This window comes from Nocardia sp. NPDC049190, from assembly GCF_040648115.1.
Taxonomy (GTDB): Bacteria; Actinomycetota; Actinomycetes; order Mycobacteriales; family Mycobacteriaceae; genus Nocardia.
Genome location: NZ_JBEZDE010000001.1, coordinates 172,756 through 403,441, shown reverse-complemented (window position 1 = coordinate 403,441; position 230,686 = coordinate 172,756). Strand labels below are relative to the sequence as shown.

The window sequence follows — 230,686 nt, the reverse complement described above, 5'->3', positions numbered from 1 at the left end:
CGGCGGATTTCTCCGGCATAATCGCGTGGGTACCGTTCTCAGTGAGTAACTGCAACCGGGAGACGGGTAGGGAGGACGCGATGCGGCCCAGTTTTCCGGATGGGCATGGTGGTGCGCAGGAAACTGACGGTTCGCTCGGCGATCGCCGACGTGCCGTACTGACCTGTGCCGCCGTCATGGCCGTCGCAGATCTACTCGGCGTCGACACCGCAGTCGTGTCGACGAGTTCGCCCTTCACCGATCTCGGCCTGAGCTCCAGCCAGTTGGCCAGGCTGACCGCCCATCTCGAAGACGCCATGGGAGTCGAGGTTCCGCTGACCGCGATCTACGACCATCCAGACATCGAACAGCTTGTCGAGTATCTCGCGATGCGATGAGCACCGCGTCCTCTGACTCCGTCGGCCCCCGACCCCCGGTCTCCATCGTCGGTATCGGCTGCCGACTGCCTGGCGCGGCGCGCGTCGCCGACTTCTGGCAGCTGCTGCTCGACGGCCGCGATGCCACCGCCACACCGCCGGCCGGACGGCTCGGCGTGCGGCGCGGTGGCTACCTCGACGATGTCGAATCGTTCGACAACACCTGGTTCGCCATCTCCGATCGGGAGAGCGCGGTCATGGACCCGCAACAGCGGCTCGCCATGGAGGTGGCGGTGGAGGCGCTCGACGACGCCGGGATCGGTTATCGCGCACGCGGTTCCGGCGCCGCGGTCGTGTTCGGCGCGTCGGGCTACGATCACGGCATCACGGTGCTCGGCCAACCGGGCCACGACGCGCCTTACGCGGTCACCGGTTCCGCACTGAGCATCATCGCCAACCGGTTGTCCTATGTCCTGGATCTGCACGGGCCGAGCCTGGTGCTCGACAGTGCCTGCTCGTCGTCGCTGACCGCGGTAGACCTCGCGGTCCGGCTGCTCGCCGACGGCACGGTGCCGTTCGCGATCGTCGGCGGGGTCAACCTGATGCTGCTGGAACACACGACGAACTATCTGGCCGAGAGCGGTTTCCTGTCCCCTGGCGGGCGGGCGACGCCATTCGACGCCACCGCGGACGGCTACACCCGCGGCGACGGGTGCGCGGTGGTGATCCTGCAGCGCACCGCGGACGCGCTGAGCGAGGGAAACCGGATATACGCGGAGATCGTCGGCACCGCCATCGGATCGGACGGACGCTCGAACGGCCTGTACGCACCGAACGGCCGCGCGCAGCAAGAGACGCTGCGCACCGCGTGGACGCGCGCCGGACTTGCGCCGGGCGACGCCCGCTACATCGAATGTCACGGCACCGGGACGACTTTGGGTGACGCCGTGGAGGTCGGCGCACTCGCCGCGGCGCTCGGCGACAACGCCGGGGATCCTCGGTGGATCGGGTCGGTGAAATCCAACATCGGGCATCTCGAGGCAGCCGCCGGGGTCACCGGAATGGTGAAGACCGCGCTGTCCATCTACCACGGTGTGATCGCACCGACGATCCACTTCCGATCCGAGAACCCGCTACTGAAGCTTGCCGAACGTGGACTGCGGGTGCCGACCGAACAGGTCGACTGGAGCGACGTGCCCGCGTCACAACGAACGGCGGGCGTCAGTTCGTTCGGATTCGGCGGCACCAACGCGCACGTGGTGCTGCGCGGGATCGAGGCGGCGCGGCACGACCGAGGCGAACAGGCACCGATGCTGATCCCGCTGACCGCTCGTGACCACGCCGAGTTGCGCGAGCACGCACTGCGGCTGGCCGACGAGCTGCGCGGCGCGGACAACGCCACGCGGCGGTCGCTACGCGACTTCGCCTCGGCCACCGCCCGATTGCTTCCCGAGCACGCACGCGCCGCGGTCCTGGTACGCGACCGTGGTGACGCGGTAGATCGGCTACGCGCCCTCGGCCGCGGCGACACCGAGGTAGCGCTCGGCCCGGTGACGAACCGCCGGCGCGGCGGCGTGTTGTTCCTGTTCTCCGGGCAGGGTGGTCAGCATCCGAAAATGGGCCGGGCGCTGGCGGCACGGTATCCGGTCTTCGCCCAGGCACTCGCCGAGGCGGCCGACGCTGTCGTCGCGGCAGGTGGGCCGCGGATCTGGACTCCGCGGCACGGCTTCGCCCTCACACCGCCCGGCAGCGGCGACACACACGCCACCGAACTGGTGCAGCCCGCGCTGTTCGCCTTCCAGGTAGCGCTGGCGAAACTGTTGGCAGCGTGGGGGATCGAGCCGGACGCCGTCGCTGGACACAGCATGGGCGAAATCGCCGCCGCCGTCGTCAGTGGCGCACTGCCCCTCGCCGACGCGGCGCGCGTGGTAGTGCTGCGCAGCGCCACCCTCGCCCACCTGGACGGGCACGGCGCGATGGCGGTGCTCGAGGCGGCCCCCGAAGAGGCGGCGAAACTCGTCGAGCCGATGCACACCGAGGTGGGCATCGCCGCCGTCAACGGCCCCCGATCGGTGGTCGTGTCCGGCACGCCACGCTATATCGACACCCTGGTGCGCAGGGCCAACCGCCGCGACATGTTCGCGCACCGGCTCGCGGTCGACTTCGCCGCGCACAGTCCCCAAATCGCCGCCGTGCTCCCGACTTTCGTCGCGGCACTGGCCGAGGTCACCGCGCGGACGCCGCGCGTCCCGGTGTACTCGACTGCCCGACGCGGCGCGAAGATCACCACCGCGGCCATGAACGCCGAATACTGGGCCGAAAACACCGCGGGCACGGTGCAACTCGCCGCCGCGATGGAACGCGCGGCCGAGGACGGGATCGCGACCGTACTGGAGATCGCGCCGCATCCGGTGCTGATCTCATCGGTACGGGAGTATCCGGACTTCCGCGCGGGTGCGCACCCGGTGGCATTGCGCGAGGACGAGGCCAGTGGATTCCTCACATGTCTGGCGCGGCTGTACTTGGAGGGGCGACCGGTCAACTGGTCAGCGCTCGGGCCCTTCGACACACCGCCACCGCGGCAGTGGCGCAAGCGGCGGTTCCCTTTGCTGTTCTCGGCGAGCACCCCCACGAGCATCGCCGAAACCACGTTCCCGGCAGACGATCTCACCGATCACGTCGTGCAGGGCGCGGCCACGGTGCCCGCGGCATTTTGGCTGCACAGGCTGCTTCGGGTGGCCCGCGACACGACCGCGGCGGCCACGCTCGTCGACTTCGCCGTTCACCAGCGCACCGATCTGGGCGCGCTACCCGAAGTCACCTATCGTGGCGATGGAACCGACGCAAATGTACAGGCGGAGGTCACGGGCACCGGAACGCTGGCTTCGGCCCGGCCCGCCGGTGACCCCACACCCGCGGATATCGTCGCATGGATGCGGGTGGTCGACGCAAATCGGGCGGCCCGACACCGGATGCGGATCATCGCCACCGGCGCTTTCTACGAAGAACTGCGCCGTCGAGGTCTACAGTACGGTCCACGTTTTCGTGCGTTGCGCGGCATCGCGACAGGCACCGAGGTGGCCCTCGGCCTGTTCGACGCCGCCGAATTGCACCGCACGACAACGCTGGACGGCGGCCTGCAACTACTCGCCGCCGCGGTCATCGACGACCTGCCCGCCTCGGCGGTCCCGCTGCCGATCGGCGTGGACTCGGCCTGGCTCTCGGCCGAACCGAACAGGGTGGTGCTCGAGGTGCACGCGCTCATCCGGGAGCGTACCGGCGCCGGACTGGTCGGCGACGTCATCGGCACCGACCAGCACGGCGTTCCCTGCCTGGTCTTCTCCGGTGTGCGGATCCGCTATGCGGAAAACGGCGTACTGGGCGATCTCGGCACGCATCCGCCGGCCGAACTCGACCCGCCCGCGCCGTTCCGCCAGGAGACGTGGGAGCCACGCGAACTCGAGACACTTCGGTTCGGCGCACTGGAGACGGCCGCGCAGCGGGTGTTGGTGATCGGCGCCTCCGACCTCGCAGTCCGGCTGGCCAGAGCGCTGGACACCGAAGTGCCGACCGAGCGGGTCGCGCGCGAACCCGACGCCGCGAGCGGGATCGTCACCTCGGTCCTCGCCGGCCGCGCGCTGCCCACCGCCGTGGTGCTGGTCTGGCCCACGGACACAGCGTCCGACACGAAGAATCCCACCGCGTCGATCGGTCGGGTAGTCGATCTGCTGCAACGCCTGCACGCCGACGAGAGCACCACGTCCGTGACGATCGTGCTGCCGGAACGCGGTGGCGCCGCAACGCCACCCGTGCCCGACGAGTCCCGCTCATGGGCAGCGATCGAGCGAGCGGCGATCGCGGGCTTGGCGCGTTCGTTGCAGCTCGAATCGAGCAGAACGGTCCGGCTGATCTGGGCGGATACCGACCCGAGGAATATCCCCCTGCTGTGCCGCCTGGTGCCATCCGCCGACACCGAGATCCCCGACGAACTGCGCCTGTCCGCCGGCGATGTCGCCGTTCGGCGCTTCGCGCCCGCACGGCCGCGCGCGCTGCCCGTCGCCACCATCGACGCGGGCGGAACCTACGTCGTCACGGGCGGGCTCGGGTCACTCGGCTCGGTCGCCGTGCGCTGGCTACTCGACGCGGGTGCGCACGACGTCGTGGTGCTGACGCGAGCGCCCCGCCCGGTGCCCGCGCTGCTGGACGGTCTGGAGGATCGCATCGTCGTGGTTCGCTGCGACGCCGCCGACCGCGACGATCTGGCCAACGCGTTGCACGATATTCGCGAATGCGGCTCGACCATCCGTGGCATCGTGCACGCCGCGGGCGCGTTGGAAGGCGCTGGATTCGACGCGGTCACGGTGGGCCAGCTGGCCAGGATGTTCTCGCCGAAGTCGACCGCGGCGTCCAATCTGATCGAACTCACCGCGACCGATCCGACCGATTTCGTCCTGCTTTTCTCCTCGGCGACGGGCGCGCTCGGTGCGCCGGGTCAGGCCGCCTATGCCGCCGCGAACGCGGCAATGGACTCCTTGGCGTCGAGCACTCCGGGCCGGCGCGTTCTCAGCATCGGCTGGGGCGTCTGGGATTCCGGTCTCGCCGCGGCGGCCGGCGGCGCGAGCCACCTGCGTCGAGCGGGCATCACGGCCTACGACCTGCGCCGCGGGATGGCCGTGCTGCCCCAGGCCCTGCGCTATGACGGCGGACATCTGCTCGCACTGGACTATGCCCCAACCACTGATCCGTCCCCGGTCGCGGTCCGGCTGGTGAATCTCCTCGGTCCACGGGGAACTTCGATCAGGATGCCGAGCCCTGCCGACGGTGTGCGCGGGCCCGCGCGCACGCCGACGCCGCCGGACACGGTCGAACCACTGACCACCACCATCCGCCGCGTCCTCGCGAGTACGCTCGATCTGCCCGCCGAGCAGATCAATGTCACCGACGACTTCAACGACCTAGGACTCAGTTCGCTGCTCGCGATCGAGATGCGGCGCACTCTGGAAGCCCGGCTGCGAATTCGGATCTCCACCGCCGAGTTGTTCAAGCACCCGACCATCACCACCCTCGGCGCCGCCCTGCTGGATCGGATCGCCGCGAACACCAGCGAGGCGCCACCGTGACAGCGACCGACCCGGCCCCCGGCAACATCCTCGCGGTGCGCGTCGCCGAATGGGCCGCGACCAGGCCGGACGAGAACGCCTTCACCGAGCTGTGCTTCCGCATGCAGGAACGTGTGCCCCGCACGATGACGTACGCAAGCCTGCACGCCGCGGCGGGCGCGCTCGCCGGGCGACTGCGGCAAGACAGCGCGCCCGGCGACCGGGTGGCCATTCTCTGCGCGCACGGAGTCGATTACGCGATCGCCTTTCTCGCCTGTCTGTACAGCAATCGGGTCGCGGTGCCGCTGTTTCCCGCGGCGGGAGCGCGCCATCGAGAACGTCTGCACGCGGTGCTCGCCGACGCCCGGCCCGCGCTCACCCTCGTATCGGCGCACGACGACGTCAGCGCGCCGACGCTCGGACAGGCGTTGGGGCAGGTGCTGGTGTTGCCGAGAGACGGTACCGTTCCGCCGGCGGATTCGGCCGTGGTGATCGACCCGACATGTGGCGAACTCGCCTACCTGCAGTACACCTCCGGATCTACCAAGTCGCCCGCTGGGGTCCGGGTCACCCATGCGAATCTGACGACGGCGTTGGCTCAGCTGCGACACGCCCTGTCCGCGGCTGGCGATCGGCCGATCGTGACCTGGCTGCCGTTCTTCCACGATATGGGCCTGATCCTGGGCCTTTCACTGCCCCTGTCCCTCGGCGTCCACGCCGTTACCCTGGCGCCCGCGGAGTTCGTCAAACGTCCGATCCGCTGGCTGCGTGCGATCAGCGACTACCGCGCCGGCGTCACAGGTTGCCCTAATTTCGGTCTGGCACTGACCATTTCAGGAACGACGCCGGAGGAGCGGGTCGGCCTCGACCTGTCCGGGCTGGAGGTCCTGATCAACGGCTCCGAGCCGGTCCGCGCCGACGTGCTGGACGAGTTCACCGAGATCTTCGACCCGCACGGCTTCCGCAACCACGCGCACACCCCCGGCTTCGGTCTCGCCGAGGCCACCCTCGCCGTCACCATGTGCGATCAGCGGGAAGAACCGATGTGGCGCCATTTCGACCGTGGCGCACTCGCCGAGGGACGCGTGGTCCCGCTGCCCAGGGATACCGCCGAGGCCACGCCCCCGGACGGCATATCGCTCGTCGGCTGCGGTACACCCGTGGGACAGGTAGTGCGGGTGGTCGACCCGGTCGGCAGGACAGCGCTGCCGCCGGGAAGTGTCGGCGAGGTCTGGGTGTCGGGAGACAATGTGTGCGACGGCTATTTCGGCAGGCCCGACGCCACCGAGGAGACCTTCGGCGCGACCTTGGTCGGCGATGACGGACGCTGGCTACGCACCGGCGATCTGGGCTTCCAGCACGAGGGCCAACTCTACCTCGCCGGACGCCGCAAGGACGTCATCGTCGTCGACGGACGCAACCACTATCCCGCCGATATCGAGACGACTGTGCAGGCGTGTACCCCGGAGATCCGACCTGGCCATGTGGTGGTGTTCGGGCACGATGACGGTCGGCGGGAAGATCTGGTCGTAGTCGCCGAACTCACCACCGTGGTTGTCGCCGAGCCTGCCGAACTCTCTGTGCTGGCCCGCCGAATCCGCACCGCCATCGCGTCCACGCACGAGGTGATGCCGGGCTCGGTGATGCTGGTGGAGCCGGGCCGGATACCTAAGACCACAAGCGGAAAGCTGCGCCGCGGCGAATGCAGGGCGCGCTATCTGGCGGGCCAACTGCAGCCGGTTGCGATGATCTAGCCGAACGGGCGGCCCGGGCTGTGCGTTGATGCGGTACGGCGGATGCCGAGCGGGCAATCAGGACTCGGCCCGGCCGAGGAGCCGATCGGTCTCGCGACGTTCACGCTTGGTCGGTCGCCCCGATCCCCGATCTCGACGGGGCATGGTCGCCAAGATCTCCCGCGGAGGCGGCGGCGGGCTGTGATCGATGAAGCACTGCGTCGCAATGGGAGCGCCGACTCGCTTGGTGACGAGGCGTTCCACGATGACGATGCGTTCGAGACCCGCCACCCGGATACGTACCTCGTCGCCGGGCCGCACCGGCTGCGCGGGCTTTGCGGTCGCGCCGTTCACCCGAACATGTCCGCCTCGACACGCCTCAGCAGCTGCTGACCTGGTTTTGAACAGGCGCACCGCCCAAGTCCACGAATCGACGCGGGCCTGTGTCGCGATGTGCTGGATGCCGTGTTCGGCGCGGGCCACTCGTTAGACGATACGGCGTGCGGTAACCACCATGTCAGGCCGCAGCGGGGTGAATGACACCGGCTGACCCGACTGCACCGCATTCAGCAGCTTGCCGTCGCCCGCGTAGATGCCGACGTGGCCGCCGCCGTTGGTGACGACGATGTCGCCCGGCTGCAGGTTCTGGAACGCGACCGGCGCACCGACGTGTGACTGCTCGAAGCTGGTGCGAGGCAGTTGAACTCCTGCCTGGCGGAAGGCCCACTGGACGAGGCCGGAGCAGTCGAAGGACTGGGGGCCGGCGGCACCCCACGAGTACTGGGCGCCGACCTTGGTCTTGGCGGCGTCGAGGGCGATGTCACCCGGGGTGCTCGGCTGCGCGAACAGACCAGGCAGCAGCGGTGCCAAACCGGGAGGCTGCGGAGCCGCCTGCGGAGCCGAGGGGGCGGGGGCGGACGGAACGGCCGCGAGCGCCTGCTGGATCTGCTGGCTGAGTTGCTGGGCCGGCTGCTCATACTCTTGGGGGAGCGGAACGTCGATGTTGCCGACACCGGGAACGTTGATAGTCGCGGCCATGGCTGGGATCGCCGGCATCGCGCCAGTCGCGGCAACCGCTCCCATGACTATGGCACCTTTGACGGAATTCGGAACCCGAGAATCCCGCTGCAAGCTGTGTTTACCCACCGGCTACGTCTCCGATCTTGCTGCTCTCCCGCCGACCGGGTCAACTGACGAGTTCGGGCCGGGAGAACGGCCCTACCTTGCGACCGAATTCGGCCGCGCGGATTCACCCCAGACAAACCTGTGGTCCCCCGGTACGACAGCCGAAACCGGTTGATTCCGACGGCCGTTGAGGCGGTACCCAGTGGCGCCGTTTCTCTTACGAAGCGACTGACTCCACTAAGTCACGAAGAGATTACGACGCCGACGCAATGTTGTCCAGCGCACAGCGTGGCGACTTCCCTTTTCCTGCCGAACTCCCTGCATGGGCGGTCCAAAACTGCAACCTGTGATCGGTCACGATGCGATCTCGGCCAGCCCGCGCTCGGTCACCACTGGACAACGTTCGCCCGAATCGCGGCGGGCCGATCAGGATTCGGCGCCACCCATCGCGCGCTCGAGTTCGTCGATTCGGCGCCGGGCGTCGGCGAGTTCCACCTCGAGCCGGCCGAATGCCATGACCAGCGGGCCGACCGCGAGGTCCGCGACCAACTGGGGGTCGTCGAAGCCGCGCTCGATCGCGACGAGGATGTTGGACCTGATGCGCTGCGCCACCGTGGCGCCCGCGGGTACGTTCCACGACTCCACCACCTCGGCGGTGGATTCGGGGGTGGGCTCGTCGGACATGCCTCTCCGTTCTCGCACGGAATGTCGCGCGACCGTTCTGGCGAACCGCCGCCAGCATAGTGCGAGCAATAGCGCAATCGAGCAATAGTGCGATACGGAACGCTAAGCCTCTCTAGGACACGCCGTAGATGAGCGCAGATTATCCGGACGAAACGCGCTACGGTGTCTGGGCATGGACCCCGTGCGGAATCCGTATGCCCCCGGTGCGGGACAACGCCCACCCGAACTCGCCGGACGCGACAAACAACTCACCGCCTTCGATATCGTGCTCGAACGCATCGCGCGCGGCCGTCCGGAACGCAGTGTCATGCTCACCGGCCTGCGCGGCGTCGGAAAGACGGTACTGCTCAATCAGCTTCGCTCAGCGGCGGTGTCCCGCGGCTGGGGCACCGGCAAGATCGAGGCGCGGCCAGAACAGGAACTGCGCCGCCCACTGTCCTCGGCGCTGCACATGGCCGTCCGCGCGATCGCCACGACGCACCCCAATCCGGAGCGGGTCGACGACTTCCTCGGCATCTTGAAAGCTTTCGCGTTGCGGGTCACCGCGGACAAGGGCATGCGAGAACGCTGGCAGCCGGGCATCGACGTACCCGCGGTCACCGGTCGGGCCGATTCCGGCGACATCGAGATCGATCTGGTGGAGTTGCTGATGGAGGCGGCCGCACTGGCCGGCGACATCGGCGTCGGCATCGCGATCTTCATCGACGAGATGCAAGATCTCGGCGCCGCCGATATCTCCGCGATCTGCGGCGCATGCCACGAACTGAGCCAGGACACTTCGCCGCTGATCGTGGTCGGCGCCGGACTTCCGCATCTGCCCGCCGTGCTGTCCGCCTCGAAGAGTTACTCGGAGCGACTATTCAGCTATCACCGAATAGACCGATTGGACCGGGAGTCCGCAGACCAGGCCCTGATCGCGCCCGCCCAGCGTGAAGACGTGAAGTTCGCCGACGAAGCCCTCGACGCACTGTACGACAGGGCCGATGGGTACCCCTATTTTGTGCAGGCCTACGGCAAGGCCGTCTGGGACCAGGCGCCGGAGAGTCCGATCACCGCCGAGGATGTCGAGGTGGCCTCGCCGACCGCGGAGGAAGAGTTGGCCGTCGGCTTCTTCGGCTCTCGCTATGAGCGAGCAACGCCTGCGGAGCGGGAGTACATGCGCGCCATGGCCGACCTGTCCGGCGACGACGGCCCGGTGGCGACCGCCGCCGTGGCCAACGAACTCGGCCGCAAACCGGCCTCGTTGTCGCCGGCGCGCGACGGGCTGATCAAGAAGGGCCTCATCTACTCGGCCGAGCGCGGGACGATCGGTTTCACCGTGCCACACTTCGGTCGCTACCTGCGCTCGGTCTGATGCGGCTGCGCGGCCGTGGCGTTCCCTCGTCGACGGATGGACGACGGGGTCTGACGATTGCCGCGTATCCACCTCTCTTACGAGATCAGTAGAGATTCGTAGACTTATCTCGACCGCGAGATCTACCGGCGGGTAACAAACCCTCCTACACTCGAATGTGATCCCGATCACGTCCGAGGAGGACATCATGGCGACACCAGCGAAAGTCGACGCCACCGAAGAACAGGCCCGTGCACTGGTCGAGGAGTCCCGTGAAACGGGCTGGGCCAAGCCGTCGTTCGCCAAGGAGATGTTTCTGGGGCGGTTCCGGCTCGATCTGATTCACCCTTACCCGCAGCCCAGCCCCGAGGACGCGGCGCGCACCGAGGCGTACCTGGCGCGACTACGGTCGTACTGCGAGACGATCGACGGATCGGTGATCGAATCCGAAGGCCGGATTCCGGACGAGTATGTGCGGGGCCTTGCCGAACTCGGCTGCTTCGGCTTGAAGATTCCAGAAGAATATGGCGGCCAGGGCCTTTCACAGTTCGGCTACAACCGGGCGCTGATGCTGATCGGTTCAGCGCACCCGAGTCTCGGCGTCCTGCTCTCGGCGCACCAGTCCATCGGAGTGCCCGAACCACTCAAACTGGCCGGTACCCCCGAGCAGAAGGCCGAGTTCCTTCCCCGCTGCGCAGCGGGCGCGATCAGCGCCTTCCTACTCACCGAACCCGACGTCGGCTCCGATCCGGCCCGAATGGCCAGCACCGCGACGCCGATCGAGGACGGCGAGTTCTACGAACTCAACGGTGTCAAACTGTGGACGACCAACGGCGTCGTCGCCGAACTGCTCGTCGTGATGGCGCGGGTACCGAAGAGCGAGGGACATCGAGGCGGCATTTCGGCCTTCGTGGTCGAAGCCGATTCACCGGGTATCACCGTGGAGCGGCGCAACGCTTTCATGGGGCTGCGCGGCATCGAGAACGGTCTCACCCGGATGTACAACGTCCGTGTTCCCAAGCGCAATCTGGTCGGCCGCGAGGGCGACGGCCTCAAGATCGCACTCACCACCCTGAACGCCGGCAGGCTCGCGATTCCCGCGCTGTGCACCGCGGCCTCGAAGTGGTCGCTGAAGATCGCTCGAGAGTGGAGCGCGCAGCGGGTGCAATGGGGCAAGCCGGTCGGTGAGCACGCCGCCGTCGGCGAAAAGATCTCGTTCATCGCGGCCACCACCTTCGCGCTGGAGGCGACACTGGACCTGTCGGCGGCGATGTGCGACGAGGCACGAAACGACATCCGGATCGAAGCGGCGCTCGCCAAACTGTGGGCAAGCGAGATGAGTTGCCGGATCGCCGACGAGCTCGTACAGATCCGCGGCGGTCGCGGATACGAGACGGCGGCATCGCTCGCCGCGCGTGGCGAGCGTGCCGTCGGAGCCGAGCAATTGCTGCGCGACCTGCGGATCAACCGGATCTTCGAAGGATCGAGCGAGATCATGCGGCTGCTGATCGCCCGAGAGATGGCCGACGCGCACATGGCCGCCGCGGGCGCGCTGGTCGACCGCAAGGCCGAGTTCAAGGACAAGGCGAAAGCAGCGGTCGGTGCGACCGGCTTCTATGCCAAATGGTTCCCACAATTGGCTGTCGGGGCGGGCACGGTGCCGGCCGCGTATACCGAGTTCGGCACGCTGGCCCGCCATCTGCGGTTCGTCGAGCGCGGTTCACGCAAGCAAGCCAGGTCGCTGATGTACGCGATGGGCCGCTGGCAGGCGGGACTCGAGTACCGGCAGAACTTCCTCGGCCGGATCGTCGACATCGGCGCCGAACTATTCGCCATGTCGGCGGCCTGCGTGCGCGCGCAGGCGTTGCGCAGCGCGGGCGCACCGCAGGCCGAGGCCGCCGAGGAACTGGCCGACAGCTTCTGCCGGCAGTCCAGGGTGCGGGTACGCACACTGTTCGACGCACTGTGGGACAACACCGACGACGACGACCGCACCCTCACCCGCGGGGTGCTCGACGGCCGCTACCAATGGCTGGAGCAGGGTGTGCTCGATCCGAGCGAGGGAACCGGGCCGTGGATCGCCGAGTGGCAGGTCGGCCCGTCCGCCGAAGCGAACCTGCTGCGCCCATTCCTGCCGTCCACCCGCAGCCACGCGGACGCTTAGTCACGACGGCCAGGTTCGTCACGTTCGGGAGCGCGGCGCCCGAACGTGACGAACCGAGGGCGCCTTGCCTGATATTCGGGAGTATCGGAATATTCGTAGAAAGGCGCAGATTCTGTCGACATATCGGCGATGATGCACCGAATCTCCTGGACAACAGGATCTGAATCCGTCGACGCGAATGATGGACAACCCCAACTTTCTAACGATATAGTAAATTTACTAACGATACAGTAACTGACCTTGTGTTTTCCGGATTCGTCCGGTACGAACAATGGCCCCACGCTGTCGATCACCGGCGTCGGTTGGACAACGTGTCCATAACAGCAGGTATGCGCCGTTAACGACGCGGAAATCCAGATCGACAACTGGGCAAGAAGCTCCGAAGGTCAGGGAGCCTCGCCCACAGGAGAGTGTCATGCGCACGACGATCGCCCGCCACGCCGCCGATTACGGCGGCCACCGTGTCACCGTGTCGGCCGAAGACGGCGTGCCCCTCTCGGTCCGTATCTTCGGCGCCGACGACGCCCCCGCGACCGTCGTCTTCGTCCACGGCCACTGCTTGCGCACCGAATCCTGGTCCTTCCTGCGCGACCAGTTGCTCCAGCAGTTGGGCAGCGGCGTCCGGATGGTGTTCTACGACCACCGGGGCCACGGCGCATCCGGCGTGGCGCATCCCTCGACGTACACCATCGACCAGCTCGGACACGACCTTAATGCCGTGTTGCGGACGGTCGCGCCGACCGGTCCGGTGATCCTGGTCGGACACTCGATGGGCGCAATGGTCCTGCTCGCCTACGCCCGACTGTTCCCGGAGGCGATCGGCACGCGCGTGGTCGGTGTCGGACTGCTCGCGGGAGCGGCCAATGGCCTCACCGAGGCCGGGCTCGGCCGTCTGCTGAACCAGCGCGCGGTGCGCTCGCTGCAGGTCGCCGTCACCCGCGCGCCGCGCATGATGCAGGCGTCCAAACGGATGACGCGACGGTTCTTCGAGCCGCTCATCCGCGAAGCCAACTTCGGCACCAGGAAGACGAATCCGCGGGTGGCCGCGGTCGCCACCGCGATGCTGAACGACACCCCCCTGCTGACCATGTCCAGCTTCCTGCACTCGTTGATCACCTTCGACGAGTCGGCGACACTGCATCGCCTCGGCACGATCCCCGCGCTGGTGCTGGCCGGCACAGCGGACATCGTCGTTCCGTTCGCGCACTCCATCGTGCTGGCCTCCCAGCTGGCTGGTTCGCAACTGGTACGCCTGGAAGGAGCCGGGCACAGCGTGATCCTCGAACGCGCCGAAGAGGTCGCGCTGTCCATCGTCGCACTCGTCGAGCGCGCTGTCGGCGCGGCGGGCGAGGGGACCGAGTTCGCCGTCGCGGGCTGATCGCAGGCAACCGGCGGCAACCGGGGTATCACCGGGTCCGACATCCGGCGCGCCAGAATCGAATTCTTTCTGTACTGTGTTGTAGATCACGTTGTGTGGTGGGTCACACAGCTTGGTGAAGTGCGGCCGCAGGTAGCAGGCAACACGCGCCGAACCGAGTTGTGCTGTCCATCAAAGTACAGAGGAGGCATCGATGACACGCAGCGAATTCGCGGAACTCCGCTACACGGTCGGCCAGCTCCGGCAATCCATCGGCGCGCTGCGCGCTCATTACGGCGACGCCAACACCGTGCGCCGGCTGGAGAACGATCTCGAACGGCTCGTCATCGATGCTGACGAACTCGAGCAGTCACCGCCCCCGGCGATACCGCGTCAGGCACAGGACACGATCTACGTTCCGGACAGCAAATCCGATGAGGCCGCCTGGATGGGCGCCCAGGACGAGGGACTCGGCTTCCACTCCCGGCCACGAACCAAGTAGGCACGCGACGCGGGACCTCGCGGCCCCTTGATCGGACCAAACCCGCGAGGTGTCGCCGCAGTACATCGCCACACCTGACCATGCCCAGCACCAGACACAGCGCGTATAGACCGATCCCCGCGATCCCTGGTCACCACGCGGCGCTCGGTTCCGCACCGATCCGGGTTGGCGCGGTTGGCGAAGCGGCCTCGAATACGACAGCGCCGAACGGCCTTCGATCCCAGTCGCGCCGCCGGCCGCGACAACCGACGGACCGCCGAAAACGGGATCGCCTACTACGCCACAGCATCCGACAGCTACCCCCGCCCGCCCCACTGCACAATACCCACCCACCGCGATCACTCGAGCGTAGTGACATGGCGGTCGGACGACCTTAGTCGGCCGCCATCGGACCGCGCTCGGCTGAGGCCTCTTCGACGGGAAGTCCGGGATGGTGGGGTGGTGCGGCCGGACAGAAGGTTCCAGCAACGTGGCGTCATCCCCGACAGCACGGTCCCGGCGCGCCGACCGGCGGCCCTATCGCGGCCGTCAGCTAGGCCGGGCGCCCGGTTCATCGTTCGGTGCTCCTTTTCTCGGGGTGCTGGTGCGGCGCCACCTCAGCGCCTATATCTCCAGGAGCGATAGCCACACATTTGTTGCCCATGTGCGACGGTATCGACGCGAAAATTCGACCGCGAGTTTTCTTGGGCGCGCCCAAACGTCAAACGCGTTCCGCTTTAGTCGAGTTCGAAGTGTTTGCGGTTGGTTCACCGACCTCCGGCAGCCGAGCCATCCGGCGCCGATGTGGCGCAAATCACGGGCATTCAGGCGGGTTGGGATTGCCAAGACCCTGTTCGCTCCATAGCACGGGTGTCGTATGGTGCTCAGCATCACATTCGACTGCGGAGGTAACGATGACCACCCGCACAGCAGATCAGCGAGGCATCCACCTGTGAGTGCCGCACCGACCGCCGCCCCGGAGACGGGCACCGGCGTATTCAACAGAACAAGGGCCCGAATCTCGCAGCGCACGCTGCGCACCGACCGGTGGTGGATTCCGCCACTGTTCACAGTGCTCGGGCTAGCCGCGTTCGTTATCTATGCGACGACCAGATCCTATGTGCGCACGGCATATTGGGTAGCGGATTACCATTACCTGACGCCGTTCTACTCGCCGTGTCTGAGCACTTCGTGTGTCGAGGGTTCGTCCCATTTCGGCACGCCGTTCGGTGAGCTACCCGCAATTCTGCCGCTCGGCTTCGTCGTACTGCCCTTTCTGCTCGGCTTCCGGTTGACCTGCTACTACTACCGCAAGGCCTACTACCGGTCGGTGTGGTTCTCTCCGCCGGCCTGCGCCGTGGCCGAGCCGCATGCCAAATACACCGGCGAGACCAAACTTCCGCTGATCATCCAGAACGCGCACCGCTACTTCTTCTATGTAGCCCTGTTGGTTTCGGTGATCAACACCTACGACGCGATCGTCGCCTTCCACGGCAAGACCGGCGGCTTCGGGTTCGGCCTCGGCAATATCGTGCTGCTGGTCAACGTGATCCTGCTGTGGGCCTACACACTGTCGTGCCATTCGTGCCGGCATATCGCGGGTGGTCGGCTCAAGCACTTCTCCGCGCATCCGGTGCGCTACTGGTTCTGGACTCAGGTCTCCACGCTGAACACTCGGCACATGGCGCTGGCCTGGACCACCCTCGGCACGCTTGTGCTGACCGACTTCTACGTCATGTTGGTTGCCAGCAAGACGATTTCGGACCTGCGGTTCATCAACTGACCGCCTCATCGAGGAGTTTCTCTGCATGGCAGAAGTGGAACGGCACAACTACGACGTCGTCGTGATCGGCGCGGGCGGCGCCGGATTGCGGGCGGTGATCGAGGCCAGAGAACACGGACTGTCCGTCGCCGTGGTGTGCAAGTCGCTTTTCGGCAAAGCGCACACTGTGATGGCCGAGGGCGGCTGCGCGGCGTCCATGGGCAACGCCAACGAAAAGGACAACTGGCAAACCCATTTCAAAGACACGATGCGCGGTGGCAAGTTCCTGAACAACTGGCGCATGGCCGAATTGCATGCTCAGGAGGCGCCCGACCGGGTCTGGGAGCTGGAAACCTATGGAGCGCTGTTCGATCGGACCGCGGACGGCCGCATCAGCCAGCGCAACTTCGGCGGTCACACCTACCCCCGGCTCGCACACGTCGGTGACCGCACCGGCCTGGAGATCATCCGCACCATGCAGCAGAAAATCGTCTCGCTGCAACAGGAGGACTTCGCGGAGACCGGCGACTACGAGGCGCGCATCAAGGTCTTCTCCGAATGCACCATCACCGAACTGCTCAAGGACGGTGAACGAATTTCCGGCGCGTTCGGATACTGGCGGGAATCCGGCCGCTTCATTCTGTTCGAGACGCCCGCGGTGGTGTTGGCGACCGGCGGCATCGGCAAGTCGTACAAGGTGACCTCGAATTCCTGGGAGTACACCGGCGATGGGCACGCCCTCGCGCTTCGCTCGGGCGCGACGCTGATCAATATGGAGTTCCTGCAGTTCCACCCGACCGGAATGGTCTGGCCGCCCAGCGTGAAGGGCATCCTGGTCACCGAGGGGGTGCGCGGCGACGGCGGCGTGCTGGTGAACACCGAGGGCAAGCGGTTCATGTTCGAATACATTCCGCCGGTCTTCAAGGGACAGTATGCCGAGACCGAGGAAGAGGCCGACCAATGGTTGCGCGACAATGATTCCGCGCGCCGCACGCCGGACCTGCTGCCGAGGGACGAGGTCGCGCGGGCGATCAACGAAGAGGTCAAAGCAGGTCGAGGAACCGAACACGGCGGTGTCTACCTCGATATCGCCTCCCGAATGCCGGCCGAGGAGATCATTCGGCGGCTGCCGTCGATGCACCACCAGTTCAAAGAGCTCGCGGACGTGGATATCACGAAGGAGCCCATGGAGGTCGGGCCGACCTGTCACTACGTAATGGGCGGAGTCGAGGTCGATCCGGATACCGGCGCCGCCACGGTCCCCGGTCTGTTCGCCGCGGGTGAGTGTTCCGGCGGGATGCATGGATCGAACCGGCTCGGCGGCAACTCCCTCTCGGACCTGCTGGTATTCGGCCGTCGGGCCGGGCTCGGCGCCTCCGCCTATGTCGAGGGCCTCACCGAGCGCCCGTCGGTCTCCGAGAACGACATCACCAAAGCCGCGAAAGCCGCCTTGGCGCCGTTCGATCCGCCGACCGAAGGCAGCGGTGAAAATCCCTACACTCTGCACACCGATCTGCAGCAGTCGATGAACGACCTGGTCGGCATCATCCGCAAAGAAGACGAGGTGCGCGCGGCAATCGACAAACTCGCCGAGCTGCGCGCCCGATTCCGACAGGTCACCGTGGAGGGACACCGCCAGTTCAACCCGGGCTGGCACCTCGCGCTCGACCTGCAGAACATGCTGCTGGTCAGCGAGTGCGTCGCGCAGGCCGCATTGCAGCGCACCGAGAGTCGCGGCGGACACACCCGCGACGACCATCCGTCGATGAATCCCGACTGGCGCAATAAACTGCTGGTCTGCGCGGTGCAGTCGGAGACAGCCGACGACCCGATTCCCACCGTCACAGTGACGCCGAAGGATCAAGTCCCGATGCGTCCGGAGTTGCTCGCCCTCTTCGATCTCGGCGAGCTCGAAAAGTACTACACCCCGGCCGAGCTCGCGGGACACCCGACCGCGAGCGGGACTTCGACGGAGCGAGAGGCGTAGCGATGGGTTACGACGCCAAATTCCGCGTGTGGCGCGGCGACCTCGAGGGCGGTGCACTGCAGGACTTCACCGTGCTGGTGAACGAGGGTGAGGTGGTGCTCGACATCATCCACCGCCTGCAGGCAACCCAGGCGCCCGACCTCGCAGTGCGCTGGAACTGCAAGGCGGGCAAGTGCGGTTCCTGTTCAGCCGAGGTGAATGGGCGCCCGGGGCTGCTGTGCATGACGCGCATGTCTACCTTCACCCAGGACGAGGTGATCACGGTGACGCCGATGCGCACCTTCCCGGTGGTCAAGGACCTGGTGACCGACGTGTCCTATAACTACGAGAAGGCGAGAGAGATACCGTCGTTCACCCCGCCGGACGACCTGAAACCCGGCGAATACCGGATGCAGCAGGTCGATGTGGCGCGCTCGCAGGAGTTCCGCAAGTGCATCGAATGCTTCCTGTGCCAGAACACCTGTCATGTGGTGCGGGACCACGAGGAGAACAAGCAGTCGTTCGCGGGGCCGCGCTTCCTGATGCGGATCGCGGAACTGGAGATGCATCCGCTCGATGTCGCCGACCGCACCGAACTGGCGCAGGACGAGCAGGGGCTCGGGTTCTGCAATATCACCAAATGCTGCACCGAGGTCTGCCCGGAGCACATCAAGATCACTGACAACGCGTTGATTCCACTGAAGGAACGGGTGGCCGACCGGAAATACGATCCGCTGGTCTGGCTGGGCAACAAGCTGTTTCGCCGCTAGCGCTGCAAGGCCGACCGGCCGGGGGCACGCCCGGCCGGTCGGTGCACCGTTAGAGCATCGCCACCACACCGATGGCGACGATCCATACGAGCAGGCCGACGAACAATGCCGACAGCACAGAGCTGGTCAGAATGAAGACACCGATCGCCGACACTGCGAACAGCAGTGCGACGATCAGCCATTCCACCCAATCGCCGGGCCACAGTTTCTTGTACCCGGGATGGGAACTCTTGAGCCCACGGTCCACAAAAAGATATTTACCCGCGACATGCCGTGGCAAACATGATTCTGTTGCTGAATCTGTGTCGTTTCGTGATCTTCGCGCAGATTCGATCACCTCAGGCATCCAACGGGAACGTTCGCTCTGTCGCGCCGACTCGCCCGGCAGACTGCCACTCGCTGCCGGGCGGCGTCCGGCCTATTTCGGCCGGTCGAACTCACCGTCGTGGACGCCCGCGGTGAAGGCGGCCCACTCCGCCGGCGTGAAGACCAACACGGGTCCGTCGGGATCCTTGCCGTTGCGAAGGCCGACGTGTCCGTCGGCCAGCAACGCAACCTGCACGCTGTCACCCGCACTTTCGCCCGAACTCCGCCAAGTTGCGTTCGTCAGGTCGACGTTCGTGTTGCCTTGGATGCTCACGACATGGACTCCTTTGCTCTCTGCGTCGTCCTCAGCGCTGCGCCCCAACCGGATCGAAACTCATGCCGCACACCCTCGGGCCCTGCTGTAGCAGACCTCTACTCGACCGAATATCCCAGCACGCAGCGCTGCAGGCACTCGTGAGCCCGATCGTACCGCCGTACCTCGGCGTGTCTTTCCAGGTAGAGATCTCCGGTGAAACACAGTGCCACCACATCGACGGTGGCCGGCGATAGCTTTCTCGGTGGCGCAACAGGACGCGGCTGAACTCGCCTCTGGTTCCGCCGCGCAATCCCTCGGATAATCGAGTGATTCAGCGTCCTCGGGTAATCGGCGGTCGGCAGACAACCCGAGGCTGAGCTGGGGTTGACCGACAGTGGGATGGCGGACCGTTACCGCGACGGTGACCCCTGCTCCGTGCGCCGATCCCTGGCGGTATCTGCCGCGTTGCCGGCGGAGTAGAATCGAGCAGGCGGTGTGGGAAATGGCTGGCCTGTCGGATGATCTGGGTGTTTCCCGGATTTCGCTGATCCTCGTGCCGACCGTGGTGCCACCGTACGCTCCGTTCTGCGCTCCCGTTGCTCGTCCAAGGGCCATCGGAGGTGACCTTCCCGCTCGGTTCCGCACGCTTCGCGTGGCAGGGACCTATTCGGCCCCAACTCCGCAAAATCCTCTTCTACCAGCTGGTTTTCGTGTTGAGAAACACGCAAGAGTTGGGGATGGCCATAACGGGCGTTGTCTCGTCCTCCGGCTGACGGCGTGTCCGCAATACGCCCCGAAGCTTTCCAGTCGAATCGCCGCTCCGCTACGAATCCCTCTGGCATTCACAAGGAGTCGCACGGAGGAACGGGGAGCCATGACAGCACACAGCCGCATGTCGTCGAGGACCGGCGATCTCACCCCGCCGCGGGCGCGTAACGTCGGTCGGGATAGCTGGATGGTGTCATACCTGCCCGGTCGCACCGTGACTCGCGCCAAGGCCCTCGCGGCGCCACCGGCCGCCGAAGTCGCACCCACCCCGCCGGATTCGGTCGGCGCGCTGAACGACGCGGGTCCGATGGCGGCCGTCGCCGCGCACCGGTCGACGTGGGGTGGCAGTCGCGCCCCGACCCGGCAGCGCGGGATCGGCGCTACGCACAGAGTGGGAATCGCCTGATGCCATGGACGAAGCGGCACCAGCCCGTGGTCGCGCTGCTCGCCTGCGAAGCCGACCCCGGTGTCCTGACCGTCGAACAGGCGCACGCCGCAATGCAATTACACATCGACTGCACCGTGGATCGGTGCCAGGTGCGCCGCCGCGCGCGCACGACACTGGTCCAAGCCGGTAAATGTGTGCTCGACGCACGTGCGCTGCCCTGCTGACGAGGTGGGATCTTCATGGTCGACGATCGCACCCGGCACCTCCGGCTCACTCAGTGCCAGGTGTGATCGGTGAGCGGCGTACGCGGACCGAACTTCGGTCGGTGGAAGTGCCCGCTGATCTCGAGAAGCCGAATCGCCCGATAGCGATGTGGGCGTAGCGGTTCGAGATATTCGATCATCCCGTCGTCGTCGAGCGGGTGACCCACCAGGGTCCAACCGACGGTCGCGGCGAGGTGGTAGTCGCCGACCGACAACGCGTCCGGGTCACCGAATGCCCGCTGCGCGATCTCCGCGGCAGTCCACACGCCGATGCCGGGTATGGTCCGCAGCATCCGCGCAGCATCGGCCGGGCCGACCTGCGCCGCCCGCTCCAGCGAATCCGCCACCCGGGCCGCGCTCACGATGGTCTGCGCGCGCTGCGGGCCGACGTTGGCGCGGTGGTAGGTCCAGGACGGAATCCGGCGCCAAGTGGCGGCAGCCGGTGGCAGCCGCATGCCCTTCGGCGCTGGGCCGGGCGCGGGGTCGCCGAACCTCCGCACCAGGGTGCGCCACGAGGCATGTGCTGAGACGGTGTGCACCTTCTGCTCCAGCACGGCGGGCACCAGCGCCTCGAAGACCAGACCGGTGCGCAGCATGCGCAGACCAGGGAAACGGCGGTGCGCGTCGAGGAGTTTCGGGTGCTCGGGAGCGAACGCGGAGACGTCCTCGTCCAGGCACAGCATGTACTCCAAGCGGTCGAGGAATTCCGCCGCACCGGGACCCCAGGCACGGGCCTCGACCGCGCATGGACCGGATTGAGTCAGTCGGTAGGTGACCGCGCCGGTCGGCAGCCGGGAGGCGTGCCACTGCGCACCGTCGCTGGTGACCTGGTGGCACGGATCGCCGGCGCCGCGACCGAGCGGGGCTATGGTGCACGCCAGATCGATCGGCCGATCCGCCGTCACGATCCTGGCCGAACCGGTCCGGCCCGCTCCCGGCTCGGCCATCGCATTGCGCACCCGACCATTCTGCCCGGCGTTCGTTCGCACGCCAGGATGGGCCGGCGATTACCTCGGCGCACCACGGACGACGACGCGATCAAATATTCATTCCGAATGATCCGGGCTGTGCTTTATTTTGTAACAACCCGAAAAGGCATTGCGATATCGGCTTCGGATCCGCAAACAACTGGCAGTCGCCATGATGGAGGTTCTGATGATCACCACTGTACTCAACTGGTTGCTCAATGCCTGGGGCGGCGTTTCCGCGGGCAGCTCGGGTTACCAGATTCCGCCAGGCACCCTGCCCTTCGGCAGCTGAACCGCGCGCGCACTCGTCGGGACCGGTCGCGATGAGTGCGCGAAAGTTCTATGGACCTACCAGGAACTGCGCAAGATGTCGACATCGGCGCCCTGCCAACGCGGCTGCCTGGGTGCGACAGGAGAACCCGTCGGCGAGGATGATCGCCTCGTCGCCAGCGGTGCGCAACGTGGGCAGCATGCCATTCTCGGCCACCGCGACCGAAATGTCGTAATGGCCGATCTGCATTCCGAAATTTCCCGCCAGACCGCAGCATCCGGTGATTTCCGTCACCTCAACTCCCATGCTGGCCAACAATTGGCGATCTTTGTCGAATCCCAACACCGCATGCTGATGACAATGCGGCTGAACCACCACTCGCTGTCCGGATCGTACCGGCGGACGCCAGTTCGGCTGATCGGCGAGAAACTCGGCCAACGTCCGTATCGCCGCGGCGGTCGCGGCCGATCTCGGGTCGTCCGGCAGCAGCTCCGGGAGGTCCGCGCGCAGTACCGCGGTGCAGGACGGTTCCAACCCGACCACGATGCCGCCCGCGCGCACGTGCGCGTCCAGCGCGGCCAGAGTGGCGCGCAGCCGCGCGCGAGCGCCGTCCAACTGTCCCGTGCTGATCCAGGTGAGCCCACAACACACCCGGCGCTCGGGAATGCGGACACGGTAGCCGAGCGCACTCACCAGACGCGCCGCAGCAAGTGCGATCTCGGGGTCGAAGGCATTGGTAAAGGTGTCGATCCACAGCATCACTTCGCCGGATCCGCTCTCGGTGCTACCCGCCCTCGGCGGGTACGCCGACTCGGGGAGCCGAGCGCCATCCTCCAGCTGACGCCACATCCGCCGAAAGCTGGGCTCGGCGAGGCGCGGCACAGCACGACGTGCGTCGATGCCTGCCGCGCGCAGTCCGCTTCGGCGTAGCGCGGCGCGACCGGCCAGCGCGTTGACGACCCGCGGCATCCGACTCGCGAGGGCGAGCCACCGCGGCAGCCAGCCCAACGAGTAGTGATCGATCGGGCGCGGACGGTGACGGTAGCGGCGGTGCAGCGCCTCCGACTTGTAGGTGGCCAGGTCGACGCCCGCCGGGCAGTCCGAGCGGCACGCCCGGCAGGACAAGCACAGATCGAGTGATTCGGCCACGGCATCCGACGACCACGGCAGCGCACCGCGAACCACTTCCTGCAGCACCCTGGCCCGGCCACGCGTGCTGTCCTTCTCGTCCCTGGTGGCCAGATAGGACGGGCACATGAACCCACCAGTGGCCCTGGTGTCGGCACGGCACTTGCCGACACCGACGCAGCGATGAACGGCCGTGCCCAAGTCGCCTTCGTCGTCTGGGAACGTGAAGCCTTTCCGCGACCCGACCTGCGGCAGCCCGACCAGCCGCAGATCGGCGTCGAGCGGACGCGCAGCGATGAGCACTCCCGGATTCAGCAGGTCGCCAGGATCGAAAAGCGCCTTGTATCCGGCGAAGACGTCGAGCACAGTGCGGGAGTACATGATCGAAAGCAGCTCGGAGCGGGCGCGGCCGTCGCCGTGCTCACCGGAGAGCGAACCGCCGTAGCGCACAACCAGTTCGGCCGCGTCGACCAGGAAGGCGCGGAAACGCTGCGGCGCGTCGATGATCGGCAGATCGAGCCGGACGTGGATACAGCCGTCACCGATGTGCCCGTAGAGCACACCATCCACGCCGTGGTCCTGGGTCAGCGCGGCGAAATCCCGCAAATAGGCACCGAGCCGGGCGGGCGGAACGGCCGCGTCCTCCCACCCCGGCCAGGCCGGGCGTCCGTCCGGCGTGCGGCCGGCGAGCCCCGCGCCGTCGGCGCGGATGCGCCAGAGTACCGCGGCGGCACGAGGGTCGGTGACGATCCTGGAGTCGAGCGCGTCCACGGTCCGGACCAGCCGCCGGGCGACTGCCATCGCCTCGTCCTGCGTCGCACCCGCGGTCTCCACGAACAGCCATCCGCCGCCGCGCGGTAGGTCGGGGACCCGTCCCCATTGCGCGCGCACCACGTCGACCAGCCGCGCGTCGATTCCCTCGACCGCGATCGGCGCGCAGGCGATGACCGCGGCGACGTCATCGGCCGCGGTGGCGATGTCGGGGTAGCCGAGCACGGTGAGCACGGTTGCCGTGGGGAGCGCGACCAACTCGACGGTGGCGTCCAGCAGGAGGCCGCAGGTTCCTTCGCTGCCGACGAACGCTTTCGCCGCCGACCCGCCCCGCTCGGGGAGGAGATGTTCCAGACCGTAGCCGGAGGCCTGGCGGTCGAAACTCCCCAGCTCGGTGCGGAGCACGGCCAGGTGCGCCGCGGTGAGCTCCGCCAAACCCGGCACGTCCGTCAAGCGGTCGGTCAGGATGCGCTCGGTGCCGGTGCCGTCCAGAATCCGGAGCGCGCGCACGGTGTCGGAGGTGCGGCCCCAGGCGACGGCCCGCGGTCCGCAGGCGTTGTTGCCGATCATGCCGCCGAGAGTGCAGCGGTCCTGGGTGGAGGGGTCCGGCCCGAACCGCAGGCCGTGTGGGCCGGCCGCGGCCTGCAACTGCGAAAGCACTACGCCCGGCTGCACCCTCGCGAGGCGCTCCGCGGGATCCAGCGCCAGGATCCGGTTCATGTGCCGACTGAAATCGAGCACCAGCCCGGGACCGATCGCGTTGCCCGCCACCGAGGTTCCCGCACCGCGCGCGGTCACCGGCATGCCGTGGTCGCAGGCGAATTCCAGGGTGGCCGCGACGTCCTCGTCGGTACGCGGAAAGACGACCGCGGCCGGACGAACACGATAGTTCGAGGCATCCGAGGAGTACTCCGCGCGGCGACGCGCGGAGGTGTCGACCTCACCCGCGATCCTGCCGTTCAGTGCCGCCATCCGGTTCCCGGTCACCTCGCCAGCCTAGGCCGCTGCCCGGACTTCGCTCGGCGCGGCGCGGGCTGCTGACCGACCGCAACAACCAGGTCTGATCGGCGCGGCCACCGATTTCGCTGTCGGCGGAACGATACCGCGCCAGGAACGACTTGCTATCAACCTTTGTTGAGGTCTTAGTGTCGGTGGCCTGGTCTTTGATGGGTGCGGAACGAGAGGGAAACGACGTGAGCATCGAATCCGTGGCGTGGAGCCAGATGTACCGACGGGCGAACGCGCCAGTGGAGCAGCGGCCGTTCCGTCGCGCCACCGCCGAACGGATCATCCGGTTCGCCGCACCGCATCGGCGGCGGATCGGCGCGTTCTTGCTGTTCAGTGTGTTGTCGGCGGTGCTGACGGTGGCATCGCCGGTGCTGGCGGGCCGGGTGGTCGACAACATCGTCGGCGGCGCGGCGCCCCGGGTGGTGATCACCCTCGCGCTGCTGATCGGTGCGCTCGCGGTGTTCGACGCCGGGCTCGGCCTGATGATCCGGTGGCTGTCGTCCCGAATCGGCGAAGGTTTGATCCTCGACCTGCGCACCGCTGTGTTCGACCACGTGCAACGGATGCCGGTCGCCTTTTTCACGCGGACCAGGACCGGTGCGCTGGTCAGCCGCTTGAACAGCGACGTCATCGGCGCGCAGCGCGCGTTCAGCGACACCTTGTCCGGGGTGGTGGCCAACCTGGTGACGCTGGCACTCACGCTCGGCGTGATGGTCGGCATCTCCTGGCAGATCACGCTGCTCGCGCTGGTACTGCTCCCGGTATTCGTGATCCCCGCGCGCAGCATGGGCAACCGCTTGGCGGACATGCAGCGCGAGGCGGCCCGGTTGAACGCGGCGATGAGCACCCAGATGACGGAGCGGTTCTCCGCGCCGGGCGCGACGCTGGTGAAGTTGTTCGGTCGTCCGGAACAGGAGTCCGACGAGTTCGCGCTGCGAGCACGTCGGGTGCGCGACATCGGCGTACGAACCGCGATGCTGCAGACCGTGTTCGTCACTTCACTCACGCTGGTGTCGGCGCTCGCGATCGCCCTGGTGTACGGGCTCGGCGGCTGGTACGCGTTGCGCGGGCAATTGGACGCGGGCGCGGTTGTCGCGCTGTCATTGCTGCTGACCAGGCTCTACACGCCGCTGACCGCGCTGGCCAGCGCTCGGATGGAGATCATGGCCGCGTTGGTGAGCTTCGAGCGGGTCTTCGAGGTGCTCGATCTGAAACCTCTGATCGAGGACGTGCCCGGCGCACAGCCGGTACCGGAAGGGCCGGTCGCGGTGGAACTGGACGAGGTGAGCTTCGGTTACCCCGCGGCCGACAAAGTGTCGCTGGCCTCGCTGGAGGACGTGGCCACCTTGGACACCCGCGGCGGGGTCGAGGTGTTGCACAACGTGTCGTTGCGCGCCGAGCCAGGCCAGTTGATCGCCCTGGTCGGGTCGTCCGGCGCGGGGAAATCGACCATCGCCCAACTGGTTTCCCGGCTCTACGACGTCGACGGCGGCGCGGTGCGGCTGAACGGGGTGGACGTCCGTGAGTTGAGTACCCGCTCGATCCAGGAGTCGGTCGGACTCGTCACCCAGGACGGGCACCTGTTCCACGACACCATTCGCGCCAACCTGTTGCTCGCCCGTCCGGATGCCACCGAGGACGAACTGTGGGACTCGCTGCAGCGGGCACGCCTGCGTGCCCTGGTCACAGCGCTGCCAGACGGGCTGGACACGATGGTCGGGGAGCGCGGCTACCGGCTTTCCGGCGGTGAGCGCCAGCGCCTGACCATCGCGCGACTGCTGCTCAAGCAGCCTAAGGTGGTGATCCTGGACGAGGCGACGGCGTCGCTGGACTCGACTTCCGAAGCTGCGGTACAGGAAGCGCTCGCCGAAGCGCTGGACGGCCGGACCGCCCTGGTGATCGCACACCGCTTGTCCACGATCCGAGCGGCAGACCAGATTCTGGTGCTGGAAGACGGTCGAATCGTGGAGCGCGGCAACCACACTCAGCTATTGGCCGCCGACGGACGCTACGCGGAGCTGTACCGCACCCAGTTCGCCGACGACAGCGCCACGGTCGCGGCCTGACCGATCCGTCTAGCGGTCTGGTGATCCGGATAGCAGGTGGTGTCGGCGTCCGGGAGAATCGGGCGTTGCGCGCGCGTCGAGTCCGCCCAGCACGCGGTTCACTCCGTAACGGACTTCCGCTCGCGCGCGTGCGCCGGATCGCCGTCCCACTTGCTCTGCCGAACCCGCGCGAACTCCCGCGCCGCCCGCTCCGCGGCGGGCCGTAGACCGACGATCAGCTGGTATGTCCGCTGTGCGCCGGCATGCTCAGCGCCTCCATCCCTTGGGCGCGAGCAGCGCGACCGCTCCGGACGCGACACCGCTGCGCGACCCGCCGTGAGCATGACGACCGCGGGTTTCGCCCAGGAAGGATCAGAACTCGCCCGCGACGCCGAATACCGTTCGACCGGAGTGGGTTCCGCGCTGCATGGACCGCAGAACATGCTCGGCCTCGGTGATCGGCGCGGAATTCGTCACGGTGGAAAGGTGCTGCGGGCGCAGCTCTTTGCCGAGCGCGGTCCACACCTCGCGGCGCTTCTCGATCGGGACATTGGCGGAATCGATGCCCAGCAGCGCGACCCCGCGCAGGATGAACGGCAGCACGGTGGTAGGCAGGTCGGCCCCGCCGGTGAGCCCGCTGACCGCGACCGCGCCGCCATAACCGATGGCGCTGAGGATGTAGGCGAGCGAGGCGCCACCGACACTGTCCACCGCGGCGGCCCACCGCGCCGAGGTCAGCGGCCTACGCGCCGCGCTGGGATCCTCCGGTAGCCGGCCGATCACCTCGTTCGCGCCGATCTCGCTGAGCAGGTCGTCCGCGTCGGCCTTGCCGGTGGACGCGACGACCTCGAAACCGAGCTTGGAGAGGATATCCACGCTCACGCTGCCTACACCGCCCGTCGCGCCCGTGACCAGCACCGGGCCGTCGTCCGGGGTGAAACCGCGGTCGAGCAGGGCCTGCACGCTCAGGGCCGCGGTGAAACCCGCGGTGCCCAGCGCGGCAGCATCACGCGGGCTCAGGCCCGCCAGCTGGACCACCCACTCGGCGGGCACCCTCGCGTATTCGGCGAAACCGCCATTGTGCGACATCCCGATGTCGTAACCATGCGCGATCACCTGATCACCGCGGGCGAAGTCGTCGTCGGACGAGGACACCACCTCGCCGATGATGTCGATGCCGGGCACGATCGGGTAGTTGCGAACTACTCCGCCCCCCTTGGTGATCGCTAGGGCATCCTTGTAGTTCGCGCTCGTGTACTGGACTTTGATCGTCACGTCGCCCGGTCCGAGGAAATCCTCGTCGACCTGCTGCCGGGTCAGGACGATCCCGCTCTCCGATTCGTGTGCCACCATCGCCCAGAGCTCCATGTCGACGAGCATACGAGTGTCCACCCGGTCCGAGGAGGAGGCGCGACTACTCCGGGACGAGCTCCAGCCGCACACCGAGGAGGCGCACCGGACGCTCGAGTTCGAACCGATCGATGATGTGCAGGGCCGTCCCGGCAATTCGTGCGACATCGATACTCGGTTCCGGCAACTTCTCCTGCTTGCTGCGGGTGTAGAAGGTGTTGGTGCGCACCGTCACCGAAACGCGGGTGGCGACCCGGCCGGCGGCCGCCATCTCCTCGGCCACTTCGGTAGCCAGCCGCGCCACCTGGGCGCGAATCTCGCTGGGATCGGTGAGGTCCGTTGGAAACGTCTCGGATCTGCTGCGACCGACTGGAGTTCGCGGCACGGTGGTGACGTCGGTGTCGCCCTTACCGCGGCCGAGTACCCAGAGATAAGGACCGGTCTTAGGCCCGAACTCGGCGGCGAGGCGCTGCCGATCGGACGCCATCAGGTCGCCGACGGTGACGATCCCGAGCTCGGCCATCCGGGCGGCGATCCGGCTGCCGATACCCCACAGCGCGTTCGTCGGGCGATGCGCCATCACCGCGGTCCAGTTCGCGGCGGTGAGCCGGAAGACGCCCGCGGCGGCGCCCGGACCGGCGCCCGGTTCACCAGATGACTTACCCGTCGATTTGGCGAATCCGGTAGCCAGTTTGGCCGTGAGCTTGTTATCACCGATGCCGACCGAGCAGGTCAAGTCCAGTCGGTCGATGGCGGCGCGGATCTCCTGGGCCAGGCCTTCCGGGTCTTCGGTGTCGGCGGCGAGAAACGCCTCGTCCCAACCCCACACCTCGACCCGCCCGGGGAAACTGCGCAAGAGCGACATGACCTCGTCGGATGCCTTTTCGTAAGCGGCCATGTCGAGCGGAAGGAACACGGCTTCCGGGCACTTGCGCTGCGCGCTGCGCAGCGCCATTCCGGCGCGTACTCCGAACGCACGCGCCGGATAGGACGCGCAGGTCACCACTTTGCGCGGTTCGGCGGGGTCGCCGTTCCCGCCGACGATCACCGGCAGACCGCGCAGTTCCGGATGACGACGAAACTCCACCGCTGCTTGGAACTGGTCGAGATCGACATGCAGCAGCCACCTGGACATATGCCGTTCTTACCGCACGACTCCGACATATTGTCGGAATTGCCGCCGGATCGTAGCCGTTCCTACCGCGGCGCGGGCCGTACGATCGCGAGAAGAACGACAAGGGAGTCCCGAGATGGCCCACGCCCGAGACGATGCTTCGAAGGCACTGCCCGCGATTCGAATCGGCGATGCCGATCGCGAGAGCGCGGCGCGCCAACTACAACTCGTGGTTGAGGAAGGTCGGCTGGACCTGATGGAACCGGACAGGCGGTTGGTCGCGGTTGGTTCGCCGCTGCTACGCATCGATGGAGAAGTGGGAACCGGCGTGATCACCGCCCGCTATCCGCACCCGCCGCGACGCTCCTTCTTGGCGTTGCTGCTGCGCCGCCCCCGACCGGTGGCCTGAAGCTTCCCGCTCACATTCGTCCATTGCGCAACCGGACGCCGGACAGGAGGCAGGATGCGCACTTTCCACTCGTGGATCCTGCAGGCCCATATGTTTCGCCTCAGGGATCTCCTTGTAAACAGCTTTCAGAAGGTCGGTCGCCACCAAGGCGAAACATTACTTGCGTGCGGACGGGAATTGAATAGGAGCGCAATAGGTCTCACCGACATCGATTACGCGATCAAACAACTCAGCCACGGATCGAACGTCTTCCCGGCACTGGATAAGCCGCGGGGCGTATTGCCGGAGGACCCCAGGCACCTTCATGGCCTGTGGTCACAACTTTCGTCTGCCGACAAGGATGCGCTGTATCGCGCCGACCCGTTCATCGGAAATCGCGACGGTATTCCGCATGTCGATCGCGATCATTACAACCGCAAGAATCTCGCCGCCTGGTACCAGCAAGCGCTGATGATGCCCTACGAGCCGCTGAAACGCGCGCAGGCCATCAATCGTTGCGGCCTGATCGATCGCTCGCTCGAATCCCCGGAGGGATCACCGCGGCGCTACCTCACACGGCTGGACGAGGATTTTCGAGTGGCCATCTCGGTCGGAAACCCGGATAAGGCCGCGTATGTGGTCACACAGGCCCCCGGCACCGGCACTAATCCGTTCGGAATCATGAATGCGACGGACAGGTCGGAGAAGATCCGCCAAGCGGCTCTGGCGATCGACCCGAACGTGGAAACTGCCGTGACCACGTGGTTCGGTGACCGGCCACCGCTGCCCAGCAGAGCCGGCGACACTGTGCCCGCGCAGAACGACGCGCAACCGCTGCGCAGCTACCACGAGGGACTGCGCGCAACCCACGAGGGACCACCCGCGCAACACACTGCCCTCGGCTATTCTTCTGGCGCGGTCAACATCGGCCACGCCGCCATGCAACCCTTGCATGCCAACAATCTCATCTTCGCCGGGGGTTTCGGCACCGGCGTCGAACGCGCCGCCGACCTGCGCCTCGTGGGCGTCGACGCCGAGGACATCGGGCGGCATGTCTTCGCCACCGTCGCCCGGCACGACTCCATTCTGCTGATGCCCAAGGTGCATGGCCCACCCCCAACTGCTGCCGAGTTCGGCGGCACCGTATTCAGCTCCGACACCGCCCGCGGCCCATGGACTTCGTTGGGCTGGAATCCGGATATCCACACGTCCTACTTCGACAGCAACAGCCGATCCATGCGCAATATCGGTCTCATAGTCACCGGCAACGGTCACCTCGTCACGTGACCGCACCGGGTGCGAGGAGGACAACGGACATGCCCACAGCAATCTCGGAAGCCATCGCGCGGCAACAGCTACATCAGTACTTCGTCGAGACTCTGCGCAGGCTTCCGCGGGAGCTGTCTCTTTCCCGAAGCAATCCGGCGGTGCCGCGAGCGGACTTCACTACAGGAATCACTCTGCCCTGCGACGACGGCGATGCCGGACCGAAGTACTTCGATATCAGATACTGGCTGATCGGTGTCACACCCGCGACGTCTGACGCCCATTTCGACCTTGTGGTCACCGCATGGGCCAGTATGCGATGGCCGACGGGAACCGATCGCGCGGCTCGGCCCCGGGCCGCGTTCTGCCGCACACCCGACCACTACGGACTGACCATTCAGCAAAGTGTCGACGGGCACCTCAGCCTGTCCGGTTCCACGCCACCCTTTCTCACCGACGCTACGGGCGGGGATCCCTTGCCGACTTCGATCGCGCATCCGTGACCGGATTCGGCTTCGCAAATCTCATTCTCGCACCTGCCAGGCGAGATCCCGCCTGTCCGAGCGCTGTTGGGCGGGTATGGCGGCGCGGACAGCGGTTCGGCTCGATACACGGCGAACGGGCAGATATCCGCGCCCTGCACGTTCGTCTGTCAGGCCGTAGCCGCGAAGGCCTGATCCAGGGCAGGTTCGGCGACCGGCTCGATGGCGTAGCCCAGGATGTCGGCGACGTCGGCAACTGGACGGACGTCCAGTGCGGCAAGCACTTCGGCGGGGACGTCGTCCAGGTCCGGCTCGTTGCGTGCTGGGATGAACACTGTCTGCAAACCGGCTCGCTGGGCGGCGAGCAATTTCTGCTTGACGCCGCCGATCGGCAGCACCCGTCCGTTCAGAGTGACTTCACCGGTCATACCGACATCCGAGCGGACCTGACGGCCGAGCGCCAGCGACACCAGGGCGGTGACCATGGTGACGCCCGCGGACGGACCGTCCTTCGGCACCGCGCCGGCGGGGAAGTGGATGTGGATATTGCGATCCAGTACCGCCGGTTCGATGCCGATCTCCTCCAGGTGCGAGCGGACGTAGGTCAGCGCGATCTGCGCGGATTCCTTCATGACCTCACCCAACTGGCCGGTCAGCGTCAACGAGCGCTCGCCTTCGGCGGCATTGGCCTCGATGTAGAGGACGTCGCCGCCCGCGCCGGTCACGGCGAGGCCGGTCGCCACGCCAGCAACCGCAGTGCGTTCCGCTGAATCCGGGGTGAAGCGCGGACGACCCAGGTAGTCCTTCAGATCACCGAGACCGATGGTGAGGGACTGCGCGTCATCCGCACCACTCGGGGATTTCGTCAGCGCCTGCTCACCCAGGTCGGGGTCGGCACCCGATCCCACCGGGACGGTTCCATCCTCGGAGAGTCGGGTCGCGGCCTTACGCAGCGCCTTGGCGATCAGCCGCTCCATCTGCCGGACACCGGCTTCCCTGGTGTAGTTCGCGGCGATTTCTCGCAGTGCCTCCTCGGTGATGGCCACCTCCTCGGCGGTCAGCGCGTTGCGCTCCAGCTGTCGGGGCATCAGGAAGTCCCGGGCGATGGCCACCTTGTCGTCCTCGGTGTAACCGTCGACCGTGATCAACTCCATTCGGTCCAGCAGCGGGCCCGGGATGGTCTCCATCACGTTCGCCGTGGCGATGAACAGCACGTCGGACAGGTCCAGGTCCAGGTCCAGGTAGTGGTCGCGGAAGGTGTGGTTCTGCGCCGGGTCCAGCACCTCGAGCAGGGCGGCGGCCGGGTCGCCGCGGAAGTCCGAGCCGACCTTGTCGATCTCGTCCAGCAGCACGACCGGGTTCATCGACCCGGCCTCCTTCATAGCGCGCACGATACGGCCGGGCAGCGCCCCGACGTAGGTACGCCGGTGACCACGAATCTCCGCCTCGTCGCGTACGCCGCCGAGGGCGACACGGACGAACTTGCGCCCGAGCGCCCGCGCCACCGACTCACCCAACGAGGTCTTGCCGACGCCGGGCGGGCCGACCAGCACGAGCACCGCACCCGAACCACGTCCGCCAACGACCTCCAAGCCTCGGGCGGCCCGGCGAGACCGGACGGCCAGGTACTCGACCATGCGGTCCTTGACCTCGTCCAGGCCGTGGTGATCGGCGTCCAGGACGGCGCGAGCGGCCGAGACGTCGGTGCTGTCGGTGGTCTTCGCCGTCCACGGCAGCTCCAGCACGGTATCCAGCCAGGTCCGGATCCAGCCCGATTCCGGGCTTTGATCACTGGCCCGCTCCAGCCTGCCGACCTCGCGCATGGCCGCCTCGCGGACAGTGTCCGGCAGGTCGGCCTGCTCCACCCGGGTGCGGTAGTCGTCGGCGCCGTCGGGCTCGTCTTCACCGAGTTCCTTGCGGATGGCGTTGAGCTGCTGGCGCAACAGGAACTCGCGCTGGCTCTTCTCCATGCCCTCGCGGACGTCTTCGCTGATCTTCTCACTGATCTCGGATTCGGCGATGTGCTCCTTGGTCCATTCGATCAGGGTGGTGAGCCGCTTCGCCACGTCAGGGGTTTCGAGCAATTCGCACTTCTGCTCGGCGGTCAGGTATGGCGCGTAGCCCGCGGTGTCGGCGATCGCGGACGGGTCGGTCAGTTGGTTGACCGCGTCGATGATCTGCCAGGCCTCGCGCCGCTGCAGTACCGAGACGACCAGCTTCTTGTACTCGGCTGCCAATTCCTTCGTCCGGCCGTCCGGGGTAGGCACCTCGACCAGCTCGGCCTCGACCCATAGTGCGGCGCCGGGGCCGGTCACCCCATGTCCGATTTTGGCGCGCCGCTCGGCCTTCAGCACGGCCGCGGGCGCGCCACCGCGCATCCGGCCGACCTGCTCGATCGTCGCGACCACGCCGTAGGAGGCATAGCCTGCGGTCAGCCGGGGCGCGAGCAGCACAGCCTCCGTCTCGGCCGCGCGGGCGGCATCGATCGCGGCCTGCGCCGATTCGTCCAGTTCGATGGGCACGACCATGCCCGGCAGCACGATCGGATCGGTCAAGAACAGCACCGGCAGGTTCTGTGGTGTAGTCACGTGTTCGACCCTTCCAAAAGTTGAGCGATGCCTACTCAACCCCGGGTCCATCGGGTTTGTTCCGCCGTGCTCAGGTGGTTCGCTGAGGGCGAACTACCTGTTGTCCGCCACGGTGATTTCGGGGCGGCGCCTTGTCCTCGCTTCGCAGTCCTCGCTTCGCACTGTGGTCCCGGCCGGAGAGGGTTCTCGGTCGCCGTGTCGGGTAGGCGGCGACGCCCGACTCGCTGCGTTGCGCCGCTATCGCACGGTTCGTCTTTCGACGCGCCGATCGAGATCGCGCCCGCTCACCCCGGAGAAGGCCGGTGGTCTACACACCGCTGACCTGCGGCGGCACTGCGAGGACACTGCAGCCCACGGCACGACCAGAATTCTCCGGGATGAAACTCAGCATCCGCTGTGGTGGAACAGCAGACGGTCAACGAACATTGGCCATCCACTGCCGTTGTGCACGCCGCCCGCGTCGGAAGAGCAACCATCCCACACCCACCAACAGCAGTCCCAGCGCACCAGCCACCCCGCCGATTACGAGATCTTCAGAATTCATCCCGTAGTTGATGATCCGAGGCGTACCGTCGTCTCCCGGTCCGAAATGGACACCGGCCCCTTCTTTTCCGACCGCGAGCGCGGGGCTTTCCGGTCGCAGACTCGCGGCGGCCCGCAGTGCCGCCTCCGCGTTGATCACGCCGTAACCGGTCAACGGGTTGTGACCCTGACCGTAGGTGGAGGCCGTGCTTTGCAGGAGTTGCTCCACCTGTCGGGGCGCGAGTTCGGGGTACTCGGCCAGGATCAGCGCCGCGACCCCGGCGGTGAGCGCTCCCGAGCACGAGGTGCCGTCGGCCGGAGTCCGCCCGTTCGTGCTGGTGTCGGCTTCGTTGATGCCGACACCGGGCGCGGCCACGTCCACGTAGTCGTGCACGGAAGAGAACTCGGCCCGCGACCCGTCCGGATTCGTGGCGGCCACCCCGATGACCCCTGGGTATCCGACCGGGTAGGCCAAGTGGTTGTCCCCGTCACCGTCGTTACCGCCGGAGGCGATCACCACCACGCCTTTGCCCAGCGCGTACTGCACGGCTTGCATGGTTTCGTCACTGTACGCACCGAGGCTGACCTGCGAGCCCAGAGACAAGGAGACCACTCGCGCGCCGTGGTCGGTGGCATATCGGATGGCTTTGCCGATCGGATCGCCCTGACCGGACAGACTTCCGTGCTCCATCGACTGCTCCCAGGTCTGGAAACTCGGATCGTCGGAGTCCCGGAGCGCGCGCAGTCCGAGCACCTTCGCGCCGGGCGCGACGTCGAGCACGCTGGAGGCCATCGACGTGCCATGGGCGCCGTACCACGGCTGGGAGTTCTGCCCGGTGGCGCCCAGGAAGTCCGGGCCCTCGGTCGCGCGACCCGCCAATGCGGGGTGTTCGGTCCGAATCCCGGTGTCTATCACCGCGACCGTGATTCCGTCGCCCTTGCTGATCGCCTGCGCCGCGGGCACCGACAGGACAGGCAACTCCCAGCCGTTCTCCGCGGCGGCGGCGACGGGGCAACCGATAGCCAGTGACGACGCCGCCACCAACGTTCCTATCGCGAGGTGGCACTTCATTTCACATCTCCCCTCAACAACGTTGACCGGCAGTAGGCGCCGAGGACCTGGCTCGAGACATTCCGGAAGATGCCCTGCTGCGACTTGGCGGCATACGACCACTGGTCGGGCAGGGAAGTCCAGGTGCGCGAGTCGTCGACCGGGCCGACACTGATCGCCGCGAGGTAGGGCGGCGAGGTTGTCGACAGCCCGACGAGTTCCGCGCCACCGACCATGGCCAGGTTCTTGTTCCAGGACGCGGCCGGTGTATTCGCCACGGCGACCGGGTTCACCAGCGGCCCGGGACCCGCGGACCAGTTGAACTCCTGGTTCACGGCGTAGGCCTCGTCATAGGAACTCACTACGGCCACACCGAGCGTCAGCGCCACCGTCCCGCTGATGTCCACATAGGTCGCACGCAGCGCGGTTTTGCACCCGGCATCATCCAGCACATCGGAGAAGTCCTGACGGAAGGCCTCCGCGCAACTGGTTTCCGTCGCGATGCCCTGCCGGGACCAGCCTTGCAGGGTGTCGTGGGTGTATCTATCGGTGAGGTAGTCGGGGAAGATTTCATCACTGGTCAAGTTGTGCCAAGCAACCGCGGCGAAGGCGTCGTTGGTTGTCACCTGCCGGGCATTGATACTCCCGTTGACCAATATCGCGCAGCTGAGCAACAGCGGAAAGACGCCGAGAACGATCAAGATGATCCCGCTGATCTTGCCGCCCTTCGGCTTCCGAGTCGGGACCGGCGGCGCCGGTGGGTAGGACCGCCCCGGCGGCCCCGGCTGGAAGCCGGGATATTGTTGATGAGGACTGTGCACGGTTCTTCCCATCGGTGTTCTCAGGTGCTGGTACGTGCCCATACCTAACCATCCCGGCCATCCGGCGGCAACGCCTTCGTCGCCTCACCGGTGGGGTCCCAGATCAGGAGTGCGTCGAGGTGACCGGCGATCTTCGACCGGCTGGCAGCCGGTCGGCACGACAGTTCGACCTCGAACGGCAACCTTCGCGACTCGACCTCGACAGCGGCTTCGCGGGGCCGCACGATGCCGACCCGGAATCCCCGGGATCCCCGGGAACGATCCGGTCTGCCGGTAGACCCTGGATCCCGCCAGGGACAGAACCACGAATCAACGCTCCTGACAAGGCTTTTCGTTCCGTCGGTTAATTGGTAGCATTCGACCGGCCGTCGGGCCATAACATCGGCGACAGGTAAGGGGCGTTGATGGAAGTGGAGGACGTTCACCACTCATATGGCAGACGGTCGGTGCTGCGTGGCATCGACTTCGTGTTGCCCGCGGGGGCGCTGGTGGGCATCGTCGGTGAAAACGGGGTCGGTAAATCGACGTTGCTGAAGGTCTTGTCCGGCGGGCTGCGGCCGGACCGAGGAGTGGTCCGACACCGTGGGCGATTCGGCTACTGCCCGCAGCAGGTGATCTTGAACGACGCGTTCACGGTTCGCCAGCACCTGGACTTCTTCGCTGCGGCTTATGCGATTCCGGACTTGCGGCGGGCCGAGGAGACCATGGCGATTCTCCGTTTCTCCGAGTACGCCGGTGAACGGGTCGGGACGCTCAGCGGCGGCACGCGGCAGAAACTCAACCTCACACTGGCGGTGATGCACGACCCGCAGGTTCTGCTGCTCGACGAGCCGTACCAGGGTTTCGACTGGGAGACGTATCTGCGTTTCTGGGATCTGGTCGCGGAGTTCCGTGACACCGGTCGCTCGGTTCTGGTCGTCTCACATCTGGCTCACGACACCGAGAAGCTCGATCAGGTATGGCGATTGCGCGACGGCGTCCTCCAGGGCGGACAGGAGAAGGCCGGATGACCGACAGTGCACGGCTGTTCGTGATCGCCACACGTTACGGCCTCATCGAGCATGCGCGTAATCGGTTCGCCATGCTGTTGGTAGTCGTCTTCGTTCCCATGCTGGTCACGTTGGTGCGCGTGGCCGTCACCGATATCCAGCTCCCGTTCCGGCTTCGAGACACCGGTCTGGTTCTGCTCGCCAACGGCAACAAGCTCGCCCAGATCAGCGCCGCACTGATGGCGGTCTCGCTGATCACCGGGTTCATGATGTTCGCGGCGACATTCGGCAGCGGAGAATTCGACCGGCGCCTGTCCATGGCCGGGTTTCCCCGGGTCGCATTGGGTCTGGCGAAAGTCGCCTGTCTGATGGTGGCTTCGGTGGCGGTCAGCGCATACGCCACCGTCATCATCTGCGGCTACTGGTCGCCTCGACAGCCCCTCGTGCTGGGCGCGGCGCTTTTCTGTGCCGCGATGACCTACGGAGCGCTGGGTGTCGCCCTGGGGACGCTGCTGCGCCGCGAGGTCGAGGGCATGTTCGCCCTGGCGATGATCAGCGCCGTCGACATGGCGGTGCAGAACCCTATCGCGAGCAACGGCGCCGACACCGATATCGTGCGTTGGCTGCCTTCCTACGGCGCCATGCAGGCCGCGACCGCCGCCGGCTTCTCCGACGCGACCCTGTTCAAGGATTTCGCCGTGCAACTGACCTGGTTCGCTGCGAGCGCCCTTGTCGGACTGATCGTTTTCCATCTGCGCACCCGTTCGGCTCTCGGGCCCACGGTGCGGATCGGTCGGTCGAGACCTCGCCTCCCCGAACCGACACGGTCCGAACAGTCGGCCAAGCGCTGAGGGCGCCCACGCGATCTCCTGGGTGGTCGGGACGAATTTCTCCCGGCCGGTCGTCGTCGATGCGGTAGATGACGGCGACGCGTACCCGAGGCCATGAGCAGTGGCCGGGGGAGGGCAGGGCGTCGTGTGGGTCCTATCGCGTGCCGGTGGATGCGCCGGCGCCGTTCGCCCCCTCTTCCTTCCGTCCGATGGTGGCGTTCAGCAGGTGTGATCGCGTGAATGCCACTTTCAGACGATTCAGGAAGGGGGCACGCTGGCCCGGATCGATGCCGTGGAGCGCCTCGGTGAGTAGGCGGATCGGTTCGGTGCACGAGTCGTAGCGGGCGCCTGGATCTTTCGCGAGCGACCGGTGCAGGATCGCGTCGACCTCGGTCGGGATCCACTGTTGTCGCTTCGAGATGGCGGGGAGTGGATCGTAGAGTTGGGCCTCTGCCGTGGCCATGAGATTCGCGCGGGGGAATGGCGGGCGTCCGGTGAGCAGTTCGATGGCCGAGCACGCCAGTGCGTACTGGTCTGTCGCCGGCGACACAGTGCCCGCCCGCAGCAGTTCCGGCGCCGCATACGGCACCGAGACGGTGATGAAACCGTTGGTGGCCAAGGGCGGCTCGGGCCGGTGCAGCCACCGCGCCTGATCGAAGTCCGAGATCTTCACCGTTGCCGGCTCGCCCACGCCGACCAACACATTCGCCGGTTTCACGTCGAGATGGACCACGTCGTTGGCATGCGCGAAATCCAACCCTGCCGCGACATGGGTCAGCACATGGAGCACCCGCGGCAGATCCGGGTGCTGGTGCGGCATATGCACCAACGTCGCCCCCGTCGCCCCCGCCACGTACTCGCGCGCCGACCACAACCTGCCGTCGATTTCACCGTGTGCATACATCCGGACGATATCGGGGTGCCGCAACGCGGACAGAACGTCGAACTCGTGCACGAATCTCGCACGGGCCGCAGGGGACCGGCTGTCATCCGGTCCCAGAATCTTCAGTGATACCGGCCGCAACCGTTCCGGATCCTCGGCGAGATACACCTCGCTGCTGCCGCCATGGCCCAGCCGTGCCTGCACGACAAATCCCGCAAACCGGTCACCTGGCTCGAGTGCCACGGACTAACCATAGTTCGCCGATGTTCGTCACGCCGGTGAACTTCGATGTCGCTCGCCGGCGCATCGTGACGTCAGCCGGTGGCGCGCAGAGTTGCTCTCATCGTCGGAAGGTGTCGTCACCAGCGCGGTGTGTCCGAGCCGGTCGGGCAAGTCAGCACACGTATCCGAAAGAACATGTATGCGGCGCTTGACGCCCGGGACAACCGATGCCAGCTGACATCGGTGGCCCAACATACGGTGGCACGGCAGCTGATGGCCCATTCGACGATGGCATGACCGCCGCCGGCAGAGTTGATTCACCGATAGCCACTGGCACAATCAACTCAGGGTTCGATGATGAGCCGTTCGATGCGGCCGTCATCGAGGGTGAACTGATAGCGCAAGTCGACGGTTCCGCCGGGAAAGTTGCCTTCGAGATGCTGCGTAGCGGTGTAGTGAGTCGCGTCCGATTGCTGCGCGCCGATGAGCTCGGTGGTGTAGGTGTACTCGCCGGCGGCGCGGGTCAGCCACGCCTCGATCGCTGCGGTTCCCCGGTATGTCTTGCCGTCGTCGATCACCGTGGCATCAGCGCTGAACGCGGCGATCGCGGTGGCGGTGTCACGCGCTCGGTGCGCGGTCAGATAGCGAGTGACCACATCGGGCAGTGCGGCAGCGATGTTCTGGGGTCGGCTGACATTCATTGCTGGATCCTTTACGGTGTGGCGGGATTCAGACGGTGGGGGTGGTGCCGCCGTCGATGACGTATTCGGCGCCGACGATGGCCGACGCGCGATCGGAGACAAGAAAGCCGACCAGTTCCGCGACTTCCTCGGGCCGGCTGGGGCGGCCCAGGGGTATGCCGCCGAGGCTGTCCATGAGTTGGTCCAGTGCCGCAGCGTGGCCGATGCCGGCATCCTCGGCGATCCGGGTGACGAGGTGGTCGGCGGCGGCGGTCTGGATGAAGCCCGGCGAGACCGTGTTGACGCGTATTCCGTGTGCGGCGACCTGGTTGGCCAGTCCTTTGCTGTAGGTGGTCAGCGCGGCCTTGGCGGCGGCGTAGGCGAGCGTGCCGTTCCACAGCGGCATACGGCGCTGAATGGAGGAGACGTGCACGATCGCCCCCGCGCCGGCCTGGATCATGCCGGGCAGCAGTCCACGATCCAGCCGGACGGCGGCCAGCAGATTCGTGTTCAGTTCCCGGCTCCAGACGTCCTCGCCCAATACAGCGAACCCACCCGCGGCGGCCGAGGAACCACCGAGGTTGCTGACCAGGATGTCGATGCCGCCCAGGCGGTGCTGCGTCTCGGCGACCACAGCGGCCACCCCATCGGAGGTGGTCAAGTCGGCGGCGATGAAACCCTCGGGGGCCATGCCGTCCGGCCGGCTTCGGGCAGTCACCAGCACCGTGGCTCCGGCTCGGGACAGACGGCGGGCGATGGCCGCCCCCGCGCCTTTGGTACCGCCGGTGACCAGGGCACGCCGGCCGTCCAGGGAATCGCTGAGGGCGACGGTCATGCTGTTTCCATTCTTGGGCTGCGGCGGGCAAGGCCCAATACCCACGGTCAGTGCTAAAATAGCAGTAAGTAACTTTCACTTTAGCAGCAACTGCGAGGAGTGTCGCGATGGCGAGCCGGATCAGGCTGGAGGACCGGGAGTGCCCGCTGTCCACAACGGCGCAGCACGTCGGCGAGTGGTGGACACTGCTGCTACTGCACGACGCTTTCGACGGCTATACGCGCTTCGATCAGTTCCAGCAGAGCCTGGGCATCTCCTCCAGCATGCTCACCACACGCCTGAAGACCCTCGTCAACGACGGACTCTTGGAACGCCGCCCCTACCAGACCAACCCCGTCCGCCACGAATACGTCCTCACCGATCTGGGCCGCTCACTGCGACCGGTGATCATCGCCCTGGCCGCCTGGGGCAACTCCCGCCTCACGCCCGAACAGCGCAGCATGATCCTGATCGACGCGGGCAGCGGCGAAGAGGTCGAACCCATGATCGTCGACGCAAGGACCGGCCGACGCCTCGATGACAGTGCCGCCTACGTGTTCACCGCCGGACCGGCGGCGAGTCGAGCGATGCGCGCTCGCTACCGCCCTGCCGAAGGCGACCCCAATGCGCAGCAGTAGACGGAAACGGCCAGGCCGATCACCGCGTCGCACCGGCGCACCCGGTCGACAGATCCCACGGTCGCGAGCCCAATTGCCCTGACAGCCATCGGTATACGCACCCCCGCGATTGAAATTATGCGCAGAGGTGGCACCGATGACTCGAGACGCACCTGACCGCGCGACGATCGACTCGATGCCCCGTGGCGGTCCGGATGCATCCTGGCTCGACCGCCGCCTACAGACCGATAGGCGCGAATATCTCGACCGACACGACGTGCCCGACGAACGAAGACAGCGGATCGTCGCCTACCTCGACCGTGCCGGCGAGCGCACCGGCCACCACAAATGCAACGCACGGCTGGTCCTCGAACAGATCGCGGGCATCGCGAATCCACGGATCCTCGAACTGGGGGCCGGGCACGGCCGGCTCTCGGCACACATTCTGGCGCTACATCCGACCGCCGAAGTGACCGTGACCGACCTGGACCCCGACATCGGTCGCCACCATCGAAGCCGGCCCGCTCGGCGCGCATCCCCGCGCCACCGCCAAGGTCACCGACGCCACCGGCATCGACGCACCCGACCATAGCTATGACCTGGTCGTGTTCGCTTCGGCCTTCCACCACCTACCTCCGCACGCCGCCCACCGAGCCATAGCCGAAGCCACCCGAGCCGGGAAGAAATTCCTCGTCTTCGACCTGAAACGGCCGCCTTCGATCGCGGCCGCGCTGCTTCCGGCGCTCGTCCTCATCCCCGCTATCGTGCTCGTCCTGGCCAACTCCTCCCCCTCCGCGGTCTTCCCCGTTCTCCATGACGCGTACATCAACATGCTGCGCTCCTACAGCAAGTCCGCGTTCACCGCGCTCGGCGCGGCAGCAGACCCCGCGATCACCGTCGAGTTCGTCCCGACCAAAAAGCAAGCCGCGGTGGTCTACACCAAACCGTGAGCGGGCAGTTGAACCCTTCGCTCTTTTCCCCTGGGTGCGTGCGCTGGGTGCATTTGCGCACTGTGTCGGGGTGTTCGACAGCCTGCGCCCGGAGTCGAGTCCGTCGCCTGAGCAGGCCGAGACAACGGCCACCTATTGATCGGGCCGTTGGTTGACGGTACATTCAGCAGCGATGTGATAGCCGTCACCGGAGAGAGGCCCTGGCCATGACAACAGTGCGACCTCCCGCGGAGGTGCCGGCGTCCGCGGACGCGCTACATGCGGAAGATGCGGGATACCACAAGACCTTGCGTCCGCGTCAGTTGCAGATGATCGCGATCGGTGGCGCCATCGGCACCGGACTCTTCCTCGGATCGGGCGGCCGGCTCGCCAATGCCGGCCCCGGCCTCTTTCTGGTCTATGCCGTCTGCGGGGTGTTCGTATTCTTCATCTTGCGGGCGTTGGGCGAACTGGTGCTGCATCGTCCGTCCTCCGGGTCGTTCGTTTCCTATGCCCGTGAGTTCTACGGCGAGAAGCTGGCTTTCGCGGTCGGCTGGATGTACTTCTTCCAGTGGTGCATGACCGGAATCGTGGACATCACCGCCGTCGCCACGTATGTCCATTACTGGGGGGCCTTCGAAGCGATACCGCAGTGGCTGATCGCCCTGGTCGCCCTGGCGCTGGTGGTGAGCGTCAACCTTGTCTCGGTGAAGTGGTTCGGTGAGTTGGAGTTCTGGGCCGCGCTGATCAAGGTCGTCGCGCTGGTCGCCTTCCTGATCATCGGCACGATCTTCCTCGCGGGCAGGTTCACCATCGGCGGACAGCACACCGGACCCAGTGTCATCATCGACAACGGCGGGTTGTTCCCGAGCGGTGTCCTGCCACTGGTCATGGTCACCACCGGCGTCGTCTTCGCTTACGCCGCGGTGGAACTCGTCGGCACGGCGGCCGGCGAGACGGAGAACCCGGAGAAGATCATGCCGCGCGCGATCAACTCCGTCATCGCCCGAATCGCGCTGTTCTATGTCGGATCGCTGGTGCTGCTCGGGTTGCTGCTGCCCTACATCGTCTTCAAGTCCGGTGAGAGCCCGTTCGTCACCTTCTTCGCGCGGATCGGTGTGCACGGCGCCGGGTCGGTGATGAATCTGGTGGTGCTGACCGCGGCGTTCTCCAGCCTGAACGCCGGCCTGTATTCGACCGGCCGAATCCTGCGGTCGATGTCGATGAACGGCAGTGCGCCGGCGATCGCGGCACGGATGTCGAAGGGTGGGGTGCCTTATGTCGGCATCCTGGCGACGGCCGCGATCGCGCTGATCGGTGTCGGGCTGAACGCGGTGGTGCCGGAGAAGGCATTCGAGATCGTCCTGAATATGTCGACGCTGGGCACCATCACGTCCTGGGGCGCGATCGTCGTCTGTCAACTGCAACTGTGGCGGTGGTGGCGCAAAGGGCTGGCGGAGCGTCCCTCCTTCCGGTTGATCGGCACGCCCTATACGAGCGTCGCGACGCTGGTGTTCCTGGCGGCCGTGGTCGTCTTGATGGCGTTCAGCGACGACGAGGTGCAGCGCGGCGCGGTGCTGGCCGCTGGCGTCATCATGGTTCCAGCGCTGGTCGGCGGATGGTTCCTGGCCCGCAAACGGGTGGCGAGCATCGCGCAGCAGCGCGAGGGCATCACAGGCAAGTTCCCGGTCGTGGCCGAGCGTCCGCTGCGCCAGCACGAGGCAAGTGAATCGGTCGCCATTCTCGACGAACACGAGCAGGAGTAGAAGCCTCGGCGACGATATGCCGAGCGCGAAGCGCCGGGGAAACGCTCAGTCGAACGACGCTCCCCGGCTCTTCACGAATCCTCCGCAAGCACCCGATCTCCGGGCCAGGAACGACGCAACTCGTCCAAGGCTTCGGGGGTGCGAGCCCGTACGAACAACCAGTTTGCTGGGTCCACACGCAACAAGACATCCTGGCCGGCAAACCAACGATAGCCGGGAACATCCGGGTCCCAACGACATTCCGGGATCGGTAGCCGTGTGAACAGTTGCTCCATACCCGCCAAGTCAGTGTCGGTAAGGCACCTGGATTCGATGAGTTCTACTTCTCCGCACAGCGATTCCGACAGCACCAATTCGATACAGGCCAACGAGAACCGGTCGAGCCACACATTCCACGTGTCATCCAGGTGCGATCGAACCAGCACCGGAGGATCCGGCATGACCAGTTCGGATATCCGCACTCCCCACTCGACGACACCCTGATTCTCCACCCGGAATGTCACGATCTCCTCGTCATCGTCCACGAAGAGGCTGGTCGGCGGTCGAAAATCGTCCTGACGGCTCGTCAGATCCGATCGCCGCCCGAACAATCCGTACGCCTCACGCATCGCCGGCGGAAGCCGCCGCTCGAGCAGGTCCTCGATCGGCGCGAGTTCGGCCTCACTGAACCCGTCCGCTTCGGTCAAAGGTGACATCCAGTGCGCCACAAATTCCTTGATGAACTGCCACGCGCCGGCCCGATCACCAACCCCCCGAACGAGTTCCGTACGAATATCAAACCCCGTCGACATGCCGCGACCCTACCGACGGACATCCGCGCCGGACCAACCCGACAGCCGATCGAGTCGAAAGCGATCGAGGAGACATCGTCTACGTCGTAGTCGTGAAGTCGCCGCGTCTTGCTGCTGCGCCAACCACCATTCGACGTCCTGACTCGATAGGGCCACCCTGGCGCACCGGCGGCCGCCGCCCTCAACGGGTCAAGGTCTCGACCGACACCTGCCACAGCCGGGCGGCGGCATCGGGATCCAGCGCGTATTCGGCTACGCCGCTACGCGCGCCGAGTTTGCCGACCTCGGCTTCGTTGCAGTCTTCGAAATAACGTCCGCTGATACCGTCGAGCAGCGGTGACGTCGCGACGAGAATCGAGGTGGCCGCGCCCTGCTCAGGCGTCTTCCACCGCAGATCGGCACCGCCCGCGGCCGCGCGCAGCCGATCGAGTTCCTCGTCCGATATGTACCGCTGCAAATTGGTGCGAATGCCACCGGGCATCAGCGCGTTGACGGTGATCCCGTCATCTGCCCAGCGTGTGGTCGCCTCGACGGCGAACAGCACGTTGGCCGTCTTGGACTGCCCATACGCCGACCACGGATCATACGGGCGGCGCTCGAAGTGGATGTCGTCGAAGACAACCGGTGAACGGTGATGCGCGCTCGAGCTGACCGACACGACGCGGGCGCCGGCTGCCTCGGCCAGCGCGCGATGCAGGCCGGTGGCGAGCGCGAAGTGGCCGAGGTGGTTCGTGGCGAACTGCATTTCCCAGCCCTGCACTGTGCGCAGGAGCGGCGAGGCCATGACGCCCGCATTGTTGACCAGGATGTGCAGCGGTCCATCCCATCCTGCGACGAACGCGGCGACGGAGGCCTGGTCGGCGAGATCGAGCGGGGCGATGAGCACCTGCTTGTTGCCAGTGCTGTCGATGATGTCGGCCGCGGTGCGCTCGCCTGCTTCGACATTGCGCACCGCGAGGGTCACCTCCGCGCCGGCGCCGGCCAGGGCGCGCGCCGTCTCGACGCCGATACCGGACGCGCCGCCGGTGACGACGGCGCGGCGGCCCGCGAGGTCGATGGCGGCGATCACCTCGGCGGCGGTCGACTGAGCACTGAAGGGGGTTGTGATGCGATCGCTCATGACGTGTCCCGTCTCGGTAGAGTCGTACCGGAGGATTCTCCGGTACCAACGTCAAACCGGAGGTTACTCCGTTTCATTCCCGGGAGGCTCTGATGGCAACCGAACGCCCACTTCGCGCCGACGCGCGGCGCAATCGGGACCGACTGCTCGAGGTCGCCGTCCGCGCGTTCTCGCGCGACGGTCCGGATGTCACGCTCGATGCCATCGCGAAGGAGGCAGGCGTCGGCATCGGCACGCTGTACCGCCACTTCCCCACCCGCGAGGCGCTGATCGACGCGGCCTACCGCAACGAACTCGCCCGGCTGTGTGACTCGGTCGGCGACCTCTTGCGCGATATGCCTCCCGACCAGGCGTTACGCACCTGGATGGACCGCTTCGTCGACTATATGACCACCAAGCGCGGCATGGGCGACGCGCTGCGCGCACTCATCGCCTCCGGCGGCAACCCGTTCTCCGAAAGCCGCGACCAGCTCACCGCTGCGGTGTCGACTCTGCTGCGGGCCGGAGCGGCTGCCGGCATGTTACGTACGGACATCGAGCCCGACGACGTGTTGGTCGGTTTCAGTGGCGTGTCGCTCGCCACCGCAGGCCCGGAACGCCGCGAACAGGCCGGTCGCCTGCTCGATCTACTCATGGACGGACTACGCCTCCAGCGCTGAGCATCTGCGGGCGCCGGACAGTGTCCGCCGATCGCCACGTCGGCGCCGTGGTCCGGCGGACAGTCAGGTCGATCAGAAGCGCGCGCGAGGCCGGCAGAAACCACGAGACGGCGGATGGGGTGCACGCCGGGCGAGATCGGCCACCTCCTCCACGTCACTAGCGCAGTCATTTCTGCAGGTAGATGGAATAATCACTACTCGGCAGCAGGCTCACCGAATACAAGCATGCACGATTGCCTTTTTCTGTGCGCGCTGCAAAGCTGAACCGCGACAGCACACGGAGGTGTGCCTCGATCGGCAAAGGGAACAGATGGCTGACCTCGAAGCGCTGCTCAATGATTTCGCCGAGGAATGCGCGGATCTGGAACGACTCGTCACCCCGCTCGCGCAAGTGGACTGGGCACGGACAACCCCTGCGACCGGTTGGACCATCGCGCACCAGATCGGCCACCTGGCCTGGACCGATGAGGTTGCGACCATCGCGGCCACGGACGCCGACGCTTTCCGGAAGCTACTGACCGAAGCGGGCCCGCGGGTGCTCACTTTTGTGGACGAAGCCGCCGAGGCAGCCGCATCCACACCTCCTGCCGAACTGCTCGATCGATGGCGGCGCGGACGTGTCGCACTCACCGACGCACTTCGCGCGACACCCGTCGGCGTCAAGTTGCCGTGGTTCGGCCCACCGATGAGCACCGCCTCGATGATCACCGCCCGAATCATGGAGACCTGGGCGCACGGCCAGGACGTGGCCGATTCCCTCGGTGTCACCAGGCCGCCCACTGTGCGACTTCGCACCGTGGCCCACATCGGCGTGCGGACCAGGAACTTCGCGTACACGGTGCATGGAAAGACGCCACCCGCCGAGGAGTTTCGAGTGGAACTGACCGCACCTGACGGCACCATCTGGGCGTGGGGCCCGGAGGATGCCGCGCAGCGAGTGATCGGACCGGCGTTGGATTTCTGCCTGCTGGTGACCCAGCGCCGCCATCCGAACGACCTCGCGATCGAGGCGCGGGGAGACGATGCCGCCGAATGGCTCACCATCGCACAGGCTTTCGCTGGTCCCACGGGAGAGGGCAGGACAGCGGGCCAGTTCGACTGACCCGCCGATACCCGGTCCCGCGATTCGGGAGCGGGCGAGCGCCACACTTGGGTGCGCCGTTCGTGTCGACGACCGGACGCCGTTGGCCGGGTGTCTCGATGTGGCAGTCGAGAATGACGCTCGCCAGCTAGACGGTTGTTACCCGCTCGCACCGCGGCGGAAACATGAAGACGCGGAATCCAGCCCCCTGTTGCGAGTGCGGTCGGCCCCGGCCGCGATGCCGCGCTCACCCCACCGCCTACTGTGCTCGGCATGAGCGCCTACGACTTCTGCGTCATCGGCGGCGGCATCGTCGGCGTCGCCACCGCGCATCGGATACTGGCGCGCCACCCCGGCGCGAGCCTCGTGCTACTGGAGAAAGCGCAAGCGCTGGGAACCCACCAGACCGGGCACAACAGCGGCGTCATCCATTCCGGAATCTACTATCCGCCGGACAGTTTGAAGGCAGCGTTGTGCCGCCGCGGCGCGCAATGGACCAAGGATTTCGCTGCGGCACATGATATTCCGTACCAAGTGTGCGGCAAACTGCTGGTCGCCACCGACGACGTCGAATATCGCCGCATGCTCGCCCTGCACGAGCGCTCGGTTGCCAATGGCGTGGATGTCGAACTGATCGATGCCGCGGAACTCGCCCGCCGCGAACCGCGGGTGACCGGCGTAGGGGCGCTGTTCGTCCCGAGCACCGGCATCATCGACTACGCCGGAGTGACCGCCGCGCTCGCCGCACAGGTCCGAGCCGCGGGTGGGCGGCTGGTACTCGGCGCCGAGATCACGACACTCACCGAGTCCGCGGACGCGGTGACCGCCGCGGGCAGCACCGGTTCGTGGACGGCTCGCCGCTTGGTGGTCTGCGCGGGACTGCAGGCCGATCGAATGGCGCGAGCAGCCGGATTGCGCACCGATTTCCGCATTGTTCCGTTTCGCGGCGAGTACTACCAGCTTCCGCCGAACCGTGCGGGGTTGGTGCGCACGCTGATCTATCCGATCCCCGATCCCGATCTACCGTTCCTCGGTGTGCATCTGAGCCCGATGATCGACGGAACGTTGACCGTCGGCCCGAACGCGGTGCTCGGTCTGGCCAGGGAGGAATACCGCAAAGGCGGCTTCGACGCCAGAGATGCACGAGAGGTGCTGGGATACCCCGGATTTCACCGAGTCGCCCTGACCAATGTGCGCACCGGTATACGGGAACTGCGCAATTCGCTGTTCAAGCGCGGCTATCTGGCGCAGTGCCGTCGCTACTGTCCCGAACTGACGATAGCCGACCTGCTTCCACGCGAGGCAGGAATCCGCGCCCAGGCGGTCCTGCGCGATGGAACTCTGGTGCACGACTTCTTGATCGAACGCACCGATCGTTCGATCCACCTGCTCAATGCTCCGTCACCAGCGGCAACCTCGGCGATGCCGATCGCGGAGTACATCGTCGACCAGCTCTGAGACCACGTGGTCGGCCCGTGCTCTCAACCAACCGTCCGGTCCCTATCTGGAAATACGCCATGCCCGAATCCGGCTCAACCCTCGAATAAAGAGGAGATCTGTAGTACTTTTAACGCCAGTCGTGGAACAGGGAGGGCCTATGGGCCGCATCAAGTACGCGAGTGACGTCGGAGCGCCGGTAGAGGTCGCATTCAGCTACGCGGACAACCATCTCTTCGTACCTGATTGGATGTTCGGCATCGCCAGATTCGTGCCGACCGGCGAACAGAACCACGGCCTCGGCGCGGTGTTCGCGACCACCGCCTGTGTCGCACTCTGGCGAACGACCATGACATGCGAGATCACCGAATACCGCCGCAACGTGGTGATCGGGTATACGCTCCGTGGGCATTTATCCGGGACGCTGACACTGCGATTCGACCCGCTCGGCTACGGGCGGTCGGTGCTGACATCCGAGGCGGAGTATGGTCCACCGCGCGGATTCGTCGGGCGCATGTCCGTCGGTCTGGTGGATTCCGTCGTGAAATCGGCGCTCCGCCGCACCGAGTCCCAATTGCGAAGGGAGATAGAGGAATTCCACGGTACCGATCTTGTCGGTCGGATTGCGTAGGGTGCCAACCATGATCATAGTGAGCACCGACGGATCCTGCCTCCGCAATCCCGGCGGCGCCATCGGCTGGGCTTGGGTCAATCATCAGGGCTCCTCCGCGAGTGGGGGAGCCGCGTCCGGAACCAACCAGGTCGCGGAGTTGCGCGCCGTGCTGGAGGCGATCGTCGCCCACCCCGGCCCCGACCCCCTGCTCATCGAGAGCGATTCGCTCTACGCGATCAAGTGCGCCTCGGAGTGGGTCGCGGGGTGGCGAATCAACGGCTGGCGCACGTCCACCGGCGGCGCGGTGAAGAATGTCGAACTCGTCCGACAGATCGACCAGGCCATCGCGAGCAGGCCGGGCCCGGTCCGGTTCCGTTGGGTCCGTGGACATGTCGGCAATTACTTCAACGAGCAGGCCGACGCGCTGGCCGGCGAAGCAGCCCGAAAGGCCGCGGTCACAGCGGCGGTCGCCGAGGCGAACACCGCGGAAATCCCCATCGTGCCGGTAGCGGAAACGCCGACCGCGCCAGAAGCGATGAAGAACGAAACCGCGGCGAAGGCGGCCGCGCCATCGGCGCCACAGACATTGACGCTGTTCTGACCCGCTCGCGCGGACCACGAAGACCGCCCGAATGCCCTCCGGCGGTGGTGGCTCGGCCCACCGCCGGAGGCACTCGGCTCCACTCTGCGCCTGCCCGTAACCGTCGAAAGTCGTCGACGGTAGTCACATGGTCGTTAACCGGTACGTAGGTCCCCGCAATATGACTACGCTCGCCGACAGGTGCGCATGGGTGTGGCGAGGTTGGGCTAGTTGCCTGGCTGCGGAGCAGGCGGGGCGGGCTGCTGGTTGCTGTTGGGGGCGACCGCACCGGGGAGGCCGGTACCCGCGCCTTTCAGCATCGGCGAGTCGAGTTTCTCGACCAGCCATTTGTCACCCGATTTCTGCAGCTGCGCGATCACCACCACGAACTGCCGTTCCGGGTTGGTCTGGGTGAAGTTGGTCCGGTACTGCGTGAGCGTCACCAGGACCTTGGCCGAAGTGGTGTCTCCGGACTGGTAGCCGCACTGGACGTCGTCGACCCAGGACTTGACCTTCGCCTGGACCATCGCGTCTTTGAGCGCTTTGGTCGCGTCGTCGAACTCCTGGAGGAACTCGCCGGTCGCACCGGTCTTCACGGTCGTGAAGTACTCGTCGAGGTTCTTCGAGTAGTCGTAGACGGAGACGTCTTTGCCGAATGCGCACGCTGTGCTGGTGGATTCGCTGATCGCGTCGAGCTTGTCCCCGCGGTTCTTGCCCTGCAGGAAGAACACGACGACAGCGGTGATCGCGGCCACCGCGAGGACACCGGCCACGAACGCGGCCACCAAGGGCAGCGTGCTGGATTGCGCTGGGGCAGCGCGGCGGACACCGGCCTTGGCGTTGTCGGCTTTCTCGCCCGTCTTGTCCTTGTCCGTCTTCTCCGGTTCGGGCGCATCGGTCTTCGCCGCGACAGCGGCATCATCCGACTCAACCGCGCTAGCGGCATCATCCGACTCAGCCGCGCTAGCGGCATCATCCGACTCAACCGCGACAGCGGCATCATCCGACTCAACCGCGGTCGCCGCATCATCCGGCTCGGTGGTCACCTCGTCGGTGACCTCGGCGTTGTCGGCGGCCTTCTTTTCGGCGTCCTTGTCGGGCTCGGCGTCGTCGGTAGACATCGATACAAACCTGCACTTTCCCGGCGCGCGTCGGCGCGCACCGATCGGCTTATCCCGGCCCGCCAGCGGCGAACCGTAGGCGTTCCACCAGCGAGTATGCCCGGATGACGGAACGGCCGCCGGACCGGGTACACACTCACCGCACTGGAGGAAGAGTCCGCTCGTTCGGATCCACTCCCGGCGGTATATGCGCCCCGTTGTTCGGCACATCGGGCCGCGGCGCATTCGCCGCGCCACGAATCTGCTGCCCGGGCGGCGGGTTCTCACAGTAGAGCCACCTCGGAATCGTGCCATCCTGCACGACCTCGTTGCGGATCTTCGGAGTGTTGTAGGTGCAGAACGGGCGCGGCCAGATATCGACGATCGCGTGGAACTCGCCGTCGTGCGCCGGAATGCCCAGCGCCTCACCACCGAGCGCGAGCGAGGGGAACAGCGCACGCAGCGCGGGCAGCCGCAGCTGCGCGGCCTTGGTGATCGCCTGGAAGTTGGTCGCCAGGCTGGTGATCGGGTCGGCCGTTTTGTCCAGCACCGCTCCGAGGCTGCTGAGCTGGCCGGGCGCCTGCTCGAGCACCCGCTGCAACTCCGCGTTCGCATTGTTGAACTGCTCGAACAGCACTCCGGAATTGCTGGTCAGGGTGGCCAGGTCCGGCTGCGCGTGCGACGTCGTTTCGGCGATGGTACGCAAGTTCGTGATCAGATTGGTGGTCTGCGGCAGCAGGGAGTCGAAGCCGGCCATGGCCAGGCTGATCCCATTGACCATGCCGCGCAACTGATCCGGTCCACCACTGAGCGCGATATCCAGCTCGTTCAGGATGACCTTGAACTTGTCCGGCTCGATCTGCGCGATCAGCGCGCTGGAGTTGTCCAGGACCGACCACACCGGCGTCGGCGTGTGGATTTTCGCCGGATCGAAATCGATCACCGCGCCGTTGGCCAGGTACGGCCCCTGCTCAGCGTTCGGTCGGAAGTCGATGTATTGCTCGCCGGCGCCGGAGAGCGCTTGCACCGCGATCGCGGTGTCCACCGGGATCCGGTACTTCGCATCGATCTGCGCGATGGCGGTGATGGCCTGGCCACGGTCGGTCAGCTCGATCGAGCTGACCTTGCCGATCCGCCAGCCGCGCAGGGTCACGTCATTGCCAGGTTGCAGACCGCCCGAACGATCCAGGTTCACCGTGACGGTGTAGTCGGATTGCAACGGGTTGACCCGCATGACGTTCACCATCAGGTAGGTGGCGCCGACCACCAGCACCAGGACCAGACCGAGGTTCGACAGCAGCAGCTTGCGTCCGAACAGCTTGGACAGCAGCGTCATCGGTGCCCTCCCGCCACCCGGCCTTGCACCAGTTGCAGTACCTGGATCAGGCTGCCCGCGAAGTCCTGCAGATCGTTGAGATCCTGGAGTTTGCCGTGCTCCGGGTCGGTGAGCGCGCTGATGTCGAGATTGGTCGCGGTCGCGTACACCGCGAAGCTGTTGCCGCGGAAGGTCGCGTCGACCTTCGGCCGTATCACCCGCAACCGATCGAGCAGAACGCCGAAGCCGTCACCGGTCCTGGCCAACGCGTCCATCAGCTTTTGGGTGTTGTCCAGTAGGCTGCCCAGCTGTTGGCTGGTGGTATCGGAGTAGTCGCCGAGCGCGGCGCTCGTGGTGGACACCTTGGTCAGCAGGTCACCGATAGCCCGGTTGTTCTCGGCGATGGCGCCGATCATCTGAGGTAGCGTGTCGGCCACCTCGCCGAGTTCGCCACGACGCGACTCGATAGTGGTCGCCAGCGTGCTGAACTCGTTGAGCACACTGTCGACCCGGGCGGTGTTGTCATTCAAACTGCCGACCACTCCGGTCATTTCGGTGATCAGATGGGACAGTTGCCCGCCCCGACCGCCCACGATGGAGTCCAGCTCCGAGGCTAATTTGGACAGGCTGGCGATGCCGCCGCCGTTGAACAGCAGGGAGACCGAGATCAGCAACTGCTCCACGGTCGCGCCCGCGGAGGTGCTGTCCAGCGTGAGCGTGTCGCCGCCGCGCAGCATCTGCGTGCCCGGCTCGGCCTTCGGTTTGGACACCGCGACGAACACGTCACCGAGCGGAGTGCCCTGGCGCAACTCGGCTGTGCTGCCCTTGGGCAGTTCGATGTCTTCGCGGATGGTCAGATCCACGATGGCCTGAAAGTTCTTCGTCGTGATTCTGGAGACCACGCCGACGTCGGAACCGCCGAGCTTCACCTTCGCCTGATCGGGCAGGTTCAGCGCGTTGTCGAACACCGCGTGCACGGTGTAGGTCTCCCCGGACAGGCCCGGCTTGGGCAACGGCAGCCGCTCCACCGTGAGCCCGCACCCCGAGCTGACCCCGACACCGGCCACCGCGGCGACGGCGACCAGCGCCCTGCGTGCCTTGATCGTCATGCGGGCCGTCATTTCGTCAGTCCGAGCAGGGCCGCGGTGAGCCCGTAATCGGGGCCGAAGTCCTGCATGTTTCCGCTCCGGCAGCCATCGGCCTTCATGTGGATCCGTTCGCAGAACAGGCTGACGATCTCACCGTTGAGCGCTGTGCCGATCACCGCGTGCAACCGGACGTACTGATGCTCGCGGTTCACGATGCCGTTGACGTTCTGCATCACCATCGGCGCCACGTCGACGACTTCGATGAGTCCGTTGGCGTTGTCGCGCAACTGTTGGGTGACGTTGGTCAGGCCGGTCATGGCGCCCGACAACTGATCCTGATACTGCGACAGGGCGGTACTCGTGTTGACCAGGAAGGCGTTGAGCTGATCCAGGGTCGCCTGCAGGCCAGGGGATTGTTCGGCGAGCAGCCCGGTCATCTGGGTCACCCGCTTGCTGAAATCTCGCACCGACTGGTCGTTTTCGGCCAACATGGTGGTGAGCTCGTTCAGCTTGATGATGATGTTGGCGACCGCGTCCTTGTTGTCCACGCCGACTTTCAGCGCGCCGGACAGCGCGTTCAGAGTGTCGCGCATCTTCGCGCCGTTGCCGTTCAACATCGGGTACAGCACCCGGCCGGACAGCGGGCCGATGCCTTCCTGGCCCGGCTCCGGTTTCAGCGCGGCGGCGAACTGATCGATCGTCTTGATCATCGTGTCCAGCTCGACCGGCGTCTTGGTTCGAGCCTTGGGCAGGTGAGCGCCATCGGCCAGGGTGTCGCCGCCGGTGTAGACGGGGGTGAGCTCGATGTGCCGGTCGGTCACGATGGACGGCGAAATAATCGCGGCTATTGCCTCTTTCGGTATCTTCACGCTCGAGTCGATGGACATGTGCACCTCGATGTACGTGCCTTTCGGCACGATCTTGTCGACCCTGCCGACATCGAGCCCGAGCACCGTGATCGGGTTGCCCTCGTAGATACCCGCGATGTTCTCGAAGTCCGCGGTGATCTGGGTCGTGGCGCCCAAGGCGTTGTTCACCGAACTCGGCAACAGTGAGCAACTGCCGACCGTCAGTGCGGCGGCGCTGATCATCAGCGTCTTCGCGACGGTCTTCAGCGGCAAAGCCGTGCGAAATCTCATCCCTGGCACCCTTCGATAACTTGGGCGAAGCACAACCAGTTGTCCGGGAACAACCAGGGCAGGCCCACGTCGCCGTACGGACCGCTGCTACCCCAGGAGTTCGCCATGTAGCGCAGGGAAGGTGGCATGAGCGACAACATTCGATCCAGGTTGTCCTTGTTCTTCTGCAGGCCCTCGGCCATGGTGTTCAACTGCTGGATGGTCGGGCCGAGCTGGTCGTTGTTCTGCGCGCCGATCTGCTGCAGTTGCTTGGACAGCGCCGCGATGTTGTCCAACAACTGACGCAGCAGGCCCTGGCGTTCCATCACCCGGTTCGCGATGGCCTCACCTTGAGTAATGACCAGCAGCACACTGTTGCGATTGTCGCCCAGGATCTGGGTGACCCGATCGAGATCCTTGAGCAGGCTGTCTACCTCGCCTTTACGCGTGTCGATCACCTTGGCCAGCGCGCCGACACTGTCGAGCGCCTGCGCCGCGAGCGCGGGCGAGTCGCCTATCTGCTGGTTGATCAGGTTCAGCGACTCCGACAGCTTCTTGGTGTCGAGCGCCTCGAACTTCGGCGTACCGATCTGCACCACGTCGGCCAGGTTGTAGGGAACCGCGGTGTGGGACACCCGGATTCGCCCGTCCTTCACCCCGGAACCGTCACCCGGGTCGAGGTCGACGTACCGTGCGCCGAGCAGCGTCGCCATCTTGATCGAGGCGCGTGCGTCCGGGCCGAGCCGCACGTCGCTGTTCACATTCAGCGTGAGCAGCACGTGGTCGCCCTCGAGCTTCGCACCGGCCACCCGACCGGAGGCGACGCCCGCGACATTCACCCGGTCCCCGACCCTGATCCCGGCGGCCTGGACGAACTCCGCCTCGACCGACTGTTCGCCGATCCCGGCGAGCTTGAAGACGCTGGAGGCCACCAGCAGCACCACGATGAGGGCGCCGCCGAGGATGCCCAACCAGAAGTACCGGTTGCTGTCGAACCTGGACCTGAGTTTCGTCATCATGGGCGGCACACCGCCGAGTGCGATGTGCCACCGATCTGCGAGAACAGACCGCGGGGGAACAGGACGCCGTAGAGCGAGACGTCCAAACCACAAAGGTAGGCGTTGGCGTAGGCGCCCTCGGAGGTGAACCTGCCCGCGGCCGACAGCACATTCGGCAGGTCGATCGCGGCTTGATCGAGTTTGGCGCCGTTGTCCAGCAGCAGGGTCAGCGCCGCGCTGGTGGAGTTCTGCGCGGTCTGCAGCTTCGGCTGGATCCGGCCCATCATGTCGACCAGGGACGTGGTCGCGTTCGCGATCTGCTCGGTCGAGGCCTGCAACGACTGCCCTTGTTCGTACAGCCCGCCGATCAAGGCCCGGGTCTGGGTCACCAGGGTCTCCAATTCATCACCTCGTTTGGCCAACCCCGACATCACACCGGACAGGTTGGAGATCACATCGGACAGAATCGCGTCCCTGCGCTGGAAATCGGTGGCCAGTTGCGCGGCCTGAACAATGAACGCGCTCAAGGACACGCCATCACCCTGCAAGGCCTGGATGAAGGTCTCCGACAGCCGGTTGACCTGCTCGGGCTGCAACACCTGGAACAGCGGCTGGAATCCGTTGAGCAGACCCGACACATCGAACGACGGCTCGGTCCGTTCGATCGGAATCGAACCCTTGTTCTTCAGCGGCGCCGAGGTCGACGCCTTGCCGGGCGCCAGTGCCACATAGCGCTGACCGATCAGGTTCTGGTAGCGGACGAGCGCTTTGGTGTCGTCGAAGATCGTCTGGTCGCGCTGCACCACGAAGGTCACCCGCGCGACCGACTTCTTCAGGCTGGCGTCGCGGGCCAGCTCGATCTTCTCGACCTTTCCCACCCGCACGCCTGCCATGCGTACGTCGTCGCCCTGGTGCAGACCGAGCACGTCGGAGAACGTCGCGGTGTAGGTGTTGGTGTCACCGTCGACGATGCGCGCCAGGGTGTTCCAGACGAGCACCGTCACCAAGATCGACACAACGGCGAAGATGCTGAATCCGATCAGCGGCTTCCGAATGCTCATCGGCGGCCACCATTGTCGGACACCTGCATGGTTGCGCCCTTCAGAATCGAGGTCAGCAGCAGATATTCGGCGGTGGTCGGCTGGCGGCCGAGCATCGCGACGATCGCGGAGTCACCCTGATAGGAGATCGGTCGCGCCGCCGGAGCGCCCTGAGGCTCCGCGGCCGGAGCGCCCGGCGCGGGAGCGGTCGGCGGGAACAGGCCTGGCGCCAGCATCGGGAACAGACCCTCCAGCGGAGTGCCCACGAATGGAGCGAGCACGCCGCCCGTCGGAGCGGCCGCGGTGGCCCGCTGCGGGTCCGGAGTGGTGACACCCGGGATCAGCGGCAGCCCTGGCATCGGCACCACCGGTGGCAGCCCGGCAGCCGAGGCGAGCGCGCGCGGCTTCAGCTGCTCCGGCATCTCGCCGACATCGGCGACCGTAGGGGCTGTGAAGCAGCTCGGGCCCGCCAACTCGCCGTAGCGCGGGCAGTCGGCCACGGTGTATGGCCGATAGGGGGTGAGTGTGACGCCCGCGTCCCAGACCTGCTGCTGCTGCGGGCCCCAGGTGAACGTGGTGTCCATCCTGCGCACGGTCTCACTCAGGTTCAGCAGGGAGCGCGTGATCGCGTCCGGGTCGGCCGTGAGTGCGCCGAACGTGTCGCTGGTGCCCGCGGTGACCTCCTTCCCGACATTCGGGTTGCGGGCGAACAGATCGTTCACCGTGTCCACGGTGTCGCTGGTCCCGGTGATCAGCGCGACCAGTTCGCCGCGACGATCGGCGATGGTGCGCGCGGTCTGGACCGAGCTGCCCAGCACGTCGACCAGTTCGGGTGCGGACTGGTTGAGCGCGTGGAACGAAGTGGAGAAATCGTTGAGCAGCACGCCGAGATCGGGAATGGATTGATCGACCGCCAGCAGCCAGTGGTCGAGCCGCTCGACCGTGGAGCCGGGCATCCGGCCACTGCCGTCCAGCGCCTGCGACAGCGTGCCGAGCACCCGACCGAACTGCACCGGGTCGATCTGGTCGAGGATATTGCGCACGGTGGTGAGCGTGTCCTGCAGCGCGATGGTGCCCTGGCTGCGGTCCTCGTCGATGGTGGAGCCTTCGTGCAGGTACTGGTCGGCGGGGCCGTTGAAGACCAGCTCGACGGAGGTGACCGCGAACAAGTTGCTCGGCACCACGCGGGCGGTCACGGTGGCCGGGATGTCGCCGGCGAATTCCGGCTTCATCTCGATTCGGACCTTCTGCAACTCGCCCTTGGCCGCGATGTCGACATTCTTCACCGCACCGACGAGCACGCCGCGGAACTTGACGTCAGCCTGCTCGGGCAGGCCGTCACCGGTGGTGGTCAGGTTCGCGGTCACATTGACCTTGTCCTGGAAGTAGCCCTGGTAGCGCAGCATCAAGAAGGTCAGCACCAGTGCGAAGACGACCAGACCGCACACTCCGGCGAGGAGAAGCTGCCGCATGGTGGGTCCGCGCCCACTGGGATCGATGATCATCTGGTGTTTACCCCGAGATCCGGATGCCGGGGTTGACGCCCCAGATCGCCAATGTCATGAACAGATTCGCGAAGACGACCGCGATGATGCTCATCTTGATCGCCCGGCCAGCGGCAACGCCGACACCCTCCGGACCGCCGGAGGCGAAGAAACCGTAATAGCACTGGATGAACGTGGTGATCGCGACGAACAGGATCGCCTTGATCAGCGAATAGATCACGTCGGCCGGAATCAGGAACTGATAGAAGTAGTGCTGGTAGGTGCCACTCGCGGTGTTACCGATCAGCCGCACAGTCAACGCACAGGATATGTAGGCCATGGTGAGGCCCAAGCAGTACAGCGGAATGATCGCCACCATCGCCGCGAACATCCTGGTGCTGATCAAATAGGGCAGCGGACGGATGGCGATGGACTCGAGCGCGTCGATCTCCTCGGAGATGCGCATGGCGCCCAACTGCGCGGTGAATCGGCAGCCCGCTTGCGCGGCGAAGGCCAGCGTCGCCAACAGCGGGCCGAGTTCGCGGGTAGTCGCGAAGGCCGAGATGGCGCCGGTGATCGGGCTGAGCCCGAGGAGGTTCAGCGAGTTGTAACCCTGGATGCCGACCGTCATACCGCCGAACGCGCTCAGGATGACGACGACGCCGATGGTGCCGCCACCGACGACCAGATTGCCGTTGCCCCACGTGACGTCGGAGAGCAGGCGCCACACTTCCTTGGGATAGTGCTTGAGCGCCAGCGGAATCGAGCTGATCGAGCGCAACAGGAAGAACACCTGGTGGCCGAGGCGGGCGAGCAGATCGACCGGCGCTCGACCGGATTTCCGGATCGCATGGAAGGGCCGCAGCAGCGGAGGTACGTAGGTTGAGGACACCTGCTCAGACCACCTGTGACGGGAATAGTGCGTTGTACACCTGGGTGATGATGAGATTCACCCCGAACAGCATGATGGCCGAGCTCACCACTGCGGAATTCACCGAGTTCGCGACGCCGCCCGGGCCGCCTCTGGTGTTCAAGCCGGTATCACAGGCGATGATCGCCGCCAGCAGACCGAAAATCAATGATTTGACCAGTGCCACAAGAAGATCGGCCGTCACGGCGAACGACGAGAAGGTGCCGACATACGAGCCCGGCGTCCCGTCTTGGGCGAAGATATTGAAGATGTAGCCGGTCAGGAAGCCGACAAAGACGACGAAGCCGCACAGCAGCACGCTGACAAGCATCGCGGCGCCGAGCCGCGGCGCGACCAACCGGCGCAGCGGGTCGACACCCATCACCTTCATGGCATCGATTTCCTCGCGGATGGTGCGGGAACCGAGATCGGCACAGACCGCGGACCCGACAGCGCCCGCGATCATCAGCGAGGTGACCAGCGGAGCACCCTGCTGGATGATGCCGAGGCCGTTGGCGGCACCGATGAACGAGGTCGCGCCGACCTGGCCGGCGACGGAGCCGACCTGGATGGAGACGATCACGCCGATCGGAACGGCGACCAGCAGGGTGGGCGCCGCGGAGACACTCGCCATGAACGCGCACTGCCGGACGAATTCGGCGTACGGAAACCGCCTGCGAAAGATCGAGACAAACAGTTCGGCGACGGCAGCGATGCCCATGGTGATCTGACGACCGAAGGTCTCCAGTGATCGCTTCGGATGGTCTGTCCAGTACGCCTTCGTCCACTCGACCGCATCACTGACCCGTGATCCCGTAGGTGGACTTTTGGTCGACTGCACCAGCTAACCCCTCTCGACGCCGGTTGGATACCCCGACGACTCGTTTGCTTGACGCACCTTACTACGGAGTAGTGCAGAACACAGCACTACCTTGTGATTGCAGTCATAGATCTCGATCACTGTCCACGAAAGGCAATGACAGGGGACACTGAGATTGGGATAGGCCCAAAGCAACGGATCAAACTTCTGGAGCAAGTTACAGCTCACCTGCGCGAATCCATCCTGTCACCGGCCGACACATCGAATTACTCAGGACAATTCTCATTTAAATTCGCATTTGAATCCGGGACCTCGGCGAGTTCGACTCCTTCATCCTGGGACGACAAACTCGAACGCGACTTTCGCAATTCCGATAGCCGCCCGCTATTGTTTGCTATAAGGTACATAAGGTCTCATTTGTATTAAATGCGGTTGAAGTAGGTCACACCGGGACAACCCGGAGTAGATGACGCGCCCGGGCCTGTTTACTGACACGATGGGTGCGACAGATTGATATCGTGCGGACTTCCGACGTCTGGAGGGACATGTTCAGCAAATTCGCCAAGGTGGCCAATGCCGCCTTCGCCGTCGCCCTTGGCGCGGCGCTGCTCGGCACGGGCGCAGGGGCAGCGCACGCCCAACCGGGCCCGCCGGTCGTGGGCGGTGGATCCGGGATCATCATCGACAACCAATTCGAGTGCACCGTCACCACCGTCGGCCATGACAACGCAGGGCGTCTGGTCGGCCTGACCGCTGGGCACTGCGGCGATCCGGGCGCGAAAGTCTTTGCCGAATCCGATCGCGGCGCCGGCGTGATCGGCAGATTCGTCTACTCCAACCACGACCTGGACTACGCCATCATCCAGTTCGAGCCGGACAAGATCGTCCCGGTGAACCGGATCGGCAATGTGACCATTACCGGGGTCGGCGCGCCGGCCAGCTTCCCGCAGATCGTCTGCAAGGAAGGGCGCACCACCGGCAACACCTGTGGCCTCGCCTGGGGCGATGTGTTCGGGACGAACGTCGAAACCTGGAGTCAAATGTGTGTGGTGGAGGGCGACTCCGGCGCCCCGGTCGTCGTCGGCACCACCTTGGTCGGCATGGTGAACGCCTACCTGGCCATCGCCTGCTTCGGCCCTGAGGTCGGCACCAACATGAGCGCGATCCTGGCTGACATCAACACGCGCGGCGGCGTCGGCGCGGGATACGCGCCCATCTGATCGACTCCGCACACCAGCGGATGAGCGGCCCGCACGGACACCGATCCGTACGGGCCGCTCATTTTTCGTCGTGCGTCTCGTGGGGCGGTGCGACCGCAGGACCTGTCACCGCGCACTGCAGTAGGCAGTCGACGTTGTCCAGCGTGGGTGCGTGCCGCGCGGGCCGCAGCAGGACGGCGGCGAGCACCGCGCCCGTCACCAGCAAGCCGATGCATATCGATATCGCCGTGACGAACCCGTCGCCGAACGCGGCCGGATCGCCCAACCCATCGGAGACTCCGGCGAGCCCGGGCAGTGCCGCGACAGCGAGCAGTTGCGCGGTGCGGGCGACGGCATTGTTCACGCCGGAAGCGATGCCGGCCTCGCTGGAGGGCACCGCACCGAGCACGGCCCCGGTCAGCGGGGCGACGAGCACCGAGAGCCCGAGCCCGAAGACGAGCACGCCGGGCAGGACGTCGGTCAGGTAGACGGTCTCGGGGCCGACGCGCAGCAACAGCAGCAAACCGGCCGCGGCCAGCAGCGGACCCGCGGTCATCGGGATGTGCGGGCCGTGCACCTGCGCCCAGCGCCCGGCGGGCGCCGAGAGCACCAACATGATCAGGGTAACCGGCACGGTCGCGACACCCGACATCAATGGCGTATAGCCCGCGACCAGCTGCAATTGCAACACCAGAAAGAAGAACACGCCGCCGAGCGCCGCGTAGACCGCGAAAGTCACCAGGTTGGCCGCGGTGAACACCCGCGAGCCGAACAGCGATGGCGGCACCAGCGGGTGGGCGCTGCGCATCTCGATCACGACGAATACGGCGAGCAAGAGAATGCCCGACACGACCAGCAGTGGCATGGTGTCGATCAAGCCGAAGGTCAACGCACCGAGAGCCAGGGCGACCACGCACGCACCCGGTACGTCGAGTCTGGTCGCGGCCTTCGGATCACGACTCTCCGGCACATGCTTCAGCGCGACGAGCACGACGACCACGGTCAGCGGCACATTGAGGAAGAAAATCGACCGCCAACCCGCCACTTCGATCAGCCAGCCGCCGAGGAACGGTCCGAGCGCGCCCGCCAAACCGCCGAAGCCCGACCATAGGCCGATCGCCGCGCCCTGGTCACGCTGATCAATCGACGAGGAGATCAGCGCGAGACTGCCCGGTGTGAGCATCGCGCCCGCCACGCCTTGCAGAACGCGGGCGGCTACCAGCATCTCGATGCTGGTAGCCGCGCCACACAGCACCGAGGCGAACGCGAAAGCGACGATGCCCCAGACGAAGACCTTGCGCCTGCCGAGACGATCGCCGAGCGAGCCGCCGAGCAGGATGAACGACGCGAGGGTCAGCGTGTAGCCGTTGAGCGTCCATTGCAGACCGGCGACATCGGTGTGCAGTGATTCCCCGATCCGCGGCAGCGCGATATTGACAACCGTCGCGTCGAGCGAAGCCACCGACGAGCCGAGAATCGTGGCCAGCACAATCCAGCGCCCGGTGGCCGATTGCAGTCGGGGCAGCTCGATGTCGCTCACGACACCAACCTAACGCCGGGCCGAGACCTGGTCAGAGCTCCTGGACGCAGACGACGAAACGGCGCTTGTCGTAGACATACCCGGTGCCGCTGCCGCAGACGCTGACGTCGTCGGCGTTCTGCTGGATCTTGACGACCTTCACGCCCTTGGCGGGAGCCGAGCCGGTGCAGTCGACGCGCTTGGGATCCTCGCCGCCGACGTCCATACACCCACCGACGACCCAATCGATATCCAGGCACAGCGCGCCCTGTTCGATGCCGTTGATGGTCTCGGCGTAGTAGTTGTCGGTGTCGCTGATGCACTGCGAGCTCTTGGGCTTCTTCTCGACCACCTTGTAGTTGGCTACCCGACTGCCGCACGACGCTTTGTCGATGGTCGCGTCGGTCGTGGTGCCGCCGAGGGTCACACAGTCACCGACGTTGGCTTCGAAATCGGTTTTGCCACCGTCCTTGCTGGTCGGCGCTGGCTTGCTGGTGCTCGGGGCCGGCTTGCCCGAGGACGGCTTCGGCGTGCTGGTGACCGAGACGGCGTCGATCGTCCCGTTGCTCACGGCGGGCTGGGCGGTGCCACTGATGGTCGAGCTGCACCCCACCATCGCCAGCCCGGACGCGACGACAAGTCCGGCGAACGCGAGACGACCCCAGGTCAGTTGACGAGACACGTACAGTCCTCCCGAGCTGTAACGCTCCGAACTCACACCCCGTAAGAATCCGAAGTTGGCATGGCTGTGCTTGAAATACCACGCCATGAATACACTATGGACGGAGCGCACGTCGAGCCGAAAGCGCGAGCGGGACCGCCGGTCACCGATCCAGACATGGTGGGATTCCGCTGCGGGAGGAGTTCCTCGGGAAGCTGATCAGCGCAATCACGTGCTCGACCGCCGCGGCTGACGTCTGTTCCTTCTTCCGATCATGACCTCCGCCACCGACGTGCGCTGCGACGCCCCGCTCGGCGCCGCCGTCGGCCTTGGCGCGCTTCAGGCCGCGGGCGGGTTTCCGGTGGATACCGGTTCGACCCGCACGCCGTCGCGCTGAACGCCCTGACCGCCGCCCCGAGGCGTCGGGTTTCGCCTCCGGGCGACAGGTCGGGGGCCGGAAGCGCGGACCGCCGAGTCGGCGGGTGCGCCAGGGCGCGGCAACGTTCGCGTGGAATGTCCGATCCGGCGCTGTGTGCTTCGTCGCGTCCTCGGATCGTCGGCAGATGGCGTAAATCCGGTTACGCTGGGGGACCGGCCCGACGATCGGCGGTCAGGAGGTGACCCCATGGTTTCGGCAATGGCGGCGGGCGAGTTCGAGCCTGCCCACCCTGCGGACAAGAAACCGATCGCACCGCGCGAGATGCTGGTCGACCCGCGATTCATCCGGCTGGCCGATCAGTTCTTCGGCATGTTCACCCAACCCGAGCGCGGTGGCGGCGCGCTGGCGGTCCATCTCGACGGCAGACCCGTGGTCGATATGTGGGCGGGTTGGGCGGACACGGATCGCCGCTGGCACAGCGAGACCGTCGCACTCACCTTCTCCACCGGCAAGGGGGTGGCGTCGACCGTGGTGCACCGGCTCGCCGAACGCGGCCTGATCGGCTACGACACGCCGGTCGCCGAGTACTGGCCGGAATTCGCCGCGCACGGCAAGGACGACATCACGGTGCGCGACGTGCTCTCGCACCGGGCGGGCCTGCACCGGGTGCGCGGCCTGGTCCCCGGTCGCGAAGGCATCCTGCACTACGACGCCGTGGTCCGCGCGTTGGCCGAGAGTCCGCCGGATCCGCGCCGCATTCGGACCTCCGGCTACCACGCGATCACTTTCGGCTGGCTGGTCGCCGAAATCGTGCAGCGGGTGACCGGCACACCGTTCATCGAGGTGGTGCGCACCGAGATCGCCGAGCCGCTCGGCCTCGACGAGTTCTGGTTCCGGGTACCGGAGTCGGAACGGTACCGAATCGCCAAGATCTTCCGGCCGCTCAGTCCGCCGGGGATTCGCTGGAACACTGCCTCGTCGGTGCTGTCCTGGGTGCGACCCGTGCGCGGACTCGCCGAGGCGGGTATGCCGGAGAGTTTCGATGAACTCGTTCGCGACCCACGCGTACACGATGCGGTGATGCCCGGCTGGAACGGCGTGTTCTCGGCACGCGCTCTGGCCCGAATGTACGGCGCGCTGGCCAACGCCGGCGTGGTCGACACCGACCAGCCCAACAGCGTACGCGGCATCGGCGCCGCCCGGCCGGATCGCACCGTGCGCTTGCTGCGGCCGGAGACGATCGAGACGATCGGGCAGGTCCAGCCGGCGCCGAGCCGGGATTACGTGCTCGGTGTGCCGATCCGCTTCACCCTCGGCTATCACCGGCCGGTGTTGATGACCAAGCAGCAGCCACGAACGGCGTTCGGCCACTACGGCATCGGCGGGTCCGGCGCCTACGCTGATCCGGAGCTCGGCATGTCGATCGCATTCGTGACCAACCGGCTGGGCAACGCGGTCACCGCGCTCGGGGACGCCAGGCTCGCGCGACTGGCGGCGACGGCACAGGCCACGGTACGCAGGCAGAAGCTCGGCCAGGGCGAGCGGTAACGACGGAATCGTCGGGCCGACCGGGCAATTCGAACCCCGCGGGTGAGGTGTTCGTATCTCTCTGCATGGACGTGTGTATGCCACGCGACGGCAGAGGCGAAGACCGCGCCGCGGCGCGGGTGCCGCGACTGACCGCACTGCACGCGCTGGCCGCGGGCATGGATTTCGATCGGTACTTCCGGTGGCGCAGGACGCGCGACGGCGATCCGTTCTACGTTCGTTTTCCAGGACTCGGCGCGGCACTGTTCACCGGAACGGCCGAGGGGGCGCGCGAAATGTTCCGCGCGCCAATTGGATTCCTGGAACCACCGCGCCCCAATCCGATCGAACCGCTGGTCGGCGCCGCGTCACTGATCCTGACCTCGGGACAGCGACACCGGCAGGACCGGACACTGCTCGGACACGCGTTCCACGGCCAGCGGATTCGCCGGTACGGCGAGATCGTCCGGGAGTCCACCCTGCGTGAGATGTCCGGAGCCAGTGGCCTGGCGTGGCAGCGGGGCGCGCGCATCGATTCGCGGGCGGCCGCGCGAGCGATCACGCTGCGGGTGATCCTGGCGGCGGTGTTCGGGGTGGACAGCCACGAGCAGCGAGCGAACTACACCCACGCCGTCGCGGACTTTCTCACCGCGTTCTCCGGGCCGTTGCTGCTGGTCCCGGCACTGCGGCGCGGACTGCTCGGGCATGGGCCGTGGGACCGGTTCGTCGTCGCGCGCGACCGGCTGGACCGTCTGATCCGTGCCGACATCGCGCGCCGACGGCCGACCGTCGACGCCCGCCGCACCGATGTCCTCGGCATGCTGCTGTCCACCCGGTACGACGACGGCAGCACGGTCACCGACGACGATCTGTGTGCGCAACTGCGCACGCTGCTGGTCGCCGGCCACGAGACCACGGCCACCACCCTGGTGTGGGCGCTGTTCCGGCTGCACCGCGCGCCCGAGGCCCTGCGGCGGTTGCGCGCGGAACTGCGCGACGCCGGGCCGGACGCGAGCCCGATCGAGCTGGCCGGACTGCCTTACCTCGATGCTGTGGCCCAGGAGACGCTGCGCCTGCACCCACCGGTTCCGATCATCCTGCGCAGGCTGACCGGACCGTGCACGCTGCGCGGTGTGGCGTTGGCGCCGGGGGACACCATGGGGATTGCGTTGCCCTTGCTGCACTCCGACCCAGAGGTGTGGGACGACGCGGTGCGCTTCGACCCGGACCGGTTCGTCGAGCGTCGGTATCGGCCGTTCGAGTTCGCTCCGTTCGGCGGCGGTCACCGGCGCTGTATCGGCGCGTCGCTTGCGGACTACGAACTGCGGATCGCGCTGGCCACCATTCTCGGCCGGGTGTGCCTTCGACTCACGCCGCGATATATGCGCCGTCGCGCGCCGACCTCGGTGCCACACAACATAGCGACCGGTCCGCGGCGCTCGATTCCCTTCATAGTGGAGTGATTTACCTCACCAACATGTTTGAGGTGAATCACCCTCCGTTGACCGGCCGAACAAAGCTGAACGCCGAACTCACCCGCGTGACCCGGATATTGCCCGAATTGATGACCATTCGAGATGACTGTGACGGCCGCCACATAATTCATTCGGTATGCATCACTCCGAATTGCCACTGGCTTCGAGCCACATCGGGCCGGTAGGAATGGATGACAGGGGTCGGGCCGTCAATACCCGTGGGGCGCACATCTGGCTCCGCGCCAAATGAGAGATCTCGTTACGCGCGCGTGCGAGAAATGGAATGGACGAGAAACCTATGCATGCCGCTTTTCACACCGGGTCGCTGCCTGCTCGCCGCCGGGGAGCCGACCTGACCCGCCGGATGCGCGAAGGCGCCCTGTTGTCCGCCGCGATCGCGGCGGCTGGCGTCCTGCTCATCGCGCCCGCGCACGCCGAGACCATCGCGGGCATCGACACGGGCTCGGCCTCTTCGGCCACCGATCCGGGAGCGAACTTCGCCCCGCCGTCGATCAACATCGCCGACGGCGATGTCGTCGGTATCGCGCAGCCGATCATCATCAGCTTCAAAGAGCCGGTGGCTGATCGCACCACCGCCGAGCAGGCCATCCAGATCACCGCGTCGAAGCCCGCGCCCGGCCACTTCTACTGGCGCGGCGACCAGCAGGTACGGTGGCGGCCGGACACGTTCTGGCCGGACAACACCGACGTTCAGGTGCAAGCCGGTGGCACCACCAGTTCGTTCCGGATCGGCGACGCGTTCGTCACCACCGCCGACGACAACACGCACACCATCACCATCACCCGCAACGGCGAGGTGGTGAAGGAGATGCCGACCTCGATGGGCAAGCCGAAGCACGAGACCCCGAACGGCACCTACATCGTGGGCGAACAGCTGCGCAAGATGACCATGGATTCGTCCACCTACGGCGTGCCCGTCACCGATCCCGAGGGCTACAAGCTCGAGGTCGAGTACGCCACCCGGATCTCCAACAGCGGCATCTTCGTGCACGCCGCTCCCTGGTCGGTCGCCCAGCAGGGCGTGTCCAACTCCAGCCACGGCTGCCTGAACGTCAGCACCGAGGACGCCAAGTGGTTCTTCGAGAACGCGCACCGGGGCGACCCGGTGCTCGTGGAGAACACCCAGGGCGGCACGCTCAGCACCAGTGACGGCTTGGGCGACTGGAACTAGCCGGGCGATCGCCTTCTCCGTGCGTTCGGGTTGTCATAGCTGGGCGCCTGGCAATCCGGGCGCAGCCCAGTCGGGTTGCTGGCGTATCCGGCGAGTCACCCGAGTGCGCTCGAGTTTCCGTTGTTCGTCAGCGCCCCACCAGGCGCTGACGAACAAAACGATCAATTAGTACGAAGTCGACCGTCGAAGCCCGCGTTTTTGCTTCACTTGGCCGGTGCTCGATAAGTTCAGCGTACCGACGGGCAACATTAACCGACTGTTTGCTCCCGTCCGTAAAGTACGCACTGTGCGAAGCAGGCCGGAGCGAGTCCTACCCCTACCGCTCGGGCGCGGTCTACGTCACCGGCCGTGGCAGGACTACGCGTTGTTCCTGGTGCTGGTGGCGCCGAACCTCGCACTGCTCGCGCTTTTCGTCTACCGGCCGCTGATCGACAATATCCGGCTGTCATTGTTCGACTGGAACATCTCCGATCCGGTCGCCACGTTCATCGGGTTCGACAACTACCGGGAATGGTGGGGGCGCTCGGACTCCTGGGACATCGTCACCAACACCGTGCTGTTCACCATGGCCGCGGTGATCGGCAGCATGGTGCTCGGGCTGGCACTCGCCCTGCTCCTGGACCGCAAGCTGTTCGGCCGCAACGTGGTCCGCTCGGCGATCTTCGCGCCGTTCGTCATCTCCGGCGCCGCCATCGGCGTCGCCTTCCAGTTCATCTTCGATCCGAGCTTCGGCTTGGTCCAGGACGTCCTACACCGGATGGGCGTACACGACGTGCCGGACTTCTATCAGAACCCGCGCTGGGCACTGTTCATGGTGACGGTGACCTATATCTGGAAGAACCTCGGCTATAGCTTCGTCATCTATCTGGCCGCGCTGCAAGGGGTTCGGGCCGAACTGATGGAGGCCGCCGAGATCGACGGCGCGAGCCGCTGGACCACCTTCACCAAAGTGTTGCTGCCGCAACTGCGCCCGACCACGTTCTTCCTGTCCATCACGGTGTTGCTGAATTCATTGCAGGTATTCGACATCATCAACGTGATGACCCGTGGCGGCCCGCTCGGCACCGGCACCACGACGATGGTCTACCAGGTCTACGAGGAATCCTTCCGTAACTTCCGTGCTGGATACGGCGCGACCGTCGCGACCATCATGTTCCTGGTCCTGCTGGTCGTCACGCTGGTACAGATTCGCATCATGGATCGGGGCGAGCAGTGATCAACCCGCGCGTATCGACACTGTCCTACCGACGCCGCCAGCGCGCCGTCACGCTGCTCGGCTACGCCGCGATGGTGTGCGTCCTGGTTATCGTCGGCGTCCCGCTGTTCTGGATCATCATCACCTCGTTCAAGGCGCGTCCGGACATCTACGTGCAGCCCGCGGTGTACTGGCCGCACAGCTGGCACCCGGAGAACTACGGGGAAGCCACCACGGCGCTGCCGTTCTGGACCTTCCTGCGCAACTCGCTGATCGTCACCGGAATCGTCTCCGCGGTGAAGTTCGTGCTCGGCGTGTTCAGTGCCTACGGCCTGGTGTTTGTGCGGTTTCCCGGAAAGACGGTGGTCTTCCTGGTCATCATCGCCGCGCTGATGGTGCCCAACCAGATCACCGTGATCTCCAATTACGCACTGATCGCCCAGCTCGGCTGGCGCAACACCTTCCAGGGCATCATTGTCCCGCTCTGCGGGGTCGCGTTCGGCACCTTCTTGATGCGCAACCACTTCCTCTCGCTGCCCTCCGAGGTGATCGAGGCGGCACGGATGGACGGCGCGAACTGGTGGCGGCTGCTCACCAGAGTGGTGCTGCCGATGTCCGGGCCGACGATGGTGGCGTTCGCGGTGGTCACGCTCGTAAACGAGTGGAACGAATACCTCTGGCCGTTCCTCATGGCCGACGATACGACGGTCGCCACACTGCCGGTCGGTCTGACCTTGCTGCAGAACACCGAAAACCCGAGCGTCACGAACTGGGGGCCGGTGATGGCGGGCACGCTGCTGACGATGCTGCCGATTCTCCTCGTCTTCCTCGTGCTGCAACGCCACATGATCAAGGGCCTCACCTCGGGTGCGGTCAAGGGTTAACCGAAACAGGAGATTCCACGTGTCCACTTCACAGTTCCCCGCGCTGACCCGACGCGGATTCATCGGGTTGGCCGGCGCCGTCGCCGCAGGCGCCGCGCTGACCGCATGCGCGGGTACCGGCGGTGGCTCCCAGAAGTCCGGCGACGGCAAGACCTTGACCTTCTGGTCCAACCACCCGGGCAGCTCGAAAGAGCTCGAGACCGAGTTGATCAACCGGTTCCAGGCCAAGTACCCCGACCTGACGGTGAATCTGGTCGACGCGGGCAAGAACTACGAGGAGGTGTCGCAGAAGTTCAACGCGGCGCTTTCCGGCGGTGATCTCCCGGATATCGTTGTGCTGTCGGATGTCTGGTGGTTCAACTACGCACTGAACGGCACGATCGAACCGCTGGACGGCCACTTCGCCGACGCCGGGGTACGGCTGGACGATTACGTCGACTCGCTGGCCACCGACTACCAGTTCAACGGCAAGCACTACGCACTGCCCTACGCCCGTTCGACGCCGCTGTTCTACTACAACAAGGACGTATGGAACCAGGCTGGTCTGCCCGACCGCGGCCCGGAGAGCTGGCAGGAATTCGACGAATGGGGCCCGAAACTGCAAGAGGTCGTCGGCGAGGGCAAGCTCGCACACGGCTGGGGTGACGCGAAGAATTACCTTGCCTGGACCTTCCAGGGTCCGAACTGGACCTTCGGCGGCGCGTACTCGGACAAGTGGACCTTGCGGTTCGACGATCCCGGCACCCTGGCGGCGGGAACGTTCCTGCGCACCATGATCAACACCAAGCGGTATGCGGGCATCAAGCCGCAGATCGCGGTCGATTTCGGGACCGGCGTGATCGCCTCCACCATCGCCTCGACCGGCGACCTGAAGGGCATCCAGAAGAACGCCGAAGGCAAGCTCGCCGTCGGCACCGCCGTGCTTCCGCACCCGAACGGGCCTGGCGTCACCACCGGTGGAGCGGGTCTCGCCATCCCGGCGCGCATCTCCGACGAACGAAAGGTGAACGCGCTCAAGTTCATCGAGTTCATCACCAACCCGCAGAACACCGCGTTCTTCGCGCAGGGCACCGGATACATGCCGGTGCGCAAGTCGGCCGTGAACGACCCGAGCGAGCAGGACTTCCTCGCGAAGAACCCGAACGCGAAGGTCGCCATCGAGCAACTGCCGCTGACCAAGTCGCAGGACTACGCTCGGGTGTTCGTGCCCGGCGGTGACCAGATCATCGGTACCGGCCTGGAGCAGATCGGTCTGCAGAACGCCGACGTGGCAACCACCTTCGCCACCGTGACCAGCCAGCTGCAAACCATCATCGACCGGCAGATCACCCCGAAGCTGCCCAAGTAGTACCCGTCGTCCTCCGGTGGCGTGCCGCGCCGCCGGAGGATCGCCGACCGACGCGAGGAGACCGTCAGCATGGCCACCGTGCACTTCGAGGGTGTGACCCATCGCTATCCCGGCGCGCTTGCGCCCGCCGTCGACCAGCTCGAACTCGATATCGCGGACGGTGAGTTCATCGTGCTCGTCGGCCCGTCGGGCTGCGGCAAGTCGACCAGTCTGCGTATGCTCGCCGGACTGGAATCCGTTGCGGACGGCCGCATCCTGATCGGCGGCACGGACGTCACCGGTCTACCGCCCCGGGCGCGGGACGTCGCGATGGTGTTCCAGAGTTACGCGTTGTATCCGAACATGACCGTCGCGCAGAACATGGGCTTCGCGCTGCGCAATGCCGGCATGAGCAAAACCGACACCCTCGTCCGGGTACGAGAGGCCGCGCAGATGCTGGAACTGGAGCCGCTGCTGGACCGAAAGCCGGCGAAGCTGTCCGGTGGCCAGCGCCAGCGCGTCGCCATGGGACGCGCCATCGTTCGGCGTCCGCAGGTGTTCTGCATGGACGAACCGTTGTCCAATCTGGATGCGAAGCTGCGGGTGAGCACCCGATCCCAGATCGCCGCGCTACAGAAGCGCCTCGGCACAACGACGGTGTATGTCACCCATGACCAGGTCGAGGCGATGACCATGGGCGATCGGGTCGCCGTGCTGCGCGACGGCAAGTTGCAACAGATCGCTTCGCCCCGCGAGCTCTACGACAATCCAGTGAATACTTTCGTCGCCGGATTCATCGGGTCGCCGGGCATGAACCTGCTGGAGGCGCCGGTGCACGACGGCGCGGCAGAACTGGGCGATCTGCGGATCCCCTTGCCGCGCAGCGCGACACGCGACCGGGTGGTTGTCGGCATCCGCCCGGAGTCGTGGGAAGTCACGACCGACACCGACAATAGCCTGGCCGTGGACGCGGAGTTACTCGAGGAACTCGGCGCGGAGTCCTTCGTCTACAGCCATGGTGTCACCGCGCAGTGGAACAGCCGATCCGGAAAGGTGGTCGCGCGCGTCGACCGCCGCTTCCAGGTGCGGCTTGGCGACCGACTTCGCCTGCGACCCACAGTAGATGACGTCTTCTTCTTCGACGCCGAGACCGAGGAACGCCTGCGCTGATCGCCCGGAGCGGCCCCAGCGCGGGGCCGCCCCGGCACGGTCGGACTACCAGATCTTCACGCGCTCGGCGGGCGCCAAGTACAGGCCATCGCCGGGTTTGACGTCGAACGCCTCGTGGAAGCTGTCGATATTGCGCACCACCGCGTTGCAGCGGAACTCGGGCGGAGAGTGCGGGTCGACCGCCAGACGGCGGATGGCCTCCTCCGTCCTGGCTTTGGCACGCCACACCTGCGCCCAGCCATAGAACACCCGTTGCAAACCGGTGAGACCATCGATCTCCTGCGCCTCGCCGCCGCCCAGCGAGATCTTGTACGCCTCCAACGCGATGGACAGGCCACCGAGGTCACCGATGTTCTCGCCGATGGTGAACTCGCCGTTCACGGTGTGTTCGTCGGGCAGGGACTCGGGTGAGAGCACGTTGTATTGATCGATCAACGCCTTGGTTCGCTTGCCGAATTCGGCGCGGTCCTCGTCGGTCCACCAGTCGATCATGTTGCCGTCACCGTCGTACTTGGCGCCCTGGTCGTCGAAGCCATGGCCGATCTCGTGCCCGATCACCGCGCCGATACCGCCGTAGTTGGCAGCGTCGTCGGCGTGCATGTCGAAGAATGGCGGCTTGAGGATGGCGGCCGGGAAGACGATCTCGTTCATGCCAGGGTTGTAGTAGGCGTTCACCGTCTGCGGGGTCATGAACCACTCGTCGCGGTCGACCGGGCCCCCTAGTTTGTTCAGGTCCCGATCGTGCTCGGCGGCATAACCGCTGCGGTAATTGCCGACCAGGTCGGCCGGGTCGATCATGACGGCCGAGTAATCGCGCCACTTGTCCGGGTAGCCGATCTTCGGGGTGAACTTTTCCAACTTGGCCAGCGCGGACGCCTTCGTCCCCTGCCCCATCCAGTCCAGCTCGGCGATATTGCGACGGTAGGCCTCCTGGAGGTTGGCCACCAGCTCGACCATCCGCGCCTTGGCCTCGGGCGGGAAATGCGCGGCGACATACAGTTTGCCGACCGCCTCGCCGAGCAAGTCCTGTACCAGCGAGACACCGCGCTTCCAGCGCTCCCGGTTCTCCTCGGCTCCGGTCAGGGTCCGGCCGTAGAAGTCGAAGTTCTCCTCGACCAACGCGTCGGTCAGATACGGCGCGCGCGACCGGAGCACCCGCCAGGCCGCCCATGCCTGCCAGTCGGCAAGCGACTCGGCGGCCCATACCGTGGCGAAAGTGCGCAGGTAGTCCGGCTGCCCCACGACTACTTCCGCGAGCAGCTCGGGTCCGGGGCGATCCACGCCCGCGGTCAGCGCGTGGGCCCATGCGTCCCAGTCGAATTCAGGATTCTGCTCGGTGAGTGTCCGGAACGTGGTCAGGTTGTAGCGCAGTTCGGCGTCGCGGCGGCGGACCACGTCCCAGTGTCCAGCGGCCAGCTTCCGCTCCAGGTCGAACACTCGTTGCCCCACGGTGTCGAGATCCGTGGGCAGTAGCGCGGCGATGTGCGGGTCGGTGGCGGCAAGGCCGAACACCCGGCCGATATGCGCGATGTACTTGGTGCGTATCTCGGCGAACTCGTCCTGCCGGTAGTAGGACTCGTCGGGAAGACCGATACCGGACTGGGTGACATGCGCCAGGTAGCGGTTGGAGTTCTTGTCATCGGTGTCGATATAGACCATGACGGCGCCGCCGACGCCGGTACGCTGCAATCGGCCGATCAGCGCGGCGAAGGTCGCTTTGTCGGCGACCTCGTGAATGGCCGCGAGCTCGGCGGAAATCGGGGTGAGACCCGCGGCGGCGACGGTGTCGGTGTCCATGAAGCTGGAGTACAGATCGCCGATCTTGCGGGCGTCGCTGCCCGGCTCGGCGGCGACGGCGGCGGCATTCTGGATGATCGCCTGGACGTCCAGTTCGGCCTGGTCGTACAGCGCGCGGAATGCGCCATCCACCGCCCGGTCGGCCGGTATTTCGTACTCGGCCAGCCAGGTGCCGTTGACGTGCGCGAACAAATCGTCCTGCACCCGCACGCCCTGATCGAGATTGGACAGATCGATACCGGAAGGACTGGTCAGCTCGGAAGTCACAATCTCCAGTATGCCGATGCGCACCACAACCGCCCCCGACTACACGGCCGGGGGCGTTGAACTGCGGAATCAGGCAGGTAGGACGAGGCGGTCGAATTCGCCGTCGTGTGCGCCGAGCAGGAAGGCGTCCCACTCCTCGGGGGTATAGGTGAGGGTGGTTTCGCCGTGGCGGAGTGTGGTGCGACCGTCGGCGGCGGTGTGTGCGCTCAGTTCGCCTTGCGGTCGCCCGCGGGTCTGCAGTAGGTCGAGGAACGCGGCCCATTCGGTCGCTGTGACAGTGATGATGGGCTCGTCGGCGGTGCGGTGTGCCGGATTACGGCGATATTTGCTGTCACGGACGAGCACCGCATCACCATCGAACCTGACCTCGACGCATTGGTTGCCATTGTTCGATCGGGTCGATGTGAACCAGCCGGTGGAAGCCGGCCAGGGGCTTGCGGTGGCCATGGCCAGGATTTTACACGCGCGCATGCTGTCTGATCAGGGCAGATGACTCCGCTCGCGTCAAAGATTGCTCCACCGCGCGGACGTACGCGAAGCTCAGATCGCGCACCAGATCCGGATCGTCGACCGCGCCGCCGAACACCGCGCTCTCCGCCCACCCGAACGTCGGCAACTGCTCGCCCGCGAAGTCGAGGAGATGGAAGCTGGACCCGCCGAGCACCGCACCCGCGGTGGCGGCGAACGGGATCACCCGCACCTCCACGGTGTCGAGTTCATCGAGCAGGTCGGCCAGGTAGTTCAGCTGCCCACGCAGCACATCCGGCCCGCCGGTCTGCTGAAGCAGCGTGCCCTCACCGAACACTGCGGTCAGCTCGACCGGCTCGCTACCGCGCAGTCGCTCCTGCCGGCGCATCCGAATGGCCACCAACTGCTCCACCTGCACCGGACGAATCATCACGTCGGCGCTGATCAGCGCGCGGGCGTAGTCCTCGGTTTGCAGCAGGCCCGGGACGACGAGGCTGTCGTAACTGCGGATGCTCTGCGCACCGTATTCCATCCCGTACAGCCGCTGCAGTTCCGGTCCGATCAGCGCCGACGACTTCGCCCACCAGCCGCGCTGCTTGCTCGCTTCCAACAGGGCGAGCAATTCCGCGCGCTCGTCGGACGCCACCTCGAGCAGCTCGAGCACCGGTCCGATCGTGGTGGTGGTGAGCACGCGTCTGCCCTTCTCCACGTGCGACCAGTTGGCCGCGGTGAAGCCGACCCGCTTGGCGAATCCCGCGGAGTCGAAGCCACGCTGTTCGCGCAGCTCACGAAGCCGAAGCACCAGTTCCCAGCGGGCAACGGTAGGCGAGACAGGTGCCATGCCTGGCGATGCTACGCCCCTCCCGAATCGGTCGGTGTGACTATTGTCAACCACAGTACGCCGGACTATGGTCGATGGCAGCGGTCGATTCCCCCACCACACGATCCACCCGCATCGAGGCGAGGTCGTTCGTCATGAGTACATCCCGCACCGAGTTAGACAACGTTCCAGCACCCTCGGATTTCACGGCGATTCAGGATGCGTTCGCTCGCTGCCGTCGCTACCGCAAGGAGCACGGGCTCTACAGCATTGTGGACCCGGCGCTCGGGCGAATCATGCTGGAGATCGGCTCGGTGGGCGCCGTCGTGATGCCTGCCGAGTTCGGCGAGAAAGTGCGCGACCGGCTGATCTCTGGATCCGAACACCGGCCGGGGCCGATCATCGCGCATCCGCGCTCGGACCGCTGGACCTTCCTGACCGGCCCCACCGACAACTCTTATCTGGATACAGCGCTGTTCTCCGCCCTGTTTCGGGTCTGCGCGTCGATCGCGCTGCCAGGCAGCCATATCGTGCTGCCCTCGCCGACCGACGAGCATGGCGGCTATCGAACCTGGGTCGCGGCGCCCGAGGGCGACTTCCGCCGCGACCTCGCCGAGGTGCTCACCACGACTCGCGCGTGCGCCTCGGTCAGCGGGGTGTTGGAGCGGGCGGCGGAGTGAGCGTGACGCTGTACTTGTCCTGCAGCTTCTGGTTCCACTCCCGCTCGCACCGATCGATCTTGGCCTGATCGCCGCCTGCCTTGTTCACACAGTCGACGAAATCCTTACCGCCGGAGTCGACGAAGAAGTTATAACCCACGATCGTTATCAGGATCGCCCCGATGAGGCTCAATACGCCGAGAACCAGACCGGTGATCGCCATACCGGTGCCGCCCTCTGTGCCTGAGCGGGCTTTGACCAGCGCGACCACGCCGAAGATGAGGGCGAAGATGCCGAACAGGTAGCCGCCGATGATGGTCCAGAAGGTCAACAGGCCGAGAATGCCGAGCACGAGCGCCGTGATCGCCAGCCCCTTCCCCTTGGGCGACTCCTGCCAGTAGACAGGTTGGCCCGGGTACTGCCCTGGTGGGTACTGTCCCGGCGACGGGTACTGGCCGGGCGACGGGTACTGGCCGGGCGACGGGTACTGGCCGGGCGGCGGGTACTGGCCGGGCGGCGGGTACTGACCCGGCGGGGGATATTCGCCGGGCGGGGGATATTCGGACATTGACGTCCTCTCCGTAAGTGCCTCGCGATACTCGGTCCGGTCCAGGTGGCCCAGCAGGTGCGCGGAGGTCGCCTACTGATCGCGCTCCCCACGGACGGATGTTAATCCGAATCGACTACTGGGCGCCCAGCCGCGCGTGCATCTCCCAGACCAGAATCTCCGCGGGTTGCCGCGCCACGATGCGCTGACCGCCGCTCCTGGTCAGGCGTACCGCGTCGCCCTCGTAGAGCGGACCGACCCCCTCCATCTCCACCTCGCCCCGCGCGACGAACAGGTGTAGGTACGGCCCGTCCGGTAGGTCCACGACAGACTCGACATCCGGCTCCGTGGTCACCATGCGCGCCACATGCAGCGCCGAATGGCTGCTGTTGATCGCGATGGCGGTGCGATCGCGATAGCGCGGCAGGCCCGAGGCGACCGTCACCAGACCGCCGCCGGCGAGTTCGTCATCGATCTCCAGCTGTTGATAGCCGGGGGTGAGGCCGGATTCGTCGGGCACCACCCACATCTGTACGAAGTGCACCGGCTCCTCGTGCTCGGAGGCGCGGCCGTCCAGCCGCCACGAGTCGTTCTTCTCCGAGTGCAGAATTCCGGTGCCCGCGCTCATTCGCTGGGCGAGCCCGGGGTAGATGATGCCGCTGTGGCCGAGGGAATCCTGGTGCACCAAGCTACCGCCGAGCACCCAGGTGACGATCTCCATGTCCCGGTGCGGGTGGGTATCGAAGCCCTGACCGGGGGAAACGATGTCTTCGTTGTTGACGAGCAGCAGGCCGTGATGAGTGTTGTCGGGATCGTAATGTTCCCCGAACGAGAACGAGTGCTTCGAATCCAGCCAGGAGATCCGCGTCTTCATACGGTCCCCACCGTGGTGGACATCGATGTGTGGTGTCGTGAGTGTGGACATCGTGGTCCTCCTCTCGGGACCGTGCACCGATCGCCATTCAGGGTAGGAGTACTTCGGTCGCGGTACTCCGCATTCCTAGTAAATTGTCCTGCAGTCGGCATTTTACGCGAGCGACCGGTAGGTGACAGGGAGGCGAGCAGAACCAACCGGTACGTCGAAACGTCGGGCCACCTCGCCGGATGCCCCGGCCCGGCAGCTATCGACAAGCGCCACAATGAAATCGGAGGTGACGACGTGCTGGGACTCGAGGAACTCGCCCGGATCGAGCGGCAACTCCGTAGCGAAGCGCACCGTGACGGCATCGCGCATTTCGTCGTCGGCGTCGCGGTGTTCCGGGAACGCAAGCTTCTGATGGTGCGTCGGGTGCCCGACGACTATCACGGCGGTATGTACGAACTGCCTGGCGGCGGGGTGGAAACCGGAGAGACATTCGCCGACTGTGTCGCGCGGGAACTGCGGGAGGAAACCGGTCTGCGAGTGCGCGCCATCACCGACTTCCTCGGCGGATTCGACTATGCCACCCGGACCAAGTCGAAAGTGCGCAAATACACCTTCGTCGTCGAGGTGGAGCCGGGCGATGTCGCCCTCGCGCCGCGCGAGCACGACGCGTTCGCCTGGACCGATGGCGGCACGTTCGACGAACTGCCGATGGCGCCGGATATGCGGCAGACGGTGCGCACGCTCGTCGATCGGGTCTGAGCCCCGGCCCCATCGACCGTCGTGCACGGCGATGTCGCGCAACACAGTACCCTCGCCAACGTGTCATCTGGTCGCTCCGAAGGTCGATCTCCCGCCGAGGAACGGCCGATTCCACTGCGCGCCGTGCTGCGCGAAAGCCCAGGCGTGGTAAGGCTGGCGGCGGTGCGATTCGCCGGGCAGTTCGGCGACGGGATGTTCCAGGCCGCACTCTCGGGCGCGATCCTGTTCAACCCCGAGCGACAGACCGATCCGCTGGCCATCGCCGCGGGGTTCGCGGTGCTGCTGTTGCCGTACTCACTGGTCGGTCCGTACGCGGGCGCACTCCTGGATCGGTGGGACCGCCGCGCGGTACTGCTGGTGGCCAACGTGTTGCGGGCTGCCCTGATCGTGGTGGTGAGCACGGGCCTGCTCCTGGGGATGGGGGAGACGCCGCTGCTGTTACTGGCGCTGGCAGTGGTAGGGATCAGCCGATTCGTGCTGACGGGCGTGTCGGCTGCGCTGCCACGGGTGCTGACACAGACGTGGCTGGTGCCGATGAACTCGGTGTTCGCGACAGTGGCCTCCGGATGTGCCGGGCTCGGTGCGGCGGCCTCGGTGGCGGTGATCGGAGTGATCGGAGCGGGAGATTTCGGCTCGGCGGTCGCGGTCGCGCTCAGCGGCGTCGGTTCGGTGCTCGGCGCGGTGCTCGCGGCCGGGTTCCTGCCCCGAGTGCTGGGTCCGGCGACGGACGCGGCGCCGAGGGACAACACGGTGCACGCCATTGCCATCGGCCTACGCACGGGCGCTGTGGCGGTCTGGGAATCTGTGCAGGTCACCACAGCGATGCTGGGCATCGGCACGCACCGGATCGTGTTCGGTGTGAATACCTTGATCATGGTGCTGGTCCTGCGTCAGGCCCCCATGGACGGCACCGGACTCAGCGGAGGTCTGGTCGGGTTCGGCGTCGCCATCGCCGCCACTGCGGCGGGCATGCTGGTCGCCGCCGTCATCGCGCCGCTGCTCATACCCCGGCTCGGCCGTTCGCGCACCGTGGTGGTCAGCCTGCTCGTTGCGACGCTGGTACAGCTCACACTGGTCACACCGATCGCGCTCGCCGACTCGGAGCCCGGCCGGCAGCACGGGCATGAACTGCTGCTGATCGGCGCGTTTTTCTTGGGGATCGCCGGGCAGACGATCAAACTGACCGGTGACGCGACCATGCAGATCGATATCGATGACAGCCGGCGCGGACAGGTTTTCGCCCTGCAGGACACTGTCTTCAACATCGCCTTCTTGCTGGCGATCGTCATTGCCGCGCTGGTGATTCCGGATAACGGTCGATCACTCGCCGTCGTGCTCGGCGGCGCCGCGATCTACTGCGCGGGAATCGCGGCCATCGCACTCAACACACGCCGCGACGCATTCACACGATGATCGTTTCGTCGCCGGAATCGCGTCCCGGACGACGCAACCAGCGCGCCATACAGCCGCGTGCGAATCGACCGGGCACGGCTGTCATCGGACACGGCTGTCATCGGGCAACTCTGCCGGATGATCGGAGTCCGCCACAGGCTCGATCTCATCCGTGTGTATTCGGACGTGCACACCGCGACCCCGGTTCCCTTTCCCGGATGTTTCCGAATCCGACGTCCCGCATTCGCCGGCGTCGTTCCGGTAGGTTGATCTCCCTGCGCCCCGACTCGACAGGAGCAATTCGACATGGGTTTTCCGGCGAACGACCCCGACGCGATGCGTGAACCGCTGGGCGCGTGGAAGATTCGGCGCGCCGCCCGCATCCGGGCCGCCATATAGCCGATCGACCGAATCTCCGCGATGCGCGAATCCCGAGTCACACCCGCGTGTGCACCGGCGCTGTTCAGCGCGCTGCTCGCCGGGGTTTTCACGCTACCGATACCCGCGCGGGCCGCACCGTTCCCGTGGGCGCCGCCGCCGGTGAACAGCTGCGGCGAGGTCGGTTTCGACCCGCTCGCACGCGAGCCCGATCCCGCGCTGCCACCCGCGCCCCCGATGCCGCCGCAGATCGACATCCCCGTGCCGATTCCGGAACTCACCCCGGTTCCGGTGCCGGACCCACCGCAGGACAACACCCGCATCGTCCCTGATCCGCTGCCGACCGACCCGTGCGAAAACCCATGCCCGGATATCCGGGACACGCCGAAGCCGCTGGACCCGAGCCCGAACCCGAGTCCAGTACCGAACAGCGGCACCGGCTCTAGTTCGGGCTCCGGCTCGGCGTCGGGCTCGGGCTCCGGTTCTGCTTCCGGTTCCGGCAGCGGCTCCGGCGACCCGATCAAGTTGCCCCGCATCGAATTCGATCCAGAGACCGAGCCGATTCCGTTCCCCGTACCCGGCGGCCCCGGCGAGGAACCACAACCTGCCCCGCCGCGGGTGGTACATCCGAGTGCCCCGGGCCCGCTCGCGGCGCCCGTCGCCGCGCCGCGCGTCGAATCGGTCCGTCTGGTCGAGCAGATAACCGGGCACGGGTCGGAGAATCGGACCGACATGCGGTGGCAGATCGACGGCACCGACCTCGGGTTGCTGTGGGAGACCCGGCCGGGCGAGGTCGCCGTAGTGTTCGGCGACACCTTCGGCAAGGGCTGGGGCGGCGGTGGCGCTGGCCACGACGACCAGGACTGGCGCAGCAACGTCATCGGATTCAGCACCGACCACGACCTGTCCGACGGCCTGACGCTGGATACCTTCGCGCAGGACAGCCGCTGCCACGCCGCGGAGATCCTGGGCAGCCGCAAGGTCAAGAACTGGGAGACCACCACCATCCCCACCTCCGGGTTCGCCATCGGCAGCCGGCAGTACCTGAGTTACATGTCGGTGAACAGATGGAGCCGCATTCCCGGCCTGTGGTGGACCAACTACGGCGGCCTGGCCTACTCCGACGACAACGGGCACACCTGGAAGAAGGACCAGCATGCCAAGTGGGACAACTTCTTCGGCATCGGGCGGTTCCAGGTGGCGGCGATGGTGCCGGAGGGCGATTACGTCTACATGTTCGGCACCCCCAACGGTCGCATCGGCGTGATCGGGCTGGCCCGAGTGCCGAAGGACGAAGTGCTCAACAAGTCCGCCTACCAGTACTGGGTCGGCGGCACCTGGGCGCCCGCGTCAGAGAATCTGGCCACCCCGCTGGTGCTGGGTATGGCAAGCGAGCTGTCGGTGCGCTACGACCGCGAGACCGAGCGGTGGCAGATGGTGTATCTCGATGCGGCGAAGGGCGCGATCGTGCTGCGCGACGCCGCGAGCCCACAAGGGGCCTGGACGGAAGCGGTCCCGCTGGTGTCCACGTCCGACTACCCGAAGTCCTATGGCGGGTTCATCCATCCGTGGTCGACGGATCGGGATCTGTATTTCATGCTCTCGGCGTGGGATAGCTACAACGTCTATCTCATGCACGCCCGGCTGGCTCCGAGGCGCTGACCACGCGGACGAACCGGATTGTCACACCAGGACGTGCCTGCGCCACGGCATCGACATCCGCATCGATGACCACCGCGATCACCGGGTAGCCACCCGTGATCGGGTGATCGGCAAGGAATACCACCGGTTGGCCGCTCGGCGGCACCTGGATCGAGCCGAGCGCCATACCTTCGGCCGGCAACTCACGCTCGTCCTTTCGCGTCAGCGGGCGGCCGGTACGGCGTTCCAGCCGTGCACCGATCCGGTCGCTGTCGGTGGACACTTCCCACCCGCCGTCGAACAAAGCCGCGGCATCGGTGAACCAATCGTCGCGCGGTCCGAGCACGGCACGCACAGTAACCAGGTCTGCGGGTAAAGGGGCGACCGGAGCGAACTCCACCGTCGGGAGCGCGCGCGGTGCGGGGCCGATCGGGAGCCGATCGCCCTTACCGAGCGGTTCGGGGCCCAGCCAGGACATCGTGTCACGGCTGCGCGAACCGAGCACCGGGGGCACGTCGACACCGCCACGTACCGCGACATAGCTCCGCAGCCCGACTGGTGCGTAGCCGAGCCGAAGAACCTGTCCCGGCGCGAGTTCCAGCACGAAGGCGTGCCCGACCGGTGTGCCGTCGACGGTCGCGGGAGCGGGCGCACCGGTGATCGCGATTGTAACGCGCTGCTCGGCATGCAGCGCGAATCCGCCGAGCAGCACCTCGATTGCCGCGTGTCCTTCGGGGTTGCCGACAAGCCGGTTGGCCAGCCGCAACGATGCGCGGTCCGCGGCGCCCGCGGCGCCGACGCCGGAATCGAACCAACCCGGCCTGCCGAGATCCTGGATGGTCGCCAGTGGACCGACCTCGTCGACGATGATCATCTGTCTGCCTCGACGAATCGCACTGCGCCGCCCGCGCGGATCAACGCGGGCGGGTCCCGTTCGACGTCCCACATCCGGAGGTCCGTAGTTCCGATGAGCTGCCACCCGCCGGGTGTGCTGCGCGGATACACCGCGCTGTAGCAATCAGCCAGCGCGACGGCGCCCGCCGGAATCGCGGTGCGAGCCTGGGCTCGTCGTGGAACGGCCAACCCACTGTCGGGTGATTCCAGATAGCCGAAGCCGGGCGCGAATCCAACGAAGGCACACCGCCAGACCGTTCCGGTGTGCGCCGCGATCACGTCTGCGGTGGCGAGCTCCAGCAACCGGGCCACGTCATCCAGATCGGCGCCGTCGTAGCGGACCGGGATCTCCACCGGATCCGCCGCAGACGCGTCATCCGGCAGTGTTCCACGGGAAACAATGTCCGATTCTGCATTCCGCACCGAAACGAGCAGTGTGGCCAGCGCGCGCCGCACCACCTCGCCGTCGCGCGGTGAATCCAGTATCAGCAGAACAGTTTCGGCAGCAGGCAGCACATCTTGCACACCGGCCACTGGTCGATCTCGCAGCGCCGCAGCCAGCTCCGCGGCGCTACCGCGCCGGTCCGGGGTCACCAGCAGTGCCCGATCCCCGGCAGCACGGATTGCGCGCTCGGCCGCCTGCCACCCCGCGTTCGTCATCCGCGCACCACCCTTCATCAGCATCGCTCGGCCTCAGCCGAACGGCTGCACCGACACGCCGACTTTGTCCAGCGTGCTTCGGATGAGGCGGGCCATGTCCACTGCCGCGGGCGAATCACCGTGCACGCAGATGCTCGCCGCTCGCACCGCCACCTCGCCAGACCCGTCGACCGTGCGCACGGTACCCGATATGGCGATCGAAACGGCCTGCGCCGCCGCTTCGTTCGGTTGTAACACCGCGCCGGCCATACCGCGCGCAGCGAGCGTTCCCGTCGGCGTGTACGCCCGGTCGGCGAAACCTTCGCTGACGAATCGTATTCCCGCCTCCTGCGCAGCCCACTCCAGCTGGGTTCCGGCCGGGCCGAGCAGCCCGAGTCGCGGGTCGTACTCCAGGATGGCTGCCAGCACCGCGTCGGCCAGCTGCCGCTCGCGCGCAGCCGAATGGTAGAGCGCCCCGTGCGGCTTCACATACCGCACCCGGTCGCCCGCGGACTTCGCAAAGGCGTCCAGACCACCGATCTGATGCAACACCTCGTCGCGCAGTTCGTCGGGCGCGACGGCGATCTCGCGCCGACCGAAACCCGCCAGGTCGCGATAGCCGACGTGGGCACCGATCCGCACCCCCTTCTCGACGGCGAGCGCGCAGGTCCTGCGCATGATCGACGGGTCGCCCGCGTGGAAACCACAGGCGATGTTGGCGCTGGTGACGATGTCGAGCATCGCGGCGTCATCACCCATCGTCCACGGCCCGAAGCCCTCGCCGAGATCACTGTTGAGGTCCAGCGGCATATGAGTACTCCCAGCGACGATATGTTGCGGATGGACCTCCGATTCTCGTGCCGAACAGGTCCACCGGCAAGGAGGTCCGGGGGCGCGACCTCGATCACACACGTGGTGGTTCCACTCTGCGCGGCCAAGTACGCTCAAACGATCATGGCCGCGTATTTCGATCCGACGTCCTGGTCGCCGATGCGGGCTGTCGATCTCGGGAAGCGCCTGTTCGATCAGTCCTGGCTGGAGCAGTGGATCGGGCTCGGCACCGCCTGGGTGGATCCGGTCGCCGACCTCGGCGCGGGCACCATCACGGCACTGATGCCCGACGTCGTCATGACGATGCTCAGCGAGGGCATCCTGAGCAGGTTCGGCGGCCAAGAGGTCAGCGCGACGCTGCTCGGTCACGATCTGCACGCCACCTTGCGAATGCTGAAGGTGCGCCGCCGCGGCGCGCACTTCCAATCCAAGACGGTGTTGACCGGGCTGCGCTGGGACGACCACCCGATCGAGACCATGACCGTCGTCGCGCAGGGAGTGCGGTTGATCCCCGGCGTGCCGACCAAGTTGCGCGCCGCCCAACTCGACATCGACGGCACCGTCACCACCGCCGCGCTGGTCGAGTGGCTCAATACGCGCGCACTGGACTGGACGCTGGACATGCACGAGAGCGGGTCGATCCGGGCACGACACCGCCGGAAACGAATGACTGCCCTGGTCGACGCGTCGGTAACGGACAACCGGCTCGCCATCATCGTCCGCAAGGCGGGTTGGTTCGGCATCCGGGTACCGCATCGGATGCTCGGCATCCCCCCGCTACCGCTCGAGTTGCCCCACAACGCCCGGATCGTGTCCGCGACCCGCGCGGACGATCTGATCCGGTTCCGGATCGAACTGCCAGAGGTCACCGGCTCGTTCGACCTCGCTCAGATCCGCTCCGCGATCCTCGCCGGCACCACCCTGATCGTCTTCTGACCAGGTCAGCTCTTGTTCTTCCACCACTCCAACAGCGCCGATTCGGCTTCGTCCCGGGTGAGTGGACCGCGGTCGAGTCGCAGCTCCTTCAGGTACTGCCAGGCCCGGCCGACTTCCGGACCCGGCGACAGGCCGAGCAGTTCCATGATCGCGTTGCCGTCCAGGTCCGGGCGGACTTTGGCCAGGTCCTCCTGCTGGCGCAGCCGATCGATTCGCTCTTCGAGCTCGTCGTAGGTGGCGCGGAGCGCAGCCGCCCTGCGCTTGTTGCGGGTGGTGCAGTCGGCACGGACCAATTTGTGCAGTCGGGGGAGCAGGTCGTCGGCGTCGGTGACATAGCGGCGTACCGCCGAATCGGTCCACTGGCCCTTGCCGTAGCCGTGGAAGCGCAGGTGCAGGAACACCAGCCGGGCCACGTCCTCGGTGAACTGCTTCGGGTACTTCAGCGCCCGCATCCGTTTGCGCACCATCTTCGCGCCGACCACCTCGTGATGGTGGAAGCTGACACCGCCGCCCGCCTCGTTGCGCTTGGTATCGGGTTTGCCGATGTCGTGCAGCAGCGCGGCCCAGCGCAACACCAGGTCCGGGTCGCCTTCCTCTTGGTCGATAGCCTGTTCCAGCACGGTGAGCGAATGCCAGTAGACGTCCTTGTGCTGGTGGTGCTCGTCTATCTCCAGTTTCATCGCCGGCACCTCGGGCAGCACCCGCTGGGCGAGCCCGGTCTCGCACATGATGTTGATGCCGTCGATCGGATGCGCGCCGGCGATCAGCTTGTCCAGCTCGACACGCACCCGCTCGGCGGTGATCCGGTCGATCTGATCGGCCATCGCGGTGATCGCGGCCGACACCCTGGGGTGCAGCTCGAACCCGAGCTGGGAAACGAATCGTGCGGCGCGCAGCATCCGCAGTGGGTCGTCGTTGAACGAATCCTCCGGCGCGGCAGGCGTATCCAGCAGGCCGTCGAGCAGGGCACGCATACCGTCGAGCGGATCGATGAACTCCAGAGCGCCGTCCGCGCCGATCTGGACGGCCATCGCGTTCACGGTGAAGTCCCTGCGCACGAGGTCCCCGTCCAGCGTGTCGCCGAAGGTCACCTGGGGATTGCGGGAAATCCGGTCGTAGTTGTCCGCGCGAAAGGTGGTGATCTCCAGCTGCTGGTCACCCTTGGACGCACTGACCGTGCCGAACGCCAGGCCACCCGTGTCCCATAGATGGTCAGCCCATCCGCGCAGCATCGCCTGCACCACCTCAGGCCGCGCGTCGGTGGTGAAATCCAGATCGGTACCCAGCCGGCCGAGTACCGCGTCCCGCACGCTGCCGCCGACGAGATACAACTGGTGCCCCCGCGCGGCGAACAACTCGCCCAGGGGCGTCAGCACATCCGACAGCGCCCCGAGGGTCACCGCAGCCGCAGCCAGCAATCGGGTACGTCTATCCAGCGCAGCGTCCTCAGACTTGGGCGAAACCACGAATGAGCAGCTTACCGAGGCACGGCAAAGAAGATTCCAGGCAGCCCGAGCAGCAGCGCCGACAGAGATGGACTCCCGCATCAGCCGAGCTGGCGCTACCCGAACACCGCAACGCCGAAGCCGCATAGCCCTGGCCCCACCCGCCTCGACAACCATCGGGGCGATTCAGTGCTGTCAAACGATCCCGGTCGAGGAAGAAAGCCGTCCAGCTCTGTCCAGCTCTGTCCGGTTCGTTGACGGTCGGTCATGGACGAACCACTCGATCCACCACCCGAATGCGAGCCCCGCCGCAGAAAGGCCGCTGTGCCCGATGTGTGCTCGAAGGTGGCGAACCCGCCGCTCGGCAGTCTCCGCTGACCGCCGCCACTGCCTGCGGTTATGCAATCTCCCCGACGTTCGAGCAGCACGCGTCGCTTGAAAACCGCCTGATCGCCACCCACACACCTCGTCGAGTGCGAGCCCGACGAGCACGTTCGCGGCCCGGCTCGCGTCCGAGCGACCGAAGCGCACGCGCCGAAGGCGCAAGTCTCGGTCGCTCGGACGCGAGCCACACAGGGGCCGCGAACACGCAGCGCCGAAGGCGCTGCCAAACCAACACAGCCGCGAACACGCAGCGCCGAAGGCGCTGCCAAACCAACACAGCCGCGAACACGCAGCGCCGAAGGCGCTGCCAAACCAACACAGTAGGATTGCCAGGTGTCTCCGGCCGATCGTGCGAACAGTCGACGCCGCCAGCCTCGGCGCCGCGGTTCGGCCGCCAATGCCGCGAAGCCGCGGATGCGCACGGTCCGTGAGACCTCGGCCGGCGGACTCGTCGTCGACGGCTTGGACGGTCCACGGGACAAGCGGAGTGCGGCCCTGATCGGGCGCACCGATCGCCGCGGGCGATTACTGTGGTCGCTACCCAAGGGACATATCGAAGAAGGCGAGACCGCCGAGCAGACCGCGATCCGCGAGGTCGCTGAGGAAACGGGCATCAATGGTGTCGTGGTCGCCGAGCTGGGCGATATCGATTACTGGTTCGTGACCGATGGTCGGCGGGTACACAAAACGGTGCATCATTATCTGCTGCGTTCGGTCGGTGGTGAACTGTCCGACGCCGATGTGGAGGTCACGCAGGTCGCGTGGGTTCCGTTGAGCGAGCTACATTCTCGGTTGGCCTATGCCGATGAACGGCGGCTGGCTGAGATGGCCAACAAGCTGATCGACCGGATGGAGACCGGCAAGCGATGACGCGTGGACTGTTCCGGATCTTCGTGGCGGTCCTGACCATCCTCGGCCCGATGGCGACGCTGCCGCTGCTGGTTTCTCCGGCGGCTGTGGCCGAGCCCACCGGGTCCGGATCCACCTCGAACGCGAAATTCTTGAAGCTGACACTGGATTCGGTGTCACCGACGACGGTGACCGCCACCAGTGATCCGCTGCTGACTGTTTCGGGGACGGTCACCAATATCGGTGACCGTGTGGTGGACGATGTCAGCGTCCGCCTGCAGCGAGCCGCGGCGATCACCGCGCCGAGTGGGTTGCGCGCGACTCTGCGTCTCGACCAGGTCAACTATGACGTGGCCGGCGAGTTCGAGGATGTCGCGCAGCGGCTGAATCCCGGGCAGCGCAAGCAGTTCACGCTGAGCATGCCGTTGCGCTCCGAGAGCGGTTCGCCGTCGCTGGGCATCAGCGATCCCGGTGTGTACCCGCTGCTGCTGAACGTGAACGGCGAACCGGCGTACGGCACCCAGGCCAGGCTCGACGACGCCAGGTTTCTCCTGCCGGTGCTCGGCCTGCCCTCGCCTGTCGCGGGCGACACCGCGTCCGGTTCGGTGATCGAGGCGGTACACCCGCCGACCGATGCCCCGGTGGCGACGACGTTGCTGTGGCCGCTGGCCGACCGCCCGCGGCAGGTCGCGGGGCATCCGGGCAGTGTCGACGGCAAAGTGGAACTCACCGACGATGAGCTGGCGGCTTCGCTCGGCAAGGGCGGCCGCCTCGATCAACTGTTGGCCGCGCTGGAAGGGGTGCTCGGTGGCAGCGACGGCCGGGACCGCACCTTGTCCTCGGCGGTGTGCCTGGCCGTAGACCCCGATCTCTTGCTCACGGTGCGTGCGATGACCAAGGGCTATCGGGTGCTGGCCAGTCCGTCCGATCCCGATGGCGCGACCAGGGCGGGTACCGGTGACGACCAGGCGCAGACCTGGCTGGATCGGTTGCGCAGTCTGGCCGGATCGATGTGCACGGTGGCGCTGCCGTTCGCGCAGGTCGATCTCGCAGCGCTGGCGGCGGTGAACGATCCGGCGTTGTCCGCGCGCGCCATCAGCGAACCTGCTGACATCGTCGATTCGATCCTGACCACCCGCTCGGTGCGCGGGGTCAGTCTGCCCGATTCCGGCAGTATCGATGACAGTGCCGGACTCCTGTTGCGCAGTCACGGTTTCGGTACCGCTGTGCTCGCCGACACAGCGGCGGTTGCGGAGGGCACCGCGGATTCGGCGCGATCGAACGCCGAAAGCGCTCATCAGACGACTGCCAACTCGAGCTCGCTGACGCAGACTGCGGACCCGACGAGCCCGGAAATCGTTCGGATGCCGGCGATCACCGCGATTCAGCCGTCCAGCGGACCCGCATCCGTGCCTCCGGCCGCCGGAGCACCGACGCCGGCGCCCGGTCCGGCGGCCGATTCCGCGCTGCATGCCGCGACCTTCGACATCTGGTCCGCGACGGCGCTGGCCGCAGTCGGCTCCAACCCGCCGACGCCGTCGTTCACTCCATCTCGGGTGCGCTACGAGATCACCAACGATTCGCGGGCCGCGCGGCTGCAGGATGCTCTGGGGGCTGTCTCCTGGAGTGCGCTGAACCCCCAGGCGAGCGGGCCGCGTTCGCAGTTGCTCGTTCCGCCGCAGCAGTGGGGTGCGAACCGGGACGAGGCGACCGCGCTGCTGCGCCAGGTCGAGCTGTTGTTGCGCGCGAATATCGCCACGGCGCGCCCGTTCCCCGAGTTGGTGGCGCTGCCACCGGACCCGCAGCCTTACGAGTTGGACTATCTGTCGCAAGCGGCGCTGGACGCGGTGCCGGACCGGTTCGTGGTTCCGGTGCGTGACCAAGGCCGTCGGATCAGCGAGATGATGAACGCGCTGGTCGACGTGCCGGAAACCGAACCGACCCCGCATGATTTCCTGACCCCGTTGCGCGACGATCTGGTCAGGGTGCTGAGTCTGTCGGATCGGCGCGCCGGCGATACCCCGCAACCGGACACGTTCGCCCAGCGGCGACTGGACCAGACCACCCGGACGATCGACGACCTCTACCGGTCGGTCACTGTGCTTCCGCCGGGTGGGGTGTACACGCTGGCGTCGGAACAAAGTCCGTTGTTGCTGGTCGCGCGCAACGATCTGCCGGTAGCGATCCGCGTCCGGTTCCGGATCGAGGCGCCGGCGGAGACGAAGATCACGGATCCGGGCGAGCAACAGCTTCCGGCGAACAGGACGCGGTCATTCCAAATTCCGACCGAGGTCAGTGACAGCCGCAACCTGGTCATTCCCATCTCGCTTACCACGTCGGAAGGAATTCCGCTCGGTAAACCGACGCAGGTCTCGGTGCGCTCGAACGCCTACGGTCAGGCGTTGGCGATAATTACCGCATGCGCCGGACTCCTGCTGTTCTTCTTGGCCGGTCGCCGTTTGTGGCGCCGGTTCCGCGGACAGCCCGACCCGGCGGACGAGGGCTTCGACCCCGGCAAAAGACGGCGAGTCAACCGGTACCGCCGCGCGCGGCGACGGGTTCTGCAAGAGCAGGAGCAGCACTAGGAGCCACCGTGCGCGAACCGTCGACTGGCTCACGAAAACCACTCTCACCTGTGTCGATGCGCCATGCCGCCGTGTCATGTGGCACGGTGGGGGACAATCACGAGTGTTCCCGCGCCGACACGGATCGGAGGGGGCGATGGGCAGAGTGTTCGCCGGTCACTACGGGCGTTCCAGCACGACGCGGCTCACCGCATCCACGGGGATGCGGACATCCCGGCGGTTACAGGAGGCATGATGAGCGACGATGACATATCGGCTCATCGGCCTGGACCGAACGAGCGGCGTGACGGGCCACCGGCACGCCGTGCGCCGGTCGCACCGTGGGAACGCCGCCCGCCACAGGGCGAGGAGCCGGACGTGAACGCCGGCCCGTACAGCGGCCAGATGCCACGAGTCCCGCGGGTCAGCCATCCTGCCACCCCCGCACAGCAGCAGGAGCCGGGCCAGCGCCTACCGCCGCCACAGCAGCAGCCGAGACCACAGCGGCCACCGATGCCGCCACCGCGACCAGGTCCCGTTCAGCACCCCGGACAGTGGCAGTATCCGGCCGCACCGCCGGGTCCTGCGCAGCCGCGCCCGGTACCGCCCGGTCCTACTCGCCCCGGACCGGGGCAACCCGGTGGGATACCCAGGCCGGCGCCGCCGGGCCCGCCGCCCCATGCCGCACGCGCACCGCAACCCGGATCACCGCCGGCGCCGCTGCGCCCAGCGCAGTCGGGTCCCATTCCGATGGCCCAACGCCCGCCGCAGTCGGGTCCGGTCCCCGCCGTCGCCCCGGAATCCGGCCATGCGACGCCGCCGCGATACGCCCCGGCCCAACCACAGCCATATGCTCCGCCGGTGCAGCGGCCGCCCGCTCCGGTCCGGCACGAACCGGCCGAGCCGAATCGTCCCCGGACCCAGGAATGGCCTGCGGCTACCGGGACGGAGCAGAAGGCGGCGGAGCCGAGCCAGGGCTCGAGTTCCCGGCTGCTCAGCGACTCGGGATCGATCGCCTTCGCCACGCTGATCAGCCGCATCACCGGCTTCGGTAAGCAACTACTGCTGCTCACCGTGCTCGGCCCGGCGATCGCGAGCGCGTTCACCGTCGCCAGCCAGATCCCGAACATGATCGCCGAGTTGGTACTCGGCGCGGTGCTCACCGCGATCGTCGTACCGACACTGGTACGCGCCGAGCAGGAGGACCCCGATCGCGGCGCGGCGTTCGTCCGACGTCTGGTGACCGCTGCCTTCGTCGTCCTTGCGACGGCGGCACTGTTGGCTACCGCGGCGGCGCCGGTGCTGGCCACGCACGTCTTCCTGTCCGACGACGGCAAGGTGAACACCGGACTCACCACGGCGCTGGCTTTCCTGTTGCTGCCCGCCATCCTGTTCTATGGCATGTCGGCGTTGCTCACAGCCATCCTGAACACCCGACAGATGTTCAAGCCCGGAGCGTGGGCGCCGGTGCTGAACAATCTGGTCGTGTTGGCGGTGCTGGGCCTGTACGTGCTGATGCCTGGCGAGATCACGCTGGACCCGGTCCGGATGAGCGACCCTAAGCTCCTGGTGCTCGGCTTGGGTGTCACGATCGGTGTGGTGGTGCAGGCGGTGAGCCTGGTTCCGGCGATCCGCAGGGCCGGCATCGACTTGCGGCCGCTATGGGGTGTCGACGCACGACTCAAGCAGTTCGGCGGCATGGGCGCCGCCATCATTCTGTATGTCCTGATCAGTCAGTCGGGCTTCATCTTCGCCACCCGGATCTCGTCGCACGCCGACGCAGCGGGTCCGGCGATCTACAACAACGCATGGCTGCTGCTTCAGTTGCCCTACGGCGTGCTCGGCGTCACGGTGCTCACGGCGATCATGCCGCGGCTGAGCCGCAACGCGGCGGCGGACGACACACCCGCAGTGGTCGACGATCTCTCCGCTGCTACCCGGTTGACCATGATCGCGCTGGTTCCGGTGGTCACGTTTCTGACGTTGGCCGGTCCGCAGGTCGGTCAGGCGCTGTACGGGTACGGCAACTTCGGTTCCGATGCCGAACGCCTCGGCCTCGCGGTCAGTTGGTCCGCCTTCGCACTGATCCCGTATTCGCTGGTGCTCATCCACCTGCGCGTGTTCTACGCCAGAGAGCAGGCGTGGATCCCGACCTGGATCATTCTCGGCATCACTGCCGCCAAGATTGTTTTCTCGGCGCTGGCGCCGGTTGTCACGGATGCCGAGCATGTGGTGATCGCCCTCGGCGTCGCGAACGGTCTGGGCTTCGCGGTCGGCGCCGTGGTCGGCGGCTATCTGTTGCACCGGAGTCTGGGCGATCTCAGGATGGCCAACGTCGGTCGTACGGTGACCCGTGTCGTACTGGCATCGCTCGCGGGTGGCGCGGTGATGTGGATCGTGGACCGGATCCTCGGCCTCGATCGGCTGACCGCGTCGTTCGGCGGTCCAGGCTCGCTGATCCGGGTGGCGATCACCGCGATCGTGATGTTGACGGTGGCCTTCGGCTTGATGCGCCTGGCCGGTATACCGGAGATCGTCGCCATCACCGTGGCCATCTCGCGGCGCCTCGGCTGGACCCCGCCCGCTCCGGAACTGGATCTGGAGAGCCCGGCGGAAGATCCTTACATCACACAGGTCCTCCGCAGACCGGACCCGTATCTGGCTTACCCGCGCTTCGATCCGTACATGGACGCCCAGACGATGGTGCTGCCGGTGATTCGAGCCGATGCCGTTGACATCACCGGCATGGGCGAGTTCCCGTACCCTGTTCGGCAGAAGAGCACAAGTGGCGAATTCGCCGGAACCTCGACATATCAGGGCGAAGGAGGACCGAGGGTGAGCGACGACGCGGTGGGGGGCGTCCCGGCCGCCGATTCTTCTGCGACCACGGCCGGCGGACTATCCATCGATCTACCACCGACCGCGGGGGAGCCGATGGATCCCACGTACGCGAACAACGCGTCCGGGGCGGCCCCACCGAATCAGGACGCTATGAGAGCACCGGACGGACATATGCCGCCGCGCGATCCGATGTACGACACCGGGATGATCCCGATCGGCTCGCCAGAGATGCCGCCCATGGGTGGCGAGAACCTGGGCGCACGGCGAGTTCCGCGTGGCCCCAAGCTGATTCCGGGCGCATCGGTGGCCGGTGGTCGCTATCGGCTGCTGGCAGGCCACGGCGGAGCACGCGGCCTGAGGTTCTGGCAGGCACTCGACATCAAGCTCGACCGGGAGGTCGCGCTCACGTTCGTCGACGCCGATCAGAAGGCGACCGACAACTCCGGCCAGGACGGGCCGCAGGCGATCCTGTCCCGGACGCTACGACTCGGTCGGATCAACTCGCCCGGACTCGCCCGTGTTCTGGACGTCGTTCGCGGCAGTTCCGGCGGCATCGTGGTGGCCGAGTGGACGCCGGGCCGATCGCTGCGCGAGATGGCCGAGACGGTGCCCTCGCCGATCGGCGCGGCTCGGGCGATCCGTGCCCTCGCCTCAGCGGCGGAGCTGGCCCATCGTGGCGGCGGGTCGCTGTCGATCGATCATCCGGATCGGGTGCGGATCAGCGCGTCGGGCGACGCGGTGCTCGCCTTCCCGGGCACCCTGTCCGATTCCGACGCTCAGTCCGACGTGCGCGGTCTCGGTGCGATGCTCTACGCGCTGATCACAGCGCGCTGGCCGATCCGCGCCGGCGGTCCCTCCGCGACGGTCGGCGGATTGCGACCTGCCGACTTCGGCCCGGACGGTACGCCGGTGGAACCGCGCCAGATCCGTCCCGAGGTGCCGTTCGAGATCTCCGCGGTCGCGGTGCGCTCGCTGGAGTCGAACAAGGGCGTGCGTACTGCCGCCACCGTGCAGCACGTGCTCGAGCAGGCATCGGTGGTCGACCAGAAGACCGATCTCATCCCGGTACTGCGGCTCGGCCAGCGCGCACCCGCGCGCACCGACGACTCACTCGCCGATCCGGAATTGCTTGCGGCGGAGCGGGAGCGATCGCAGCGCATGATGTGGATCATGGTCGGGCTCGGCATTCTCGCCGCGCTCGTGGTCGGCATCGTTATCTGGTGGATGGTCAGTGTGTTCGCGCCGGGCGCCTCGGAGGCGCCACTGAACGAACAGCGCAACATCGGCCTGACGACGAACAGCCAACCCTCACCGACACCGGCCGCCGCCGGCCCGAACATCGCGCCGGATGGCGTGCCGGTGCCGGTGACGGGGGTGTCGGTGTTCTCGCCGGAAGGCACCCCTGACGGCATCAGCAACGTGCAGGCGGTGCTCGACGACGATCCGGGCACCCAGTGGCGCACTGATCAGTATTTCCAGCAGTTCCCGGCCCTCAAGAAGGGGGTCGGCCTGCTGGCCACCTTGCCCAGTCCAGCCAAGCTGACCAGCGTCTCGATCAGCTCGCCGAGTCCGGGCACGTCCGTGGAGATACGCACCTCGCCCACCAGCTCGCCGACGCTGGATCAGACCCAGCTGATCGGCTCCGCCCGGCTGGCCAACGGCGTCACCGATATCCCGGTGCGCGCCGACCAAGCCGCCCGCTACGTGCTCGTCTGGATCACCGGACTGGGGAATTCCGGAGGTCAGTTCCAAACCGCTGTCACCGATATTCGCTTCGACGCCGCGCCTTAGTCCGGCCCACACCGCCGCACGCATCGTTCGTGCAGGCCATTCGCTCGCGCGCCATGCGACGCGCGGTCCGCCACTCTCGGCCCGATCGGTTTTGTTGCTGCCTGATCCGTACGGGCGATATGATCTTGGTGCGCTCTCATCAGGGGAGCTTCCCGGGTTCTGGTTTCTCGATCCTGGATGCTGCGAAATTTCGGCGATGGTCTACCGTGCCCGCCGCCGTGAGCGTTGTCCGAGGGGTTGGCACTTGTCGTCCGAATTGAACGAGGAACTTCGCGGGGGGACATCGCGCCCGGTCGCGTACCGTGAACGCTCGTTCGTACCCGACGAACATACCGATGTCGAACTGCTCCGTGCGCATGTGCGCGGCGAGCGGCACGCATTCGCCGAGTTGTTGCGCAGGCATAACGACCATCTCTGGCAGACCGCCCTGCGCACCTCCTATACGCGTGAAGACGCGGCCGATTCGCTGCAAGATGCGCTGCTGTCGGCTCACCGCACGGCAGCGTCGTTCCGCGCCGAGGCCGAGGTGCGCAGCTGGTTGCACGCGATCGTCGTGAACGCCTGTCTGGACCGGATCCGGCGCAACAAGACCAGGTACGCGCTCTCACTTTCGCCCGAGACCATGCCCGAACCCAGCAACGATCGCGATGAGATGGCCGAAATGGAGACCACCATGGTCGTCGATCACGCCTTGTTCTCGCTGCCACCCGATCAACGAACCGCGCTGGTCGCGATCGATCTGGAGGGGTATAGCGTGGCCGAAGCAGCCGCGATGCTCGGTGTGCCGGAGGGGACGATCAAGAGTCGATGTGCCAGGGCGCGGCAGCGGCTGAAAGAACGTCTGGAATTCCTGCGTGATCCGGGGAACCGGAGGTAGCTGAGATGCGTCATTAGTAGTGACGAACCATTGAACGTATACATGTAGTTCCCGTCGTCGAGGGAATCCCTGCGATGTCAGATCCGAAAAACGGAGGTGCGATGGCAACCAGGTCCGTGCCGCAGCCTCCGTTCACGGCCGAATTGCTCGCCGACTTGCACGCCGACAACGTGACGCCGGAGCAGCGCGAACAGTTGTGGCCGATGGTGTCGCGCGACCCGGAGGCGCTGCGCTTCCTGCAGTCGCTCGACGATGTCAGCGCTGAGGTGCGCGCTCTCGGCCGCGATGAGCAGATCATCCACACCATGCCGGCAGACGTTGCCACCCGGCTCGGACGGTTCGTCGAGGAACTGGACCGTTCAGAGGTGCCCGCCGCACCTGCGGCGACGATTCACCCACTACCGCACTCGTCGGCGATCGCACATGACGGGCCGTCGATTGCTGCCGCCGTTCCCACCCAGTCGGTCCAGTTCGACGTGCGCCGCCGCAGAATGCGTCGACTCACCGCGGCTGCCGCCGCGATCGTGGTTGTGGCCTGCGCGGGGGTGGTCGGGTCGACGCTGCGCGATGACGACGACGTTGCACCCGGCGCCCAGCCGACCACCGACAACGGCGAACTGGGCGCCGATCTCACCGGCACTGTCGCACTCAGCGCGCTGGGCCGCCATGACGTCAGTGGTTTGCTCGCCCGCCCAGGGGCGCTCGATCGCTGTGTTCAGGCGAACGGGCTCGACCGTAAGGTGCTCGGCTCCACCGATATCACCTTTCAGGACCGCGCCGCGGTTCTCATCCTGCTCGCCGGCCCCCACCCACCCAAGATCACCGCACTCGTCGTCGGAACAGGTTGTCGCGCAGATGATCCTCAGCGGAGGGCATTGCGGGACATCGGCTGACGGCGCGATATCGGCCACGCCCTGGCGTGACCCGGCCGACGTGGGAACAACAACCATTACCCTGTTGTTGACCGACACGTCTACTGATTCCCCCGGGAAGGGCCTCATGAGCACGCCAGTCTCCGATCTGATCATCGTCGGCTCCGGACCCGCCGGCTACACCGCCGCGGTGTATGCGGGTCGTGCCGAACTCCAGCCGCTGGTGTTCGAGGGAACCCAGTTCGGCGGCGCGCTGATGACCACCACCGAGGTGGAGAACTTCCCGGGTTTTCGGGACGGCATCATGGGCCCCGATCTCATGGAGGAGATGCGCGAGCAGGCAAAGCGGTTCGGCGCGGACATCCGCACCGAGGACGTGGACGCCATCGATCTCAGCGGTCCGATCAAGAAGGTCACCGTCGGCGACCAGACCTATCAGGCATATGCCGTGATCCTCGCCATGGGATCAGCCGCACGTTACCTGAACGTGCCGGGTGAGCAGCGGCTGCTGGGCCGCGGTGTCAGCGCCTGCGCTACCTGCGACGGCTTCTTCTTCAAGGGACAGGACATCGTCGTGGTAGGCGGCGGCGACTCCGCGATGGAGGAGGCCATCTTCCTGACCAAGTTCGCCTCCAGCGTCACCATCGTGCACCGCCGCGAGGAGTTCCGCGCCTCCCGCATCATGTTGGAGCGGGCGAAGGCGAACGAGAAGATCACGTTCGTGCTGAACGCCGAGGTGACCGAGGTACACGGGGACAACAGCGTCACCCACCTGACCCTGCGCGACACCAGCACGGGTGAGTCCTCCGAGCTGGCCGCGACCGGCCTGTTCGTGGCGATCGGCCACGATCCGCGCAGCGAACTGGTCAAAGGCCAGGTCGAGTTGGACGACGAGGGCTATGTGCAGGTGCTGCACCCGTCGACCGCCACCAAGATCCCCGGCGTGTACGCGGCGGGTGACCTGGTCGACCACACCTACCGCCAAGCGATCACCGCGGCGGGCACCGGCTGTCGCGCGGCCATCGACGCCGAGCGCTGGCTCGCCGAACAGGGCGATATCACCTCGAATACCCTCGACAACGCCACTGATTCGGTCGCCGTCCCCGCCAACTGAGTTGCTGTCGCGGCTTCACCACAAGGAGAAACCTATGTCCGAGTCTGTCAACACGGTCGTCGTCACCGACGCGTCCTTCGCCGACGACGTGTTGCTCAGCGAGAAGCCCGTCCTCGTCGACTTCTGGGCCGACTGGTGCGGCCCGTGCAAGATGGTCGCTCCCGTTCTGGAGGAGATCGCGGGAGCACACGCGGACAAGCTGACCATCGCGAAGTTGGATGTGGATGCCAACCCGAGCACGGCCCGCGATTATCAGATTCTTTCGCTGCCCACTATGATGCTTTTCCGCGGCGGTAAGCCGGTCAAACAGATTGTCGGGGCGAAGGGTAAAGCGGCCCTTCTTCGCGAACTCGAAGGCGTTATCTAGCGGCGCGATCGGATGACGCGCCGTAGGATATCCGGACGCGGGAATTGCCGGAATCCGGTCCGGGTCTGCGACAATCGACCGACGCTCCTGTCGTGCGAAAGGTGTCCCATCGCATGAGTGGGTACCCGCGGGTTGACGAAAGGAAAGGGCTCTCACGCATGCACCGACTTCGTCACGGCGATACCGGTCCAGCCGTCGCAGAGGTTCGGAGCACCCTGGCAAGTCTCGGGTTCCTACTCGCGCATGTCGGTTCCGATCACGCGGACGCACGCGAATATTGGAAGGGCATCGACGCGACTTTCGACCATCATCTCGACTCCGCGGTGCGTGCGTTCCAGCAGCATCGTGGTCTGCTGGTCGATGGCGTGATCGGTCCGGCGACCTACCGTGCCCTGAAAGAGGCGTCCTACCGGCTCGGCGCGCGAACGCTGATCTATCAACTCTCCGCGCCGCTCTACGGCGACGACGTGGCCACTCTGCAACGCAGGCTGCAGGACCTCGGGTTCTACGTCCACCGCGTAGACGGTTACTTCGGCCCGCATACCCACGAAGGACTCACCGCTTTCCAGCGGGAAATCGGCCTGTCCGCCGATGGCATCTGCGGTCCTGACACACTGCGCTCGCTCGACCTGCTCGGAGCCCGGGTCACCGGTGGTAATCCACACCGGATCGCGGAAGAAGAGGTGGTACATCGGGCCGGCCCGCAGCTGACCGGCAAGCGGATCGTCATCGACCCGGGTCTCGGCGGACAACACCAGGGCAACGCGGTGCCCACGGAATACGGCGATGTCTACGAGTCGGAAATTCTGTGGGATTTGGCAAGCCGGCTGGAAGGCCGGATGGCCGCCACCGGCATGGAGACCTTCCTGTCCAGACCGTGGGGCGCCGACCCGACCGACGCCGAACGCGCCGATACCTCGAACGCCTTCGATGCCGATCTCATGATCTCGCTCCGCTGCGCAGCCAACCCGAGTCCACTGGCCAACGGCGTGGCCGGATTCTATTTCGGCAATTCACACGGCTCGGTCTCCATGATCGGCCAAGTGCTTGCCGGATTCATCCAGCGCGAGGTAGTGGCACGAACCTCGTTGCAGGACTGCCGTACTCATCCGCGGACCTGGGATCTGCTGCGCCTCACCAAGATGCCGACCGTGCAGGTCGACATCGGCTACCTAACAAACGATTACGACGCCTCGGTGCTCGCCAACCCGCGCATGCGCGACGTGATCGCCGAAGCCATCCTGATCGCGGTGAAACGACTGTATCTACTCGGACAAGACGACCAGCCCACGGGCACTTACACTTTCGCGGAACTGCTGGCCGAGGAACTCGCCGCGGCCGACCGGATGTAGTTTCTTGCGGTAAATTCGAAAAGCCCCTTGCCGATTCCTTGGGTTCACTCGGTCGTCGCAACACTCTCGATTGAGAGGTTGCGGCGACCGAGTCGTTTCGGAGGATTTGGCTCAGTTCGGTGATCAGCTGACTCGGTTGGTCGGTGCTGGGGTCGCGGTGAAGGAGGCGGCCGCAGTGTTGGGATTTTCGCGGCAGCGGTGCTATGCGATCCTGCGCGCGACGGGTCGTCCAGCAGGGAGGCCAGCCAGGGGCATTTCCATCTTCCGGTCAGCGGGCTCCGACGCGGGTGGGAGCAGTCATCGAGGCCGCTGCGAGCAGCTGGTCCAGCGCACGCTCCACATCTTCCTTCCAGCCGTGATCGGAGTTGAGTTCGAGCCGCAGCCGCGGGAACCTATGGTGCGGCGCGACCACCTCGAAGCCGACGTCCTCCAGGAAATCGGCTTCGACCATGCAGGTCTCCGGCGAGCACTCGGTGAGCGGACCCGCCGCGCCGACACCTTTGATCGGCGCGGTGATCCGCTCCATCAGCGTCATCGAACCGAATCGCTCCGACAACGCCTGCGCCGGCGGGTCGCTGCGAATGCCGAACGCCTCCAGTGCGCGCACACCGCGGCGTACCAGATCGGCCACCACAGCTTGGATCAACCGGTGGGCGATGTCGGCATCCTGATAGGGGAATTCGGCTCGCAGTGTGGTCAGCAGGACCGCGTCCGGGCTTACCGGAGAGGTGGGGAACAGTGTGGCCCGCGGCACCGCGCTCGGCGGCGCGTACAGCGCGCAACCCGCGATGTTGCCGTCGACCTCCGCCACCTGTCCACACGAACCCCACTCCAGCATCACCGTGGACAGCCAGGCTTCCTTCTCGAAGACCGGATCACTGAAGTTACGGGAGTCCTCGGCCACCGCGGGATCCATCTCCCAGAACACACAGCGTCGTGCATGTGCGGGCAGTTTCCCCAGTCCGCCGAGGGTTAGTGCTGTGACGCTGGTCGACACCGCTCTGCTCAGCCTCCAGCTGTCCGATTCGTCCACGCTCACGCCGCATCAATGGTTGCTCGCCAGCAAGAATAAGCGATCAAAGAGAACCCGCCTCATTCCATATCGCTGTGCTGTTGGTTAGAAGAACTTGTGGTGCTCAATCGAGAGCCGTGCACGCTCCGCGACTCGTGTAAACCCATGCCGTCACAGTGACGTTTCGGCCGTGGACTCACACCTATCGAAATCACAAGTTATTTTTTGTCACTTCTGTCACACGCCGGAGGTACTTTGCTCCATCAGGGCGACGATGCGCTCGAGGTCTTCGACCGAACCGAATTCGACGACGATCTTCCCCTTACGCTTACCCAGGCTTACGGTCACCCGGGTGTCGAACGAACCGGACAACCGCTCTGCCACGTCCTGCAGACCCGGCATCTGAATCGGCTTCCGCTGCGGAGCGGGGGAGGGCACCGCAGTATCGAGATCGCGGTTCGCCAGCGTGACAGCTTCCTCTGTCGCACGGACCGATAGCCCCTCGGCGACGATGCGGGTAGCGAGCACCTCCTGGGCATCCGCACCCGCCTCCAGACCGAGCAGTGCCCGTGCGTGTCCTGCGGACAGCACGCCCGCCGCGACCCGGCGCTGCACCGGAATCGGCAGCTTCAGCAGACGAATCATATTTGTCACCACCGGGCGGGAACGACCGATCCGGGCCGCCAATTCCTCGTGCGTGACATCGAATTCCTCCAGCAACTGCTGGTAGGCCGCCGCTTCCTCGAGCGGGTTCAACTGCACCCGGTGAATATTCTCCAACAGGGCGTCACGCAGCATCGACTCGTCCGATGTCTCCCGGACGATCGCCGGGATAGTGACCAGACCGGCCTCCTGGCATGCCCGCCATCGCCGCTCGCCCATGACGAGCTGATAGCGGTCGACTCCCGCTTCGACTCTGCGCACCACGATTGGTTGCATCAGCCCGAACTCACGGATCGAATGCACCAGTTCGCCCAGTGCTTCTTCATCGAAAGCCGTGCGGGGTTGCTTGGGGTTCGGCTCGATCTGATCCGGCGGGATCTCTCGGTAGACGGCCGCGAGACCGGCGCTCTCGTCGGCGGGATCGGGGACCCGATGCAGGTACGTCGAGGCGGGCTGTGGGCCGATGGGATCGAGACCGATAACGCTCGCGGCCGCGCTACTGAGACCTGGCGAAGCCGCCGGTGCCGTCGGGATCAGCGCGGCGAGACCGCGCCCGAGCCCACCCTTCTTCGCCTGACTCATCGGTCTATCGGTCCCTTCTTCGTTTCGCCACCAAACCGGACTTGCCGAGCATCGGCTCGGCAGACACACCGCGTCACTCGACCGACCTCATTGCGGCACCCTGCGGTGCTACCGCGCGAGACGCCATCTCGCGTCCGGCATCCAGGTAGCTCATCGCACCCCGGGAGCCTGGATCATAATCGAGCACCGTCATGCCATACCCCGGCGCCTCCGACACCTTCACACTGCGCGGAATCACCGACCGCAGCACCACATCGCCGAAGTGCCCACGGACCTCTTCCGCGACCTGGTCGGCCAACTTGGTTCGGCCGTCGTACATCGTGAGGATCACGGTGGAGACATGGAGTTCGGGATTCAGGTGCGCCTGCACCAGACCGATATTGCGGAGCAGCTGACCCACGCCTTCCAGCGCGTAGTACTCGCACTGGATCGGGATCAGCACCTCCTTGGCCGCGACCATCGCGTTGACCGTCAGCAAACCCAGCGAAGGCGGACAGTCGATCATCACGTAATCGATGTCGTACCCGGCGATATTCGCCTCTTGAATGGCGGCCTTCAGTCTGCCCTCCCTGGCCACCATCGATACGAGTTCGATCTCGGCGCCGGCCAGATCTATGGTCGCGGGGATACACAGCAGGCGCTCGCTGTGCGGGCTCTGCTGAATCGCATCCTTGATGGAGACCTCACCGATGAGGAGTTCATAGCTCGAGGGCACGCCCGAGTGATGCTCGATGCCCAGGGCCGTGCTGGCGTTGCCCTGCGGGTCGAGATCTATCACGAGAACCGTCATCCCCTGGTGTGCCAGAGCTGCCGCCAGATTCACCGCGGTGGTGGTCTTGCCGACACCGCCTTTCTGATTGGCGATCGTGATGATGCGCTGCTCGTGCGGTTTCGGCACTGTCGCCTTTCCTGGGTGGAGGATCTGACTTGCACGTTGGGCTTCGGCGGCGATCGGGGTCTCACTGGCAGAGATGTGCCCGAACGGTGTGCTTCCGAATGCCTCCGCGTCGAAAGTGCTGGCGTCCAGCATTCCCGGCACGCGCGACGTAGTTTCCCGTGAAACATTCGCCGAACCGCTCGACATACACAGCTCCTAACCCGAGAACTTCAGACCACGTGCACTCGCCAGGCGGGATCGACGCGGTGTCTGTAACAGCCTTGGCCGGAACGAACATGATGCCCAACCGGGTTCGCGGCGCCCGATCGACCGAGCGGAGCCTCGCCGCTGTGACAACCAGATCATCCGTGGCACCTACGCTCACGCCCGACGCCCACTAGCTTGCCAGCACTGAGCGCGATTAGAAAGCTGAATCGCGGCGAGACGCACGGGGACACGCAAATCTGCACGATTCGCGTGTCGATATCTGCTGTTTCACATGAAACATTGCGGCCGGACGACGGTTCCAGCCGCTTCAGCGACGGAAAGAAGCGTGCCTCCGCGTCCGAAGACGCTCGTACACCTCCAGACAACGCCAGAACTGGTTGACTGACTGCACCTTCGTTGACGACCAGCCTCTTCTAACGGAGTCATCGTGCGTCAGCTCCGGGCCGGGCGGGGGATGACCGGCCTCACGTCTACACTGAGGCGACGCCCGTGCCGTTGCGGGATCCAGTGCCGATTCCATTCGAGGAGTACTGGAGTCGTTGGCGATCATTCAGACCTCGGACCATCGCGTGAACAAACGCGCGGCCGGACCGGCGGCGCGGTCCAGCCACAGACGGGACTACCTCCGTGGCCGCACACCCTCCACGCCGCACCGATGACATCCGGAGACGCCCTCGACATATGTTTCACGTGAATCCATCTGGGCGGCCGGTCGGTCGATGAGTCGAGCGGGAAGTGCCGCCTCGTCAGTGGCACACCACCCGGAACGGTGACACGGTTCCGACATCTCGAACTCAGAGCCAGCGGTACGAGCTTTCCTGCCACGCAACGCGCGGAACCCGCCCGGCATACTCCATTGAGCACGCCTGACCGTGACCGTCCGATTACGACATCGGTCAATCGCACGTTGTCGAAGAGACCAGAGCAGCGTGATCCGACACGTACGGATTGGCGCGTGCGGAACCCCACCATTGACGAGGGGTAGTCGAACCAGGTCCATCCGACCGCATGGCTTCTATATGGCGGCATCGTGAGATCGACTCCCAAAGCGCTGAGTTCGAACCCCCTGTGGAGCAAAGACGTTCCGAGACGACCACGCAGCCATTCTGCAAGGTGTGATCGTGTAGTTCGCCCGCAGCGCCAAGCCTCGGTCCGACCATACCGGGCGCGCGACGTGTGGCTGGCAGGTTCGTCACGAGCGTCGTACCACGACAGTGAACTCATGCCTCGCCCTAGAGGAGAACCGCGGACAAGGGCTATGACACATTAGCCGCGGACGCACCCAGTGCCGTCCGCTTCGATCACTGTGTAGCCGGTACAGCGTGGCTGCGCCACCTTCCTCCTCCAGAGTGACATAGAGCGAACGTACAGACTTCCGCGCAAGATCGTGCCAGCGGCGATCCGTCAGTCCTGCAAGGGTGATCGTGTTGACAGGACAGACACGCCGCGGTGGCTGTACTCGGTCACCAGGTTGGCGATGGGGGAAGACTCCCCATTCGGTGTCTACCGACACCACCGTGGAGGCCACTCAACGTCCAGCACAGTGCACTGGCTCGCTCCTGCCAGCCAATTGATCCTCGTCCGAATCGTATTGTCCGGGTGGAGATCAGCGGGGCGCGTCCAAGACTCCGTGATTCACGTGAAACATTGGCGAGCGGCCGGCAAGCGGTTCACACCCCGGCAGCCGTAGGCCTGTCCGCTACGGGTCGACAACTCTTGGATCCGGTGTGGTCATCCCACAAGACGGCCACCTTCCGTCAGGGTGACGAAATGCGTCAGCCATAAGGGTTGTCCATCAGCTTTTTGCCATCGACCGCGCTCGCCAGGTCGACGGAACGCAGTTACCAGGCCGTCTGCGTCATCGCACCGGGCAACGGGCCCTACTCGGCCTTCCGAGCCGCGCGCCTCGCACGCCTTTGCTCGCCCGCCGCAACGCGACTCGCTTTCTTCGCACCGCGTTCAACCGTCCGCTCCGCACGCCGACGCGAGCTCCGCTCGGCACGGGGGAGTCGTTCGGCGCTGATCACCATGGTCGGTGTGGACACCAAACCCACGCCACACTCGAGGACGACCACGTTTCCGGCGCCCGCCCGGGCGAGTGCGTCTTCGTCGCGCTGGAGTTCCTCCACCGCACTGGCGCCCTTGAGCGCGAGCATGTGTCCATGGTCGCGGAGAAGGGGCAGCGACCACTGGGCGAGCTTCCCCAACGGAGCGACCGCGCGGGACGTGACGACGTCCGCCCCACCCGCTTCCTTCATCACACCAGACTGTTCGGCGCGCCCGCGGACCACGGTCACGTCCAATCCGGCCGATTCGATGAACTCGCTCAGAAAGATGGTGCGACGGAGCAGCGGCTCGACCAGGGTGATCCGCAGGTCCGGGCGCGCGATCGCGAGCGGGATGCCCGGGAGTCCGGCGCCACTACCGATATCGACCACGGACGCGCCCTCGGCGATCAGTTCGCCGAGCACCGCACAATTGAGGATGTGTCGATCCCAGAGGCGCGGCACCTCGCGAGGTCCGATCAGCCCGCGGTCCACGCCGGCGGTCGCGAGTGCCGTGCAGTACCGCCGTGCGAGATCGAGTCGGTCACCGAAGATGGCCGTCGCCGCCGCCGGTGCCGGCGGTTCCAGCTCCGCGGGCACCTCAGTGGTTCCACCGAGATCTCGTTCCACGTGAAACATCCTTCCGAACTCGAATCGATCAGGGAGCGAGCAGTCAGGCGCCGGGCACGAATAAGGCCTCCGGTCCGGAGACCAGAGGCCCTATCCAACCACTACCGGTCCGCATCCGGAACTGCGGTGTTCAGGAGGGCACCACGACCACGTGACGGTTCGGCTCGACGCCTTCGCTCTCGCTGCTGACACCGTCCACCGCGGCCACCGCGTCGTGCACGATCTTGCGTTCGAACGGGGTCATCGGCGCCAGCGACTCCGGCGCACCCGATTCCAACACTCGCTGCGCCGCGGCCGCGCCCAGCGCGCTCAGCTCGGACCGCCGCTTGGCCCGCCAACCGGCCACGTCCAGCATCAACCTGCTGCGCTCGCCAGTCGACTGTTGGACAGCAAGCCGGGTCAACTCCTGCAGGGCATCGAGCACCTCGCCGTTGTGGCCGACGAGTTTCGACAGGTCGCGGCCGCCGTCGATGCTCACGATGGCGCGGTCGCCTTCCACGTCGAGATCTATGTCGCCGTCGAAGTCGAGTACGTCGAGCAACTGCTCGAGGTAGTCACCCGCGATCTCGCCTTCTTCGATCAGTGCATCCTCGGCATCGCTCACGACATCGCCGGTGTCCGTCTCGGCGTTCACCATGGTCGTCGCCACTGTGGCGTCCCCTCCGTCAGTCTCAACAGTCATTTGTTTTTCCTTCATCTGCTCATCGCACGCGCCGGGCGCTGGCCGCCGGACGGTATTCGCGATCAAGGGTTGCTCAGCGATCGAGACGGACCGACCCGCCTATCGATCGTGTGGTCAGCGCCTGCGCTTCTGGTTCGCCCTGCCCCGGCCGCCCGGGCGTTTCTGGCCGCTCGAACGGCGTTGGCCTGCGGTCTGATTCGTCGGCTTGGCGGTGCCGTTCGTCGACGGAGCACTATCGGCATCGACATCCACCTCGGCCGACGCGCCATCGGCCGAAGAGGCCTGCTTCTTCTTCACGTTGACCGGCTTGGCGCCTGGCTTCGGCGCGTTCTGTGCGCGCTGCTCCAGTTTCGCTTGCTTCTTGGCTTCTTCTTCCTTCGCCATCCGACCGAAGACGAGGTGTTGCTGCCCGTAGGTCCAGATGTTATTCGACACCCAGTACAGCAGGATCGCGATCGGCAGGAAGGGACCACCGACGAGGACACCGAGCGGGAACACCCACAGGGCGAGCTTGTTCATCATGGCTGCCTGCGGGTTGGCGGCAGCCTCCGGAGTCTGCCGCGCGACCGAGGCGCGCGCATTGAAGTGCGTCGCCAGACCGGCGATAACCATCAGGGGAATGGCGACCAGGGCGATGCTCAGCTTGGACGGCACACCACCGTAGCTCGCGAAGGCCTGCAGTTCGTTGACCGGAGTCGTGATGAACGCGGAGATCGGCGCACCGAAGATACGAGCGCTGAGGAAGGACTGGACGTCGGTGGCGCTGAAGACGTAGTTCGCGGTGTTCGCGTTCTGCTCGGGCGTCATGGCCAGCTGGCCGATGCCGTGGCCGGTCCGGTTGAACGAGCGCAGCACATGGAACAGGCCCAGGAACACCGGTACCTGAGCGAGGATCGGCAGACAGCCCATCAAGGGGTTGAAACCGTTGTCCTTTTGCAGCTTCTGCATCTCGACCGCCATCTTCTGGCGATCGTTCTTGTACTTCTTCTGCAGCTCCTTGATCTGCGGCTGAAGTTCTTGCATCTGCTTGGTGGTGCGCACCTGCTTCACGAACGGCTTGTAGAGCACCAGGCGCAAGGTGAACACCAGGAACACCACGGCCAGCGCCCAGGTGAGACCGTTGTCCGCGCCGAACGCGAACCCGAAGACCCGATGCCAGAACCAGAGGATCCAGGACACCGGGTAATAAATGAAGTCGAGCACGGCTCTATGCACTCCCGTCGTTCGTGTCGCCGATCACCGCGTGCGGTGATCCTTTACAAGCGTTCGGTCCCGACGGCGGTTCGGCAGGCAGGCTCGGTTCCTGCGGCGCCGCGTCGGTTGCCTCGTCCGCTGGCGCGGGGCGAAGAGTGCTCCGCTTCCGCTCCGGGACGGGGTCCCACCCACCAGGGTGCCAGGGCGCGCATTTGGCCAAGCGCACGACCGTCAATACGAGGCCGATGAACAGGCCTCGGGTGCGTAACGCGGTGACCGCGTACTCGCTACAGGACGGGGTGAATCGACACACCGGCATGCGGGTGGGGGAGACATAGGTCCGATACAGCTCGATCAGAAATATCAGCGCGTCAGCGGGCAGCCGGGCGATTCGCGTGGAAACGCTCACATCGCACCGCCCGACCGCACCGCCCCGGCGGCGCCCAGCTTGCGCAAGGCGCCGCGCAGTTGGCGGAGCAGATCGTCGGAGGATGCCGTCGCGGCACCCGGCAGTGCCCGGACCACGACATCGGTGTCGGCGGGCAACTCGGCGATCACCTGGGCACACATATGACGCAGGCGGCGGGCGACGCGGTGTCGTACCACCGCGTTGCCCACCGCCTTGCTGACGATCAACCCGAAGCGCGGTCCGCCTACACATACCAGCGCATCGTTCGGGATCGGATCGTCGTGTCGCCTATTCGCGCCCACTACTCCGTCATACCCGTGCACGAACGTGTGCACGACCAGATCACGCCTCCCGATTCGCTGGCCGCGGCGCACCGTCCGGGAGAAGTCGGCACGATGATGCAACCGATACGGCTCAGGCAACACCCGAGCGTCCGAGAGCGAGGATCAGGCAGTGAGGGAAGCGCGGCCCTTGCGGCGACGCGCCGAGACGATGGCGCGGCCCGCACGGGTGCGCATCCGGAGGCGGAACCCGTGGACCCGCGCCCGACGACGGTTGTTCGGCTGGAACGTCCGCTTGCCCTTGGCCACGGTCAACACTCCTCGAGTAGGTGGGCACCAGTGGTGCCCGAAGCTTGTTCGGTGATACAGATAGTGCGCGAATGAATCACAAATCCGGTCATCATCGGCGCGCGTCGGTCCTGGCGCACAGTCGGTCGATCACGACCTCAACGCGGTCAGCACAAGACCGCCACCGCACCAAGGGGTGACTGTACGAGGGTACTGATCGGCTCGGGACGGGTCAAACTCGCCCCACCCTGCCCGATCAGGCCGCCCGACCAGGCAGAATCCGGTCTCGATGGATCAGACACTCGGCAGTGACCGTGAGATTCGTCCCCGCCCCTGGCCACAGCTCGGCCCGACCACCGAATACTTCTTAGCCAGATGATTGCTGCAGAACCGCAGGTCGACGCGGTGCAACCGTCGTGCGCATGGACGTTTCGCATTTCCCCAGGGTTTTCCACATCTGTGGATAATTGTGTGGAAAGAGGCCGGGAGTGGCATATTCGTAGGGCCGACGGTGCCGCGTCGCTGCCCGGATGGGGGACCTGGGCAGCGTCCGAACCGGTTACGGACGCACGCAGGATCACGGGATCGACGCCGAGCACGGTCGCACCACACCCTCCCCGCGTGCCCCGGCCGTCTGCTCCTATCGACCTACTTCCGGGGAGGAAACTGCATGGACGACGAGCAGAATGTGTTGGCCACCGTGTGGCCCGAGGTTGTCACCGAGCTGACCACCGGCTCACCGGATGGTGCCATCCCGCCGGTGACCAGAGCACAGCAGGCCTGGCTGAAGCTGGTCAAACCACTTACGGTCGCACAGGGTTTCGCCCTGCTCTCGGTGCCATCGTCGCTGGCCCAAGAAGCTATCGAACGTGATCTGCGCGAGCCCATCCTGCGCTCCCTCGCCCGACGACTCGGGCCCCAGGTCGAGGGACTCGGTGTTCGGATCGCGGCGCCGGCAACGCAGACCGTCGACCGGCAGACCAACAATCCCCGGCACGCGAGGATGACCAGCAGACCCGAGCGCGCACGCGATACCGGGCGTGGCCCGGCCGGGTACCCGGGTTCCGACTTCCAAGGCCGTGACGAGTACCAGGCACCCCGTTATGCACAACCCGCCGACTTCGCACCGGCTCCGTCCTACCGCGATGACTCGAACTATTCCGATACCGGATACGGGCAGGAATACGTGCCTCAGCAGGAGTACCGCCAGCCGGAGTACGCCCGTCCCGACTATCCGACGCGTGGCGAGTACTCCGCGACAGCCGAGCTCCCCTCGGTGTCGGCCGCCGACCAAGGACCGCGGCGCGAATCCGGGCTCGCACCTCGTCGGGAGCAGGCCATTCCACCTGGTCAGGAGTCGTTGTTCAACCCCGAACCGAGTCCAGGCGGGATGCGTGGTCCGGTGCATGCCCCGGTGCGTGAATCCGCCGAGGCCGACGACAACGGACTGGCGCGTGAGCCGGTCGGCGACAACCCGCGCGACCGCGACGACGAGCCGGTGGTGAACGTCCGTAACTCCTGGCCTACCTATTTCACGAAGTCGCAGGAATCCCCGGCGCCCTCGAATTCCTCGGCCAGTCTGAACGCGAAGTACACCTTCGAGACGTTCGTCATCGGTGCGTCCAACCGCTTCGCGCACGCGGCAGCCGTCGCTATCGCCGAGGCGCCCGCGCGCGCCTACAACCCACTGTTCGTCTGGGGCGCCTCCGGACTCGGCAAGACGCACCTGCTCCACGCCGCGGGTCATTACGCGCAGCGCCTGTTTCCCGGCATGCGGGTGAAGTACGTCTCGACCGAAGAGTTCACCAACGACTTCATCAACAGCCTGCGCGACGACCGCAAAGTGGCGTTCAAGCGCCGCTACCGCGAGACCGACATCCTCTTGGTCGACGACATCCAGTTCATCGAGGGCAAGGAAGGTATCCAGGAAGAGTTCTTCCACACCTTCAACACCTTGCACAACGCGAACAAGCAGATCGTCGTGTCCTCCGATCGTCCGCCCAAGCAGTTGGCCACCCTGGAGGAGCGGCTGCGGACGCGGTTCGAGTGGGGCCTGATCACCGATGTGCAGCCACCCGAGCTGGAAACGCGGATCGCCATCCTGCGCAAGAAGGCTCGGATGGACCGGCTCGATGTCCCGCACGACGTGCTGGAGCTGATCGCCAGCCGGGTCGAGCGCAACATCCGCGAGTTGGAGGGCGCGCTGATCCGGGTGACCGCGTTCGCGTCGCTGAACGGTCAGCCGCTGGATCTGCCGCTGGCCGAGGTGGTGCTACGCGATCTGATGCCCGACACCGCGGCACTGGAGATCAACGCGGCCACGATCATGGCCGTCACCGCCGAGTACTTCAACACCACGTTGGAAGAGCTCACCGGCCCAGGCAAGGCGCGGCCGCTGGCGCAGGCCAGACAGATCGCCATGTACCTGTGCCGTGAGTTGACCGACCTGTCGCTGCCGAAGATCGGGCAGGCGTTCGGGCGCGACCACACCACGGTCATGTACGCGGAGAAGAAAGTGCGCAAGGAGATGACCGAGCGGCGCCGCGTCTACGACCAGGTGCAAGAACTCACAGCCCGAATCAAGCAACGCTCACGCTGAGCTCCATACACACCTGAGCACCGCCCCTGACCTGGGGCGGTGCTTTTTTGTGGGTTGTGGATTCCTCGAGGAATCCCTGTGGAGTCCTCGAGGAATCCACCAGTTGTCCACCGATTCGTGCACAGGTTCCGGAGCGCGTCCGTCGGCGGCAACTCACAGGCCGAATTCAACAGGTTCCACATCGATGGTTGCGCACACCCCTTGACCAGTACATGTCCGGATTCAGCCCTGTGGATTCCTCGAGGAATCCATGTGGAGTCCTCGAGGAATCCTCGAGCTGTCCACGATTTCGTGCACATGTGTGCACAACTGGGTGAATCCAGTGGAACAACTCGAGGAGCGCTCGAGGATGAACGGGGGACAACTGGTGAGTCTCCACAACCCCCTCGTGTTCATCCTCGAGACACCCCAAGCTCATCCCCACGCCACCACACCCTCTGGCCTGCGCATTCGGTAGCAGTCCACAGAATCCACAGTGCCTATTACTACTTCAGTTCTTCTCTTCAGAGATCTCTCTTCAAAACAGGGTGTGTGGAAAGTCGGTCGAGGAACGAACATTCGGAACCGCTCCGGATTTCGGCAGGGAGAAGACGCGGTCCGCGCCGAGGCACAGCACAGCGTCCTCGTCGCCCATCGATGGATCCGCCAGCCGATCGGTCGGGAAGGCGCCGCCCTGGCCGCGACTGGAACGTTCCTGTCACCGCCACACCGTGTCGCGGGGCCAGCGACGCAGACAGCGGCAACCACCGGAGGGTCGGGCTAGGTACACGTCCCACACGCGGGTACGGTTTGATGTCGGTCGCCTGTGCCAGACTTTCGAAGGCGATTCGACAGAACCCTTTCGAGAACCGACACTGACGAGCCGACAACAGATCACGGAACCGGGAGAGGACAAAATCGGGCCATGGAGCTTGCAAGCATGAAGTTTCGGGTCGCCCGAGAGGACTTCGCCGAGTCCGTCGCCTGGGTGGCACGCAGCCTCCCGTCCCGGCCTCCCGTTCCGGTGCTCGGCGGTGTGCTGCTGGTCGCGGGCGAGGACGGGCTGACCGTCTCCGGCTTCGATTACGAAGTCTCCGCGCAGATGCGGGTGGCGGCCGAGGTCGCCGGTCCGGGCGAGGTCCTCGTTTCCGGTCGTCTGCTGGCCGACATCACCAAGGCGCTCTCCAACAAGCCCGTCGACGTTTCGGTCGACGGCACCCGCGTGCTGATCAGCTGTGGCAGCGCGAAATTCTCGCTACCGACGATGCCGGTCGAGGATTATCCCCAGCTTCCCGAGGTGCCACAGCAGACCGGTGAACTGAGTGTGGATGTCTTCGCCGAGGCTGTCGGCCAGGTTGCGGTCGCGGCGGGACGAGACGACACCCTTCCGATGCTGACCGGTATTCGAGTGGAGATCGAGGGGTCGCAGGTCGTGCTGGCAGCCACCGATCGGTTCCGGCTCGCTGTCCGGCACATCGAATGGCAGCCCACCCGCGCCGACGTGGCGACCGCTGTGCTGATCCCGGCCAAGACGCTGTCCGAGGCAGCCAAGACGCTCGGACCCTCCGACGCTCCCGTTCAACTGTCCCTTGGTACCGGCGCAGGGGCGGACGGCCTGCTCGGCATCGTCAATGCGGGTCGCAGGACCACCACCCGCCTGCTGGACGCGGAATTCCCCAAGTTCCGCCAACTGCTGCCGAAGGAACACACCTCGATCGCCACTCTCGCGGTGGCGGCACTGACCGAGGCCATCAAGCGCGTCGCCCTGGTCGCCGAGCGTGGCGCCCAGGTGCGGCTGGAGTTTTCCGCCGACGGTCTGCTGCTGTCCGCGGGTGGCGACGACGCAGGACGCGCCGAGGAGTGGCTGGAGGCCGATTTCCGCGGCGAGTCACTCACCATCGCGTTCAACCCCGGCTACCTCATCGACGGGCTCTCCGCGCTGCACGCCGACCGGGTCACCTTCGGCTTCACCACGCCGAGCAGGCCCGCGGTACTGTTGCCCGCCTCCGACGAGGAGCCAGAGGTGCTCGACTCCGGCGCATTCGCCGCGTTGTCGAGCCCGTACACCTATCTGCTGATGCCGGTCCGGCTCCCGGGCTGATCGCCGGTGCGTGATCGGGTAGCGTCCGGATCCGCACCGCGTGATCCGATCCGGGTGACGGTAGGCCACGCATCGGAACTGGCGGCGACGTCGGAAAGTGCGCGCGAATCGCGCCCGACGGCGCCGTTTATTCACAGGTATTCCACAGGAGGTCGTCGGGCGGAAATGCCGCCGGGCCCGCTGCCGAACGTCGACAGACCAGCAGAAATGAACGTCTCTGCCCAGGCAGGGGCGCGATAGCGGATGTTCATCCGGTCCTTGTCCCTGCGTGACTTCCGCTCTTGGGAGCAGGTGGAACTCGAATTATCCCCAGGACGAACGGTTTTCTTGGGAGCGAATGGCAACGGTAAAACCAACCTGCTGGAAGCGATCGGTTACCTGGCCACTCTCAGCTCGCACCGCGTGTCCTCGGACGCTCCGTTGATCAGGATGGGCGCCGAACGCGCCCGGATCGGCGCGACGGTGGTCAATATCGGCCGGGAACTGCGGATCGATATCGAGTTGAACCAGGGCAGCGCCAACCGCGCACAGATCAACCGGTCGCCGGTCCGCCGGACCCGCGAAATCCTGGGCATCCTGCAGATGGTGCTGTTCGCGCCGGAGGATCTTTCGCTGGTGCGCGGCGACCCGGGCGAGCGCCGTCGCTTCATGGACGAGTTGTGCACAGCCCGTCTTCCCCGATTGGCCGCAGTGCGCAGCGACTACGACCGGGTGCTACGTCAGCGCTCCGCGTTGTTGAAATCCGCGGGGCGGCATGCCAGATCGAAGGCGGACCTCGGCACCCTCGACGTGTGGGACGGGCATCTCGCCACGCATGCCTCGGTGCTGCTCGAACAACGGCTACGCCTGGTGCACGACCTCGCCCCATATCTCGCGCAGTCCTACGCCGCGATCGCGCCCGAGTCGCGACCCGCCTCGATCGCCTATCGCAGCGCCGCGCTGCCCGCGGAATACCAGGACCCTGCCAGGGAACCGCAGCCGGCGGACACCGAGGCACTGGAGGCGATCATGCTGCGTGAACTCGCCGTGGCCCGCCCAAAAGAACTCGAGCGCGGCGTGTGCTTGGTCGGTCCCCATCGCGACGAACTCGAGCTGACCCTCGGGGAGGCGCCGGCGAAGGGATTCGCCAGTCACGGTGAGTCGTGGTCGTTCGCGTTGGCCTTGCGGCTCGGTGCGTTCGAACTGCTCCGCGCTACCGGGGCCGAACCGGTGCTGCTGCTCGATGACGTATTCGCTGAACTCGACCGCCGTCGGCGTACCGCCCTCGCCGCTGTGGCCGCCGGGGCGGAGCAGGTGCTGATCACCGCGGCTGTGCCGGAGGACGTGCCCGCCGAGCTTGCGGCCGCGGCACTGCGGATCGACACGGCCGGAGGGCCCGATGGTCGGATCTCGCGAATCTCCGAGTCGGATCGGGTGGCGACGCTGCCGATCACCGAGTCCGCAACCGTCACCGAGCCCGATTCCGTCACCGATTCCCCGTAATTCCGCACGGCTGGTGATTATCCACAGCTATGTCGGGCCAAACCCTTCCCGCATCAGGGGCAACTGGCAGTGCTCGCGGCAGGCCCGCCGATGTGCGGTTCGGGCGCCGGTCCTGTGCTCGGCGTCCACCGGCCGGGTCCACTACAGTGACCATTCGCCGGGACCTCCGCTCCTAACCCGTGAACAGTCGAGTCGGATCGACCGTCACCTGTGGAAAACTCGGCGCGGCAGGCAGCGTCGGAGCCGGTGTAGCACGCTTCGGCAACACCCGAGCGAGCGGCCGATCCCGTCCGGAAAACCCCGAGGTGGGCGTCGAACAGGTCGTTTTGCCGGTTGTCCATTGGTGCACACCGGGCGAATTTCGTCAGTTGGCAACGCGTGGCGACGTTGGGGACAACTCGGCTGAACCTGGGGACAAACCAAGTGCGCACGAAGGGAGCGGGGCGATGAGCGATCAGGCCGACCAGCCCGGATCTGCCGAATCCACCGGTCAGGAACCTGAACTGCGTGGTATCGATCTGGCCCGTCGCGCATTGGAGGAAGCGCGCGCCGCGGCACGGGCCAGCGGCAAGTCCGTCGGTCAGGGACGATCGTCGCCGCAGCGCAGGCTCCGTGCCGGCGCCCGCAGGCGCACCGGGTGGTCCGGACCACGGCCGGACGATCGCGATCCCCAACTGCTGTCCAAGCTGACCGGCTCCATCGCCAAGAGCCGCGGTTGGTCGAACAAGGTGGCCGAGGGGATGGTGTTCGGCCGGTGGTCGGGAGTTGTCGGCGAGGACATCGCCGCGCACGCCACTCCGGTCACCCTGAAAGACGGCGTGCTCGGCATCGCCGCCGAGTCGACAGCCTGGGCCACCCAGCTCCGGATGCTTCAGGGGCAGATCCTGGCGAAGATCAACGCCGCCGTCGGTCACGGGGTGGTGACGTCACTGAAGATCTCCGGTCCGGCCGCGCCGAGTTGGCGCAAGGGGGAACGCCACATCAAGGGCCGCGGACCGCGTGATACCTACGGATAAGCGCAGTGGGCAGTACCGCAGTGGGCAGTACTCGGCATCAGGCGTACGCGGGACGGTCGTTTCACGTGGAACGCCGAGCCCCGTGGCACGCGTCGAATCCAAACCGCGCGGGAGGCGGGAGCTTGTCGGCGCTGGTGAGTTCCACTGGATCGTTCCCGCGACCGCGACCCGCATCGTGTGCTGCCGCGAGTTAGATTTCGCGATATACGAATGCGACGATCCCGCTGGCCCGCCGCGATGGCCTCGACCGGGCGAGTCGACAGGAACGAGTAAGCGCGTAGCGCCGTGGTCGACTATCCAGATCTAGCTGCGGGATCCGTAGCCCTGCCGATCGCGGCGTCGGTGCGGTCGGTGTCTGTGCCGCGCACCGCATGGTGCGGTCGGCGGGTCGATGCGCGGCTGTCGGCGGGTGCTGAATTCGACTCGCTCCGAGCTCCCGGCACGGCATCGGTCACCGATCTCACATCCGGCGGTGCGGGGCCGTCGCGGCATCGCCGGTGTCGCCCAGGGGCACGGTGCGCTGAACAATCAGGGTGGTCGCGGCGACGGCCGCCGTAACGCATCTCTCAGCCGACGCCTGATGGATGAAAACGGTCGGAAGGCGGAACCGAGTCGCGGTAATCCGATTTCTCGCATTCACGGAGCCCTCAGGGGTGTCGGAGGTGCGTTGTAAGTTGGGTGTACCAGTAGGATGGTGACGTAACTAGCGGCGATACCTTCGGCGCGTTCCGAACAGTCCTCGCGTTGCCCCTTGATTCTCGAGCAGACAAGCAGGGCGCCACGCGTGCTGTCCGATCGTTGCGTACCGAGGATCAGCAAGTAAGGAGAGCTACCGACCAGTGGCTGCCAACGACTCCAAAGCATCGGGTTCGACCACGGCGACCGGGAAGCAGGACTACGGTGCCTCCTCCATCACGGTTCTCGAGGGGCTCGAGGCGGTCCGCAAGCGTCCGGGTATGTACATCGGCTCCACGGGTGAGCGTGGTCTGCACCACCTGATCTGGGAAGTTGTCGACAACTCCGTCGACGAGGCGATGGCAGGGTACGCGACAAAGGTCGAGGTCACTCTGCTGGCCGATGGCGGCGTCGAAGTGGTCGACGACGGCCGCGGCATCCCGGTCGCGATGCACGCCCAGGGAGTACCGACCATCGAGGTCGTCATGACCCAGCTGCACGCGGGCGGCAAGTTCGACTCGGACTCGTACGCGGTGTCCGGTGGTCTGCACGGCGTCGGTATCTCGGTGGTCAACGCACTGTCGAGCCGCCTGGAGGCGGAGATCGACCGGGACGGCTTCCACTGGAGTCAGACCTACAAAGACTCCACGCCCGGCAAGCTGACCCAGGGCGAGTCGACCACCAGGACCGGCACCACCATCCGTTTCTGGGCGGACCCGGAGATCTTCGAGACCACCACCTACAACTTCGAGACGGTTGCCCGCAGGCTTCAGGAGATGGCGTTCCTGAACAAGGGGCTGACCATCAAGCTCACCGACGAACGTGTCAGCGACACCGACATCACCGACGAGGTGGTCAGCGAAACCGCCGCGGCGCCGAAGCACGCGGAGGAGATCGCCGCGCCCGCCGAGCACAAGGTGAAGACGCGGACTTACCACTACCCGGGTGGTCTGGAGGACTTCGTCCGCCACATCAACCGGACCAAGCAGCCGATCCACAACTCGGTCGTCGGATTCACCGGCAAGGGAACCGGCCACGAGCTCGAGGTCGCCATGCAGTGGAACTCGGGCTACTCCGAGTCGGTGCACACCTTCGCCAACACGATCAACACCCACGAGGGCGGCACCCATGAGGAAGGCTTCCGCGCGGCGTTGACCACTGTGGTCAACAAATACGCCAAGGACAAGAAGCTCATCAAGGAGAAGGACGGCAACCTCACCGGTGACGACATCCGGGAGGGTTTGGCCGCCATCGTGAGCGTCAAGGTCGGCGAGCCGCAATTCGAGGGGCAGACCAAGACCAAGCTGGGCAATACCGAGGTGAAGTCGTTCGTGCAGCGCACCTGCAACGAGCATCTCACCCACTGGTTCGAGGCCAACCCGGCCGACGCGAAGACCATCGTGAACAAAGCGGTGTCCTCGGCGCAGGCCCGCGTCGCCGCGCGCAAGGCGCGCGAGCTGGTGCGCCGCAAGTCCGCTACCGACCTCGGCGGGTTGCCCGGCAAGCTGGCCGACTGCCGGTCCAAGGACCCGAGCAAGTCCGAGATCTACATCGTCGAGGGTGACTCCGCCGGCGGCTCGGCGAAGTCCGGCCGCGACTCGATGTACCAGGCGATCCTTCCGCTGCGCGGCAAGATCATCAACGTCGAGAAGGCACGTATCGACCGGGTCCTCAAGAACAACGAGGTCCAGTCGATCATCACCGCGTTCGGCACCGGCATCCACGACGAGTTCGACATCGCCAAGCTGCGCTATCACAAGATCGTGCTGATGGCCGACGCCGACGTCGACGGCCAGCACATCTCGACGCTGCTGCTCACCCTGCTGTTCCGATTCATGCGCCCGCTGGTCGAGCACGGTCATGTGTATCTGGCGCAGCCACCGCTGTACAAGCTCAAGTGGCAGCGCAGCGATCCGGAGTTCGCCTACTCCGACCGCGAGCGCGACGGTCTGCTGGAGGCGGGTCTCGCCGCGGGCAAGAAGATCAACAAGGACGACGGCGTGCAGCGCTACAAGGGTCTCGGCGAGATGAACGCCAAGGAACTGTGGGAGACCACCATGGATCCCGCGGTGCGGGTTCTGCGCCAGGTGACGCTCGACGACGCGGCCGCGGCTGATGAGCTGTTCTCCGTTCTGATGGGCGAGGACGTGGAGGCGCGTCGCAGCTTTATCACCCGCAATGCCAAGGACGTTCGCTTCCTCGACGTATAGCCGGCGTGCGTAACGCTGCTGCACAGCCCTATCACGCCAGGCTCGGTAAGGAGACCGCATGACTGAGACCACGCTGCCCCCGAACGGCGGTGCAGGCGACCGGATCGAACCGGTCGACATCCAGAACGAAATGCAGAGCAGTTACATCGATTACGCGATGAGCGTGATCGTCGGTCGCGCGCTGCCCGATGTGCGTGACGGGCTCAAGCCGGTGCACCGGCGCGTGCTCTACGCGATGTACGACAACGGTTACCGTCCGGACCGCGGTTACGTGAAGTCGGCCCGTCCGGTGGCCGAGACCATGGGTAATTACCACCCGCACGGTGACGCGTCGATCTACGACACGTTGGTCCGGATGGCCCAGCCTTGGTCGCTGCGCTACCCGCTCGTCGACGGCCAGGGCAACTTCGGTTCCCGAGGCAACGACGGCGCCGCCGCGATGCGGTACACCGAGTGCCGCCTCACCCCACTCGCCATGGAACTGCTGCGCGAGATCGACCACGAAACAGTCGATTTCACGCCGAACTACGACGGCCGTTCGCAAGAACCTACGGTGCTCCCCAGCCGGGTGCCGAACCTGTTGATGAACGGCAGCAACGGCATCGCGGTCGGCATGGCGACCAACATCCCGCCGCACAACCTGAACGAACTCGCCGAGGCGATCTACTGGGCGCTGGACAATTACGACGCCGATGAGGAAGCCACGCTGGCGGCGTGCATGGAGCGGGTCAAAGGTCCGGACTTTCCGACGCACGGCCTGATCGTCGGCGGCCAGGGTATCCACGACGCCTACACCACCGGCCGCGGCTCGATCCGGATGCGCGGTGTGGTCGAGATCGAGGAGGACAACCGCGGCCGCACAACCATTGTCATCACCGAGCTTCCATACCAGGTCAATACCGACAACTTCATCAACTCGATCGCCGAGCAGGTGAAGGACGGCAAGATCGCCGGTATCTCCGACATCCACGACGAGTCCTCGGACCGCGCGGGTATGCGGATCGTGGTGACGGTCAAGCGGGACGCAGTCGCCAAGGTGGTGCTGAACAACCTCTACAAGCACACCCAGCTGCAGACCAGCTTCGGCGCGAACATGCTGTCGATCGTCGACGGTGTGCCGCGGACGCTGCGCCTCGACCAGATGATTCGTCACTACGTCGAGCACCAGGTGAACGTCATCGTCCGGCGGACGCGCTACCTGTTGCGCAAGGCGGAGGAGCGGGCCCACATACTGCGTGGCCTGGTCAAGGCGCTGGACGCGCTCGACGAGGTCATCGCCCTGATTCGGCGCTCGGCCAACACCGACACCGCCCGCAGCGGTCTGATGGAGTTGCTGGAGATCGATGAGATCCAGGCGACCGCCATCCTCGACATGCAGCTGCGTCGTCTCTCCGCCCTGGAGCGGCAGAAGATCATCGACGAATTGGCCAAGATCGAGACCGAGATCGCCGATTTGAAGGACATTCTCGACAAGCCGGCGCGCCAGCGGGCGATTGTGCGCGACGAGCTGGCCGAGATCGTCGAGAAGTACGGTGACGATCGGCGGACTCGCATCATCGCCGCCGACGGCGATGTGGCCGATGAGGATCTGATCGCCCGCGAGGACGTGGTGGTCACCATCACCGAGACCGGGTACGCGAAGCGCACCAAGACCGACCTCTACCGCAGTCAGAAACGCGGCGGCAAGGGGGTGCAGGGTGCGGGCCTCAAACAGGACGACATCGTCAAGCACTTCTTCATCACCTCGACGCACGACTGGTTGCTGTTCTTCACGAACAAGGGCCGGGTCTACCGCGCCAAGGCATACGAGCTGCCCGAGGCCAATCGCACGGCACGCGGACAACACGTGGCGAACCTGCTCGCCTTCCAGCCGGATGAGAAGATCGCCCAGATCATCCAGATCAAGGCCTATGACGACGCGCCGTATCTGGTGCTCGCCACCAAGAATGGCCTGGTGAAGAAGTCGAAGCTGTCGGACTTCGACTCCAATCGCAGCGGCGGCATCGTCGCGGTGAACCTGCGCGACGAGGACGAACTCGTCGGCGCTGTGCTCTGCTCGGCTGAGGACGATCTGCTCCTGGTTTCCGCGCTCGGCCAGTCCATCCGTTTCTCCGCGACCGATGAGGCGCTGCGCCCGATGGGCCGCGCCACCTCCGGCGTGCAGGGGATGCGGTTCAATACCAGTGACGAACTGTTGTCGCTCAATGTGGTTCGGGATGGCACCTATCTGCTGGTCGCGACGTCCGGCGGCTACGCGAAACGGACCGCGATCGAGGAGTACACGGCCCAGGGTCGCGGCGGTAAAGGCGTATTGACGATCCAGTTCGACGCGAAACGTGGCACCCTGGTCGGGGCGCTCATCGTCGACGACGAGGATGAGTTGTACGCGATCACCTCCGGGGGCGGCGTCATCCGGACCGCGGCAAAGCAGGTTCGTAAGGCTGGACGACAGACCAAGGGTGTGCGATTGATGAACCTCGCGGATGGCGATACTTTGCTTGCGATCGCGCGCAATGCCGACGAACCCGATCCCGATCAGGTCGCCGGCGGCGGCGACACCGGTTCTTCTGAGTAATAACCCCAACAGCGGCGGCAACGAACGGATCTGAGGATTCCCATTGACCACTCCGAACCAGCCGAACGACGAGCGGCACCAGACGAACGGTGTGACCGAGAGGATCGCACCGTCACCGATTCCGCCGCGGCCGATCCCCCGGCCGGTCGCCTCGGCCGAGAACGGTCAGTCCGGCGGCAGCCAGCAAGGCGGCGGTCAGCCCGGCGGCCATCCGGGTGGTCATCAGGTCGGCCAGCCCGGCGGTCACCCTGGTAATCACCAGGGTGGTCAGCCCGGTGGTCTGCAAGGCGGCCAGCATGGCGGGCTCCCGGGCCAGTCCGGTGGGCACCAGGTCGGCGGTCAGCCCGGTGGCAACCAACCCGGTGGCAACCAGCCTGGTGGCAACCAACCCATTGCCCAGCCACACGAGATCCGTGACCAGCAGAGCGAGTTCGCATCCCAGCAAGGGGCGCCGGATCAGGCGCCCGGCGGGGATGGCCAGGAACCGTTCGGTCCGGTGGTGCGGGTCAACAACCAGGTCGAACAGTCCGCGCCCGAGAAGGGCGACAAGCCGGCGTCCGGTGGCCAGCAGTCACCGTTCCAGGACAGTTGGGCGCAACTCCCGCAGCGGGAGCCGCAGTCCAATCTGTTCCGGCCCGGTCAGGCTCCGGTGACCGGACGGCCGAATTCAACGGCTCCGGTCGGTCTCGGCGGTGGTGTCACCAATGCACGGACCACCGCCGACCTGGCGGCCAAGGCAGCACGTAAAGAAGCGGCGATGGTGAAGTCGGTCGGCATCGACGGGCCCACTCGCAGCATCGCGCGGCCGGAGTTGATCAAGGACATGCCCGACCTGTCCGAGATCCGCCACCCGTTGCCGCCGAGCGAGGCCCTCGGCCCGCAATCGTCGCCACTGTCCGCCGCGGTTCCGGTCGCGGTGGCCGCGGCGGTCGGCTCCGGCGGACCACTGCGCGCCACGGTGCAGATCCGGCGCATCGATCCGTGGTCGACGCTGAAGATCTCGCTGGTGATCAGTGTGGCGATGTTCTTCGTCTGGATGCTGGCGGTCGGCCTGCTCTACATCGTGCTCGAGGGCATGGGCGTGTGGGAGCGGCTGAACAACACCTTCACCGACATGGTGTCGCAGGACACCGGGTCGGTGGGGCTGATCGACGCGGGGACGGTGTTCGGCTACGCCGGCGTGATCGGTCTGATCAATGTCGTGTTGTTCACCGCGCTCGGTACCGTCGGCACGTTCATCTATAACCAGTGCTGTGACCTCGTCGGCGGCATCCAGGTGACCCTGGCCGATCCCGACTAGCTTTCAGCTTTCCGGAGCGGCCGGTATCCGCCCTGCGGGGCTGGGTACCGGCCGTTTGTCTGTGGTTCGCAGTGGTCATGACGTCGCCGAGCGGAAGCCCGCAGTTGCATAGCCGAAGCCGCTACCAGCCGTTTTGGTCGTTCTCGGGGGCGTCGGGTAGTCTCTGTTCTCGGTCATTGAGTTGTGTCGATTCGATCGAATAGAGACAAAGCAGTGCTGATATGGGCCTATAGCTCAGGCGGTTAGAGCGCTTCGCTGATAACGAAGAGGTCGGAGGTTCAAGTCCTCCTAGGCCCACCACTCCCTCTTGACGACTGTTGACCTCCAGATGACTGGCTCGGTCATCGAATGGCTCGAGCTGGTGCGGTCCACCCGGATATGCACGTCGAGAGAGAGTGCGTCATCGGTGGCGTTTGAAGGGGCCTTAGCTCAATTGGCAGAGCACTGCCTTTGCAAGGCAGGGGTTAGGGGTTCGATTCCCCTAGGCTCCACTCACTAAAGGCCAGAAGACAGCCTGGTTCCCGGTTTTCGTCGGTATGCGCGCGTGGCACAACGCACGAGTACCTGTGCGGGTTGCACGCGATACTCATCCGCTGGCATCAACTCCGTCTTCGCCTCTTGCTTGCCTCGAGCCGTCGGGCGACGCACTGTCGGTACCTTCATCGTTCGTCAGGTCAGGCAGCCGGACGATGCAGGGGGTGCCCTTCCTCGACGCTCCTCCGACTGCGTCGTTGTCCACGTCCCGGAACGCGGATGCGGACCCGGCCGCGCACGCCGGTCGATCTGGTCCGCCCTCACAGCCGAACACCGGCTGCCTCTGGAGGTATGAAGCGTACCCACGCACCCACCCACCTGTTAGCGACCGGATTGTACGTCTTCGCTGAATTCTTGCGGCAGTAACGTTGTAGCGGGTGTCGGCCGGATGGGAATATTCGCCGGAATTGATTCCGCACCGTCGGCAGGTCCCTGCAGGTCCATCGATATATTGACCGGTTTCAACTCCGCAATCGCAATCGACCCTAATGCGATGAATAATCCGATGGGGGAACTGAGTGTGGTTCTCGACATGGATGTAGTGACAAAACAAATCAATTCCAAGGATATCTTCGGATCATCTTCTTTTTCGACTGGTGTTTGAATTCCGGTTGATTGGGTACATCATCACGGCTGATGCAGGCAGCGCGGTGCCCGCCCTTCCGACATCAGGTAGTCGGCCGGCGACCCGGTGTCGTCGAAGGCTTCTAGGGACAACGAGGGTGCCGAGTGAGCAATCCGCCACGAAAGCCACAACCACCTACTGCGGCATACTCCATTCGGCCACCGCTGTCGGTGTGGGGACGAGGACGCTTCCGGGTAATTCGGGCGGCAATAGATCTCGGCAGCCTCATAACGATGACCGCCAAGTATTCTCATGGTTGGGGATATCGTATCCGATTACGGCCTGTAGGATGATGTGTTTGGCTCGAGATCGTATGGCCAATTTTGGAATCGTTTTTCCATTTATGCGTGTGGTTCTTTGCGTGGACAAGGCTTGGCAGAATGTGAGAGGTGAAGTTCCGGAATGAGTAGGGATCGTCGTTCTTCGCGGGGTAGTCGTCGCCAAGCCGGTCTACTCTTCGGGAGTTTGCTCACAGTCGCTGTGGAATCCGCGGCCGATGCCGTTGCCGTTCGGTTCAATCCGTCGGGCGATCCAGCCGATGATCGACAGCTGACCTATCGGGAACTCGACGAGCTGTCATCGCGATTGGCGCGCGAACTCATTACCCACGGGATCGGTGCCGGCGACACGGTCGCGATCGGCATCGCGCGCAGTATCGAATCGATACTGGCGGTGTGTGCGGTCGCGAAGACGGGCGCGGCATATGTGCCGGTGGATCCGGCGTATCCATCCGAGCGGATCGCGCACATCCTGTCGGACTCCGGTGCGGTGCTGGGATTGACCACCACGGCCCACCGCCCGGCCCTCGGCGCAGGCGTCGACTGGATCGAACTCGATGATCCGGTGCAGGCCGGGCGAATCGCCGAGCGGCCCGCCCACCCGATCTCCTACGCCGACCGGGTGCGCCCGATCGATCACCGGCATCCCGCCTACATCATCTACACGTCGGGTTCGACCGGAAAACCCAAGGGCGTGGTCGTCACCCATGCTGGTCTCGGTGGTTTGGTGGCCGCGGGGCGGGACGGCTGTCGGGTGCACGAGGGATCGCGTGTCCTGCACGTGTCTTCGCCGAATTTCGACGCGTCGGTGCTGGAGCTACTGCTGACCTTCTCGTCGGGGGCGACGCTGGTGGTAGCGCCGCCGTATGTGTTCGGCGGCGCCGAGCTGGCCGAGCTGCTGCGACGGGAACGGGTCACGCACATCTTCATCACCCCCGGCGCGCTGGAGTCGGTGGATCCGGCCGGACTGGACGACCTCGAGGTGGTGGAGGTCGGCGGCGAGAAATGCAGTCCGGAACTGGTGGGACGCTGGGTGCGGGATGGGCGGATTTTCGTGAACGGGTACGGCCCGACGGAGGTGACGGTCTGGGCGACCTTGAGCGGACCGTTGCGGCCGGATCGGCCGATCACGATCGGTACCGCGATCCCGGGCATCGGGGCGTTCGTGTTGGATGCGCGGTTGCGGCCGACGCCAGCGGGCGTGGTCGGCGAGTTGTATCTGTCGGGGCCCGCGTTGGCCCAGGGGTATCTCGGGCGGCCGGGACTGACCGCGGAGCGGTTCGTGGCCAGCCCGTTCGGCGCCGAGACCGGTAGTTCCGCGGCACGGATGTATCGCACCGGTGATCTGGTGCGCCGCAATGAAACAGACGGCACCCTCGAGTACCTGGGGAGGTCGGACTTCCAGGTCAAGATCCGTGGTTTCCGGATCGAGCTGGGTGAGATCGACAATGCCCTGACCGCCCATCCCGATGTCGATTACGCGGTGACCCTCGGCAAGACGCTCCCGTCCGGTGCGAAGGCCCTGGTGTCCTACGTACTGCCGGATGCGGAAACCGGTGTGGACACCGGAGAGCTCGCGACCTTCGTCGGGGATCGGTTACCGGAGTACATGGTGCCGGCGGCGATCGTGGTGCTCGACAAGATTCCACTCACCCCGGTCGGCAAACTGGACCGCGCCGCGCTGCCCGAACCCGTGTTCGCCGCGCGTGATTTCCGTGCTCCGGTGGGCGAGATCGAGGCGATCATCGCCGAGGTGTTCGCGGCTGTGCTGGGTGTCGAGCGGGTCGGTCTGGACGATTCGTTCTTCGCGCTGGGTGGCGATTCCATCCTCTCGATTCAACTGGTGTCGCGAGCCAAGGCCCGTGGCGTCGTATTCACGCCACGGGATGTGTTCGACCACCGGACGGTCGCGGCACTGGCCGAGATCGCTACACACGGCAGGGAAACGCAACAGCAGCGGTTGTCGGAACTGCCCGGTGGTGCGGTGGGTGAGATTCCGTTGACCCCGGTTCTGGCGGCGATGCTGGCACGCGGCTCGTCATATCAGCGGTTCTCGCAGTCGATGGCGCTGCGACTGCCCGATGGCATCGACCGGGAGACGGTGGTCGCGACGATCGGTGCGGTGTTCGATCACCACGACATGTTGCGTGCTCGATTGCGCAGTACCGGTCCGGTGCGCGCCGCGTCGGATACCTCCTTGATCTTGACGACGCTCGAGCGCGGCGCGGTGGATGTCGACGCTCTGGTGCATCGTGTCGAACTGCCCGCCGATATCGACGACGCGGAGTTGGCGCGGCGGGCAGATGTCGAGTACGACGCGGCCCTGGGTCGGCTCGATCCGTCGAACGCCGTGATGGCGCAGTTCGTGTGGTTCGCTTTCCCGCAGTCGGGTTCGTCGGTCGGCGCCGGGACCGGCGGATCGGCGGATTCCCCGACGGTTTCCGCCGGCCGCCGACGTGACGTGTTGCTGGTCGTCGCTCACCATATTGTGGTTGATGGTGTGTCCTGGCGGATTCTGATTCCGGATCTGGCGATGGCCTGGTCGCAATTGACTGCCGGTCAGCCGGTGGCGCTACCGGTCAATGGAACCTCGATGCGGCGGTGGGCGAATGCCCTCGTCGAGGAGGCGAAGAGTCCGGCGCGCGTCGCGGAACTGCCGTTGTGGCAGCAGATTTCGGCGACGGCGGATCCGTTGCTCGGTGCGCGCGCCTTCGATCCGGCGGTGGATACCTTTGCCACCGTCGATCGCGTCCAGGTGACGCTGCCGGTAGCGGTGACCGACGCGGTGTTGACCACGATCCCGAGTCTGTATCGCGGTGGAGTCAACGATGGCTTGCTCTCGGCGCTGGCGCTCGCGGTCAGCACTTGGCGTGGCGACGCCTCCGGCGGCGCGGCGTTGGTCACGTTGGAAGGCCACGGCCGCGAAGAGGATGTCGTCGCCGGCGCGGATCTGTCCAGGACGGTCGGCTGGTTCACCAGCGTCTACCCGGTCCGGCTGGATCTCGCGGGCGCCGATGTCGACGACGCGTTCGCGGGTGGAAAGGCGATGGCCGACATCGTCAAATCGGTCAAGGAGCAGCTGCTGGCGGTTCCGGACAAGGGGCTCGGCTACGGTCTGCTGCGCTATCTGAACCCGGAGACCGCCGCTCAGTTGGCCGACGTCGGCCAGATCAGTTTCAACTATCTGGGGCGGGTATCCACCGGGGAAATCCCCGCGCAACTCGGTGACCTGGGTTGGGTGCCGGTCGCGGATCTCGGTGAGCTGGATGCCGAGTTGGATGCGGACATGCCCGCGAACGGCGTGATCGACATCAACGCGATCGTCACCGACGGCGCGGAGGGTCCGCAGCTGGGTGCGTCGTTCGCCTTCCCGACCGGGCTGTTGTCCCGAGAGCGGGTGCAGGAGTTCGCTGACCTGTGGGTCGCCGCGCTGACCGCCCTCGCCCGGCACGCGCAACGGCCTGATGCCGGTGGCCTGACCCCGTCGGATCTGCCGTTGGTCCGCGCCGGCCAGTCGGATATCGAAGTGTGGGAACAGGATTACCCGGCCCTGTCGGACGTGTGGCCGCTGTCTCCGCTGCAGTCCGGCCTGCTGTTCCACGCGCTGATGGCCCAGTCGAGCGTTGACGTCTACACCACCCAGGCGCGGGTAGACCTGGGCGGCGCCGTGGACGTCGAGCGGCTGCGCGCGTCGGCGCAGGCCATCCTGGACCGCTATCCGAACCTGCGCACGGCGTTCGTCACCGATGCCGACGGTCACGCTGTCCAGGTGGTCATGGACCGGGTCGAGGTGCCATGGCGTGAGGTGGATCTGACGCACCTACCCGAGTCCGAGCGGTCGGCGCAGTTGCACCGTTTGATCGAGAAGGAGCGGGCGACCCACTTCGACATGTCGGTGGCGCCGCTGATGCGCTTCACCCTGTACCGCACCGGAGCAGGAACGGCGGGACGTGCGGGCAGCGACAAGTCTGCCGAGGTGAGCACGGAAAGCGCAGGCGCTGCCGTGCCTCCGGGTGCGGCGGTTCGGACAGCCACGGAAGAGACCACGGACGCCACCAGCGAACAGCAGTGGCATCTGGTGATCACGACCCACCACATCCTGCTCGACGGCTGGTCGATGCCGCTACTGATGCGAGACGTGCTGGTGCTGTACGCGACGCAAGGCGATCAGTCCGCGTTGCCCCGGGTGGCCTCGTACCGCAATTTCCTGAGCTGGCTGGCGGGCCGGGATCGGCAGGCCTCGCTGCAGGCATGGACGACGGCGCTGTCCGGCGTCGACGAGCCGACTCGGCTCGCGCCCAAAGCGCGAACAGCCGAGCGCTACCAGATCGGCAAGCTGATCACCGAGATCGACGCCGCCCACACCCGTCGGCTCACCAAACATGCCGCCGAACTCGGCGTCACGGTGAACACGTTGGTCCAGGCCGCGTGGGGGATTCTGCTCGGTCGGCTCACCGGTCGCAGCGATGTGGTGTTCGGCGCGACGGTGTCCGGCCGCCCGGCGGAACTGTCCGGCGTCGAGTCCATGGTGGGCCTGTTCATCAACACGTTGCCGGTGCGCGTGCGGGTCGACGATCGTCCGGCGGTCGGGGAGTTCTTGCAGCGCCTCCAGCGTGACCAGGCCGACCTGCTCGACCACCACCATGTAGGTCTCACCGACATCCAGCGGATCGCAGGAGCCGGGGCGCAATTCGACACCTTGCTGATTTTCGAGTCGTACCCGATCGACCGGGACGCGATCGTCGCGGTCAGCTCCATCGACGGCATGTCGGTCACCGGTGTCGGTCTGCAGGATGACACACACTACCCGCTGACGCTGCTGGTCACCGCAGAGTCGACGATCGAGCTGACCTGGAAGTACCTGGACAGCCGGTTCACCGCCGCCGAAGTGGAAGCCATTGCCGCACGGATGCTCCGGGTGCTGGAGGCACTGCTCGGAGATCCCGAGGCACAGGTCGTCGATATCGACATCATGCTGCCCGGCGCCGAGCGGGACCGGATCCTGGTGAACTGGAACGACACCCGGCATCCGGTCGAACCCGAGCTGCTGTTGGACGGCTACCGCCGCACGGTGCGGGCGCATCCGGATCGAATCGCCGTGGTCTACGAGGGCTGCGAGTTGACCTACCGGGAGTTCGATGAGCGGGTCAACCGACTGGCTCGTCTACTGATCTCGCGTGGTGTCGGCGCGGAGTCGCTGGTCGGGCTCGCGGTCCGGCGCTCGCTGGATTCGGTCGTCGGCATGTACGCGATCATCACCGCTGGTGGAGCGTATGTTCCGCTGGATCCGGATCATCCTGGCGAACGCATCGCGCACGTGCTGAACACCGCGCAACCGGTGTGCGTGATTGCCGTGAGCACGGACGCCATACCGGTGCCGGACGGGATTCCGGTGTTGTATCTCGACACCGAGGAACTGGACCGCTTCGACGGTGGTCCGATCCGGGCCGCGGAACTGCTACGGCCGGTGCGTCCGGCCAACCCGGCATACGTGATCTTCACGTCGGGCTCCACCGGCCGCCCGAAAGGCGTCGTGGTGTCGCATGGCGCGATCCACAACCAGATCACCTGGATGCTCGCCGAGTATCCGGCGAGTACCGACGACGTGTACTTCCAGAAGACCGCCACCACCTTCGACGTATCGCTGTGGGGCTATTTCATGCCGCTACGGGTGGGCGCGAAACTCGTGGTAGCGACCCACGACGGCCACCGCGACCCGGCCTACCTCGCAGAAACCATCGCAGCGCAACGCGTTACCGTCACCGACTTCGTCCCGTCGATGCTGGCGGTATTCGCGGCTCATACGGCGGCGGATGCCGTCCCGACCCTGCGGCACGTCTTCGCGATCGGCGAGGCGCTGCCGCCCGAGACCGTCGCTGCGCTGCGGGCGATCTCTTCCGCGGCCGTGCATAACCTGTACGGTCCGACCGAGGGCGCGGTCTCCATCACCTACTGGGCGGCGACCGGCGACGAACGTTCCAGCGTGCCGATCGGAACGCCGCAGTGGAACAGCCAGGTCTACGTCCTGGATTCGCACTTGCGACCGGTGCCCGCCGGGGTTACCGGTGAGCTCTATCTGGCCGGCGACCAACTGGCTCGCGGCTACGTGGCGCGCACGGATCTGACGTCGGACCGGTTCGTGGCCAGTCCGTTCGGTACCGGGGAGCGGATGTACCGCACCGGCGATCTGGTGGTGTGGCGTGCGCTCGCAAGCTCCGCGCCGACGGGCCCGGCCGACGGCGCCGCGGAAAGTGGTGTTCTGGAGTATCTGGGCCGGATCGACTTTCAGGTCAAGTTCCGGGGTCAGCGGATCGAGCTCGGTGACATCGAGTCGGCACTGTTGGCGCAGCCGTCGATCAGTCAGGCTGTCGTCCTGGTGGTGCCGTCGGACCTCGGTGATCAACTGGTGGCTTACGCGGTGCCTTCGCTCGGGGCGCGCATCGATCCAGCGCAGTTGCTACCGGCGCTCGCTCGGACGCTGCCCGCGTATATGGTGCCGGCCACGGTCGTGGAGTTGGCCGCGTTCCCGCTCAACACCAGCGGCAAACTGGATCGTAAGGCGTTGCCGCAGCCGACGTTCACCGGTAGGGAGTTCCGGGCGCCCTCCACCCCCATCGAGGAAATCGTGGCTGGGGTGTTCGCCGACGTGCTCGGTGTGGACCGGGTAGGCGTCGACGACGACTTCTTCGCCTTGGGCGGCAACTCTCTGGTCGCCACCCAGGTCGTGGCCAGACTGAGTGCGGCGCTCGATGCGCGGGTGTCGGTGCGGACCCTGTTCGACGCGCCGGTGGTCGCCGCACTGGCGGCGGGCATCGTGCCGGGTTCCGGTGCCGCCGCGGCTCGTCCACCGCTGACTCGGGCCGTGCGGCCGGATTCGGTGCCGCTGTCGCTGGCGCAACAGCGCATGTGGGTACTCAATCAGGTCGATACGGATTCGCCGGCCTACAACCTGCCGTTCGCGATCCGGCTTGCCGGCACGCTCGACGTGACTGCGTTGCGGCAGGCGGTCGCGGATGTGCTCGAGCGTCACGAAGCGCTGCGCACGCGCTTCCCGGCGCACGGCCCCGACGGTGCGCCGCACCAGGAGATCCTGTCGGCGACCGAAGCACTGCCGGGCGGGCTGGAGGTCGATACGGCCATCGCTGGCGATCGTGACCGGGTCATCGAACTCGTGTCCGCGGGGTTCGACGTCACCGAACATCCGCCGGTGCGGATCCGGCTGTTCCGCGGCCCGACCACGGACGAACATCTGCTCGTTTTCGTCGTGCATCACATTTCGGCGGACGGTGTCTCGTTGGCGCCGCTGGCGCGGGATCTGATGACCGCCTATCTCGCGCGAACCGCGGGCGCCGCGCCGGGATGGGCGCCGCTGGCGGTGCAATATGCCGACTTCGCGATATGGCAACGAGCGGTCATCGGCACCGACGACGACGAGAACTCCATCGCCACCCAGCAATTGGCGTATTGGCGCCGACAACTGGCCGGTGTGTCCGAGGCCGCGCGGCTGCCACTGGATCACTCTCGCCCCACGGTACCGTCCATGCGTGGCGCGTCGGCCAGCATCGTCGTGCCCGCGCAAGTGCATGCGGGCTTGGCCCGTATCGCGCGTGATCACCACTCGTCGCTGTTCATGGTCGTGCACGCCGCGTTGTCCGCACTGGTGGCTCGACTGTCCGGCAGTTCCGATATCGCGATCGGCACACCGATCGCGGGCCGTGGCGCGGCCGTTCTGGACGATCTGGTCGGCATGTTCGTCAATACCCTGACACTGCGTACCGCGGTGGATCACGCCGCCACGTTCGAGGCGCTCGTCGGGCAGGTGCGCGAGACCGATCTCCTCGCCTTCGCCAACGCGGACGTCCCGTTCGAGCAAGTCGTCGAGGCGGTTGTGCCCACTTCGGTCGGCGCGGGCAATTCGCTCTTCCAGGTGATGCTGTCGTTCCAGAACACCGAGCAGCCGTCGCTGGAGCTGCCCGGCCTGACCGTCTCGGCGGTGGATACCGGCGAGGTGTCGGCGAAGTTCGACCTGCAGGTGACTGTCGAACCACAGCACCGTGCTGACGGGACGCTGGCCGAGCTGGTGATCGTATTCACTTATGTCACGGCTCTTTTCGAGGAATCGACGGTACAGCGACTCGGTCGGCGGTTCGAGCGGATCCTCGCCGCGGTCGCCGCCGATCCGCGCGCGATTGTCGGCGCGATCGACCTCCTCGATGCCGACGAACGTGACCGGACACTGGCCGCGCCGGTTCGGCCCGACGTGCCGGAACCGGTCGAGCCGGCGCGCGTCACGACGCTGCCACACCTGCTGGCCGAGGCAGTGGAAAACAATCCCGACGGTGTCGCGGTGGTCTTCGCGGACGCCACCGAGCAGCTGGCCGAATGGGAGTACGTCGACCTCGACGAGCGATCGTCCCGACTGGCCCGGCTGCTGATCGACCGTGGCGTGGGCCCGGAGGATCTGGTCGCGATCGGAATTCCGCGGTCACTGGATTCGGTGCTCGCGGTGTGGGCGGTGGCCAAGACCGGTGCCGGATTCGTGCCGGTGGATCCCAACTATCCCGCCGAGCGGGTCACGCACATGATTGTGGATTCACGTGTGGTGCTGGGACTGACGGTTGTCGAGGTGTGCGCCGATCTGCCCGACGAGGTGGAGTGGCTTGCCATCGACGCCGACGATCTCGGTCGGCGACTCGACGATTACTCGGCCGCATCGATCACCGACGCGGATCGGCGGCGGCCACTGCGCGCCGAGCACCCGGCCTACGTCATCTACACGTCCGGATCGACCGGCAAGCCCAAAGGCGTGGTCGTCACGCAGGCCGGGTTGTCGAGTTTCTGCGACGAACAGCGGGAGCGCTACCGGGTGACGAGCAGTTCCCGCACCTTGCATTTCGCGTCACCGTCGTTCGACGCGTCGGTGCTGGAGTTGCTGCTGGCGGTCGGCGGCGCCGCGACCATGGTGGTGGCCGCGCCGACCGTGTATGGCGGTGCGGAACTGGCCGCACTGTTGCGCCGGGAGCGAGTGACTCATGCTTTCATCACGCCCGCGGCGCTGGCGTCCGTCGATCCGACAGGTCTGGACAAGCTTCGCGTCGTGGTCGCCGGTGGCGAGGCCTGCCCGCCGGATCTGGTGCAGCGCTGGGCAATTCCGATCGCGGGGCGTCGCAATCGCGAGTTCTACAACGGCTATGGCCCGACCGAGACCACGATCATGACCAATATCAGCGCGCCGCTGGCGCCGGGACAGACCGTGACCATCGGCGGTCCGATCCGCGGTATCACCGAGTACGTGCTGGATATGCGACTGTCTCCGGTGCCGGACCTGGCCGTCGGCGAGCTCTACATCGCCGGGACGCAGCTGGCGCGGGGGTATCGAGAACGGGCCGCGTTGACCGCCGCACGGTTCGTAGCGAACCCGTTCGATCCACGCGGAGCACGGTTGTACCGGACCGGCGATCTGGTGCGCAGGACAATCGACGGCGAGCTGGAGTATGCGGGTCGCAACGACTTTCAGGTGAAGATTCGCGGGTTCCGCATCGAATTGGGTGAAATCGACGCCGTCCTCGCTGCTCACGATGCCGTCGACTTCGCTGTCACGATCGGGCGGGAGATCGCGAGTGGCACGACAATCCTCGTTTCTTATGTGCGCGCCGCCGACGGTGCGATGATCGACACCGACGAACTCATCGCGTTCGCTGGGCGCAGCCTGCCCGCACACATGGTGCCGACCAGCGTCATGGTGCTCGACGAGATCCCGTTGACCCCGGTCGGCAAACTCGATCGCGCCGCGTTGCCCGCACCGGTGTTGCACACGAAGGCGCACCGGGCGCCATCCGGGCCGCGCGAAGAATTGGTCGCTCGCGTATTCACCGAATTGCTCGATCCGGCCGGCCCGGTCGGCGCCGACGACGACTTCTTCGAACTGGGCGGCAACTCGCTGATCGCCACTCGGCTCATGGCGCGAATCGGGGCGGCATTGGACACTCGGGTCCCGGTGCGCCTGCTGTTCGAGGCGTCCACAGTGGCCGCGCTCGCGGCGCGGTTGAGCGACAGCGTGTCCGGTGCCAGCCGTCCGGCCTTGATCGCCGGTCCGAGGCCGGAACAGATTCCACTGTCGCTCGGGCAGCAGGGAATGTGGTTCCTCAATCGGCTCGACACGGCGTCGGTGGCCTACAACGTGCCGATGGCGGTGCGGTTGAGCGGCGCGCTCGATACGGAGGCGCTGCAGGCGGCGATCGCGGATCTGGTGGCCCGGCACGAGATCCTGCGCACGGTGTATCCGCACGCGGAGGCGGCCGATGACGCCAAGGCAGTTCCGGTCCAGGTGATCCTGCCGGTATCGCAGGCGACTCCGCAGGTCCAGATCCGGATCGTCGACCCGGCGGACGTCACGGACGCGGTCGTGGAACTGGCGAAGACGGCGTTCGACCTCACCCTCGAGGTGCCGGTCCGGATCGTCTTGTTCGATCTCGGCGACGCCACGGCGAACCCGGATCAGTCCGATGCCGAGCACGAGTACGTGTTGGCGATGGTGGTGCATCATATTGCCGCTGACGGCTCGTCGATGGGCCCGTTGGTTCGGGATCTGGTATCCGCGTACGCGGCGCGCCTGGGTGGGCAGGCCCCGAATTGGACGCCGCTGGCGATGCAGTACGCCGACTACAGCATCTGGCAGCGCAACGTGCTCGGCGCCGACGACGATCCGCACTCACCAGCGGCCGAGCAGATCGCCTACTGGCGGCAGGCTTTGGCAGGATTGCCGGACCAGCTCGACCTGCCGTCGGATCGGCCGCGTCCGCTGGTGCGTTCCTTCGCCGGCGGCCGGGTTCCGGTGCGTATCGATGCCGAAATCCATGGTGCGCTGGCCGAATTGGCGCGGGCCGAGGGCACGACGTTGTTCATGGTCGTGCACACGGCACTGGCCGTGCTGCTGGCGCGGTTGTCCGGCACCCACGATATCGCTATCGGTGGGCCGGTTGCCGGACGCGGCGAGGCGGAACTGGACGACTTGATCGGCATGTTCATCAACACCCTGGTCTTCCGCACACGGTACGACGCCGGCGCGACCTTCACGGAATTGCTCGCGCGCCAGCGCGAGATCGATATCCAGGCCTTCGCCAACGCGGACGTGCCGTTCGAGCGGCTGGTCGAGGTGTTGAAGCCGACGCGGTCGACCGCGCGGCACCCGCTGTTCCAGGTGGCACTGTCGTTCCAGAATCTGGCGACCGTCGCACTCGAGTTGCCCGGGCTGACCGTCGCGAGCCTGGATATCGGTACCGAGATATCACAGTTCGATCTGCATTGGATGGTGGGCGACAGCTACGACGCGGCGGGCACACCGAGCGGAATCGGTGGCGTGGTCACCTACGCCGCTGACATGTTCGAGCACGGCACGGTGCAAAAGTTCGTGGACCGATTCGTACACCTGCTCTCCGTGATTGCCGGTGATCCCGGCTCACTGCTCGGTGACATCGCTCTGACCGACTCCGCCGAACGGTCGCAGCTGCTGTCCGACGCGGTCGACACGGTCCACCCGGTGTCCGACGAATTCCTGTTGGCCGGCTACCGCCGTGCGGTCGCCGCGTCGCCGGAGGCGGTCGCGGTCGTGCATGAAGCGACGGCCTGGACATATCGTGAATTCGACGAGCGGGTCAACCGTCTGGCCCGGTACTTGATCGGGCAGGGCATCGGTCCCGAGTCCGTGGTGGCGCTGGCGATGGCGCGTTCGCCGGAGCTGGTGGCCGCGATGTATGCGGTGCTGACCGCGGGCGGCGCGTACCTGCCCTTGGATCTCGACCATCCGGCAGGGCGCATCGCGTATGTGCTGGAGACGGCCGAGCCCGTATGTGTGTTGACAGCGAAGGGCGACCCGGCTCCTGTTTCCGGGGTTCGAGTGATAGATGTCGACGCACTGGACTTGTCGGAATATCCCGCCGATCCGGTCCGCGCCGATGAACTGCTCGCACTGCCCCATGCCGAACACCCGGCGTATGTGCTGTTCACTTCGGGATCGACCGGACGACCCAAGGGTGTGATGGTGTCGCACGGCGCGATCACCAACCAGATCGAATGGATGGCGGCGCAGTATTCGTTCGGGCCGGATGATGTCTATCTGCAGAAGACGGCGACTACGTTCGACGTGTCCCTGTGGGGCTTCTTCGTTCCGCTGTGGGTGGGTGCGCGACTGGTGCTCGCCGCGCCGGGCGGTCAGCGTGATCCCGGCTACATCGCCGACCTGATCGCCACCCATCAGGTGACGCTCACCGATTTCGTGCCGTCGGTGCTGCAGGTATTCCTGAGCGCCGCGCGGGCGGAACAGTTGGCATCGTTGCGGGATGTCTTCGTCATCGGCGAAGCGTTGCCGCCCAGCACCGTCGCAGACTTCGCCGCGCTGTCGAGTGCCGGACTGCACAACCTGTACGGTCCTACCGAAGCGGCGGTGTCGGTGACCTATCGGCCCGCGTCCACCAGCGACCGTATGACGGTGCCGATCGGTGTGGCGCAATGGAATACGCGCACGTATGTCCTCGATTCCCGGCTGCATCTCGTGCCGGCCGGTGTTGTCGGCGAGTTGTATCTGGCCGGACGTCAATTGGCGCGCGGCTACCTTCGGCGGCCGGACTTGACCGCGGATCGGTTCGTCACCGACCCGTATGGGCCACCCGGCGCGCGGATGTATCGGACCGGTGATCTGGTGCGCCGCCGCGCCGACGGCGTGCTGGAGTACCTGGGACGCACCGACTTCCAGGCGAAGATCCGTGGTCACCGGATCGAGCTGGGTGAGATCGAGGCCGCGCTGCTGGACGACCCGTCCGTCGCCCAGGCGGTGGTCGTGGTGACCGCGTCGGATATCGGCGACCAACTGGCGGCCTATGTGGTGCCGACAACCGAACTGGCAGTCGACGCCCTTCGCGATTCGCTGGCGCAGGTGTTGCCGTCGTATATGGTGCCGTCGGCCATTATGGTTGTCGACGCGTTCCCGGTGAACGACAGCGGGAAGCTCAATCGCGCCGCGCTGCCGCGGCCGGTCTTCCGAGCCCGCGATTTCGTCGCACCGGCGACCCCGACCGAGCGAGTCGTCGCCGAGGTGTTCGCCGACGTGCTCGCGGTTGCCCGGGCGGGCGCCGAGGACGATTTCTTCGATCTCGGCGGCACGTCGCTGCTCGCGTTCACGCTGCAGCGTGCGCTGTCCGCTCGGCTCGGGATCGACGTCCCGATGGCGGCGTTGTTCACCGCTCCGACCGTGCGCGGCCTCGCCGCCCGTATCGACAATTCGGCTGCGCCCGCGGCCGTGGTATCGACCCGGGATGCCGCCACGATCGCCGCAGACGCCGTGCTCGAGCCGGAGATCGATGGTGCGGGTGTCGCGCCGGCGCACTCCGGCGCTCCACTGGATGTGCTGCTCACCGGTGCGACCGGATTCGTCGGCGCGCACTTGCTGCGAGAGCTGCTGTGCAGCAGCCAGGCACGCGTGTGGTGCCTGGTGCGCAGCGACGACGCCGAGCAGGCACACGCGCGGATTCGGGACGCTCTGGTGAAGTACCGGATCTGGGACGAGGCCTACGACGCCCGTATCGTCGCTGTAGCCGGTGATTTGGCAGCGCCGCGCTTCGGGCTGGACGAACTCGGATATGCACGGCTGGCCGAGCAGATCGAGGTGATCTATCACAATGGTGCTCGGGTAAACCACATCGAACCCTATGCGCGACTGCGCGCCGCCAATGTGGCGGGCACCCGCGAGGTGTTGGTACTGGCGACGACAAGCCGGATCAAACCCGTGCATTTCGTCTCCACCGTCAATACCGTGATTCCGAATGCTCCCGCACCGGATTTCCGCGGCCCCGAGGACACCGAGCTCCGCCTCGCCGAGGTGTCCGAGAACGGCTATGTGACCAGCAAGTGGGTCGCCGAGCAATTGGTCCGTCAGGCAGGCGAACGCGGTGTGCCGGTGAGCATTTACCGCCCCGGAATCGTGTGTGGTGATCCGCGGGTGGGGGTGAACAGCGTCGACGACTCGTTCTGGAACATGATCCGGGCGGTCGCCGTCCTCGGACTCGCCCCCGACACCGGCGACGCGACGATGACGCTGGCGCCGGTGAACTACGTCGCCGGCGCCATCGTCGCGCTGGCTGCTCGGCCCGCGGTCGGTGCGGCATATCACCTGGTGAACACCCAGCCGGTGCTGGTCGACGATATCTTCCAAGCCCTGCGTAGGCACGGGATCCCGGTTGCGATCGCGTCGGTCGAGGAGCTGGCGACCAGGCTGGCCGAGGAAGCCGCGACGCGCGATGCGGCCGGCGACGACTCTCTGGTGCGCGCCGCCCTGGTCAGCGGAAACTACGGTGGGGCTGCGATCACCGTCGATGACACCCATACTCGTGCCGAGCTGGCTGATCTCGAAATCCGCTGCCCGCGAATCGATACCGCGGCGTTGGACGCCTACGTCCGGTCCTTCATCGAGTCGGGCTTCTTCCCCGCCCCGCGCCAGGACGGCATACCGCAGGACCGCGTCGAGTGCGGAATGAGCCAGCACGCTGAATGATCAGCAACCCCTCTGTTCGGAAGGAAAGTATGACCACACAAGCCGAGTCACGTCCCGCCGCCGCCTCGGGCACTTTCGCCCTCGGTGGTGACCTCCCGGTCCATCGCTTGGGCTACGGCGCGATGCAGATCACCGGTCCCGGAGTGTGGGGTGACCCGAAGGATCCGGATGAGGCGGTGCGACTGCTACGTCGCGCGGTAGAGCTCGGTATCACTTTCATCGACACCGCGGATTCCTACGGTCCGTTCGTCAGCGAAACGCTCATCCGGCAGGCACTGCGCCCGTACGCCGAGGACTTGGTGATCGCGACCAAGGGCGGCCTGACCCGGCCCGGTCCCGGGGACTGGCTTCCCGTCGGCCGCCCCGAATACCTGCGCCAACAGCTAGAACTGAGCCTGCGCCATCTCGGCGTCGATCGGATCGATCTCTATCAGCTGCATCGGATCGACCCGAAGGTGCCGCTCGCCGACCAACTCGGTGAGCTGGCGTTGCTGCAGAAAGAGGGCAAGATCCGCCACATCGGCGTCTCCGAGGTAAACCGTGCCCAGCTGGAGCAGGCTCGCAAGATCGTCGACATCGTCTCGGTGCAGAACCTGTACAACCTCGCCAATCGGAGTGCCGAAGACGTGCTCGACTACGCCGAAGCGAACGATATCGCGTTCATCCCGTGGTTCCCCATGGCCACCGGCGAACTCGCCCGTCCCGGTGGCCCCCTGGATACTTTCGCGCGCGACGACGCCAGCCCGTCCCAGCTCGCGCTCGCCTGGCTGCTGCGTCGCTCTCCGGTCATCGTGCCCATCCCGGGCACCTCCAGCGTCGCGCATCTGGAGGAGAACACCGCCGCCGCCACCATCGAACTCACCGACGACGAATTCGCCGCCCTGTCCGCGGTGAGTTCTCCCGCACCGGAAAAGACCGGTGGTCGGCGCTTCCGGCTGCCGAAACTGACCCGGGGCTGACGAAACGGCCAATGCCCTAGCCGAAGTAACAGGTTTCGGCGTATTGCGACACCGCTGCGGGTCGCGATGGGGAGGAAGTCGACAAACGCTCGGCTGAGATTTCGCAGCCGAGCGTTTGCTTCGGCGGCAGTCGACACTGACCAGCCGCCCTGCCAATTCAACAGGACAGCAGCTGATTTCGATGTCTCCCTCGCTGGACATGGCGATAGAGTGCAGCAAATCGGAGATCGACGAGAGCGGGCGGATGCACGAATCACAGCTGGTGGGCAATGACGCCTCCTACTACTATTTCGCCCGTTCGGGTCGTATCACCGACTGGCCGATGTGGTGGGTGTTCGAAAACGAGAGCGGCATGTCGCCGAGTACGGCCGACCTTGCCCGATACTTCGCCGAACGGGCCGAGCTGCTCGAACCGCTGCGCCGCCGAATTCACGACGTGCCCGGTGGGCTCGGTCATCCGTTCTGGGGGGTCGACGACAGTCCGATCGATCGTCACCTCGTCATCCATCCGACGGCGGACCTGGACTGGGCGGGGTGCCTCGACCAGATGGGCAGCATTCTGGCGCAACCGCTGGATGCTCGGGTCAGCGCCTGGCAGCTGCATGTGTTCCCCGAGGTATCCGGCGTCGCGACGCTGACCGGCACGGGCACCGTGGTGATGATGTATGTCAGTCATGCGCTGATGGCGGGTCCGGCCATGACGTCACTCTCGGAAGCCTTGTTCGCGCCCGCGTCTGCGCCGGTGCGGATCGAGGGCCTCGGGCCAGCCGCGAAGCGTCCGCCTCTGGGACGCGCCGCGGTGGAAGGTGTGCTGCGCTGGCCATTGCAGGTGTTGCGATTCAATGCGCGGGTCCGCAGCGAGAACCGGCGGCTCGCCCGCGACGGCGACGACAGCGGGCCGAGCACGTCGCCGCGCGGCCGAACCGTCTTCAACCAGCGGATCGGCCCGGGCCGAGCGATGCGGACGATCCCATTGGAACTCCGGATCGTCCGGGCACCGGGAATCACCGTGACTGCTGTCGGCCTGACGGCGGTCTCACGCGCTATGGAGCGCTATCTCGAGAAACGGGGTGCGGCGTGCCCCGCGGATCTCGCGGCGTACATCACCATCGCAGTGCCCGATGTGGTGGCGATGGGTGTGAATCGCGTGGGCGCCGACGTGGTGGATCTTTCCCCGAGCGAACTCGATCTCGCCGACCGCGCACGGGCGGTCGACGCTACGCTGCGCGTACGCCGCCACTCGGCCACGAGCCGCCGGGAACTCACCCGACTCGAGCTGGCCGAACTGCTGCCGAGCCGTATTTATCGGGCGAGATTCGGTGGGTTCCCGCCGGCCGACCCGGCCGCGCCGGTGCCCGCGCATACCACCTTGACCAGCATCAGATGCGAGCCGACCGCGGAATGGTCGTTGTCGGGCAGGCCGTTTCGGTTCGCGGGCATGCTGCCACCGGTTTTCCCGGACATCGTGCTGGCGCATTCGTTCGTAGGCGTGCGGGACAGCTTCGCGGTGTCCGTCGGGTGTGATCCGGAGATCGTCCCGGACTTGGGCGACTACTGCGACATCTTGCGGGAATCGTTCCACGAGGTCGCCGCCGCCATCGACACCGCATCATGATCGGCTGTTGTGCTCGGGAGCCCGGTCGGCGTGACCGGGTGGGATTCGAACGCCGGATTCTTCCCGACGTTTCACCCCCGAGCAGCACAGTAGGGTGGAAACCATGAAGATTCTCCTCACGCTCGGTGTCGCGCTTCTGGTCCTTTTCGGAATCTCCAAACTGCGCCAGCGCGGTGACGCGGACATGTGGCATCAGGTGACCAGCCGCTGACTGAAGGCTCGAACAGGCACCCGACTCGACCTCGTGGCCGTTCGGACCGACCGTGACCGTCCGACGGCGCGGCTCACTGCCGAGGGAGAAGCGTCCCCAGCGGTCCGAGGTCGATGTTGAGTTCCTCGGGGGTGAGCCCGAAGTGCTCCCGCAGTTCGTCCATCCGCTCCTCGAGCAGCATCAGGGTGGTGCCGATCCGCTCGACCTGCGCGTCGCTCAGGTTGCCCTCGTCCACCCGGCGTATCGCCTGCCGCTCCATCAACTGCCGTAACAACTCCACCAAGGTCAGTACGAGCGTGACGAGCCCACGCTCGACGGATTCCGGATCCGAGTCGATACGCGGTGGGATGCCGTCGAATTCAGTCACTTGCCGGTATCTCCAGTACCTCACGCGCGGTGGACTCCAGCGGCGGGGTGGGGAGGGCACTGATAGAGGAGATCAGCGCCCGCAGCGAGATCTGCACCATGTCGACGTCCGCGATGGAGAGTTTGATGTCGCCGGAGATGACGACCCCACCGGCCAGCACCCGATCCAGGAGATCGATGAGAGCGATGCGACGCTCGCCGTCGGCCTGCCTCACGGGGCCATCCGTTCCACGCCGGCGAACGAATACGGCGGCCACGGCCCGGTGAGCTCGAGCCGGATACCAGGGAATTTTTTCCCGAGTTCCGCGACGGTCGCGCGGAAATCGTCGGTGGCGTCGTCGTCTACCAGGTAGGTGCCGTTGAGCACCATCCAGTCCCGGCTGCCGCTCAGCGCCGGATCTGTCGCCGCCTGACGACGACCTGCGGCGGCCTGCCGGACCAGACGATCGTGGATCTCCTCGGCGCGCGTGGCGGCGTCGTGTTCCACGGTCTCCTGCGCGGACAGCTGTGCGCGGCGCCGCAGCAGGTACGCCGTGCCCACCCCTTTGTCGCTGCTGGCGGCTTGGGCCTCGGCCACCGCGGCGGTGAGGGTTTCACGGTCGCCGTACCCTTTGACGCCCCATTCGGTGCGGCCGGTGACCAGGGCGAGCGCCGACTCGAAGTCTGCTCGGCGCTCGGCGAGCAAGCTGTACACGCCACGCTCGTCGACGAATACGGTGGCCAGGCGCAGGGGAATGGTGGGTACGCGGCGCGCCAACGTGGAGACGACAGTGTCGTGCGCCCGGGCTGTCGCCTCCAGCCACGTCAGATCTTCCAAGTTCTGGCGCAGCGGTTGCTCCCCGAAAACCTCCAGCGGCACCGACCCGACAACCGCCGCCAAATCGTCCGCTAGCACAGCGTGTACCGCCTCGCCCGCCACTCCGGTCAGTCCGCTGAGCACCGGCGCGGCAGGTTCGGCACTTGTCACCGCGTAGAGCCAGACCCCTTGGCCGTCAGTCACGATCCCGCTCTTCCACCGGTTCGTGGCGGCGTTCTACCGCCGCGCGGCGGTCGCGTCCGCTCTCGAGTTCGGCGATCCGATCGCGCAGTTCGCGGTTTTCGAGTTCGAGGTCGCGATCCTGCCGCTCGAGCGTGCGGGCCTTGCTGTTGAGCCAGGGATCGGTCTCCCACCAGTCGATGCCGACCGCCTTCGCCGTCTCGAGTGAGGCGATGACCAGGCGCAGCTTGATCGTGAGAAGTTCGATGTCGAGCAGATTCACTTGGATGTCGCCCGCGATCACCAGGCCCTTGTCGAGGACCCGCTCGAGGATGTCTCCGAGATTCGTCGACTGGTGCCCGCCGCCGCCGTATGGCTGCGGCACCGATGAACCACTCCCTACCATCGTCATCGCTGCCCGCCTCTGCCGATGTCGGCGGTTCCGCGGGCGTAGCGCTTGGTTCTGCGGTAGGCCAACAGATTTCCATCCAGGTCGATTTCCACCTCGTAGAGCGCCAGCATGTCCGCGGACGACGGGATCCGGCGATCCTCGAGCACCTCGATCTCCACCGTCCACCCTTGGTCGGTGGGCTCGACAGAGGTAGCCCCCTGCATCGGCTTCGAGGTCAGCTCCACGAGCTGCTCGATTGCCGCCGACGCGGCCTGCGCCGTGGTCAGGGGAGCGAGTTCACCCGATTCGGATCGGACGTCCTCGGAGTCGTCGGGAGTTTCGCCGCTCACACCGCTCACTCCTTCCCGTCGGTCGATACCGTGCCGCTACGCGGCTGGATCATCCGATCGAGGACCGCCTGTTGCGCTTGCTTGCGCTCCTGTTCCGATAGGCGACCGGCTGCCGCCGCCTCGTCGATCGCCTCGATTTCGCGCCGGATGGTCGCTGGATCCCGTAGCTGCTGCTCGACCTGATCCTGGATCACTTCACCCAGCCAGATCACGCCCCGGACCGGTGCCAGCGGCAGCGTGAAGATGGACGAAAGCAAGCCCATGCGTCACCCCTCCGGTTTTTGCTTCGCCACGAAGTCGTAGGCCGCCATCGGGCCGAGCAGACTCATCTCCACGCGGCCGTCCCATTCCTCCGCGAGCCGTGTCACTGTTTCTTCCAGTTCGTCCTGCTCGGACAGCTCGATGAGGACGGCGACGTGCACCGCGTCTTCTTCATTCGTGGGTTGGCGTTCGTTGACGACAGGTTCGAGTGATTCGAGCGCATCGATCACCCGCCGGGTGTCCTCGGCGCGCTTGACTTCGATGGTCTGGTTGATGATCTCTCCCAACGCCATACGAAGGTCGCGGGTGGCGTCTGCCGACTTGTCGCGGATCTTCTCGCGCAGCCCCGCCGCCTCGGAATTCTCGTCGAGTACCTCGCGCAGAATATTCTTTTCGACATACCGTCCCTTGATCACGAATTGCGCGTGCCCTTCGAGCTCTTCCAGCGCGTCGCGGAACTCGTCATGGTGGGCATCGAGCAGTTCCTTCTCCACCTCGTCCCGGTCGGACATGACCGCTCCGAACCGCAGCGGCAGCACCGGAGTGACTGCTGCCGCACCATCCACCAGCCGCGCGTGCGCGATCAGGTCATCAGGCGTTCCGAGTGGTCGATCGACCGCGATCTCGCTGACCAACGCACCGACCTCGCCGTGCCGCACCACCTGGATGTCGCACGGGGGATCGCCGATACCCGAAGCGTGCTCCTCGGGTTGTACATCAGCAGGCACGATGCCGTAGACGTACACAGCGTTTCGAATGCCTCCGCTTCGGGGGGCCTGCGTTGCTTGATCGGAAGACATCAATCCTCCTTGCGTTTCGAGGACCTGCCCGCGGCTTGGCGCTTGTCCTGGACGTCGGTGAGGAAGTCCGAGACTTTCTCACCCGCGGCCTCGATAGCGCCCTTCGTCTTGTGTTTCGCCCCACCCTCGGCGATGTCGCCGACCAGGTCAGGAAGGCCCTGTGGTTCGCTCTGGGAGATCTCGAGCCGGTTGACGGCCTCGGCGAAACGCAGATAGGTGTCGACGCTGGCCACCACGACTCGGGCGTCGACGGTCAGCAGTTCGATGCCGACCAAGGACACCCGTACGAACGCGTCGATGACCAGTCCCTTGTCGAGAATCGTGTCGATGACGTCGGCCAGGCCGGAGGAATTCGGGCGGGCCATCGTTGCGTTGCCGCCGCCTGCGGGTTCGAGGGTCATGACTGTCCTCCTCGCCGGTCACTTGATCGACTTCCAACCGTGGCGTGTCGCCTTTGCGCAGGTCGACCACCATTGGGCTCGGGTTCGTCCGGCGACTCGGTCTCCTCCGCGTCCGGCGGTAACTCGTCTTCCAGTTCGTCTTCGGCTTCGTCGTCGAACTCGTCTTCGGGTGCTTGCTCTTCGAGTTCGTCTTCGGGCGCTTCCTCTTCAGGGGTTTCGTAGTCTTCCCCCTCGGTTTCAGCTTTCTCCTCCTCTTCCTCCTCGCGGCGGGCGGTCTCGTCGTCCTTGACGACTTCTTTGTCGCGAATCTCGCCGTGCCAGCCCTCGATGTCGTCCGGATGCAGCACGCTCTCGGTCATCACGTGCCGCTGGAAATGCTTGAGTTCGAGGCGAGACCGGCGGCCTGCCGCACGCCAGAGATTGGCGGTCTTCTCGAAGAATCCTTGCGGGTGGTACTCGAGCACGACGATGATGCGGGTCAGGTCGGGGGTGAGTTCATGGAAGGTCACCGCGCCGTCGATGTAGCCTTTGCTGCCCTTCGAGCGCCACACGATCCGCTCGAACGGCACCTGCTCGAGGATCGTCGACTCCCAGGTCCGCCGCGACCAGAACACCTTGCCGGTCCATTGCAACTTCTCGTCTGATTTCTGCTCGACCTGCTCGACCTTCTTCATGAACTTCGGGAACTCCGCGAACTGGGTCCACTGGTCGTAAGCGAGACGAATCGGCACACCGACATCGATATGCTCGACGATGTTGGTCAGCTTCAGCTTCTTGCCGCCGGAGCCCTTGCCCTTGCCGCCGCCCAGAGATTCCTTCACATTCTGGAATTTCTCCCCGACGGTGTGCTTGATCTTGTCCATTCCGACGCCGAGGGCCGCCCTGAGCGGCGACTGGCCCTGCGCGAGTTTTTCGACTCCGGTGACCGCCGACAGCAGATTCCCGCCGCTGCCTTCGGCATAGTCGTGCAAGCGGTCCGTCGACTGGGACACCTTGCTCGAGAGCCCCGCGAGGGCACGCTCAGCTACTGTTCCGGCCAAGCTCTGCAGCGATTGCTGTAGCTGTCCGGTGGGGGTGGCCCCCTGGACCTTCTTCTGGGCCGTTCCGGTCGCGTCTTTGGTCCGCCCCGCGGCATCGGTGGCGGTCTTGGCGACCTTGCCCGCGACGTCTCCGAGAGTTTTCGTTGCCATCGGAGTCATCTCCTCGTGCGCCGCACCGGCGCTTGGTCCGCAGTGTCGACATCGGCGCGTAGACGGCGTCGACGGGGCGATTTCCGCTCGCCGGAGCCGGAGGCCTTGGCGGGCGCTCGGGAGGTGGATTCGCCGACCCGCCTACGAGCGCTGGACGCCGCCGGTCGCGCGCGGGAAGGCCGCCGAGTTGCTTCGGAGTCCTCGTCGTGGCTTCGCGCGGCTTCGGTGTCCTCCTCCGGGTACTCGTCCGCCAGCTCCTCCTCGGCCGTTTCACGCCTGTGGCCGTCGCCGGTCTCGTGGCGCTGGCGCCGTTCGGCAGGGCGCTTTTCCTCGACCGCCTCGGAGTCCTGTGCCTCGGAGTCCTCTGCCTCCTCTGCCTCTGCCTCGGGTCCTATTGCCTGTTGCTGCAAGCGGCTGTTGAACGCATCGATGCGGTTGCTCGCTGCGGTGACCGCCGCGTCTCGCGCTGCCCCCAGCAACTCCCCGCGAACCGTCTCGGTGATCTTCGACAGTTCTGGCGACGAGCTGACCAGCGACATTCCTCGCTGCAGCACCTCCTGCGGCCCACCCAAGGACCGTCCGGACAAGGCACCCGCCACCATCAACGCGAACTTCATCTTGCGGGTGCGGCCGAGGAGATAGCCGATTCCCACACCGATCGCTAGTCTTACTCCGCCTTTCATGATCACTCCCTGCTCGTCGTCGAGTGCGACTCGCTGAACCTGCAGGTCCGGTGGCCTCACGTCCTCTAAACGTGGTATAGACCACTTTTTCACCCCCAAACCTCCCCATCGGCGCGGATTACCGAATGAGTTAGCTGGGTCGAACGACCGGCGCGATCGCGATGGCCGAGCGAAGGCGACATCGGGCCGTCACACACCCAGCGCGCCGCGACCATTGGGTGCTGGTGATCCGGTCACTACCGGCTATGTGCTCCCGCTCGAGTGGGCCGAGCCACGGTCATAGCGCGACAGCAGCAACTTTCAGCTGGGCCAATGTCTCGGGCGACGGCCATTCGCGGATCTCGTAGCGACGAGGTGACAGGTCGGGGACCGGCGTCAGGCCGGTGAGGGTGGCGACGATGTGGAAAGGCACCTCGAAAAGACGCTCCAGATCGCCGTCGTCGTCGGTTCGGCAGAAAGCGACATAGTCGGCCTCCGGGAGGAGATATTCGACGCCATCCCCCCAGACTGTGAGCGTGTAGGGGCCGTTGTCCCCGTTGCCGTACATGACCGCGCCGACGTAGGCGGGTTCGAAGTCGTAGGGAGTGAACTCGTCCTCGCGCTCGACGATCTCGTTCAAGATCCTGGCCTGGGCGTCGTACTCGGTCACGGCCAGTCCGCACCGGGCGCGTTGCACGGCGGGGAGATGGCGGTACGCGGGTGAGCGGTCGAGCGGTATCACCGCGCCGCCCTCGTCGACGGTGTAGCCCTGCGGTGAGATCGGGCGGACGGCGTCGGCGTATTGCTCTTCGACCACCTCGAAGATCTGTTCGAGTTCGTCGCCACCCGGCGCGACGATCAAGGTGTCGACGTCCGGCATGAACGCGACGGGCGGGCGGGAGCCGTCGCCGGAGCCGGCCAGCCAGCCGGGGACCAGGGGCCACGAGGTGAAGTAGTCGTCGCCGTTGTCGACGAAGTGGAGAATGCCGGGCTCGTGGACGTCGGTGGAAACCGCCAGGGCTGCGAGGTTTTCGCGCGCGGCGGTGAACACGTCGTCCACGGTGACACCCCACTGCTCCAGCGACCCGCGCGAGACGATCGATCGGGCGTCGGGCATATCGATCGCGACCATCTCGTCGACGAACGGGAAGGCAGGCCGCGCGATCGGCCGCATGCCGGGTTCCGGAGCGTCCAGGCCGAAGCTGTTGGGCCGCAGCACTGGTCGCAGTGCTTGCCGCACGGAGTTCCACTCTTGCTCCGAGTCGCTCGCAGTGCGCAGGGCCTCGACGAACCGGCTGACGCCCGCCGCGCGCTCCCGCGGTGCGAGTTCGCGGGTCTCCCGGAATATGTTGTGTAGGTTGAGGACCAGATCACGGGTGCGCACCACGAACTCGTCTCGGTCGTACTCGACGTCGTTCTCGCCGAGCGCGGACAGCTGCCGCACGACGAGCGCGGCGAATGCGGTCGTTTCGTCCTCGATATTCTCCACGCGGCCACCGTAGCCGCGGTCGCCGAAAGTCGCAGCGCGACAAGATCATCGCTCGAGCGGTCCGTGTCGGTCCAGGTGCAGATAGGTATAGCCGGTGACGATCAGACACACGACGGTGGCGGTGATCAGCATGGCCCAGCCGGCGACCAGCAAGCTCAGCAACCCACCGAACAGGGCGCCGAGCGCGAAACTCGCAAAGAGCAGGAAGTATCCGAGCCAGTCGGCGTAGTCGCCGCCACTGAGGTGGCGTTCGATGCCCTGGCCCAGTTTGACCAGGGTGCCGGTGACGTAACTCAGCGGCACCGATACCTCCCCGTCCCGCACGAATGACGTGTTGAGCGCCCCGACTCCGAACGCGACGAACAAGACCGGCGCCAAGTCGATCCGTTCGGTGGTCGTGTGAAACAGCAGGAGGTCGACGGCCGAGGCGAGTGCCAGGCACACGGTGGTCAGCAAGGTGGGGCCGTGCGGGTGTCCGGACCAGTAGCGCCGGCGACACCACGAGGCAACCACGACACCGGACAGGAAAGACACCAGCAGCGCGGTGGCCGCCACCGCCACGTCGGGCTCGTTGTGGAAGTGTCCGAGTATCGCCCGTTCGGTATTGCCCGTCATGAAGGTGATGAAGTAGCCGGCTGTGTGCGTGAATGCCGCCGCACCGATCAGGCCGGCGAGCGCGGCGAGCACCCAGGACAGCCTCGCCTCGGCGTCGAAGAGTTCCTTTCTGCGCGTTTCGTCGGGCTTCGGCACAGGTCAGGCTCCTTAGGCGTCGGATTCGACCATTCAGTGATACAGGCTCGTCCAGAGAATTCGGCTTCGCACCGCCGGGGGTTGCCGCCAGGTCACCCGATCTTGTCCGGTGCTGCGCGCCCATCCCTCGGCGATCCACACCTCGCTCGCCGAGCGGGACGGCGCGTGGCTGATGAACGGCACGAAGTCGTTCGTGACGATGGGGGTCTTCGCCCAGCGGCTGGTGGTGATCGCTTCCGTCGGTACGGCGCCGGACGGGCGGAATCGGCTGCGCGCCACCATGGTCGACGCGCGAGAAGCAGGGGTGCGCATGACAAACAACCCCGCACTCGCCTTCGCGCCGGAAATCCCGCATGCGTCTGTTCGGCTGACCGACGTGCCGGCGCGGGTGCTGCGCGGCGACGGATATCTGGACTACCTCGAGCCGTTTCGTACGATCGAGGACATCCACGTACTCGCGGCCACCGTGGGCTGGCTGATCCGGGTGGCCCGCGTGTCGGGCTGGTCGCAGGCCGGTCGGCAGCGATTGCTCACTGTGGTGGCAGCAGTACGCGGGTTGGACTTCGACGCGCCGAGTTCGCCGGGCGTGCACATCGCGCTCGGCGGGACCTTCGAATTGTTCGGCGACGTGCTGGCCGAACTCGATCCGCTGTGGGAGTCGACCGACCCGACGACGCGACGGTGGTGGGAGCGCGACCGTCCCTTGTTGGCGACGGTGGGGAGGGTGCGTGGTCAGCGGCTGGTCGCCGCGTGGCGGTCGGTGCTGCCGAACTGACCGGCCGAAATAGCCCCGACCTGGCCTGGAAATGGGGAGCGGGCCTCGGCGAAGGGGGGGAGTTAGCCGAGGCCCGCGTAGGGTCGGCCCGGGGGGGAGGGGCCGACGTGAACGATGCTACTCGATGATCCGGAATCGTGTGTGCGTGGGGACTACCACTTTCCAAGTTTTTTCACGCCGGTGCGCCGGGTCGACACCCGATAGTCGCAGCGACTGACCGGTGGCCCGTTCGCATGGTATCCAACCGTTGTCCTGCTATTTGCCAAATGTGTTGTCGAGCAGTCAATTCCGTGTCTCGGATGTCGAATGACCTGATACTGCGATCGGTGGCGACGACATCCCCCCAGTTGCTGTGCATCATGCGCCGCGGTCGGACCTGTGGTGTTCGCGCGGGATGGCGGATCAATCCGCGCCGCGTGTCGCGTGCGCGGCATGTCGCGAGACGGCGAAACCTGTCGTACCCCGATGCGAACATGTGTTCGTGTCCACCGACTCGACCGAGCGCTCCACTTGTTCGGCCGGCCCCCGTTCCAGGAAACCGGCCGCAGCTGTCACTCGTGCACCCCGAACAAATCGGATGAATTTGTCGGTGGGCGGAGCAATACTTGGCTCCAGCACCCGAGTATCGGCTGGTCGCCTCATCCTGCAAAGCGACGCTGGAACCTCTTGGCGTCGTCCACCACCGATATCGAAACTAACAAACCCCAGGAGAGTCATGCCCGACGCAATAGTCGTCGAGGGTCTGGTCAAACGATACGGCCAGCTGATTGCCCTCGACGGACTCGACCTCGCGGTTCCGGAGGGGACCGTCACGGCACTACTCGGACCCAACGGTGCGGGTAAGACCACTACCGTCCGGGTACTCACCACACTGTTGGTGCCGGACGCGGGACGCGCGACGGTCGCGGGAATCGACGTGCTGCGCGAGCCCCAGGCATTGCGTTCACGAATCGGTGCGTCGGGCCAGTACGCCGCCGTCGACGAATATCTCACCGGTTTCGAGAATTTGGAAATGGTGGGACGTCTTTATCACATGGGCGTACAGCGAAGTAAAGAACGCGCACGGGAACTGCTCGAACGATTCCGGCTCAGCGATGCCGCGGATCGGCCGGTGAAGGGCTACTCCGGCGGTATGCGCCGCCGACTCGACCTGGCGGGCGCGCTGGTCGCGAACCCACCGGTGCTGTTCCTCGACGAGCCGACCACCGGGCTGGATCCGCGTGCGCGCCTGGACCTCTGGGATGTGATCGAAGAGTTGGTCGCCGGCGGGACAACCCTGCTTCTCACCACGCAGTACATGGAGGAGGCCGACCGGCTCGCCGACTCCATAGCGGTGATCGATCACGGCAAGGTGATCGCCAAAGGCACCGCGGACGAACTCAAGACCCTCGTCGGCGGCGACCGTATCGAGCTGACCGTCGATCACGCTGACAATCTCGTGACCGCGGAGGCCGCGCTGAAGAGCTTGGCGGACGGCGAGATCCACCTCGAGCCCGGGCTGCGTCGGATCACCGTTCCGGTCTCCAACGGATCGCAGGCGCTGGTCGAGGCGGTTGGCAAGCTGGCCGAGCACAATGTCCAGATCCACGATGTCGGCTTGCGGCGCCCGTCGCTGGACGATGTCTTTCTCACCCTGACCGGACACGAGGCCGAGGCGTTGACCAATGGCGATGACCGCGGCGCGAACGACAAGCTGGAAGTAGTGAAAGGAACATCCCGATGACCACCGCGGCCCCGGTCCTGGAACGGCTCTCGCCGGGAGAACGACTGTCCATCGTGGTCAGCGATAGCCTGACCATCGCGAAACGCAATGTCATCAAGATCAAGCGGGTACCCGACGTCCTGATCTTCTCGACGCTGTCGCCGATCATGTTCGTGCTGTTGTTCGCCTACATCTTCGGCGCGGCCATCGACGTGCCAGGGCTCTCCGGTGGCTACCGCGAGTTCCTCATCGCGGGCATCTTCGCCCAGACCGTGGTGTTCGGCGCGACCTTCACCGGTGCGGGCCTGGCCGAGGACATGCAGAAGGGCATCATCGACCGATTCCGCTCGTTGCCGATGGCGTCATCGGCGGTATTGGTCGGTCGCACGCTCAGCGACGTGGTGATCAACGTGGTCAGCCTGACGGTGATGTCACTGACCGGCTTCGTCGTCGGCTGGCGGATTCGCGGCTCGTTCCTCGACGCGGTGTTGGCATACGTGTTGTTGTTACTGTTCGCCTACGCGGTGTCGTGGATCATGGCCGTGGTCGGCCTGCTGGTGCGGGCGCCGGAGGTGTTCAACAACGCCAGTTTCATGGTGGTCTTCCCGCTCACCTTCATTGCCAACACGTTCGTGCCCAGTGACAAGCTGCCCACCATTCTGCGGGTGATCGCGGAGTGGAACCCGGTATCCGCACTCACTCAGGCGACCCGGGATCTGTTCGGCAACACCAGCCCGCTGGCTCCGCCCTCGGACACCTGGTCGATCCAGCATCCGGTGGCCACCTCGCTGATCTGGGTGGTGGTGATCCTGGTGGTGTTCGTTCCGCTGGCTTTGCGTCAGTACAAGAAGGCGGTCAGTCGCTGACCTGTCCTTGTCGGTCTCAGCGACTGTTTTCCGTGCCGGCTCCCGCCAAGGGGGTCGGCGCGGAGCCGTTTCGGGAGTATCCGATTCGGGGTGGCGCGGGGGCGGGCGCCGGCGGCTGTGTCCGCCGAGTACGCGCCAACCAGGCCACGCCACCCGCCAGCGCGACGGCGGCAGCGACGATGAGCCTGTTCCGCGAACGGGTAGAGACATGCAGGTGCCCCGAAGTCATTCGACCACTCTCGCACAGCCCGATCGATCGCGCAGGAGGTCCAGCTCACAGCGTGGTACAGCCCAGTTCCGCGGCGACGGCGTCGTCCGTGGCACGATGGGCGGCGTGACCTCACCGAATCAGACGTCCGTGGCTACTTTGCATACGAATCACGGCGATATCAAGATCTCGCTCTTCGGTAACCACGCACCCAAGACGGTCCGCAATTTCGTCGGGCTCGCCGATGGTTCGGCGCAATACACCACCGAGAACGCCAGTGGCGGTCGAAGCGGCCCGTTCTACGACGGCGCCGTGTTCCACCGGGTGATGGACGGCTTCATGATTCAGGGGGGCGATCCGACCGGCACCGGTCGCGGCGGGCCGGGCTACGAGTTCGGTGACGAGTTCCACCCGGAACTGCGCTTCGACCGCGGTTACCTGCTGGCGATGGCCAACGCGGGGCCGGGCACCAACGGCTCACAATTCTTCATCACCGTCGGTCCGCAGAAGCACCTGAACCGCAAGCACACGATCTTCGGCGAAGTCGTCGACGTGGATTCGCGTAAGGTCGTCGACTCGATCGCGGGCACCAGGACCGATCGGAACGATCGCCCGCTCGAGCCCGTCGTCATCACCAAGATCACTATCGAATGAGACTATGAACCCCCAGCCGCCCGCACCGACGTGCGTCCGCCACCCGAACCGTCCGACCGGTCTGGCCTGCACGCGCTGCGGGCGGCCCGCCTGTGCGGAATGTCTGCGTCCCGCCGCGGTAGGCCAGCACTGCGTCGATTGCCTGCGCCAGGACCAACGCGATGTGGCGCCGGTGCGCACTGTGGCAGGCGCACGGACAGCGGTGCGACCGGTGCCTTATGTGACCTACGCCTTGATCGCGGTCAATGTGGCTGTCTTCGCAGTTACCGCCGCGCAGGCGAAGAGTCTGTTGGACAACCAACGCGGTTCTGCGTTGTTCCTGGATTGGGTGCTGTACGTCCCCGCTGTCGCGGACGGCGAGTGGTGGCGGGTAATCGGTTCCGGCTTTCTGCACTACGGTCCGATCCATCTGCTGCTCAATATGTTCGCGCTGTACGTGGTGGGGCGCGACGCCGAGTTGGTGCTCGGGCGGCTGCGTTACCTCGCGGTGTATCTGGTCTCGCTGCTCGGCGGCTCGGCCGCCGTCATGGTGTTCGCGCAGAACACGGTGACAGCGGGTGCGTCCGGCGCGGTGTACGGATTGTTCGGTGCGATCACGGTCATTCTGATCAGGTTGCGGCAGAGCCCGAATCAAATGTTGATTCTCATCGGCATCAACGTGTTCATCAGCTTTTCCCTGCCAGGCATTTCGCTCTGGGGACACCTCGGCGGGCTGGCGGCCGGCACGCTCGCCACGCTCGGCGTCCTGTTCCTGCCACAGTGGTTGCAGGCAAGGTCACCGGAAGCCGCCCGGTTGATCGGGTGGGTGGCGGTGGCGTTCGTCGCGATCGTGGCCTTATCGGTAGTGGGCGCCACCGCGCTGACGCTGGCTGTCTGACATCGGTTGGTGCTTCACGTGAAACATCCGCGTCCGGATGGGTCGCGATTCAGCGGGTCGTGTCCTCGGACAGGCGCAGCGCCTCGACGAGGTCGTGGTACACGATTTCGGGATTGGCGCCCAGATCCCAGCGGCCGAAGATCAGCAGTCGCTCGGTGCCCGCGCGCTCGACGTCGATCTCCAGCATCGGCACTTTTCGTCCGAGGCGCCGGTAGCTGACTACGCGGGTGCGGATGATCTGGTCGCGGAAGTATTCGACCGGACCGGTCAGAGTGCGGACCACCAGGCGGGGCTGTGCGCCGGGCTGCACGGACAGACGCGGTCGCTGCCGGAATCCGAGCCCGGCGAGGCCGAGTAGGCCGACCGCTGCCAACCCGACGAGGAGCCGGCTGGCCGCTTCGCCGGTGAGTATCGCTGCCGCGGCCAGGATGACGCCCCCCACCGCCACGGCGACGAGGCCCGCGGCCGGGGTGGTCCAGATGTGCGGGTCGGGGTCCCGCGCTGGCGGATCCACCGGCTCAGGAGTCACATCGCTCCCCAATCACTCCTCGAGTTGTCCACAGGCTCATCCACAGGTGTGTATGAATGACACGTCTGTAATCCGCCGCGATCAGCGCCAACGCATCGTCATGATCAGGCCGACCACCATCAGACCGAATCCGATCAGGAAGTTCCACGCGTTGAGGTCGTTCATCCAACCGATCTGTTCGGCGGCCAGATAGTAGACGAGCAGCCAGACCAGCCCGGCGAGCATGAACCCGAGCATGATGGTGACATACCAGACCGGAGACGGCCCGGCCTTCACCTTCACCGGGATCCGGCTGGCGGGATTGATCGTATAGTCGGCCTTCTTGCGGACCTTCGACTTGGGCATGACGTCCTCGTATTCGGCGTGCAGGTCGGTACCGGCAGGCGGATTCGGTTCGATCATCTGCCGAGCCCACTCGCCGCTGTGGACGAGGCTCCGGCGCCCTCCGGTGTGCCTCTAGGCTATCCCAACTGGTAATGGATGCGACGTCGTGCCGGGCGGGCACGTAATCTCGATCCCATGCGTGTTCTGGTCGTCGACAATTACGACAGCTTCGTCTTCAACCTGGTGCAGTACCTCGGCCAACTCGGTGTGGATGCCGTGGTCTGGCGCAACGACGACCCGCAGCTGTCCGATGTCGACGCGGTCGCGCGCGACTTCGACGGCATCCTGATCAGCCCGGGACCGGGCACCCCGGACCGGGCCGGAGCCAGCATCGCATTGGTGCGCGCCTGCGCCGACAATAGTGTTCCACTGCTCGGCGTATGCCTCGGCCATCAGGCGATCGGCGAGGCGTTCGGCGCCACCGTCACCAGGGCCCCCGAATTGCTGCACGGCAAGACGAGCTCGGTATTCCACATCGGCGCGGGCGTGTTGGCCGGCCTGCCCGACCCGTTCACCGCCACCCGGTACCACTCGCTCACTGTCGTCGAGGAGACGCTACCGGAGGAGATCGAGGTGCTCGGGCGCACCGAGAGTGGGATCGTGATGGCCATGCGCCACCGCACCCTGCCGATCCACGGTGTGCAGTTCCATCCCGAATCGGTGCTGACCCAGGGTGGGCACCGCATGTTGGCGAACTGGCTCGACGTGTGCGGCGAGCGTCCCGCCGAGGGGTTGGTGCAGACGCTGGAGGCGGAGGTCGCCGCGCTGGTGCTGCAGTGAACCGTCCGTACGTGCTGCTGTCGGTAGCCGTGAGCGTCGACGGCTATATCGATGACGCGAGCCCCGAACGGCTGCGACTGTCGGACGCGGCGGACTTCGATCGGGTCGACCAAGTACGCGCGGACTCCGACGCGATTCTCGTCGGCGCGCAGACCCTGCGCAGCGACAACCCACGGCTGCTTGTCGACAGCGCGGAACGGCGAAGCGCGCGCATCGTGGCCGGCAAGCCGGAGTATCCGCTCAAGGTGACCGTCTCCGCGAGCGGTGACCTGGACTCCGACCTGAGGTTCTGGCACCACGGCGGCGGCAAGCTCGTCTACACCACCGATGCGGGTGCGACGAAACTTGCCGAGCGGCTGGCCGGTCTGGCGGAGGTGGTGAGTCTCGGCGACGATGTCGATTTCGACGTATTGCTCGACGACTTGGGCGCCCGTGGCGTCGCTCGCCTCATGGTGGAGGGCGGCACGCGCGTGCACACCGCTTTGCTGGCCGCGGGCCTGGCCGACGAACTGCACGTGGCGGTCGCCCCGATCCTGGTCGGCGACGCGGCGGCGCCGCGATTTCTCGCTGATGCCGCCTACCCGGGGGCGCCGCATCGCCGGATGCGGCTCGCGGATGTCACCCGGGTCGGTGACGTCGCGGTGCTGCGCTATCTGCCGAAGGTCGACACCGCCGGCCTGCGCACCGGGTGATCGGAGTGCATACGGTGACGCTCCAGGTCAGCTGCTCGACGCACGTCGATGATGGTGCGGTCGGCGCGCGGAACCGGGGCGAGCGCATGGATGCGTTCGGGTGTTCGGCGAGTTGGGCATCCGGGATCGAGCCCGCGCGCCTAGATCGGCATCGTCGCATCGTCCCGGGACAACGCGAGTACACAGGGTGATCGCCACGAGTTGCGCATTCGGGATGCCGCCGCAGCAGTTCGACCATGGACGAGCGTGAGATCAGGAGGTTGTCGGGTGGGTGCTGAACACACGGAACGTGACGAGTGGTTCATGCGGCGGGCGATCGACCTTGCCCGCCTGTGCCCGCCGAGTGCGACCGCGTTCTCGGTCGGCGCGGTCATCGTGGCCGATGGTGTGGAGATCGCCACCGGCTACTCCAGAGAGACCGACGAGAAGGTGCACGCGGAGGAGTCTGCTCTCGACAAACTCGCCGTGGACGACGACAGAGTGTTCACAGCGACCCTCTACAGCACCCTCGAGCCTTGTTCGCAGCGCGCCACTCCGACCCGGCTGCCGTGCACCGATCGCATCGTGCGGGCGGGGATCCCTCGAGTTGTCATCGCCTGGCGAGAGCCCGCGACCTTCGTGACCGATTGTGTCGGTGTCGAGAAGCTACGGCAGCACGGCGTCGAAGTGGTCGAACTCCGCGAACTGGCGCAGGCGGCGATGTCGATGAACCGCCACCTGGACCTGTCCTAGAACCTACGGCCGTCCGTAGACCGCGGTGACGAACTCACCGAGTTGGTTGTCGTCCAGGTGCCTGGCCAGATCGGATTCGCTGATCATGCCGACGAGGCGCTTGTTCTCGATCACCGGCATGCGCTTGATCCGATGACTTTCCATCTCGTCGAGCACGAACTCGATGTCCGCGTCGGCGTCGACCCAGCGTGGCGTCGACTCGCACATCTCGGCCACCATGGTGGTGGCCGGTGGCCGCCCCTGGGCAATGCACTTCACCACGATGTCGCGGTCGGTGACTATGCCGCACATCCGCTCGTTCTCATCCGAGATGACCAGTGATCCGACGCCGAGTTCGGCCATGACGCGGGCGGCCTTCCCGACGGTCTCGTCCTTGGCGATCCACTGTGCGCCGGGTTTCATGATGTCCCTGGCGGTGGTCATAAGCTACCTCCTCGTGTTCAGCTGCGCTGATTAGGATGGAGCACGCTCATTCTCCCGCACTTCACACCGAATGGTCTGGTTTTCTTCCATGCCGGACGCTGACGCGGAATCGACCAGGATTCACGGCGGGCCGAGTACCCCGACACCGAGCGCGACGGCGCCGCTCTTCTGGATCGAGCTGCCGGCGGACGGCTGTTGGCTGAGCACCCGACCCACGCTGCCCGCGTCGAACGTGCCCTGCGGGGACTGACTGATCTGGCTGGTGCTGCCTGTCCAGCCCTCCGAACGAAGTTTCTCCACAGCCTGCGAGACCGAGAGACCGATCAGCGACGGCATCTTCAGGTCGCCCGCGGACACCTGCACAACAACCGTGGAGCCTTTGTCCGCCGTGTTGCCGCCCGCGGGGCTGGACGCGACCACTTCACCTTTCGGCTTCGAGGACTGCACCTCGTGGACGACGACCTTGAAGCCATTGCCTTCGATGTTCGGTTGAGCCACGTCGATCATCTGCCCGACGACATACGGAACGCGCACCGCCTCCGGACCGCTGCCGATCGTGACGACGACCTCCCAGTCGACATCGATCTTCGACCCCGGCGAGGGATTCTGTTCGATCACCGTGTCCTTCTCCGCGGTGCTCGACGGTTTTCGATCGACGTTCGGGTTCAGCCGCAGCCCCTTGGCATTGAGTTCCTGTTCGGCTTGCTGCTGGGACAGGCCGGTCAGCTTCGGCACCTGAACCTGAGCGGGACCGGTGGACACCTGCACCGTGACGGTGCTCTTCTTGTTGATCCGGGAGCCACCGAGCGGTTGGGTGGCGATTACGTTGCCGGTCGCGACCTTGCTGTCGGCCTTCTGCTGGATCGCCACCGTGAACCCAAGCTTCTGCAGCGCGTCCTGCGCCTGCTGGGCGGATCTGTTCGACAAGTCGGGAACGGCGACTTGGTCCGGTCGGCTTCCAGGGCCGATCAACACCCAGAACAAACCCAACACCACCGCGATCGCCGCGGCGGCGCCGAGGGCGATATAGGCGGTACGGCGCTGGCTGGACGGATCTGCCCGCTCCTGCTCGGCGGTATCGTCGTTGCGTTCGACGGTGCGGTAGTTGCGGGGCGGCGGCTCGTCCGAACCCATGATGGTGGTGCGGTCCTCGTCGGTCATCACCATCGGAGCGCTCGGCTTCTGGCCGCCGAGCACCCGGATCAAGTCGGCGCGCATCTCGGCCGCGGTCTGGTACCGGTTGGCCTGGTTCTTGCTCATCGCCTTGAGCACAACCGAGTCGAGTTCACGCGGCACCCCGGGGTGCACATGCGAGGGCAGCCGAGGATCTTCGCGGACGTGCTGGTAGGCGACCGCGACGGGTGAGTCACCGGTGAATGGCGGCTCACCGGTGAGTATTTCGAACAGCACGCAGCCGACCGAGTAGACGTCCGAACGGGCGTCCACGGTCTCGCCGCGGGCCTGCTCCGGCGAAAGATACTGGGCGGTGCCGATCACCGCGGCGGTTTGCGTCATCGGGTTGGAACTGTCGGCGATCGCGCGGGCGATGCCGAAGTCCATCACCTTCACCGCGCCGGCCCGGTTGATCATGATGTTCGCGGGTTTCATATCGCGGTGCACGATTCCGGCCTTGTGGCTGAAATCCAATGCGGCACAGACATCGGCGATGACCTCCATCGCGCGACGCGGCGGTATCGGACCCTTGCCGCGCACGATGTCGCGCAGCGTGTCGCCGTCTACGTACTCCATCACGATGTACGGCAGCGGACCACCGTCCACCTCGGCCTCGCCGGTGTCGTACACCGCGACGATGGCCGGGTGATTGAGGGCGGCCGCATTCTGCGCCTCGCGCTTGAACCGGAGATAGAACGTGGGGTCACGCGCCAGGTCGGCGCGCAAGACCTTGATCGCTACATCCCGGCTGAGCCGGAGATCTCGTGCCTTGTGTACCTCGGACATTCCGCCGAACCCGATGATCTCGCCCAGCTCGTAGCGGGAGGAGAGATTCTTCGGGGTCGTCATGGTTGTCCTTGCGAAGAAGTAGCGCGTGCGCTGCTGGTGGCCGAGGGACCCTGGGCACCGGGAAAATTAGGGAATGGTAATTCGAGGGTCGGAACGCGCGGCCGCGTAGACGTCGGCGCGGTCGTGGTCGGCTTCGTCGTGCTGGGTGCCGTGGTGGTGGTCGGCGTGGTCGTCGTCGGCTCCGGGGTCGTGGTCGTCGGCTCGGTGGTGGTCGGTTCCGGGATGGTCGTGATCACCGGCGGTAGTACCGGCTTGGGGGTGGTCGTGGTGACGATCGGCGCCGCGGGCTTGGGGATCGTCGTGATCGTCGTGGTCGGTGACGGCGTCGTATTCGGGTTGGTGTCACCGCCGAACAGCAGGAAGATCGTGATGGCGCCGAGCAGTACGGCGCCTATGCCGAGCCCGGCCAGCCACTTCTGTGACGCGGTGAATCGTTTCTCGTCACCCGGATGCCTGGCATTGCCGCCGGTTTCCTGGCTCATCAGGGTCTGCGGAGCCGCGATGGAACCGGCATGGTTCGCCGCGCCGAGCGCCCCGGCCGCGGGCGTCGAGTAACGCACCGTCGCGCCGTCGAAATCGTGCGGTGTGGAGGGAATCACGGAGGTGGGTCCGGGCGGCAGCACCCGGGTGGCTCCGGTCAGCGGCGTGCCGGGATGGCCGCCGCTGGGCGGCGGCGGGCGGCGGCCGGCGCGCACGGCGGCGATCGCGTCGGCGAACTCTCCGCCGCGGGCGTAGCGGCGTCCCGGCTCCTTCGCCATGGTGATCTCGATCAGCTCACGGACGTTGCCCGGCAGATCGGCCGGCATCGGTGGTGGCGTCTCGCGGACATGCTTCATCGCGACAGTGAGCGCGCCGTCCCCGATGAACGGCCGTTGACCGGAGAGCGCCTCGTAGCCGACCACGCCGAGCGAGTACACGTCGCTGGCCGCAGTGGCGTCCTCGCCGATCGCCTGTTCCGGCGCGATGTACTGGGCGGTGCCCATCACCATGCCGGTCTTGGTCACCGGCGAAGCATCCACCGCCTTCGCGATGCCGAAGTCGGTGATCTTCACCTGGCCGGTCGGCGTCACCAGGATGTTGCCCGGTTTCACATCGCGGTGCACCACGCCGGCGCGGTGTGCCACCTCCAACGCGCGTCCGGTCTGCTCCAGCATGTCCAGGCCCTGGGCCACCGACAACCGGCCCAGCCGGTTGAGCACCGTGTTGAGTGGCTCGCCCTGGACCAGCTCCATGACCAGGTAGGCGGTTTCGCTGCCCTGCGGATCGATGGTCTCGCCGTAGTCGTAGATACCGGCGATACCCGGGTGATTCAGCTGGGCGGTGGTCTTCGCCTCGGTGCGGAATCGATGCCGGAACGTCGGATCCGCGGAGAATTCCGACTTGAGCACCTTGACCGCGACCCGGCGGTCCAGCCTGGTGTCCAGGGCTTCCCAGACCTGGCCCATACCGCCGGTCGCGATCAGTCGTTGCAGCCGGTACCGGTCGGCGATCATCGCACCGTTGTTCAGCATCGAGGTCCCCGTACCTTCACTCGCACATCCATATCGTTCAGCCCCCTCGAAGACCCGCGTCCAGGACCGCGCGACCCACCGGCGCGGCCACCGAACCACCGGTCGCGGCAAGCGCCCGATCCCCGCCGTTCTCCACGATTACCGCGATAGCGATCTTCGGGTTCTGCGCGGGGGCGAACGCGATGTACCAAGCGTGCGGCGGCGTGTTGCGCGGGTTGGTTCCGTGCTCCGCGGTGCCGGTCTTGGACGCGATCTGATAGGGGGCCTGGCTACCTCCGGCGTTGCTCTCCGACGCGATCATCAGGTTGGTCAGGGTCGACGCTACCTCGGCGCTGACCGCTTGGCCCACAGAGACCGGTTTGGTCTTGGACAGCTCGCTCAAATCCGGGCGCTGCAGTTGATCGACCAGGTAGGGCTCCATCCGGACGCCGCCGTTGGCGACGGTCGCCGCGATGACCGCGTTGTCCAGCGGGGTCAATGCGACGTCTCGCTGCCCGATGCTGCTCTGCGCCAACGCGGCGGGGTCGGAGATCGTGCCGACGGTGCTCTCCGCCACCGGCATCGGAATACCACGGTGCGGGCCGATGCCGAACGCGGCGGCCTCGTCCTTGAGGTTCGTGGCGCCCACTTTGATACCGAGCTCGGCGAACGCGGTGTTGCACGACCGCCGGAACGCTTCGAACAGCGACGCGGTCGGGTTGGGACCGCAGGTCGATCCGTTGTAGTTCTCCAGCGTGGTGGTGGTGCCCGGCAGCGTGATGTTCGGCGCCGCGGTGAACTGGTCATCGGGGGTCGCGGCGCGGTTGGCCAGCGCGGCAGCGGTGACCACCACTTTGAATGTGGACCCGGGTGGGTAGGTCTGTGAGATAGCGCGATTCAACATCGGATGGCTCGGATCCGCACTCAGGGTTTCCCACGCCTGGGTGCCGCTCGCGCCGTCGTGCCCGGAAAGCAGGTTCGGGTCGTAGCTGGGCGTGGAGACCATAGCAAGAATTTTGCCCGTGCTCGGCTCGATCGCCACCACCGAACCGGTGTAGCCCTTGCTGGTCATCTGGTCATAGGCGACCTGCTGCATCACCGGATCGAGTGTGGTGAGCACGTTGCCGCCGCGCGGATCGCGTCCGGAGACCAAGTCGACGAGGCGGCTGCCGAACAGCTGGTTGTCGGACCCGTTCAGTACCGAGTCCTCGGCGCGCTCGAGGCCTGTACTGCCGTACTGCATCGAGTAGAAGCCGGTAGCCGGCGCGAACGCCTCGGCGTCGGTCGGGTAGGTGCGCAGATACTTGTAGCGGTCGTCGGTGGCCACCGAGCTGGCCAGTACGGCGCCGCCGGCAGAGATCTGCCCACGCTGGCGGGAGTACTCGTCGAGCAGCACCCGTGAGTTGCGCGGGTCGTTGCGGTAATCGTCGGCCTTGATCACCTGGACGTAGGTGGCGTTCAACAGCAGTGCGACGATCATCACCATCACCGCGACCGCGACCCGACGTAGCGGAGTGTTCACGTCGCGGGCCCCACTTCCGGTCGTGCCGCGTCACGGCGCAGCATCTCGGTCTGCGCGTCCGCGATCGGCGCGGGTTCTTTCTTGCGCACCGGAGCCGGCGCGCGCGCGGCGTCGGAGATCTTGATCAGCACCGCGAGCAATGCGTAGTTGGCCAGCAGCGAGGAGCCGCCGTAGGACATGAACGGTGTGGTGAGACCGGTCAGCGGGATCAACTTCGTGACGCCGCCGACCACGACGAACAACTGGATCGCGATGGTGAACGACAGGCCGGCCGCGAGCAGTTTGCCGAAGCTGTCGCGGACCGCGAGCGCCGTGCGCAACCCACGCACCACGAACACCAGGAACACGACGAGCACCGCGGCGAGCCCGATCAGTCCGAGCTCCTCACCGATGGTGGTGACGATGAAGTCGGTCTTGGCGAAGGGCACCTGGTTGGGCCGTCCGCTGCCGAGTCCGGTCCCGGCGAGGCCGCCGGTGGCGAGCCCGAACAGCGACTGCGAGATCTGGTAGCCGGTGTTGTTGTAGTCGTCGAACGGGTTCAGCCAGGTTTCCACCCGGACCCGGACGTGGCCGAACAGCTGGTAAGCGAAGACGAATCCGAGAGCCAGTAGCCCACCACCGATGATGAGCCAGCCGACTCGCTCCGTGGCGATGTAGAGCATCACCAGCACGGTGCTGAAGATCAGCAGCGACGTGCCGAGGTCTTTCTCGAACACCAGCACGCCGATGCAGACGATCCAGACCACCAGAATCGGGCCGAGATCGCGGGCGCGCGGGAATTCCATGCCGAAAACGTGACGTCCGGCGGCGGTGAACAGATCGCGCTTGGCGACCAGTACCGACGCGAAGAAGATGATCAGCAGGATCTTCGCGAACTCACCGGGCTGCATGCTGAACCCGGGCAGGCGGACCCAGATCTTCGCGCCGTTGGTCTCCGAATACTTGCTCGGCAGGATCGCCGGAATCGCCAGTGCGACAAGACCGATCAGGCCGAGGGTGTAGCTGTAGCGGGCCAGCGTCCGGTAGTCGCGCAGCACGATCAGCAGGGCGATGAATCCGACCGTGCCCAGGGCGGTCCACAGGATCTGTTGGTTGGCGTCGGGGGAGGGCATCGCCCAGGAGTTGTAGGCGGCAGTCTGCTCGTCGGCGAGGTCGAGGCGGTGGATCAGCACGAGGCCGAGGCCGTTGAGCAGCGCGACGATCGGCAGTAACAGCGGATCGGCGAACGGTGCGAATCGCCGCACAGCCAGATGCGCACCGCCGAACAACGCCATATACGCCAGACCGTACTTGGCGATCTCCAAGGTGACCGATTGCTCCTGACTGGCCTCGACCAGAAACAGCGACACCGTGGTGATCGCCGCCGCGGCGGCGAGCAACAACAACTCCGCATTACGTCTGGTGCTCGGCGGTGGTGCGGGAGCGAATCCGCCCGGGGGACTGGGAAAGGCCCCAGCGGACGGAGGTGCAGGGGCGGACATCAGTCCGTCACCCGGCAGTTCTCCCCCGCGATCTGGGGGTTCGGCAACGTACTCGACGGCGAGACCGGAGCCTCCGACTTGGTCGGCGTCTTGATCTCGGTACCCCTGGCGTCATCCTGGCCCGGTGCGGGCGCGACCGGCGTCGGAGCCGGTGCCGCGGTAGTCGGTGCGGGTGCGGCGGCGGTGGGTGCCGGCGCGCCGGTGGCCGGTGCGGGCGCGACCGGCTCGGGCGGCGGAATGACCCCCGGCTGCGGTACCAATACCTTGTTCGGGCACGGTGGTAGCAATTCTCGCTGCGCGAGATAGGTCATCGAGTCCTTGGCCTTGTCCAGCGAACCGGGCGGTAGTCCCTTGTCCACCTGGTCGCGGCCGGTCTGCTTGAGATCGCTGACCTGTAGCGGCTTACATGCGCCCGGCAGGTCCGCACCCTGGTCCAACAGGGTGAGTTCACCGTTTCGGGTCACGCAGCCGACCAAGTTCACGTCGTGGATCGAATAGCCGAGGATCGATCCGGGCAGTCCGCGCAGGATCACCACCGAACCGTCATCCGCGCCGACGTAGTAGTTGCTGCGAATCATTTTGTAGCCGACCAGGAGTCCGGCGCAGACGGCGATGACCAGCGCGACCGTCAGCAGGATCCAGCGCAGTCGGTGCGATTTTCCGGCTGCCGGGTTCTCCGGCGTGGCGGCGGCCCTGCGCGGCGCGGCGCGCGGCGGACGTAGCGCGGAGGCCCTGCCCGCCGCGGTGTTCGGTGGCGGGGTGTCTTCATCGACGCCGGACGCGGCGCCGGCCACGATCGGATGGCTCTGGCCGTAGTCCAGATCGATCACGTCGGCCACGACCACCGTGACGTTGTCCGGACCGCCGCTGCGCAACGCGAGCTCGATGAGCCGGTCGGCGCACTCGTCGGTGTTGCCCTCGCGCATGGTGTTCGCGATGGTCTCGTCGCTGACCACATCGGAGAGGCCATCGGAGCACAGTAGGTAGCGGTCACCGGCGCGAGCCTCCCGCATGATCAGCGTCGGCTCGATCTCGTTGCCGGTGAGGGCCCGCATGATCAGCGAACGCTGCGGATGCGTGTGCGCCTGCTCGGGTGTGATCCTGCCCTCGTCGACCAGCGATTGGACGAATGTGTCGTCCCGGGTGATCTGCGCGAGTTCGCCACCGCGTAGCAGGTAGGCGCGCGAGTCGCCGATATGCACGAGGCCGAGTTTTCGACCCGCGAACAAGATCGCCGTGAGTGTGGTGCCCATGCCGTCGAGCTCGGGTTCTTCCTCGACCTGATCGGCGATCGCGGCGTTGCCCTCCCGGGTTGCCGCGTCGAGTTTGCCGAGCAGATCGTCGCCCGGTTCGTCGTCGTCGAGGTGCGCGAGCGCGGCGATCATCAGCTGGGATGCCACTTCGCCCGCGGCATGGCCGCCCATGCCGTCGGCGAGTGCGAGCAGTCGTGCGCCCGCGTAGACGGAGTCTTCGTTGTTGCCTCTGACGAGACCACGGTCGCTGCGCGCTGCGTAGCGGAGAACAAGTGTCACGATCGCAACTCGATCACTGTTTTGCCGACTCGGACCGGGGTGCCGAGCGGAACTCGGACGGCGGTCGTGACCTTCGAGCGATCGAGGTACGTGCCGTTCGTCGAGCCGAGGTCTTCCACGTACCAGTCGTCACCACGCGGCGAGAGTCGCGCATGCCTGGTCGAGGCGTAATCATCGGTGAGCACCAGCGTTGAGTCATCCGCACGACCGATCAGCACCGGTTGGGTGCCGAGCGATATGCGAGTGCCGGCGAGTGAACCTTGAGTCACCACAAGAAATTTGGCGCCCTTCTGGCCCCGGCTGAAGGAAGGCAGCACCACGGAACCGCGTGCGGCCCTGGGCTGAATCCGAATGCCGGATGCCGCGTAGATGTCGCTGCGTAACGTGCGCAGCACAGCCCACACGAACAACCACAACAGCAGAAGGAACCCCGCACGGGTTAGTTGCAGGATCAGTCCCTGCACGGCGCTCCACCTCCTGTTCGACCGTGTACGTCGGTGCGCGTGGGTGCGGTTCGACCACCCCCACCAGCCTGCTGGTCTTGCCGGCCCCGGTTTCGGCGCCGCGCGTGTGTAGGCAGCATCATAGGGCCGTCGGTCGATTTCGATCACGATACGACCGACGAATCTTCGAGGGCAATGTCGTGACCTGCACCGCGAGCTTACGGGATCAGACGATACGGATCAGGATCTCGGAGTGCCCGGCACGGATGACGTCGCCGTCGGCGAGCTGCCAATCCTGCACGGGGGAACCGTTGACCAGGGTGCCGTTGGTCGAGCCCAGATCGGACAACATCGCGGTCTGGCCGTCCCAGCGCACCTCGATATGCCTGCGTGAAACACCGGTGTCGGGTAGCCGGAAGTGCGCGTCCTGACCGCGGCCGATGATGTTGCTGCCTTCCCGCAGCTGGTAAGTCCGGCCGCTGCCGTCGTCGAGCTGAAGGGTCGCGGAGTAGCCCGAACCGGCCTGCGGCGCGGCGCCGTAACCCTGGCTTCCGCCCCCCGCGTAGCCCTGCTGCGCGCCGTAGCCCTGCTGCTGCGAGTAGGCCTGACCGTAGCCGCCTTGATCGTCCTGGCCGTAGCCGCCTTGATCGGCGTAGCCCTGGTCGCCGTAGCCGGGGTCGGCGTAACCCGACTGGCCGTAGCCCTGGGCTTGCTGGCCGTAACCGGGATCGGCATACCCTTGCTCGGCGTAGCCCTGCTGGCCGTAACCGCGGTCGCCATAGCCAGGGTCGGCATACCCCTGCTGCTGGCCGTAGCCGCCTTGATCGGCGTAGCCCTGCTGGCCATAGCCCTGGTCGCCGTAGCCTTGCTGGCCGTAACCGCGGTCGCCGTAGCCCTGCTGACCGTAGCCTTGATCGCCGTAGCCCTGCTGGCCGTAGCCTTGCTGGCCACCCTGCTGGTAGTCGTAGCCGCTCTGGTAGTCGCCGTAACCCTGCTGTGCGTCCGGCGCCTGGTAATCCGCGCCGTAGCCGCCGCGTCCATAGTCGTCGCGGTACGCGCCGTTCTGCGGACCGCCGCGACCGGCAGGCGGTGGGGCGTACCCGCGGTTGCGTGGATCGGACTCCGCGGGCTCACGGCTCGGGTCGTAGCCTGAGTTCTGCGTCATGGGGCCAGCTCCTGGTTGCGGGTTTGCAGGTCGTTGTGGCGGTGATTCGGGGCCGCGAGCCGCTGTGGCTCTGTGTCCGACGTCCGGGTCGACGCGGCCACTTGCCCTGAACTGTCCGGTGTGCAGCGTAGGTGATGCCTCGAATACCACGCGTACTTCGCCGTAGGTCTGCCAACCTTGCTCACGGATGTAGTCCTCGAGATGTTTGGCGAATGCGCGGGTGGTGAGGTCGTGATCGGCATCCAGTTGCTGGTGATCCGAAGAGTTGATCGTGATCACATAACTGTTCGGCGCCAGCAGGTGTCCGCCGCCCAGATCCTGAACGTGATCGGCGGCTTCGCGTTGCAGCGCCGCCTCCACCTCCTGGGGGACGACATTGCCGCCGAACACTCTGGCGAATACGTCACCGACGGCGCCCTGCAGGCGACGCTCGAACCGTGAAACGATGCCCATCTCGGCCTCCTCTCGGTGAGCGTTCCTTTTCCTGACTCGTTACAACGACACGCGAGTATGGCGTGTCGTTTATCGACCACGTTCATTGCATGATATCCACGATCGTCCACACCTGTAACTCTCGGCGGCAGCCCCGGGTTCCCACGCCTGGCCAGGCCCGACGTCAGGGCTCTGAAATGGCGATTTCGTCTCGGGCGTGGGCGCGTGATACGGTCTCCCAGTCGCTCGGGCGAGTGGCGGAATGGCAGACGCGCTGGCTTCAGGTGCCAGTGTCCTTCGGGACGTGGGGGTTCAAGTCCCCCTTCGCCCACAATATCGACGCAGGTTAAGGGCATAGTTCAAGGATTATGCCCCTCCTACGTCCACACTGCGGTCCACAGGGAATCTGAGGGGATTCGGCCTGAGTGCAAGGACCCATGCCGCATGGCGACTACACCGCGCATCCGCGTTCGCAAGGATGGCTCTACCTACTCGCAAGTTCGCTACCGCTGGCGTGGTTGGGCTTTGCCGGGTGATCGCCTGACGCGGCCGACACGTTAACGCAGGCGCGACGAAACGCCCCGCCGACTGGCAGGGTGTTCATCTGGCGGCTTCCCCCGGGTCGGTCTGTCCGACGAATAATCTGCCCCGTCTCCGAACCAACGGAGGCGGGGCGGGATTTCGCTGTAGCCGGCTTACCGTCTACTTCTCCAGCTTCTCCAACATCCAAGTGCCGACGGCGTAATTGTCGTCAGCGGGGATGCCGCGCGTGTAGTGCAAGGGTGGGGTTATCCATCGGATCCGACGCCATCCGATGGATGGACGGATCACCCAGCCGCCGTATTCGCGGCGAGAAGTCCACTGGAGCTGCTTGGTGTAGCCGGGCTCATGGGAGGCACGCCGAAATCGGCGGCGGAGGGCGAAGCGCAGTCGGAACCATCGGGTCGACCATGTGGTCGGACCACTACTGATAAAGACCACATCCACGGGGTCAACCTAGCACGGGATGAAAGTGGCCAAGGTCTCCTTGCGGACCTCATTTGTCCCGGTGTCCCAGGTGGCCTGCATGATGATCTTGCCCTGCCAGACGCCGGGTACGCAGTCCAGCGCCATCGCGGCGATATGGACGCTCGGCTTGGGGATCTGCGTGTCAATGGCAGGCTCGCCCTTCGGCCTAGGGTTGCTGGTGCCCGACCGATGCCATAGCTGCAATTCGATACGGAATTGAAGAGGGGCGGACGTGCATGTCACTGTTCCGCCTACGACGACAGCCTTGTGCAGCAAGTAAGGCTTCTCGTTGAATTCGAAGCCGCAAGCTTTGCCGGAGGTGGATGGCCCGGCCTGTGCGACCGGTGTGGTGGCGAGTGTCTGCCCGCTGAGTAGTGCAGCGCTGAGTGCAGCTACCGTCATCAGGTTGCGAATCATGATTCCCTCCATTACTTCCCCGGCTCCCGTACCCCACGGGAGCGTTGATCGCCGGCACGGACTGACCCTGTGGGCGCGGCGAAATAGACGCCCCGCCGCGATCGGCGTGTTTGCTTGTCGGTCTTCTATCTCCGATATCCCGGCTCTTGCCGGGACGTTCTGTACGGGTCGACGCAGTCAGGCAGTGGTGGACCGGTACTCGCGATAGGCCCGTGTCGCGGCAAGACGGCTGCCGCAGTCGGTGATCCGCCAACAGGTCGGAACCCCGCCGGTTCCGGACGCCCATCCGTCGCGAGTAAGGGATGCCGCGGCGACGCGAGCGGTCTCGGTCGCGATGCCTGTCTGCTGGCTCAGCTGCTGGGTGGTCAGCGGCTCACCTGCGGCGAGGGCGCCGAGCACCAGCGCCTGGGTTTCACGCAGCGCCATCGGCGTTAATCGCCAGCACGCGTAGGGCGTCGCGTACCCGCTCGAGAAGTTCCAGGGAGTTGCCGGCGTCGGCTGCCTGGAACAGTTCTGCGGTTTCCTCGGCGGTGAGCGGCCAGCCATCGGCGCCGATGATCGAGAGTGTGCCGTCGATGTGGCTGTGCCTGATGCCGATGGGTTGGTTGTCACTCGCCATGGTCGGCCCCGTCCCCGCAGGCAGAGATGTAGGCGGACGCTGATAGGTACTGCAGGCAGTCCGGGCCGTGGCCACCACGCACGCGGGCGACGAAATCGGCTTCGTCCAGCGAACGGTATGCACCTTCCTGCCAGCACTTCTGGTGGAAGTGTCGCCACATCTCGGTGTCGGCGAGGGTTGTCATCGGATCCTCGCAGGGACGAAGTGCTTGGCCGTGATCAGGACATCCATTGCGGCGCGCTTGGCTGCGCAGTTGTCGGCGTCGCAGTTGATGCGCTCCTGCATCACCTCGTGCGCCTGCTGCAGGCTGTAGATTCCCTCGGGTTCGGGGTGGCAGCCGCCGTAGCGGTTCAAGACGTATGGCAGGCCAACGAAGATCACCCAGCCGAGGAACGCTACGGCTGCGACGACAACGGTTGCTGTGGCGAGATCTGCGGGCATTGGGCTGTACCCCCCGGGCGTTGTGTTGTCTTGGTGTGCGACCCAATGCCGGATGGTCGGGGTATCCCGACATCGGGGGCTACGCATAGCCTCTCGCCGATCAGCCACGCGAAGTGGTGGCGATGTCACACCCCCACAGGTGGTGGAATTCCCCCCACTTCAATCGACGGTGGGATCTCACCACCGCAGTTATCCTTAAGGAACCTCTTCGCGGAGGAATCGCCCCCGGCCGACGGGCCGGGGGTCTCGCGAGGACGGTAATCCCGCGAAGAAGGTGAGGCGCATATGCCGAATCAAAACGGACTCGCCGGTGGATCCATAGGCGAGCGTATCCAAACAATCCGAACTCGCACGGGCAAGTCTCGCTCTGTCATCGCGGGCTTGGTCGGCCGCTCCGAGGAGTGGCTACGGGATGTCGAGAAAGGGCGCCAGGGGGCACCCGGTCTCGAAATGCTGCTGAAACTCGGCCGTGCGCTGGGTGTTCGGGATCTGACCGAGCTGACCGGAGATCACGAATTGCTTGTCGGATTTTCCGGCCGCGCCGGGCATCCTGTAGTACCAGCGATCCGGGATGCGATCGAATCTGTCGACCTCGCGCCCTCGGCGGCGGCGATCACCCCTGCCGAGTTCGGCGCTCGCGTCGATCGGGCGTGGAGGCTGTGGCATACCTCATCCACGCCGCGCGCGGACGCTGGCGCGATGCTCCCGGGCCTGATCCGCGACGGACGCCGCGCGCTACGCACACTCGACGGAGAGGAGCGCCGCGTAGTTGCTGCTGCGTTGTCGGGTGCGTACGCGCTGTCTGAGCAGGTACTCGCCTGGGTTGCTGATGCGCCGCTGCTGTGGATGGCCGCCGACCGGTGCATGGCCGCGGCCGAAATCGCTGACGACCCGATAACGCTCGCATCGGCGTCATGGGTGCTCGGCAACGTGTGGAGGTCGACCAGCCGCGAAGAGGATGCATACCAGCTGACGCAGGACGCGGTCGCGCTCCTCCAGCCACGCCTCGATGGCGACCAAGAGGCGCAATCTCTATGGGGTGCGTGCCATCTGCACAGCGCGATCACTGCAGCTCGCCTCGGCAGGGAGGGTGATGCGCTACGTGGTGTCGATCAGGCGATGGGGATGGCGCGCGCCCTGCCGTCCGGCTCGGCGCACCCATGGACACTGTTCGGCGTTGCCAACGCGGAGGTAACCGCGGTGTCGGTACAGGTGGACATGCGCCGATCCGGTGGCGCGCTGGAGGCTGCGTCAGTGGTGGATCCGGATGCCGTGCCGAGCGTTGACCGGCGGGCTCGTCTGTGGCTGGAACTGTCGCGCGCTTACGGGCAGCAGAAGGATTGGATTAGCACCCTCGGCGCGCTGAAAACTGCTATAGCAGCGTCGGAGGAGTCGATGCGGTGTCATCCTCTCTCACGCAGCCTCGCCACTGAACTCGTCACCCACGGCGGAAAGATCGTAGAACGCGAGGCGCGGGCGCTGGCTGTACGGCTCGGTGTCACTGCATAGTCACCAGTACAAAGAAGCCACCTCGAACTCCGGGGGTGGCTCTATTTATCGATCAGGGGTTGCCGATGATGTTTCGGCAGACGCAGCTCATCCCGGCTCCGGCGGAACGTGGCGGTGGGTGACCGGAGGGACCGGTCGCCCTCCTGCTCAGGTCGACTGTGCTCGAGGAGTGGATGTGCTCGGCGGGCGCTTCCTACGAGATGGCAGCGCTGGCAACAATATTCACCATCGAGGCCGCAGTTGTACTGTCGACGCTGAGCGAATCCTCGCTCTGACGAGGATCTTTGATGATTTTCAAGATCACCGTTCCTGGCTGTCGTCGGGCGCGGGCGTAATCCGGACGAGGTGCGACATGCCTCTGATCGCTGGTGAGGTCATATCGACAAGATCAAATATCGCGTCGAAGACATCCGGCGAGCGATTCGAAGTGTGACCTTTCCAATTCTGGGAATACTCGATAATGGGTGCGTCGAAGCTAACGGTCGAAATCTCATTGCGGTGAGTTCGCCGCTGGCGCGATGGTTTATGGATATCGCGGGACGGTCTGTGCATGACATGGGGCAACCCAAAGGGTTTTTCCGCTTATAGTTTAATATTTAATGATTTACTGATTGTTTACATGTGAGCGCCGATCCGTAACGCCAGAACGGTATGGACAATATGGCCGGCAATCAGCCGGGTGTGGGAGGTCGTGCTGATGACGGGGACTGGAACGTCGTCGGCGCTCGCCCCCTGTGGCGCACATCCCGAGTCGGTGTCTGTCGAACTCGAAGAAGGGGTCTGGGGCGGATCCACCGAAGCTTCGGTGTTCCACGGGAGAGCCAGGGTCGCCTTCCGGGCTGAACGCGACGGCGACGGCATTGCGGCTCTCGCCGCCCACCTGGGCCGATTTCAGCACTCGGCAACCTCGATCGAACTGTGGAACGGCGCCTTGACCAACGAGCCACCAAAGGGCGGTACATCGGTTGCGAGAAATCGAATGGGCTGGCAGGCTGACTGCTCAGCAGGCGACTTGGACGCGCGACCTGTGGCGTGCTTGGCGGAGAGAGATATGGAATGAGCACTGATTTCGTCTCCTGGACGAGGGAAGCAGGGCGCCGTCCACTGGTGTCGAGCCTGGGGATAGCTACGACGTTGCCGCTTGTGCGTCTTTCATCGCAATGAAAGGTCGCGTTCCCGTGGATTGCGTCTCGGTAGATCTCCAGCAACCTTTTTTGGCCGGAATGGGCGGTCGAGTCGTTCTGCGCCGTGGATTGTCGGCAGTGATTAACGCGGTCGCCACCGGGCGAATTCGCGTATCGAACGCCGTATGCGATGTCGAACGTCGGCATATGTCCCGGCACGCGCAGGTGCCCGGGCTGCTGTCGCCGGTCGTCATGCGTCGCGCGACGACGGAGGCGATCGACGCTGCGCACAGTTTGATGATCGCCCGTCGGAAGCAAACCAGGTCGCGCGATGCCGGTTCCTTCGACCGTGTGCTGTGGGAAGAATTCGTACTCGCTGTCGAGCGGCACACTGTCTGCATTCACCCGCCGTCGTCGGTCGGCCGCGAAACTGCGGGCGTGCGGATACTCGAGGGTTTTTCGGATCGTCGGGCCGGCCGCTCGGCGTCTCGCCGACTATTGCGAAGGACGCGTGGCGGTGTCTGGGGGCGGAGGGTGGGTTCATGTCGAAACGTCGACAGAGATGTCGTGTGTCATCCGGACCGGGGACCGCTGGTCCGGGACATCACGATTCGTCCGAGCTCGCCATGATTGTGCGCCGCCTGCGCGACAAGCCGTCGCTTGATTTTACCGGTTCGGCCGAAAGTTGTTGCGATTGTTGAAGATTCCAGACCTGAATCGCTTGGCGGCTGACGGGCTGCCGACACAATTTGCCCCTATGGTAGCCGTGTCGGCGAGACGTAAGACACAGAACCGGGCGTCGCTGGTCGACTCGTCGAGTCGCCGCCTCGCGACCGACACCTGATCGCACGATATCGCTAGCTCTCCGGGCACGCGTCGCCGCTCGCGACACCGGGCTCCTTGAACACCTCGAAATACCCTGGATGTGAAACGTGGACACAAGCACCGGCGATTCGTCCGAACGCATGATGGAGTACCTGAAGAAGGTCACTGTCGAACTCATGACGACTCGCAGCGATCTGACACAGCTGCGGGAGAAGATCGACGAGCCGATTGCGATCGTGGGGATGAGTTGCCGCTACCCCGGTGGTGTCGAGTCACCAGGACAGTTGTGGGATCTGGTCGAGTCCGGTTCGGATGCGGTTGGTGCGTTTCCTGTGGATCGAGGGTGGGATCCGGAGGGATTGTTCGATCCCGATCCGGACCGGTTCGGGAAGGTGTACACCCAGGCAGGCGGCTTCCTGCATGGTGCGGGCGATTTCGATGCCGGGTTTTTCGGGATCGGTCCGCGAGAAGCGGCGGCGATGGATCCGCAGCAGCGGCTGTTGTTGGAGGCGTCCTGGGAAGCCTTGGAGGATGCGGGTATCGATCCGTCGTCGTTGCGTGGCAGCGACACAGGCGTCATCGCGGGGGTGATGTACGAGGATTACGAGCACACAGCCAGGGCGGCGGGGCCGGTCGCCGAGGGGTACGCGGGTATGGGTTCGGCGGGCAGTGTGGTGTCCGGGCGGGTGGCGTACACGCTGGGGTTGGAGGGCCCCGCGGTGACGGTGGATACGGCGTGTTCCTCGTCGCTGGTGGCGATCCATCTGGCTTGTCAGGCACTGCGGCGTGGGGAGACATCACTCGTCTTGGCGGGGGGTGTGACGGTGATGTCGACGCCGTTCCTGTTCATCGAGTTCTCCCGGCAGCGTGGTTTGTCGCGTGATGGGCGGTGCAAGTCTTTCTCCGCCGGTGCGGATGGTGTGGGCTGGGCCGAAGGTGTGGGCGTGGTCGTGTTGGAACGGCTGTCGGATGCGCAGCGATTGGGGCACAACGTTCTCGCTGTCGTTCGTGGCTCGGCGGTGAACCAGGACGGGGCGTCGAATGGCCTGTCCGCGCCCAATGGTCCGTCGCAGGAGCGGGTGATCGCGTCGGCATTGGCGGCCGCCGGGCTCGCTCCTACCGATGTGGATGTGGTAGAGGCACATGGGACGGGGACGCCGTTGGGTGATCCGATCGAGGCGCAGGCCTTGATCTCGGCCTACGGGCAGGGTCGTGCGGTGCCATTACGGATCGGATCGTTGAAATCCAATATCGGGCATTCACAGGCCGCCGCCGGTGTGGGTGGTGTGATCAAGATGGTGCAGGCGTTGCGGCATGGGCTGTTGCCGAAGACGTTGCATGTGGATGCGCCGTCGCCGCATGTGGATTGGTCGGCGGGTTCGGTGCGGTTGTTGACCGAGGCGCGGGCGTGGCCTGCGGGTGAGCGGGTGCGTCGGGCCGGGGTGTCGTCGTTCGGGATCAGCGGCACCAACGCGCACCTGATTCTCGAGGAAGCTCCGGTGTCCGTCGCCCCCTCGGCTGCGGACACAAGCGCGGGGGACGTAGTTCCCGTCGCGGCGAATGCACTGCCTTTGATGGTTTCGGCCAAGTCCGACGAGGCGCTGCGCGCCCAAGCGGGTCGGCTGCGCCAGTGGCTTGTCGACCATCCGGACGCGGATGTGTGGAGTGTGGCGTCGGCACTGATCGACAGCCGGATGCTGCTGGACCGGCGCGGTGCGGTGGTCGGTCGTGATCGAGAAGAGTTGCTTGCCGGGTTGGCCACGCTGGCGTCGGGGTCGGCGGTGCCGGGTGTGATCGACAGTGTCGCCGGTTCGGGGAAGACGGCGTTCTTGTTCACGGGTCAGGGTGCGCAGCGGGTCGGGATGGGCGCCGACTTGTATGCGGCATTCCCGGTGTTCGCCGCGGCGTTGGATGAGGTATGCGCGGAGTTCGATCGTCATCTCGGTGCGTCGTTGCGGGAGGTGATGTTCGTCGATTCGGCGGGTGTACTGGATCGGACGGAGTGGACGCAGCCCGCGTTGTTCGCGTTCGAGGTGGCGTTGTTCCGGTTGGTGGAGTCGTTCGGCATCAGTCCGGATGCGGTGATCGGTCATTCGATCGGCGAGCTTGTCGCGGCGTATGTCGCGGGGGTGTGGTCGCTGTCGGATGTGTGCCTCTTGGTTGCGGCGCGTGGCCGGTTGATGGGGGCGCTGCCGGAGGGCGGCGCGATGCTGGCGGCCGCCGTGTCGGAGGCCGAGGCCGCGCAGGTGCTGGCCGGATGCGGTGATCGGTTGTCGCTCGCGGCGGTGAATGGACCGTCCTCGGTGGTGTTGTCCGGTGATGTGGACGCCGTCGAGGAGGTACAGCAGCTGCTGTCCGGCCAAGGCGTCAAGACGACGCGCTTGCGGGTGAGCCACGCGTTCCATTCGGCGCGGATGGATCCCATGCTGGCCGAATTTCGGACCATCGCCCAGCAGTTGACATATCGGTCACCGACCATGGCGGTGGTGTCGAATGTCTCCGGCGTTATCGCAGGGGCAGAGCTTACCGATCCGGGCTATTGGGTCGATCAGCTGCGCGGTGGTGTGCGGTTCGCGCCCGGCGTCGATGCTCTCGTCACCGTGGGAGTTCGCCGATTCATCGAGGTGGGCCCGGACGCGGTGCTGGCGGCTATGACTCGTCAGTGTCTGTCCGAGCTTGCTGACATCGAGTCGGATTCCATGGTGACCGCCACGTCGCGTCGCTCGGCCGACGAGGTCACGCAGTACGTGATCATGATGGCGCAGGCACACGCCGCCGGTGTCGGCGTGGACTGGCAGCCGCTGTTCGCGGGCCGGTCCCTGAGCCGAATATCGTTGCCCACCTATGCCTTCCAGCGGCAGCGGTACTGGTTGCAGCCGCTGCGCGCCGACGGCGCTTCGGGGTCGTCAGATCATCCGATGCTGACCGGCGTCGTGTCGCTGGCGGGCAAGGACGAGTATCTGTTCACCGGGCAGGTGTCGTTGCGCACCCACCCGTGGATGGCCGATCACGCCGTCTTCGGGTCGGTGATGCTGCCCGGCACCGGCTTCGTCGAGCTGGCGCTGAAGGCAGGTATGCGGCTGGGCGCCGAATGCGTCGAAGAACTATTGCTGGAAGCACCGCTGCTACTCGAGCCCGACACCGTGGTCGATATCCAGCTCGGTATCGAGCCCTCGGATGGTGAGGGTAGACGACGGTTCGTGATCCACTCGCGAGCCATCGCCGACGGGAATCCAGATGCGGGCGAATGGGTGGCGCACGCTAACGGACTGCTGGCACCGGCGCCGGAGAGTATTCCCGCATGGGTCGAGTCGGGAACGCACCGCTCGGAAGCGGAGGCAGAAGAGCAATGGCCGCCGGCCGGTGCCGAACCGGTGCCGACCGACGGACTCTACGACCAGTTGGCCGTGATGGGATTCGGCTACGGTCCGGCATTCCAAGGGGTGACGTCGGTCTGGCGCGACGGCGACGATCTGCTCGCCGAGGTGTCGCTCTCGGAGGACCCCGGTGCGCAGGCGGCGGCATTCGGAATCCATCCTGCCCTGTTGGACGCGGTCTTCCACGCGGCGATCACCGAACTCGCGCAGGACATGCCCGCGGGCCGGTTGCCCCTGCCGTTCTCGTTCGGCAGGGTGCGGTTGTTCCGCGCCGGGGCATCGGCGGTTCGAGTACGAATCGAACGGTTGGGGGTTGGTCGGATACGCGTCGTCGCGGTCGACGACACCGGCGCGCCCGTGCTGAGTCTTGATTCGCTCGCCGCCCGGCCCGTTGATGCCAAGGCGCTGAACAGTGGGGCCGGCCGTCGTGCGTCGCTGTCGGATATCGAATGGGTGTCGGTGTCATCGGGGCAGACCGTGTCAGGGTCGTCTGTCGCGGTGCTCGGCGCCGCCAGCGTTGTCGGTACCGAACGCCGCAGCACTGGTTTCGCCGATCTGCTCGACGATGACGCGACCCCGGACATCGTCGTCTGGTCGCCTGCGGGAGACGGTTCGACCGACCAGGAGGTGACCGAGCGGACGCGCACATGGGTGCGATCGGCTCTGGAACTGTTGCAGGCGTGGCAGTCCCATGAGCGGTTGAACGATTCGCGTTTGGTGGTGCTGACCCGGGGGGCCGTGAGCATGCCGGGCGAGTCGCCGGACGCGGCGGGTGCGGCGGTGTGGGGCTTGGTGCGAAGTGCGCAGTTCGAGCATCCGGACCGGTTCGTCCTCCTCGACGCGGGAGTCGACGAGAACCTGACGGTCGATGTCGTCACCGCGGCAGTGGGTTCGGACGAGCCACAGGTGGCCGTGCGTGCCGACGGGCTATGGGTTCCGCGGTTGCGGCGGCAGGCGGGGACGGCGGTGCAGGGCGGGACGGCGTTCGGCGCCGGAACGGTGTTGATCACCGGCGGCACCAGCGGTCTGGGAGCCGAAGTGGCACGTCACATCGTCGGCGCGCACGGGGTGCGGCGACTGGTGTTGGTGTCGCGCCGAGGTGAGCGCGCCGACGGTGTGACCGAGTTGGTGAACGAACTGACGGCATCCGGTGCGCGGGTTCGGATCGCGGCATGTGACGTGAGCGATCGTGCGGCCGTGGCGGCCATGCTGGCGGAATTGCCCGCCGAGTTCGCCCCGAGTGCCGTGATCCATTCCGCGGGCGTGCTCGACGACGGCACTATCGATACGTTGACCACCGACCAACTGGACCGAGTGTTGGCGTCGAAGGCGAACGCCGCGTGGCATCTACACGAGTTGACCAGCGACCGTGACCTCTCGGCTTTCGTGCTGTTCTCGTCCCTCGCGGGAGCGGTGGGTACCCCGGGCCAGGGCAATTACGCAGCGGCGAACGCGTTCCTTGATGCGCTCGCGTGGCACCGCCGGTCGGCGGGGTTGCCGGCGGTGTCGATCGCGTGGGGATCGTGGAACCAGAGCAGCGGAATGACCAGCGGTCTGGGTAGTGCGGCGATGGCGCGGATGTCCCGACTCGGAGTGCGGCCGTTGGAGAATGTCGATGGCTGGGCGCTGTTCGATCGTGCGGTCGCCGCGGCGGTACCGGTTGTGGTCGCGACCGAGTTCGACACCGAGGTGCTAACGGTGCAAGCGCGTGAGGGTTCGCTGCCCCGGATGTTGCATTCGATTGTCACGGTGCCCGTGCGGCGGGCCAGGGACATGAGCGGAACATTGGCGCGACGACTGGCCGACGCACCCGCCGACGAGCGAACGGCGATCGTGCTGGACGTCGTTCGTGAACAGGTCGCCGGGGTTCTGGGGCACATCTCCGGCGACGCTATCGATCCCATCGCGCCGTTCACCGAGATCGGCTTCGATTCCCTTGCCGGCGTGGAGTTTCGCAATCGACTCGCGAAGGCCACCGGAGTGCCACTGCCGTCGACGCTTGTGTTCGACCACCCCACCGCGGCGGCGGTGGCCGCGTTCGTGCGCTCGCGGGTCGGCGATGTGGGGGCAGCGGACGCGGTCCGCGTAGCGCCACGGGCGTCGCGCCGGGGGCGTACCGACGAGCCGATCGCGATTGTGGGGATGAGCTGCCGGTATCCCGGCGGAATCACGTCGCCGACAGGTTTGTGGGATGTGGTGATCTCGGGAACGGACGCGATCAGCGAGTTCCCGACCGATCGCGGCTGGGATCTGGATCGGCTTTATGACCCTGATCCGGACCATTCCGGCACTTCTTACCTCCAGCAGGGAGGATTTCTCTCCGGGGTCGCCGATTTCGACGCGGCATTCTTCGGTATCGGTCCGCGTGAGGCGGCGGCGATGGATCCGCAGCAGCGGTTGCTGTTGGAGGCGTCGTGGGAAGCCTTGGAGGCCGCGGGTATCGATCCGACGTCGTTGCGTGGCAGCGACACCGGCGTTTTCACCGGCGTCTCGTATCAGGATTACGAGCAGATTGCGAAGGCTGCGGGTCAGGTCGCCGAGGGATATGTCGGTACCGGTTCGGCCAGCAGTGTGGTGTCGGGTCGAGTGGCGTACTCGTTGGGGTTGGAGGGCCCGGCGGTCACGGTGGATACGGCGTGTTCCTCGTCGCTGGTGGCGATCCATCTGGCCTGTCAGGCACTGCGTCAGGGCGAGACCTCGCTGGTGTTGGCCAGTGGGGTCCAGGTGATGTCGACGCCGTTCCTGTTCATCGAGTTCTCGCGCCAGCGTGGTTTGTCGCGGGATGGGCGATGCAAGGCGTTCTCCGCCGCCGCGGATGGTGTGGGGTGGTCCGAGGGTGTGGGTGTGTTGGTGTTGGAGCGGTTGTCGGATGCGCGCCGTTTGGGTCACAACGTGTTGGCGGTGGTTCGCGGTAGTGCGGTGAATCAGGATGGTGCGTCGAATGGTTTGACGGCGCCGAATGGTCCGTCGCAGGAGCGGGTGATCACCGCGGCGTTGGCGGCGGCGGGGTTGGAGCCGTCGGATGTGGATGCGGTGGAGGCGCATGGGACGGGGACGCCGTTGGGTGACCCGATCGAGGCGCAGGCATTGCTGGCTACCTACGGGCAGGGCCGCACCGAACCGTTACGCATCGGCTCGTTGAAGTCCAACATCGGGCATTCGCAGGCCGCGTCGGGTATCGGCGGTGTGATCAAGATGGTGCAGGCGTTGCGGCATGAGGTGTTGCCGAAGACGTTGCATGTGGATGCGCCGTCGCCGCATGTGGATTGGTCGGCGGGTTCGGTGCGGTTGTTGACCGAGGCGCGGGCGTGGCCTGCGGGTGAGCGGGTGCGTCGGGCCGGGGTGTCGTCGTTCGGGATCAGCGGCACCAACGCCCACCTGATCATCGAGGAACCACCTCTCGGCTCGAATCGCGTGGTGGAGCCGGTTGCAGCCGATCTGCCGCGGGTGTCCTCGGGAACGATTCCGCTGCTGGTATCGGCGAAATCAGAAGCTGGATTGCGGGAACAGGCCGCTCGGCTCCGGGAATGGCTGATGGCGCACCCGGAAGCGGAACTGGTGGATGTGGCCCATGCACTGCTGACGACACGTGCCCGATTGGATTGGCGTGCAGCCGTTGTGGCGGGCGACCGCGATGCCGTGCTGGCCGGTTTGGCGGATGTGGCCGCGGGCTCGACATCGCTGGGAGTTGTCGAGGGCACGCCGGTCCGGGGGAAGGTCGCCTTCCTGTTCACTGGTCAGGGGTCGCAGCGCGTCGGAATGGGCGCGGGGCTGTATGCGGTATTCCCGGAATTCGCGGCGGTGTTCGACGAGCTGTGCGCCGAGTTCGACCGCTTGCTGGCGTCGACCACACCGCGTGTCTCGTTGAAGGACATCGTGTTCGGTGAGGTTGGCGAGGAACTGCTGCACCGGACCGAGTACACCCAGCCCGCGCTGTTCGCCTATGAAGCCGCGTTGTTCCGGCTCGTCGAGTCGTTCGGGATCACTCCGGATGTGCTCATCGGCCATTCGATCGGCGAACTCGTCGCCGCGTATGCGGCGGGGCTGTGGTCGGCCGCGGACGCCTGCGCACTGGTCGTGGCGCGCGGCCGGCTGATGGGTGCGTTGCCCGTCGGCGGCGCCATGCTGGCCGCCGCGATTTCGGAACAACGAGCGGCTCGTGCCATCAGCCGGTTCGGTGAACGGTTGTCGATCGCCGCGGTGAACGGACCCTCCTCGACCGTCGTCTCCGGAGACGAGGACGCTGTGGCGGAACTGGAAGCCACGCTGGGCGCAGCGGGCATCAAGACGTCGCGGTTGCGGGTCAGTCACGCCTTCCACTCCGCCGCGATGGATCCCATGCTGCCGGAGTTCGAGACCGCGGCCGCAGCCGTGACATACGGCCGCGCACTGGTGCCGGTGGTGTCGAATGTGTTCGGCGTCGTGGGTGGCGAGGCGTTCACCGACCCGATGTACTGGGTCGGTCATGTTCGCGACACCGTCCGTTACGCGCATGGCGTGCACGCCCTGGCGGATCTGGGCGTCCGGCGTTTCCTGGAGTTGGGCCCCGACGCCGTGCTGACTGCGATGACCCGGCAGTGTCTGCCCGCGGATCTCGAGTCGAAGACGGTGGTGGCGGCCGCGGGCCGACGTGGCGCCGACGAGGTGACGCAATTGCTGACGTTCCTCGCGACCGCTTACAACGCCGGCGTCGAGGTGAATTGGGCGCCGCTGTTCGCGGGTCGGCGCGTGACGCGAGTCGAATTGCCGACGTACGCGTTTCAGCATCAGCGGTACTGGTTGCAGCCGACCCGTCAGGTTGCGGTCGGAAACGTGGATCATCCGGTGCTGCTGAACGCGGTGCCGGTGGCAGGCAAGGACGAGTGGCTGTTCACCGGGCGGTTGTCCGGTGCGGGTCATCCGTGGATCGCTGATCACGTGGTGTTCGGTACGCCGGTGGTGCCCGCCACGACCTACGTCGAAGTGATGTCCACCATCGGCGCCCGGCTCGGCGGGCAGGTCGTGGCGGAGTTGCTGCTGGAGGCCCCGCTGGCATTCGACGCCGACACGGTGGTCGATCTGCAGGTCGGGGTCGAAGAACCTGATGCGCAGGGACGGCGGCGCTTCATCATTCACTCCAGAGCCGATCGGATCGACGATGCCGAGGCGTGGGTGAAGCACGCCGACGGTGTGCTGGCAGCGGGCGAGGACACCTCGTCGTCGCCCTGGATGGAGCCGGAGTGGCCGCCGGCTGGTGCGGAGCGGGTCGATGAACAGGAGCTCTATCACCGGATAGCGGACCTGGGGCTCGAATACGGACCCGTGTTCCTCGGTGTGCGCGCGGTATGGCGGCGTGGCGAGGAGATGTTCGCCGAGGCGTCTTTGGACGAGACCACGGCGGGACAGTCGACCGGTTTCGGAATCCATCCGGCCCTGCTCGACGCCTGCCTGCATCCCGCACTCGACTTCGTCATGGAAGACATCCCCGCGGGCAGGGTGCCGTTGCCGGTATCGATTCGCGACGTGCGCTTGTGGCGTCGAGGTTCCGGGCCGGTTCGGTTACGCACCACACTGTTGGGTGGTTTCGGCGCACGCATCGACGTCGCGGACCAGACCGGCGCGCCGGTGGCGATGCTGGGCGCGGTCGTGGTGCATCCGGTCGAGCGCCGAACGGTCGAACGGTCGCGAACCGGTCGCGGTTCGTTGCTGCCGTTCGGCGTGGAGTGGGCTGCGCTGTCGGATGCCGCGCTGTCGGATGCCGCGCTGTCGCTGGCGGTACTGGGATCCACGGTGGTTCCGGGGATAGACCGGCGCTTCGCCGCCGTGGACGAGGTGGCAACCGCCGAGAATGGGGCGGGCCTGGTCGTCTGGGCCGTGGACTCGGCCGACGCGGGCACAGTCGATGTCGACGCACGTGGTCAGGCCGATGACATCGCCGCCGTGGTCAGGCGCGCGGTACGGGACACTCTCGGCGTGCTGCGGCTGTGGCTTGCGCAAGCGCCGACCACATCGTCGCGAATGGTGGTGTTGACCAACAACGGCGTCGGCTTACCCGGCGAGTCGCCGGATCCGGTGGCCGCGGTCGTCGTCGGCTTGGTCCGTAGCGTGCAACTAGAGCATCCGGGCCGCATCGTGCTGCTCGACCACGATGGCGTGATCGACGCGGCAGCAGTGTCGGCGGCCGTCGCCGCGGACGAACCTCAGGTGGCGGTTCGTGCTGGCCGGGTGTGGGTGCCGCGACTACGTCCGGAAGCCAAGTCGTCCGGCGCGGACATGTCGTTCGGGACTGGAACGGTACTGGTGACCGGTGGCACCAGCGGGCTGGGCGCGCTGGTAGCTCGACATCTTGTGACGGCGTACGGGGTGAACCGCCTGCTGCTGGTATCGCGGCGCGGTCGTACCGGAACAGGTGTGGAGGAGCTGGTCGCACAGCTGTCCGCACAGGGTGCGGTGGTCGAGGTGGCGGCATGCGACGTCGCGGACCGCGATGCGCTCGCGTCCCTGCTGGCTGGGATCACGCCGGAATTTCCGCTGTCCGCGGTCGTACACTCCGCGGGCGCGGTGGCGGACGGCACCGTCGAGACGTTGACCGCCGAGCAGGTGGATCGAGTGTTCGGCCCCAAAGTGGACGGCGCGTGGCACCTGCACGAGTTGACGCGCGATTCGGATCTGTCGGCGTTCGTGGTGTTCTCGTCGGTCGCGGGCGTGGTGGGATCGCCCGGCCAAAGTAATTACGCCGCGGCCAACGCCTTCGTCGACGCGTTGATTCGGCGGCGACGGGCATCGGGCCTGCCGGGTGTCGCGGTCGCCTGGGGACCGTGGAACGCTGGCAGTGGGATGACCGGCGACCTGGGGGAGGCCGGGCTCGAGCGACTGCGCCGACTGGGTTTCCGCGCGCTGGGCGAAGCCGAGGGCTTGGCGTTGTTCGACGCGGCCGCCGTATCGAAATCGGCGGTGGTGGTGGGAGCCGATTTCGACTTGGCCGGATTGGCGGAACAGGCCGAGGCAGGGTCGTTGCCGAAGGTATTGAGCTCATTGGTGTCGGTCCCGGTGCGGGCAGGTGGGAATGGTGAGTTGGCGCGGCGGTTGGCCGCGGCGCCGGCTCGGGAGCGTGCCACGGTGGCGTTGACGGTGGTGCGTGAGCAGGTGGCCGCGGTGCTGGGCCACGCGTCCGGTGCCGCGATCGACGCGGGGGTGCCGTTCTCGGAGCTGGGCTTCGATTCGCTGGCGGGTGTGGAATTCCGTAATCGGCTTGCCAAGGCCACCGGATTACCACTGCCGTCCACTCTCGTTTTCGATCATCCCACCGCGCAGGCCGTGGCGGCCTTCATCGTGTCCCGGATCGCGGACGCGCCCGAAACCGAACGCCGTCCGGCGAAGACCGTTCGTCGGGTGCGTGCCGACGAGCCTCTCGCGATCGTCGGAATGAGCTGCCGCTATCCCGGCGGAGTCGGCTCGCCCGATGAACTGTGGGGTTTGCTGGTATCCGGTGGGGACGCGATCACCGCGTTCCCCTCGGACCGCGGCTGGGACCTCGAGAGGTTGTGCCACCCGGATCCGGACAAGCCCGGAACCACGTATGTCCGGGAAGGGGGATTCCTCACCGAAGCGGGTGCGTTCGATGCCGGATTCTTCGGTATCAGCCCCCGGGAGGCGACCGCGATGGATCCGCAGCAAAGGCTGATGCTCGAGGCCGCGTGGGAGGCCCTCGAAGACGCCGGCATCGACCCGGTGTCGCTGCGCGGCAGCGATACCGGTGTCTTCGTGGGCGCCACTCCGTCCGGCTATGTCGAGCGCGTGGTCGGGGAGCACGAAGGTTTCCGCATGACCGGTAATTCCGACAGCGTGATCTCCGGACGGGTCTCCTACGTGTTCGGTCTGCAGGGCCCGGCGATGACCGTCGACACCGCGTGCTCGTCGTCGTTGGTGGCGCTGCACGTGGCTGGTCAGGCGCTGCGTAACGGTGAGACGTCGTTGGTGTTGGTCGGCGGTGTGGCGGTCTCCGGGAGCCCGGAACTGTATGTGGACTTCGCGCGACAGCGAGGACTGGCTGCCGACGGGCGGTGCAAGTCGTTCTCCGCCGCCGCGGATGGTGTGGGGTGGTCCGAGGGTGTGGGTGTGTTGGTGTTGGAGCGGTTGTCGGATGCGCGCCGTTTGGGTCACAACGTGTTGGCGGTGGTTCGCGGTAGTGCGGTGAATCAGGATGGTGCGTCGAATGGTTTGACGGCGCCGAATGGTCCGTCGCAGGAGCGGGTGATCACCGCGGCGTTGGCGGCGGCGGGGTTGGAGCCGTCGGATGTGGATGCGGTGGAGGCGCATGGGACGGGGACGCCGTTGGGTGACCCGATCGAGGCGCAGGCATTGCTGGCTACCTACGGGCAGGGCCGCGCGGAGCCTTTATGGATCGGCTCGGTGAAGTCCAATATCGGGCACGCGGTGGGCGCTTCGGGTGTGGGTGGTGTGATCAAGATGGTGCAGGCGTTGCGGCATGGGCTGTTGCCGAAGACGTTGCATGTGGATGCGCCGTCGCCGCATGTGGATTGGTCGGCGGGTTCGGTGCGGTTGTTGACCGAGGCGCAGGCGTGGCCTGCGGGTGAGCGGGTGCGTCGGGCCGGGGTGTCGTCGTTCGGGATCAGCGGCACCAACGCCCACGTCATCATCGAGGAAGCGCCGACGCGGGCGACGGAGTCGCCGGGCGCTGACGCCGATCCGATCGGCGAGGAGAACGTGCTGGCGTGGCTTGTGTCGGGCAAGTCCGAGGCGGGCGTGCGAGCGCAGGCCGATCGATTGCTGGCGTGGTTGACCGATCATCCGGAGGCCGATGCGCGCAGTGTCGCACATGCGTTGGTCGACGGACGTGCCCAATTGGATAGGCGTGGTGGGGTTGTCGGCCGGAACCGGGCGGAGTTGCTGGCCGGGTTGACGGAATTGGCGTCGGGGTCGATGTCGTCGTCGGTGTTGTCAGGTGCGCCGGTAAGTGGCCGGACGGCGTTCGTATTCACGGGTCAGGGTGCTCAGCGGAGGGGAATGGGGGCGCAGTTATATCGGTCGTTCCCTGTATTCGCCGAGGCGTTGGATGAGGTGTGCGGCGAGTTCGATCGGTTGATCGGTGGTTCGTTGCGGGAGGTGATGTTCACCGGCCCGGAGGAGGTGCTGGGTCGGACGGAGTGGACGCAGCCTGCGTTGTTCGCGTTCGAGGTGGCGTTGTTCCGGTTGGTGGAGTCGTTCGGTGTCGGTCCGGATGTGGTGATCGGGCATTCGATCGGTGAGTTGGTCGCGGCGTATGTGGCCGGTGTGTGGACGTTGTCGGATGCGTGTGCGTTGGTGGCGGCGCGGGGCCGGTTGATGGGTTCGTTGCCGGGAGGCGGAGCCATGCTCGCGGTCGCCGTGTCCGAGGAGCGGGCGATCGACGTCCTGGCGGGGTTCGGAGACCGGTTGTCGATCGCGGCGGTGAACGGTCCGGAATCGGTGGTGATCTCCGGCGACGTCGATGCCGTGGAGGAGATCGAGCGCGCGTTGTCGGAACAGGGCCGCAAGACAGCCCGGTTGCGGGTCGGTCACGCATTCCATTCGGCCATGATGGAGCCGATGCTCGCCGAGTTCCGTGCGGTCGCCGACACGGTGACCTATCGGGAACCGTTGCTGCCGATCGTGTCGAACGTGACCGGCGTGGTCGGGAAGGCGTTCACCGATCCCGCGTACTGGGTCGGACAGGTGCGGGCCGCCGTCCGGTTCGCGCCCGGAATTCGGACTCTCGTCGATATGGGCGTGCGCAGGTTCCTCGAAATCGGGCCCGATGCCGTGCTTACCGCGATGACTCGCCAAACACTCGGCGACGATGGCGATGTCGCGGCCGGAATGGTGGTTGCCGCGGCGAGCCGTCGCGCGGTCGACGAAAAGATTCAATTCGTCACGCTTCTGACGCGAATTCATGTCTCCGGTGTGGACGTCGACTGGGGGTCCTTGTTCGCTGGAGGCAGAGTCCGTCGCGTTTCGTTGCCCACCTATGCATTCCAGCACCAGCGGTACTGGCTGGCCGCAACTGCCAACGCGGGGGATGTCCGGACGTCGGGCGTGGATGGCGTCGAGCATCCGCTGTTGGGTGCGGCGGTCTGGCTACCTGACTCCGAGGGAGTGGTGCTGACCGGGCGGTTGTCGTTGTCGACCCACCCGTGGTTGGCCGATCACGCGATCGGGGGTGCGGTCTTACTGCCGGGCACGGCGTTCGTGGATTTGGCATTGTCGGTCGGGGCGATGGTCGGCACCCCACGAGTGGCCGAATTGGTTGTCACCGCCGCGCTGATACTGCCGACGACGGGCGCCGTCGAACTGCGGGTGCTGGCGGCCGGACCCGATGACACGGGCGCACGAGTCGTATCGGTGTATTCACGCCCGCAACGTGACGGCGAGCCGGAGCAGGCGGAGTGGGTGCGCCATGCCACCGGCACGCTTGTCGCGTCGTCTCCCACGCCTGCTCTCGATCGGGGTCCGGTGAGCTGGCCGCCGGCCGGGGCGGTGCCGGTGGAGATCGCGGACATCTACACCGAACTGGCCGACCGTGGTTACGCCTACGGACCGCTGTTCCAGGGATTGACCGCGCTGTGGCGTCGCGACGGTGAGGTCTTCGCGGAGGTGACGCTGCCGGAGCAGGCGCAGTCGGCGGTGGACCGCTTCGGCGTGCACCCGGCGCTGTTGGATGCGGTATTGCACGCGATCGGCTTCGGCGGTTTGGTCGAGCCGGCCGCGGCGGGCGAGATTCTGGTGCCCTATTCGTGGGAGAACGTGGTCCTGCACGCCGTCGGAGCCGCGTCTGTGCGGGTTCGGTTGACCGCAGTTGAGCCGGAGGCCGACAATCAGCGGACTACGTTGACGCTCACCGACTCTCAGGGCTCACCGGTCGCCGAAATCGGGGCGTTGACGCTGCGTCCGGTCCCGATCGGTGCGCTCGAGGCGTCCGGCGCACAGAAATCCGGCACCGGCCTGCACCGGTTGCGTTGGGTTGCGTTGCCCACGCCGAAGTCGAACGACCCGGTCGCGCAGGAGGATTGGGCGGGCACAGCCCACGGCGCGACGATAACTGTCGGTGGCGAGCGGGTGGCGGTGTTGCGGCTCGCGGACGCGACTGTGGATGGGGATGTGCCGGCCGCGGTGCACGGTCGGCTCGGCGAGATCACCGCGTGGTTGCGCGAACTTCTGGCCGAGTATGACCGAGTCATCGTGGTGACCAGGCGTGCGGTCGCGGTGGACCTCGGCGAGCCGGTGGATCTCCTCGGCGCGGCGGCGTGGGGTCTGCTGCGCAGCGGTCAGAACGAGAATCCCGACCGGATCACGGTCGTCGACGTCGAACGCTGGGACGATTACCGCGACGGCGTCGTCGCCGCTCTTGCCGGCGCGGGCGAACCTCAGATCGCGTTGCGACACGGCCTGGCGTACGCGCCGCGGCTGACGCGCGGCGCGGGCGACACCGTTGGGGCGAGTGAACTGCTGCACGCTCCGGCGTGGGCGTTGACCCAGCTGGGTAAGGGCACCTTGACCGGCGACAATCTCGCTCTGGTCGAGACGCCCGCCGCGTTGGGGCCGCTCGAGCCCGGCCAGGTGCGCGTGGGACTGCGGGCCGCGGGCGTCAACTTCCGCGACGTGCTGATCGCGCTGGGCATGTATCCGGACCCCGATGCCGCCATCGGTGGTGAAGGCGCCGGCGTCGTGTTGGAGGTGGCGCCGGATGTCACCGAATTCGCGCCTGGCGATCGAGTTTTCGGGTTTGTCGCCGAGATCGGTTCGGTGGTGATCACCGACAGCAGGCTGCTGGTGCCGATGCCTGGAGCCTGGTCGTTCGCGCAAGCAGCGGCCGTGCCGATCGTGTTCGTCACCGCCTACTACAGCCTGGTCGACCTGGCGAACGCGCAGCCCGATGAAACGCTGTTGCTGCACGCCGCCACTGGCGGCGTCGGTGTGGCGGCCGTGCAACTGGCCCGGCACCTGCGGCTACGTCTGCTGGTGACCGCCAGTCGACCCAAATGGGATGTGCTGCGCGGTATGGGATTCGACGACGCTGTCATCGGCGACTCGCGGACGCTCGACTTCGAGCGGAAGTTCCTCGAACTCACCGACGGTCGCGGCGCAGATATCGTTCTCGATTCGCTGGCCGGTGAATTCGTGGACGCCTCGCTACGACTGTTGCCGCGCGGTGGCCGTTTCCTCGAGATGGGATTGACCGATCGCCGTGACCCGCACGAGGTCGCCGAGCGGCACCCGGGCGTGCACTACCGAGGATTCCACCTCAGCGAGATCAACCCGGACCGGCTGCACGAGATCCTGAGCACCCTCGTCGCTTTGTTCGACGCCGGTGTGCTGGCGCCGCCCCCGATCACCGGGTGGGATCTGCGGCAGGCGCCCGAGGCGTTCCGTTTCCTGGGGCAGGCGCTGCACATCGGCAAGAATGTGCTCACCATTCCGACGACGCTACGACCCGACGGCACGATACTGATCACCGGCGGAACCGGCGGGTTGGGTGCTTTGGCGGCTCGTCGTCTGGTCACCGAGCACGGTGTGCGGCGGCTGTTGTTGGCCAGCAGACGCGGACTCGACGCTGACGGCGCCGCGGCTCTCGTGGCCGAATTGGTCGCGCTCGGTGCGCATGTGGACGTGGCGGCGTGCGACGTGGCTGATCGGGATGCGCTCGACCAGTTGCTATCGACTATCGCGACCGAGCATCCGTTGACCGGCGTCGTGCATACCGCCGGCGTACTGGCCGACGGCCTGCTGGCAGATATGACACCCGAGCAGTTCGCGACGGTGTTGCGCCCCAAGGTCGACGCGGCGTGGAATCTGCACGAGGCCACGAAGGACCTGGACTTGTCGATGTTCGTGCTGTATTCCTCGATCGCGGGGACGATCGGAAGTCCAGGCCAGGCCAACTACGCGGCAGCGAACGCTTTCCTCGATGCGTTGGCTCATCATCGGCACCGCGAGGGGCTGTCCGCTCTGTCCGTCGCCTGGGGACCATGGCGCGGGACCAGTGGCATGATCAGCACTCTCACCGAAGCCGATTTCGCGCGTATGCGACGAGAAGGTCTGGTCCCGCTCGACGAACTCTATGGGATGTCGCTGCTCGACGCCGCATTCGCCGTCGGTCTTCCGACTCTGACCGGCGTGCGACTCGAGTCGGCGGTGCTCACCGCCCACGCCGCCGCGGGGGCCCTGCCCCGAGTGCTCAGTTCCCTGGTCACCGTCGGGACTCGGCGGGTCGATAGTGCGGGGTCGTTGGCGCAGCGACTCGCCGTCACACCCGAACTCGACCGTGCGGGCTTGGTCCTCACGGTCGTCCGGGAGCACGTCGCCGCCAGCCTCGGACACGAGTCCGGGGACCGAATCGATCCCGCCGCGCCGTTCACGGAGCTGGGTTTCGATTCGCTGGCGGGAGTCGAGTTCCGCAATCGGATAGCCAAGGCTACCGGGTTGACGTTGCCGTCCACCCTCGTCTTCGACCACCCGACGAGCCAGTCGCTGGCAGATTACCTCTGCTCCCGGCTGGCGACGACCACGGACACCGCACCGACAATGCGGCCCGACGACTCCGGCACCCGGGGCGGGCTCACGGATCTGGTCGTGGCCGCGCACCGGCGCGGGAAGGTCGGGGCTGCAATTCCGATGCTGATGGAAAGTGCCAAGCTCGCCGAAACGTTCGCCACCGAGGACAAGATGCCCGACCCGCCGACGGCGATCCCGCTGAGCCGGGGCGGAACCCGCCCAGCGCTCGTGTGCGTGCCGTCGTTCATGGTCGGTACCGGACCGCACCAGTTCGGTCGGTTGGCGCGCGAGCTGGGCGGTGACCACACCATCACCGCGTTGCGGCTGCCCGGGACGCGCCCTGGCGAACTGCTGCCCGAATCGTGGGAGGCGCTGCTGGATGTCCTGGCCACGAGCGTGGAACGGGTCGCGCAGCAGCAGCCGATCGTGCTCGTCGGCTATTCGGCGGGTGGGGCGATCGCCTATGCGCTGGCGCATCGTCTGGAAAAGAGCGGGCGTGGGCTCGCGGCAGTGGTATTGCTCGACGCCTATTGCCCCGACGATGCCGAGCAGAACCGCCAGGTACTGGTGAGCGCGGTCGGCGCCGTCCTCGATCTCGGGGACGAGGCGACCGAGATCGGTGATCACGGCTTGGTCGCGATGGCGAAGTACGCGCAGATATTCGATGAACGCCAGCCCGTGGCGATCGCTGCACCGACCTTCGATCTGCGAGCTGTGACGCCGCTGCCCCATCTGGACCTCGCCGAGCCGGTGCCTGCGTGGCTGCACACGGATAAGAGGGTCGAGATCGACGCGGACCATTTCTCGATCATCGGCGCGGCGTCGTCTATGGCGGCGCAGGAAATACGGCTTTGGCTCGACGAGCTCGTCGACCTCGAGTCCGGGACGAATTCTCATCACGGCGGCGAACGATGACGATTCGCAATACCCAGGTCGACAAGCCGCGAGTACTGCTGCGGTGGCGGTCGATTCGACTGCTGATGTTCATCAGCGCGACATCGCAATGCTCGGCGTCGGATGAGGCGAGATAGAGGAAATTCCATGGTCGCATCAATGAATGAGATCGCCATTATCGGAATGTCGTGCAGGATGCCGGGCGCTTCCGATCTGGACAAGTATTGGCGGCTGCTGCGCGAGGGTCGCGACGCCATCGGGTCCGCTCCCGCCGACCGGACCGGGATCGACGAGACCGCTGGATTCCTCGATTCGGCATCGGAGTACGACGCCGACTTCTTCGGTGTGCCACCGACCGAGGCGCGCTCGATCGATCCACAGCAGCTTTTGGGACTCGAGCTGAGCTGGGAGGCGTTGGAAGACGCGGGCTACCGTGACCGAGACGGTGCCCGGGCGGGAGTGTTCCTGGGTAGCATCGGCACCGATTTCGCCGAAGTCGTGGCGGCGCAAGGTAAACCGGGTGTCGGAAGGCATTCGTTGTGGGCGGTCGGTAGGGGAGTCGCGGCCAACCGGATCTCGAATCATTACGGATTCACCGGCCCGAGCATAGTCGTCGACAGCGGACAGTCGTCGTCGTTGGTCGCAGTGCATTTAGCATGTGAATCGTTGCGCGGCGGCGAATGCGATGTGGCACTCGCGGGTGGGCTGAATTTGATACTTTCGCCGTTGAGCGGCGAACGTTACGAGCAGTTCGGTGCGCATTCGCCGTCGGGAAAATGCTATACGTTCGACGAACGCGCGGACGGCACGGTCCGCGGTGAAGGTGGCGGCATCGTCGTGCTCAAGCCGTTGGCGCGAGCTGTCGCCGATGGTGACCGGATCTACGCCGTCATCCGCGGGAGTGCGGTCAACAGCGGCAACGAGCGCCAGGTATTGAGCGCGCCCAGCGTCGCCGCGCAGACGAGTGTGATTCGTGCGGCGCTCGTCGCCGCGGAGGTGGAACCCGCGTCGGTGCACTATGTGGAATTGCACGGTACCGGCACGCTCGCGGGTGATCCGGTGGAGGCGCAGGCTCTGGGTGAGACCTATGGCGTCAGCCGGCCCGAGGGCACACCGCTGGCTGTCGGTTCGGTCAAGACCAATATCGGACATCTGGAGGGCGCCGCGGGGATCGCGAGCCTGATCAAAACCGCGTTATGCCTACGACATCGACAACTGGCACCGAGCCTGAACTTTCACACGCCGAATCCGCGGATCCCGCTCGAAGCATTGGGATTGCGAGTGCAGACCGCGACAGAGCAGTGGTCAACTGCGGCGCTGCGGCGGGCGGGGGTGTCGTCATTCGGCATGGGCGGCACGAACGCACATGTGATTCTCGAGGAAGCTCCCGCCGCAGTCGCGGGCGAAGCGAGCACAACACCGGACAGTTCGCGGCCGCTGGCGTGGGTGCTGTCCGGGCAGAACCGGGAGGCATTGCGGGAGCAAGCTGTTCGGTTGCAGGAGTGGTTGGCTGACCACCCGCGGGTTTCCATCGCCGATGTGGCGTATTCGCTCATGCATACCCGTGCGCCATTGGAATGGCGAGGTGCGGTGGTCGGGCATGATGACGAGGCGATGCGTGCCGGGCTGGCCGCACTGGTGGATCCGGCAGCAGAAGCGCCGACAGGGGAGCCTTCCGCGGTACTGGGTCGTGCCCGCGACCGTCGAGTTGTTTTCGTCTTTCCAGGGCAGGGGAGTCAATGGGTAGGGATGGGCGCGCAATTGTTGGCGTCCGGTGGGGTGTTCGCGGAGTCGATCGCGGAGTGTGAGGCGGCGTTGGCGCCGTTTGTGGATTGGTCGTTGACGGAGGTGTTGCGGGGGGACCCGGATGCGGCATCACTGGATCGGGTCGATGTCGTGCAGCCGGTCCTGTTCGCGATGTTGGTGTCGCTGGCGCGGTTGTGGCGGGCTGGTGGGGTGGAACCGGCCGCGGTGGTCGGGCATTCGCAGGGAGAGATCGCGGCGGCGGTGGTGTCCGGCGGTCTGTCGTTGGCCGACGGAGCGCGAGTGGTCGCGGTGCGTTCGCGAGCCGTCGCGGAGGTGTTGGCGGGTTCGGGAGGCATGGCGTCGGTTGGTCTGCCGGCGGACGTGGTGGCCGACCGGTTGGCGATTTTCGGCGATCGATTGTCGGTCGCTGCGGTGAATGGACCGGGGCAGACGGTGGTATCGGGCGAATCGACGGCGCTGGCCGCGTTTCTCGCCGGGTGCGCGGCCGACGGAGTGTGGGCGAAACAGATCCCGGTCGACTATGCCTCGCATTCGGCGGCGGTGGAGCAGATCCGCGATCGAGTGCTGGACGACTTGGCGTCGATTCGGCCGAGACCAGGTTCGATTCCGTTCTTCTCGACGGTGACCGCGCAGTTCGTGGACACCGCGGGCTTGGATGCCGAGTACTGGTATCGGGGGCTGCGGAAACCGGTGCGGTTCGCGGAAGCGATCGAGGCGTTGATGCGGGCCGGGATGACCGCCTTCGTCGAGACCAGCCCCCACCCGGTGGTGTCCACGGCCATCGAATTGACGGCGGAGTCGATCGGCAAAGCTGATCAGGTGGCCGTCATCGGGACGCTGCGACGTGGCCAGGGCGGTGTGCAACACTTCGCCGCGGCATTGACAGGTGCCCATTGCCTCGGCGTCGACGTGACACCAGAGGTGTTGGCTGCGCCCGCGGGCCGTGTGGACCTGCCGACCTATGCGTTCCAACGGCGGCAATGCTGGACTCCGAGAGCCGGCGTCGGCCACGGTCCGCACGATGTGAGACGCCTCGGGTTGATCCCGTCGGATCATCCGATGCTCGGTGCCGCCGTGCCGGTGGCCGGGCGAGACGAATGGCTTTTCACCGGCCGCCTCACTATCGATACTCACCCGTGGCTTGCCGATCATGTGATCTTCGGGTCGACCGCGGTCCCCGCCGCTGTCTGGCTCGATGCAGCGTTGAGTGTGGCTGCGCGGATAGGCGCCGGGTCGGTGGCGGAATTACGGCTGTCCTCGTCCTTGCCGGCACGGGCCGCGGCCATGGACATCCAAGTGAGCGTCGCGGCATCGGACGACCACGCGCGACGGGCATTCACGATGCACGCCCGCTCCGACGAAACATCCGAGGGCGAAACCTCGCGGTGGCAGTCCATCGCGACAGGAGTTTTCGCCGCGCACACCGATGAGGCGTCGTCCTGGTCGGGCGGTGACTGGCCGCCTGCAGCGGCCGATCCGGTGTCGGTCGAGGAACTGTACGACCGGCTGACCGAGCGTGGTGTCGACTACGGTGTGGCGTTTCAGGGTGTCACGGCGGCCTGGCGCCGCGGTCGCGAGATGTTCGCTGAAGTTTCGCTCGATGAGACCGTCGCTGATCGAGCCGAGAGTTTCGGCGTTCATCCGGCATTGCTGGACGCGATGTCGCACATCGTTCTGGACCGGCTGGATACGACCGGCGGTGTCTCGATGCCGTTGTCGTTCACCGATGTTCGACTGGACCACAGCCGTGCGGAAACGGCGCGGGTGCGAATCGACCAGATGAGCGCGGACACTCATCGGGTGACAGCTGTCGCCGAGGACGGTCAGCCGATCCTGACGATCAAGCAGTTGGTGGTCGAACTGGTCGAACCGGCCGAGCGCACGCCGACAGATCAGTCCGATCACGGTGGTCAGAACGAACCTCGCCGGTCACAGACGGTCCAGCGCGCTACTTCCGCGCCTCGTCGTCGCCGCGCTGTGGCGGCGGGTCCGCTGGCGCCCAGGTTGTTCGCAGCTCCGGAACACGAACGCGACGCGTTGGTGCTCGCGGTAGTGGCCGAGCAGGCCGCGGCGATACTCGGCCATGACTCGGCGCAAGCCATTCATCCGGATCGACCGTTCACCGCGTTCGGGTTCGATTCGCTCAGCGGGCAGCAGTTACGGAATCTGCTGGTGGCAGCGACCGGAGCGGAGTTGCCGACGACACTGATATTCGACTATCCGACTCCGGCGGCGGTGGCGCGTTTGGTGCGTTCGCGGCTGGAAGGTGTGCGTGGCGAGGCTCGGCGGGTGGTGCGTCGCACCAACTCGGACGAGCCGATCGCGATCGTCGGCATCGGATGCCGTTTTCCCGGAGGCGTCGAATCGGCTGAGGATCTGTGGAATCTGGTCGCCGAGGGCAACGACGCGATTACTCCGTTTCCGTCCGATCGCGGGTGGGATCTGACGCGGTTGTTCGATCCGGACCCTGACAAGCCGGGCACCGTTTACACCCGGGAAGGTGGATTCCTCGCCGACGCGGCTGCTTTCGACGCGGGATTTTTCGGTATCGGCCCGCGTGAGGCCGCGGCGATGGATCCGCAGCAGCGGCTGATGTTGGAGGTTTCCTGGGAAGCGTTGGAGGACGCGGGGATCGACCCCACCGTGCTGCGCCACACCGACACCGGCGTATACATCGGCGCCTGGGAGTCCGGTTACTCGCGGGGGGTGACCGGCTCGTACGAAGGCTTCCGTTTGACCGGAACGTCGCAGAGCGTGATATCCGGCCGCGTCGCATACCTCTTCGGGCTCGAAGGGCCCGCGGTAACAGTCGACACCGCATGTTCGTCATCGCTGGTCGCGCTGCATCTCGCCTGCCAAGCGTTGCGCCAGGGCGAGACCTCGCTGGCCTTGGCGGGTGGTGTCAGCGTGTCGGTGAATCCGAGCCTGTACGTCGATTTCGCGCGCCAGCGGGGGTTGGCGCCGGACGGACGCTCCAAGGCGTTCGCCGCCGCCGCCGATGGTGTGACGTGGTCGGAGGGGGTCGGGGTGCTGGTGCTCGAGCGGTTATCGGACGCGCAGCGCTCGGGTCACACCGTGTTGGCGGTGGTGCGTGGGAGCGCGATCAATCAGGACGGTGCGAGCAACGGTTTGACCGCGCCGAACGGTCCCTCGCAGGAGCGAGTGATCATGGCCGCGCTGGCGGCCGCGGGGTTGGATCCCTCGGACGTGGACGCGGTCGAGGCACACGGCACCGGGACGACGTTGGGCGATCCGATCGAGGCGCAGGCACTGATCGCCACCTACGGGCAGGATCGCGAGCAGCCGCTGCGGATCGGGTCGGTGAAGTCGAACATCGGCCATGCGGTCACCGCCGCCGGTGTCGGTGGTGTGATCAAGATGGTCCAGGCGTTGCGGCACGAAATGCTGCCGAAGACGTTGCATGTTGATGCGCCGACACCACATGTGGATTGGTCGTCGGGATCGGTCCGGTTGTTGACCGAGGCCGAGCCGTGGCCAGCGGCTGATCGGGTACGCCGGGCGGGCATCTCGTCGTTCGGGATCAGCGGTACCAACGCGCATGTGATCGTCGAAGAAGCCCCGTCCACCACAACCGCCGTGGACGACAGCACTAATGGCGCAGGCGCGCCGGTAGTGGGTACCGACGTGGTCGCGTTGCTGATTTCCGCGAAGTCCGACGATGCGCTGCGCGCACAGGCTGATCGCTTGCGGCAATGGCTGATCGACCGGCCTGACATCGATATCCGCAGCGCCGCGTACTCCTTGGTGTATGCCCGTGCGCACCACGCTCATCGAGGTGCGGTCGTCGGCGCCGATCGGGAGGAGCTGCTGACCGGGTTGGCGGACTTCGTCGCTGGCACAGGATCGTCTCGCGTTGTCGAAGGTCGGACCTGCGCAGGGAAGACGGCGTTCCTGTTCACCGGTCAAGGTGCGCAGCGGACGGGTATGGGTGCGGACCTGTATCAGGCGTTCCCGGTATTCGCGGCGGCATTGGACGAGGTGTGTGACCAGTTCGATGTCCTGCTCGGTGGGTCCCTGCTCGGTGGGTCCCTGCTCGGTGGATCATTGAAAGATCTGATGTTCGGTGATACCGACGGATCATTGGGTCGGACCGAGTGGACGCAGCCGGCATTGTTCGCGTTCGAGGTCGCGTTGTTCCGCTTGCTGGAGTCGTTCGGATTGGCTCCCGATGTGGTGATCGGGCATTCGATCGGGGAATTGGCGGCGGCCTATGTGGCTGGCGTGTGGACGTTGCCGGATGCGTGTGCGTTGGTGGCGGCGCGGGGTCGGTTGATGGGTGCGTTGCCGGCGGGCGGCGCGATGCTTGCTGTGGCGGTCGACGAACACCGAGCAGCGGATATCGCCGCCGAATTCGGTGACCGAGTCTCGGTCGCGGCGGTGAACGGTCCGTCCTCGACGGTGTTGTCCGGGGATGTCGATGTCATCGACGAGATCGACCGCGGGCTCTCCGGTGCGGGGATCAAGACGAATCGTTTGCGGGTCAGCCATGCTTTCCATTCGGCGCGGATGGATCCGATGTTGGCCGAATTCCGTTCCGTGGCCGCCGGCATCGCCTATGAGCAGCCGAGGTTGCCGATTGTGTCGAACGTGTCCGGTGAATCGGCCGGGGCGGCGGTGTGCGACCCGGAGTACTGGGTACAACAGGTGCGCGGCTGTGTGCGCTTCGCGCCCGGCGTGGATTCGCTCGTGAACGCGGGTGTGCGGCGGTTTGTCGAGGTGGGTCCGGATGCGGTGTTGGCCTCGATGGTTCGCGCGTGTTTGGAGCGGCATCCAGAAGTCGAGTCGCTGTCTTCGGTGGTGGCGGTATCGCGGCGTTCGACTGGTGAGATGACGCAGTTGGTGACGTCTTTGGCACAGGCTCATGGGGCGGGTGCGCGGGTGGATTGGGCGTCATTGTTCGCCGGTCGTGCGGTACGTCGGGTTGGGTTGCCGACGTACGCGTTCCAGCACCAGCGGTATTGGCTGGCCGCCGAAGGCACGGGCGACGTCCGGGCATCGGGTCTGGAGGGCACGGATCATCCACTGTTGGGTGCGGCGGTCTGGCTGCCGGACTCGGAGGGGGTGGTGCTGACCGGGAGGCTGTCGTTGCCGAGTCACCCATGGTTGGCCGACCATGTGATCGGCGGGGCGGTCCTGGTGCCGGGGACGGCGTTCGTGGAGTTGGCATTGCATGTCGGGGCACTGGTCGGCAGTCCGCGACTGGCCGAGCTGGTCGTGGCCAAGCCGTTGCTCGTGCCGTCGGTGGGTGCGGTCGAGCTGCGGGTGATGGCGGCCGGATCCGATGACGCGGGTGCGCGAGTTGTGTCGGTGTATTCGCGCCCGCAACACGCTGGTGAACTGGATCGAGCGGAGTGGGTTCGCCATGCGACGGGAACTCTTGTCGCGCAGACGTCGTCGTCGCGGTCCGACGTGGCAACGCTGACGGAGGACTGGCCGCCGGTCGACGCGTCGCCGGTGCCCATCGGTGATGTCTACGCGGAGTTGGCCGAGCGCGGCTACGGCTACGGACCAGTCTTCCAAGGGTTGACCGCGCTCTGGCGGCGCGGCGACGAGGTCTTCGCCGAGCTGGATCTGCCGGATCAGGCGCAGTTGTCGGCGGGCAGGTTTGGCGTGCACCCGGCGTTGTTGGATGCGGCTTTGCACGCGATCCTGCTCGGTGGATTGACCGAGCCCGCCGCACCTGGCGAGATCCTGGTGCCCTATTCCTGGGAGAACGTCGACATTCACGCTGTCGGAGCCGCGTCGGCGCGGGTCCGGGTGGCCACGGCGGAGCCCGGAGCGGGAAGCCATCAGATCATGCTGACCCTCCTCGACTCGCAGGGCGCACCGATTGTCGAGGTCGCTGCTGTCACCCTGCGTCCGGTTTCCCTCGGCACCCTCGGCGCCGCCTCGCCTCCGAACAGCGGCCTGCACCAACTGCGTTGGGTTCCGTTGACCGCGCCGAACCCGGGTGATCTCGTCGCGGACGAGCAGTGGGTGAGTACGGATGAGGATGAGACGGTCATCGTCGACGGCGCCCCGGTGGCCGTAGTGCGAGTCGCGGACGAGTCTGCGAATGAGGACGTGCCGAGTGTGGTTCGCGATCGGCTCGTCGGACTGGCGGCACGGGTGGGTGAACTCCTAACGCTGCACGAGCGGATCGTCGTGGTGACCAGGGTCGCGGTCGCGCTGGACTACGGCGAACCGGTGGATCTTGTGGGCGCGGCTGTGTGGGGTCTGCTGCGTAGCGGGCAGAATGAGAATCCCGGCCGGATAGTGCTCGTCGACGTGGACCGCTGGCAGGACTACCGTGCCGCTGTCGCTGCGGCGTTGGCCATCGCGGATGAGCCTCAGGTGGCTGTGCGGCACGGGGTGGCGCACGCGGCGCGTCTGAGCCCTGATGCAGTCGACATCGTGGGTGCGAGTGACCTGCTGCGTGCTCCGGCGTGGGCGTTGACTCAGCTCGGCAAGGGCACTCTGACCGGTGACAACCTGTCCCTGGTCGAGACGCCCACCGCGTTGGCGGCGCTCGGGCCCGGTCAGGTTCGGGTGGGCGTGCGCGCGGCGGGCATGAACTTCCGTGACGTGTTGATCGCCCTGGGCATGTATCCGGACAGGGACGCCACCATCGGCGCCGAGGGTGCGGGCGTGGTGCTGGAGGTGGCGCCCGATGTCACCGAATTCGCTCCTGGTGACCGGGTCTTCGGATTCCTGTCGGATATCGCCTCGGTTGCGGTCGCGGACCGCAGGCTGCTGGCCCGAATGCCGCGAGGCTGGTCGTTCGCGCAGGCCGCCGCAGTGCCGGTGGTGTATGTCACGGCGTACTACGGTCTGGTCGATGTGGCCGACGCGAAACCCGACGAAACGTTGCTGCTACATGCGGCGACCGGTGGTGTGGGTGTGGCGGCTGTGCAGTTGGCGCGCTATCTGCGACTGCGCTTGCTGGTGACCGCGAGCCGGCCCAAATGGGATGTGTTACGCGATATGGGATTCGATGATTCGGTCATCGGTGATTCGCGCACGCTGGAGTTCGAGCGGAAGTTCCTGCAGGTCACCGACGGGCGCGGCGTCGATATCGTTCTCGATTCGCTGGCTGGTGAATTCGTGGACGCCTCGTTGCGGTTGTTGGTCGGTGGCGGCCGCTTCCTCGAGATGGGATTGATCGATCGTCGTGACCCTGGCGAGGTCGCCGAGCAGCACCCTGGTGTGCACTACCGGGGTTTCCATCTCAACGAGATCAGCTCCGACCGGTTGTGCGAGATTCTGCACATCCTCGTCGACCTGTTCGATACCGGTGTGTTGGCGCTGCCCCCGGTCACCGCGTGGGATGTGCGCCATGCGCCAGAAGCCTTCCGGTACCTCAGCCAGGCCCGGCACATCGGCAAGAACGTGCTCACCATGCCGTCGCCGTTGCGTCCGGACGGAACGGTTCTGATCACCGGTGGTACGAGTGGGTTGGGTGCGGTGGCGGCTCGACATTTCGTCGTCGAGCGCGGTGTGCGGAGGTTGGTGTTGGCCAGCAGGCGCGGACTCGCCGCCGACGGCGCCGCGGCTCTCGCGGCCGAATTGGTCGCGCTCGGTGCACATGTGGACGTTGTGGCGTGCGATGTGGCCGACCGGGTGGCGCTGAATGGGCTGTTGTCGGCTATTCCGGCGCAGCATCCGTTGACCGGCGTCGTGCACGCGGCCGGGGTGTTGGCCGATGGTCTGCTCGCGGACCTGACGCCAGAGCAGTTCGGGGCGGTGTTGCGTCCGAAGGTCGATGCTGCGTGGAATCTGCACGAGGCGACCAAAAATCTCGATCTGTCGATGTTCGTGCTCTATTCGTCGATCTCGGGCGTCCTGGGCTTTCCCGGTCAGTCCAATTACGCGGCGGCGAATATGTTCTTGGATGCTGTGGCCCACTACCGGCACCGTTCCGGGCTGCCCGCGACCTCGGTGGCGTGGGGCCCCTGGTCGGCGACGAGCGGCATGACCAACACCATCACCGAAGCAGACTTCGCGCGCATGCGCCGTTTGGGGATGGTTCCGCTCGAAGCGAACTACGCGATGTCGTTGCTGGACACCACCTTAGCCGCTGGGCATCCGACGAGCGCCGGTGTGCGGCTCGATGTGACGGCCCTTACCGCGGAGGCCGCTTCGGGGTCGTTGCACCGAGCGCTCAGCGCGTTGGTCGCCGTAGGGACTCGCCGCGCGGGCAGTGTGGGATCGCTGGCCAAGCGGCTCGCCGACACCCCCGAATCCGACCGCTCGGGCATCGTGCTCGCCGTCGTTCGGGATCATGTCGCTGCCAGCCTCGGGCACGAGTCCGGGGACATGATCGATCCCGCGGCGGCGTTCACGGAGTTGGGTTTCGATTCTCTGACGGGTGTCGAGTTCCGTAACCGGTTGGGCAAGGCCACGGGTGTCCAGTTGCCGTCGACTTTGGTGTTCGACTATCCGACCGCGACTGCGGTGGCGAAGCTGGTGCAGTCCAAAGTCGAGCCGCCGGCGGCCGCTGAACCCGCGAAAAAGGTGGTGCGCAGGGTCAGGGCGGACGAACCTATCGCCATCGTCGGAATGAGTTGCCGGTTCCCCGGTGGTGTGACGTCGCCGGATGAGCTCTGGAATCTACTCGTCTCCGGGGTCGACGCGACCGGCGAGTTCCCGTCGGATCGCGGGTGGGATCTGGAACGGCTGTTCGACGATAATCCGGATGCACCCGGCACCGTCTATGCGCGTCGCGCCGGGTTCCTCGACGAAGCAGGCGAATTCGACGCCGGCTTCTTCGGCATCGGTCCGCGAGAGGCGTCCGCGATGGACCCGCAGCAACGACTGTTGCTGGAAGCCTCCTGGGAGGCGCTGGAGAATGCGGGCATCGACCCTGTCTCGTTGCGCGGTAGCGACACCGGGGTATACGCGGGAGCGTGCTACTCGGGCTATTTCGATCGGGTGACCGGTGATCTGGAGGGCTACCGGCTAACCGGCACCACGCACGCCGTGATCTCGGGCCGGGTGTCGTATGTCTTCGGTCTGGAAGGGCCCGCAGTCACCACGGATACCGCGTGCTCGTCGTCCCTGGTTACGCTGCACCAGGCTTGCCACGCGCTGCGACAGGGCGAGACCTCGCTGGCGATGGCGAGCGGAGTGACGGTCGCTGCCAGCCCGTATCTGTCTGTCGACTTCGCGCGGCAGCGCGGTCTCGCATCGGACGGACGCTGCAAGTCGTTCTCGGCCGCGGCCGACGGTGTCGCGTTCTCCGAGGGTGTCGGCGTGCTGGTGCTCGAACGGCTCTCCGACGCCCAACGCCTCGGACACAACGTGCTGGCGCTGGTGCGCGGGTCGGCGGTGAATCAGGACGGCGCGAGCAACGGATTGACCGCGCCGAACGGTCCGTCGCAGGAGCGGGTGATCGCGGCGGCATTGGCCAGTGCCGGGTTGGCGCCGGCGGACATCGATGCGGTCGAGGCGCACGGAACCGGAACGACCTTGGGCGACCCGATCGAAGCACAGGCATTGATCAACGCCTACGGGAGCGACCGTGCCGAACCGCTGCGGATCGGGTCGATCAAATCCAACATCGGCCACACCGTCGCGGCCGCCGGTGTCGGTGGCGTGATCAAGATGGTTCAGGCGATGCGGCATGAAACTCTGCCGAAGACACTGCATGTGGATGAACCGAGCCCGTATGTGGACTGGTCGGCGGGCACCGTCGAGCTGCTGACCGAGGCCCGCCCGTGGCCACGTAACGGGCGGGTCCGCCGTGCCGGCGTGTCGTCGTTCGCCATCAGCGGTACCAACGCCCACGTCATCCTGGAGGAGGCGCCGGCCCGTACGGTCCCGCCGACTGCGCCCGAGGATCAGCACGACGACCCGACTGCCGTGCCGTGGATCGTATCGGCGAGTTCCGAGGCCGGTCTGCGGGCACAAGCAAGTCGATTGCGGCAGTGGGTGATCGACGAACCCGACGCGGATGTGTGGGATATCGCGCATTCCCTGGTGAGCTCCCGGGCCCAATTGGATCGGCGTGGCGCGGTCGTCGGACACGACCGAGACGAGCTGCTGGCCGGCCTGGCCGAGCTGGCCGCGGGCTCGCCCAACGCCATCGAGGCGACCGTGGGTTCGGGCAAGGCGGCGTTTCTGTTCACCGGTCAAGGTGCGCAACAGGCTGGGATGGGCGCGGGGTTGTATGCGGCCTTCAGCGTGTTCGCGGAGGCGTACGACGAGGTGTGCGCCCAGGTCGATCCGTTGCTGGAAAGGTCGCTGAAGGATTTGGTATTCGATCCGAGCGATGCGGAACTCGTCAACCGCACCGAGTTCGCGCAGCCCGCGTTGTTCGCGTTCGAGGTGGCGTTGTTCCGGCTGATCGAGTCGTTCGGTGTGGTGGCGGACATGCTGATCGGACATTCGATCGGCGAACTGGCCGCCGCGTACCTGGCGGGCGTGTGGTCGTTGCCGGACGCGTGCGCTTTGGTGGTCGCGCGCGGACGGTTGATGGGGGCGCTGCCCGCCGGTGGAGCGATGCTGGCGGCGGGGGTTTCCGCGGATCGCGCGGTCACAGTGCTCGCCGAGTTCGACGGCCGGGTGTCGTTGGCAGCGGTGAACGGTCCGTCGTCGGTGGTGTTGTCCGGGGATGCGTCGGCCATAGCCGCGATCGAGGGCAGGTTCGCCGCGACGGGAGTGAAAACCTCCCGGTTGCGAGTGAGTCATGCATTCCATTCGGAATTGATGGAGCCGATGCTCGATGAGTTCCGCGGCGTGGCACAAGGGCTGACCTATCACCAGCCAACCGTTCCGATCGTGTCGAACGTCTCGGGTGTCGTGGTCGGTGCCGAGATGACCGATCCGGAGTATTGGGTTGCGCAGGTGCGTGGTTGTGTGCGGTTCGCCCCGGGAATCGACACCCTGGTCAGCGCGGGTGTCCGCCGGTTCGTGGAGATCGGGCCGGATGCCGTGCTGGCGGCGATGACGCGGCAGTGCCTCGCCGAGAATCCGGACATCGAGGCCCGCTCGATGGTGGTCGCGACCGCCCGCCGTGCGACGGACGAGGTGACTCAGTTCATGTCCGCGCTCGCGCGAGTCCACGTGGGTGGAGTGTCCATGGACTGGACGCCGTTGTTCGCGGGTCGCTCGGTGCAGCGGGTATCGCTACCCACGTATGCTTTCCGGCGCCAATGGTATTGGCTGCCGTCGGCCGGCTCGCCGGATTTGTGGCAGTGGGGTCTGGACGACGCGGAACATCCGCTCCTCGCGGCGATGGTGCGACTGCCGGATTCCGCGGAGGTGGTGTTCACCGGCAGATTGTCGCTGTCCAGCCATCCCTGGCTGGCCGATCACACCGTCGCCGGTGTGACCTTGCTGCCCGGCGCCGCCTTCGTGGAGTTGGCGTTGCATGTGGGAACGATGGTGCAGTGCCCACAACTGGCGGAATTGGTGATCGAGGCGCCGTTGCCGGTGCCGTCCACCGGAGCGGTCGAGTTGCGTGTGGTGGCGAGCGGACCCGACGACACCAACGCCCGGACGGTGTCGATGTACTCGCATGCCCCTGGTGACGATTCCGAGCAGTGGGTCCGACACGCCGTCGCGACGGTCACCGCTGGATCGGAAGCGTCCGCGGAGGCCGATCTGACGAGCTGGCCGCCGAATGGTGCCACGGCGATCGCCATCGACGACGCCTACCCGGATCTGGCTGTGCAGGGTTACGAGTACGGACCGGCGTTTCAGGGGTTGACCGCATTGTGGCAGGCCGATGGTGAGGTGTTCGCGGAGCTCGCGTTGCCGGAGTCCCTTCGATCGGAAGCCACGCAATGCGGTGTGCACCCGGCCTTGCTGGACGCCGCGCTGCACGCGGTCCTGCTCGGTGGGCTGCTTGCGGATGCCCAGGCCGGCGCGATAGCGGTCCCGTACTCATGGGAGAACGTGACGTTGTACGCGACGGGCGCGACCGCCTTGCGGGTTCGCGCGACGGTGACCGGCTCCGTACCAGGTGGGGAACGGATCACGGTCACCCTCGCCGACACCTCAGGTGCCGCAGTAGCCGAGGTGGGCGCGCTGACCCTGCGCCCGCTGTCCGCCGATGGGCTCGGTTCGGCGCATTCCCGGCTCGACGACGTCGGTTATCACGTCGACTGGGTGGCGTTGCCCACGCCTACTGGAGAGCCGACCGCGGTCGACTCCTGGCGCGTGGTCGAGGACATGGAGACCGTCACGATCGCAGGTGCGACCGCGACCGTATTGCGGCTCGACGTGGCGACGTTCGCCCCTGCCGCCGATGGGGTGGCTGACCGCGATATCCCTGTGGTGGTGCGGGATTCGCTGTCCGCGTTGACGGCGCGGGTGCAGCGGCTGTTGCTGGAGACCGGGCTGGTCGTCGTGGTGACCCGGCAGGCGGTGGCAGTGCATCCTGGTGAGTCGATCGACCCGTCCACTGCGGCGGCGTGGGGCTTGCTGCGGACGGCGCAGAGTGAGCATCCGGATCGGATTCTCCTGGTCGATATCGACGACTGGGCCGACTACCGGCGTGGTGTCGCGTCGGCGTCGGTTTTCGAGGGCGAACCGCAGTTGGCGCTACGGCGCGGCGCGGCACATGCGCCGCGGCTGACCCGCCATGATGCGGGCCCGCTCGGATTCACGGGCTCCGATATGGCGCCGTGGACTTTGACGTTGCACGGTAAGGGCACGCTGACCGGCGACAACTTCGGCCTGAGCGGAGATCCGGGCGGATTGAAGCCGTTGTCGTCCGGGCAGGTTCGGGTGAGTATGCGGGCGGTCGGCCTCAACTTCCGAGACGTGCTCGTCACGCTCGGTACCTACCCTGTTCCGAATGCTCGAATCGGCGGCGAGGGTTCCGGGGTTGTGCTCGAGGTCGCGCCTGACGTGACCGAGTTCGCGCCTGGTGATCGAGTTTTCGGCTTCATGTCGGGTATCGGTTCGATCGCGGTGGTCGATCGCCGACTACTCGCACCGATCCCGCGGGGATGGTCGTTCGCTCAGGCAGCTGCCGTGCCGGTGGTGTACGCGACGGCTTACTACAGCCTCGTGGATCTGGCTGCGGCTCAGCCTGGTGAGACGTTGTTGCTGCATGCGGCCACCGGTGGTGTCGGTATGGCGGCTGTTGCGCTTGCTCGGCATCTGGGTTTGCGACTGTTGGTGACCGCGAGCGAGCCGAAGTGGGATGTGCTGCGTGATCTGGGTTTCGACGATGCCGATATCGCCGATTCGCGCAGTCTGGATTTCGAGCGGAAGTTCGGTGCGATCACCGGCGGGCGCGGTGTGGATATCGTGTTGGATTCGTTGGCCGGTGAATTCGTGGATGCCTCGTTGCGGCTGTTGCCCCGAGGCGGTCGGTTCGTCGAGATGGGGATGATCGATCGGCGTGATCCGGCCGAGGTGGCCGCGGCGCATCCTGGAGTGGACTACCACAGTTTCATGTTGCTGGATGTGAATCCGGATCGGTTGCAGGAGATTTTGGCGGCGCTGGTCGGGTTGTTCGACGCCGGCGCGGTGACCGCGTCTCCGGTCACCGCGTGGGATCTGCGGCACGCGCCGGAGGCCTTCCGGTATCTGAGCCAGGCTCGGCATATCGGTAAGAACGTGCTCACCGTACCGACCCCATTGGGTCGCGACGGTACGGTCCTGATCACCGGCGGCACCGGCGGCTTGGGTGCGGTGCTGGCGCGGCATCTGGTGACCGTGCATGGCGCCCGCCGGTTGGTGTTGGCGAGTCGGCGCGGTTCGCGGGCGCCTGGCGCCGCCGAACTCGTCGACGAGTTGACCGCATTGGGTGCGCACGTGGACGTGGTCGCCTGTGATGCGGCTGATCGGACGTCATTGGATGGGATATTGGCGGCGATACCGCCACAGCATCCGTTGACCGGTGTTGTGCATGCTGCGGGCGTTGTGGCCGACGGTGTGTTCGACACGTTGACGCCGGAGCAGATCGCGACCGTAGTGCGGCCGAAGGTCGATGCGGCGTGGAATCTGCACGAGGCGACGAAGAATCTCGATCTATCGATGTTCGTGTTGTATTCGTCGATCGCGGGTGTGATCGGTAGCGCGGGACAGGCGAATTACGCGGCGGCCAATGCTTTCCTCGATGCGTTGGCACACGACCGGAAGGTGGCTGGTTTGCCCGCGACCTCACTGGCGTGGGCACCGTGGCGTGCGAGCAGCGGCATGACGAGCGCTCTCGGTGCCGCCGACCTCGCCCGCTTGCGACGGGAAGGTTTCCCCGCGCTGAGCGACGACGAAGGCATGGCACTATTCGACGCGGCCGTGGCGGGTGGCAGGTCGACGTTCGTGGCTGCCCGGATCGACCGGACCGTCCTCGCCGAGACCGGTCCCGATGAGCTGCGCGCGATCATGCGCGGCCTGGTCCGGCCGGCGCGCCGCCGCGTGACCGAAACGAAGAACGAGCCCTCGACGCTGGCGGCGCGCCTGATCGGCCGCACGGCAGTCGAGCGGGAACGCGTGATCCTCGACGTGATCGGTGTCCAGGCAGCGGCCGTTCTAGGGTCCGATGTGGAAGTGACCGCTCCGGACAAGCCGTTCAGCGATATCGGGTTCGACTCGCTGGGTGTGATGGAGTTCCGCAACCGGTTGAAGTCGGCTGTCGGAGTGCAGGTGTCGGCGACGGCGATGTACGACTACCCGACACCACTCGAGTTGGCTCGGCATCTGCATGACCAATTGGGTCTGACAACTCCCGCTGAGCTGCCCGTCGGTGCCTCAGCGGCCGACGACCTCACCCATTTGGAGGCGATGGTCGAACGTGTTCTCGCCGCCGCCGGCGACGATGACGCAACGGTCACCGCGCTCCTCGGCATCGGTGACCGACTTCGATCCCACCTCGGCGACCGATGGCGGATCGACGAATACGACGATTTGGCCGCGCATTCCACCAGTGAGCTTTTCGATCTGATCGATGAGGAGTTTGGTCGACCATGAGCAACAACGAGGAACGGCTGACCCAGTATCTCCGCAAACTCACCGGAGACCTGCGCACTGCCAACAGGCACATCCAGGAATTGGAAGAGCGTGCCCGGGAGCCGATCGCGATTGTGGGTATGGCGTGTCGGTATCCGGGTGGTGTGCGGTCGCCAGAGGATTTATGGCAGTTGGTCGCCAATGGTGTGGATGCCGTGGGTGCGTATCCGTCGGATCGGGGATGGGATCTGGAGCGGTTGTTCGATCCGGATCCGGATGTGGCGGGCACGATCTACACCCGAGAGGGTGGTTTTCTGGATTCGATCGGCGAGTTCGATGCCGCGTTTTTCGGGATCGGGCCGCGTGAAGCGGCGGCGATGGATCCGCAGCAGCGGTTGATGTTGGAGGCGTCGTGGGAGGCGTTGGAGGACGCCGGGATCGATCCGGTATCGCTGCGTGGCAGTGATACCGGGGTTTTCACCGGTGTCGTGCACCAGCACTACGGGCCCAAGGTCGGCTCACCGGCCATCACCGCCGAAACCGAAGGTCACGCCTACCTCGGTGTTTCGAACGCTGTGCTGTCCGGCCGGGTGGCCTACAGTTTCGGCTTCAAAGGCCCGACGATGTCGGTCGATACGGCGTGTTCGTCGTCATTGGTGGCGTTGCATTTGGCGTGTCAAGCGTTGCGGCAGGGTGATGCGTCGTTGGTGTTGGCCGGCGGGGTGACGGTGATGTCGGATCCGTCGTTGTTGATTGCGTTCGCGCGCCAGCGCGCGTTGTCGCCCGATGGTCGGTGTAAGGCGTTCGCGGCGGCCGCCGATGGGACCGGCTTCTCCGAGGGTCTCGGTGTGTTGGTATTGGAGCGGTTGTCGGATGCGCGCCGTTTGGGTCACAACGTGTTGGCGGTGGTTCGCGGTAGTGCGGTGAATCAGGATGGCGCGTCGAATGGTTTGACGGCGCCGAATGGTCCGTCGCAGGAGCGGGTGATCACCGCGGCGTTGGCGGCGGCGGGATTGAAGCCGTCGGATGTGGACGCGGTGGAGGCGCACGGTACGGGCACGATGCTCGGGGATCCGATCGAGGCGCGGGCGTTGATCGGTGTGTACGGGCAACGGGGCGAGCGTGGTCCGTTGCATTTGGGTTCGTTGAAGTCGAATGTGGGTCATACTTCGGCCGCAGCGGGTGTGGGTGGTGTGATCAAGATGGTGCAGGCGTTGCGGCATGGGCTGTTGCCGAAGACGTTGCATGTGGATGCGCCGTCGCCGCATGTGGATTGGTCGGCGGGTTCGGTCCGGTTGCTGACCGAGGAGCAGCCGTGGCCCGTGTCGGTGGACCGGGTGCGTCGGGTGGGGGTGTCGTCGTTCGGGGTGAGTGGAACCAATGCGCATGTGATTGTCGAGGAGGCGCCCGCCGACCCGGTCACCGCGGCGGGCGACGGTGACTCCGAGCGCCCCGACGCCGAGGAGGCGATGGCGGCACGGCCGGATATCGCGTCGGATGTCGTCGCGTGGATCGTGTCGGGGAAATCGGAGAGTGCGTTACGGGCGCAGGCGGATCGACTGCGGCACTGGTTGGTCGGCGATCCGGATCCGCAGGTATGGGATGTTGCCGCCGCGCTGACGACGTCGCGGGCGCGGATGGACTGGCGCGGAGCGGTCGTGGGACGCGATCGAGCGGAACTGCTGGCCGGATTGACGGCCCTCGCCGCGGACGAGTCGGCGCCGGGCATCCTTCGTGGTTCGGTGCGGCCGGGGCGCACAGCGTTCCTGTTCACTGGTCAGGGCGCACAGCGGCCCGGTATGGGCAAGCAGTTGTACGCGGTGTTCCCGGTGTTCGCGGCGGCACTGGACGAGGTGTGCGCCGTGTTCGACCCGCTGCTCGGGCGGTCGCTGAAAGATCTGATGTTCGCTGACGACACCCCCGACGCGGCATCGCTGCTAGCACGCACGGAGTTCACCCAGCCCGCGCTGTTCGCATATGAGGTGGCGGCATACCGGCTCGTGGTTTCCCTGGGCCCGTCACCGGACGTGCTGCTGGGGCACTCCATCGGCGAACTGGTGGCTGCTTACGTCGCCGGGGTCTGGTCGCTACCGGACGCGTGCGCGCTGGTGGCCGCGCGCGGGCGATTGATGGGCGCGCTACCGGATGGCGGTGCGATGCTGGCGGCTGCCGTCGCCGAGGACGAGGCAGCCGAGTTGGTCACCGGATACGGAGATCGGCTTTCGGTGGCCGCGGTGAACGGACCCTCGTCGGTGGTGCTTGCCGGCGACGTCGACGCCGTCGAGGAGATCGAACAGGTGCTCGCCGGTCGGGGTCGCAAGACGAGCCGGTTGCGGGTCAGCCATGCCTTCCATTCGGCACGGATGGATCCGATTTTGGCCGAATTCCGCATGGTGGCGGCAGGTTTGAACTACCGGCCGCCGAATGTCCCGATCGTGTCCAATGTGACCGGCGAACTGGTCGAGCGTGAGTTGACCGATCCGTCGTACTGGGTACGTCAGGTTCGGCAGGCTGTGCGATTCGCGCCAGGAGTTCGGACGCTGACCGCGTCCGGCGTCCGCAGGTTCTTGGAAGTGGGCCCGGACGCCGTGCTTGCTGCCATGACACGTCAATGCTTGGCCGACGAACCAGATCTCGAGACCCGGTCGGTGGTGGCCGCCGTTGGTCGGCGCGACGCGGACGAGACGGTGCGATTCACCGAGTTCCTGGCCGCGGCCGACGTCGCGGGGCTCGAGGTGCGGTGGGCGAAGTGGTTCGCGGGCCGGTCGACGCGTCGAGTCGCGTTGCCGACCTACGCGTTTCAACGAGAGCGTTACTGGTTGTCGCCGCTCGAGAGCGTCGGTGATGTCGGCCGGGCCGGTTTGATGTCGATCGAGCACCCGATGCTCGGGGCCGCGATCGCGATGGCGAGCAAAGACGAGTGGCTGTTCACGGGGAGGCTGTCGACCGCGTCGCAGACCTGGATCGCCGATCACACCGTCTTCGGCACGATCTTGCTGCCGGGAACGGGTTTCGTGGAACTGGCATTGGCAGTCGGTGCCCGCGTGGGTCTCGACAACCTCGACGAATTGGTCTTGGAAGCGCCGTTGTCGCTGGACGACCGAACCCAGATCGACATTCAGATCAGCGTCGAAGCGCCCGAGGAAGACGGGCGGCGGCGGTTCGTCGTCGCGTCCCGTCCGGTAGACGACGCCGGCGCCATCGGAACCACCCATGCACGCGGCATCCTCGGCCCCGGAGTGACAGTCGATGTGCCCGCGTTCGACAACGACCTGGCGATAGCGGACGCGAGTTCCGGCACCACACTGTACGACCGATTGGCGGCGCGTGGCCTCGATTACGGGCCTGCTTTCCAGGGCGTGAGGAGTGTGTGGCGGGACGGCGATGACGTGTTCGCCGACGTCCGGTTGCCCGCGGAGATCGACGCCGCCGAATTCGGCATCCATCCGGCGTTGCTGGACGCCGCGCTGCACGCCGTCGTCGAGGAACTGGCAGTCGATCTGCCAACCGGGCAGGTTCCGTTGCCGTTCTCGTTCAGCGGCGTTCGTTTGTACCGCCGCGGTGCGATGGCCGTGCGGGTGCGCCTGCGACGCAGTGGAGCAGACGCCGTAGTGCTCGAACTCGGTGACGAGGGCGGTTCGGTCGTGATGACCGTCGAGGCGCTGCGGGCGCGACCGGTGAGCAGCGCCGTCTTGACCGAGAGGCGATCGACTGGTCGGCACGCGCTCTACGACATCCAATGGAGCGCGCTCGAATACAGTCCACGAGCTGATGCCGAAAGCCTGCGAATCGCTGTCGTCGGCACGGCGCGCGGCTTCGACGTCGGCTACCCGGGAATGGCCGCGCTGGGCGATGTCGCTCGGGAGGACCGTCCCGACGCGGTGGTGTGGTTCGCCGACGGAACGTCTGACGAGACGCAGTCGGCGCATGCTGTGCGTCGTCGGATACACCAGGTACTCGCCGAGGTGCGCTCCTGGCTGCGGCTTCCCGCGGCGACGGATGCGCGACTGGTCGTGGTGACCCGCAACGGCGTGGGTTTACCGGGTGAGAATCCCGACCTGGCTGCCGCGGCCACCTGGGGTCTGCTGCGGAGCGCGCAATCGGAGAGTCCCGGTCGGATCGTCCTGCTGGACGTCGACGGCGAGGTGGGCCCGGACCTGGTCGCGGCGGCCATCGAGGTAGACGAGTCACAGTTGGCGGTGCGGGACGGGGTGTTGCTGGCGCCGCGGCTGATCCGTCGCGACGAGTCCGCGAATGCGTCGAAACTCACGTTCGGCTCGGGTTCGGTGCTGATCACGGGAGGGACGAGTGGATTGGGCGCCCTGGTAGCGCGGCATCTGGCCGCGGCCCACGGTGTTCGCGATCTGGTACTGGTGTCGCGGCGCGGCGAACACGCTGCCGGTGTCGACGATCTCGTCACCGAACTGGTCGTACTCGGCGCCCGCCCGCGGGTGCTGGCATGCGATGTGAGCGACCGTACCGCCGTGCGGACGATGCTCGACGCTCTTTCCGACGGGCCCGCACTGACCGGCGTGGTGCACGCGGCGGGGGTGTTGGCCGACGGCACCTTCGATTCGCTCACACCCGACCAGGTGGACCGGGTGCTCGCGCCGAAGGTCGACGCCGTGCTGAACCTGCACGAACTCACCGCGGAGTGCGAACTGTCCGCGTTCATCCTGTTCTCCTCGGTCGCGGGGATTCTCGGGTCGGCGGGGCAAGCCAACTATGCGGCGGCGAACTCGGTACTCGACGCGCTGGCACGGCGACGTGCGACCGCGGGTCTGCCCGCGATCTCGGTGGCCTGGGGTCCGTGGAGCCAAGACAGCGGAATGACGGGCGAATTGGACGCGGCCGCGGTGGAGCGGCTTTCGCGCATGGGCTTGCGCCCCCTGGCCGAGGCCGACGGGCTAACGTTGCTCGACCTCGCCGGTGGTGCCGGCACACCGTTCGTCGCCGCGGTCGATCTCGACAGGTCGGCCTTGTCCGCCGCCGCCGCGCGCGTCGGCGTGCTGCCTGGACTGTTGCGGTCGCTGGCACCGTCCGCACGCCGCGCAGACACCGGAGGCGGCGATCTGGCGCGGCAGCTGGCAACGGCGCCGCCGGACAGACATGATGCGATCGTCCTGGGTTTCGTCCGCGCTCAGGTCGCCGCGGTGCTCGGTCACGCCTCGGGCGAGCAGATCGACGTCGAGAAGCCGTTCACGGAAATGGGTTTCGATTCCCTGGGTGCGGTGGAGTTCCGCAACCGACTTGCCAAGATCACCGGTCTGCGGCTGCCGTCGACACTGGCCTTCGACTACCCCACAGCGTCCGCGATGGCGCGGTACGTGCGCTCGCGGATCGAGGGGGAGAAGGCAGGCACGGTCCGTACGCGCCGTCGGACTCGGACCGACGAGCCGATCGCGATCGTCGGAATGGCCTGCCGGTATCCCGGCGGGGTGGATTCCGCGGACGCGCTGTGGGAACTGGTACGGTCCGGAACCGATGCGATCAGCGAGTTCCCCTCCGATCGCGGGTGGGATCTGGACCACCTGATCGATCCCGATCCCGACCATCCGGGTACGTCCTATGCCCGGGAGGGCGGATTCCTGCTGGACGCGGCCGAGTTCGACGCTGGCTTCTTCGGAATCGGCCCGCGAGAGGCCATCGCGATGGACCCGCAGCAGCGGTTGCTGTTGGAGGTGTCGTGGGAGGCGCTCGAGCACGCGGGAATCGATCCGACCTCGTTGCGCAGCAGCGACACCGGCGTCTACACCGGCCTGATGTATCGGGACTACGAAGTGACGGCGCGACAAGCCGGGTCCGACGTCGAAGGGTATGTCGCTACCGGTTCGGCGGGCAGCGTGGTATCCGGCCGCGTCGCCTACGCGCTCGGACTGGAGGGGCCCGCGGTGACCGTGGACACGGCGTGCTCGTCGTCATTGGTGGCGTTGCACCTGGCCTGCCAGGCCCTGCGTCAGGGCGAGAGTTCGCTGGCTCTGGTGGGTGGCGCGACGGTGATGGCGACGCCGCTGACCTTTGTCGAGTTCTCCCGGCAGCGCGGCCTGGCCCCGGACGGCAGATGCAAGCCGTTCTCTGCCGCCGCCGACGGCGTTGCCTGGTCCGAGGGCGCGGGCGTGCTGGTGGTGGAACGGCTGTCGGATGCGCGACGGCTGGGCCACAACATCCTCGCGGTGGTGCGCGGCAGCGCGATCAATCAGGACGGCGCGAGCAATGGCCTGACCGCACCGAACGGTCCCTCCCAGGAACGGGTGATCACGGCAGCTCTGGCGAATGCCGGACTCGAGCCGGGGGATGTCGATGCGGTGGAGGCGCACGGAACTGGGACGACTTTGGGCGACCCGATTGAGGCGCAGGCTCTGCTGGCCACCTATGGGCAGAATCGTGCCCAGCGGCCGCTGAAGGTGAGTGCGCTCAAATCGAACATTGGCCACACGCAGGCGGCCGCGGGCGTGGGCGGCGTGATCAAGATGGTGCAGGCGCTGCAGCACGAGACATTGCCGAAGACGTTGCACGTGGACGCGCTGTCACCGCACGTGGACTGGTCGGCGGGGGCGGTGCAGGTGCTCACCGAGGCCGAACCGTGGCCGGCGGGTAACCGGGTGCGACGTGCGGGCGTGTCGTCGTTCGGGATCAGCGGTACGAACGCGCATGTGATCCTCGAGGAAGCACCGTCGGCACCGACTCCCTCTGCCGAATCAGCACTGGCCGGCGACGATACGTCGGCCAGGTCCGACATCGACGTCTCCGTGGTGCCCCTGGTGGTGTCGGCGAAATCGGAGGAAGGGCTGCGCGGACAGGCGGCCCGCCTGCGGAATTGGCTGGCCGACCGTCCGGAGCTCGATGCCTGGGCGGTGGCGCGGTCGTTGCTGGACTCGCGGGCATCGCTGGATCGGCGAGGCGTCGTTCTCGGGCGTGATCGGGAGGAGTTGCTTGCCGGCCTGGCCGCATTGGCGTCGGATTCGGCACTGCCCGGTGTGGTCGAGGGCATGACGAGTTCGGGTCAGACGGTCTTTCTGTTCACCGGCCAAGGTGCCCAACGAGCCGGGATGGGTGCAGGGTTGTACCGCGCCTTCCCGGTGTTCGCGGCGGCATTGGACGAGGTGTGTGCGGAATTCGACAATCATCTCGGTGGGTCGGTGAAGGCAGTGATGTTCGCCGATCCCGGGGAGGTGCTCGACCGGACGGAGTGGACGCAGCCAGCTTTGTTCGCGTTCGAGGTGGCGATGTTCCGGCTGATGGAGTCGTTCGGGCTGGCACCGGATGTGGTGGCGGGCCACTCGATCGGAGAATTGGCGGCCGCGTTCGCAGCCGGGGTGTGGTCACTCGCGGACGCTTGCACGTTGGTTGCGGCGCGGGGCCGGCTCATGGGGGCACTGCCGGACGGCGGTGCGATGCTCGCGGTCGCCGTCTCGGAGGCCGAGGCCACGGAGCTGATCGTCGGGTACGGCGATCAGGTGTCGCTCGCAGCGCTGAACGGGCCGGAGTCGGTGGTGCTGTCGGGGAACGAGGATGCCGTACGACAGATCCAGCGACGGCTTTCCGATGCGGGCCGCAAGAACACCTGGTTGCGAGTCTCACACGCGTTCCATTCGGCGTTGATGGAGCCCATGCTGGACGAGTTCCGCGCGGTGGCCGCTGGATTGACCTATCGCGAGCCATTGGTGCCGATCGTGTCGAACGTCACCGGTGCGCAGGCCGGCGACACCGTCCGGGATCCGGAGTACTGGGTGGCGCAGGTGCGCGGCTGCGTGCGGTTCGCTCCCGGCATCGACACGCTGATCGACTCCGGTGTGCGCAGGTTCGTGGAGGTCGGTCCGGATGCCGTGCTGGCCGCGACGACCGTCGAGTGCTTGGCGGAGCGTCCGCAGCAGGAAACGAAGTCGGTGGCGGTGATGGCATCGTCGAGGCGGTCGATCGACGAAGCGGCCGGCTTCGTGACGTTCCTCGCGCAGGCGCACGCTGTGGGCATGTCGGCGAACCTGCGGCGCTTGTTCGCCGGACGCGGTGCGCAGCAGGCGCCGTTGCCCACCTATGCCTTCCAGCATCGGCGCTACTGGCTGCAGCCGGCATTCGAGGTTGTCACGGGCAGTTTCGGGCATCCGCTGCTGACGAACGTCGTGCCGCTGGCGGGTAAGGACGAGTGGTTGTTCACCGGACGGCTCTCGGTACGGACGCAGCCGTGGATCTCCGATCACGTCGTGTCCGGTGCGGTTCTGTTGCCTGGGACCGCTTTCGCGGAATTGGCACTGGCCGCGGGCATGCGACTCGATGTCGAGTTCGTCGAGGAACTGCTTCTGGAAGCTCCGCTCGTATTCGCTGGCAACGCCGAGGTGGACCTGCAGCTCAGCGTCGGAGCGGCCGACGGCGCGGGGCGGCGCACGTTCGCGATCCATTCGCGTGCCGCTACCGACAGCGGCGCCGCGGACACGCAGCCGTGGGTGTTGCACGCGGGCGGTGTGCTCGGCACCGCCGACGGCAACGCGCCCACCTGGGACGACAGGGCATGGCCGCCTATCGGGGCCGAGTCGGGCGATACCGCACTCTATGAGCGGCTGACACAATTGGGTTTCGAGTACGGGCCGGCGTTCCAGGGCGTCTCCGCGGTGTGGCGGCGTGGCGAGCAGATGTTCGCCGAAGTCTCCCTCGACGGATCCGTGAATGGTTCGGCTTCCGCGTTCGGTATGCATCCCGCTCTGTTCGACGCCTGTCTACATGTGGCAATCGATGAGCTGACCCGTGATCTGCCGCCTGGGCAATTGCCGCTGCCCTTCTCGTTCACCGGGATGCGATTGTGGCGTTCCGGGGTGGGGGCGGTGCGCGTGCGGCTGGTCCGCACCGAGAGCGGGGATGTCGGCATCGTCTGCGTCGACGACGCTGGCTCGGTCGTGCTCACCGTCGACGCGGTCGTCGCACGACCGGTCGACGCCGAAGTGCTGAGAGCGGCCGCCGGGTCGCGCGGCCCGTCGCCGCTCGGCCTGCGGTGGATCGACTCGGCACTGCCGGTCACCGCGTCCACCGAAGTGCTGGCGACGCTGGGTTCGGCGCGGGTGGCCGGAATCGACCGGCACTACACCGATATAGCCGATATCGTTGTGGCCGAGCAGGTTCCGGAGGTGATCATCTGCTCGCTCGCCGACTTCATCGACGACAGCGCGGTGTCGGCTACTGACCGCGCCGCCACAGTCCGGCGGTCGGTCCACATCGCCTTGGCGGTGCTGCGATCGTGGCTGTCGGCCGAACGTCTGATGAACACCCGACTGGTGGTGATGACCCGTCGAGCTGCGGGGCTACCGGGTGAGTCCGTGGACCCGGCCGCCGCGGCGGTGGCAGGCTTGGCTCGCACCGCCCAATCGGAAAACCCTGGCCGGATCGTGCTGCTCGATCACGACGGCGACCTGCGTGCCGATATCGTACGCAGGGTGCTCGAGTCGGGGCAGAACCAGGTCGCGGTCCGTGATTCGCGGATGCTCGTGCCGCGTCTGGTCGAGAGCGGCACTGTCGCCGCGGCCGAACCCGCCCAGCGGGTATTCGGTGCCGGCACGGTGCTGATCACCGGCGGTACCACCGGACTGGGCGCGGTGATGGCCCGGTATCTGGTGGCCGCGCACGGCGTCGAACATCTGCTGCTGGTGTCCCGTCGCGGCGAAGCGGCGGCGGGGGTCGCCGAACTGGTCGCGGAACTGACCGGTATGGGTGCCGAAACCCGCGTCGCCGCCTGTGATGTCGGTGATCGAGCAAGTCTGGCCGCCGTGCTCGACTCGATCGGGTCCGAGCATCCCTTGACAGCGGTGATCCACTCCGCAGGTGTGGTCGACGACGCCACGATCGAAAAGCTCACCCCGGAACAGGTCGACCGGGTGCTCGTACCCAAGGTGGACGGTGCGCTGAACCTGGACGAGCTCACCAGGGAACACAACCTTGCGGCCTTCGTCATGTTCTCCTCGGTGGCCGCGATTCTCGGCGCGCCGGGCCAGGGCAACTACGCGGCGGCCAACTCGTTCCTCGACGGGCTGGCCAGCACTCGTAAGGCGGCCGGCCTGCCGGCGGTCTCGGTGGCTTGGGGACCGTGGAGTCAGGACATCGGCATGACCGGCCACATGGACCGGACCGCGATAGCGCGGTTGGAAAGACTGGGCATCAAAGTGCTCGGCGAAGCCGAGGGGATCGCATTGCTGGACGCGGCGATGGTCGGCGATGACCCGGTGGTCGCCTGTGTCGAGTTCGACAAGCCGACGCTGGCGGCTCAGGTTCGGGCCGGACGGCTGTCGGACGTGCTCAGCGGCCTAGTGCCCACACGAGCACGACGGGTGAGCACCGGCGCCGGGAGTGCCGGCGGGTTGGCGCATCGGCTCGCCGCGACACCGGAGGAGGAACGAGATGCGCTGATATCGGGGTTCGTTCGCGAACACGCCGCGGCGGTGCTCGGCCATCCGTCGCCCGCAGCGATCGAGCCCGATACCCCGTTCAACGAGTTGGGATTCGACTCACTCGGCGGCGTCGAGTTGCGCAATCGGCTCGCCGAGGCGGCCGGCATAAATCTGCCATCGACGTTGGTGTTCGACTACCCGACCGCCACCGCCGTGGCGAAACTACTACGTTCCCGGTTGGATGTCGCCACGGCCGGCTCGGCCGTGGACGACCAGGTTGCCTCGTTGCGCTCGCTGTTGGCGACCATGTCATCGGTCGAGGACAAGACGCGTCTGGCGGAACGGATTCGCGCGGCTCTGGCCGACGCGCTGACGCCGCCGGAATCTGCGACTCGCGACGACCGCGTCGCTGTCGAGGCGGCGTCGAGCGCCGACGAATTATTTGCCCTCATCGACCAGCAGATAACAACGAAGTGAGGAAATGATGACCCAGACGACAGACAACGGGTTCGCGACGATCGAGACGTCCGACAGCGGCCTCCGAGAATTGCGTATGGAGTGGAACGATCCCATGCTCGCCGTCTTCGGCTTGATGCAGTTGTCACGCGAGGAATTGTTGGAGCGCCTGCGGTCCGGCGATCTCCCACAGCCCCCATTGGCGCGGCTGCTCAACATCGCGGTCGTCGACGCCGAGCCCGGCCGTATGGTCCTGAGCCTGACCCCCGACGAGCGACACGTGAACTTCCTCGGCGTGGTCGGTGGCGGCGTAGCCGGCACCGTTCTCGACATCGCGATGTGGGGTGCCGTCCATCTTTCCCTGGAGGACAAGTCCCTGGTTACGACGGTGAGCATGAACACGAACCTGGTTCGCCGTATCGTCCATGGCCAGGGACCGTTGTACGCGGTCGCGACCGCCGTCCACATCGGACGGACCACCTGCACCGCCGAAGCCCGCCTCGTTGATGACGCCGACAAAATCTACGCGACGTCGTCGGCCAGCTTCGTCCGCATGACCGTCGGCTGACGATATCGCGGGTTCGGCAGGGAACGAGGAGGGCTCCCAACCGTCGGATGCGAGCCCCACATCCGAGGATGTCGTAGGAGGGTCGGGAGAACCGACCCTCCTACGCGACTGCTGGTTCAGAGTGTCGCGGCCAGACGGGTGCCCTGGTCGATAGCGCGTTTGGCGTCGAGTTCTTTGGCTTCGTCGGCTCCACCGATGAGATGCACACGGCCGCCTAGGGTTTCGAGCTGATCCTCGAGGTCTCGGACAGATTCTTGACCAGCGCAGATGATTACGTTGTCGACTTCGATCACGCGCCGGCCCTCGCGGTTCTCGCCGAAGCTGATATGCAGACCTCGATCGTCGATCCGCTCATAGTTCACTCCGCCGATCTGAGTGACCCCTTTGGCATTCAGGGCAGCACGGTGGATCCAGCCCGTCGACTTACCCAGAGTTGTTCCGAACGGCCCCGTCTTTCGTTGCAGTAGGGTGACTTCCCTTACGGCCGGGGTCGGCTTACGGGTCGTCAACTGGCCGAGGGCGTGGTCGTCATCGGTGACACCCCATTCGGCTTGCCATTCTTCGAGATTCAGGGCAGGGCTCGCTTCGACGGTGAGCAATTCACTGATGTCGAAGCCGATCCCGCCGGCACCGATAACGGCGACACGTTTTCCGACCGGCCGCTCCTTGCGGACCGCCTGTGGGTAGGACAGCACCATCGGGTGATCGATTCCTGGGATATCGAGGGTGCGCGGACGCACGCCGGTGGCCAGGACGATCTCGTCCCAATCACCTGCGGCAAGCTGTTCGGCTGTCACGCGGGTATTCAAATGCACTGTGACACCGGTGATTTCAAGCTTACTTCGGAAATATCGGATCGACTCGTCGAATTCCTCCTTGCCGGGGATACGACGAGCGAGGTCGAATTGGCCGCCGATCCGGTCTTCGGCTTCGAACAGCTCGACATGATGACCACGTTCGGCCAGCCCGGTCGCGGCCGCCAGACCCGCCGGGCCCGCGCCGACGACAGCGACTCTTTTGGCGCTGCGGGTGGGCAGCAACTGCAGCAGTGTTTCATGGCAGGCGCGTGGATTCACCAGACAGGACACGGTTTGGCCGGTAAAGGTGTGGTCGAGGCAAGCCTGGTTGCAGGCGATACAGGTGTTGATCTCGTCCACGCGGGATTCGGCGGCTTTGTTCACCCACTCCGGGTCGGCCAGGAGCGGCCGTGCCAGCGCGATGAGATCGGCGTCGCCCCGCTCCAGAATCTCCTCGGCGACCTCGGGCATGTTGATCCGGTTCGCGGCGCACACCGGGATTGTCACGTGCTCCTTGAGCCTGGCGGTGTACCCGACGAACGCGGCCCGTGGCACCGAGGTCGCGATGGTCGGAACCCGCGATTCGTGCCAGCCGATGTCGGTGTTGATGACATCCACCCCGGCGGACTGCAATTCCTTCGCCAGTGTGATGATTTCGTCGAAGGTCTGTCCTTCCTCGACGAACTCGGCTACCGACATCCGGAACATGATGAGAAAATTGTCACCGACCGCGGCTCGGATCTGCCGGACGATTTCGATCGCGAATCGCTGGCGGTTGGCCGTCGAACCGCCCCACTGATCGGTGCGGGTATTGGTGCGCGGCGCGAGGAATTGATTGATCAGGAAGCCCTCGCCACCCATCACCTCGATCCCGTCGTATCCGGCCAGCTTCGCCAATTCCGCGCAGCGCGCGTGGTCGGCGATCGTGTTCTGAATGCCTTCCTCGGTCAATTCCCGGGGTACGAACGGGCTGAACGGGGAAGGCACCGCGGAGGGCGACACACTGATGGGAACCTCTGAATCCCGGCCCGCATGCAGGATCTGCAACGCGATCTTGGCCCCCGCTTCGTGCACCGCGTCGGTGATGGTGCGGTGTCGGCGTGCGTCGGCCTCGGTGATCATCGCGCAGGCGAAGGGAGACAGCCAGCCTTCCCGATTGGGCGAGTAACCGCCGGTGACGATCAGACCCACACCGCCGCGGGCTCGTTCGGCGAAGAACGCGGCGAGACGGTCGATATGCCAGTCCCGGTCCTCCAACCCGGTGTGCATCGAACCCATCACCAGGCGATTGCGCAGTGTGACGCTTCCGACCCGGAGTGGCGACAGCAAGCGCGGAAAAGCTGAACCCATGAAGTGAACCTAATGACCAGTACCCAACCGCGCAATCGGAGGAAAGCACGTTTTACCTCAACAGCGGACTGGGGCATCTGGACGTAACGCGGGCTGTTTCATCCTGCGCAGTTCCGCACTGTTCCGTGGCGGCGCGATAGCGGGGGGACCACCCGCGCACCAGTGGCCCGATCGAGAGGGCGGGGATCGGCCGTCAGCGGTCGCCGGGGGGCGGGTGACCCGATAACGTGGGTCCGTTGACAGCGACCAGCGGTATGAGCTGCTCTTCTGGGGTGACGATGTGAGCCGCGGAACCTCACGAGAGACGCGAAGAACGCGACTGCGTGCACGGGGCCGGTAGCCCCGCCGCTGTGGCTCAGAACCGGCGGGCGCCGGTCACCGGCATCTGCGAGATCGGCGACATCGTGACGCCGACGCCTTCGGTCGCGGCATGGATGACCTGGCCGTCACCGGCGTAGAGGGCCGAATGCCCACCGCCGTAGAACGACACCATATCGCCCGGCTGCAGGTCGTCTATGGCGACCGGTGTGCCCGCGGCGAGCTGGTTGTAGCTGGTGCGCGGTACTTCGACGCCTGCCTGGTCGTAGGACCACTGCACCAGACCCGAGCAGTCGAAGGCGTCGGGACCCGCTGAGCCGAAAACGTAATCGGAACCCAGCTTGGACCGTGCTGCCTCGACCGCGACCTCTCCGGTGGTTTTATGCGGCGTCGCGCCGGAGGGCGCGGAGCGGTCGATCTCCGGGATGCCGGTGCGGAACGGGAGTTCGATTCGCGGCAGGTGCACCGGGAAGGGCAGCTCGATTCCCAACACGGTCGTGTACGTCTGGAGTTCAGGTCCCGGCACCGCGGTGGGCGCGAAGCGTTCGCTGCCCAGCACCGTGGTGGGTACCGCGAGTTCGGTGCCCAACGTCGCATCGGGTGCGGGAAGTGGGACTGTCATCGGGATGCCCGAGAACGGAATCTCCGTTGCCGGCACGCCGGCGAATTCCAGGCGTTCCAATTCCGAGACAACGGCTTCCGGAAGCTGGACCATCGGAATGTCGGCCGCGATAGTTGCCGCGATCTCCGGAAGGTCCGCGACATTCGGTACTTCGATTTCTGCCGGGAGGGCGAGGCCGTCGGGAACGTCGACGGTTCCCACACCCGGGACGATCAGCGGTTCGGCGGACGCCTGTCCCGCGCCGAGCAGTGTCGCGACGATCGCCGCCGCGGTCGCGGCCCCGATCGCCAGGGCCCACAGGGCCGCCCGGCGCAGGTAGCGCCAATATCGTACGTCGTCGTCTGATGCCATAATCCGGTCCTCCGATCCTCGTATCGAGGCCGGGTGATGCCGCATGTCGTGGCTGTCACCAAGCTCTCGAATTGATTCGAAAACCAACACGGTGATCTTTTCGGTACAGCGGATCTGATTGGCATCGTCCGGCATGCGATGCAGCGGAACAAATACCAACACACTAATTAGAATAACGAAGTAATAACCAAAGAAAGTATTTCCGATAACGTGGCTGAGAATGGCTATAGGAAGGCATGAAAAAGCCCCGCGGCGGAATGAATTCCACCGCGGGGCATTCGCGTCGACCCGGTCTCAGGGGGTGATTCGCTCTTCTATCTGTTCGGCGAGAGTGCGCAGTTTCGCCGCGAATTCACGCGCGCCGGTGGGGTCGTAGCTCGATCCCTCGACAACCCGCCGGGTCAATGCGGCGAACCGCGACCCCACGGTGGCGAACAGGTCGGCTGTAGGCTCGGCCGGGCCCTCGCGTACCTCGCCACGTAGCCAGGCCTGCAGGCGCTCGATCACATCGGCCTGGTCGAAACGGTCCGGAAGCATCGCCACCGCCTCCCGAATCTTGCCCGCGGTGACCTTGTTGCCGGTGGTGTCGGCGATGGTGGTGTATACCGTGACCGCCGCGTCTTCGCCGTGCTCGGCCGCCACCGGCAGCAGTTCACGAACTTGGCCCTCGTTGATGCCGGGCGCCACCGGATGTAGCTTCGCGGCCAGCGGCCACGCGCGAATCAGTTTGTGCGCGTACGACCGTTGCATATCCCACCGCTGTTCCACGTAGTCGTCGAACGTCCCGTGGCTGTCGCGATACAGTCGGCCGTCGCGCACGATCTGCAACGCACGACCCGCCGCCCAGAATGCCATGCGCAAGCTGTCGATCGACGACTCGCAGGCGGTCAACTGAGCCTGTTCGCGATCGTTCAGCGGGCCTTCGCCTTCGACGGGTAGCGGCATCGTCAACACGTCCAGGCTCGCAGTCTCCGCCTCATTGTCCGGGGTCGCCGGCACGCTGCGCAGCTCAGTGCCCCGACGGCGCCACTCGGCATCGCGTAACGGAGACACCGGCGGAGTGTGCTCGGCGCCATCCGACAGCGGGTTGGCGGCCCTGCCGATCGAGCCTTTTCTACGCTGTGGGGGCATCAGGCCGGAACCTCTACCGCGAGGCGATATGGGCTGACCAGTTCATCGCCCACCTGTCGATATTCCGCCAGGTCCTCGATCGGATTCTCGGCTCCGTCGCCGACCTCGCCATCGGCGGCCTCGCGGTACCACTTCCAGGAACTCAGGTAGGACTCGAAGACGTCGTATCCGGCGTCCTCCAGATACTTTCGCTGTGTTCGGTACTCGGTCGAGATATTCACGCCCTTTTTCATGGTCACCGGAACTTTGGTCATCAGTACGCGCACCCGGATCTCGCGATCGCGCCCGGCCGCTGCCTCTTCGGCGGCCTTGAAGGTGCTGGGTACCCGCTTCACTTCGGACGGGCTCACACTCGTCAGCAGAATCAGCTCGTGACTCTCCGGAATGGCGGCTTTGAAGATCTCGGCCGACTCGCCTCCGGCGTCGACAATGATGACGTCGTACTCGGCGGCGTTGTCCGTGATGCAGTCGTCGACGTGTCGGGACGGGAAGGCGATCAGGTGGAAAGGAACCTCGATGTCGCCTTTGGTCAGCCGTCGGTACCAGGAGTAGCCCGTTTGGCTGAGCGGGTCGGCGTCGATGACGAGCACCCGCAACTCGTGCACCGACGCGAAGTAGGAGGCCAAGAAGAACGATGATGTGGTCTTTCCGACGCCGCCTTTCAGATTCCCCAGTGTGATCACCAGGGGTGCGGGCGTCTGGAGTGGTGCAACAGAGTTCGTCATGACAATCCTCCAGGTGTGAGGAGCGCAGATGCCGTGCCCGGCCAGTTTCGCACTGCTTCGGTGAACTTCGGCTCATTGCGAACGCAGCTGCCGATGTTCTGGCGTGGCGCGCGAGACTGTATCCAATTGGACACACTGTGTCCAGTGGACGCAGTTAGGCTGCGAGGAACCCGGCAGCACCCGCGTCGTGACCGCGAGACGGTGATCGTGCGGCACGATAAGGCGCGGGACCGCACATGGAGGAGTTCACATGGACATAGAGCCCGGAGTCAGTCCGTCGATTCACCACGGGGATGGTCGGGCCTCGGTGCGACCTGCCATCGTGGTCGGCGCGCTGGGTGTGGTGTTCGGTGATATCGGGACCAGTCCGATCTACACCATCCAGACCGTGTTCAATCCGAACGACCCGCATCCCGTCCCGCTCGTCAGGGACAACGTGTACGGCGTCGTATCGCTCATCTTCTGGTCCGTCATGATCATCGTCACGCTGACCTACGTCTTGCTGGTGATGCGTGCCGACAACGACGGTGAGGGCGGGATCATGGCGCTGATCACGCTGTTGCGTCGCCTCGGGGGCCCGCGAAGTCGTCGGACCACCGCGATGCTGGCCGGGCTGGGTATCTTCGGCGCCGCACTGTTTTTCGGCGACAGCATGATCACTCCCGCGATATCCGTGTTGTCCGCGGTGGAGGGCCTGAAGGTCGTCGAGCCGGGTCTGCAAGATCTGATCGTGCCGATCACGGCGATCATCATCATCGGCCTGTTCATGGTGCAGCGCCGCGGCACGGCCGCGGTCGGTCGGCTGTTCGGGCCGGTGATGATCGTCTGGTTCGTGGCGATCGGTACCTGCGGCGTGGCCGGTATCAGTCGGCATCCGGAGATTCTCGCGGCGCTGTCGCCGACATACGCGGTCGGCTTCCTGTTCGGGCATTTCGGCATCGGATTCTTCGCATTGGCCGCGATCGTGCTCGCGGTGACGGGTGCGGAGGCGTTGTATGCCGACATGGGCCACTTCGGTCGTCGGGCGATTACTCGCGGTTGGTTGCTGCTGGTACTGCCCGCATGTGTGCTCAGTTATCTGGGTCAAGGCGCGCTACTGCTCGGTGACGAAAGCGCTGTCGGCAGCCCGTTCTTTCTGTTGGCCCCTGGTTGGGCGCGGTTGCCCATGGTGTTGTTGGCGACCGCCGCCACGGTGATCGCGTCGCAGGCGGTGATCACCGGCGCCTACTCGGTGGCATCGCAGGCGGCCCAGCTCGGGTATCTGCCCCGGCTGCGGATAGCGCATACCTCGGAGTCGACGATCGGACAGATCTATGTTCCGTGGATCAACTGGATGTTGCTGGTGGCGGTACTGACGCTGGTATTCGCCTTCCGCAGTTCGGCGGCGTTGGCGTACGCGTTCGGTATGGCGGTGACCGCGACGATCACGATCACGACGCTGCTGTTCTTCTATGTAGCGCGCGTCAAGTGGCGCACTCCGCTGTGGCTGATCGTGCTCGTCGCGGGCCCCTTGCTGCTGGTCGATCTGCTGTTCGTGGCGGCGAACCTGACCAAACTGGTGCATGGGGCGTGGCTGCCGCTGTTGATCGGGATCACCGCCTTCACGGTGATGACCACCTGGCGGCGTGGTCGCGACGTTGTCACACGCGCACGGGCGCAAGCGGAGGGGCCGCTGCGTGCGTTCGTCGACCATGTGCAGGATCATCGGCCGCCGTTGCTCCGGGTTCCTGGCACCGCGGTGTTCCTCAACCGCGGCAAAGAGACGGCACCGCTGGCGATGCGGGCGAACGTCGAGCACAATCAGGTCTTGCACGAGCATGTGGTGATCATGTCGATCGACACCCTGCCGGTGCCTCGAATCACCGACGCGCAGCGGACGGAGATCGACCCGCTTGGCTACACCGAGGACGGAATCATCCATGTGACAGCATATTTCGGGTACATGGAGACACCGAATATTCAGAACGCGTTGCGCCTGCTCGACCCGGCGCTCACCGAAGGCCGGTTGGCGATCGATGACGCCTCCTACTTCCTGTCGAAGATCGAACTGCGGAAGGGGTCGGCGCCGACGATGGCGCCGTGGCGCAAGCGCCTGTTCATCGCGACCTCGCACATCACCGCTGACGCCGCCGAGTATTTCGGCCTGCCCGGTGAGCGGACAGTCATCATGGGCGCGCGAATCGACGTATAGCGGGGAACGGTCTCCACGCCGAACCGACTGAGCGCCAGGCTGATCGGCTCGCGTGCCGTTCAGCCGTCGGCGCGACGGTGCGGGAATCCGTTCAAGCGGTGGCCGGTGTCAACGCCGGCCTACGCCGGACTGTCGGGTGTCGGTTGATTGTCCAGTCGTCTTCGTATCCGCCGCACACCAGGGGCCTGTGATCCTGGCAGCAGCGAGCCTGGATATCTGCCATGCGGATCGCTCGCGCCCGTCTCGAGGTCTGCCGCCAACTCCTGGAAATCGGCCCGAATGCGGCGGTCCAGGCGGTAGGGGTCCGACGAGAGGCGGTATCCGAGGATTCGGCGTAGGCGGGCGAGCTCCGCGCGCACCGTCACTGCTTTCCCGTCGTTTCCGTACAACTCCTCGGCCAGTGTCGCCGCGGTCAGTCCATCAGGGTTGGCGAGCAGCAGCACCACCAGCTCGCTGTGCCGGAGGCTGAGTTCATGAACGACCCCGTCCAACCACAGCACTGCGCGGTTACGGCCCAGCGCGCTCACTCGTGGGACTTGGTCCCCGGATCCGTTGTTCGGCAGAGCGTGGACGGAGAACGGTCCGCCTGGCGAAAGTCGTTCGACGACTACCCGACGTCCGTCCGGCAGTCCGGTCTCGCCCTCGACCAACGGTACGGGCCACAGCGCGGGCAGCCAACCCGATGGCGCCGAATACAGCACTCGTCCCTCTTGCGAGATCAGAGCGCCTTGGTGGCCGACCCGGTTGAGCACGCGGTCGAGGTAGCGGGTGAGTATCTCGGCATCGCGTTGCCTGGCGAGATCACGCAGATGCGCCTCCGCGAGGCGCGCCGCCGTCGTCACCAGTTGCAGCGCCAGCGCACTCGTGTTGCGGAGCTTGCAGGTGACATCGACGACACCGATCACAGCGCCATTGGCCGGATCTCTGATCGGCGCCGCCGAGCAGGTGAAGTCCGCGGCGACCGACAGGTAGTGCTCGGTTCCGCGGACTTGGAAGGCTCTGCCGAGCGTCAGGGCGGTGCCGACACCATTGGTACCGGCTTCGGCTTCGTGCCAGCGTGCCCCCGGGACAAGATTTGCCCGTTCCGCCACATGCCGGGCCGCGGAATCACCTTGGACCCACAGCAAGTGGCCGTCCGCGTCGCCACCGAACAATACGTGGCCGGGCTCGAACGCCGCGCTCTCCAGGTTCGCGAACAACAGCGGCCACACCGAGGCCATCCGATGGTCCCTGCGCCAGGTTCGGACTTCGTCCTCGGTCAAACCGACATCGGGTAGATGTCGGTCGGGGTGCAAACCTCGACGTTGTGCACGATCCCACGAGGCGCGTACGTCCGCCCGGATCAAGTGTCCCTGCTTTGTCACCAAATGCGTCTGTTTCATGATATTCCGGTCGGCTCGGGAGGTCCCGTTGGTCGCCGCGCTGGGGCGTTCGTGGCGTCGAACCAAGAGTATGCACTTCGTCAGGGTTCTGACAACGTGTTCCGCTGCGCTGCAACGTTTATGCAACCCCCGCCCCGCGCCTTGGCCGCGCGACGGCAGGCAACGCATCGTGTGAGCGGAAGTCACTTCGCCCGAGCTGGAGGTCGTTGATGCCCTATCTGGAACTGCCGGATGGTGTGCCGATGTACTACGAAGACCACGGTGCCGGTCGTCCCGTCGTGCTTATTCACGGCTGGACGATGAACACCACCTTCTGGGCACAGAATGTGCCCGCCCTGTCCGAGGGAAATCGGGTGATCACTGTCGACCTCCGTGGGCACGGCGCCTCCGGGAAGACCGACGACGGCCATACTCTCGCGCAGTACGCACGGGATATCCGTAGCCTGTTCCAGCATCTCTCGCTCGATGACGTGAGCCTGGTGGGCTGGTCGATGGGTACCGCGGTGATCCTCGCCTACATTCAACAGTTCGGGTGTGATCAGCTGCGGTCGGTGGTTTTCGTCGATCAGTCACCGCGTTTCCTCGACGCGGTCGGGTGGGATTTCCCGCTCCAAGGTGGCTACAGCCATGACGACCTCGCGATATTCGTGCAAGCGGTGAAGCACGCTCGCCCGACGGTGGTCAAGCCGTTCATCGCCGCCTGCTTCGCCGAGACGCCACCCGACGAGGTGATCGACGCCGTGTACGCGGAGACCATGAAAATGTCGACATCGGCGGCCTGCGCCATTTGGTATGACATGGCCTTCGCGGACTACCGTCCGGTCCTGCACGCGGTCGCCGTGCCAGCACTGCTGATCTATGGCGCGCAGAGCAAGATCTTCCCCGGTCCGCTCGACGAATGGCTTGCCGCGCAACTGCCGAACGCGAAGGCGGTGCGGTTCGAGCACAGCGGGCACGCGCCGTTCTCCGAGGAACCGGAACGCTTCAACGAAGTTCTCGCCGAATTCCTCTGAGTTTCTCCTGAGCTGGGCTGGGCGTACTGCCTTGCCCAGCTCTATTGTTCGAATGCTCTGGTATTCACCGTATTTCCTTTGTGTTCGGTGTGCGGCGCCTCGATGATCCGGTCGAAGCAGGGGTTCTGCGCTCCACACGATCGAACGGCACGGTGCGAGGTCGACCATCTCGGATGGCGTTGAAACGATTCCGTCGCCTCAGAGCGGGTCTGCCGGTCGGGTCGTTCGTATACCGTCCGCAGTACTGCACTGGCTTCCGCGTTGATCCTCTGCCCAAACGAGACGCCGAATCGTTCGTTTGCGACTCGTGCTGCGCGACCACTAGATGCGCTTAATCTCCCGCGTGGTCGGCTAGGCCGATGGCAGACATATCTCTCCGGCGGGCGCGGCAGGTCCGCTTCGTGCGCTGATTCCGCCTCGCGCCGCTATGGCCTTGTGACAACCGCCGGGGTGGTCAGCACGCAGCGGGTGCCGCGATAGATCGTCGGCATGCACTGGTTGCAGTGGGTGCACAGCGAGGTGGCGTTCGCTTCGTCGCGCAAGCGGTGGACCAGATCCGGGTCGTGCAACAAGGCCCTGGCCATCGCGACGAATTCGAAGCCGTCGGCCATGGCGGTGTCGATGGCCGCGCGGGAGGCGATGCCGCCCAACAGCACCAGCGGTAGGTCGAGTT

The 230,686-nt window shown here is 66.1% G+C and carries 152 protein-coding genes, 3 tRNA genes, 2 pseudogenes and 1 riboswitch (1 of these 158 cut by a window edge); of the genes and pseudogenes, 76 read left to right on the top strand and 81 right to left on the bottom strand.

All coding sequences use genetic code 11. The features are described 5' to 3' along the window. Positions 1-80: 80 nt before the first annotated feature. The 3 genes from AB0B25_RS01525 to AB0B25_RS01515 are packed head-to-tail and all read left to right on the top strand — an operon-like array spanning position 81 to position 7,209. Entirely contained in the window at positions 81-377 is a 297-nt protein-coding gene (locus tag AB0B25_RS01525; RefSeq protein WP_357173018.1) for an acyl carrier protein, read from the top strand. Then, positions 374-5,476 (top strand): type I polyketide synthase, encoded by a 5,103-nt coding sequence (locus AB0B25_RS01520; RefSeq protein WP_357173015.1) that lies wholly within the window; start codon positions 374-376, stop codon positions 5,474-5,476. Before AB0B25_RS01525 ends, AB0B25_RS01520 begins: the two co-directional genes overlap by 4 nt. Beyond that, complete coding sequence (locus AB0B25_RS01515) at positions 5,473-7,209, top strand: fatty acyl-AMP ligase (protein WP_357173012.1); 1,737 nt, start codon at positions 5,473-5,475, stop codon at positions 7,207-7,209. The genes AB0B25_RS01520 and AB0B25_RS01515 overlap by 4 nt, the downstream gene beginning before the upstream one ends. 57 nt (positions 7,210-7,266) lie before the next feature. Here the strand turns inward: AB0B25_RS01515 and AB0B25_RS01510 are convergent, their stop codons facing one another. From AB0B25_RS01510 to AB0B25_RS01500, 3 genes are all read right to left on the bottom strand, one after another. Beyond that, positions 7,267-7,671: an RNA-binding S4 domain-containing protein gene (locus tag AB0B25_RS01510; RefSeq protein ID WP_357173010.1), complete on the bottom strand. Its 405-nt coding sequence runs from the start codon at positions 7,669-7,671 to the stop codon at positions 7,267-7,269. A gap of 3 nt (positions 7,672-7,674) precedes the next feature. Then, positions 7,675-8,271, bottom strand: coding sequence for an NlpC/P60 family protein (locus AB0B25_RS01505; protein WP_357173006.1), 597 nt, complete (start codon positions 8,269-8,271; stop codon positions 7,675-7,677). Positions 8,272-8,348: 77 nt separating this feature from the next. Continuing rightward, a riboswitch (cyclic di-AMP (ydaO/yuaA leader) is annotated at positions 8,349-8,506 on the bottom strand. A 233-nt stretch (positions 8,507-8,739) separates the two neighbouring features. Then, the gene (locus AB0B25_RS01500; protein WP_357173003.1) at positions 8,740-8,997 is read right to left on the bottom strand and encodes a hypothetical protein; all 258 of its coding nucleotides are present in this window, start codon (positions 8,995-8,997) and stop codon (positions 8,740-8,742) included. 172 nt (positions 8,998-9,169) lie between these two features. Here AB0B25_RS01500 and AB0B25_RS01495 point away from each other — a divergent pair, with 172 nt between their 5' ends. The 7 genes from AB0B25_RS01495 to AB0B25_RS01465 all read left to right on the top strand — a co-directional run bounded on the left by AB0B25_RS01495 (position 9,170) and on the right by AB0B25_RS01465 (position 18,830). After that, entirely contained in the window at positions 9,170-10,351 is a 1,182-nt protein-coding gene (locus AB0B25_RS01495) for an ATP-binding protein (protein ID WP_357173000.1), read from the top strand. Positions 10,352-10,538: 187 nt separating this feature from the next. Continuing rightward, positions 10,539-12,494, top strand: a complete 1,956-nt coding sequence (locus AB0B25_RS01490; protein ID WP_357172997.1) for an acyl-CoA dehydrogenase family protein — start codon at positions 10,539-10,541, stop codon at positions 12,492-12,494. 415 nt (positions 12,495-12,909) lie between these two features. Beyond that, on the top strand, positions 12,910-13,872 hold the full coding sequence (locus AB0B25_RS01485) for an alpha/beta hydrolase (protein ID WP_357172994.1): 963 nt from the start codon (positions 12,910-12,912) through the stop codon (positions 13,870-13,872). A 193-nt stretch (positions 13,873-14,065) separates the two neighbouring features. Next, the gene (locus AB0B25_RS01480; RefSeq protein WP_357068736.1) at positions 14,066-14,353 is read left to right on the top strand and encodes a hypothetical protein; all 288 of its coding nucleotides are present in this window, start codon (positions 14,066-14,068) and stop codon (positions 14,351-14,353) included. A gap of 931 nt (positions 14,354-15,284) precedes the next feature. Further along, positions 15,285-16,115 carry a hypothetical protein gene (locus tag AB0B25_RS01475; protein WP_357172991.1) on the top strand — a complete coding sequence of 277 codons (831 nt, stop codon included), beginning with the start codon at positions 15,285-15,287 and terminating at the stop codon, positions 16,113-16,115. Positions 16,116-16,140: 25 nt separating this feature from the next. After that, on the top strand, positions 16,141-18,081 hold the full coding sequence (locus tag AB0B25_RS01470; RefSeq protein ID WP_357172988.1) for a fumarate reductase/succinate dehydrogenase flavoprotein subunit: 1,941 nt from the start codon (positions 16,141-16,143) through the stop codon (positions 18,079-18,081). A 2-nt stretch (positions 18,082-18,083) separates the two neighbouring features. Continuing rightward, positions 18,084-18,830: a succinate dehydrogenase/fumarate reductase iron-sulfur subunit gene (locus AB0B25_RS01465; RefSeq protein ID WP_357172985.1), complete on the top strand. Its 747-nt coding sequence runs from the start codon at positions 18,084-18,086 to the stop codon at positions 18,828-18,830. A gap of 49 nt (positions 18,831-18,879) precedes the next feature. Here the strand turns inward: AB0B25_RS01465 and AB0B25_RS01460 are convergent, their stop codons facing one another. Next, the gene (locus tag AB0B25_RS01460) at positions 18,880-19,077 is read right to left on the bottom strand and encodes a hypothetical protein (RefSeq protein WP_357068744.1); all 198 of its coding nucleotides are present in this window, start codon (positions 19,075-19,077) and stop codon (positions 18,880-18,882) included. A 171-nt stretch (positions 19,078-19,248) separates the two neighbouring features. After that, positions 19,249-19,470 carry a DUF397 domain-containing protein gene (locus tag AB0B25_RS01455; protein ID WP_357172982.1) on the bottom strand — a complete coding sequence of 74 codons (222 nt, stop codon included), beginning with the start codon at positions 19,468-19,470 and terminating at the stop codon, positions 19,249-19,251. A gap of 856 nt (positions 19,471-20,326) precedes the next feature. Between AB0B25_RS01455 and AB0B25_RS01450 the strand changes: the two genes are divergently transcribed. Next, positions 20,327-20,626, top strand: a complete 300-nt coding sequence (locus AB0B25_RS01450) for a hypothetical protein (RefSeq protein ID WP_357172979.1) — start codon at positions 20,327-20,329, stop codon at positions 20,624-20,626. Next, positions 20,626-20,832 carry a hypothetical protein gene (locus AB0B25_RS01445; protein WP_357172976.1) on the top strand — a complete coding sequence of 69 codons (207 nt, stop codon included), beginning with the start codon at positions 20,626-20,628 and terminating at the stop codon, positions 20,830-20,832. The genes AB0B25_RS01450 and AB0B25_RS01445 overlap by 1 nt, the downstream gene beginning before the upstream one ends. 50 nt (positions 20,833-20,882) lie before the next feature. On the opposite strand, the gene AB0B25_RS01440 is transcribed toward AB0B25_RS01445, so the two are convergent. Together AB0B25_RS01440 and AB0B25_RS01435 are read right to left on the bottom strand one after the other, a co-directional pair. Continuing rightward, on the bottom strand, positions 20,883-21,818 hold the full coding sequence (locus AB0B25_RS01440) for a DNA-3-methyladenine glycosylase 2 family protein (protein WP_357173283.1): 936 nt from the start codon (positions 21,816-21,818) through the stop codon (positions 20,883-20,885). A gap of 361 nt (positions 21,819-22,179) precedes the next feature. Next, positions 22,180-24,981: an FAD-binding and (Fe-S)-binding domain-containing protein gene (locus AB0B25_RS01435; protein WP_357173281.1), complete on the bottom strand. Its 2,802-nt coding sequence runs from the start codon at positions 24,979-24,981 to the stop codon at positions 22,180-22,182. Between the two features lie 221 nt (positions 24,982-25,202). Between AB0B25_RS01435 and AB0B25_RS01430 the strand changes: the two genes are divergently transcribed. Then, positions 25,203-27,083 carry an ABC transporter ATP-binding protein gene (locus AB0B25_RS01430; protein WP_357172973.1) on the top strand — a complete coding sequence of 627 codons (1,881 nt, stop codon included), beginning with the start codon at positions 25,203-25,205 and terminating at the stop codon, positions 27,081-27,083. A gap of 351 nt (positions 27,084-27,434) precedes the next feature. Here AB0B25_RS01430 and AB0B25_RS01425 read toward each other — a convergent pair whose 3' ends face one another. Then, positions 27,435-28,430, bottom strand: a complete 996-nt coding sequence (locus tag AB0B25_RS01425; RefSeq protein ID WP_357172970.1) for an oxidoreductase — start codon at positions 28,428-28,430, stop codon at positions 27,435-27,437. Positions 28,431-28,476: 46 nt separating this feature from the next. Next, positions 28,477-29,547: a DNA polymerase IV gene (locus AB0B25_RS01420; RefSeq protein ID WP_357172967.1), complete on the bottom strand. Its 1,071-nt coding sequence runs from the start codon at positions 29,545-29,547 to the stop codon at positions 28,477-28,479. A gap of 115 nt (positions 29,548-29,662) precedes the next feature. Here AB0B25_RS01420 and AB0B25_RS01415 point away from each other — a divergent pair, with 115 nt between their 5' ends. The 3 genes from AB0B25_RS01415 to AB0B25_RS01405 all read left to right on the top strand — a co-directional run bounded on the left by AB0B25_RS01415 (position 29,663) and on the right by AB0B25_RS01405 (position 31,683). Beyond that, on the top strand, positions 29,663-29,935 hold the full coding sequence (locus AB0B25_RS01415) for a DUF1707 domain-containing protein (RefSeq protein WP_357172964.1): 273 nt from the start codon (positions 29,663-29,665) through the stop codon (positions 29,933-29,935). A gap of 177 nt (positions 29,936-30,112) precedes the next feature. Beyond that, positions 30,113-31,201, top strand: a complete 1,089-nt coding sequence (locus AB0B25_RS01410) for an alpha/beta hydrolase (RefSeq protein ID WP_357172961.1) — start codon at positions 30,113-30,115, stop codon at positions 31,199-31,201. Between the two features lie 29 nt (positions 31,202-31,230). After that, positions 31,231-31,683: a hypothetical protein gene (locus AB0B25_RS01405; RefSeq protein ID WP_357172958.1), complete on the top strand. Its 453-nt coding sequence runs from the start codon at positions 31,231-31,233 to the stop codon at positions 31,681-31,683. Between the two features lie 149 nt (positions 31,684-31,832). Here AB0B25_RS01405 and lon read toward each other — a convergent pair whose 3' ends face one another. The 3 genes from lon to AB0B25_RS01390 form a co-directional block, all read right to left on the bottom strand. Next, positions 31,833-34,190 (bottom strand): endopeptidase La, encoded by a 2,358-nt coding sequence (gene lon / locus AB0B25_RS01400; protein ID WP_357173279.1) that lies wholly within the window; start codon positions 34,188-34,190, stop codon positions 31,833-31,835. A 475-nt stretch (positions 34,191-34,665) separates the two neighbouring features. Next, a complete protein-coding gene (locus AB0B25_RS01395) occupies positions 34,666-35,844 on the bottom strand; it encodes a S8 family serine peptidase (protein ID WP_357172955.1) in 1,179 nt (392 codons plus the stop codon). Then, on the bottom strand, positions 35,841-36,644 hold the full coding sequence (locus AB0B25_RS01390) for a hypothetical protein (protein WP_357172952.1): 804 nt from the start codon (positions 36,642-36,644) through the stop codon (positions 35,841-35,843). Before AB0B25_RS01390 ends, AB0B25_RS01395 begins: the two co-directional genes overlap by 4 nt. A gap of 404 nt (positions 36,645-37,048) precedes the next feature. Here AB0B25_RS01390 and AB0B25_RS01385 point away from each other — a divergent pair, with 404 nt between their 5' ends. Next, positions 37,049-37,654, top strand: a complete 606-nt coding sequence (locus AB0B25_RS01385) for an ABC transporter ATP-binding protein (protein WP_357172949.1) — start codon at positions 37,049-37,051, stop codon at positions 37,652-37,654. Next, positions 37,651-38,484, top strand: coding sequence for a hypothetical protein (locus AB0B25_RS01380; protein ID WP_357172946.1), 834 nt, complete (start codon positions 37,651-37,653; stop codon positions 38,482-38,484). The genes AB0B25_RS01385 and AB0B25_RS01380 overlap by 4 nt, the downstream gene beginning before the upstream one ends. Before the next feature lie 133 nt (positions 38,485-38,617). On the opposite strand, the gene AB0B25_RS01375 is transcribed toward AB0B25_RS01380, so the two are convergent. The 3 genes from AB0B25_RS01375 to AB0B25_RS01365 form a co-directional block, all read right to left on the bottom strand. Further along, complete coding sequence (locus AB0B25_RS01375; protein WP_357172943.1) at positions 38,618-39,589, bottom strand: serine/threonine-protein kinase; 972 nt, start codon at positions 39,587-39,589, stop codon at positions 38,618-38,620. A gap of 323 nt (positions 39,590-39,912) precedes the next feature. Then, the gene (locus AB0B25_RS01370; protein ID WP_357172941.1) at positions 39,913-40,269 is read right to left on the bottom strand and encodes a nuclear transport factor 2 family protein; all 357 of its coding nucleotides are present in this window, start codon (positions 40,267-40,269) and stop codon (positions 39,913-39,915) included. Between the two features lie 28 nt (positions 40,270-40,297). Further along, complete coding sequence (locus AB0B25_RS01365; protein ID WP_357172939.1) at positions 40,298-41,083, bottom strand: SDR family oxidoreductase; 786 nt, start codon at positions 41,081-41,083, stop codon at positions 40,298-40,300. A 107-nt stretch (positions 41,084-41,190) separates the two neighbouring features. Here AB0B25_RS01365 and AB0B25_RS01360 point away from each other — a divergent pair, with 107 nt between their 5' ends. The 3 genes and pseudogenes from AB0B25_RS01360 to AB0B25_RS01350 all read left to right on the top strand — a co-directional run bounded on the left by AB0B25_RS01360 (position 41,191) and on the right by AB0B25_RS01350 (position 44,374). After that, the gene (locus tag AB0B25_RS01360) at positions 41,191-41,700 is read left to right on the top strand and encodes a helix-turn-helix domain-containing protein (RefSeq protein ID WP_357172936.1); all 510 of its coding nucleotides are present in this window, start codon (positions 41,191-41,193) and stop codon (positions 41,698-41,700) included. A 136-nt stretch (positions 41,701-41,836) separates the two neighbouring features. After that, positions 41,837-42,629, top strand: a pseudogene (locus AB0B25_RS01355) (class I SAM-dependent methyltransferase). A gap of 206 nt (positions 42,630-42,835) precedes the next feature. Next, the gene (locus tag AB0B25_RS01350) at positions 42,836-44,374 is read left to right on the top strand and encodes an amino acid permease (RefSeq protein WP_357172933.1); all 1,539 of its coding nucleotides are present in this window, start codon (positions 42,836-42,838) and stop codon (positions 44,372-44,374) included. Between the two features lie 71 nt (positions 44,375-44,445). Here the strand turns inward: AB0B25_RS01350 and AB0B25_RS01345 are convergent, their stop codons facing one another. Both AB0B25_RS01345 and AB0B25_RS01340 read right to left on the bottom strand, forming a co-directional pair. Next, a complete protein-coding gene (locus AB0B25_RS01345; protein WP_357172930.1) occupies positions 44,446-45,165 on the bottom strand; it encodes a hypothetical protein in 720 nt (239 codons plus the stop codon). Positions 45,166-45,346: 181 nt separating this feature from the next. After that, a complete protein-coding gene (locus AB0B25_RS01340) occupies positions 45,347-46,285 on the bottom strand; it encodes an SDR family NAD(P)-dependent oxidoreductase (RefSeq protein WP_357172927.1) in 939 nt (312 codons plus the stop codon). Positions 46,286-46,377: 92 nt separating this feature from the next. Here AB0B25_RS01340 and AB0B25_RS01335 point away from each other — a divergent pair, with 92 nt between their 5' ends. The 5 genes from AB0B25_RS01335 (at position 46,378) to AB0B25_RS01315 (ending at position 50,676) form a co-directional block, all read left to right on the top strand. Continuing rightward, the gene (locus AB0B25_RS01335) at positions 46,378-46,944 is read left to right on the top strand and encodes a helix-turn-helix domain-containing protein (protein WP_357172924.1); all 567 of its coding nucleotides are present in this window, start codon (positions 46,378-46,380) and stop codon (positions 46,942-46,944) included. A 310-nt stretch (positions 46,945-47,254) separates the two neighbouring features. Further along, a complete protein-coding gene (locus AB0B25_RS01330; protein WP_357172921.1) occupies positions 47,255-48,046 on the top strand; it encodes a TIGR03084 family metal-binding protein in 792 nt (263 codons plus the stop codon). Between the two features lie 252 nt (positions 48,047-48,298). After that, entirely contained in the window at positions 48,299-49,483 is a 1,185-nt protein-coding gene (gene lhgO, locus AB0B25_RS01325; RefSeq protein ID WP_357172917.1) for an L-2-hydroxyglutarate oxidase, read from the top strand. A 139-nt stretch (positions 49,484-49,622) separates the two neighbouring features. Continuing rightward, positions 49,623-50,093 (top strand): SRPBCC family protein, encoded by a 471-nt coding sequence (locus AB0B25_RS01320; protein WP_357172914.1) that lies wholly within the window; start codon positions 49,623-49,625, stop codon positions 50,091-50,093. 10 nt (positions 50,094-50,103) lie between these two features. Next, positions 50,104-50,676 carry a ribonuclease H gene (locus AB0B25_RS01315; protein ID WP_357172911.1) on the top strand — a complete coding sequence of 191 codons (573 nt, stop codon included), beginning with the start codon at positions 50,104-50,106 and terminating at the stop codon, positions 50,674-50,676. A 206-nt stretch (positions 50,677-50,882) separates the two neighbouring features. On the opposite strand, the gene AB0B25_RS01310 is transcribed toward AB0B25_RS01315, so the two are convergent. The 9 genes from AB0B25_RS01310 to AB0B25_RS01270 all read right to left on the bottom strand — a co-directional run bounded on the left by AB0B25_RS01310 (position 50,883) and on the right by AB0B25_RS01270 (position 60,549). Then, on the bottom strand, positions 50,883-51,776 hold the full coding sequence (locus AB0B25_RS01310) for a hypothetical protein (protein ID WP_357172908.1): 894 nt from the start codon (positions 51,774-51,776) through the stop codon (positions 50,883-50,885). Positions 51,777-51,912: 136 nt separating this feature from the next. Next, a complete protein-coding gene (locus AB0B25_RS01305; RefSeq protein ID WP_357172905.1) occupies positions 51,913-53,091 on the bottom strand; it encodes an MlaD family protein in 1,179 nt (392 codons plus the stop codon). After that, positions 53,088-54,179 carry an MCE family protein gene (locus AB0B25_RS01300; RefSeq protein ID WP_357172902.1) on the bottom strand — a complete coding sequence of 364 codons (1,092 nt, stop codon included), beginning with the start codon at positions 54,177-54,179 and terminating at the stop codon, positions 53,088-53,090. The genes AB0B25_RS01305 and AB0B25_RS01300 overlap by 4 nt, the downstream gene beginning before the upstream one ends. 8 nt (positions 54,180-54,187) lie before the next feature. After that, the gene (locus AB0B25_RS01295) at positions 54,188-55,297 is read right to left on the bottom strand and encodes an MlaD family protein (RefSeq protein ID WP_357172899.1); all 1,110 of its coding nucleotides are present in this window, start codon (positions 55,295-55,297) and stop codon (positions 54,188-54,190) included. After that, on the bottom strand, positions 55,294-56,292 hold the full coding sequence (locus tag AB0B25_RS01290) for an MCE family protein (RefSeq protein ID WP_357173276.1): 999 nt from the start codon (positions 56,290-56,292) through the stop codon (positions 55,294-55,296). Before AB0B25_RS01290 ends, AB0B25_RS01295 begins: the two co-directional genes overlap by 4 nt. Continuing rightward, on the bottom strand, positions 56,292-57,335 hold the full coding sequence (locus tag AB0B25_RS01285) for an MCE family protein (protein ID WP_357172896.1): 1,044 nt from the start codon (positions 57,333-57,335) through the stop codon (positions 56,292-56,294). The genes AB0B25_RS01290 and AB0B25_RS01285 overlap by 1 nt, the downstream gene beginning before the upstream one ends. Beyond that, positions 57,332-58,786 carry an MCE family protein gene (locus AB0B25_RS01280; RefSeq protein ID WP_357172893.1) on the bottom strand — a complete coding sequence of 485 codons (1,455 nt, stop codon included), beginning with the start codon at positions 58,784-58,786 and terminating at the stop codon, positions 57,332-57,334. The genes AB0B25_RS01285 and AB0B25_RS01280 overlap by 4 nt, the downstream gene beginning before the upstream one ends. Positions 58,787-58,826: 40 nt before the next feature. Beyond that, positions 58,827-59,690 (bottom strand): ABC transporter permease, encoded by an 864-nt coding sequence (locus AB0B25_RS01275; protein ID WP_357172890.1) that lies wholly within the window; start codon positions 59,688-59,690, stop codon positions 58,827-58,829. A gap of 4 nt (positions 59,691-59,694) precedes the next feature. Further along, the gene (locus AB0B25_RS01270) at positions 59,695-60,549 is read right to left on the bottom strand and encodes an ABC transporter permease (protein ID WP_357172887.1); all 855 of its coding nucleotides are present in this window, start codon (positions 60,547-60,549) and stop codon (positions 59,695-59,697) included. A 524-nt stretch (positions 60,550-61,073) separates the two neighbouring features. Between AB0B25_RS01270 and AB0B25_RS01265 the strand changes: the two genes are divergently transcribed. Next, positions 61,074-61,748 (top strand): serine protease, encoded by a 675-nt coding sequence (locus tag AB0B25_RS01265; RefSeq protein WP_357172885.1) that lies wholly within the window; start codon positions 61,074-61,076, stop codon positions 61,746-61,748. 58 nt (positions 61,749-61,806) lie between these two features. On the opposite strand, the gene AB0B25_RS01260 is transcribed toward AB0B25_RS01265, so the two are convergent. After that, on the bottom strand, positions 61,807-63,267 hold the full coding sequence (locus AB0B25_RS01260) for an MFS transporter (RefSeq protein WP_357172882.1): 1,461 nt from the start codon (positions 63,265-63,267) through the stop codon (positions 61,807-61,809). Positions 63,268-63,298: 31 nt separating this feature from the next. After that, the gene (locus AB0B25_RS01255) at positions 63,299-64,015 is read right to left on the bottom strand and encodes a hypothetical protein (protein WP_357172879.1); all 717 of its coding nucleotides are present in this window, start codon (positions 64,013-64,015) and stop codon (positions 63,299-63,301) included. A 166-nt stretch (positions 64,016-64,181) separates the two neighbouring features. On the opposite strand from AB0B25_RS01255, the gene AB0B25_RS01250 reads away from it, so the two are divergent. From AB0B25_RS01250 to ugpC, 8 genes are all read left to right on the top strand, one after another. Further along, positions 64,182-64,304, top strand: a complete 123-nt coding sequence (locus tag AB0B25_RS01250; RefSeq protein WP_357172877.1) for a hypothetical protein — start codon at positions 64,182-64,184, stop codon at positions 64,302-64,304. Positions 64,305-64,544: 240 nt separating this feature from the next. Further along, positions 64,545-65,834, top strand: coding sequence for a serine hydrolase domain-containing protein (locus AB0B25_RS01245; RefSeq protein WP_357173273.1), 1,290 nt, complete (start codon positions 64,545-64,547; stop codon positions 65,832-65,834). A 77-nt stretch (positions 65,835-65,911) separates the two neighbouring features. Then, complete coding sequence (locus tag AB0B25_RS01240; protein WP_357172875.1) at positions 65,912-67,276, top strand: cytochrome P450; 1,365 nt, start codon at positions 65,912-65,914, stop codon at positions 67,274-67,276. A 310-nt stretch (positions 67,277-67,586) separates the two neighbouring features. Beyond that, positions 67,587-68,480 carry a L,D-transpeptidase gene (locus AB0B25_RS01235; protein ID WP_357172873.1) on the top strand — a complete coding sequence of 298 codons (894 nt, stop codon included), beginning with the start codon at positions 67,587-67,589 and terminating at the stop codon, positions 68,478-68,480. Positions 68,481-68,766: 286 nt separating this feature from the next. After that, positions 68,767-69,696, top strand: a complete 930-nt coding sequence (locus AB0B25_RS01230) for a sugar ABC transporter permease (protein ID WP_357172871.1) — start codon at positions 68,767-68,769, stop codon at positions 69,694-69,696. Between the two features lie 71 nt (positions 69,697-69,767). After that, positions 69,768-70,559, top strand: coding sequence for a carbohydrate ABC transporter permease (locus AB0B25_RS01225; RefSeq protein ID WP_357173269.1), 792 nt, complete (start codon positions 69,768-69,770; stop codon positions 70,557-70,559). A 19-nt stretch (positions 70,560-70,578) separates the two neighbouring features. Next, positions 70,579-71,907, top strand: a complete 1,329-nt coding sequence (locus AB0B25_RS01220) for an ABC transporter substrate-binding protein (RefSeq protein WP_357172869.1) — start codon at positions 70,579-70,581, stop codon at positions 71,905-71,907. 69 nt (positions 71,908-71,976) lie between these two features. Further along, entirely contained in the window at positions 71,977-73,056 is a 1,080-nt protein-coding gene (gene ugpC / locus AB0B25_RS01215; RefSeq protein WP_357172866.1) for a sn-glycerol-3-phosphate ABC transporter ATP-binding protein UgpC, read from the top strand. Positions 73,057-73,101: 45 nt separating this feature from the next. Here ugpC and AB0B25_RS01210 read toward each other — a convergent pair whose 3' ends face one another. The 3 genes from AB0B25_RS01210 to AB0B25_RS01200 form a co-directional block, all read right to left on the bottom strand. After that, positions 73,102-75,120, bottom strand: a complete 2,019-nt coding sequence (locus AB0B25_RS01210; protein ID WP_357172863.1) for a M13 family metallopeptidase — start codon at positions 75,118-75,120, stop codon at positions 73,102-73,104. 69 nt (positions 75,121-75,189) lie between these two features. After that, entirely contained in the window at positions 75,190-75,567 is a 378-nt protein-coding gene (locus AB0B25_RS01205; RefSeq protein WP_357172860.1) for a DUF397 domain-containing protein, read from the bottom strand. 10 nt (positions 75,568-75,577) lie between these two features. Next, positions 75,578-76,429, bottom strand: a complete 852-nt coding sequence (locus AB0B25_RS01200) for a helix-turn-helix transcriptional regulator (protein ID WP_357172857.1) — start codon at positions 76,427-76,429, stop codon at positions 75,578-75,580. Positions 76,430-76,563: 134 nt separating this feature from the next. On the opposite strand from AB0B25_RS01200, the gene AB0B25_RS01195 reads away from it, so the two are divergent. Further along, complete coding sequence (locus AB0B25_RS01195) at positions 76,564-77,088, top strand: hypothetical protein (RefSeq protein WP_357172854.1); 525 nt, start codon at positions 76,564-76,566, stop codon at positions 77,086-77,088. Here the strand turns inward: AB0B25_RS01195 and AB0B25_RS01190 are convergent. After that, on the bottom strand, positions 77,057-77,635 hold the full coding sequence (locus AB0B25_RS01190) for a DUF4190 domain-containing protein (RefSeq protein ID WP_357172852.1): 579 nt from the start codon (positions 77,633-77,635) through the stop codon (positions 77,057-77,059). The genes AB0B25_RS01195 and AB0B25_RS01190 overlap by 32 nt on opposite strands. A 115-nt stretch (positions 77,636-77,750) precedes the next feature. Then, the gene (locus AB0B25_RS01185) at positions 77,751-78,539 is read right to left on the bottom strand and encodes a pirin family protein (protein ID WP_357172849.1); all 789 of its coding nucleotides are present in this window, start codon (positions 78,537-78,539) and stop codon (positions 77,751-77,753) included. 234 nt (positions 78,540-78,773) lie between these two features. Between AB0B25_RS01185 and AB0B25_RS01180 the strand changes: the two genes are divergently transcribed. The 3 genes from AB0B25_RS01180 to AB0B25_RS01170 all read left to right on the top strand — a co-directional run bounded on the left by AB0B25_RS01180 (position 78,774) and on the right by AB0B25_RS01170 (position 82,670). Then, positions 78,774-79,238, top strand: coding sequence for an NUDIX domain-containing protein (locus AB0B25_RS01180; RefSeq protein ID WP_357172847.1), 465 nt, complete (start codon positions 78,774-78,776; stop codon positions 79,236-79,238). 108 nt (positions 79,239-79,346) lie between these two features. After that, positions 79,347-80,651 (top strand): MFS transporter, encoded by a 1,305-nt coding sequence (locus tag AB0B25_RS01175; protein WP_357173266.1) that lies wholly within the window; start codon positions 79,347-79,349, stop codon positions 80,649-80,651. 399 nt (positions 80,652-81,050) lie between these two features. Beyond that, positions 81,051-82,670: a DUF4185 domain-containing protein gene (locus AB0B25_RS01170; protein WP_357172844.1), complete on the top strand. Its 1,620-nt coding sequence runs from the start codon at positions 81,051-81,053 to the stop codon at positions 82,668-82,670. Here the strand turns inward: AB0B25_RS01170 and AB0B25_RS01165 are convergent. Genes AB0B25_RS01165 through AB0B25_RS01155 form a run of 3 tightly spaced genes read right to left on the bottom strand, consistent with a single transcriptional unit; the run spans position 82,639 to position 84,992 of the window. After that, complete coding sequence (locus tag AB0B25_RS01165) at positions 82,639-83,523, bottom strand: biotin-dependent carboxyltransferase family protein (protein ID WP_357172841.1); 885 nt, start codon at positions 83,521-83,523, stop codon at positions 82,639-82,641. The genes AB0B25_RS01170 and AB0B25_RS01165 overlap by 32 nt on opposite strands. Then, positions 83,520-84,203: an allophanate hydrolase subunit 1 gene (locus tag AB0B25_RS01160; RefSeq protein ID WP_357172838.1), complete on the bottom strand. Its 684-nt coding sequence runs from the start codon at positions 84,201-84,203 to the stop codon at positions 83,520-83,522. Before AB0B25_RS01160 ends, AB0B25_RS01165 begins: the two co-directional genes overlap by 4 nt. Positions 84,204-84,236: 33 nt before the next feature. Continuing rightward, positions 84,237-84,992, bottom strand: a complete 756-nt coding sequence (locus AB0B25_RS01155; RefSeq protein ID WP_357172835.1) for a 5-oxoprolinase subunit PxpA — start codon at positions 84,990-84,992, stop codon at positions 84,237-84,239. A gap of 102 nt (positions 84,993-85,094) precedes the next feature. Here AB0B25_RS01155 and AB0B25_RS01150 point away from each other — a divergent pair, with 102 nt between their 5' ends. Then, positions 85,095-85,949 carry a hypothetical protein gene (locus AB0B25_RS01150; protein ID WP_357172832.1) on the top strand — a complete coding sequence of 285 codons (855 nt, stop codon included), beginning with the start codon at positions 85,095-85,097 and terminating at the stop codon, positions 85,947-85,949. A gap of 5 nt (positions 85,950-85,954) precedes the next feature. On the opposite strand, the gene AB0B25_RS01145 is transcribed toward AB0B25_RS01150, so the two are convergent. Further along, the gene (locus tag AB0B25_RS01145) at positions 85,955-87,415 is read right to left on the bottom strand and encodes a CCA tRNA nucleotidyltransferase (RefSeq protein WP_357172829.1); all 1,461 of its coding nucleotides are present in this window, start codon (positions 87,413-87,415) and stop codon (positions 85,955-85,957) included. Positions 87,416-88,111: 696 nt separating this feature from the next. On the opposite strand from AB0B25_RS01145, the gene AB0B25_RS01140 reads away from it, so the two are divergent. The 8 genes from AB0B25_RS01140 to AB0B25_RS01105 all read left to right on the top strand — a co-directional run bounded on the left by AB0B25_RS01140 (position 88,112) and on the right by AB0B25_RS01105 (position 100,405). Then, positions 88,112-88,648 (top strand): NUDIX hydrolase, encoded by a 537-nt coding sequence (locus tag AB0B25_RS01140; protein ID WP_357068851.1) that lies wholly within the window; start codon positions 88,112-88,114, stop codon positions 88,646-88,648. After that, positions 88,645-91,212 carry a DUF6049 family protein gene (locus AB0B25_RS01135; protein ID WP_357172826.1) on the top strand — a complete coding sequence of 856 codons (2,568 nt, stop codon included), beginning with the start codon at positions 88,645-88,647 and terminating at the stop codon, positions 91,210-91,212. Before AB0B25_RS01140 ends, AB0B25_RS01135 begins: the two co-directional genes overlap by 4 nt. A 234-nt stretch (positions 91,213-91,446) precedes the next feature. Further along, positions 91,447-95,823 (top strand): lipid II flippase MurJ, encoded by a 4,377-nt coding sequence (locus tag AB0B25_RS01130; protein ID WP_357172823.1) that lies wholly within the window; start codon positions 91,447-91,449, stop codon positions 95,821-95,823. A gap of 256 nt (positions 95,824-96,079) precedes the next feature. Continuing rightward, entirely contained in the window at positions 96,080-96,700 is a 621-nt protein-coding gene (gene sigM / locus AB0B25_RS01125) for an RNA polymerase sigma factor SigM (RefSeq protein ID WP_357173263.1), read from the top strand. 101 nt (positions 96,701-96,801) lie between these two features. Beyond that, positions 96,802-97,593: a hypothetical protein gene (locus AB0B25_RS01120; protein ID WP_357172820.1), complete on the top strand. Its 792-nt coding sequence runs from the start codon at positions 96,802-96,804 to the stop codon at positions 97,591-97,593. Positions 97,594-97,699: 106 nt separating this feature from the next. Beyond that, on the top strand, positions 97,700-98,686 hold the full coding sequence (trxB, locus tag AB0B25_RS01115) for a thioredoxin-disulfide reductase (RefSeq protein ID WP_357172818.1): 987 nt from the start codon (positions 97,700-97,702) through the stop codon (positions 98,684-98,686). 34 nt (positions 98,687-98,720) lie between these two features. After that, entirely contained in the window at positions 98,721-99,053 is a 333-nt protein-coding gene (gene trxA, locus AB0B25_RS01110; protein WP_357172815.1) for a thioredoxin, read from the top strand. Positions 99,054-99,211: 158 nt separating this feature from the next. After that, positions 99,212-100,405, top strand: a complete 1,194-nt coding sequence (locus tag AB0B25_RS01105; protein ID WP_357172812.1) for an N-acetylmuramoyl-L-alanine amidase — start codon at positions 99,212-99,214, stop codon at positions 100,403-100,405. 268 nt (positions 100,406-100,673) lie between these two features. Here AB0B25_RS01105 and AB0B25_RS01100 read toward each other — a convergent pair whose 3' ends face one another. The 9 genes from AB0B25_RS01100 to rpmH all read right to left on the bottom strand — a co-directional run bounded on the left by AB0B25_RS01100 (position 100,674) and on the right by rpmH (position 109,317). After that, positions 100,674-101,402, bottom strand: coding sequence for a GNAT family N-acetyltransferase (locus tag AB0B25_RS01100; RefSeq protein WP_357173260.1), 729 nt, complete (start codon positions 101,400-101,402; stop codon positions 100,674-100,676). Positions 101,403-101,654: 252 nt separating this feature from the next. Then, positions 101,655-102,662 (bottom strand): ParB/RepB/Spo0J family partition protein, encoded by a 1,008-nt coding sequence (locus AB0B25_RS01095; protein WP_357172809.1) that lies wholly within the window; start codon positions 102,660-102,662, stop codon positions 101,655-101,657. 73 nt (positions 102,663-102,735) lie between these two features. Next, positions 102,736-103,746, bottom strand: coding sequence for an AAA family ATPase (locus tag AB0B25_RS01090; RefSeq protein WP_357172806.1), 1,011 nt, complete (start codon positions 103,744-103,746; stop codon positions 102,736-102,738). A gap of 1,901 nt (positions 103,747-105,647) precedes the next feature. Then, positions 105,648-106,451 (bottom strand): 16S rRNA (guanine(527)-N(7))-methyltransferase RsmG, encoded by an 804-nt coding sequence (gene rsmG, locus AB0B25_RS01085; protein WP_357172803.1) that lies wholly within the window; start codon positions 106,449-106,451, stop codon positions 105,648-105,650. Positions 106,452-106,572: 121 nt separating this feature from the next. Beyond that, complete coding sequence (locus tag AB0B25_RS01080; protein WP_357173257.1) at positions 106,573-107,079, bottom strand: protein jag; 507 nt, start codon at positions 107,077-107,079, stop codon at positions 106,573-106,575. A gap of 159 nt (positions 107,080-107,238) precedes the next feature. Further along, positions 107,239-108,327, bottom strand: a complete 1,089-nt coding sequence (gene yidC, locus AB0B25_RS01075) for a membrane protein insertase YidC (protein ID WP_357172800.1) — start codon at positions 108,325-108,327, stop codon at positions 107,239-107,241. Between the two features lie 4 nt (positions 108,328-108,331). Continuing rightward, positions 108,332-108,727, bottom strand: a complete 396-nt coding sequence (gene yidD, locus AB0B25_RS01070) for a membrane protein insertion efficiency factor YidD (RefSeq protein WP_357172798.1) — start codon at positions 108,725-108,727, stop codon at positions 108,332-108,334. Further along, positions 108,724-109,152, bottom strand: coding sequence for a ribonuclease P protein component (rnpA, locus tag AB0B25_RS01065; protein ID WP_357172796.1), 429 nt, complete (start codon positions 109,150-109,152; stop codon positions 108,724-108,726). Before rnpA ends, yidD begins: the two co-directional genes overlap by 4 nt. A 21-nt stretch (positions 109,153-109,173) precedes the next feature. Next, entirely contained in the window at positions 109,174-109,317 is a 144-nt protein-coding gene (gene rpmH / locus AB0B25_RS01060) for a 50S ribosomal protein L34 (protein ID WP_006550910.1), read from the bottom strand. A 649-nt stretch (positions 109,318-109,966) separates the two neighbouring features. On the opposite strand from rpmH, the gene dnaA reads away from it, so the two are divergent. From dnaA to gyrA, 6 genes are all read left to right on the top strand, one after another. After that, positions 109,967-111,895 (top strand): chromosomal replication initiator protein DnaA, encoded by a 1,929-nt coding sequence (dnaA, locus tag AB0B25_RS01055; RefSeq protein WP_357172794.1) that lies wholly within the window; start codon positions 109,967-109,969, stop codon positions 111,893-111,895. 904 nt (positions 111,896-112,799) lie between these two features. Beyond that, positions 112,800-113,975 carry a DNA polymerase III subunit beta gene (dnaN, locus tag AB0B25_RS01050; RefSeq protein WP_357172792.1) on the top strand — a complete coding sequence of 392 codons (1,176 nt, stop codon included), beginning with the start codon at positions 112,800-112,802 and terminating at the stop codon, positions 113,973-113,975. A 243-nt stretch (positions 113,976-114,218) separates the two neighbouring features. Then, positions 114,219-115,457 (top strand): DNA replication/repair protein RecF, encoded by a 1,239-nt coding sequence (gene recF, locus AB0B25_RS01045; RefSeq protein ID WP_357172790.1) that lies wholly within the window; start codon positions 114,219-114,221, stop codon positions 115,455-115,457. 446 nt (positions 115,458-115,903) lie between these two features. Further along, entirely contained in the window at positions 115,904-116,473 is a 570-nt protein-coding gene (locus AB0B25_RS01040) for a DUF721 family protein (RefSeq protein WP_357172787.1), read from the top strand. A gap of 839 nt (positions 116,474-117,312) precedes the next feature. Beyond that, the gene (gene gyrB, locus AB0B25_RS01035) at positions 117,313-119,358 is read left to right on the top strand and encodes a DNA topoisomerase (ATP-hydrolyzing) subunit B (RefSeq protein WP_357172784.1); all 2,046 of its coding nucleotides are present in this window, start codon (positions 117,313-117,315) and stop codon (positions 119,356-119,358) included. 58 nt (positions 119,359-119,416) lie between these two features. Next, a complete protein-coding gene (gyrA, locus tag AB0B25_RS01030; protein WP_357172781.1) occupies positions 119,417-121,933 on the top strand; it encodes a DNA gyrase subunit A in 2,517 nt (838 codons plus the stop codon). A 112-nt stretch (positions 121,934-122,045) separates the two neighbouring features. Here gyrA and AB0B25_RS01025 read toward each other — a convergent pair whose 3' ends face one another. Beyond that, positions 122,046-122,378 carry a hypothetical protein gene (locus AB0B25_RS01025; protein WP_357172778.1) on the bottom strand — a complete coding sequence of 111 codons (333 nt, stop codon included), beginning with the start codon at positions 122,376-122,378 and terminating at the stop codon, positions 122,046-122,048. Positions 122,379-122,432: 54 nt separating this feature from the next. On the opposite strand from AB0B25_RS01025, the gene AB0B25_RS01020 reads away from it, so the two are divergent. From AB0B25_RS01020 to AB0B25_RS00995, 6 genes are all read left to right on the top strand, one after another. Then, complete coding sequence (locus AB0B25_RS01020) at positions 122,433-123,233, top strand: DUF3566 domain-containing protein (RefSeq protein ID WP_357172775.1); 801 nt, start codon at positions 122,433-122,435, stop codon at positions 123,231-123,233. Positions 123,234-123,456: 223 nt separating this feature from the next. Next, positions 123,457-123,533 (top strand) — tRNA-Ile (locus AB0B25_RS01015). A 118-nt stretch (positions 123,534-123,651) separates the two neighbouring features. After that, positions 123,652-123,724, top strand: a tRNA-Ala gene (locus tag AB0B25_RS01010). A gap of 1,133 nt (positions 123,725-124,857) precedes the next feature. Further along, complete coding sequence (locus AB0B25_RS01005; protein WP_357172772.1) at positions 124,858-139,215, top strand: amino acid adenylation domain-containing protein; 14,358 nt, start codon at positions 124,858-124,860, stop codon at positions 139,213-139,215. A 29-nt stretch (positions 139,216-139,244) separates the two neighbouring features. Beyond that, positions 139,245-140,174, top strand: coding sequence for an aldo/keto reductase (locus AB0B25_RS01000; RefSeq protein ID WP_357172770.1), 930 nt, complete (start codon positions 139,245-139,247; stop codon positions 140,172-140,174). Positions 140,175-140,418: 244 nt separating this feature from the next. After that, entirely contained in the window at positions 140,419-141,789 is a 1,371-nt protein-coding gene (locus tag AB0B25_RS00995; RefSeq protein WP_357172767.1) for a wax ester/triacylglycerol synthase domain-containing protein, read from the top strand. A gap of 284 nt (positions 141,790-142,073) precedes the next feature. On the opposite strand, the gene AB0B25_RS00990 is transcribed toward AB0B25_RS00995, so the two are convergent. From AB0B25_RS00990 to AB0B25_RS00935, 12 genes are all read right to left on the bottom strand, one after another. Then, a complete protein-coding gene (locus tag AB0B25_RS00990; protein WP_357172765.1) occupies positions 142,074-142,367 on the bottom strand; it encodes a gas vesicle protein K in 294 nt (97 codons plus the stop codon). Continuing rightward, a complete protein-coding gene (locus AB0B25_RS00985; protein ID WP_357172762.1) occupies positions 142,360-142,581 on the bottom strand; it encodes a gas vesicle protein in 222 nt (73 codons plus the stop codon). Before AB0B25_RS00985 ends, AB0B25_RS00990 begins: the two co-directional genes overlap by 8 nt. Then, complete coding sequence (locus AB0B25_RS00980) at positions 142,578-143,366, bottom strand: GvpL/GvpF family gas vesicle protein (protein WP_357172759.1); 789 nt, start codon at positions 143,364-143,366, stop codon at positions 142,578-142,580. Before AB0B25_RS00980 ends, AB0B25_RS00985 begins: the two co-directional genes overlap by 4 nt. Next, positions 143,359-143,754: a gas vesicle protein gene (locus AB0B25_RS00975; RefSeq protein WP_357172756.1), complete on the bottom strand. Its 396-nt coding sequence runs from the start codon at positions 143,752-143,754 to the stop codon at positions 143,359-143,361. Before AB0B25_RS00975 ends, AB0B25_RS00980 begins: the two co-directional genes overlap by 8 nt. Beyond that, positions 143,751-144,083 (bottom strand): gas vesicle protein, encoded by a 333-nt coding sequence (locus AB0B25_RS00970; protein WP_357172754.1) that lies wholly within the window; start codon positions 144,081-144,083, stop codon positions 143,751-143,753. The genes AB0B25_RS00975 and AB0B25_RS00970 overlap by 4 nt, the downstream gene beginning before the upstream one ends. Before the next feature lie 5 nt (positions 144,084-144,088). Continuing rightward, a complete protein-coding gene (locus AB0B25_RS00965; RefSeq protein WP_357172751.1) occupies positions 144,089-144,346 on the bottom strand; it encodes a gas vesicle protein GvpG in 258 nt (85 codons plus the stop codon). A gap of 3 nt (positions 144,347-144,349) precedes the next feature. Beyond that, positions 144,350-145,144, bottom strand: coding sequence for a GvpL/GvpF family gas vesicle protein (locus tag AB0B25_RS00960; RefSeq protein ID WP_357172748.1), 795 nt, complete (start codon positions 145,142-145,144; stop codon positions 144,350-144,352). Further along, positions 145,144-145,545, bottom strand: coding sequence for a gas vesicle protein GvpJ (gene gvpJ / locus AB0B25_RS00955; protein ID WP_357172745.1), 402 nt, complete (start codon positions 145,543-145,545; stop codon positions 145,144-145,146). Before gvpJ ends, AB0B25_RS00960 begins: the two co-directional genes overlap by 1 nt. After that, on the bottom strand, positions 145,542-146,735 hold the full coding sequence (locus tag AB0B25_RS00950; protein WP_357172742.1) for an SRPBCC family protein: 1,194 nt from the start codon (positions 146,733-146,735) through the stop codon (positions 145,542-145,544). The genes gvpJ and AB0B25_RS00950 overlap by 4 nt, the downstream gene beginning before the upstream one ends. Positions 146,736-146,740: 5 nt before the next feature. Beyond that, the gene (locus AB0B25_RS00945; protein WP_357172740.1) at positions 146,741-147,418 is read right to left on the bottom strand and encodes a hypothetical protein; all 678 of its coding nucleotides are present in this window, start codon (positions 147,416-147,418) and stop codon (positions 146,741-146,743) included. A 277-nt stretch (positions 147,419-147,695) separates the two neighbouring features. Further along, positions 147,696-148,886 (bottom strand): hypothetical protein, encoded by a 1,191-nt coding sequence (locus AB0B25_RS00940; RefSeq protein ID WP_357172737.1) that lies wholly within the window; start codon positions 148,884-148,886, stop codon positions 147,696-147,698. 45 nt (positions 148,887-148,931) lie between these two features. Further along, complete coding sequence (locus tag AB0B25_RS00935) at positions 148,932-149,636, bottom strand: YoaK family protein (RefSeq protein WP_357172735.1); 705 nt, start codon at positions 149,634-149,636, stop codon at positions 148,932-148,934. 109 nt (positions 149,637-149,745) lie between these two features. On the opposite strand from AB0B25_RS00935, the gene AB0B25_RS00930 reads away from it, so the two are divergent. The 5 genes from AB0B25_RS00930 (at position 149,746) to AB0B25_RS00910 (ending at position 154,718) form a co-directional block, all read left to right on the top strand. Next, complete coding sequence (locus tag AB0B25_RS00930; RefSeq protein WP_357172732.1) at positions 149,746-150,411, top strand: acyl-CoA dehydrogenase family protein; 666 nt, start codon at positions 149,746-149,748, stop codon at positions 150,409-150,411. Between the two features lie 715 nt (positions 150,412-151,126). Then, on the top strand, positions 151,127-152,134 hold the full coding sequence (locus tag AB0B25_RS00925; RefSeq protein WP_357172729.1) for an ATP-binding cassette domain-containing protein: 1,008 nt from the start codon (positions 151,127-151,129) through the stop codon (positions 152,132-152,134). Then, positions 152,131-152,979 (top strand): ABC transporter permease, encoded by an 849-nt coding sequence (locus tag AB0B25_RS00920; RefSeq protein WP_357172726.1) that lies wholly within the window; start codon positions 152,131-152,133, stop codon positions 152,977-152,979. The genes AB0B25_RS00925 and AB0B25_RS00920 overlap by 4 nt, the downstream gene beginning before the upstream one ends. Positions 152,980-153,313: 334 nt before the next feature. Next, on the top strand, positions 153,314-153,841 hold the full coding sequence (locus tag AB0B25_RS00915) for a peptidylprolyl isomerase (RefSeq protein ID WP_357172723.1): 528 nt from the start codon (positions 153,314-153,316) through the stop codon (positions 153,839-153,841). Positions 153,842-153,845: 4 nt separating this feature from the next. Continuing rightward, positions 153,846-154,718: a rhomboid family intramembrane serine protease gene (locus tag AB0B25_RS00910; RefSeq protein ID WP_357172721.1), complete on the top strand. Its 873-nt coding sequence runs from the start codon at positions 153,846-153,848 to the stop codon at positions 154,716-154,718. Positions 154,719-154,767: 49 nt separating this feature from the next. On the opposite strand, the gene AB0B25_RS00905 is transcribed toward AB0B25_RS00910, so the two are convergent. Then, complete coding sequence (locus tag AB0B25_RS00905; protein WP_357172718.1) at positions 154,768-155,247, bottom strand: PH domain-containing protein; 480 nt, start codon at positions 155,245-155,247, stop codon at positions 154,768-154,770. Positions 155,248-155,328: 81 nt separating this feature from the next. Then, complete coding sequence (crgA, locus tag AB0B25_RS00900; RefSeq protein ID WP_357173254.1) at positions 155,329-155,592, bottom strand: cell division protein CrgA; 264 nt, start codon at positions 155,590-155,592, stop codon at positions 155,329-155,331. A gap of 174 nt (positions 155,593-155,766) precedes the next feature. Here crgA and AB0B25_RS00895 point away from each other — a divergent pair, with 174 nt between their 5' ends. From AB0B25_RS00895 to AB0B25_RS00885, 3 genes are all read left to right on the top strand, one after another. Beyond that, the gene (locus tag AB0B25_RS00895; RefSeq protein WP_357172715.1) at positions 155,767-156,411 is read left to right on the top strand and encodes an aminodeoxychorismate/anthranilate synthase component II; all 645 of its coding nucleotides are present in this window, start codon (positions 155,767-155,769) and stop codon (positions 156,409-156,411) included. Then, the gene (locus tag AB0B25_RS00890) at positions 156,408-157,103 is read left to right on the top strand and encodes a dihydrofolate reductase family protein (RefSeq protein WP_357172712.1); all 696 of its coding nucleotides are present in this window, start codon (positions 156,408-156,410) and stop codon (positions 157,101-157,103) included. Before AB0B25_RS00895 ends, AB0B25_RS00890 begins: the two co-directional genes overlap by 4 nt. 267 nt (positions 157,104-157,370) lie before the next feature. Further along, complete coding sequence (locus tag AB0B25_RS00885; RefSeq protein WP_357172709.1) at positions 157,371-157,835, top strand: deaminase; 465 nt, start codon at positions 157,371-157,373, stop codon at positions 157,833-157,835. 3 nt (positions 157,836-157,838) lie between these two features. Here AB0B25_RS00885 and AB0B25_RS00880 read toward each other — a convergent pair whose 3' ends face one another. The 8 genes from AB0B25_RS00880 to AB0B25_RS00845 all read right to left on the bottom strand — a co-directional run bounded on the left by AB0B25_RS00880 (position 157,839) and on the right by AB0B25_RS00845 (position 168,366). After that, on the bottom strand, positions 157,839-158,258 hold the full coding sequence (locus tag AB0B25_RS00880) for a CBS domain-containing protein (RefSeq protein ID WP_357068946.1): 420 nt from the start codon (positions 158,256-158,258) through the stop codon (positions 157,839-157,841). Positions 158,259-158,378: 120 nt separating this feature from the next. Beyond that, positions 158,379-160,280 carry a Stk1 family PASTA domain-containing Ser/Thr kinase gene (gene pknB / locus AB0B25_RS00875; protein ID WP_357172706.1) on the bottom strand — a complete coding sequence of 634 codons (1,902 nt, stop codon included), beginning with the start codon at positions 160,278-160,280 and terminating at the stop codon, positions 158,379-158,381. Continuing rightward, positions 160,277-161,791 carry a protein kinase gene (locus AB0B25_RS00870; RefSeq protein WP_357172703.1) on the bottom strand — a complete coding sequence of 505 codons (1,515 nt, stop codon included), beginning with the start codon at positions 161,789-161,791 and terminating at the stop codon, positions 160,277-160,279. Before AB0B25_RS00870 ends, pknB begins: the two co-directional genes overlap by 4 nt. Positions 161,792-161,828: 37 nt before the next feature. Beyond that, positions 161,829-163,292, bottom strand: a complete 1,464-nt coding sequence (locus AB0B25_RS00865) for a penicillin-binding protein 2 (RefSeq protein ID WP_357172701.1) — start codon at positions 163,290-163,292, stop codon at positions 161,829-161,831. Further along, entirely contained in the window at positions 163,289-164,773 is a 1,485-nt protein-coding gene (locus tag AB0B25_RS00860; protein ID WP_357172698.1) for an FtsW/RodA/SpoVE family cell cycle protein, read from the bottom strand. Before AB0B25_RS00860 ends, AB0B25_RS00865 begins: the two co-directional genes overlap by 4 nt. After that, on the bottom strand, positions 164,773-166,305 hold the full coding sequence (locus tag AB0B25_RS00855) for a PP2C family serine/threonine-protein phosphatase (RefSeq protein ID WP_357172695.1): 1,533 nt from the start codon (positions 166,303-166,305) through the stop codon (positions 164,773-164,775). Before AB0B25_RS00855 ends, AB0B25_RS00860 begins: the two co-directional genes overlap by 1 nt. Next, the gene (locus tag AB0B25_RS00850) at positions 166,302-166,769 is read right to left on the bottom strand and encodes an FHA domain-containing protein (RefSeq protein ID WP_357172692.1); all 468 of its coding nucleotides are present in this window, start codon (positions 166,767-166,769) and stop codon (positions 166,302-166,304) included. Before AB0B25_RS00850 ends, AB0B25_RS00855 begins: the two co-directional genes overlap by 4 nt. 205 nt (positions 166,770-166,974) lie before the next feature. Further along, entirely contained in the window at positions 166,975-168,366 is a 1,392-nt protein-coding gene (locus AB0B25_RS00845; RefSeq protein ID WP_357172691.1) for an FhaA domain-containing protein, read from the bottom strand. 227 nt (positions 168,367-168,593) lie between these two features. On the opposite strand from AB0B25_RS00845, the gene AB0B25_RS00840 reads away from it, so the two are divergent. Further along, positions 168,594-168,676: transfer RNA gene (locus tag AB0B25_RS00840), tRNA-Leu, on the top strand. 371 nt (positions 168,677-169,047) lie between these two features. On the opposite strand, the gene AB0B25_RS00835 is transcribed toward AB0B25_RS00840, so the two are convergent. The 6 genes from AB0B25_RS00835 to AB0B25_RS00810 form a co-directional block, all read right to left on the bottom strand. Continuing rightward, positions 169,048-169,332, bottom strand: a complete 285-nt coding sequence (locus AB0B25_RS00835; RefSeq protein ID WP_357172689.1) for a hypothetical protein — start codon at positions 169,330-169,332, stop codon at positions 169,048-169,050. Positions 169,333-169,341: 9 nt separating this feature from the next. Further along, on the bottom strand, positions 169,342-169,770 hold the full coding sequence (locus AB0B25_RS00830; RefSeq protein ID WP_357172687.1) for a hypothetical protein: 429 nt from the start codon (positions 169,768-169,770) through the stop codon (positions 169,342-169,344). Between the two features lie 177 nt (positions 169,771-169,947). After that, positions 169,948-170,196, bottom strand: coding sequence for a helix-turn-helix domain-containing protein (locus tag AB0B25_RS00825; RefSeq protein WP_357172684.1), 249 nt, complete (start codon positions 170,194-170,196; stop codon positions 169,948-169,950). Continuing rightward, on the bottom strand, positions 170,183-170,389 hold the full coding sequence (locus tag AB0B25_RS00820) for a hypothetical protein (protein ID WP_357172681.1): 207 nt from the start codon (positions 170,387-170,389) through the stop codon (positions 170,183-170,185). Before AB0B25_RS00820 ends, AB0B25_RS00825 begins: the two co-directional genes overlap by 14 nt. Further along, positions 170,379-170,573 carry a hypothetical protein gene (locus AB0B25_RS00815; RefSeq protein WP_357172678.1) on the bottom strand — a complete coding sequence of 65 codons (195 nt, stop codon included), beginning with the start codon at positions 170,571-170,573 and terminating at the stop codon, positions 170,379-170,381. Before AB0B25_RS00815 ends, AB0B25_RS00820 begins: the two co-directional genes overlap by 11 nt. Next, a complete protein-coding gene (locus AB0B25_RS00810) occupies positions 170,570-170,830 on the bottom strand; it encodes a hypothetical protein (protein WP_357172676.1) in 261 nt (86 codons plus the stop codon). The genes AB0B25_RS00815 and AB0B25_RS00810 overlap by 4 nt, the downstream gene beginning before the upstream one ends. Positions 170,831-171,115: 285 nt before the next feature. Between AB0B25_RS00810 and AB0B25_RS00805 the strand changes: the two genes are divergently transcribed. The 5 genes from AB0B25_RS00805 to AB0B25_RS00785 all read left to right on the top strand — a co-directional run bounded on the left by AB0B25_RS00805 (position 171,116) and on the right by AB0B25_RS00785 (position 220,133). After that, positions 171,116-172,339, top strand: coding sequence for a helix-turn-helix domain-containing protein (locus AB0B25_RS00805; protein ID WP_357172673.1), 1,224 nt, complete (start codon positions 171,116-171,118; stop codon positions 172,337-172,339). A 2,056-nt stretch (positions 172,340-174,395) separates the two neighbouring features. Next, positions 174,396-192,089 carry an SDR family NAD(P)-dependent oxidoreductase gene (locus AB0B25_RS00800; protein WP_357172670.1) on the top strand — a complete coding sequence of 5,898 codons (17,694 nt, stop codon included), beginning with the start codon at positions 174,396-174,398 and terminating at the stop codon, positions 192,087-192,089. Positions 192,090-192,215: 126 nt separating this feature from the next. Next, on the top strand, positions 192,216-208,760 hold the full coding sequence (locus tag AB0B25_RS00795) for an SDR family NAD(P)-dependent oxidoreductase (RefSeq protein WP_357172667.1): 16,545 nt from the start codon (positions 192,216-192,218) through the stop codon (positions 208,758-208,760). Continuing rightward, positions 208,757-219,586, top strand: a complete 10,830-nt coding sequence (locus AB0B25_RS00790; RefSeq protein WP_357172664.1) for an SDR family NAD(P)-dependent oxidoreductase — start codon at positions 208,757-208,759, stop codon at positions 219,584-219,586. The genes AB0B25_RS00795 and AB0B25_RS00790 overlap by 4 nt, the downstream gene beginning before the upstream one ends. A 7-nt stretch (positions 219,587-219,593) precedes the next feature. Continuing rightward, on the top strand, positions 219,594-220,133 hold the full coding sequence (locus AB0B25_RS00785; protein WP_357172661.1) for a PaaI family thioesterase: 540 nt from the start codon (positions 219,594-219,596) through the stop codon (positions 220,131-220,133). A 116-nt stretch (positions 220,134-220,249) separates the two neighbouring features. On the opposite strand, the gene AB0B25_RS00780 is transcribed toward AB0B25_RS00785, so the two are convergent. The 4 genes and pseudogenes from AB0B25_RS00780 to AB0B25_RS00765 form a co-directional block, all read right to left on the bottom strand. Next, positions 220,250-222,280 carry an NADPH-dependent 2,4-dienoyl-CoA reductase gene (locus AB0B25_RS00780; RefSeq protein ID WP_357172658.1) on the bottom strand — a complete coding sequence of 677 codons (2,031 nt, stop codon included), beginning with the start codon at positions 222,278-222,280 and terminating at the stop codon, positions 220,250-220,252. Between the two features lie 355 nt (positions 222,281-222,635). Beyond that, positions 222,636-222,971: pseudogene (locus AB0B25_RS00775) on the bottom strand (C40 family peptidase); the annotation flags it as partial. Between the two features lie 894 nt (positions 222,972-223,865). Beyond that, positions 223,866-224,702, bottom strand: a complete 837-nt coding sequence (locus AB0B25_RS00770; protein WP_357172655.1) for a hypothetical protein — start codon at positions 224,700-224,702, stop codon at positions 223,866-223,868. Then, on the bottom strand, positions 224,702-225,427 hold the full coding sequence (locus tag AB0B25_RS00765; RefSeq protein ID WP_357172652.1) for a ParA family protein: 726 nt from the start codon (positions 225,425-225,427) through the stop codon (positions 224,702-224,704). Before AB0B25_RS00765 ends, AB0B25_RS00770 begins: the two co-directional genes overlap by 1 nt. A gap of 250 nt (positions 225,428-225,677) precedes the next feature. Here AB0B25_RS00765 and AB0B25_RS00760 point away from each other — a divergent pair, with 250 nt between their 5' ends. Further along, positions 225,678-227,618, top strand: a complete 1,941-nt coding sequence (locus AB0B25_RS00760; protein ID WP_357172649.1) for a potassium transporter Kup — start codon at positions 225,678-225,680, stop codon at positions 227,616-227,618. A gap of 119 nt (positions 227,619-227,737) precedes the next feature. Here the strand turns inward: AB0B25_RS00760 and AB0B25_RS00755 are convergent, their stop codons facing one another. After that, a complete protein-coding gene (locus AB0B25_RS00755) occupies positions 227,738-228,838 on the bottom strand; it encodes a GAF domain-containing protein (RefSeq protein ID WP_357172646.1) in 1,101 nt (366 codons plus the stop codon). A gap of 371 nt (positions 228,839-229,209) precedes the next feature. Here AB0B25_RS00755 and AB0B25_RS00750 point away from each other — a divergent pair, with 371 nt between their 5' ends. Beyond that, a complete protein-coding gene (locus tag AB0B25_RS00750; protein ID WP_357172643.1) occupies positions 229,210-230,013 on the top strand; it encodes an alpha/beta hydrolase in 804 nt (267 codons plus the stop codon). Positions 230,014-230,438: 425 nt separating this feature from the next. Here the strand turns inward: AB0B25_RS00750 and AB0B25_RS00745 are convergent, their stop codons facing one another. Beyond that, positions 230,439-230,686, bottom strand: partial view of an NADH:flavin oxidoreductase gene (locus AB0B25_RS00745; RefSeq protein WP_357172641.1) — the end only. 946 nt of this gene lie beyond the right edge of the window; only the last 248 of its 1,194 coding nucleotides appear in the window; its start codon lies beyond the right edge, outside the window; the stop codon is at positions 230,439-230,441.

What these genes read in the sequence shown, in the direction of transcription:
- AB0B25_RS01525 (WP_357173018.1), top strand. Translation starts at nt 81, where the DNA reads ATGCGGCCCAGTTTTCCGGATGGGCATGGTGGTGCGCAGGAAACTGAC.
- AB0B25_RS01520 (WP_357173015.1), top strand. Translation starts at nt 374, where the DNA reads ATGAGCACCGCGTCCTCTGACTCCGTCGGCCCCCGACCCCCGGTCTCC.
- AB0B25_RS01505 (WP_357173006.1), bottom strand. Translation starts at nt 8,271, where the DNA reads ATGGGAGCGGTTGCCGCGACTGGCGCGATGCCGGCGATCCCAGCCATG.
- AB0B25_RS01500 (WP_357173003.1), bottom strand. Translation starts at nt 8,997, where the DNA reads ATGTCCGACGAGCCCACCCCCGAATCCACCGCCGAGGTGGTGGAGTCG.
- AB0B25_RS01495 (WP_357173000.1), top strand. Translation starts at nt 9,170, where the DNA reads ATGGACCCCGTGCGGAATCCGTATGCCCCCGGTGCGGGACAACGCCCA.
- AB0B25_RS01490 (WP_357172997.1), top strand. Translation starts at nt 10,539, where the DNA reads ATGGCGACACCAGCGAAAGTCGACGCCACCGAAGAACAGGCCCGTGCA.
- AB0B25_RS01485 (WP_357172994.1), top strand. Translation starts at nt 12,910, where the DNA reads ATGCGCACGACGATCGCCCGCCACGCCGCCGATTACGGCGGCCACCGT.
- AB0B25_RS01480 (WP_357068736.1), top strand. Translation starts at nt 14,066, where the DNA reads ATGACACGCAGCGAATTCGCGGAACTCCGCTACACGGTCGGCCAGCTC.
- AB0B25_RS01470 (WP_357172988.1), top strand. Translation starts at nt 16,141, where the DNA reads ATGGCAGAAGTGGAACGGCACAACTACGACGTCGTCGTGATCGGCGCG.
- AB0B25_RS01465 (WP_357172985.1), top strand. Translation starts at nt 18,084, where the DNA reads ATGGGTTACGACGCCAAATTCCGCGTGTGGCGCGGCGACCTCGAGGGC.
- AB0B25_RS01450 (WP_357172979.1), top strand. Translation starts at nt 20,327, where the DNA reads ATGACAGCACACAGCCGCATGTCGTCGAGGACCGGCGATCTCACCCCG.
- AB0B25_RS01445 (WP_357172976.1), top strand. Translation starts at nt 20,626, where the DNA reads ATGCCATGGACGAAGCGGCACCAGCCCGTGGTCGCGCTGCTCGCCTGC.
- AB0B25_RS01440 (WP_357173283.1), bottom strand. Translation starts at nt 21,818, where the DNA reads ATGGCCGAGCCGGGAGCGGGCCGGACCGGTTCGGCCAGGATCGTGACG.
- AB0B25_RS01435 (WP_357173281.1), bottom strand. Translation starts at nt 24,981, where the DNA reads ATGGCGGCACTGAACGGCAGGATCGCGGGTGAGGTCGACACCTCCGCG.
- AB0B25_RS01425 (WP_357172970.1), bottom strand. Translation starts at nt 28,430, where the DNA reads ATGGAGCTCTGGGCGATGGTGGCACACGAATCGGAGAGCGGGATCGTC.
- AB0B25_RS01420 (WP_357172967.1), bottom strand. Translation starts at nt 29,547, where the DNA reads ATGTCCAGGTGGCTGCTGCATGTCGATCTCGACCAGTTCCAAGCAGCG.
- AB0B25_RS01415 (WP_357172964.1), top strand. Translation starts at nt 29,663, where the DNA reads ATGGCCCACGCCCGAGACGATGCTTCGAAGGCACTGCCCGCGATTCGA.
- AB0B25_RS01405 (WP_357172958.1), top strand. Translation starts at nt 31,231, where the DNA reads ATGCCCACAGCAATCTCGGAAGCCATCGCGCGGCAACAGCTACATCAG.
- lon (WP_357173279.1), bottom strand. Translation starts at nt 34,190, where the DNA reads ATGGTCGTGCCCATCGAACTGGACGAATCGGCGCAGGCCGCGATCGAT.
- AB0B25_RS01395 (WP_357172955.1), bottom strand. Translation starts at nt 35,844, where the DNA reads ATGAAGTGCCACCTCGCGATAGGAACGTTGGTGGCGGCGTCGTCACTG.
- AB0B25_RS01385 (WP_357172949.1), top strand. Translation starts at nt 37,049, where the DNA reads ATGGAAGTGGAGGACGTTCACCACTCATATGGCAGACGGTCGGTGCTG.
- AB0B25_RS01380 (WP_357172946.1), top strand. Translation starts at nt 37,651, where the DNA reads ATGACCGACAGTGCACGGCTGTTCGTGATCGCCACACGTTACGGCCTC.
- AB0B25_RS01370 (WP_357172941.1), bottom strand. Translation starts at nt 40,269, where the DNA reads ATGAATGTCAGCCGACCCCAGAACATCGCTGCCGCACTGCCCGATGTG.
- AB0B25_RS01365 (WP_357172939.1), bottom strand. Translation starts at nt 41,083, where the DNA reads ATGACCGTCGCCCTCAGCGATTCCCTGGACGGCCGGCGTGCCCTGGTC.
- AB0B25_RS01360 (WP_357172936.1), top strand. Translation starts at nt 41,191, where the DNA reads ATGGCGAGCCGGATCAGGCTGGAGGACCGGGAGTGCCCGCTGTCCACA.
- AB0B25_RS01350 (WP_357172933.1), top strand. Translation starts at nt 42,836, where the DNA reads ATGACAACAGTGCGACCTCCCGCGGAGGTGCCGGCGTCCGCGGACGCG.
- AB0B25_RS01345 (WP_357172930.1), bottom strand. Translation starts at nt 45,165, where the DNA reads ATGTCGACGGGGTTTGATATTCGTACGGAACTCGTTCGGGGGGTTGGT.
- AB0B25_RS01340 (WP_357172927.1), bottom strand. Translation starts at nt 46,285, where the DNA reads ATGAGCGATCGCATCACAACCCCCTTCAGTGCTCAGTCGACCGCCGCC.
- AB0B25_RS01335 (WP_357172924.1), top strand. Translation starts at nt 46,378, where the DNA reads ATGGCAACCGAACGCCCACTTCGCGCCGACGCGCGGCGCAATCGGGAC.
- AB0B25_RS01330 (WP_357172921.1), top strand. Translation starts at nt 47,255, where the DNA reads ATGGCTGACCTCGAAGCGCTGCTCAATGATTTCGCCGAGGAATGCGCG.
- lhgO (WP_357172917.1), top strand. Translation starts at nt 48,299, where the DNA reads ATGAGCGCCTACGACTTCTGCGTCATCGGCGGCGGCATCGTCGGCGTC.
- AB0B25_RS01320 (WP_357172914.1), top strand. Translation starts at nt 49,623, where the DNA reads ATGGGCCGCATCAAGTACGCGAGTGACGTCGGAGCGCCGGTAGAGGTC.
- AB0B25_RS01315 (WP_357172911.1), top strand. Translation starts at nt 50,104, where the DNA reads ATGATCATAGTGAGCACCGACGGATCCTGCCTCCGCAATCCCGGCGGC.
- AB0B25_RS01310 (WP_357172908.1), bottom strand. Translation starts at nt 51,776, where the DNA reads ATGTCTACCGACGACGCCGAGCCCGACAAGGACGCCGAAAAGAAGGCC.
- AB0B25_RS01305 (WP_357172905.1), bottom strand. Translation starts at nt 53,091, where the DNA reads ATGACGCTGCTGTCCAAGCTGTTCGGACGCAAGCTGCTGCTGTCGAAC.
- AB0B25_RS01300 (WP_357172902.1), bottom strand. Translation starts at nt 54,179, where the DNA reads ATGACGATCAAGGCACGCAGGGCGCTGGTCGCCGTCGCCGCGGTGGCC.
- AB0B25_RS01295 (WP_357172899.1), bottom strand. Translation starts at nt 55,297, where the DNA reads ATGAGATTTCGCACGGCTTTGCCGCTGAAGACCGTCGCGAAGACGCTG.
- AB0B25_RS01290 (WP_357173276.1), bottom strand. Translation starts at nt 56,292, where the DNA reads ATGACGAAACTCAGGTCCAGGTTCGACAGCAACCGGTACTTCTGGTTG.
- AB0B25_RS01285 (WP_357172896.1), bottom strand. Translation starts at nt 57,335, where the DNA reads ATGAGCATTCGGAAGCCGCTGATCGGATTCAGCATCTTCGCCGTTGTG.
- AB0B25_RS01280 (WP_357172893.1), bottom strand. Translation starts at nt 58,786, where the DNA reads ATGCGGCAGCTTCTCCTCGCCGGAGTGTGCGGTCTGGTCGTCTTCGCA.
- AB0B25_RS01265 (WP_357172885.1), top strand. Translation starts at nt 61,074, where the DNA reads ATGTTCAGCAAATTCGCCAAGGTGGCCAATGCCGCCTTCGCCGTCGCC.
- AB0B25_RS01255 (WP_357172879.1), bottom strand. Translation starts at nt 64,015, where the DNA reads ATGGCGTGGTATTTCAAGCACAGCCATGCCAACTTCGGATTCTTACGG.
- AB0B25_RS01250 (WP_357172877.1), top strand. Translation starts at nt 64,182, where the DNA reads ATGACCTCCGCCACCGACGTGCGCTGCGACGCCCCGCTCGGCGCCGCC.
- AB0B25_RS01245 (WP_357173273.1), top strand. Translation starts at nt 64,545, where the DNA reads ATGGCGGCGGGCGAGTTCGAGCCTGCCCACCCTGCGGACAAGAAACCG.
- AB0B25_RS01240 (WP_357172875.1), top strand. Translation starts at nt 65,912, where the DNA reads ATGCCACGCGACGGCAGAGGCGAAGACCGCGCCGCGGCGCGGGTGCCG.
- AB0B25_RS01235 (WP_357172873.1), top strand. Translation starts at nt 67,587, where the DNA reads ATGCATGCCGCTTTTCACACCGGGTCGCTGCCTGCTCGCCGCCGGGGA.
- AB0B25_RS01225 (WP_357173269.1), top strand. Translation starts at nt 69,768, where the DNA reads ATGGTGTGCGTCCTGGTTATCGTCGGCGTCCCGCTGTTCTGGATCATC.
- ugpC (WP_357172866.1), top strand. Translation starts at nt 71,977, where the DNA reads ATGGCCACCGTGCACTTCGAGGGTGTGACCCATCGCTATCCCGGCGCG.
- AB0B25_RS01205 (WP_357172860.1), bottom strand. Translation starts at nt 75,567, where the DNA reads ATGGCCACCGCAAGCCCCTGGCCGGCTTCCACCGGCTGGTTCACATCG.
- AB0B25_RS01200 (WP_357172857.1), bottom strand. Translation starts at nt 76,429, where the DNA reads ATGGCACCTGTCTCGCCTACCGTTGCCCGCTGGGAACTGGTGCTTCGG.
- AB0B25_RS01195 (WP_357172854.1), top strand. Translation starts at nt 76,564, where the DNA reads ATGAGTACATCCCGCACCGAGTTAGACAACGTTCCAGCACCCTCGGAT.
- AB0B25_RS01190 (WP_357172852.1), bottom strand. Translation starts at nt 77,635, where the DNA reads ATGTCCGAATATCCCCCGCCCGGCGAATATCCCCCGCCGGGTCAGTAC.
- AB0B25_RS01185 (WP_357172849.1), bottom strand. Translation starts at nt 78,539, where the DNA reads ATGTCCACACTCACGACACCACACATCGATGTCCACCACGGTGGGGAC.
- AB0B25_RS01170 (WP_357172844.1), top strand. Translation starts at nt 81,051, where the DNA reads ATGCGCGAATCCCGAGTCACACCCGCGTGTGCACCGGCGCTGTTCAGC.
- AB0B25_RS01165 (WP_357172841.1), bottom strand. Translation starts at nt 83,523, where the DNA reads ATGATCATCGTCGACGAGGTCGGTCCACTGGCGACCATCCAGGATCTC.
- AB0B25_RS01160 (WP_357172838.1), bottom strand. Translation starts at nt 84,203, where the DNA reads ATGACGAACGCGGGGTGGCAGGCGGCCGAGCGCGCAATCCGTGCTGCC.
- AB0B25_RS01155 (WP_357172835.1), bottom strand. Translation starts at nt 84,992, where the DNA reads ATGCCGCTGGACCTCAACAGTGATCTCGGCGAGGGCTTCGGGCCGTGG.
- AB0B25_RS01135 (WP_357172826.1), top strand. Translation starts at nt 88,645, where the DNA reads ATGACGCGTGGACTGTTCCGGATCTTCGTGGCGGTCCTGACCATCCTC.
- AB0B25_RS01130 (WP_357172823.1), top strand. Translation starts at nt 91,447, where the DNA reads ATGAGCGACGATGACATATCGGCTCATCGGCCTGGACCGAACGAGCGG.
- AB0B25_RS01120 (WP_357172820.1), top strand. Translation starts at nt 96,802, where the DNA reads ATGGCAACCAGGTCCGTGCCGCAGCCTCCGTTCACGGCCGAATTGCTC.
- trxB (WP_357172818.1), top strand. Translation starts at nt 97,700, where the DNA reads ATGAGCACGCCAGTCTCCGATCTGATCATCGTCGGCTCCGGACCCGCC.
- trxA (WP_357172815.1), top strand. Translation starts at nt 98,721, where the DNA reads ATGTCCGAGTCTGTCAACACGGTCGTCGTCACCGACGCGTCCTTCGCC.
- AB0B25_RS01105 (WP_357172812.1), top strand. Translation starts at nt 99,212, where the DNA reads ATGCACCGACTTCGTCACGGCGATACCGGTCCAGCCGTCGCAGAGGTT.
- AB0B25_RS01095 (WP_357172809.1), bottom strand. Translation starts at nt 102,662, where the DNA reads ATGAGTCAGGCGAAGAAGGGTGGGCTCGGGCGCGGTCTCGCCGCGCTG.
- AB0B25_RS01090 (WP_357172806.1), bottom strand. Translation starts at nt 103,746, where the DNA reads ATGTCGAGCGGTTCGGCGAATGTTTCACGGGAAACTACGTCGCGCGTG.
- rsmG (WP_357172803.1), bottom strand. Translation starts at nt 106,451, where the DNA reads ATGTTTCACGTGGAACGAGATCTCGGTGGAACCACTGAGGTGCCCGCG.
- AB0B25_RS01080 (WP_357173257.1), bottom strand. Translation starts at nt 107,079, where the DNA reads ATGGTGAACGCCGAGACGGACACCGGCGATGTCGTGAGCGATGCCGAG.
- dnaA (WP_357172794.1), top strand. Translation starts at nt 109,967, where the DNA reads ATGGACGACGAGCAGAATGTGTTGGCCACCGTGTGGCCCGAGGTTGTC.
- dnaN (WP_357172792.1), top strand. Translation starts at nt 112,800, where the DNA reads ATGGAGCTTGCAAGCATGAAGTTTCGGGTCGCCCGAGAGGACTTCGCC.
- recF (WP_357172790.1), top strand. Translation starts at nt 114,219, where the DNA reads ATGTTCATCCGGTCCTTGTCCCTGCGTGACTTCCGCTCTTGGGAGCAG.
- AB0B25_RS01040 (WP_357172787.1), top strand. Translation starts at nt 115,904, where the DNA reads ATGAGCGATCAGGCCGACCAGCCCGGATCTGCCGAATCCACCGGTCAG.
- gyrA (WP_357172781.1), top strand. Translation starts at nt 119,417, where the DNA reads ATGACTGAGACCACGCTGCCCCCGAACGGCGGTGCAGGCGACCGGATC.
- AB0B25_RS01000 (WP_357172770.1), top strand. Translation starts at nt 139,245, where the DNA reads ATGACCACACAAGCCGAGTCACGTCCCGCCGCCGCCTCGGGCACTTTC.
- AB0B25_RS00995 (WP_357172767.1), top strand. Translation starts at nt 140,419, where the DNA reads ATGCACGAATCACAGCTGGTGGGCAATGACGCCTCCTACTACTATTTC.
- AB0B25_RS00975 (WP_357172756.1), bottom strand. Translation starts at nt 143,754, where the DNA reads ATGACGATGGTAGGGAGTGGTTCATCGGTGCCGCAGCCATACGGCGGC.
- AB0B25_RS00965 (WP_357172751.1), bottom strand. Translation starts at nt 144,346, where the DNA reads ATGGGCTTGCTTTCGTCCATCTTCACGCTGCCGCTGGCACCGGTCCGG.
- AB0B25_RS00960 (WP_357172748.1), bottom strand. Translation starts at nt 145,144, where the DNA reads ATGTCTTCCGATCAAGCAACGCAGGCCCCCCGAAGCGGAGGCATTCGA.
- gvpJ (WP_357172745.1), bottom strand. Translation starts at nt 145,545, where the DNA reads ATGACCCTCGAACCCGCAGGCGGCGGCAACGCAACGATGGCCCGCCCG.
- AB0B25_RS00950 (WP_357172742.1), bottom strand. Translation starts at nt 146,735, where the DNA reads ATGGCAACGAAAACTCTCGGAGACGTCGCGGGCAAGGTCGCCAAGACC.
- AB0B25_RS00945 (WP_357172740.1), bottom strand. Translation starts at nt 147,418, where the DNA reads ATGAAAGGCGGAGTAAGACTAGCGATCGGTGTGGGAATCGGCTATCTC.
- AB0B25_RS00925 (WP_357172729.1), top strand. Translation starts at nt 151,127, where the DNA reads ATGCCCGACGCAATAGTCGTCGAGGGTCTGGTCAAACGATACGGCCAG.
- AB0B25_RS00920 (WP_357172726.1), top strand. Translation starts at nt 152,131, where the DNA reads ATGACCACCGCGGCCCCGGTCCTGGAACGGCTCTCGCCGGGAGAACGA.
- AB0B25_RS00910 (WP_357172721.1), top strand. Translation starts at nt 153,846, where the DNA reads ATGAACCCCCAGCCGCCCGCACCGACGTGCGTCCGCCACCCGAACCGT.
- crgA (WP_357173254.1), bottom strand. Translation starts at nt 155,592, where the DNA reads ATGCCCAAGTCGAAGGTCCGCAAGAAGGCCGACTATACGATCAATCCC.
- AB0B25_RS00895 (WP_357172715.1), top strand. Translation starts at nt 155,767, where the DNA reads ATGCGTGTTCTGGTCGTCGACAATTACGACAGCTTCGTCTTCAACCTG.
- AB0B25_RS00880 (WP_357068946.1), bottom strand. Translation starts at nt 158,258, where the DNA reads ATGACCACCGCCAGGGACATCATGAAACCCGGCGCACAGTGGATCGCC.
- pknB (WP_357172706.1), bottom strand. Translation starts at nt 160,280, where the DNA reads ATGACGACCCCGAAGAATCTCTCCTCCCGCTACGAGCTGGGCGAGATC.
- AB0B25_RS00870 (WP_357172703.1), bottom strand. Translation starts at nt 161,791, where the DNA reads ATGCTGAACAACGGTGCGATGATCGCCGACCGGTACCGGCTGCAACGA.
- AB0B25_RS00860 (WP_357172698.1), bottom strand. Translation starts at nt 164,773, where the DNA reads ATGTCCGCCCCTGCACCTCCGTCCGCTGGGGCCTTTCCCAGTCCCCCG.
- AB0B25_RS00845 (WP_357172691.1), bottom strand. Translation starts at nt 168,366, where the DNA reads ATGGGCATCGTTTCACGGTTCGAGCGTCGCCTGCAGGGCGCCGTCGGT.
- AB0B25_RS00830 (WP_357172687.1), bottom strand. Translation starts at nt 169,770, where the DNA reads ATGATTCGCAACCTGATGACGGTAGCTGCACTCAGCGCTGCACTACTC.
- AB0B25_RS00825 (WP_357172684.1), bottom strand. Translation starts at nt 170,196, where the DNA reads ATGGCGCTGCGTGAAACCCAGGCGCTGGTGCTCGGCGCCCTCGCCGCA.
- AB0B25_RS00820 (WP_357172681.1), bottom strand. Translation starts at nt 170,389, where the DNA reads ATGGCGAGTGACAACCAACCCATCGGCATCAGGCACAGCCACATCGAC.
- AB0B25_RS00815 (WP_357172678.1), bottom strand. Translation starts at nt 170,573, where the DNA reads ATGACAACCCTCGCCGACACCGAGATGTGGCGACACTTCCACCAGAAG.
- AB0B25_RS00810 (WP_357172676.1), bottom strand. Translation starts at nt 170,830, where the DNA reads ATGCCCGCAGATCTCGCCACAGCAACCGTTGTCGTCGCAGCCGTAGCG.
- AB0B25_RS00805 (WP_357172673.1), top strand. Translation starts at nt 171,116, where the DNA reads ATGCCGAATCAAAACGGACTCGCCGGTGGATCCATAGGCGAGCGTATC.
- AB0B25_RS00795 (WP_357172667.1), top strand. Translation starts at nt 192,216, where the DNA reads ATGGTCGCATCAATGAATGAGATCGCCATTATCGGAATGTCGTGCAGG.
- AB0B25_RS00790 (WP_357172664.1), top strand. Translation starts at nt 208,757, where the DNA reads ATGAGCAACAACGAGGAACGGCTGACCCAGTATCTCCGCAAACTCACC.
- AB0B25_RS00785 (WP_357172661.1), top strand. Translation starts at nt 219,594, where the DNA reads ATGACCCAGACGACAGACAACGGGTTCGCGACGATCGAGACGTCCGAC.
- AB0B25_RS00780 (WP_357172658.1), bottom strand. Translation starts at nt 222,280, where the DNA reads ATGGGTTCAGCTTTTCCGCGCTTGCTGTCGCCACTCCGGGTCGGAAGC.
- AB0B25_RS00770 (WP_357172655.1), bottom strand. Translation starts at nt 224,702, where the DNA reads ATGCCCCCACAGCGTAGAAAAGGCTCGATCGGCAGGGCCGCCAACCCG.
- AB0B25_RS00765 (WP_357172652.1), bottom strand. Translation starts at nt 225,427, where the DNA reads ATGACGAACTCTGTTGCACCACTCCAGACGCCCGCACCCCTGGTGATC.
- AB0B25_RS00760 (WP_357172649.1), top strand. Translation starts at nt 225,678, where the DNA reads ATGGACATAGAGCCCGGAGTCAGTCCGTCGATTCACCACGGGGATGGT.
- AB0B25_RS00755 (WP_357172646.1), bottom strand. Translation starts at nt 228,838, where the DNA reads ATGGCCTCGGTGTGGCCGCTGTTGTTCGCGAACCTGGAGAGCGCGGCG.
- AB0B25_RS00750 (WP_357172643.1), top strand. Translation starts at nt 229,210, where the DNA reads ATGCCCTATCTGGAACTGCCGGATGGTGTGCCGATGTACTACGAAGAC.